This window comes from Pseudarthrobacter sp. NPDC058362, assembly GCF_042723515.1.
Taxonomy (GTDB): Bacteria; Actinomycetota; Actinomycetes; order Actinomycetales; family Micrococcaceae; genus Arthrobacter.
The window spans coordinates 1-228,685 of sequence record NZ_JBHXIW010000001.1; the positions used below are offsets into that span (position 1 = coordinate 1).

The following is a 228,685-nucleotide window of genomic DNA, read 5'->3' on the forward strand; positions in this document are numbered from 1 at the left end:
GGTACTGCACCCGGGAGGGTGTGGGAGAGTAGGTCACCGCCGGACACACACCTGGTCGAGGCCCCAACCACACGGTTGGGGCCTCCCACATTTAACCCACGGAACCGTCTGAAGCCATCAGGAACGCCCGGAATGCGCTCCCGACCCCGCCCCCGGGCGCCCGGAACCCCCAAAATCCGGTGATTAACCTCAAAAAATGCCGGAAACACGCGGAATTTGCGGTCCGTGACGGTCCAAGCTGGTAAGTTTTCGAACAGTGGCTTGTACGCATGCCGCATGCAGGCTCCAGAATCATGACAGTCCAGGAGGACATAAATGGCTAAGAACCGTAGTGAACTTGTTGCAGAGGTAGCAGGCAAGGCCGGCACCAGCCAGGCAGCCGTGAACTCCGTCCTCGACGCACTGTTCGAGGTTTTCGAGACTTCTGTCGCCGCTGGCGAGAAGATCACCATCCCGGGCTGGCTCGCCGTCGAGCGTACCGACCGTGCAGCACGCACCGGCCGCAACCCCCAGACGGGTGAGACCATCCAGATTGCCGCTGGCCACAGCGTCAAGCTGACCGCAGGCTCCAAGCTGAAGGCTGCGGTCTCCAACAAGAAGTAGTCCTTGTCGCGGGCCACGCGCCGGCTCTCGAAAGGAGTGGCAACCATTTGGTTGCCGCTCCTTTCTGCGTTAAGCCGATTCGCGGGCGGCCCCGGCAGTAGCGGACAATGGAATGGTGTCTCCTGCCGCCAAACCCCGATCCAAAGCCTCAAAGCCTGCCTCCGGCGGTGCATCGGGCCAGTCTGCCGCTGGCAGCCGGGGACCGGCTGGCGGTTCGGCCGTAGGTATCTCCGGCCCATGGCAGCTGACAGGGCTGGCTGTACTGTTCCTCGGCCTGGTGGCAGCGCTGCTGTTTTCCGGAGCCGCAGCTGCACCGTCCGTCGCCGATCCCGGGGCGTTCGTCCGGTGGGGGCTGCCCATCAGCAAGGCCATCCACAATGTTTCCGTGGCCACTGTGATTGGCGGACTGATCTTCGCCGTCGGTATCCTGCCCAGGTTTGCAGGCCCCGCTGCGCGGCAGCAAGGCCGCGCCGAAGGTGACGCCCCGGAGCACCCGGCCTTCACCCGCGCCCTGACCGTGGCGGCCGCGGCGGGCGCCGCGTGGACGCTGTCCGCCGTCGCAGTTCTGGTCCTGACGTACGCCGACGTCGCCGGCCAGCCCCTGGGCAGCGACGCCGAGTTCACCAGCGCACTGACCTATTTCATGACGGATATCGACACCGGCCGCGCCTGGCTCGCCGTCACCATCATCGCCGCGGTCACTACGACGGCGCTCTTCGGTGTCAGGTCCCTAAGCGCCCTCGCGCTGACCTTGATCCTTGCGCTCTGCGGGCTGGTTCCGACGGCGCTGATCGGCCACTCCTCGAGTTCGTCGGACCACGAAGGCGCCATCAACTCCCTTGGCCTGCACCTGGTGGGTGTCAGCGCCTGGGTGGGTGGCGTCATTGTGCTCGCGCTGCTCTCCGGGATTCTTACCGGGAAAAACACGGACATCACCGAGCCTACGCTCAGGCGGTTCTCCACCCTGGCCAGCTTTGCGTTCGCGCTGGTCTTTGCTTCCGGCGTGATCAATGCGGCCATCCGTATCACCTCATGGCAGGACCTTGTTGGCTCGCCGTACGGCCAACTGATCCTGGCCAAAGCCGCCGCCGCCCTGGTGCTGGGCGGAATCGGCTTCATGCACCGCCAGTGGGTCATTCCGCAGCTGAGCCGCCAGGGGTCCGCCCTGTCGGCACGCCGCGTGCTGTGGCAGCTGCTCCTGGCCGAGCTCCTCCTTATGGGAGCCACGTCCGGCATCGCGGTCGCGCTTGGCCGTTCAGCCCCGCCTGAGCCCACCACCTACGCCCCGGACGCCTCCCCGGCCTTCATCCTCACCGGCTACGAGCTCCCGCCGGAACTTACCCCGGAGCGCTGGTTCACCGAATGGCGTCTCGACTGGATCTGGATCTCGGTGGCGCTCTTCGGGCTGGTTGCCTACTTCCTGGGCGTGGCCAAGGTCCGCCGGCGCGGCGACAAGTGGCAGTGGTTCCGGTCCGTGAACTGGGGCATTGGCCTGCTGGTGCTGACGTACATCACGTCCGGGCCGCCGTCGGTCTACGGTCGCGTGCTGTTCTCCGCGCACATGGTGGACCACATGGCGCTCACCATGGTGGCGCCGATCTTCCTGGTCCTGGGCGCCCCCGTCACGCTCGCCCTCCGCGCCTTGCCCGCCCGCGGCGACGGTTCGCGGGGCACGCGCGAGTGGCTGCTGGTGTTCGTCCACTCGAAGTTCTCCCAGCTGGTCACCCACCCGCTGTTCGCCGCAGCCAACTTTGCCGGCTCCATCGTGCTGTTCTACTACTCGGACCTCTTCGGGTTCGCCATGCGGGAGCACGTGGGGCACGAGCTGATGATCCTGCACTTCCTGCTGACGGGCTACATCTTCGTCCTCAGCATGATCGGGACGGATCCCCTGCCGCGCCGCGCCCCCTTCCCGATGCGACTGCTCCTGCTGCTGGCCACTATGGGCTTCCACGCATTCTTCGGCGTGGCCATCATGGGCGGCACCAACCTCCTTGCCGCGGACTACTTCGGCAACCTGGGCCGCGAGTGGGGTCCCTCTGCCCTGGCGGACCAGCAGATGGGCGGCGCGGTGGCCTGGGGAATCGGCGAGGTGCCCACGCTCCTGGTGGCGATCGGCGTCGCAATCATGTGGTCCCGGTCCGACCAGCGCGAAACAAAACGCGTGGACCGCGCGGCGGACAGGAATAACGACGCCGATCTCGCCGCTTACAACGATATGTTTGCCAAATTGGCCGAACGCGACGCCAGGCTGGCTGAACGCAACAAGCTGGAAGGACGCTGATGAGCGAAACCGTACGAACCTCTGCCCGGGTCCGCGCCTCCGAACTCGTGGGCCGCAACTGGCTCAACACCGGGGGCAAGACGCTGGACCTCGAAGCGCTGCGCGGCAAAATCGTGCTCCTCGACTTCTGGACGTTCTGCTGCATCAACTGCCTGCACGTCCTCGATGAACTGCGCCCGCTGGAGGAGCAGTACTCCGACGTTCTCGTGACAGTGGGCGTCCACTCGCCCAAGTTCGAGCACGAGGCCGATCCCGTTGCCCTGGCCGCCGCGGTGGAGCGCTACGAAATCCACCACCCGGTGCTGGACGACCCAGAGCTGGACACCTGGAAGGCCTACACCGCCCGCGCCTGGCCGACCCTCGTGGTCATCGACCCCGAGGGCTACATCGTGGCGCACCTCTCCGGCGAGGGCCACGCGGACGGCCTGGCCGTGCTCATCCCCGAACTCATCGCCGAGCACGAGGCCAAGGGGACCCTCCACCGCGGTTCCGGTCCGTACGTAGCTCCCGAGCCGACGTCGGGCACCCTCCGTTTCCCCGGCAAGGCGCTGTTCCTGCCGGCGGGCCGCGGTTCCGTCGCCCAGGAGGAAGCGCACGACGGCGGCGCTGCAGCGGGTGCCGCAGCCAACGGTTCGTGGCTGGTCACCGACACCGGCCACCACCGGCTCGTGGAGCTGGCCACCGACTTCCAGACGGTCCTCGCCACCTACGGTTCGGGCACCAAGGGCTATGCGGACGGCCCGGCGGCCGGCGGGACCGGCACCGCTGAATTCAACGAGCCCCAGGGCCTGGTGCTGCTCCCTGAAGACGTGGCAGCAAAGGCGGGCTACGACGTCGTCATTGCCGACTCCGTGAACCACCGCCTCCGGGGGCTCTCGCTGAAAGACGGCAAGGCGTCGACACTGGCCGGTAACGGCGTGCAGCGGCTCCTGGAAACCGGTCCGGCGCGCGTGGACGAGCACGCCGCTGGAGCCACCGGCAAACTGGGCGGGCACCCGCTGGAGGTCGCTCTGAGCTCGCCGTGGGACGTGGTGTGGTCCGGCAAGCTCAACGCCGTGGTGGTGGCGATGGCCGGCGTACACCAGATTTTCAGTTTCGACCCCATCAGCGGCGACGTGGCGATCCTGGCCGGCAACGGCCTGGAAGGCCTGCTGGACGGGCCCGCGGACGAGGCGTGGTTCGCGCAGTCCTCCGGCCTGGCCGAGGACGCCGACGGCAACATCTGGGTGGCCGACTCCGAAACCTCCGCGCTGCGCAAGCTGGTGATCGCGGACGACGGCACCGTGAGGGTGGAGTCGGCCGTGGGCAAGGGCCTGTTCGACTTCGGCTTCCGGGACGGTCCTGCGGCAGAAGCCCGGCTGCAGCACCCCCTCGGCGTCACTGTACTGCCCGATGGCTCTGTGGCCATCGCCGACACCTACAACGGGGCCGTGCGCCGCTATGACCCCGCGGCCGGTACCGTATCAACCCTGGCCCGCGGCCTGGCCGAGCCGTCGGACGTGATCGTGGACCACACCCAGTCCGCCGGTTCCGAGCCGCTCCTGGTAGTGGTGGAGGCCAACAAGCATCAGCTGGTGTACGTGCCCATTCCCAAGGAAGCGCAGCAGGTGGATGAGGGCGCGTCCCAGACCCAGCGGCCCAAGAGTCCTGTTGCGCCGGGGCCCTTGGACCTGACTGTCCGCTTCAAGGCGCCCACCGGGCAGAAGCTGGATGACCGCTGGGGCGACCCCACGCAGTTGAAGATCTCCTCAACCCCGCCGGAGCTGCTGGTCTCCGGTGGCGGCACCTCGGTGGGACTGCTGCGCACGCTGGAACTGTCCGCCGACGTGCCCGAGGGCGTGCTGCACATTACGGCCCGTGCCGCCGCCTGCGACGGACCCGAAACTGAGGACGGTGAGATCCCGGACCACGCGGCATGCCACCTGTACCAGCAGGACTGGGGCATCCCCGTAGTGCTGCAGGGCGACGGCGACACCCAACTGGTGCTGGACCTGCGCGGCATGGACTGACGGCCCGGCTTAGCGTCCCTGACAGGCTGCTGCCCACGCGTCACGGACAGCAGCCTTTTGGGTACCAGGCTTGGCAAGAACCGCGGATTCACGGGACTGCGCCTAGCGGCGGCGGCCAAAAGCATGCCCGGCGTGACGCGACTCCGGCGGCCAGCAGTTTTCCACATAGGCTCTCTTCGCACTGCCATGTACGGAAGCGCGGAGCCACCATGTCCGCATGGACGCCTTCAAAGCCCTGGCACGATGTGGCGGAGCAGCGCGCCGGCCGGTACTCGCCCGAATGGGAGTTGACGACGCCGCCCTGCGACGTGCCGGCCGGGCAGGAGTCCTGCAGCCGGCGCGGGGACTGTATGCGCTTCCGGCGGCGTCTCCGGACCTGGTGGCCGCGCTGCGGAACCGTGAGCTGTTGACCTGCTTAAGTGCTGCGCCCATGTACAACCTCTGGTGCCTGCCGCCCAACGGGCTCCGCCACGTCTATCACCGGCGCCGGGAATCCGTCCGGGGCAACGCTGTCCACCACGCCGGGCTGCTCCTGCCGCCAGCCTCCCTCCGGCCGGTAGCGGCGCTTGCCGACGTGCTGATCCACGCACTGCGGTGCTTGTCCTTCGCGGAGTCCCTGGTGATGGTTGAGTGCGCCGTGGGGCGGGGCGACATCACCGTCGACTTCCTGCGCCAACACCTGCCCGGGAAGAGGAACGGCAAGGCGAGGGCGGTGCTGGACTGGGTGGACCGGGGCTCGGATTCACTCCTTGAGACGCTGGCGCGGACCTATTTCCGGCAGGCGGGCATTTCGGTCCAGGCGCAGGTCTACCTGGAGCGGGTGGGTCATGTCGATCTGCTGCTGGACGGCTGGCTGGTGGTGGAACTGGATGGCCGGCACCACGCCGAATGGAAGCAGGTGCAGAAGGACCACCGGCGGAACAACGAGTCGGTGGTGCAGGGGTACACAGCCCTGCGGTACTACTACCCAGACGTGGTGCACCATCCCGAAGCCATGGTTGCCCAGGTCCTGCAGGTGCTGGCGCGGCGGCGATGATCGAGCGGCCGTCACGCAGAGCACGCTTTTGATACCAGGAGAGGGTGAAACCCCCGGAATTACGGGGACTCGTAGTTGGGAGAGTCCCAAGAGCGTGCTCGGCGTGACGCACGGGCAGCCGGTGCTAGAAGCTCAGCAGCGGTGTGACCTTGATGGTGTCCGCGCCGATGTCCAGCCGCGTGGTGAAGCTGAAGTCCACTTCTTCGTCCAGGGGGAACCAGGCGCCGGTGAAGGAATCCTGCTGCTGCGCCTGGACACGGGCCTTGCCATCCAGCGGGGCAACCACCCAGCGGCCGTTGAAGGGCTCGATGGAGACCCCGGGGTACTTGGTGATGCTCCACTTAATGGTGCCGTCCTGGACCCGGTTGTCGCTCGCGTAGTAGAACGGGCAGTCCGGCTGCAGCTTCTGTTCTTTGCTGGCCTCCGCGGCGCAACTGTCCAGGTACTGCTTCACTTTGGCTGCGACCTCGTTTTTCAGGCGGTCCGTGGCCTCGGTTAGCAGGTTCAGCGGTGCTACCGGTGCGTCGCGGCCGGTGACGGTGGCGCGGGTGGCGGGGGCGGAAAAGTAGCGGCCGTTCAGGGACGCCTCGTACTCGCCGGGATAGAACACTGCGAAGCTGTTCTGCCCGTCCGGCATGTTCACCGGGATGCCGTTGAGCGTGGCTTCGCTGGAATTGACAACGGTGACGTCAACGGTGGGCAGCCTCGAGGGGACAAACGCCCAGGTGTCGAAGAAGATCCATTCGGTGCCCGTGCGTTCAAGGAGGAATTCGGTGCGGAGCCGGCTGCCGTCGATGGTGTATTCCAGCGGCACCATGACGCGGTTACCGGGACGTGGATCGGGGTCGCCTACGCTGATGTTGGACAGCCGCGAGACCGCCGTCTGGAGGGCTGTCCCGTCCAGCATGGCCGCGTTGCCGCCTGGAACGGTGGCCCGCAGGAGCCCCAGTGCCCTGCCGCCGTCGCCGCTTTGCAGGGCCTCCAGATATTCGCGTACAGGCTGCTGCGGGCTGGCTACGGTCTTGTTCACGACGTCTACCGCCACCACTCCCGCAGCCACGGCAAGCATGAGGCCCAGCAGCCAACCGGCCGCGATCCTCACCAACGCTTGACTCATCTGCACGCTTCCCACGTTACCGGTAAGCGTGCGCACGGCCTTGTCGGGCGACGTCACATGTGCTGCGCACCACGGGGACAGGGCGTACGACGGCGGCGCCAGCCATTGCGGGCCACGCCCACCCGGGTGGCTGGAACCGGAAGTCCTAGCGGCGGCGGCGCCGCGGGGAAGTACCGAACACTCCGCGCAGCAGTTCACGGCCGAGCTGCGTTCCGATGGAGCGGGCCACGCTCTTCAGCCCGCCGCCCAGGGCGTCGCCGAGCACAGCGCCGAGGTCGTCCGCGGAGCTGCGGTCCGGGCCGGAGGGGGAGCGGGGCGTGGAGTCCGGTACCGGCGCCGGCCGGCCGCGCGGGGCGGGCCTGCTGCTGGGCCGGCCGAGGATGTCCTCTTCGATGCGCCGGGCCTCGGCGTCGATGTCCATGTCTGCAGCGGAGTCCTCGGTCGCCGGATCCGGCGCAGCTCCCGCCCCGGCTGCCTGCTTGGACAGCTTCTCATAGGCCGACCGGTTGTCCACCGCCGTGCCGTAGCGCGCAAGCAAGCCCGAACCGGCCACGATGTCCTGGACGACGTCCGCCTCGCTGGGACCCATGACGGATTCCGGCGCCCGGAGCCGGGTATGGGCCACCGGGGTGGGCGCCCCCTTTTCGTTCATGACCGTGACCACGGCTTCGCCGATGCCCGCCGACGTCAGGGTCTCCTCGAGGTCGTAGTCGCTCAGGGGAAAGGTGGACACCGTGGCCTTGAGGGCCTTGGCGTCCTCGGGGGTAAATGCCCGCAACGCATGCTGGACCCGGTTGGCCAACTGCCCCAGGACTTCAGCGGGAACGTCCTTGGGCGTCTGGGTGACGAAGAAGATACCGACGCCCTTGGACCGGATCAGCCGGACGGTGGTGGTGATCGCGGCCAGGAAGGCCTTGGATGCGTCATTGAAGAGCAAGTGCGCTTCATCCAGGAAGAAGACGAGCTTGGGTTTATCCAGGTCGCCGGCCTCGGGCAGATCCTCGAAAAGGTCCGCCAGCAGCCACATCAGGAAGGTGGAGAAGAGCAGCGGCTTGGACTGGAGGGTTGGCAGCTCCAGGCAGGTAATGATGCCCCGCCCGTCCGGCGACGTGCGCATCAGGTCCGCGGTGTCGAACTCCGGTTCGCCGAAGAACAAATCGAGACCCTGGGCTTCGAGCGTGACCAGTTCCCGAAGGATCACTCCGGCCGTCGCCTTGGACAGCCCGCCGAGCTCCGCCAGCTGTTCCTTGCCTTCGGCGGACGTGAGGAACTGGATGACGGCCCGGAGATCCTTGAGGTCGGTCAGTTCCAGGCCGTTCTTGTCCGCGAAGTGGAAGATCAGCTGCAGGCTGGATTCCTGCGTGTCGTTCAGCTCCATGATCCGGGACAGGAGGATGGGGCCAAAGGAGGTGACCGTGGCCCGGACGGGAACGCCGGCGCCGTCCCCTCCGAGCGCCAGGAACTCCACCGGGAAGGTCCGCCCTTCCCAGTCCTGGCCGATCCCCTCGGTGCGCTCGCTGAGTTTGGGATTTCCGACGGCGGCCGTCGCCAGCCCTGAAAGGTCGCCCTTGATGTCAGCCAGGAACACGGGGACGCCGGTAGCGGAGAGCTGTTCCGCCATCATGTGCAGGGTGACCGTCTTGCCCGTTCCGGTGGCTCCGGCCACCAGCCCGTGGCGGTTCATCATGGCGAGCGGCAGGCGGACCGGCGCCTCCTTGTGAACCTGGCCGTCCACCACCGCCGCGCCGAGCTCAATGGTGGCACCTTCCAGGGTGTAACCCTTTTGGAGGGTTGCAAGCTTCTCTGCTGTGGATTTCCCGGCCATGCCCACAGCTTAGCGGCGCCGGCGGCCGGCTCTACCGCATCGTGTGGTCCGCGCGTTCGCGCCCAGGGTGAAAGCGGTGGAGAAGGCGGTCACGAACGCCTGCTGCAGTGCCCGCAGCATCGCGATCCCGCCCAGGAGCAGGACGAATTCCTTGGGGGTGGACAGCATCAGCCGGGTCAGGGTGGGGGCCAGCGCAGGCCAGTGCCGCCGGCCTGGTGATGCTCCAGGGGCTGCGTCAAACCAAGTAGTCCCCTTCCTCAACGCCCCAAAAATCGAGTACTTCCACCCAAAGTCAGGTGGGGGATTACGCGTGTGCTCCCGCGGACCCCGGCCCTAGGGTGAAGCTACTCTGCGGCCAGGGTGGCCTGCAGGCGTTGAGGGAGAAGCACATGGACAATTTGCTGGGCATTGGCGCGGCCGCGGGACGGCAGGGCCGTGGCGGTTTTCGGGTTGCGGCGGCACTCGCGGCGGCGGGGCTGGTGCTCGCCGGCGGCGGTATCGCGTTCGCGGACGACATCCACAACAACCTGGATTCAAGCATCGACGTGGATGCAGAGATCATGGCTCTGAATGTGGGCGGAGTACAGGGTGCTGCCACGCTGGCCCTGTCAACCACCGACGGCGACGGCAAGAATGGGTGCAACCTGACCGGTTCAACCACACTGACGTTGAAAATTGAATCGAGCAATTCGTCCGTGGCCACGGTATCCCCGGCCACCACTACGTTCACGTCGTGCGGTTTCACGCAGCCGCTGGCTGTCACTCCCGTCGGTGCGGGATCCGCCAACGTCACGGTGAGTATCGTCAGCAACACCACGCCTTACTCCTTCAACCTTGCCCCGGCGGCCTTCCGCGTGAATGTCGTCGCGCCTGCACCCGCCAACACGGCGCCGGTCCTGTCCATCTCCGGCGTGGCCAACGGGGCTTCCTATGCAAAGGGCTCGGTTCCGGCCGCCACCTGCCAGGTGACCGACACCGAGGACGGGAACAGCTCCTTCCCCGCCACGCTGGGCGTCGTTTCAGGCCCGGACGGCGCGTTCGGTGTCGGGACGCAAGAAGCAGCCTGCAGTTACACGGACGGTGGGGGAATCACCGTGGCGAGCAAGGTCACCTATGGCATCACGGATGCCACTGCTCCCGTGATCAGCTACACCCTTAACCCCGCCACCCCCGATGGTGCCAACGGCTGGTACAAGAGCGCTGTCGCGCTGGATTGGACGGTGACCGAAGGCGATTCGCCCAGCACGCTGATCCTGGCCGGCTGCGGAGACCGGACCGTCCCGGATGACCAGGTATCAACGGAGTACACCTGCGCCGCCAGCAGCAGTGGAGGCGCCGCAGACCCCGTGGCGGTGAGCCTGAAGAAGGACGGGACTGCCCCTGACCTCGGGTTCACCTCGAACCTGGGGGTGAGCTACTACGGATCCACTCCGGCAGTCCCGGGCTGCACTGCCCGTGACGACACCTCCGGGCTGGCCGGGCCGTGTGCAGTGTCCGGGTACTCCACCGCGGTAGGCGAGCACACGCTCACAGCCACTGCCACGGACCTGGCCGGCAATACTGCCACGATTAGGCAGAACTACGAGGTCAAAGCATGGACGGTCCTGGGCTTTTACCAACCGATCGATATGAACGGCATCCTGAACACGGTCAAGGGCGGCAGCACGGTACCGGCAAAATTCGAGGTCTTCGCGGGCAGCACTGAGATCACTGACCCCGCCCTCATGAAGTTCACGATGGGCCCCGTTGTCTGCGCCGAGAACGCCTCCACGGATGCCATCGAGACGACAGCGGCGGCCGGCAGTACCGCCGTCCGCTACGACGCGACTGCCGGCCAGTTTGTGTACAACTGGAAGACGCCTACGGGAGCCGGCAACTGCTACCAGCTCACCATGAAAGCGGCTGACGGCTCCTCAGTCAGTGCCATCTTCAAACTGAAGTAGACGCAGGCAGCCAGGAACAGCATGCGTCAGGCGGCCCGGCGAAGGCCGGGTCGCCTGACGCATGTGCCGCGGGCAGCGCTTCTGCGGCGGCCCGCTCAGGAAGTGGCTGCCGAAAGCTCCGCGTAAGTATCGTCGTCGAGCGTTACGCCCGCGGCGCCCATGTTTTCCTCGAGATGCTCCATGGAGGCGGTCCCCGGGATTGGCATGATGACGGCTGAATGGCGCAGTAGCCAGGCAAGCGCCACCTGTGAAGGAGTGGCGCCGAGGCGCGTCGCGGCAGCGTCCACCGGTCCGCCAGGCTGCGCGAGCTCACCGGCGGAAATGGGCGCCCACGGGATGAACCCGATGCCGTTGGCTTCGCTGTACTGCAGGACATCCTCCGAGCTGCGGTCCGTCAGGTTGTAACGGTTCTGGACCGTGGACACGGTGAAATGCCGGCTTGCGGCTTCGATCTCGGCCACGCTGACCTGGGACAGGCCCAGCGCGCGGACCTTGCCCTCGTCCTGGAGTTCGCGCAGGACAGCGAACTGTTCGTCGGCATCGACGGAGGGGTCGATCCGGTGCAGCTGCAACAAATCCAGGGTTTCGACCCGGAGCTTGCGCAGGCTCAGTTCTGCCTGCTGGCGCAGGTACTCCGGCCGTCCCAGCGGAATCCACTTGCTCGGCCCGGTCCGGGTGAAGCCCACCTTCGTGGCGATCTTCAGCCTGTCGCCGTACGGATGGAGGGCCTCGGCGAGGATTTCCTCGCTCACGTTCGGGCCGTAGGAATCGGCTGTATCGATGAAGTCAACACCGAGTTCGACGGCGCGGCGCACCAGGGCGATGGATGCGCCGCGGTCCGCGGGCTCGCCCCAGGTGCCGGGGCCGGTGATGCGCATGGCGCCAAAGCCGAGCCGGTGCACGGTTCCGAGGTCTTTCAGGTCGATCGTTGCGGACAGTTCGAGTTCCTTGGATGCTTTTAGGCTCATGTGGGCGGCAACACACCCCGGTGCGGCGATATTCCACGTGCCGCCCTCTGGTGACGAAAGTCCCGGCGATTGGCTGAAATAAGCCGCGCGCCGCCGTCGTTATGCCTTCCGTGTGCGCCGCGACCCGGCACGCAACCATTGCAGACGTTTGAAAGGCCGGCACCTGACGTGACTCTTCCCCTCTCCATCCTCGACCTGGCGACCATCGGGAAGGAGCAGACGGCGGCCGAGAGCCTGGCGGGCAGCGTGGCCATGGCCCAGAGCGCCGAGGAACTGGGGTACCGACGGGTCTGGTATGCCGAGCACCACAACATGTCGTCGATCGCTTCGTCGGCTACAAGCGTGTTGATTGCCCACGTGGCCGCTCACACCGAAAGCATCCGGCTGGGTGCCGGCGGCATCATGTTGCCGAACCACTCCCCGCTGACCATCGCTGAGCAGTTCGGCACGCTGGAAACGCTGCACCCCGGCCGGATTGACCTGGGCCTCGGCCGGGCGCCCGGCAGCGACCAGAACACCATGCGTGCGCTGCGGCGTGACCCGATGGCAGCCGACAGCTTCCCGCAGGACGTCCTGGAACTGCAGGGCTACCTCACCGGACCCACCCGCATCCAGGGCGTGGAAGCCACCCCCGGCAAGGGAACGAACGTGCCGCTCTACATTCTGGGCTCCTCCCTCTTTGGCGCGCGGCTGGCCGCGCAGTTGGGCCTGCCCTACGCATTCGCCTCGCACTTTGCCCCCGCGGCTCTGCAGGACGCGGTGGCGCTGTACCGGCGCGAGTTTCATCCGTCTGCCCAGCTGGATGCCCCGCACGTGATCGCCGGCGTCAACGTCATCGCCGCCGACTCGGCGTCCGAAGCGCAGGAGATGCTCCGGGCCACCAAGCGCGCCCGGGTTTCCTTGTTCTTTGGCGGCGGGCGCGAGTTCACCGACGACGAGGCCGACATGGTGCTCGATTCGCCGCAGGGCCAGCATGTTTCGCAGATGATGACCTATTCCGCCGTCGGCACCCCGGACGTGGTGCTGGAGTACCTGGACAGCTTCGGCCGGCACGCCGACGCGGACGAGCTTATCGTTGCCCACCAAAGTCCCGGCACCGCCGCGCGACTGCGGTCCGTGGAACTCCTGGCGCAGGCGGCAGGGCTGGTACGGGCCTAGGATCCCGACGCCCCGATTTATTAGAAGGGACTTCCGGAAAGCATTGACAAGCATCTACTGAACCGGTTTAGTTAAGGTTACTGAACCGGTTTAGTGATGCCCATCACTGACGTCTGAACAGCAAAGGACTCATGATGGCAGTGACGATCAGCGACGTTGCGCACGCAGCCGGGGTGAGCAAAGGCGCTGTTTCTTATGCACTCAACGGTCAGCCCGGAGTCAGCGACGCCACTCGCGAGCGCATCCTGCAGGTAGCCAAGGAACTGGGGTGGAAGCCCAGCCTGCGGGCAAAGGGCCTTTCCGTTGCGAAAGCGTACGCCCTGGGCCTGGTGGTGGCCCGTGACGCGAAGCTGCTCGGTACGGACCCCTTCTTCCCGGCCTTCATAGCCGGAATAGAATCCACGCTTGCCGAACATGACTACACTTTGGTGCTCAGCGTTGCCACGGCGCCTGGAGCCGAAGAGCGTGCCTACCGCAAACTCTCCGACGGCGGACGGGTGGACGGCGTGATCCTCACGGATGTGCGGCATGGTGATTCGCGCATCAAGCTGCTGCAGACACTTAAGATGCCGGCAGTGACGCTCAACAGGCCGGATGGGGAATCGCCGTTTCCTGCAGTCTGCATGGATGACACAGATGGCATAGCCGCAGCCGTAGAGCATCTGATCGCACTGGGACACAGCCGCATTGGACATGTGGGTGGTGGCCAGGAATACATCCACGGCCGGAGCCGGCGCCGGGCATGGGAATCCGCGATGGCGAGGGCCGGCCTCGACGTCGATCTCTTCGAATCGTCCGATTTCACGGCCTCCGGAGGGGCTGCGGCCACTGCGGAACTGCTCAACAGGCCTCAGCCGCCCACTGCCATCGTGTACGCGAACGACCTGATGGCAACATCCGGCCAGTCCTACGCGCAGTCCCGGGGCATCAATATTCCCGGAGACCTTTCGATCACCGGTTACGACAACGCCGAGTTCACCCAATACCTGAACCCTCCACTGACGACGATCTCCGCAGATCCAATGTTGTGGGGGCGGCAGGCCGCAAGCGTTCTGCTGAACCAGCTCAACGGGTCCCATACCGGCGATGACGTACACCTGCCTGCGCCCAAACTGCTGGTCCGCCGCTCAACCGGTCCGGCACCGCCCGCCTCAACGCCCACCAAGAATTCCCAAGAACCCTAAAAATTAAGGAGACGCAATGAAGCGCTTTACCAAGACAACACAGGTACTCTCGCTGGCAGCCATCGCCATCATGGGCGCCGGCCTCGCAGGCTGCGGGGGCGGCGGCGGGGAAAGCGGCGGCGGTGATTCCGTGACTGCTGCGAAAGGTCCCATCAAGATCTGGTACTCAAATAACGAGTTCGAGGTGAAGTGGGGCAAATCCATGGTCGAATCCTGGAACGCCGCCCACCCGGACGAGAAAATCGAGGCGCAGGAGATCCCTGCAGGCAAGAGCTCGGAAGAGGTTATCGGAGCTGCGATCACCGCCGGCAACGCCCCGTGCCTGGTGTTCAATACCGCGCCGGTGGCAGTGCCCCAGTTCCAAAAGCAGGGAGGCCTGGTGGCGCTGAACGATTTCCCTGACGGCGAGCAGTACATGAAGGACCGCACGGGCGATCTCGCCGATCAGTACAAGTCCTCCGATGGCAACACCTACCAGATGCCGTGGAAGTCGAACCCCGTGGTCCTTTTCTACAACAAGGACATCTTTGCCAAAGCAGGCCTCGACCCCGAGAACCCCAAGCTGGGCACCTATGACGAGCTGTTGGAAACTGCCCGGAAGCTTGTGTCCTCCGGCGCTGCCCCCAACGCCCTGTGGCCCTCGCCCGCCAGTGACTTCTTCCAGGCCTGGTTCGACTTCTACTCCTTCTACGCCGCCAACACTGATGGCAAACAGCTCGTAGAGGATGGCAAGGCCACTTTCGACAGCGAGGAGGGAAAGCAGGTTGCCGCCATGTTCAAGACCCTCTATGACGAGAAGCTCGCGTCCAAGGAGGTCTACCAGGGCGATTCCTTCCTCGAAGGAAAGGCTGCCATGTCGTTGGCGGGACCCTGGGCCATCGCGGCCTACAAGGACAAGCTGAACTGGGGAGCCGTTCCCGTCCCGGCAGCTGACGGGGGTGCTGATACCTTCACATTCTCCGACGCAAAGAATGTTGCAATGTACTCCGCATGCGAAAACCAGGGCACCGCCTGGGAGGTGATGAAGTTTGCCACCAGCGAGGAGCAGGACGGCAAGCTGCTGACGGAGACCGGTCAGATGCCCATGCGAAAGGACCTGACCACGGTCTACGCGGACTACTTCGAGAAGAACCCCGCCTACACCCAGTTCGCTGAGCAGGCCGCCCGCACCGTGGAGGTTCCCAACGTCCCGAACTCGGTGGAAGTCTGGCAGACTTTCCGCACCGCATACGCCAAGTCAGTGATCTTCGGCAACGAAAGCGTTGACGCTGCGTTCAAGGACGCTGCGGAAAAGATCAACCAGCTGGTAGCTGAAAAGTAGCGCTGACCCCTATGTCGCTGCGGTCTAAAGACGGGACCACCGTCGCGGAATCCGGTCACGCGAGGGCGGGGCGGCTGGGGCCAAGGAAGCTTAAGGGCATCCTTGGTGCCCAGCCGCTGGGACTGTTGTTCAGTGCCCCTTACGTTATTTATGTACTGGGTGTCCTGGCGTTTCCCTTGGGCTACGCCGTCTACATTTCCTTCCACGACTTTTTCTTCACGGCGCCGCGGGTCAAGGTGGAACGGCCCTTCGTGGGTGTGGACAACTACGTCACCATCCTGTCTGACCCAGCTGTCCAGCGGTCATTCCTGAACATCGGCGTGTTCCTGCTCATCAACGTCCCGCTCACCGTGGGATTGTCCCTGCTCCTGGCAAACGCGCTGAACCGGGTGACGAAGTTCCGGACTTTCTTTCGCCTGAGCTACTACGTTCCCTACGTGACGGCGAGTGTCGCCGTCGTCGGTGTCTGGCTCTTCCTGTTCCAACAGCACGGGCTGGTCAATTACCTGTTGGGGCCATTGGCACCCTCGCCCTCCTGGCTGGTCAACTCGTGGCTTGCCATGCCAACGGTAGCGCTGTACGTGACGTGGAAACAGCTAGGTTTCTTTATCCTGTTGTACCTCGCGGCGCTGCAGAACATTCCGGATGAACTCTATGAATCAGCGGCCGTGGACGGCGGCAGCAAATGGGTGCAGTTCTGGAATATCACCGTTCCAGGCGTTCGTCCGGCGAGCGTTCTGGTCACCCTCTTGGCCACGATTACCGGCGCGAACCTGTTTACCGAGCCCTACCTGTTGACCGGTGGCGGCGGCCCGGACGGCGCCTCTGCCTCGCCTGTGTTCATCATGTACCAGAAGGGGATCCTGCAGGGAAACCCCGACGTCGCGGCCGCACTGGGCGTGGTGCTGGTGCTCGGTGTGCTTCTGATCGCCCTCATCCAGAAACGCCTCGTGGGCGGAAAGGAGAGCTGATATGTCCGCTACCAACCTGCGTCCCGACTCGGGCGTGGAGAAACGGCGTAATCTTGGCCTCGGCGGGTTCCTTCTGCTGGGACTAGGAGCGTTCGTATTCCTCTTCCCCTTCTACTACATGCTGGTCGGGTCGCTGCAGGCTTCTCCTGATACGTCGGTGGCGGGGGCCTTCCCGAACCCGGCCAACATCACCGGAAAAAACTATGCGGCCATCAACGGGTCGATCAACCTGTTCCAGGGATTGCTCAATTCCGGTATCTTCACCGGCGGAGTCATCCTCTTCACGGTGGTCTTCGGCCTGTTGGTGGGCTACGCCCTGGCGCAGATGCAGTTCCGGGGCCGCGGCTTCGTATTCGGCATGATGCTCCTGGTCCAGATGGTCCCGTTCCAGCTGCTGCTCATTCCCCTCTACGTGATGATCGTCCGCGACTACGGGCTGGCAGACAGTTTCCTGGGAATGATCCTGCCCTTCGCCATCAACTCCACTGCGGTTTTCGTCTTCCGCCAGTATTTCCTGCAACTGCCCTCGACCTTGTTCGAAGCTGCCAGGATTGATGGCGCCTCCGAGCTTCGGATCCTGTGGCAGATTGCCATCCCGCTGGTCCGTCCGGCGATCGTTACCGCGGTGCTGCTGACCTTCATCGGTCCGTGGAACGAATTCCTGTGGCCGTTCCTGGTCACGAAGGACCAGTCCCTCCAACCACTGGCTGTATCCCTGGCCAATTTCATCTCCAACATCGCCGGCCAGGCGGGCAACCCCTTCGGCGCGATCCTGGCCGGGGCCTGCGTACTTGCAGCACCCGCGATCGCACTCTTCATCTTCTTCCAGCGACAGTTTATTTCCACCAATATCGGTTCCAGCGTAAAGGGCTAATCCATGACTTCAGCACTTCCCACCGTCCCCTTCACCCTCACCCGGGCCGGCGTCATCATGGCGCCCGAGCCAGGTAACGACTTCGAAGCAGAAGGCGTCCTTAATCCGGCCAGCGGCCGCGGCCCTGACGGAGAGCTGTACTTGCTGCCCCGCCTGGTGGCCAAAGGCAACGTGTCCCGCGTGGGCCTCGCCAAAGTGACCATCAATGATGACGGTGTGCCGAGCGGCGTCGTACGTGAAGATGTGGTGCTGGCGCCGGACGAAGGGTGGGAACGCGGCATGAACAACGCCGGCACCGAAGACCCGCGCACCACCTGGGTTCCGTCCCTGGGCAAGCACCTGATGACGTACGTGGCCTACGGTCCGCTGGGTCCGCGTTTGGCATTCGCCCATTCGGAGGACCTCCGGAACTGGGAACGCCTGGGCCCCTGTTTCTTCGAGTACCAGGCAGATCTGTCCATGGACCTGAACCTCTTCCCGAACAAGGACGCGGTCTTCTTCCCGGAACCGGTGAAGGATCCAGACGGCGTCCCCTCCTACGCCATGTTGCACCGCCCCATGTGGGACCTCGGCTGGATCCGTCCCGGTGAAGGCGAGCACCTGCCCGCCGGCGTCACGGATAACCGCCCCGGCATCTGGATCTCCTACGTGCCCGTGGCTGACGTCGAGCGTGATCTCAGCAACCTGGTGCACATGGGCAAGCACCGCCTGGTGGCACTCAGTGAGTTTTCCTTCGAGGAACTTAAGATTGGCGCCGGACCGGCGCCTTTGCGGGTGGACGAAGGCTGGCTCCTGATCCACCACGGTGTGGCCGGCAAGATGGCCGCCTCCGCCTTCGACCAGCAGCAGAACGTGAATTACACGGCTGCTGCCATGATCCTGGACGCCGACGACCCGTCCAAGGTTATTGCCCGCAGCGACAAGCCCCTGCTGGCACCTGAGACCGAGGACGAAATCTCCGGAATCGTGCCCAACGTGGTGTTTCCCACCGCCATTGAGAAGATCGGGGACCAGCTCTTTGTGTTCTATGGCATGGCGGACTCCAAAATCGGTGTCGCCAAGCTGGAAAGGATCTAGCGCCATGATCCGTGAAAGCAAGTCCTTGGGCCGGGTCGCCGCAGCGGTGGCTGCCTCCATACTGGCCGTCTCAGTGCCTGCCGGTGCCTCGACGGCGGCACCCGCTGCCCCGCCGTCGACCGTCGGTGCGGTCACTGCACCCTCGGCCCCCGTCCTGGCCAACGGTGGAAAACTGGCCAACACTGACCACCTGGACTTTTTGCTGGACTCCGTCCCCCTGCCTGCCGTGCCCGGCCATACGACCTACCGGCTGGAGCAGGACCCCTCGGCCGAAGCGCCATGGACGTACGCTGACAGAAACGACGACGGCACTTACACCAGGGTTGGCGGCGGGAACCTGGACCCGGCTACCGGCCACTGGACCCAAGGCGCCTACAATGCGGACGATATCTCCCGCGCCGCCGTTGTGTACCTGCGGCACTGGCAACAGACGGGGGACCCGGCCAGCAAGGAGCATGCCTTCCAGACGCTGCGTGCGCTGACCTACCTGCAGACGGTGGACGGCCCGAACGCCGGCAACGTGGTCCTCTGGCAACAGGCTGACGGGAGCCTGAACCCGAGCGCCATCCCGGTTGAATTGCCGGATCCGTCCGACTCGGCCGAATCCTACTGGTTGGCCCGCACCGTATGGGCACTCGGCGAAGGTTATGCGGCGTTCGAAGGGGCGGACCCCGGGTTCGCCGCCTTCCTGCAGGAGCGCCTGCACCTCGCGTTGGGCGCACTGAACCGCCAGTCCCTCTCCAAATATGGAACGTTCGACACTGCCGATGGCGTCCAGGTCCCGGCCTGGCTTATTGCCGGCGGCGCGGATGCCTCGGCCGAGGCGGTATTGGGCTTGGCCGCCTACGTTGAGACGGTTCCTTCCGATGAGGCAGCCACCACGGCACTGACCCAATTGAGCGAGGGCGTGGCCGCGATGTCCTCCGGCTCGGCCACCGAATGGCCGTTTGGCGCCATCATGCCCTGGAACAAATCCCAGAGCCTCTGGCACGCGTGGGGTGGTATGGCTCCGGCAGCCGTGGCCACAGCATCCTCGGTCCTGGACAGGGATGATCTGTTGACAGCGGCGGTAAAAGACACCGCGCAGTTCATGCCGCAGCTCCTGGCCGCCGGTGGACCAAACAACGCATGGAGCCCCACCCCCGGGGAGGCCCAGATCGCCTACGGGGTGGATTCACGCGTCCAAAGCCTCGTGGCCACAGCCGAAGCCGCCGGCGCTCCGGGCCTCCTGGATCTTGCCGCCATCGCGGCGGGCTGGTTCTTCGGTGCCAATCCCAACGGCGCCCCCGCCTACAACCCCGCCACCGGTACGACGATCGACGGGATCGAACCCGACGGCCGTGTGAACCCGAACTCCGGAGCCGAATCCACGATCCACGCCCTGCTCACTATGCTGGCCCTCGATGCCGACCCGGAACTTCGGGCCAAAGCGATGGGGATCAGCGTTACAAAGGAAACGAAGGGACTGAGTGTGGTGGAAGCCGAAACCGGCACCATCACCGGAGCGGGCTCCGTGGTGCGGCCGCCCTCATCCTGGACCGGTGAAGCCAACATTTCCGGAGGTGCGTACGTGGAGCTGAAGGCCGGGGATACGTTGACCATCCCGATGCCTGCGGCGGACCAGCCCAGCAACATTTTCCCCATCGTGAACCAGAGGCTCGCACCCTCCGGCTCCACAACCTGGTCTTCGGCCAAGGGGCCGCTGGGTACCACCGCGAACGGAGGTGCAGGAGCACAGGGCATCACCGACGCCCCGGGCATCCTCTTCCCCTTCGCCCTGCGGCGCGCGCTTTCCGGCGGGCTGACCTCGGTCACTGCCAGCACGGACGGGCAGGCGGCTCTGGATGCCCTGCTGGTCCAGCCCCTGATTTCCACCGTGTCGGTCGACGGTTCCGGCGGTGAGGCTACCCTCTACGTCAGCGCGGCCAAGAGCACCATCATTAAACCGGTACAGGTCCCGGCCGGGTTTGTGCTGGAACAGCAGCAGTATGACAGCGCCGGCAGGCCGGTGCAGGGAAACCGCGACACCGCCCGGGCCAGTAACGTCGCAGTCGCTCCCGGTGGCTTCACCTGGGTGACGTTAGTCCGTAGCTGATGTCCACCACGGCGGGCCCTGGGTCCGGCGGCTTAGCAGGCAATTAGTGAACAGGAAGTTTCCATGCAGAAAATCAACACCGGGGCGCTGCTCGCCAGCTACGAGGGGGCGCTCACGTTCAGCAATCCGCTGACGGATGCCATCTCCACTGAGCAGTTCTCCGCCGAGTACGCCGAACGCCCGGAGTGGGCAGTGGGCCCGTTCCGCAAGGATGATTCCCTGACTTTCCGACAGGTCCAGGACTGGGACGACCCCACCGGCATCGGATGGACAGCGGATTCCATCTTCAATCCGTCCATCATGGAACACGACGGCAAGCTGTACCTCTTCTACCGTGCATCGCCGCGCAAGGAGTCAGTCTCCAGCCGCATTGGCGTTGCCGTCCTCGATCCCCAGACCGGGTGGCAGGACAATCCGTCCAATCCGGTGATCTACCCCACCCTGGACAACGAGATCCTGGGTTGCGAAGACCCCAAGGTATACCTGTCCGATGGCCGGTACTACATGTTCTACAACGGGATCTGGACCATCGACCACAGCGATGAGCAGGCCGGTCAGATGTCCGAGGCCTATCCTTTGGGCGATGTTGGGTGCGACATCAACGTTGCCGTCTCAGATGACCTGGTCCATTGGGAAAAGCTCGGCCTGGCAGTCCCCCACGAGATTTCACGGTACTGGGCGAAAGGGGCCGTCATCCCGCGAAACTCCCGCGGCGAAGCCGTCAAGATCGGGGGGCACTACCTGATGTATTTGTCTGAAGGCTGCGGTGGGACCACGCACGTCGGACGGTCCTCCGATCTGGTGAACTGGACATTTGAGCCGCAGGACTACCTGGACCTTGAACCGCTGGACGGCTCATTGCACGAGGTGGCCTGCGCCATCGTCAATGAAGGGGAGCGGACCGAGCTGGTTCTGGATTTTTTCTACGCCGACGCCAACGGCGATTTTGCCGCGGCGCAGGCGCTGTATTCCATCGACCAGCCCTTCACACAGAAAGCGATCAACGAGGGCGGATCCCTTGCCTGGGGAGGGCTGCTCAAATTCGAGGGCAGCTGGATGTTTGCCCAAGGCTGGGATGCTCCCAAGGGGTCCAGGGAGATGTACTTCTATCGCGCCGATCAACGCTAGCGTCCGTAGCGGGACCCGGCCGCGTCACGTCAGCAGCAGCGCCACACCGATCATCGCCGGCACCGCCACGATAGTGGTGATCAGCACCGTGTCCTTGGCCACGGTCAGGCCCGTGTTGTACCGGCTAGCGGCGACGAAAACGTTCTGAGCCGTGGGCAGGGAGGACGTGACCACGACGGCGAAGAGCGCCTGGCCGTCCATGCCCAGGCCGAAGCGGGCAAACAGGTAGGCAAGCGCCGGCTGGATGCCCAGCTTGAACAGCGTGGCCAGGAGGGTGTCCGCCCGCCGGGCGGTGGAGGCCTGGAGGGGCCGGGTGCCGTGCAGGCTCATCCCGAAAGCGATCAGCATGGCCGGGATCGCTGCGCCGCCGATCAGGTGGATCGGCTCCATCACCAGCGCGGGAACGTCCCACCCGGTGCCTGCCACGATGAGCCCCAGCGCTGATCCGACAATCATGGGATTCCGCAGGATCATCACCACGAAGCCCAGGGGAGTGGTGCGGTGGCTGCTGGTGCTTGAATCCAGCAGCATCAGGAACAGCGGAGTGAAGAAGGCGAGCTGGAAGATCAGGAGGGGTGCGACGTAGCTTGCGTCCCCCAGGACATATACCGCGATCGGAATACCCAGGTTTGCGGAGTTGGCCAGCGACGCAGCCATGGAGGACATCAGCGATTCAGGCAGCGTGCGCTTGAACCAGAACTTCACTACGGAGAAGTAGATCGCCGCGCTGGTCACCGCAGCCACCGCCGTCACCAGGAGCGGCTCGGCGAAGACGTCCTCGAGACGGGCCTCGCTGAGGGTTTCAAACAGCAGCGCAGGGCTGGCCACAAAAAACGTGAGCGCGCTGAGGACGGGCCGTGCGTTCTCTCCCAGGACGCGGTTCCGGCCCACGAACCAGCCCACCATGATGATGGACCACACCACGAAGAATCCGGCCAGGACGCCTAGCAAGGATCACCCGCGAGGGTGCGGCGGAACGCCGTACCGGGGTTCACTCTCCGGTTACAGGGCCGCGTTGTTGAGGGCGTGCGGCGGGCGTAGCATATCGGGGGTCAGACCCTCGGCGGGGTCGCTGCCCAACTGGACGATCTTGTTGTCCCGGTCCACATGAACCACCTTGGGCTGGTACGCGTTCGCTTCCTCGGTGGTCATCTGCGCATAGGTGATCAGAATGACGAGGTCGTTCTCGTGCATCAGGTGCGCGGCTGCGCCGTTGATGCCGATGACGCCGGAGCCGCGCTCGCCGGCGATCGTGTAGGTCTCCAGGCGTGAACCGTTGGTGATGTCCACAATCGAGACAAGCTCGCCGGGCAGGATGTCGGCAGCCTCCAGCAGGTCCAGGTCAACGGTGACCGAACCTACGTAGTGCAGGTCAGCGTGCGTGACAGTGGCCCGGTGGATTTTTGATTTGAACATTGTTCGATTCATAACTGCATCAGTTTAGCCCGGCGGGCGGGCGGGCGCAGTGACGCACGGAACAGTGACGCAGCAGCGGCCCCTGCGCACCGAGGGGGTGCCTGACAGCCGGGAGCGTACGACGACGGCGCTCACCCGGCGGCGTGCCCCGCCACAGCTTCGGCGGCCGCGGCCAGGGTTTCCCGGGCGGCCAGGATCGCCGGCCGCTTGGCGCTGGAGCGGCGCACGGACGTGAAGATCGTCCGGTGCGGCTTGCCGGGAAGCTCCAGGAGCCGGGCCGTCGTGCCGCGGCCGGTCCAGACCAGGTCCGGCATCAGGGCCACGGCGTTTCCGGACTCGATGAGGCGGATCTGCGCCTGCAGGTCAGCCGTCTCAAACCGCACGTCCGGCTCGAACCCGGCGCTGCGGCAGGCCTGTTCCGCCCAGTGGCGTGATGCGGCACCCCGCGGTTCCATGACCCACGGGAGTTCCGCGGTGTCCTCGATCGCGCGGATCTGTGCGCCGCCGTCGGACGCGGGAACAGCGAGGCGGATGGCGTCCGTGGTGAGCTTGACGCGGTCCAGCTCCGGATATCGCGGGGCGGCGTGGCCGGGGTACTGCTCGGCGATCACCAGGTCAAAGTCGCGCGCCCACGTTTCGTGGAGGGCGGTCTCCGGCTCGCGCTGGATCATCTCGATCCGCACCTCGGGGTACTCCAAGGTCATCCGCGTCAGCGTCTCCGGCATCAGCGCAAGTGCGGCCGACTGAAACACCGCGATCTTCACCGTGCCCGTGACGGTGGTGAGTGACGCGGCGAGGTCCGCTTCCGCCTGTTCCATGGTCTGCAGCAGCTGCGCGGTGTGCGCCACGAGCACCTCCGCCTGCGGCGTGAGCTGCACGCGCCGGCCCGTCTTCCGGAGCAGTTCGACGCCCACCTCCTTCTCCAGAAGGGCGAGCTGCTGCGAAACCGACGACGGGCTGTACTGGAGTGCCTCAGCCACCTCGGCAAGCGTCCCCCGGATGCTCAGTTCGCGGAGGAGGCGGAGCCGGCGGACATCAAGCATCAAGGAATCCTTACCAAAGCTAACGAATATAGATTAGGAGGAGTCACTTTATCTAATGCAACGGCGCTTGCATACTGTTGGAACCGAGTTACCCCTGCCGCAGCCGTCCCGCGCCGCGGCAGGCACGCACGAGCAGGAGTTCCTGATGAGCAGCAGAGACATGTCCCAATCAGTCATGCGGCGCAAGCCGATCGACGACATCGAGGAAGAGAACAAGCACAGCGGTCTCTTCAAATCCCTGGGGCTCTGGCAGCTCACGGCGATCGGCGTTGGCGGCATCATCGGCGTCGGCATCTTCTCGCTGGCCGGCCTGGTCGCTGCGGGCAGTGAGGGCAACCCCGGCGTGGGACCGGCCGTGCTGTTCTCCTTCCTGATCGCAGGTCTCGCCTCGGCAGCCGCGGCGTTGTCCTACGCCGAGTTTGCAGGCATGATTCCGCGCGCCGGTTCCGCCTATACCTACGGATACGTGGCGCTTGGCGAGATCATCGGCTGGTTCATCGGCTGGGACCTGCTGCTGGAGTACATCGCCATCGTGGCCGTGGTGGCCATTGGCATTTCGGGTTACTTCGACGCCTTCCTCTCGGGCATCGGGATCCACATGCCACTCTGGATGACCTCGACGGCGGATGAGGGCAAAGGCGGCATCGTCAACATCCCTGCCATCCTGGTCTGCCTCTTGGTCACCTGGATCCTGTCCCGCGGCACCAAGGCCTTTGGTCGGTTCGAACTGGTGGCCGTTGCCATCAAGGTGGTGCTGATCCTCTTCATCATCGGGCTGGGCGTCTTCTACATCGACACCAACAACTACAACCCGTTCATGCCCAGCGGGTTCGGTCCCGTCCTGGCCGGTGCTGCGACCGTCTTCTTCGCCGTGTTCGGTTACGACGCCATGAGCACCGCGGCTGAGGAAGCCACCGACGGCAAGAAGCACATGCCCAAGGCCATCATCCTGTCGCTGATTGTGGCCATGCTGCTGTACGTTGCCGCAACGTTGGTGCTGACCGGCATGCAGAACTACAGCGAGATCGACCCCAAGGCGGGCTTCGCATCCGCATTCACTTCCGTGGGACTCCCCGTCATTGCCACGATCATCTCCGTGTTCGCGGTGCTGTCCATCCTCACCGTAATGCTCACCTTCCTGCTGGGCGTCACCCGCGTTTGGTTCGCCATGAGCCGGGATGGCCTGCTGCCCGGCTGGTTCGCGAAGACCGATCACCACGGCACTCCGCAGCGCGTCACCTGGATCGCCGGCATCGCGTCCGCCTTCCTGGCCGGCGTTTTCCCCATCAAGGAAGTGGCCGATCTGACCAACATCGGCATCCTGGCGGCGTTCGTCGTCGTCTGCCTCTCGGTGATCATCTTCCGCTACAAGCGGCCCGACGCGCCGCGCACCTTCCGCCTGCCGCTGATGCCGCTGGTACCGGCATTCGGTGTGGTGGCCTCGGCGTTCCTGATGCTGCAGCTCCACTGGGAGACCTGGGTGCGCTTCGGCGTGTGGCTGGTTATCGGCCTGGCCATCTACTTCTTCTACGGCCGCCGCAACTCGCTGATGAACCCCAACAGCCCGCGGCACGAGGAGATCGTGGAGATGCACCGCCCGCTTCCGTAAACCCGCCCCGGACGCTCTCTCACTTAACGTCGGTTACGCCCGGGCGCTCTCTCACTTAACGTCAGGTAGACCCGGACGCTCTCTCACTTAACGTCGGTTACGCCCGGGCGCTCTCTCACTTAACGTCAGGTAGACCCGGACGCTCTCTCACCCCAAATAGGCGGTGAGAGAGCGTTTCCGGTTTTTCGGCATCAAGTGGGAGAGCGTCCCTGCTTTTGTTGCATTAGGTGAGAGAGGGTCGCCGCGGAATCATTGGGTTTTCTAATCTGTATTGCTTAGAAAAGATCGCTTTATCTTATGTGAATCCCGGCTCATACTGATGGAAAGACCTCCTAGATCCACAGGAAAGAACGGGAAAACCATGACCCACGTTGCTATCGAACCTGCAGTCGCCGGCGGCACCGCGCCGCGGACTGTCGACGTCGATGTCCCCCAGGCCAAAGCGCTCGCCGCTGACGCTGTCGCACTGGTCCGCCGCTGGCTGACCGAGGCCTCGAGGGTTCCCGTGGACGCCTCGGCACAGCAGCTCGCCGGCGTCCTCAAGGACCCGAACGGCCTCGAGTTCACCGTCGGCTTCGTGGACGGCGTGGTCCGCCCCGAAGACCTGAACGTCGCCGCCCGCAACCTCGCCAAACTGGCCCCCAAGGTTCCGGCCTTCCTGCCCTGGTACATGCGCAGCGCCGTCGCCCTCGGTGGCACTATGGCGCCCGTCCTCCCGCAGGTGGTCATCCCGGTAGCCCGCAAAGTCCTGCGCGAAATGGTGGGCCACCTGATCGTGGACGCCACCGACGCCAAGCTCGGCCCGGCCATCGCCAAGATCAAGAAGGACGGCATCAAGCTCAACGTCAACCTTCTTGGCGAGGCCGTCCTCGGTGAACACGAGGCCTCCCGCCGGCTCGAGGGCACGCACACCCTGCTGGCCCGCCCGGACGTGGACTACGTGTCCATCAAGGTCTCCTCCACCGTTGCCCCGCACTCCGCCTGGGCCTTCGACGAAGCCGTGGAGCACGTCGTCGACAAGCTCACCCCGCTGTTCCAGCGCGCCAATTCCTTCGCCCGGCCCGGCAGCACCACCGGCGGCAGGGCCAAGTTCATCAACCTGGACATGGAGGAGTACAAGGACCTGGACATGACCATCGCGGTCTTCACCCGGATCCTGGACAAGCCCGAGTTCAAGAACCTCGAGGCCGGCATCGTGCTCCAGGCCTACCTCCCGGACGCGCTGTCCGCGATGATCCGCCTCCAGGACTGGGCCGCTGAGCGCCGCGCCAACGGCGGTGCCGCCATCAAGGTCCGCGTGGTCAAGGGCGCCAACCTGCCCATGGAGCAGGTGGAATCCTCCCTTCACGACTGGCCGCTGGCAACCTGGGGAACCAAGCAGGACTCCGACACCAGCTACAAGAGCGTCATCAACTACTCGCTGCACCCCGAGCGGATCAAGAACATCCGCATCGGCGTGGCCGGCCACAACCTGTTCGACATCGCCTTCGCCTGGCTCTTGGCCAAGCAACGCGGCGTAGAGTCCGGCATCGAATTCGAGATGCTGCTCGGCATGGCGCAGGGCCAGGCCGAGGCCGTCAAGAAGGATGTCGGCTCGCTGCTGCTCTACACCCCCGTAGTCCACCCGTCCGAGTTCGATGTGGCCATCGCCTACCTGATCCGCCGTCTGGAAGAGGGCGCCAGCCAGGACAACTTCATGTCAGCGGTCTTCGAGCTGAGCGAAAACGAAGCCCTGTTCGAACGCGAAAAGCAACGCTTCCTGTCCTCCCTGGAAGCCCTGGACAACAGCGTGCCGCCGGCCAACCGCCAGCAGAACCGCAACCTCCCGCCGGTCCCGATGCCGCATGACAGCTTCGAGAACACGCCCGACACGGACCCCGCACTGCCGGCCAACCGGGACTGGGGCCGGGCCATCCTGGAACGCGTTCCCACTTCCACGCTGGGCAACGCCTCGGTCAAAGCCGCCTTCATCAACGACGAAGCCACGCTCAATGCCGCCATCCAGACCGCCGTCGAAAAGGGCAAGGCCTGGGGTGAACTTTCGGGCAATGAGCGCGCCGAGATCCTGCACCGCGCCGGTGACATCCTCGAGGCCCGCCGTGCCGACCTCCTTGAAGTCATGGCCAGCGAAACGGGCAAGACCATCGACCAGGGCGACCCCGAGGTCAGCGAGGCAGTGGACTTTGCCCACTACTACGCCGAATCGGCGCGCAGGTTGGACGCGGTCGACGGCGCCACGTACGTTCCGGCGAAGCTCACCGTCGTGACCCCGCCCTGGAACTTCCCGGTCGCCATTCCGGCAGGTTCCGCACTGGCGGCACTCGCGGCGGGGTCCGCCGTCGTGATTAAGCCTGCCAAGCAGGCCGCACGCAGCGGCGCCGTGATGGTGGAGGCGCTGTGGGAAGCAGGCGTCCCCAAGGACGTGCTGACCATGGTGCAGCTGGGGGAACGTGAGCTCGGCAAGCAGCTCATCAGCCACCCGGCGGTGGACCGCGTGATCCTCACCGGCGGCTACGAGACTGCCGAACTGTTCCGTTCGTTCCGCAGGGACCTGCCGCTGCTGGCCGAAACCAGCGGGAAGAACGCCATCATCGTCACCCCCAGCGCGGACCTGGACCTGGCGGCCAAGGACGTGGCCTACTCCGCGTTCGGCCACGCCGGCCAGAAGTGCTCAGCGGCCTCACTGGTGATCCTGGTGGGCTCCGTGGCCAAGTCCAGGCGTTTCCACAACCAGCTGATCGACGCCGTCACCTCGCTCAAGGTGGGCTACCCTGAGGACCCCACCAGCCAGATGGGCCCCATCATCGAGCCCGCCGGCGGCAAGCTGCTGAACGCGCTCACCACCCTGGGCGAGGGCGAAACGTGGGCCGTTGAGCCCAAGCAGCTGGACAACAGCGGCAGGCTGTGGAGCCCTGGGGTGCGCTACGGCGTCAAGCGTGGTTCCTACTTCCACCTCACCGAGTTCTTTGGGCCGGTCCTGGGCGTCATGACGGCAGAGACCCTGGAAGAGGCGATTGCCATCCAGAACCAGGTCGAGTACGGCCTTACCGCAGGCCTGCACTCCCTCAACTCTGAGGAACTCGGGATCTGGCTGGACTCCATCCAGGCGGGCAACCTCTACGTGAACCGCGGCATCACCGGTGCGATCGTGCAGCGCCAGCCGTTCGGTGGCTGGAAGAAGTCCGCTGTCGGTGCGGGCACCAAAGCCGGCGGACCCAACTATCTGGCTGGCCTGGGCGACTGGGTTTCCGCGGAGAGCACGGCCAGGGCCGAGGTTACCAACCCCGGCGTACGGCGCCTGCTCAACGCCTCAGGTCCCGCGCTGGAGACTGCCGAACTCGAGTCGGTGCAGCGTGCGCTGGCCTCCGACGCCGCGGCCTGGGCCGAAGAGTTCGGTACCGCCAAGGACGTCTCCGGCCTGAGCGCCGAACGCAATATTTTCCGCTACCGCAACCTGCCGGTCACCATCCGACTCTCCGAAGGCGAGCCGCTGGCGCACCTGGTCCGGACTGCGGCAGCCGGGATCCTGGCAGGCTCCGCGCTGACGGTGAGCACCGCCGTCGAACTTCCCGCCCAGGTGCGCGCCGTGCTCACCGGCCTGGACGTCAGCACCACGGTGGAGTCCGACGCCGAATGGCTGGCATCCGCAGCCCGGCTCGCCGTGGCGGGCAAGCTCTCGGGAGCGCGCATCCGCCTCATCGGCGGCGACGCGGCGGCGCTGGCGGAGGCCACGGATGGCCGTCCGGACCTGGCCGTGTACGCCCACCCGGTCACCGAGTCCGGGCGCGTGGAGCTGCTGCCGTTCCTGCACGAACAGGCCGTCAGCATCACCGCCCACCGGTTCGGCACCCCGAACCACCTGTCGGACGCGCTGATTTAGCCAAAAACAAGGCCGGGCAACCACTTTCCGTGGTTGCCCGGCCCGCTGTCTAAATGCTGTCAGCCCAGATACCAGCCGGGCGGCGTCCAAGTGAGCGGCACGCTGTGGGCCGAGAAGTCCTCGCAGCCGGTACAGGTGTAGGCCACCTCGCCGAGGGTGGTGACGGTGCCGTCGCTGCGGTAGGTGGGCGGGATGTAGGACTCAAGGTAGATGAACTCGTCGGTGCGGCACTTGTCGCAGGTGGGCTTGCCGATATATCCGGAGTCCACGGTTGCCCTGCCGGTGCCGAGCGTGGACTGGCGCGTGGCCGGGCGCGCGGGGGTGTGCGGCCTTGCATGGGCCGCGGCGGGGTGAATGTTCCTGGCTGTCGTCATTGGCTGCCTGTCCCGGGCGCTGAACCTGGCGTGCAGGGGCGCGCTCGTGTTGCTGAACCGGCCTGCTGCTTGACCTTGGGAAAATCAGCATAGTGGAGCAAGGTTCACTCATCAATGGTTAAGGCTGCTTCAGTGCGCGGCCCAGGATGGCCTGGATCAGTGCATCCACCACCTCTGTATTGGCCAGGGGGTTGCGGATCAGGGTGAAATCGACATCGCCCACCGGCGGCAGGTCGAAGCGCCTGGTGATGATCCTCAGGTCGTCCGGAACCAGCGACGACGGCATCACGGCTACGCCAATGCCGGCCCGGACCGCGGCCAGGACGCCGCTGATTTGCCGGGTAGTGCAGGTAATGCGCCAGGTCAGGCCGCGGGCCTCCAGCGCGTCGATGGCCAGCTTCCGGCTCAGGCTCGGTGCCGGGTACGAAATCAGCGGCACGGGGTGGCCCGGCTCAAGGGCGGTCTGTTCCAGGCCCACCCAGGCGAATGAGTCGTGCTGCACCGGCGTGCCCTCCTTGGCTCCCGCCACCCACTTGACGAAGACCAGGTCCAGTTGGCCGGCGTTGAGCCGCCGGTAGAGCTGGTCACTTTGGCCGACCGTGAGCTCCAGGTTGATCTGCGGATACACCTGGCGGAAGTCACGAAGGATGCGGGGCAGGCCGGTGATGGCCAGGTCGTCAGCCGTTCCGAAGCGCAGCCGCCCCCGCATCGCGGACCCGGAGAAATAGCGCGCCGCGGCATCGTGGGCAGACAGGATGGTGCGGGCGAAGCCTGCCATCGCGTCTCCGTTGTCCGTAAGCCGGACGTCGCGGGTGTCCCGCGCGATCAGCCCCCGTTTGGCTGCAGCTTCGAGCTTCCGGACGTGCTGGCTGACAGTGGGCTGGGCGAGGCCCAGCCGTTCGGCCGCCTTGGTGAAGCTCAGGGTTTCCGCCACGGCCAGGAAGGAGCGGAGCTGGGCTGGGTCAAACACGTCGGGACCTCCGGAAGCGGCCAGTAACCGGGCTATTACATATTGCAATGGGATTTATAGGGGCGATACCCCTCCATAATCACGTGCACCCACCCTAGCGTTAAGCGCATCCCGACCGCCCGCTTTGTGAGGACATCCCTGTGGCATCCCACGCGCCGTCTCCGGCCACCGCCAGCCAGCCCGTCATCGACTCTGCGCTCCACCAAACCCAGCCCGTCGCCGTCGTCCCCCAGCATCTTCCCTGGCGGCACACGTTCATTTCGCTGAAGGTCCCGAACTTCCGCATCTTTGCCGTCGGCCATTTTGTTGCCGTCATCGCCCTGTGGATGCAGCGCATCGCCCAGGACTGGCTGGTTCTGCAGCTGTCCGGTTCCGTGACCGCGGTGGGCATCACCGTTGCACTGCAGTTCCTGCCGTCCCTGCTGTTGGGACCCTGGGGCGGCGTGGTGGCAGACCGGTTCGCCAAGCTGAAGGTGCTGATTCTCTGCCAAGCGATGGCCGCCGTCCTTGCGGCAGCCCTTGCGGCACTGGCCCTCACCGGCGCCATCGAGGTGTGGCACGTCTACGTGATCGCGCTGGTCCTTGGCCTGGTCACGGTGCTGGACCAGCCCGCCCGCCAGGTCTTCGTGCACGAACTGGTGGGACCGGCGTATCTTCGCAACGCGATCAGCGTCAACTCCACCACTTTCCAGCTGGGCGGGCTGATCGGACCTGCCCTGGCCGGCATCCTCCTGACGGCAGTGGGCGCGGGCTGGGCCTTTGCCGCGAACGCTGCGGCCTGCTGTTCCACGGTGGCGGCCCTCCTGCTCCTGCGGAGGGACCAGCTGCACGTCAGCCCGCCGGTTTCCAAGAGCAAGGGCATGCTCCGCGCGGGACTCCGCTATGCGCTGGGCAAGCCCACGATCTTCTGGCCGTGGCTGATGGCCGGGTTCATTGCCGTCTTCGCCATGGGACTGCCTGTGGTGCTCGCAGCCTTCGCCGACCACGTCTTCGACATCGGCGCCAGCGGGTACGGGCTCCTCAACGCGCTGGTTGCCCTTGGCGCTTTGGCAGGTGCCGTGGCCTCCACGCGGCGGCGGCAGCTGCGGCTGCGGTCCGTAGTGTTCTGCGCCGGCATGTACGGGACCATGCTTTGCCTGGCCGCGGCGGCGCCGTCCCTTCCATGGTTCGGGGCCGTGATGGTCTTCAGCGGATTCTGGTGCCTGATGTTCCTGACCGCAGCCAACCAGCTGGTCCAGATCAGCTCGAACATGGGCATCCGGGGACGGGTCATGAGCCTGTACATCATGGTGCTGGTGGGCGGCCAGGCCATCGGCGGCCCGATGATCGGCTGGATCGCCGAGCACGCTGACCCGCACCTGGCCCTGCTGGTCTGCGGCGGCGTGCCCGCGCTCGCGGCTGCAACTGTCGCCGTCGTGCTTGCCAGGAAAGGTTCCCTGCGCCTGAAGGTGGATGTAAAGGACCGCCGCCACCCGGTGCGGATCATCCCCCGGGCAATGCCCGCCTGATGCAGCGTGCTTGTTCGCAGATCCCCGCCCTGGGGGCTCGGATCTGCGAACAAGCCGGGGATCCGTGAAGGCTTACGCCGGAAGGTGCGGATACTCCGCGGCGCGCCCCTGGAACTCGAGCACGTCTTTGTTTTGGATGACGCCGTCGTGGATTTCGATGGCCCGGGAGATGGTGTCGTTGCCTTCCCAAGCCGCCGGACCGCCGATGACCGTCTCCAGGAACGGCAGCAGCGCCAGGCTGATCTCCCACGTGGAGGAATTCCAGAGATAGGAGGGGCTGTGGTCCACGGCGTAGTAGCCGATGTGGTTCCCCACGGTGAACATGGGCTCGGTGAAAGTGGTGCAGCGGGCCCAGCTAAAGCCCATGCCCTCATCACACGAGACGTCAACGACCAGGCTTCCGGGCCTGAAGGCTTCCAGGTCTTCGGTCCGAAGGTAGGTCAGCGGATTGTTTGGGTCCTGCAGCGTGCAGTTGACCACGATGTCGCTCTCGGCCAGGAACGGTGCCAGCGGAACCCTGCCGCGCTCGGTGATGACCTGGCTCAGGTAGGGGGCTTCGGCGTCGTGGTCAAACTGGACGATATTGACCGAGTGGATCGGGGCGCCCACGGCGGCCACTTCCCGGTTGGTCAGCACCTGGACATCATGGATGCCGTGGGCGTTAAGCGCTGTCACGGCGCCGCGTGCAGTGGCACCAAAACCAATGACGACGGCACTGAGCCGCCGCCCGTAATCGCCCGTTGATCCGGTCAGGGCGAGGGCATGCAGCACCGAGCAATAGCCGGCCAGTTCGTTGTTCTTGTGGAACACGTGCAGTCCGAAGCCGCCGTCGCTGGCCCAGTGATTCATGGCCTCAAAGGCGATCAGGGTCAGCTTCTTGTCGATGGCAAGCTGGGTGATCGCACGGTCCTGGACGCAGTGCGGCCAGCCCCACAGGACCTGGCCGTCCCGCAGGTCAGCCAGGTCTGCCGGCTGCGGTTTTGGCAGAAGCACGACGTCGGCCTCCGCCAGCAGCGCCTCCCGGCCCGCCATCCTTCCCACCAGAGTGGAGAGGTGGGCATCGGAGACGCCGAAGCGCTCGCCGTAGCCCTCTTCGAGGATGATACGGCGGCGTACTTCGGGTGCGATCCGATCAAAATGGAGCGGATGGATGGGCAGTCGGCGTTCGTCCGGTTTCCGGGTGGATGCGAGGACGCCGAGGGTGAGTTGGCTCGGTTGGCCGGTCACTTCTTTTTGGCGGTCTTGCCGGCGGTGATGTCCAACGAACTGGCGGGGGCTGCGGCGGCCCGCTTGTCGGCACGCTTTTCCTTGATGGATTTGCCGGATTTTTTGGATGCTGCTTGACGGGGGGACTTGTCAGCCATGATTGCTCCTGTAGTGGAACCGAATAGGTTCCTGACTACTGACGATACATGCCGGTACCTAATGTCAGGCGCGGCGTCGGGGAATTGTGGTAACCCGGGGAACGGTGGAGCGACTGAGAGTGGAGCGGCTGACGGGAATCGAACCCGCGTATCAAGCTTGGGAAGCTAGCGCTCTACCATTGAGCTACAGCCGCGACGCCCCGCGTGCGGGGCAGGACTTAGCTTAGCGCAGATCCGCCGGCCACCCGCCAACCGTTGCCGCGGGCGGCCGTGTCCTGTTGCATCCCGCGTCATCCAGTAACTCTTCAATAACGTCCGACGCCCTGGTTAGCACCAGCTGCTGCCCGCTGGCTAACCTGATCCGGGCGGCCGCTGCGAATGCGGCTGCAAGCAAACGGACGGCGACACGGGAAGATACTGATGGCATTCGCAGAGCACGAGGTCCTGATCAGGCGCGACGCCCTGTCTGTGTACCTCTTCCTCGTGGACGCCACCAACCTGCCTTCGTGGCGGGACGGCGTCCGGAGCGTCAAGCTGCTGCACGGTTCCGCTGGCACCAGGGGCGCCCTGTACCGGCAGATGGTGTCGGGCAGGTCAGGCCTCAGTATCCCGGCCGACCTCGAACTTGTCGAAGCCCGGCCCGGTGCTGAGGTGCAGTTCCGCGTGGTGTCCGGACCTGGCCGCAGGTCCGGCGGTTACTATCTGAGCACGGAGTCGGCCGGCACACGCGTGCGGTTCGCGCTCGAAGCCAGGCCCGAGGGGCCCTTCGGGTTCCTCAACCGGATGGTGCAGCGCAGCCTTGAAGCGGACGTTGCCCAGCTTGAGCGGCTCAAGGGCGTTATGGAGCTCCAGCTCGCGAGCTGACCTGGCACCGGTTTGCGGGATTCGGGAAGGTATCCGCTGGGCCGCCGTCCCCGCAGGAAGCGCTACTGCGCGAGCCGCTGGCCCGCCCAGGTCCCAGCAATGGACGACGGCGACGCGAACTTGCCGCTGCTCAGGTCCCAGTACTGGAGGACGTCAGTTCCCCGGCGCAGCGCCAGCCCCTTTGAGTTCAGGGCGGTCACATCCCGCAGCGGCCGCACGCTGGTAACGTCCTGCCAGCCGGTGGCCACGGTGGCCCGGATTTCCGCAGGCAGGACGGTGGTTCCGACACCGCGGTACAGGACCACCGCGCCGTCAGTCCGGAACGCCAGGACATCCTCGAAACCGTCGGCGTTGTAATCGACCATCGTGATGCGGGCCGCGGTCACGCCGGACGTCACCAGAACCCGGGTTGCCAGGTCCGCCACGCCCCGGTTGGGATAGAGGTAGACGTTCCCCGCGGTATCCAGGGCAAGGATCTGGGGCATCCGGTTGTTGGCACACCAACCCCCGACTGCCAGCTTGAGGCTGTCCCATCCGCCGTTGCCGAGGGTGAGCGGAGACTGGAAGCCGCCGCCGGCAAGTCCGCGGTGCAGTGTCAGGTTGCCGGTGCTGTTCCATTGGGTAAGGAGGTCGTAGGCGCCGTCGCGGTCCCAGTCAGTAGTGAAGACTTCCTTGGCACTCCCGAACCCTGAGCCGATGGCCCTGGCCGCGCCGTACGTCCCTGCGCCCGTGGAAGGACGGTTCAGTAGTTGCCCGGAAGCATTTACGGTGACGATGTCCGCTGCGCTGTTGATCGAGGCGGCCGAAAGGTCCAGCGTGGGCGGCATGTGCTTGGCGGTGGGGTCGCACAGGCTGGGCGGGGGAGCAGGGAAGGCGCCGCCGGGGTCTGTGGTGGAGCCGCCGGGAGCCGTGGTGGTTCCGGCCGGGAGGGTGCTGTAGCCGAAGAAGTTGACCACACCCCAGATCTTGTAGGTGCTGTCCGTGTACGTGATGCCCGCGCCCATAACGTTAAACCGCGGGTCCAGCAGCAGGGCGTTGTGTCCCGGGGATCCCTTCCACCAGTTCACCAGCAGGGCGGGGTCACGGATCGTGTTGATGGAGATGACTTCCCCGGCGCCCTTGTCCGGGCTTAGCGCGCGCGGGTCGAGCCAGAAATTTGCCCGGTGTTCGATGACTTCGCGGCTGGCGATACTGTCCGACCACTCCTGCGCCATGCCGGCCACGGTGGCGTGGTACTTCAACGGTGCCAGGCCCTTGGACACGCGGTACTCATTGATGAGGTTGAAGAGTTTGAGGATGTCGGCCGCGTTGCTGTCCTTGACCAGCGCCTGGGTGGACGGCAGGGGCTCTTCCGGTTCGGGTGGCGCGGCTGCCGTTCCGACCATCGAGTCGGCCAATTGACGGTCGGTGGCCGACAATGCCGGGATCCAGTTGGGGGATGGCTTTGTGTCCGCCGGCGGTGTTCCCGGTGCGGGTGGGTCCGCAGGCGCGGACGGTGCAGGAGCAGGGGCGGCCGGCGGCAGGGGGCTTGCAAGTGCCGGATCCGGGCCACGGGTGGTGTCCGCGGGAGGTGCGTTTCCGGCGGCAGGCGCGTCGGGAAATCCGTCCGAAGATCCGGTGGACGGGCCCATGGAAGCCGCGCCGCCGCCGTCGTCCGCTGCGTGGAAGTCCTCAGACCTGGAAGCGCCGGCGTCCCGGGCCTGTTCCCGGAGCGAATCCTTAGCCTCAGGTAAATCCGCGTCTTTCTGCGAGGTGACGGGAGGATAGTTGTCCGGCGGGGCGCTCGCCGGCTGGCCGGCCGCCGAGAGCGTGGAACCCGAAGAAGGCTCCGGCTGGAAGGAACCGGTCAGCGCGCCCGAAGAGGACGAAACCAGCGCGACGGTACACAAGGTACCGACCACGGCGTGTGCCAGCCATTTTTTCACGAGTTCCCCAGCTCAGTCGGGCCATCCGGGAGACCATCCGGCGCCTGAATGTTCACACGCAACATTAGCCCCACCTGTTGCCCGCAACAACGGGGCAGCAGTTCGCTGTGGATAAACGAGACTCTCTCCGTGCGGTAATTTGGGACAGTGCTGATCTCTGACCGCGACATTCGTGCCGAAATTGACTCCCGCCGGATCGTGCTTGAACCGTACGATGCCGCTATGGTGCAGCCGTCCTCCGTGGACGTGCGGATCGACAAGTTCTTCCGCCTTTTCGACAACCACAAGTACGCGCACATCGACCCCGCGCAGGAGCAGCCCGAGCTGACCCGCCTGGTGGAGGTGGAGGAGGACGAGGCGTTCATCCTGCACCCCGGCGAGTTCGTCCTGGGTTCTACGTACGAGACCGTCACGCTGCCAGACGATATCGCCGCCCGCCTGGAGGGCAAGTCGTCGCTTGGCCGGCTGGGCCTGCTGACGCACTCCACCGCCGGGTTCATCGACCCCGGGTTCTCCGGCCACGTGACCCTGGAACTGTCCAACATGGCCACACTGCCCATCAAGCTGTGGCCCGGCATGAAGATCGGCCAGCTCTGCTTCTTCCGGCTGACGTCGGCCGCGGAATTCCCCTACGGCCAGGGCGACTACGGAAACCGATACCAGGGCCAGCGGGGCCCCACCGCGAGCCGCAGCCACCTGAATTTCCACCGCACGGGCATCTGAGCTGTGATCGAGGCGTGAGCTCTCACCGCCACCGGCCTTCCTAACCGGCGGGATCCCACTCCTCGATCGCGGAAACGCCGGCGCAGTGTTCCTCCACACTGTGGATAACGGCCATGCCGCCCCGCCGCCGTGCCAACAATTGGCTCATGCGGCAGCCTTCACCTCTTCCCCCACACCTGGCGGGGCGTTCCTTCACACTCCTTGAACAGGTGCAGGCGGGGGTGCCTGCGGGCCGGGCCTGGCGGCGTGACCTTCGGGTGGCAAGCCGGGGAGTGCGTGTTCCCTGGAAAGAAGCCCAGCCGCTGCGCCACACCTGCCGCCTGCTCACGTCGCTGACTCCAGGCGCGGTCTGCTGCTTCTCGACCGCCGCACGGTTATGGGGATGCCCGCTGCCCCTGGACCTGCAGAATGAATTGCTGGTCCACCTGTCGAAAACGGGCGGAGGTGGCAGGCCTGTGCGCAAGGGGGTGGCCGGACACCGGCTGACCCTTTGCGAGCAGGATATGACGCGGCTCGATGGCATTCCTGTGACCAGCGCTGCGCGGACATGGCTGGATCTGGCCTCGATCCTGGACGTTGAGGATCTGGTGGCCGCCGGGGACTACTTCATCTGCAGCCAGTCAAGGAGTTTCGGGTCCCGGCGGGAGGCGTTCTGTTCCCTGGCGGACCTCCGGGCTCAGGTTGCTGCGGCGCCGGGAGTCCGCGGCATCAGGACGGCCCGGCAGGCAGTGGACCTATGCCGCGTCGGCGCCGATTCCGTCCCTGAATCCCGGCTTCGGCTGGCCATGGCGCGCATCGGGCTGCCGGAACCGACGTTGAGGTATGTGGTGGAGGAACCTGCGGGCTGGGAGCTTGCGTGGCCTGACCTCGCCTATCCGGAGTTCAAGGTGGCCGTCAATTATGACGGGCGCCACCACCTCGAAGCCCGCCAGCGCGAGTCTGATATCCGCAGGGACGAATCATTGGCCGCCGCCGGGTGGCATTCCGTGACGGTGACGGCGGGCCATGTCAGGACGTGGGGTTACGACGGTTGCGCCCAACGCGTCCTGGATGCCCTGGTCCGGGCTGGCTGGCGTATCGATGCGTGAGATGTCGGCGCCAACGCAACGGCGGAACGACGGGATCTCACCTCTCGGCGGAGGCCATGGTCCGGAACGGGTTGGTGTACGGGGGGAGGGCCTGGCCGGGCGCCTACGCCGGCGCGGCCGCTGCCCGCGGACGGGTGGCGGCCTTGAGCAGCGGTTCGACATAGCGCGCTGCGAGGGGTCCGAGGATCGCCATCAACAGCACGTAGGCAGTGGCGAGGGCTGCAAGTTCGCCGCTAATGGCGCCGGAGGCCACGGCGAGCCCGGCAATAACTATCGAGAACTCGCCGCGGGCGATCAGGGTAGCGCCGGCGCGGAAACGGCCCTGCCGGGCAATTCCCGCGCGCTTGGCGGCCCAGATGCCCGTCAGCATCTTGGTGGCTGCCGTGATGACAGCCAGCACCAGCGCCCAGCCCAGTACCGGCGGAATGGTGGCAGGGTCCGTATTCAGCCCGAACGCCACGAAGAAGATGGCCGCGAAAAGATCCCGGAGCGGCTCGAGGATCCGGGTGGCGTTATGCGCCGTGGCTCCGGAAATCGCGATGCCGAGCATGAAGGCCCCCACCGCTGCGGACACCTGCATGGCGGATGCCAGCCCGGCCACCAGCAGCGCTGCTCCCAGGACGTTGAGCAGGAAGACCTCTGAGTTTTCGCTGTGCACGGCTTTGGACACGTGGTGTCCATGCCGCAGCGCCACCATCAGGACCACGCTGACCACCGCCAAGGCAATGCCGATGCTGGTGAGCCCGCCGAGGAAACTGACCCCGGCCAGCACCGTGGTCAGCAGGGGCAGGTACACCGCCATGGCCAGATCCTCGAACACCAGGATGGAGAGCACCACGGGTGTCTCGCGGTTACCGATGCGGCCCAAGTCGGTGATCACCTTGGCCGCGATGCCGGAGGACGAGATGTACGTGACGCCGCCCAGCACCATCGCCCCCACGCCGCCCCATCCCAGGAAGTAAGCCAGTGCGGCGCCGGGCGCAAAGTTGAGGAGCAGGTCGAGAACGCCCGCATGCCAGGATCGTCGCAGACCGGTGAACAGCTCGGCGGCCGTATATTCCAAGCCGAGCATAAGCAGGAGCAGGATGACGCCGATCTCGCCGGAGAGATGTGCGAACTCGTGCATGCCCTCGAGCTTCACGATCCCGCCGGCGCCGAACGCCAGTCCGCCGAGCAGGTACAGCGGGATGGGGGACATGCTGATCCGCCCGGCCAGCCTGGCCAGCAGGCCCAGGCAGAACACAACGGCCCCCAGCTCGATGAGGGCCAGGGCGAGCGGATCCATGGCGGTCAGCCGTGACGGAGGATGGTTGCCGCCTCGTCCAGGCCTTCCTGGGTGCCGACGGCGATCAGGAGGTCGCCGGCGCGGAGTACGACGTCGGGTCCCGGCGAGGGGAGCACCTCGCCTTCGCGCATGATCGCCACGATGGACACACCGCAGCGGGTCCGGACGGCCGCGTTGCCCATGGGCTGGTCATGGAAGGGGGAACCGGGGGAAATCGAGAACTGCCGGGTGACGATGCCCGGGACGTCCTTGTGCTCCTCGGTCAGCTTCATGGCCAGGTGGCGGCCGCCCAGCAGGTTTCCCAAGGTGGCTGCCTCGTCACCGGTGAGCGGAATGGAAGCCTGGCAGGTGTCGGGGTCGTCCCAGGCGGAAACGATGAGTTCCGTCTGGCCCTCCCGCAGCTCCACCACGCCGATCCGGCGGCCGGATGCTGTCATGAAATCCCTCCGGCGCCCCAGGCCCGGAAGGTCGGTCTCATCCACGTTCATGGTTCCAGCCTAGTCTCCCGGACCCCTCATGCCGCCGGAACCACGGCGATGGGTGCCTTGTCAGGGGACTTGACCGGGAGCAGGACCAACAGCCCGGCCAGGAGGACCAGCATGATCCCCATGATGCCCCAGCGCTGCGCTTCCCCTGGCGCGACCAGCGGCGTGGCGACGGCGATGCTCAGCGTAAAGAGCGCCGGCGCCAGGAAGCTGACGGCCCGGCCGGTGGTGGCGTAGAGCCCGAACAGCTCGCCGGACTCGCCATGCGGAGCCAGCCGGGCCAGGTACGCGCGGGAGGACGACTGCGCGGGGCCCACGAAGAGGCACAGGAACAGGCCGAAAACCCAGAAGGTGGTGCTGCCTGCCCATGCCTGCCCGAAGAACACATAGTCGCCGTTGCCCAGGACGAGGATCACGGTCCCGGCAACCAGCAGCCCCACCAGGGAACCGGTAATGACGGCCTTGGGCCCCACCCTGTCGTCCAGGAAGCCGCCGATGAACGCCCCCACCGCGGCCACCACATTCCCGAAGATGGCGAAGAAGATGACCTGGGACAGCTCGAACCCGAAGGTGCCTGCCGCGATGACTCCGCCGAAGGTGAAGACGGCGGCCAGCCCGTCCCGGAACACGGCGCTCGCCAGGAGGAAGTAGATGGTGTGCGGGCTGGTGGCGTAGATGGCCTTAATCCGGCGGACCAGCAGCGCGTAGCTGGCCACAATCCCAAGTCGCCTGGCGTATGCCGGGCGCGGCAGCTCCGGCACGGCGAAGAGGACGGGCAGGGCGAAAACGAAGAACCAGAGCGCCGAGAAAACGGCTACCAGCCGGATGTTCAGGCTGTCGGCCGTAGATGCGCCGAACCACTCAAAGCGGGGCTGGACAAAGAGCTGCAGCACCACCAGCAGCGCCACGATCCCGCCCAGGTATCCCGCGCCCCAGCCCAGGCCGCTGACTTTCCCAATATTCCGCGGCGTGGAAATCTGCGTGAGCATCGCGTTGTAGTTAACACCGGCAAATTCGAAAAACACATTTCCCAGCGCAATGAGCGTCACGCCCAGGAGCAGGAATTCGGGGCGCGGAAAAACGAAGAAGCACAATGCCGTGAGGATGGCGACGGCGGTCGTGTTGACTCCCAACCACAACTTCCGGCGGCCGCCGGCGTCCGAACGCTGCCCGGTGACCGGCGCCAGGAGCGCAATGGCCAGGCCAGCCACGGCCAGTGCCGCGCCCAGGGCCGCCGAGGCCTGGTCTTCGCCGCCGAACGCCTTCGAGGTGAGGTACACCGTGAACACGAAGGTGGTCATTACCGCGTTGAAGGCGGCAGAGCCCCAGTCCCAGGCGGCCCAGGCGAGGACCTGGCCCTTTCCGGGCCGGCGGCTTCCGGGCGGGGCTATGGAGCCGGGTTGCGACGCGGGCCCGCCAAGGCCGGGAGCGCCTGCGCTGTCCATGGGTGTGGCGCTGTTCATAGGTGCATCGTAGCCGTCGAAGGGGGCCCGGCTTGATAAACTGGCACCTCTTCCGAACCTGACTTTTTGCCCGCCTGCTCCAACTTTTGATAATCGAATTCCTGACGTTGCGGAGATTCCAGTGATCACAGTCCTTGCCGTGCACTTTTCGGTGGCTGTGCTGGCTCCGTTCCTGTTCAGGAAATGGGGCCGGAACTCGTTTTACGCGCTCGCTGCCGTGCCCGCGGGCTCCTTCGGCTGGCTGGTCCTGCAGCACGGTTCGGTGTACCGGGACCTGGTTCCAGCGAGCTATCCGTCCTCGGAGGTGGCGGAGTCCTACCCCTGGATTCCCGGCCTCAGCCTGGACCTGGCCTTCCGGATGGACGCGCTGGCCTGGGTCATGTCGCTCCTGGTCCTGGGCGTCGGTGCGCTGGTGCTGGTCTATTGCGCCCGCTACTTCAAGCGGAAGGACCAGGACCTGGGCGCGTTCGGCGCGCAGCTGCTGGCGTTCGCCGGTGCCATGTTCGGGCTGGTGGTGGCGGACGACCTCCTGCTCCTGTTCATCTTTTGGGAACTGACCACCATCCTGTCCTACCTGCTGATCGGGTTCGCCCGCACCAGGCTGGCCGCACGCCGGTCCGCCCTGCAGGCGCTCATGGTGACCACCGCCGGCGGCCTGGCCATGCTCGTGGGACTGGTCATGCTGGGCCACGCGGCGGGAACGTATCGGCTCTCGGCGATCCTCACGCAGGCGGAGCCGCTGCTGGCGGGACCGCAAGGCGCCATGGCGGGGGCCGCCGTCGTGCTCATCCTGGTGGGTGCCATCACCAAGTCCGCGCTGGTCCCGTTCCATTTCTGGCTGCCCGGCGCCATGGCGGCCCCCACCCCGGTAAGCGCCTACCTGCACGCCGCCGCGATGGTGAAGGCCGGGATCTACCTGGTGGCGCGGCTGGCACCGGGGTTCGCCGAGGCGCCGTACTGGCAGCCGGTGGTGCTCGGGTTGGGCCTGGCAACCATGCTGGTAGGCGGCTACCGCGCGCTGCGGCAGAGCGACATCAAGCTCATCCTGGCGCACGGCACGGTCAGCCAGTTGGGCTTCCTCACCGTGGTGGTGGGGCTGGGCACGCCGGAAGCCGCGCTCGCCGGCCTGGCGATGCTGCTGGCGCACGGGCTGTTCAAGGCCGCGCTGTTCCTGGTGGTGGGCATCATCGACCACCAGTCCGGAACGCGCGACGTCAACAAGCTCTCCGGTGTGTTCAGTTCCTCCCGCGCGCTGGGGATCGTAGCGGGTATCAGCGCCGCGTCGATGGCCGGGGTGCCGCTGCTGGCGGGGTTCGTGGCCAAGGAATCGGTCCTGGAGGCGTTTGTGCACCACGCCGAGGACCCGGCCGCCGGTCCGTGGGGGATGGTGGTGCTGGCCGGAATGGTCCTGGGCTCGCTGCTCACGTTCGCCTATAGCGCGCGGTTCATGTGGGGCGCGTTCGGCACCAAACCGGGTGTGGCGCGCACCCCGTTCAAAGCCATCAAGCCCTCGTTCCTGGCCGCGCCCGCCCTGCTCAGCCTCCTCACCATCGCCTACGGCGTGTGGCCGGCGCCAGTGGACGGGTGGATCCAGCCATACGCGGCCCAGTTCGCCTCCGCCGCGCCCGACGCCGGCACTCCCGCGGAGCAGGCAGGCCACCTGGCGCTGTGGCACGGTTTGTCCCCGGCGCTGGGGCTGACGGCGCTCACTTTCGCGTTGGGCCTGGCCCTCTATGCTGCCCGGGCGGCGGTGGAGCGGTTCCAGGCGCGGGTGCCGGCGTGGGTGGACTCGGACCGGGCGTACCAGCTGACCATCGGTGCGCTGGATGACGTGGCGGTATGGGTGACCGGCCGGACGCAGCGCGGTTCGCTGTACTTCTACCTGGCCGTCATCCTCACTGCCGCGTTCGCACTCCCGCTGGCGGTCCTGCTGGTGGCCCGAAAGCCGCTGCCGGACGGGATCTACCTCGTGGATCCGCATTCACCGCTGCAGCTGGTGGTGGGCGCCGGAATCGTTGCCGCTGCGCTGGCAGCGGTGCGGGCCAACAAGCGTTTCCTTGCGGTGCTCATGGTCTCCGTGGCGGGATACGGAATCGCGCTGATGTTTGCCCTGCAGGGGGCGCCGGATCTGGCGCTCACGCAGATGCTCGTGGAGACCATCATCCTGGTGGCCTTCGTGCTGGCCATGCGGAGCCTGCCGGCCGAGCTGCGGGACCGCACCGGCGGCAGGTACCGGGTGGTCCGCGTGATCATCGGCCTCGCGTTCGGCACCACCATGGTGTTGGCGGCCATCCAGGCCATGGGCGCCCGGATCGCGGTACCGGTCTCCCTCGGGTTCCCGCAGCTGGCCTACGAAGGGGGCGGCGGAAAGAACGTTGTCAACGTGACCCTGGTGGATATCCGGGCATGGGACACTTTCGGCGAGCTCGCGGTCCTGGCGCTCGCGGCAACCGGGGTGGCCAGCCTCATTTTCATCCGCGGCCGGGGCGACAGCCTCAAGTCCTCCAGCACCGTGGCCGAAGGCACCGTGGGCCGGCATACCGGTGTGGACCCCGGTTCCCGGGATGGCGCAGCGCTGGCGCTTAGCCGGAAGTTCGCGGCCGCAGCGCGGGATCCCTGGATCGTGGCGGGCCGGACGCTGGCCCCGGAACGGCGTTCCATCATCTTTGAAGTGGTGACGCGGCTGATCTTCCACTCGCTCATCATTTTCTCGCTGTACCTGCTCCTGGCCGGCCACAACCTTCCCGGCGGAGGGTTCGCCGGGGGCCTCACGGCCGGCTTGGCCCTGGCGATCCGCTACCTCGCAGGCGGCAGGTTCGAACTGCGCGAGGCCACGCCTGTGAGCGCAGGTGCGCTCCTGGGCATCGGGCTGGCCGTGGCCGCCGCCTCCGGCGCGGTGCCGCTGCTGCTGGGCGGCCAGGTGTTTCAGACGGCCATTATCGAACTTTGGCTTCCTGTGTTCGGGGACATCAAGTTCGTCACCTCCACCATCTTCGATACGGGCGTGTACATCGTGGTGGTGGGGTTGGCGCTGGACGTGCTGCGCAGCCTCGGCGCCGAGATCGATGAACACTTCGAGGAACGGTCCGCCGTGCCTGCCAGCGGCCAGGAACCGGACGGGGTTCCGGCCGAAACCACCGTGAAGGGCAAAGCATGAGCGTCAACCTGACCCTGCTGCTGGTCATGGGCGCTCTGTTCGCCTGCGGCATCTACCTGACCCTGGAGCGCAGCCTGACCCGCGTGCTCCTGGGGCTGATGCTGCTGGCCAACGCCAGCAACCTGCTGATCCTTGCCACCGGCGGTTATGCCGGGCTGGCGCCGCTGTACGCGAAGGACACTGATCCGGACGCCTACAATGACCCCCTTCCGCAGGCGCTGATCCTCACCTCGATCGTGATCTCGTTTGCCGTGACCGCGTTCATGCTCGGCATTATCTACCGCACGTGGGTCCTGGCGCGGCAGGACGAGATCCAGGACGACGCGGAGGACCTCCGCGTCGCGGAGACCCCCAGCTTCGATGCGGAGGACGACGCCGAGATCCCGGCGGAGACGTCCGAGTTCCCTGTGCTGGTGACAGGCGGGCGGGAAATACCGGTGGACAGCGCGGTATCCGAGGAAACTCCCGGTTCGCTGAACGTCACCCCGGCCGAGGGGTCCCGCTCGGCCGAAGGTTCCCGTGCGCCCGGAGCAGCCCGGCCCGCTGAAGGAGGCGAAAAGTGAACGTCGCCGCCCTGGCCCCCCTCGCCGTCGTCCTTCCCGTCCTGGGAGCGGCACTGACGTTCCTGCTGATCCGGCACACCCGTGCGCAGCGGAGTGTGAGCATCGCGCTGCTGTCCCTGACGCTGCTGCTCGAATGCCTGCTCCTGGCTTCCGTATGGGACGGCGGGACGGCCGCGGTGACCATCGGAGGGTGGCTGCCGCCGTGGGGGATCGTGATGGTGGTGGACCAGTTCTCGTCGCTGATGCTGGTGGTGTCCTCCGCGGTCAGCCTCGCGGTGCTGGTCTACGCCACCGGGCAGGGCATGGCCGACGGCGACAGCGACGCGCCCGTGTCCATCTTCCACCCCACCTACCTGATCCTGGTGGCCGGCGTCTCCAACGCCTTCCTCTCCGGCGACCTGTTCAACCTCTACGTAGGGTTCGAGATCCTGCTGACCGCGAGCTACGTGCTGATGACGCTCGGCGGGACCGGGCCGAGGATCCGCGCCGGCGTCACGTACGTGGTGGTTTCGGTGGTGTCATCGGTGCTGTTCCTGATCGCGATCGCCATGGTCTATGGGGCCACGGGCACGGTGAACATGGCCGACCTGGCGCTGAAGCTGGGCGAGCTGGACCAGGGCACCCGGACGCTGCTGCACGTGATGCTGCTGGTGGCGTTCGGCATCAAGGCGGCCGTGTTCCCGCTGTCCTTTTGGCTCCCGGACTCCTATCCCACCGCTCCCGCGCCCGTCACTGCCGTGTTCGCCGGGCTGCTGACCAAGGTTGGCGTGTACGCGATGGTGCGCACCGAGACCCTGTTGTTCCCCGGCGACTCGCTGAATACGCCGCTCATGGTGGCGGCGCTGCTGACGATGGTGGTGGGCATCCTGGGTGCCCTGGCGCAGAGCGACATCAAGCGTCTGCTGTCCTTCACGCTGGTCAGCCACATCGGGTACATGGTGTTCGGCCTGGCGATGTCCTCCGCCGCGGGGCTGGGTGCGGCCGTGTTCTACGTGGCCCACCACATCACCATCCAGACCAGCCTCTTCCTGGTGACCGGGCTGATTGAGCGACGCGGCGGCAGTTCCTCCGTGGACCGACTGGGCGGTCTGGCCAAGCTATCACCGCTGCTGGCACTGCTGTTCTTCATCCCGGCCATGAACCTGGCGGGCATCCCGCCGTTCTCCGGTTTCCTGGGCAAAGCCGGTCTGATCCAGGCCGGGATCGCCCTGGGCACGCCGCTGGCGTACGTGCTGGTGGCGGGCGGCGTACTGACCAGCCTGCTCACCCTCCTCGCAGTGGCGCGCGTGTGGAACAGGGCCTTCTGGCGCAAACCGTCCGACGCCGAACATCCGGATCCCGTGCTGCTGGCGGTTTCCGGCGGGGCCGGGGGAGCGGTGGCCGGCTCCGGCGCTGCCAGCAGCACGGGTGATACCGGCCAGCCGCACACGGTCGTGCTGCCGCGGACCATGGTGGGTTCCACCCTGGGGCTGGTGGCGCTCGGCGTCGCACTGACAATCTTTGCGGGGCCGCTCTTTACGCTGGCGGGGCAGGCCGCCCAGGACATGCTGGACCGGACCGACTATGTGCAGGCCGTGCTGGGCACGGACACCTTCGTCCCGCGGATCACCACTGCCGGAGGAGGGAAATGAGCCGCCGCCGGATTTCGCTGCGCCAGGAGCTTCCCCTGCTGGTGTGGCTCGTGATTGTCTGGGGCGCGCTGTGGCAGGACTTCAGTCCGGGGAACCTGCTGTTCGGTGCGCTGCTCGCGGTGGCCGTGGCCCGGCTGTTCTACCTGCCGCCCGTCGAACTGAGCGGCCGGTTCAACATCCTGTACGCCGTACCGTTCGCCTTTGCCTTCCTGGGAAAGGTGGCCGCCGCAAGTGCCCAGGTGCTCTTCCTGGCGGTGGTCCGTGGGCGCAGGGTGAGGAACGCCGTCGTCGCCGTGACGCTCCGAAGCCACCAGGACCTTCTGGTGACGGCCACCGGGCACGTGATTTCGCTGATTCCGGGTTCATTGGTGGTGGAGGTGGACCGTTCCACGTCCACCCTGTATCTGCACGGGCTGAACATCAGCGCCGAGCAGGACGTGGCCAGGCTGCGTAACGAAGTACTTTCCATTGAAGCGGGGCTGATCAGGATCATGGGCACACCGGCCGAACTTGAGATTGTCCGACGGGAGGCCGCCGCATGATGCAGTCCGTGCTGGCCGTGACGGCCGTGATCCTGTCGCTCGCCGCGGGCGGGGCCATTATCCGGATTGCCCGCGGACCTTCGCTGCTGGACCGCGTACTGGCCACCGACGTCCTGCTGGCGATCCTGGGCGCAGCGCTGTGTATCGACATGGCCGTGAACCGCCACCTGAACAACCTGATGCTGGTGGTGGCCATCTCGATTATCGGCTTCGTCGGCTCCGTGACCGTGGCGCGCTTCGTTGCGGACAGAAGGGAGCAGCCGCATGAATCCTGAATTGCTGACGGGCTACCGGGCGGTGGGCGAGACTGTCGCCGGCGTTGATGCTTGGGTGGACGCCGTTTCTGCGGTGTTCATGGTGGTCGGCGCTGCCCTGTCGCTGGGCGCCGCCATAGGCCTGCTGCGGTTTCCGGACCTGCTGAGCCGGATGCACGCCGCCACGAAGCCGCAGGTGCTGGGACTGTTCCTGCTGCTGGCGGCGATCGGGCTGCAGCTGCGCACCTGGTGGGTGTGGCCCGTGCTGCTGGTGGCCTGGATCTTCCAGTTACTGACGGTGCCGGTCTCCGCGCACATGGTGGGCCGGGCCGGTTACCGGACCAAGCACCTGCACCGGGAACTGCTGACCTCGGACGAGCTCGAAGCCGTGGTGCAGAAAGCCGCCGGCAACCCGCCTCCCGAGGAATGAGTGAGGCGGGTTGCCGGCGGCAGATTGAAGCGCGGGGCTAAACGATGTCCTGGCTCTTGGCGAAGCGGGTGATGGCGCGCTGGGTGCCGCGGTTCGCCAGGACCTGGATGACGGTGCTCACCGATGCGGAGATCAGGGCGAACGTCAGGGCCGAGTGCAGGCTGGTGGGCACATCCTCGTCCTTGCCGGTGGGAGGCTTCCGGCCTGTGGTCTTCTCCCAGACGGTGTTGACCACCTTGGTGCCGACGAAGCCTGCCACCAGCGAGATGCCGGTGCCGAGCAGCTTAATGAAAAGGTTCATTCCTTGTACTCCTTGCGGGCAGAAAACGGACTGACCCCAGCCTAACGGCCCGGCGCCGTAATTTTCCCCGCCGCCATTGGCCGCTGCGGTGTAAACTGAACCAGCCCTCAGGGGCCGCATCATTCGAAAACACATCATTCAAACGACAGGGGAGCGCCGCCGTCGGGCATCACTGGCTCAGCCAGGAACCCGTCCGGGCGCTGAGAGTGCGGGAAGCCGCAGACCCTCGAACCTGATCCGGTTAGTACCGGCGTAAGGGAGTCGAGTTCTCGAAGTGCCCGGCAACACCGTCCAACGCGGTTGCCGGGAGCACTTTCCCCTCCTGTTACCCAGGAGGATCACCATGGCAACTGCAGCAATCAAGAAGACCCCCGGCAAGTCCTGGCGCGTCGTGGACATCGTGGTGGCGGCGCTGATCGCCATCGCCGGCGGCGTCATTTTCTGGGCCTGGTCCCAGGGCGCGCTGGCAGTGTCCGGCCCGATGAACGCCGTCTACCCGCCCCTGACCGGCCTGATCGCCGGCGGCTGGATGATTCCGGCCGTCCTGGGCATGCTCATCATCCGCAAGCCCGGCGCGGCGCTGTTCTGCGAGACGGTCGCAGCCACGGGCGAGCTGCTGATGGGGTCGCAGTACGGCACGTCGGTGCTGTTCTCCGGGTTCGTCCAGGGCCTCGGCGCAGAGATCATCTTCGCGATCTTCGTCTACAGGAAATTCAACCTGCCGGTGGCACTGATCGCGGGCGCCGCTGCCGGCCTGTTCTGCGGGCTGAACGATTCGTTCTCCCCGTGGGGCTGGAACATCGCCTATTCCGCCGGCGACAAGTTCGCGTACATCCTGTTCACCAGCATCTCCGGTGCGATCATCGCCGGTGCGCTGTCCTGGATCGCCACGCGCGGCCTCGCCCGGACCGGCGTCCTGAGCCCCTTCGCCTCCCGCAAGGCGGCCACGGAGCCCGTCTTCTCCTGATGTCGGAACCTTCCGGCAGCGCCTCCGCCGTCCGCCCCGCCGCGGTGGCCGCCCGCGGCTGGGGCTGGCGGCACGCCGGGCGCACCAAGCCGGCCGTCCAGGGCCTTGACCTGGACATCGAGCCGGGGGAGCGTGTGCTCCTGCTCGGCCCGTCGGGTGCCGGCAAGTCCACGCTGCTCCACGCCCTCGCCGGGGTGCTGGGGGACGCGGAAGACGACGGCGAGGCCGGCGACGCTGACGAGTCCGGTTCCCTTCTGGTCGATGGAGCTTCCCCCCGAGGCCGGCGCGGCCGCGCCGGACTGATGCAGCAGGACCCGGAGACGCAGGTGGTTCTTTCGCGCCTTGGTGACGATGTCGCCTTCGGCGCCGAGAACCTGGCCGTTCCCCGTGACGCCATCTGGGCGCGCGTGCACGAGGCGCTGGCCGACGTCGGACTTTCCCACCTGCCGCTGCACCACCCCACGTCTGCGCTGTCCGGAGGGCAAAAACAGCGGCTCGCGCTGGCGGGCATCCTGGCGATGCGCCCAGGGCTGGTCCTGCTGGACGAGCCCACCGCCAACCTGGACCCGGCTGGCGTGCTGGAGGTCCGGGACGCCGTGGGCCGCTGCCTGGACAAGACCGGCGCCACGCTGGTGGTGGTGGAGCACCGTGTCTCCGTCTGGAAGGACCTGGTGGACCGGATCGTGGTCCTGCAGCCGGGGTCCGCTGCGGACCCCGCTGTGCTGCTGGACGGGCCGCCGGACCGGGTGCTCACCGAGGCCAGGGCGATGCTCATGGCCGCCGGCGTATGGGTGCCCGGCCACGTGCCGGCCACGCGCGCACGTGTGGCCATGCCCTCACCGGGCTCCGGCGACCTCCTGCTCGCGGCCGAAAAGCTGGGCGTCTCCAGGGAACGCGCGCGCCGCAAGGGATTCGGCAAGATCCCGCCGGTCCCGGTCCAGCGCGATGTCACGGCGCAGGTGCGGGCTGGCCAGGCCCTGGCCATCACGGGGCCCAACGGGGCGGGGAAGTCCACGTTCGCGCTGACCCTCGCCGGGCTATTGGCGCCTGTGGAAGGCAAGGTTTCCGCCACCGTTGAACTGAGCCGCGGCGCGGGAATCGACCCGTACCAGTGGAAGGCGGAGCAGCTGATCGAACGGATCGGCACTGTGTTCCAGGAGCCCGAGCATCAGTTTGTCACCGGGACAGTGCGGGACGAACTGCTGTTCGGTCCGCGGCACCTCGGGCACGGCGAAGAACGGGTTGACGAACTGCTCGAGCGGCTGCGGCTGACGGCCCTGGTGGACGCGAACCCCTACACACTCTCCGGAGGCGAGAAGCGGCGGCTCTCTGTGGCAACGGTCCTGGCCGCGAGCCCGCAGGTGCTGGTCCTCGACGAACCGACGTTCGGGCAGGACGCCACCACGTGGGCAGAACTTGCGTCCTTCCTGTCCGAGCTCCTGGACCAGGGCACTTCCGTCGTGGCAGTAACCCACGACGCCGAATTCACCGCCGCGCTCGCCGGTGCCGAGCTGCATATGGCAGCGCCGGAACGGGTGGCATCGTGACGGGGGCAGCGCGGCAGGAACTGAACCTGCGCGGCAACCAGGCGCTGCTCACCCGTGCCAACCCCCTGAGCAAGTTCGCGGCGGTCTTCCTCATGACACTGGTGCTGGCGCTGTCCATCGACTGGGTTTCAGCCTCCGTGGCGCTGGTGTTCGAAGTCCTCCTGTTTCCGCTGGCAGGGCTGACCTTCGTGCTGCTGTGGCAGCGCGGGTGGCCGCTGATCCTCGCCGCGGCGGTGGGGGGCTGGAGCACCTCCATCCTGGCGCCGGACAGTGGAAGGACGCTGATCGACGTCGGGCTGTGGACCATGAGTGAAGGGTCCTTGGAACTGGGCGCCGGGTTCATGCTTCGGGGGCTGGCGATCGCGCTGCCCGCGGTGCTCCTCATGAGCTGCACCGACCCGACGGACCTCGCGGACGCACTGGCACAGAAGGCGCGCCTGCCGCACCGGTTTGTGCTGGGAACCCTTGCCGCCATGCGGCTGGTGGGCCTGCTGGCGGAGGAATGGCAGACCATCGGCATGGCGAGGCGGGCACGCGGCGTCGGCTCGCGGGGAAATATGCTGCAGAGGGCCAAAGCCACCCTCGGGCAGAGCTTCGGGCTGCTGGTCCAGGCGATCCGGCGTGCGTCGCGGCTGGCCGTGACCATGGAGGCGCGCGGGTTCGGCGGCGGGCCGCGGACCTGGGCACGGGAGTCCACGTACAGCCGGCTGGATCTCTGGGTGTTTGTGGGTGGCGCGCTGATTGCGGGGCTGTCGGCGGCCGCCGCCATCTCCGCCGGGACCTGGAACATGGTGTGGCTGGAGAACTGAGACTCTGCCCTTGGCTGCTTTGCGAATATCGCACGTGCCGGGTAACTGGCTACGGGGATCGGCGCGCAGGTGGATCTGAAGCCGCCGTCGTAACTCATCGATGATATATTTGGTGGTATGACGCAGGAAACTACCGAACACGTAGCCGCCATGCTCAGGAACGCCCGCGGCGAAAAGGGCTGGACGCAAGGACAGCTGGCGGCCGAGCTCGGAACCAGCCAGAGCGCCGTGGCCCGGATGGAGCAGGGCAAGCAGAACCTGAGCCTGAAGATGATCCAGCGGCTCGAAACCATCTTTGAACGCAGCATTGTGAACGTGGGCAAGCCGCGGATGACCCACCTCCGCGTGGAGGGTGGCCGCACGCTCTCCGGTGCCGTGGACGTCAACAGCAGCAAGAACGCCGGCGTGGCACTGTTGTGTGCGAGCCTCATGAACCGCGGGACCACCGTCCTCCGACGCCTGGCGCGCATCGAGGAAGTGAACCGGATTGTCGAGGTGCTGGTGAGCATCGGCGTCGAATGTACCTGGCTCAACGACACCGACCTGCGCCTGCGCCGCCCGGCCGCGCTGGACCTGGCCGGCATGGATATCGATGCCGCCCGCCGCACCCGCAGCGTCATCATGCTGCTGGGGCCGCTGCTGGACGAGACAGCCGAATACCGCCTGCCGTACGCCGGTGGCTGCGACCTGGGTACCCGCACCGTCGAGCCGCACATGCAGGCGCTGCGCCAGTTCGGCCTGTCCGTGGAGGCCTCTGCCGGTTTTTACACTGTCCAGGCACCGCCGGCGGATGCCCGCGAACGGTCCTTCGTGCTGACCGAGCGCGGCGACACCGTGACCGAAAACGCCATCATGGCCGCCGCGCACCGCGAGGGCACTACCGTTATCCGCAACGCAAGTCCTAATTACATGGTCCAGGACCTGTGCTTCTACCTGCAGATGCTGGGCGTGGCCATTGAGGGCGTGGGAACCACCACGCTTCGGATCACCGGCCGCCCTCGGATTGAGGCCGACGTCGAATACTTCCCCTCCGAAGACCCGATTGAGGCGATGAGCCTGATCACCGCCGGGATCGTGACCAATTCCGAGGTGACCGTGCGCCGTGTGCCGATTGAGTTCATGGAGATCGAGCTGGCCACGCTGGAGCAGATGGGCCAGCAGCTGGAAATCTCGGGTGAATACATGGCCCGGAACGGCCGCACCCGCCTGGTGGACGTCACCACCAAGCCGTCGGAGCTGCGGGCACCGGAGGACAAGATCCACCCGATGCCGTTCCCCGGACTGAACATCGACAATCTGCCCTTCTTTGCGGTGATCGCCGCCAACGCTCACGGCCAGACCATGATCCACGACTGGGTGTACGAAAACCGGGCCATCTACCTCACGGAGCTGAACCGGCTGGGTGCGCAGGTGCAGCTGCTGGATCCGCACCGCATCTACGTCAATGGGCCTACCAAGTGGCGTGCCGCCGAGGTGGGCTGCCCGCCGGCGCTACGGCCTGCCGCCTGCCTGCTCCTGGCCATGCTCGCGGCCCGCGGCGTGTCCGAGCTGCGGAACATCTACGTGATCGAGCGCGGCTACGAGGATCTGGCGGAGCGGTTGAACACCATCGGCGCCAAGGTGGAGTACTTCCAGGACTGAGTATTCACGGTTCGTCATGAATGTGACGTTTCGCCGCGCAAACGCCACATGCTCCCGCAGAATGGAAGTATGCGTACATTCGGCGTTGAGGAAGAGCTTCTGATCGTCTCTCCGGAAACGGGGGAGCCGCTCGCACTGGCCGACGTCATGCTGTCCGGACGGCGCGTGGCCGCCGACGATGCGCCGCAGGGCTCCCACTCCCCGGGGCCGCAGGCCTTTGCGCAGGGAACGGAGGTGCTGGAGCCCCGCGACGTCGACCCGCACTCCCTGGAGAAGCGGGACGAGACGATTTACGACGACGACGAGATGGGCTTGAGTGCCGAGCTCAAGCTTGAGCAGATAGAGACACAGACACGGCCGTGCCTTGAGTACGGGGTGCTGCTTGAGCAGATCAGGGCTGGCCGCACCCTGGCGGATCTTGCGGCCCGGAAGAGCAACGCACGGGTGGCGGCCCTGGCCACCTCGCCGCTGGCATCAGCTACCCACACCACCCCGGACCCGCGCTATGCGCTGATGCTCGAACGCTTTGGCCTCACGGCGCAGGAGCAACTAACCTGCGGGTTCCACGTTCACACGTATGTTGAGTCGCCGGACGAAGGCGTTGCTGTCCTTGACCGGATCCGCGACAAGCTGGCGGTCCTTACTGCCCTCAGCGCTAACTCGCCGTTTTGGAACGGGCAGCAGACGGGTTTCGAGAGTTATCGGACGCAAGCGTGGAACCGGTGGCCGACCGCAGGACCGTCGGCAATTTACGGTACGTACCCGGCATATCGGCGGGTGGTCACCCGGCTCCTGGACAGCGGCGTGATGCTCGACGAGGGCATGCTGTATTTCGACGCACGGCTTTCCCGGAACCACCCCACGGTGGAGGTCCGGGTGGCGGACGTCTGCCTGCGGGCCGAAGATGCAGCCCTCATCGCCCTGCTGGTCCGGGCATTGGTGGAATCCGCCAGCCGTGAATGGCGGGCGGGAGTCGATCCCGCACCGGTGCCGACCGTGCTGCTGAGGATGGCGTCCTGGCAGGCCAGCAGCAGCGGTCTTAGCGGGGAACTGCTGGACTTTGGAACCTTCAGGCCCGCGCGCGCCGCGGATGTGGCCCGTTCCCTGGTGGACTACCTTGCGCCGGTTCTCGATGAGCAGGGGGAGCTGGCCGTTGCACGGCAGGGTGTGGAAGACATCATCGCGCGGGGTACGGGCGCGGCCGAGCAGCGCCGCGTCCGGGACAGGGTTCTTTCCGGAGCTCCGCCGGAGGACTTCGGATTCGGTGCCGTGGTGCAGCACGCCGTGAAGCTGACCATGCGTGACACGCTCGACCCGTCCGACCTGGATGCCGTGCCCGACCTGCTGCGGGTCCGGCAGTCCTGACCTGTTCGGCGCGTTCCGCCCGGGGTCAGCTCCCATGGATTAGGCTTGGCTCCAAATTGCTGGGGGGCGGGGCGGTGCACAAAATCAACAGGGGGAGGCTCCGGGCTGGACCCGGTCCGGAGGCCGCAGTCGAGCTCGCCCTCGATGAAGCACGGGAACGTTACAGGTCCCTCTTCCAGCACAACCCGCATGCCGTCTACTCCTTCGACCTGGAAGGCAGGTTCCTCTCGGCCAATCCCGCCTGCGAACGCCTGACCGGCCACACCGAAGCGGAGTTGCTGCAGCTGACGTTCCACCAGCTCATAGCCCCGGAGGCGATGGCGCGGACCATTGCCGCCTTCGGGCAGGCGGCAGCAGGAGAACCACAGCACTACGAATCTACCCACCTGCACAAGGACGGCCACCAGGTGGACATCGCAGTTACCAACATGCCGATCATCGTGGCCGGATCTGTGGTTGGTGTCTACGGCGTGGCTGAGGACATCAGTGAACGCCGCAGGGCGGAGGAAGCACTGCGGGAAGGCGAGGCGTACTACCGCAAGATCCTTGAGGAGATCGCCGAGGGCTACTTCGAAACAGACTTGGCCGGCAATCTTACCTTTGCCAATGACGCGCTCTGTGCACTTTTTGGCTGCTCCCGCGACGAGATGCTGGCGCTCACCCACAAGGATTTTTCGGGCCCCCGGGAAGCAGCCAAGGTATCGGGGCACTTCAGGAGGGTACTCGCCAGCGGAGTCCCCGAGCCCGGCTTCGAATGGACGATGACGCGCAGGGGCGGGGAACAGCGCGTTGTGTCCACTTCGGCGTCACTGATCCATGCCCCGGATGGAACCCCGGCCGGATTCCGCGGCATCACCCGGGACGTTACAGAGCGCAACCTTGCCCAGGAAGCGCTGCGGCGCAGCGAAGAGCGGTACAGGCTGGCAATGCGCGCCACCCAGGAGGTGATCTGGGACAGTGATCTGCAGGCAGGGAAGACGATACTGCATGGCGCCGTCCGCGCGATGTTCGGCATCGCCCACCAGACGTTCGACCACGCCGGGGCGTGGTTGGAATCCAGGATCCATCCGGAGGACAAGGATTCCCTCCTGGAATCGATCGACTGGCTCTTTGGCTCCGACGGCGAAATGTGGAGCAGGGAGTTCCGGGTCCGCCGCCAGGACGGCAGTTACATGGACGTCTTTGCCAGGGGCCATGTGGTCCGTGGCCCGGACGGTGAGGCCCTCCGCTTTGTCGGGTCGATGATGGATATCAGTGCACAGAAACGCAGCGAGGCGGAGCTCGAACGGTTGGCCTTCATCGACCCGTTGACCGGCCTGGCGAACCGGAGCCGGCTGCTTGCGCAGCTTGATGACGCCTTGGCCAAAGCACACAGCTCGGGCAGTGCCGTGGCGGTCTTCTTCCTGGACCTGGACCGGTTCAAGCTCATCAATGACGGAATGGGGCATGCAGCAGGGGACAGCCTGCTCGCCCAGTTCGGCGCCCGGCTCACCGCAGTCATCCGGACCCAGGATGTTGCCTCGCGCTTCGCCGGGGACGAGTTTGTGGTCGTCTGCAGCGACACGGATGAGGAGAACGCCCGGAAAATAGCGGACAGGATAGCCTCGGCTGTCCAGGAGCCCTTTACCATCCAAGGTAACGAGTTGTTTGTCTCAGTGAGCATCGGAATCGTCCTCTCGGAGCCGGGCGACACAGCAGACTCCCTCCTCCACCGCTCCGACGCTGCCATGTACCACTCCAAGGCTGACGGGAAAGGGGCGGCGTTCCTGTTTGACGAGAAGATGCAGCACCAGGCCCTTGAGGTCATCAACATTGAGTCCCAGCTTTCCCGTGCCATAGAACGGAACGAACTGGAACTGTACTACCAGCCGGTCCTTGACCTGGAGGACTTCAGGCCGATCGGCCTTGAAGCCCTGGTCCGCTGGAACCGGCCAGGCGTTGGGATGGTGACTGCCGGGGAGTTTATCCCCATCGCGGAGAAGTCCGGGCTGATTCTCCGAATCGGCGCCTGGGTGCTGCAGGAGGCTCTGCAGCAGGCCCGAATCTGGCGTCAGTCGCTCCCCGGGGCGGAGGATCTCGCCATCGGGGTGAATATCTCCGCCAGACAATTGCAGGACCCCTCGATCTTCGACGAAGTCCAGAAGGCAATAGCCGCAGTAGGAATCCAGCCGGACGCCGTCGTGCTTGAAATTACCGAGTCCGAACTGGTCGGTGACCTGGATGGCTCCGTCCAGGTCCTGGAGCGGCTGCGGAAACTGGGGGTGGGAATAGCTGTGGATGACTTCGGAACGGGATATTCCGCCCTCAGCTACCTCAGCCGCATTCCGGCCAACGTCATCAAAATCGACCGGTCTTTCATCAGGCCGCTGGGACGGGAAGGCGCTGCACGCGCACGCGCCCTCGTCGCCGCCATCATTTCCATGGCTGCCGCGCTGGACCTGGTAGTGGTAGTCGAGGGTGTTGAAACTGACGGCCAGGCGGCCGAGGTAGCAGGACTGAACGCTCGGCTGGGCCAGGGCTACCACTGGTGCCGGCCACTCCCCGGGACCGCAATCGAGGAGTGGCTGCGTACGCAGTACGCCTGGGTAGCCGCGGAGCGTGCACAGGGCCGTGACTGCCTCAGATTTGCTTCAGCGCCTGTTCAAGATCGCCGATAAGGTCGCTCACGTCCTCAAGGCCCACGGACAACCGGACCACTCCGTCAGTCAGCCCGATGGCCGCGCGTCCCTCCGGACCCACCGCGCGGTGCGTGGTGGTGGCAGGGTGCGTGATGAGCGACTTCGCGTCGCCCAGGTTGTTGGAAATGTCAATGATGCGCAGCCCGTCCAGCAGTGCGAACGCCGCGTCCTTGCCCGTCCGGCCGGCGCCCGCTGCCAGTTCGAACGTCAGCACTGTCCCTCCGGCCCGCATCTGCCTGGCCGCCAATTCGTACTGGGGATGTGATTTCAGCAGCGGGTACTTGACCCACTGGACTGCAGGCTGTTCCTCCAGCCACTTTGCCAGCCGCAGTGCTGTGGAGGAAGAGTGGTTCACCCTTAGTGCCATGGTCTCCAGGCCCTTGGTCAGCACCCAGGCGTTGAACGCCGACAGTGCGGGGCCGGTGTGCCGCATCAGCTGCTTCACGGGCCCCTCGATGAACTCCTTGGTGCCCAGGATCGCTCCGCCCAGCACCCGTCCCTGCCCATCGATGTGCTTGGTGCCCGAGTAGACGATGACGTCGGCGCCCAGGTCGCCGCAGCGCTGCAGCAGGGGCGTGGCAAAGACATTGTCGACGACGACGGCGGCCCCGGCGGCATGCGCCAGGTCGCTGACCGCAGCAATGTCCACGATTTCCTGCATCGGGTTGGACGGCGATTCAAAGAAGACGGCAGTGGTGGGCTGCGACAGGGCCTCGCGCCACTGGTCCAGGTCCGGGCCGTCCACGAACACCGTCTCCACACCCCACCGGGGCAGGATTTCGTTGAGAATCACGAAGCAGGACCCGAACAGGGAACGGGCGGCAACCACGCGGTCACCGGCAGCGAGCAGCGCACCCAGGGCGGTGAATACCGCGGACATGCCGGACGCCGTCGCAAAGCACGCCTCGGTCCCCTCGAGGAGGCGCAGCCGTTCCTGGAAGGTGGCCACGGACGGGTTGCCGTAGCGGGAGTACACGAACCGCTCGTCTTCGCCGGTGAATGCGCGCTCGGCGGCGGCGGCGGATTCGTAGACGAAGCCGGAGTTCAGGAAGACGGCCTCGGATGTTTCCTGGAAGTTGGTTCGGTCCAGGCCGCCGCGGACAGCCTGGGTGTCAGCGCTCCAGGTGGCGGCATCCGGGTTGAACGTCACTCGGAGATCCCCAGGTTGGTGGGCAGGCCGCTGTTCTTCCAGCCGTTGACCGTCCGCTCACCGTGCCGGTCAGGGACGCCCTCGAACCCTTCAAGGATGTTGTACGACGTGAAGCCGGCCTGCGTGGCAGCGATGGCGGCCGAGATGGAACGCTGGCCGGAGCGGCACAGGAAGAGCAACTCGGCGTGGGGGTCCTCCGGCGCCTGGCTCCGCAGGTCATTGATGAAGTCAGGGTTGGGAATCCCGCCGGGAAAGGTCCACTGGATGAACAGCGGGTCGTTGTCCGTGGCGTTCGTGTCCGGGATGCCGATGTGCGCCCATTCGCCTTCGGTGCGCACATCCACCAGGATGGCGCCCTGCTCCAGTTTGGCCCAGGCCTCGTGCGGCGTGAGGTCGCCTGCGTAGCTCACGCGTGTCCCTCGCCGTCGAACTCGAGGTCCGGAGATTCCAGGTCTTCGACGGCGGTGGCCACGGCGGCGTCTGCGGAGGCGATGGCGGACGGCAGGATCAGGGCCTGCGCCACGATGACTCCCGTGCCGTTGAACGTGGCCGCCGGGCTGCCGTGCAGGACGTAGCCCTCGGAGAGGGCGGTCGAAATACGCTCACAGAAGGCGCGGTCATCGGGGCCCGTAATCAGGCGGTAGGACAGTTTTTCTTCAGGGGCGGATGCGTCAGACACGACAGAACTCCTTCTCTCACGCTTGCAGCTCGAATGGGTCGATATGCCGAGTATTCACCTGAGGCACCCCGCCGCGAAAGGGAGGGTTGCCGACCGACCAGTCAGGGCTTGGCGCCGGTTCTCATTACTCCCCCAAAACGTAACATCCGGGGCGCACCCCGGCACCGCCCTCGTCGTCATGTTCCGTAACTGAAATGTGCGCGCCGGCAAGGAAGGCAGGGATCCCGCGTCTGCGGCGTGGCGGCGGAGCAGACGTGACGCATCCCATATACTGCAGCCTGCATGGCCTCTGGTAAGGTAACGCTAACCTTCCTTTTGTGTTCGTTTCGTGCGGCTTCGGCCGTTTCTTCCAGGAGTGCCTCCTCATGCATCGACCCAAGCTTCTTGCTGCCTGCGCCGCGTTGACGGTGTCCGCTTTGGCCTTGAGCGGCTGCGGCGTGCTGGGCATCGGCAAGGAGCCGGCGGACCTGCAGATCTATTCGGCCCGCCATTACGACCTTGAGGGCGCGTTCGGCGAGTTCACCAAGGAGACCGGCATTTCCGTCGAGTTCATCACCGGTGATGACGCGGAGCTGCTGGAGCGGGTCAAGGCCGAAGGAAAAGACACCCCCGCGGATATCTTCATGACCGTTGACGCGGGCAACTTGTGGAACGCCGGGCGGCAGGACGTGCTTGCCAGCGTTAAGTCGCCCGCCCTTGAACAGGCCGTACCGGCCGACCTGCGGGACCCCGACGGAAAGTGGTTCGGCCTCGCGATGCGCGCCCGCACCATCACCTACAACCCGGAGAAGGTGGATCCGGCCGAATTCGATACCAAGGACACCTACGCCGGCCTGGCCGACGCTAAGTGGAAGGGGCGCCTGTGCATGCGCGACGCCACCTCTTCCTACACCCAGTCACTGGTTGCCGGCCTGATCGACCTCCACGGCAAGGAAAAGGCCCTTGAGATCGTCAAGGGCTGGGTGGCGAACGACGTGGACATCATGAGCAACGACGTCCTGCTGCTCGAGGCGATCGACGCCGGTGCGTGCGACGTTGGCATTAACAACCACTACTACCTGGCCCGCAAGCTGGAGTCAGACCCCAACTTCGGCGTTGACCTGTTCTGGGCCAGCCAGGCAGGCGCGGGAACTCACGTGAACATCTCCGGTGCGGGCGTGGTGGGGAACTCGGACAATCCTGAAAAGGCCCAGCAGCTCATTGAATGGCTGGCAACCAAGGGGCAGAATGCCTTCGTGGACGCGAACCACGAGTTCCCCGTGAACCCGTCCACCAAGCCCGAGCCGCTGATCGCAGGCTTCGGCGACTTCAAGCGCATGCCCCTGAACGCCGAGGCTTACGGCGACCTGAATGCCGAGGCCACCGAGCTGCTCGCCGAAGCGGGATATAAGTGAGCCGACCGGCTGTCCTGACCGCATCTGCCGCGCCGGCCAGGCGGCGGATGCTCGCCGGAAACGGGCGGCCGCTCTGGTCCGCGCTCGTCCTGCTGGTGGCCGCCCTGGTGGCAACGCCCGTTGTAGCCGTCCTCGTGGACGGTATCGGCACGCTGGGCAGCGGGACCGTGCCGCGCGACCTCGGCGCAATGGTGCTCACCACCGTGCTGCTGATGGTCGGCGTCGGTGCCGGAACGCTGCTGGTGGGGGGCGGACTCGCCTGGCTGGTCACCGCCTACACCTTTCCGCTCCGCAACGTCCTTTCCTGGGCCTTGGTGCTTCCGCTTGCGATGCCCGCCTACATCCTGGGCTTCGTGTTCCTTTCCACCTTCGACGTCGGCGGTCCGGTACAGGCCTTGCTGCGGTCAGTCTTCGGCCCCGGCGCCTGGCTTCCTGAGGTGCGGTCCCTGCCGGGCGCGATCCTGGTGATGTCGCTGACGCTCTACCCCTACGTCTACCTCCTGGCCCGCACGGCGTTCAGCGAGCAGGGTGCCGCCACCTACGATGCTGCCCGCACCCTGGGCGCCAGCCGTGGCCGGACCCTCTGGCGCGTCCTGGCGCCGCTCGCCCGGCCGTCCCTTGCCGCTGCCCTGGCGCTGGTGATGATGGAAACCCTCACGGACTTCGCCACCGTCCAGTACTTCAACGTCCAGACGGTCTCGGTGGGCGTGTACCTGGTGTGGAAGGGAAGCTTCGATTTCCATGCCGCCACCCAGCTCTCCGTCCTGGTCCTCCTCTTCGCCGTGGCGGTGCTCGCCGCTGAGCGCCTGTTCCGCGGCCGGTCCCGGTTCCACCAGAAAGCCGGCAGGGGAGAAGGGCTCCAGCCACGGAAACTGTCCGGCTGGGCCGGGTGGGCCGCAATGCTCGCGGGCGTGGCTGTCCTCTCCGCGGGCTTCCTGCTTCCCCTTGCCCGGCTGGCCGCCTGGGCGGTTGGCGAGGCCGTGTCGTCCGCCGCAGGACCGATGCTTGACCCGCGTTTCCAGGGCTACCTGCTGAACAGCATGGTGGTGGCGGCGATTGCGGCCCTGGCGTGTGCGGCCCTTGCCTTGGCCATCGGACACAGCGTGCGCCTGGGCGGCGGACGGGTGGTTGTTTCGGCAGCGCAGGCCACCACTTTCGGCTACGCCGTTCCCGGAGCCGTGATCGGCATCGGCGTCCTCATCGCCTTCGCCAAGCTCGACGAACTCGTGGAAGCTGCCGGCGTGCCCGGCGGTACCGGGCTGCTGGTGACCGGCTCGGTGGCCGGCATCCTTGCCGCGTACGTGGTCCGTTTCCTGGGGCCCGCCTACCAGGCCGTGGACGCGAGCTTCGCCAAGATCTCACCAGCCTTGACGGCGTCCGCGTTGAGCCTCGGCGCCACTCCGGGACGGCTGCTGGCCCGGATACACCTCCCTCTGGCCCGCCGCGGAGCGGCCGTGGCCGCCGCCCTCGTGGCCATCGACGCGGTTAAGGAACTGCCGATCGTCCTGCTCCTGAGGCCGTTCGGATTCACCACCGTTTCGGTGTGGGTGTATGAGCTGGCCCGCGAGAACTTCTGGGAAAAGGCGGCCCTGCCAGCCCTGGGCATCGTGGCCGTCGCCATCATTCCGGTGTATTTCCTCTTCCGGCGGACTGCCGGCCTGCGTACCGGGGCGGGGGCATCATGAGCAGTCTGACGAACAGCACTATCGCCAACGGAACACCCTCCGTGGAGCTTGCGGGCGTCAGCATGAGTTACGGCAAGGTCGCCGCTGCGGCGTCCATTGACCTGACAGTGGCGCCCGGCGAGCTGGTCAGCGTCATCGGACCCTCAGGGTGTGGAAAATCCACCATGCTTCGGCTCATCGCCGGGCTGGAACGGCCCGATGCCGGCACCATCATCATTGCCGGCGAGACCGTTGCCGACCGGCGCCGGTTCCTGGAGCCGGAACACCGCCGCGTAGGCCTGGTGTTCCAGGAGCATGCGCTCTTCCCCAACATGACCGTGACCAAGAACGTCGCCTTCGGGCTTAACCGCATGCCTGCCGCGGAGCGCCGGAAGCGGGTTGCCGAGGTGCTGGACATCGTCCGCCTGGGGCACCTGGCCGGACGCTACCCGCACGAGCTTTCCGGCGGAGAACAACAGCGAGTGGCGCTGGCGCGCGCCCTGGCGCCCCGCCCCGCCGTCGTACTCTTGGATGAGCCGTTCTCCAGCCTGGACGAAACGCTCCGCGGCCGCGTGCGAGCCGACATCGTCACTGCGCTGCAGGAGAGCGGAACCACGGGCCTGTTCGTCACCCACGACCAGACCGAGGCGCTGTCCGTGGGGCAGCGCGTGGTGGTGATGCGCGCCGGAGCCATCGAGCAGAGCGACGTACCGGAGAGGGTCTTTGAACAGCCGGCCACGCGCTTTGTGGCTTCCTTCATGGGTGATGCAGACTTCCTTCCAGCCCATGTCCACAACGCGCTGCTGACCTGCGAGATCGGAGTCGTCTCCACCGTTCCCGGCTGGGGCGGGTGCGATGTCGACGTCGACGTGGTGCTGCGGCCCCACGAGGTGGCGCTCAGCCTTGATCCGGCCGGTACCGCCGAAGTGATATCGCTGGAATACAGGGGGGCGTTCGTCCTCCACCACGTCCGGCTGGCCTCCGGCCGCACCCTCCGCTCCTGGCAGCCGCACCAGGTGCGCCACGCCCCGGGCACCCGGGTCCAGGTTTCCGTCACTGCGGGAACGACGCCGACCCTCCTGGTCGGTGACCACGCGGTCACCGGTCCGCCGGCCGGCTCAGCCCGCTCCGCACAGCGGCCGCCGGCGCCTTCTCCTGCCACAACCCTGAGGTAATTTCCGTGACCATCGCACCACCCACCAGGCGCCTTGAGGCGTCGGCCCCCGCCGTTCCGTTTGCTGCGCAACTTGCCCGGTTCGGAAACCGGCCCGCGGTGCTCGCCGGCAGGGACACGCTCAGTTACGCGCAGCTGGCTGCACGGGTGGGACAGGCAGCGGACCGGCTCGGTCCGGCCCGTCGGCTGGTGCTCCTGGCCGCCACGAACGGCGTCGACTCCCTGGTGGCGTACCTGGCTGCGCTGTCCGCCGGCCATCCCCTGGTGCTGGTCCCCGGTGACAACCCGGCGGCTGTGGAATCCATCAAGGCAGCGTTCGACCCCGACGTCATCATGGGTGACGGCGCCGGGGACGGCATTCCGCGCATCACGGACGTCCGCACGGAAACGCGGCACCTGCTCCACCCGGACCTTGCCCTGATGCTGAGCACCTCCGGATCAACCGGATCACCCAAGCTGGTCCGGCTCTCGCACCGCAATGTCCAGGCAAACGCCGAGTCCATCGGCGAATACCTCCGGCTCAGTGCCGGTGACCGCGCCGCGACCACGCTGCCGATGTCCTACTGCTACGGCCTCTCGGTGATCAACAGCCACCTCGCTGTGGGAGCTTCGCTGGTCCTGACCGACCTTTCCGTGGTGGACCCGTGCTTCTGGGAAGTGTTCACCCGCACCGAAGCGACGGCCTTCGCCGCGGTGCCGTACACGTTCGAGCTGCTGGAGCGGATCGGATTCCAGGACATGGACCTTCCGCACCTCCGCTACGTCACCCAGGCCGGCGGGCGCCTCGCCCCTGAGCTGGTGCAGCGCTACGCCCGGCTAGGCCGGGAGCGGGAGTGGGAGCTGTTCGTCATGTACGGGCAAACAGAAGCGACCGCCCGGATGGCCTACCTGCCGCCGGAGCTCGCCGCAGAAAGCCCGGCGCGCATTGGCGTGCCGATTCCCGGCGGGAAGTTCCGCATCGACCCCGTGGACGGGCTTGAGGACGGGGAACTGGTGTATACCGGACCCAACGTGATGCTGGGATATGCCGAGTCGCCTGCGGACCTGGCGGAAGGGCGCACCATCACTGAGCTGCGCACCGGCGACTTGGGCCGACGGCACCCGGACGGGCTGTACGAAGTAACGGGCCGGCGCAGCCGGTTCCTCAAGATCGCGGGGCTGCGGATCGACCTCGGCCGGGTGGAGCAGATCCTGGCGGATCTGGGCGTGCAGGCATCCAGCGCCGGCACCGACGGCCAGCTGGTGGTGGCGCTGCAGGGCACTCACGACCCGGACCTGCTGCGTAAGATGCTGGCGGGAAGCCTGGGCATTCCGCGTGGATCCGTGCAGATGTTCTCCGTGGCGGAACTGCCGCGGCTGGCAAGCGGCAAGCCGGACTATCAGGCCGTGCTGGCCCTTGCGGCCCCGGCCCCGTCACCGGCAACGGATGAGCGCCCGGTTAAGGCCGAAGGTCCGCAGGACGTGCGGCGGATCATGGCGGAGCAGCTGGAGCTCGAGACCGTGCAGGCGGACAGCACGTTTGTTTCCTTGGGCGGGGACTCCTTGTCCTACGTGGCTACCTCAGTCCGGCTGGAAAAAGCCCTGGGCACCCTGCCATCCGACTGGCACCTCCGAACTGTCGCCGAACTGGAACAGGTGTCGCCGCCTCCCAAGCCGCGCAGGAAGCTGACGGCACGCATCGAGTCCAGCATCGTCCTGCGCGCGGTTGCCATTATCTTCATCATCAGCACCCACATCGGCCTGTTCCATTGGGAAGGGACGGCCCACGTGCTTCTCGCCGTTGCGGGCTATAACTTTGCCCGCTTCCAGCTTGGAGGGGAGCGGGCCCGTCGGCTCCGACGCCAGGCGGCGAGCCTGGCCCGGATCGTGGTACCCAGCATGGCGTTCATCGCCTTCGGCTATGTGGTCACCGACCACTACAGCGTGGCGAACATCTTCCTGCTGAACGCCTTAATCGGGCCGCAGGAAGTGACCACCGAATGGCACTTCTGGTTCGTGGAGGTCCTGACTTACCTTCTTGTCTGCATGACGGCCCTGCTGGCCGTCCCCGCCGTGAGCCGACTGGAACGGCGATTCCCGCTGGCGTTCCCGCTGGGTTTGACGGCTGCCGGGCTGCTGGGCAGGTTTGAAATCGTAGACCTTGGCGTGCCGAACACCGGCCCTGCCCTGTGGCTGTTCGCACTGGGGTGGACCGTCGCCCGGGCCCGGACGGTGCCGCACCGCCTGCTGGCGTCGGCCATTGCAGTGCTGTGCGTTCCGGGGTTCTTCTACGGCGACCTGGTGCGCGAGGCCACGCTGCTGGCCGGAATCCTGGTCCTCACCTGGGTGCGGACCCTGCCGGTCCCGAAGGGCCTGCAGAAGGTCACCGTACTGCTGGCCAGCGCCTCGCTGTACATCTACCTCACGCACTGGCTGGTGTTCCCCTACTTTGTTGCCCTGCACCCGGCCGTTGCCGTCGTCGCATCCCTCGTGGCCGGCGTCGGATACTGGGCCCTGGTCAGCTGGGTGCTGGGACTGAAGCGGCGCCTCACCCGCTCTGGCGTGGGCGCCCTTCAGGCCAGCCGCTCCTAGACCAGCCCCGGCGAGCTGGCGAGGATGTAATCCGCCGCGGCAGGCCCTTTCATGCTCAATCCGGCATGGCCCGGGTTGAGCCGCTGTTTCATGGCCGCCCAGAACGTGGTTTCCGGGCGGGGAGCTTTCTGGTTGATGAAGCACCAGCTGGTGTACAGCCCGTAAAGGCGGTCACAGTCCAGGGCAGACTCTGCATCAGGGTCGAGGTGGGTGGCTTCCTGGAGGAAGAGATCAAACTGCGAATGTGCCATCACGGCTTCCCATCGCTAAGTGCGCGGTGCCGCCGTTCGGCTACAGCAGCGGACTCCCATGCCATGCACAAGTGCTTGGGAGCGTTTGGCGGCGCCATCGAGAAAGTCGGCGGGCCGCTAAGCGATAGTTCGCTTGTCTACGATGTAGACTTTACCTGTAGACCAACCAAATAGGCAAGCGTCTGGACTATTACCCAGGGGCGCCCAGCCGAACCAATGGACGGAACAGTCAATGGCATCCCCGAAGAGCCCGGGCGCGCGAACACGGACCGGCAAAGCTCCACTGACAAGGGATCTGGTCCTCAGCACAGCGCTGGAGATCGTGGATTCGGAGGGCCTGGACGCGCTCACCATGCGGCGCCTGGGCCTGGCGCTGGACCGGGACCCCATGAGCCTGTACCGCCACGCCGAAAACCGGGCCGCCCTGCTGGACGGTGTTTCGGAGCTGGTGCTGAATGAACTTTCCATTCACCCCGAAGATCCGGACTGGAAGGCTCAGCTGCGCCATATTGCGCACAGCTTGCGGGCATTGGCGCTGCAGCATCCGAACGTAGTTCCGCTCCTGGTGACCAGACCGCTGTCCACTCCGCTGGGCCTCAGGCCGCTGGGAACATTGCGCCCGCTCGAGCAGATCCTCTCCCTGCTGGTAGGGGCCGGCTTTGCTCCGGACGACGCCCTCCACGTGTACCGCGCCTACTACGGCTTTCTGTACGGCCACATCCTCAACGAACTGCAGGAGTTCGTGGTGGACCCGGAGGAGAACGAGGTTCTCCTCCGGCTGGGGCTGCACCGGTTGCCGGCCAGGGAGTTTCCCCGGCTGCGCGCGCTGGCCCCCGCGCTGGCTGAATACGACGGCGCCGCCGAGCTTGACCAGGGCATGACCATCCTGCTGTCCGGGCTGGAAGCACAGCTGTCCCGGCAATCGGAGGGCGCGGTGACCGCTTCCTGAAGGGCCGGAGTGCCGGGGGCTATTCGAACGAAGCCCTGCGGGGGTCCGAAGCCCGGCTGTTCCAGATATCCGGGCGGGTGACTTTGAAGCGCCGGCCGGTGAGCGCCCGGGCAGTGAGCTGGACGTAGTTGTCCTTGTCGCCGGGCTGCCACGGCTCCAGCCGTTCTGCGTCCACCGCGTCCTTTTCCGCCTGGTCCTGCATCAGCGCCGTGTCACCGCGGGCCACCACGCTCCACGCCATCTCGGATTGCGGGTCGTATCCGTCGATCTCCAGGGCCGCCGGGCGCTCCGTCATTGCACTCCAGAGCTTGGTGCCGCCGGCGGTCCGGAACACGATGCTCCGGCGGTGGAGCACATAGTTCACCGGAAAAATCTCCGGGTGGCCGTCCACCACGATGGCGATCCGGCCAACGGTGTCGTTGGCCAGCAGGTCCCAGCACTCGTCGAACGACAGCTGGTCGGTCCGGGGCGCGTCAGCGTTCATGGTCCCACCATACGGGGACCTGGCTCCGTCCGGAACGTGTTCTTAATCAATCCCTGCGAAGAGGGTGCTCAGCTCCGCGGTCAGTTCCTTCTGCAGGGCGGGGGTGCCGATTTCCTTGCCATCGATCCTGTTGATCGGCGCGAGGAGGCGCACGCTGGAGATCAGCCACACCGCGTCCGCGTCCAGGAGATCCTGCGGCTCCAGGGGACCATAGCCGAGTTCCCAGCCTGCCGCCCTGGCGGCGCCGAAAAGGGCGCCCTGGGAGGTGCCTGCGAGGATGCCACTGTCCAGCTGTGGGGTCACCAGCCGCTTGATCCGCGTGCCGTCGTCGGACTTTTCCACATGCGCCAGAAGCACCGTGGACGTGGGCCCCTCAAGCACCCGACCATCGGAGGAGACGAAGATGACGTCGTCAGCGCCCTGCTTGCGTGCGTATCGGAGGGCGGCCATGTTGACCGCGTAGGAGAGGGTCTTGGCGCCAAGGAGAAGCCACGGGGCACGTTCGCCCACTTCGCTGTCGTAGCCGCGCTCCAGGAGGATCACGTCCAGGCCCGTCTCGCGCTGCCGGCGGCCCAGGCTGCCGGCGGGGGACACCTGGACCCAGGCCGTGGGGCCGTCGCTGCCCTCCACACCGCGGGTGACCACCAGTTTCACCACCCGTTCGTCCCCGGAGGAATCTGTGGCGGGGTTCTGGTGGAGGTGCTCCGACAGGGCCGTGTCGATGGCACGCCGCCACGCATCCTGGTCCGGGATCACCAGGTCCAGGGCCTCCGCGGAACCGCCCAAACGGTTCAGGTGCGCCTGCATCTTCCGGACCGAGCCGTCCACCGCCAGCATGGTTTCGAAGATTCCGTCGCCGCGGGTGGCGCCCTGGTCCGTGACCATCAGCTGCGGTTTCGCGGCGTCGGCCAGGCGGCCGTCCGGGAAGGAGGGATCAAGGAAGACGAGAACCACGGGAGCTGGAGAGGTCATGGCTCCAGCTTAGTGCCGCGCGCGCCGGATAAGCTGGGCGCAGCGCCCCGGCAGGAAACCGTCCGCCGGGAGCTCGTGTCCCGGGGGTTGTTCGCTTGTTGTGGCCGTTTTCGCTTGCCGGCACCGCGCCGATGTGGGTTGTGGTAGTACTTGCCGCCGCCGACCTGTTGATCAGGGTGCTTGCCGTGGGAATCATCCCCGGCAACCGGCGCCCTACCACGGCCATGGCCTGGCTGTTGGGCATCTTCTTCGTGCCGTTTGTGGGCCTTCTCCTGTTCCTGCTGTTCGGCAATTTCCAGCTCTCCAGTCGACGCCGCCAGCAGCAGGAGCTCGTCAACGACAGGGTCCGGGCCGGCATTTCGGCGATCGCGGACGCGGAGAGCCACTACCCGGGCCCCGAATGGGTCATTTCCGCTGCCGAGCTTAACCGCCGCCTGGGTTCGCTGCCGATGGTGGACGGGAACTCGGTGGACCTGATCCCGGGTTATCCGGACTCCATCCTGGCCATGACCGAGGCCGTGCGGAAGGCGAAGAAGTTCGTCAACGCGGAGTTCTACATCATGAGCACGGACCATGTTACCGACGACCTGCTCACGGCACTGGAGGAAGCGGCCGAACGCGGCGTGGAAGTCCGGGTGCTTTTCGACCACATCGGCACGCTGCGCGTCAAGGGCTACCGGAAACTCCTCAAGAGGCTGCGGGCGGGGAAGATCCAATGGAAAAGGATGCTTCCGCTGCTGCCGATCCACGGCCAGTGGCGTCGGCCCGACCTGCGGAACCACCGCAAGATCATGGTGGTGGACGGGGAGATAGCGTTTACGGGTTCCCAGAACCTGATCGAGCCCTCGTACAACAATCCGCGCCACCGGAAGGCCGGCCGCGAGTGGGTGGAGCTGATGGCGTGCCTGCGGGGCCCGATTGTCACCACCCTCAACGTCGTCTTCGCAACCGACTGGCTGAGCGAGACGGACGAGTCCCTGGAACATCAACTGCAGCTTCCGGGGAACCCCGAACCCGGGCACGTGACAGCGCAGGTGGTGCCCAGCGGTCCCGGATTCATTACCGAAAACAACCTGCGCCTTTTCAACACCCTGATCTATTCTGCGCAGCACCGCATCTCCATCTGCAGTCCATACTTTGTGCCGGACGATTCCCTGCTTTATGCCATCACCACCGCCGCCCAGCGGGGCGTGGACGTTGAGCTGTTCGTCTCCGAAAAGGGCGATCAATTCCTGGTCCACCACGCCCAGCGCTCCTACTACGAGGCGCTGCTCGAGGCGGGCGTCCGGATTTATCTCTACAAGGCACCGTTCGTGCTGCACGCGAAGCATTTCACCATCGACGACGAGGTGGCGGTCCTCGGGTCAAGCAACATGGACATGCGCTCCTTCTCGCTGAACCTCGAGGTTTCCGTAATGCTGCTTGGGGAGAAGATCGTGGACAAGATGCGGGCCGTCGAGGACACCTACCGGGACATCTCGCACGAACTCAAGCTCGCCGACTGGCTCAACCGGCCGCTGGCAGCACGGTACATCGATAACGTGGCCCGCCTCACCGCAACGGTCCAGTAGCCGCGGAGGGTTCAGTCCCGGGGGAAGTCTGAGCCCAGCGTGGAGAGGACGCCGTAGGCCTTGGTGCGGATTTCGTCGTATTCGTCGTCGGGAATGGAATCGGCCGTGATGGCGCCGCCGACGCCGAGGGACAGTTCCACTGGCCCCTCGCCGGGGTGGCTGATCACCAGGGTGCGGATCGCCACGGCGAGGTCCGTTGCCCCGTTCAATGAAAAGTAGCCGATCGCGCCCGAATATATTCCGCGCGGGCCATCCTCCAAGCTGTCCAGGATCGCCATGGTGCTGATCTTGGGCGCGCCGGTCATGGAGCCGGCGGGGAAGCACGCCGCCACGGCCTCGGCACGCGACGATCCAGGCAGCAGGCGGGCGTCGATGGTGCTGACCATCTGGTGTACGGTGGCGTAGCTTTCGATGGCGCACAGCCGGCTCACCGTCACGGTCCCGGGCACCGCGAAGTGGCTGAGGTCGTTGCGCAGCAGGTCAACGATCATGATGTTCTCGGCCCGGTCCTTCACCGACGTCGCCAGGTCGGTGCGCAACCAGGCATCCTCCTCCGGGTCGGCGGCCCTGCGGCGGGTGCCCTTGATGGGCTCCGCGCGCATCCCGCCGTCGGCAGCGATCTTCAGGAACCGCTCGGGCGATGTGCTGGCAACGGTCAAGCCACCGAGCCGCAGGTAGCTGGCGAAGGGCGCCGGATTCCGATGGCGAAGGGCCAAGTAAGTCGCCCAGGGGTCGAACCCGCCGGCCGGGACCGCAGCAGTGAGCGTGGTGGTCAGGCAGACCTCATAGGAATTGCCCTCCGCGATCTGCGCTTGCGCTGCCCCGATCTTCCGCCGGTACTCCACGCCGCTGTCACGGCTGCGGAACGCGGGGGCAGGGCGCACGACGGCGGTTCCGGCGCCGGCTTCGGGAAGCAGGCCCCCGGGGACCCTGCCCCCTTCCAGGGAGTCATCAACCGCAGCCCTGGCTCGTGCGAACCAGGCATCCGCCTCCGGCTCGTCTAGTGCAAGCAGCCACACGGCGCCCGCGGTATGGTCAAGGACTATTGCGCGCCCAGCGAAAATCAGCGCAGCGTCCGGTGTGGGCGATTCGACGTCAGAGCCGCCGGTCTCCCGTTTCAGCTCGTATCCCAGGGTGCCCAGCCAGCCCAGCGTGAATCCGCAGGAGTAGTCCTCTGGAACAGTCACGGAGGGGGTGCCCCAGACCGTGTTGAGCCAGCGGAAGAACGGGCCGGTAACCTGCGCTGTGGCGGACCCGGAGCTCACCCGGGTCGCCCCGGAACTGTGGGTGGCCGACTGGCCGAACGCGCCGCCGTCGTCCGCCATGATGCTGAAGCGGCTGCGCCCGGCGGTACCCCCTTCGCCCCCTTCGGCGGACAATTTCCCCACGCGTTCCGCGGGGAATAGTCCGTCCTGGGGGGAGTGCTGGGAGCTGTCCAGCCAGACTGCCTGCGGGGAACCACCGTAAAGGGTGTGGAACAGGGCGGGGGCGTCCGGCCTGCACTCCAGTCGCTCGGCGCGGAGGGTGTAGGCGTGGCGGGCTGCCACTTCGGGGGCGAGCACCGTGGACAGCGCGGGCAGATGGGGGAGGAGGTGCAGTACGTCGGCGGGAGCCCCGCCGTCGGCCAAGTTATGGACGCACAGGTCGGCGTGGTCGGGAACGGAGTCGGCAGCGAGCCAAGCGGACTCCTGGGCCGCCCACTGGTCCCAGAACGGTTCATAGGTGCTGCCGTCGCGGTCCAGGGCCCGGGTGCGCCGGACGTCGTCCGGTGACTCGGCCCAGATCACCGCGCCCAGGAAGGGGCGGGCCGCGGCGGCCGCGGCCCCCACTCCCTCCACGATGACGATCTCGGCGGGAAGGGTGACCCGGGCGGGGCCGTCGTAATGGTTCTCCCAGTCCCAGCTGGTCCAAGTGGCAGCCTCGCCCCTGCTCAGCGGCTCCAGCACTGTGGCCACATACCGTTCGATGCCGGCGGCCAGGCCGTTCCAGCCCGGATAGATGTCCTCCAGGTGGAACAGCGATACCTTGTGGTGGGCACGGAGCCGGACCGCAAGCTCGACGGCGAGAGTGGTCTTCCCTGCGCCTGAACGCCCGTCGATAGCAACGATGACGGGGGCTGGGCTCATGGATTAGAGCGTACCGCTATCCCTGGCGCGCTTTCATCCGGGGGTTCTTCTTGTTGATGACGAATGTGCGTCCGCGCCGGCGGACAATCTGGGCGCCCGGGATCTTCTTCAGTGCCCGCAGTGAATTCCTGACCTTCATGGTGTCTCCTTGTAGTGGGTGGTTCTTGCGTGTTCAGCTGGCAGACGCCAGACCAAACGGATCCTGCAGTTCATGGCCCGAGGCCAGTTCCTCGTCCGTCAGCTGGCAGTGCAGCAGGAGCTCCGCGAACTCCGCCGGGTCAAGATCCTCGCCAGTGGCTTCGATGACAGTGCCGGCGTCCAGCCTTCCCCTGGCGGGGAGGACGGTTCCTACGTTTTCCAGCCACACCCGCGGGCCGATGCCTTGGATGGCGATCCGGCACTCCGGAGCCGATGCCACCCACAGATGGCCTCGCAGCACGCAGCAGCCCTCGGCCAGCGTGCCCAGGGCGAGGCGGAACCGGCCCGGATGCAGCGGCCGCTCCGCTGACTGCCTGACCGTGATAAACGGCGACGGCGTCGCGGCGGGTCCGTCAAGGCCAGGAGCGATGCGGATGTGCGGGGCGAGTTCGCGGATCAGGTGCAGGCCCCGTTCGCGGCCTGCCGGATGGGCGGGGACGATATCCGGCTCGGCCAGCACAACGAGGTCCGCGGACTCAAGTTCACCAACGAGGAATTCCCCGGGCGTGCGTTCGTCGTCAGCCACCGGCGTGAATCCGGATTCGTAAAGGGTGTGCGAGTCCCAGATGTGGTCCTCCAAGGCGTCCGGCGCGCACGCGAGCATCTTTTCGTAGGTAATCGCTGTGCCCGTGGTCCGGTCGAGGCCGCGCTTGAGGGCAGTGACGGCCACCGTTCCGGGGACCGCCGGGGGCAGGCCAATGATGATCGTGCCGCCGGCGCCGGCAGCGAGGCGTTCGACGGCGGGTACCAGGTCCAGGCGGACAGCGCAGCTAAGGCAGCCGTGCTCAAGCAGGGTTTCCTCCCGCTCTACGAGGGTCCCGTTCCCAAAGACGCGGCGGATGACGACGCCGTTCTCCAAGAGGTCGTGCAGGATCACCAGGGAATTGGGGTGCCTTGCGGCCAGGTCTTCACAGGCCTGCTGGCGGCAGAGGGCGTCCAGGGAACCGACGACGATGAGGTGCATGCCGCCAGATTAGTTGAGAATGATTCTCAACTGCAAATTGATTCCCCGAGGGCGGCCGTCCGGACATGGTCAATAAGGCCGGGAATGGCGGCGTGAATCTGATGCCAGACGGCGTCGAAGTCGGCGTGGCCGCCGTACCAGGGGTCCTCGATGCCTTGGTCCAGCCGGTCGCGGCCGTCCATCGCGGGGTCGAAGCTTCGCAGCATGCGGACCTTGTCCAGCGACTCCTGGTCGGGGGCCGCTTCACTGAGCCAGGCGTAGTGGTCGATATCCAAGGCGAGGATGAGGTCACGGTCCCTGAACCACTGCGGCTCCCATTTTCTGGCCACATGGCTGGCCGAGAGGATTTGGGTGGCCGCGAGGCGGCGCGCTGCCCGCGGGTCGATGGGGCGGCCGGACTCGTATCCAGTGGTGCCGGCGGAATCCACAACCACCGCCCCGTCCAGCCCCTCGCGTTTCAAGGCCTCCCTGAGCATGAGCTCCACCATGGGGGACCGGCAGATGTTTCCGGTGCAGACGGCGATAACGCGGTATGGGCTCGACGCTGAGTTCATGACACTAAGCATGCGCGCATATCAGGGCCTTGGCTACCCGCGATTCATGTGGATTGACAGTTTTGTAAAGATGGGTGACTTAGGGCCAAGCGGGGTAGGACTCAGGGTTGGACCCGCTCCGCACGCCCGCACTTCCCTCCTTAGGCCTCAGTGCATGAGGGCGAGCAGGACTCCCACGGCTACGAAGAGGACGCCAAATACGCGGTTGAGTATCTGCTGGCCCCGCTCGTTTTGGGTGAGGCGCTGGAAGGAACGTGCTGCGGCGGCGAAGAAGAACCACATGACCAGGATGTCGATGGCCACCACGGTGGCCGTAAGAACCGCGTACTGCGGAAGCAGTGGCTGTTCAGCCCGGATGAACTGCGGCATGAAGGCGAGGAAAAAGACGATCGCCTTGGGGTTGAGCAGGTTTACCCACAGCCCGCGCCGGAAAATCGACCAGGCCGGCTCGTTGCGTAGGGCGGTGGCCTGTTCTTCTGCGACGGTGGGCTTTGCGAGGAACTGCCTGATGCCGAGGTAGACGAGGTAGGCAGCCCCGGCGTAACGGATCACGTTGAAGGCCACCGGTGAGCTGGCCACCAGGACCCCTACGCCCAGGGCCACGATCAGCACGTGGATGACCAGCGCGGCCTGTTGTCCCAAAATGCCCCAGATGGAGCGTCGGAACCCGGCATTGAGCGAGTTGCTCATGGTGTTGATGGCCCCTGCTCCAGGGGTGAAGCTGATCAAGGCGCCGGCGCCCGCAAGGGTGAGCCACAGGGAGAATTGCACCCCATAATCTTACGCGCCGACGGGCGACGTTCCCCGGCGCTAAGCCCTTGCAATGACCTCACCGTTGGGAATCAGGAACCAGCCGTCGTCCGTGGAGCCCCAGCGGTGCCAGCCGGCGGAGATCCTGGCCAGGTCCGCCGGGTTGGCGAAACCATATTCCAGGGCCTGTTCCGCGAAGGCGGAGTGCAGCACCCGCTCGCCCCACACGCGCGCCTGCCAGCGGCGCTGTTGGCCGGTGGCGTACAGCCAGTTGCTGCTGGTGGGCGCGACGTCGGTGAATCCTGCTGCCTGGGCCCAGCTGACCAGCCGCCGCCCGGCGTCGGGCTCTGCTCCGTTCCGGCGCGCGATGCGCTGGTAAAGCTCCATCCACTCGTCCAGCTCCGGGATGGCGGGGTACCAGCTCATGCCGTGGAAATCGGCGTCGCGCACGGCGACGATGCCGCCCGGCTTCGCCACCCGGCGCATCTCGCGGAGGGCTTCCACCGGGTCGGTCAGGTGCTGCAGGACCTGGTGGGCGTGCACGACGTCGAACGTGTCGTCGTCGAACTCCAGGTCGTAAATGTTGCCGGTGACGAAATCAACGTTGGAAACTTCCCGTTCCCCGGCGAGCGCCTTGGCCTGCGCGATGATGTCAGGCGACCGGTCCAGCCCGGTGACCGTCCCCGGGGCAACCAGCCCAGCGAAGTCGCAGGTGATGCTCCCGGGTCCGCAGCCGACGTCGAGCATGTCCGTGCCCGGCTGCAGGTGGGGGAGTACGAAGGCGGCGGAATTTTCCGCCGTCCGGGCGGCATGGGCGCGGACCACGGATTCATGGTGGCCGTGCGTGTAGACATCGTCTTCGGGCTGCTGCGCACTCATAGCCAAACGCTACTCCTCCCGGGCGGCTACCGTCGCTTCCACCATGGCGGCCATGAAGCGCGCCGCCACCTCGAGCTCCTCCGGCGTGAAGGCCGCCAGTGCCTCCCCCATGTGGCGCGAGAGCGGGGCGAAGATGGCGCTGCCGTCCTGGTATGCCTTGGGCGTCATCTTCAATTCGACCTGGCGACGGTCGGTGCTGCCTCGCTCGCGGACCACGTGCCCGGACTGGTCCAGCCGGTCGATCAGGGCAGTTGTGGCAGGTGAGCTGAGATCGAGTTCCTTGCGGAGTACGCCGGGCGTGACTACGGCACCCCGGTCGGTGTGGCGCATGATCACCGCCAGGGCGTTGAGGTCGGTCCGGTGCATGTCCTTCCGCCCGCCGGCGGCATCCACGTACCGGTTGGCCTCCAGCGTGAATTCCTGCAGGAGGAGGACCAGGGGATGCGGTCCCTCGGTGGGTCCCGTTCCGCTCACGCGCACCTCCTCTTGTGGTCAATAGTCCGAAGGGATCCTACCGCTCCCAAGCCCGCTCCAAATAAATCTAGTCTGTCACTTATCTCTATGGTGGAGATAATCTATGATGAGTCAAACATCCACCGGCCGGGGAAGGCAGCATGAAAGCGAAGCACGCAGGCTCACCATCAAACAAGGCGCCCTTCCGGCTGCGCTGGCTTGTCCCCACGGTTCTCGTCCTCACGTGGCTCACGCTCGCGGGAATCGGCGGGCCCACCTTCGGTCGGCTTGAGGAGGTCTCCTCCAATGACCAGGCGTCCTTCCTGCCGGCCAGTGCCGAGGCGACCGCGGCCCAGGACTGGCAAGCCAAATTCCGGGACGCCGATGAGGTCCCGGCCGTCATCGTCATCGAAAGCCCGGAACGCTTCGCCCCGCCTCAGCTGCGCGAAGCCGCCGCGCTGAAAACAGAGCTCGAAGGTCTGGAGCTGGGCAGCGCCGTCATCGGACCCATCCCTTCCGAAGACGGGGAAGCGGTGCAGTTCATCGTTCCAATCAGCGAATCCCTCGAACTTGAGGAGGCCGTCCAGGAACTGCGGGACACCACTTCCGCGGGTACGCCGGAGGGTATGCAGTCGTACGTGACGGGCCCGGCCGGCCTCGCCGCGGACCTCACCGGCGCCTTCGCCGGCATCGACGGGCTCCTGCTCCTGGTGGCGCTGGCGGCAGTGCTGGTGATCCTCCTGATCGTCTACCGCTCCATCCTGCTGCCGGTCATGGTGCTGCTGACCTCCGTGTTCGCACTCTGCGCCGCCATCCTGCTGGTGTTCGGCATGGCCAAGGCGGGCTGGATTCAGCTCAACGGCCAGAGTCAGGGCATCCTCTCCATCCTCGTGATCGGCGCCGCCACGGACTACGCGCTCCTTTACGTGGCGCGGTTCCGCGAAGCGCTCACCCACACCACTGACCGCACGGCCGCCGCGCTCACCGCGTGGCGGGCATCCTTCGAGCCCATCCTGGCCTCCGGCGCCACCGTGATCATCGCCCTCCTGTGCCTCCTCTTCTCCGACTTGAACTCCAACAAGGCGCTCGGTCCCGTGGCTGCGGCCGGCATCCTCTGCGCCTTGTTCGCCGCGCTGACCCTCCTCCCCGCCCTGATGGCGCTCTCCGGGCGGGCCGCCTTCTGGCCCTTCCGCCCCAAGCTATTGCCCGACGACGAACGCGAACCCGAGCTGGTCACCGGACTTGAGGGGCAAAAGGGTCTGTGGCGGGCCACCGGGTCGCTGGTCCGGCGCCGGCCGCGAACCGTGTGGGTCGCCTCGGTCCTGCTGCTGCTTGTCGCGTCCGCCGGAGTTTTCCAGCTCAAGGCCAACGGCGTCCCACAGACTGATGTCATCCTCTCGGCCTCGACTGCCGTGGACGGCCAGGATGCGTTGGCGCGACATTTCGACGCCGGCAGCGGCAGCCCCGCCGTCGTGGTTGCGGACGAGGGCAAAGCGCGGGAGGTGCTGGAGGCAGTCAAGGCGGCCGACGGCGTCGGCGACGCTTACCTGCTGGCTGAGGGCAGCGTCCCCATCACCGGAGCCCCCGGGACTCCCAGCGCCCCGGACGTCCGGGACGGGAAGGTACTGATCAACGCCACGCTGGACGCCGCCGCCGACTCCCTCGAGGCCGAAGAGGCCGTCAAGGCCCTGCGCGCCGACGTGAGGGCGGAGGACCCCGGCGCCCTGGTGGGCGGCGTGACGGCCATCGCGCTGGACACCAACACCACGGCGCAGCGTGACCTGGTGATCATCATCCCGATCGTGCTGGTGGTCATCCTCTTCATCCTGATGCTGCTGCTCCGGTCTGTCATCGCGCCGGTGCTGTTGGTGCTCTCCGTGGTCCTCTCCTACGCGGCGGCGTTGGGGGTGGCGGCGTTCGTGTTCAACAACATCCTGGGCTTCCCGGGCGCGGACGCCACCGTACCGCTGTTCGGGTTCGTCTTCCTGGTGGCCCTGGGCGTGGACTACAACATCTTCCTGATGAGCCGGGTCCGCGAGGAATCCCTGAAGCACGGCACGCGTCCGGGCATCCTGCGCGGACTGGGCGTTACCGGGGGCGTCATCACCTCCGCCGGCGTGGTCCTGGCGGCAACCTTTGCCGCGCTCGGCGTCATCCCCATCATGTTCCTGGTCCAGCTGGCATTCATCGTGGCCTTCGGCGTGCTCCTGGACACCGTGCTGGTGCGCTCGCTCTTGGTGCCCGCGCTTGCCTACGACATCGGACCGACCATCTGGTGGCCGGGAAAGCTGGCCCGGGAGGGGCTCGGGCATCCCCGCGAACCGTTCTCCAATGGCGAAACCGGGACGCCGGCGTCGTTCGCGGACGCCGGGGAAATCCGCTAAACGGCGCGGAAGTCCGGCAGCGCGGGGCGGACCCGAATACAAAGTTGAGTCACCTTCGCTCAACTTCGGATTGACATCGGTGACGCCCTGAGTAAAGTTGAGTGCAGAACGCTCAATCATGCGGGCGCCAGCAAGTTTCCAAGGAAAGAAGGAAGCAACACATGTCACGTGCAGTAGGTATCGACCTCGGAACCACCAACTCCGTCGTCTCCGTTCTCGAAGGTGGCGAGCCCACCGTTATTGCCAACGCCGAGGGTGGCCGCACCACGCCGTCCGTCGTTGCGTTCTCCAAGTCCGGCGAAGTCCTGGTGGGCGAAATCGCCAAGCGCCAGGCCGTCAACAACATCGACCGCACCATCGCCTCCGTCAAGCGCCACATGGGCACCGACTGGACCAAGGCCATCGATGACAAGAAGTACACCCCGCAGGAAATCTCCGCGCGTATCCTCATGAAGCTGAAGAACGACGCCGAGTCGTACCTGGGCGAAAAGGTCACCGACGCGGTGATCACCGTTCCCGCCTACTTCAACGACGCCGAGCGCCAGGCCACGAAGGAAGCCGGCGAAATCGCAGGCCTGAACGTCCTGCGCATCGTCAACGAGCCCACGGCAGCAGCTCTCGCCTACGGCCTGGACAAGGGCAAGGAAGATGAACTCATCCTGGTCTTCGACCTCGGTGGCGGCACCTTCGACGTCTCCCTGCTGGAAGTCGGCAAGGACGAAGACAACTTCTCCACCATCCAGGTCCGCGCCACCGCCGGTGATAACCGCCTCGGGGGCGACGACTGGGACCAGCGCGTCGTTGATTACCTGCTCAACCAGCTGAAGGTCAAGGGCATCGACCTGTCGAAGGACAAGATCGCACTGCAGCGCCTCCGCGAAGCTGCCGAGCAGGCGAAGAAGGAACTGTCCTCCTCCACCAGCACCAACGTCTCGCTCCAGTACCTCTCCGTCACCCCCGACGGCCCGGTCCACCTGGACGAGCAGCTGACCCGCGCCAAGTTCCAGGACCTCACCAAGGATCTGCTGGAGCGCACCAAGAAGCCGTTCCACGACGTCATCAAGGAAGCCGGCATCAAGCTCTCCGACATTAACCACATCGTGCTGGTCGGTGGCTCCACCCGTATGCCTGCCGTCTACGACCTGGTCAAGGAACTGGCCGGCGGCAAGGAGCCGAACAAGGGCGTGAACCCGGACGAGGTTGTGGCCGTTGGTGCAGCCCTGCAGGCCGGCGTGCTGAAGGGTGAGCGCAAGGACGTCCTGCTGATCGACGTCACCCCGCTGTCCCTCGGCATCGAAACCAAGGGCGGCGTGATGACGCACCTGATCGAGCGCAACACGGCCATCCCGACCAAGCGGTCCGAGACCTTCACCACGGCTGACGACAACCAGCCGTCCGTGGCCATCCAGGTCTTCCAGGGCGAGCGCGAGTTCACCCGCGATAACAAGCCGCTGGGTACGTTCGAGCTGACCGGCATCGCGCCGGCTCCGCGCGGCGTCCCGCAGGTCGAGGTCACCTTCGACATCGACGCCAACGGCATCGTCCACGTCTCCGCGAAGGACAAGGGCACCGGCAAGGAACAGTCCATGACCATCACCGGCGGCACCGCGCTCTCCAAGGAAGACATTGACCGCATGGTCCGTGACGCCGAGGAGCACGCAGCCGAGGACAAGGCCCGCCGCGAAGCGACCGACACCCGCAACTCCGCAGAGCAGCTCGCCTACTCCGTGGACAAGCTGATCGCCGACAACGCCGACAAGCTGCCCGAGGAGGTCAAGACCGAGGTCCAGGCCGACGTCGACGCCCTGAAGAAGGCCCTGGAAGGCACCGACGACGCCGAGGTCAAGACCGCGTTCGAGAAGCTGCAGGCTTCCCAGACCAAGCTCGGCGAGGCCATCTACGCCCAGGCTGGTTCCCCGGACGGCGCCACCGGTGCTGCGGGTGCCGAAGGTGCCCCCGCCGGAGAGAAGGCTGACGAGGACATCGTTGACGCTGAAATCATCGACGAAGACGAAGCGAAGAAGTAGCCATGCCGCACCACGGTAACGAGGAAGAGCACAACTCATCCGAGCACCACGGCGGCGCCGGCCACCAGGAACCGGTGATCCGGGACAACCGCAAGGTTGACCCGGTCACCGGCCAGGCACGGCACCCGGAGGCGCAGGCTTCCGGCCAGGAAGGCAAGGATTCCGACGGCGACGCGCTCGCCCAGGCCGAGGAGATCCTTAACGGCGTGGACGTGCCGGCTGAGGAATCCGTGGCGCAGGGGGCAGCGGAAGCGGGAAGCGCTGAGGCGGCCGAGCTTCGGAACGACCTCCTCCGCCTCCAGGCCGAGTACGTCAACTACCGCAAGCGCGTTGAGCGCGACCGGGCCGTGGCAGGGGAGATGGCCGTCATCGGCGTCCTGAACTCCCTGCTCCCGGTCCTGGACGATGTTGACGCCGCCCGGCAGCACGGCGACCTGGCCGACGGACCCTTCGCCGCGATCGCAGCCAAGCTGGAGAACGCGTTGAAGACCTACGGCCTGGTCCGCATCGACCAGACCGGCGTGGAGTTCGATCCCACGATCCACGAGGCACTGATCCAGCAGCCCGGCGAGGACATTGAGGTTGATACCGTCAGCCAGGTGCTCCGCTCCGGCTACAAGTCAGGCGAACGCGTCCTCCGCGCGGCCCAGGTCATCGTCGCGGTCCCCGCGTAGCATTACCCCACGCGAGATGGCAGTTCGCGGCAGTGTTGGGCAACCGCATTGCTGTGAACTGCCATCTCGGCAAAGATTCTTGAAAGGAAACGCCATTGGCTAGCCAGGATTGGGTGGACAAGGACTTTTACAAGATCCTTGGTGTCGCCAAGGACGCTTCCGACGCCGACATCAAGAAGGCCTACCGGAAGCTGGCCCGCGAGCACCACCCTGACACCAACGCCGGCAACACGGCTTCCGAGAAGAAGTTCAAGGACATCTCGGAGGCCTACTCTGTGTTGTCGGATCCGGAGGAGCGCCAGCAGTACGACGCTATCCGTGCCATGGGCGGCGGCGCCCGGTTCGCTCCGGGCGGTGCCGGTGCAGCCAACGGCGGCTTCGAGGACATGTTCGGCGGGCTCTTCACGGGCAACACCGGACGCCATGCGGGCGGCTTCAACCCGGCCGGCGGCGGCATTCCGCCCGAGTTCGCGGACCTGTTCGGCGGCTTCGGCGGCGCTGGCGGTTACCAGCGCGCCCCGCAGCGGGGCGCGGACCGGACGGCATCCACCACCATCTCCTTCGCCGGGTCCATCCGCGGCACCACCATCGGGCTGCGCGAACCGAACGGCGAGGTCATCGACGTCCGCGTGCCGGCCGGCATCAAGGACGGCCAGAAGATCCGCGTCCGCGGCAAGGGCCAGCCCAGCCCCGCGGGCAACGGCGACCTGATGGTTGCGGTGTCCGTGAAGCCCCACGATTTTTACACGCGCGACGGCGACAACCTCCGCATCCACGTCCCGGTCACCTTCCCGGAGGCTGCTATGGGCGCCGACATCGAAGTGCCCACCATCGACGGCGACAAGGTGCGGGTGCGCGTTCCGGCGGGAACGCCGTCGGGTCGAACGCTGCGGGTGAAGGGCAAAGGGGTGAAGACGTCGAAGGGGACCGGCGACCTGCTGGTGACCATCGACGTCGCCGTTCCCAAGAACCTGAACAAGGATGCCGAAGCCGCCGTCAAGGCGTTTGCCGAGGCCACCGCGGACGCAGATGTCCGAGAGGGCCTGGCCGCCAAGGCCCGTCTGTAACGGGTGGTCATTGCCGTGGACATCAACGCTGATCAGCCAATCTTCGTGATTTCGGTGGCGGCCGAGCTTGCGGATATGCATCCCCAAACGCTCCGGCAGTACGACCGGATGGGGATCGTTTCTCCGCGCCGCGCGCCGGGGAAGTCGCGGCGCTACTCGCAGCGGGACGTCAACATGCTCCGCGAGGTGCAGCGGCTGTCCCAGGAAGGCGTGTCCCTGGAGGGGATCAAGCGCATCCTGGAACTTGAAAACCAGGTGGCCGCACTCCGCAGCCGGGTGTCCGAGCTGACGGAAGAGCTGGCCCGGCGTCCTCAGTCGTTCGACTCGCGCATCTTCGCAGCGGGCGCCGCTGGTGACGTGGTGAGCCTGGCCCGCGGCCAGCGCCCGCGTCCCCGTTCGCAGGCCGTGGTGGTCTGGCGGCCGCGCGCACTGGGACAGTAGGCATCCAAGTACTCGGCCGGCCTTCGCGGCGGGAAACTAGAGTACCCGGTACTCGTGACGGGCCAACCCCCAAAACCTTGAATTGAACCACCTGCTGGATCAGCAGCAGGCGGTTAAGGTTCTGGGGGTTTTTCCATGTTTGGTTCTCACTGCAAGGCCCGGCGATGAGCCCGGGAATGGAATCGGTGGCGGCGATCAGCGCGTCCCTTCCGGGTCTGGTCATCCTGTCCCTGGGGCAGGCCATGGTGGTGGTGTGCGTCTGCTTCGACATGGTGCGTGCACTGTCCGTGCCAGGGTCCCACAGCCGTTACGTGGCCAGCACCGTTTTCCGCACCCTGGCGGTGCCGTCCGTCATCTCGCTGGCCGTCAGCGTGCTGGTGGATCTGGTGATGGCCTCCATGTCGGGAGTGGGGATGGCCATGTTCGTCCTGGTGGCCATCATTTTCCGTCTGCACCACGACAAGGACGAAGACAACTGGTGGAAGGGCAAGGGCAAGAAACTCGCCCGTTGGGCCCGCCGCCGCTTCGCAGGACGTGTGTCCGGCCGGGCAGTCGCCGCCCCTGCCCTGGGGTAGGGGTCAGGACAGGGTCCTGGGAGAGGGTCCCTGGATAGGCCGGAGCGGCGGACAGCCTGCTAGCCGTTGATGACCTGCGGGACGCCGAGCGTCGTAGGTTTCCAACGGATACTCCACTTCGAGTAGGCGGTGCGCCAGCCGGATGGCCTGGCAGGTTGCTCTTCAGTGTTGCGCGCGGGCGGACGAAGTTCTTGTGTTTCGGTGCAGGACCCTTGACACTGACGGCGCCAGATTCAGTAACCCTCTACAGCACCACAGACAGGCGGCGGAGATTGACCCATCACCATCACAGTTCCAAGGCGGCATCCGCGGGATCGGCCGGCGTACGGGGTGACGGGTCATTCGCCGGCCGGCTTCACGCCATGTGGCATTCCATTGCCGGGGTGGTGGGCCTGGTGATGGGGCTGCTCCCGCATGTGCTGCACCATGTGGGGCTGCTTGCCGGGACAGCCTTGGTGGCAGGGTCCGGCGGAACCGCACTGTTTGGGGCACTGGGGTTGATTGCCTCTATTCCCGTGCTGCTCCGGCTCTACCGCAGGTTCGGCAGCTGGATCGCGCCGGCCATTGGCCTGCTCGTGTTCGCCGCGATGTTCTCCCTTTCAGCCTTCGTCATCGGCCCGGCAGTCAGCGGCACGGGCAGGGACGTGGGGCCGTCCCCCGCGCCCACTGCCGACCACACCGACAACCACACGGGCGGCCATTGAGCCAACGGCCGCGGCGGCGGGCCGTTGGGCCCTACCGGGACGGTCTGCATCCGGCGACAGTGGATTCATGGCGGACCTTTGGCTTATGGCGCGCGTGTTGTTCCTGCGCGCCGCCTGGAAGCCGCGGGACCACTGGGATGCCGGGCGGATTTCGGAACACCAGGAGGGGTCCCTGCGGAGGCTGCGTGCGGCAGCCTATGCCGGCTCGGAGTTTTACCGGCGGCACCATGCCGGACTGCAAAACGCCCCTTTGGACCAGCTGCCGCCGGTCACCAAAGCCGACCTCATGGAGAACTTCGACCAGGCGGTCACCGCCCCGGGACTGAAGCTGGCCGACGTCGAAAACCACCTGCGCGCACTGACCGACGGCGGGGGCGATCCGGGAAAGCCGTGGCGGGGACGGTGGTGGGCGGCCGCAACCGCCGGAACCACCGGGCGGCGGGGAACCTTCGTCTGGAACCGGTCCGAATGGGCAACAGTCCTGGCTTCGTACGCCAGGGCGAATGACTGGGCGGGCATCGCCGCGGGCCCGGTGCGGCCGCTGAGGATGGCACTGGTCAGCTCCCGCGTGCCAACCCATCAGTCCGCTGTGGTCGGGGCATCGTTCCGCTCCCGCCTGGTCCCGACCCTGAGGCTGGATGTCACGGCACCCATGGCCGAGTCCGTGGCGGCGCTCAACAGCTTCCAGCCGAGGATACTGGTCGGGTACGCCTCGGCCCTCCAGCCACTGGCGGCCGAGCAGCGCGCAGGACGCCTCCGCATCGCACCGGAAGGCGTCATGTCCGCCTCCGAAGTCCTCAGCGGGCCGGCGGCGTCAGAGATGCGTGAAGCCTGGGGCAGTGCGCCGTACGACGTGTACGCCGCAACGGAAACGGCGGGGATTGCTTCGCCGTGCGCCCATCGCAGGCGCCATGTCTACGAGGACCTTGTCATTGTTGAATCCGTGGACGCAAACGGTACTGCGGTGGAGCCGGGGACCACCGGGGCGAAGCTGCTGGCCACAGTGCTGTTCTCCCGGACCCTGCCCCTCATACGCTACGAGCTGTCCGACACCGTCAGGCTCGGCGGCCGCGGCTGCCCGTGCGGGCGCTCCTTCCGACTGCTCCAGGGCGTCGAAGGCCGCCTCGAAGACGTCCTTCAGCTGCCGGGCAGGACCGGCGCGGTCAGGGTTCACCCCATCATCTTCCACCACGCGCTGGACACCGTTGCCACCTCCGGCTGGCAGGTCATCCAGGAGCCCTCCCGCCTGCGGATCCTGGTAGCGGGCATCAAGCCCGGCCTGTCCGCCGACGGGATCCGCACGGCCGTTGCTGTTGCCCTTGCAGAGGCCGGCGCCGCGGAAATTCCCCTGGACGTCCAGCTGGTGGACCGGCTGGAGCGGACCCCGCTGGGCAAAGCGCCCTACGTGCGGAGGCTGCCCAGCGGCTGATCCGGGCTTCCGTCATGGGCGTTCAGTAGCTGGGGCGCGGGTCGCCGTCGGCCGGTTTGACGTCGGCTTTGGGGATGAACCGGGCGGCGAGGGCTTCGGAGCCCCGCGCGAGGAGCGCGACGTCGGCGCCCACCAGGATGAAATCCGCACCGTTGGCGAGGTAATGCTCCGCCGTGGCCGGGTTAAAGGCGTTGACGCCCGCGGGTTTGCCGGCCGCCTTCGCCGCTTCGAGGCAGCGTTCGACGGCGGCGCAGACCTCGGGGTGTTCCTGCTGTCCCAGCAGGCCCATCGAAGCGGCGAGGTCGGAGGGGCCGATGAAGATCGCGTCCACGCCGTCCACCTTCAGGATGTCCTGGACCGCGTCCACGGCGGCGGTGGATTCGATCTGGACAGTGACGCTGATGGTCTCGTTGGCGCGCGCCAGGTAGTCCGGCACTCGGTTCCAGCGGGCGGCGCGGGCCAGGGCCGAACCCACGCCGCGCACGCCGTGGGGCGGGTAGCGGGTGGCGGCCACCGCGGCCTCGGCTTCGGCCACCGAGTTGACCATGGGGATCAGGAGGTTCTGGACGCCCAGGTCCAGGTACTGCTTGATGATTACGGTGTCGTTGACCGGCGGCCGGACCATGGCGTGGACGGGATAGCCGTGGATGGCCTGGAGCTGGGCAAGGATGGAATCCAGGCCGTTCGGGGAGTGCTCCGCGTCCACCAGGAGCCAGTCCAGGCCAGACCCGGCGCAGAGCTCGGCGATCAGCGGGCTGCCGGAGCACACCCACATGCCGGCCATCGGCCGTTTGGTTCCGGCCAGCGCGGACCGGAAGGTGTCCTCTATTCGAAGTGGCATGTCACAACTCCCAGGGGTCCGTAGTCGGCGTGGACGGTATCACCCTTGTAGACCCAGGTGGGACGGGTGAAGGAACCGGCCAGGATGATGTCCCCGGCCTTCAGGGAGTCGCCGTGCGCGGCGATCTTGTTCGCGAGCCAGTGCACGCCGTTGGCCGGGTGGTCCAGGACACCGGCCGCGACACCGGTTTCCTCGACGGTCTGGTTCTTGTAGAGGATGGCCGAGACCCAACGGAGGTCCACGGCGTCCGGTTTGACCGGGTTGCCGCCGATCACCATGGCTCCCATCGCGGCGTTGTCCGAGATGGTGTCGACGATGGTCCGGCCTTCCATTTCGATCCTGGAGTCCAGGATCTCGAGGGCCGGAACCACGTAGTCGGTGGCCTTCAGGACATCGAAAATCGTGGCGCCGGGGCCTTTGATGCCGTCTTTCAGCACGAACGCCAGCTCCACCTCCACCCGCGGGTGGGTGTAGCGGTCCCATTCCACTGAGCAGCCGGTTTCGAGCACCATGTCGTCAAAGATGGCGCCGTAGTCCGGTTCGGTGATGCCGGTGGCGGCCTGCATGGCCTTGGACGTGAGGCCGATCTTGCGCCCCACCAGGGTCCGGCCGGCCTCTTCGTTGCGGCGGCGCCACAGCCGCTGGACCGCGTAGGAGTCCTCCACCGTCATGTCCGGGTAGCGGGCAGTCAGGCGGGGCACGGGGGTGCGGGTCCGGCCGGCTTCGACCAGTTCGTCCGCGATGGCCTCAATCGTCTTGGCATCCAGCATGGCTACAGCTGCGCCCCCAGCTTGAACCCTTCAGCCTGCGCGCCCTCGTCCGGCTTGCGGGTGTAGGAGAAGCCGTCGGCGCCCACGGTCACAGCCATCTCGGAAGCGTCGGTGCGCTCGATGACCGGCTGCGGGTTGCCGTCCAGGTCCAGGACCAGGGAGGCTTCGGTGTACCAGGAGGGGACCACGGGGTTCCCCCACCAGTCGCGGCGCTGGTTGTCGTGGACATCCCAAGTGATGGTGGGGTTGTCCGGGTCGCCGGTGTAGTAGTCCTGGGTGTAGATCTCGATGCGGTGGCCGTCCGGGTCCAGAATGTAGAGGTAGAACGCGTTGGACACGCCGTGCCGGCCGGGACCGCGTTCGATCCGGTCGCTGATGCGCAGCGCGCCCATCTTGTCGCAGATCTGGATGATGTTGTGCTTCTCGTGCGTGGCGAACGCGACATGGTGCATGCGCGGGCCGTTGCCGCCGGTGAGGGCGGTGTCGTGGACCGTCTGCTTGCGGTGCATCCACGCGGCGTACGTGACGCCGTCGGAATCCTTGATGTCCTCGGAGACGCGGAAGCCCAAATCCTCCAAGTAGGCGCGGCCGCGCGGGACGTCCGGGGTGACCTGGTTGAAGTGGTCCAGGCGGACCAGCTCACCGGCGGAGTAGAGGTCATAGCGCTGGGTGAGCCGCTCCACGTGCTCCACGTCGTAGAAGAACTCGTACGGGAAGCCCAGCGGGTCCTCCACCCGGACGGAGTCGCCCACGCCCTTGGTAAAGCCTTCCTTGCGGCGCTCCACCCGGCAGCCGAGCTCCTTGTAGTAGGCCTCGGCGGCGTCCACCTCGGCGGGGGACTTCACCCGGTAGGCGAAGGCCGCGACGGCGGCGATGGGTCCCTTGCGCAGTACCAGGTTGTGGTGGATGAATTCCTCGAGGGACCGCAGGTAGATCGCGTTCTCGTCTTCCTCGGTAACGTGCAGGCCCAGGACGTCCACGTAGAACTCGCGGGACCTGGCGAGGTCGGTGACCACGATCTCCATGTAGGCGCAGCGGACGATGTCCGGGGCCGGGACCGTGGGGGTGGGAACGAAGTTGGTCATTGGATTCTCTCTTCTTTGAAAGGGGCTTGGTCAGGCGCCGAATTTGGGGGTATGTACGGAACCGAGGGTGATGTGCACGGCCTGCTGGTCCGTGTAGAAGTCGATGGAGCGGTAACCGCCCTCGTGGCCCAGGCCGGAAGCCTTGACGCCTCCGAACGGGGTGCGCAGGTCGCGGACGTTGTGGCTGTTCAGCCACACCATCCCGGCCTCCACGTTCTGCGAGAAGTTGTGGGCCCGGGTGAGGTTCTGGGTCCAGATGTAGGCGGCCAGTCCGTATTTGGTGTTGTTGGCCAGGGCGAGGGCTTCGTCGTCGTTCTCGAACGGGGTGATCGCGACGACGGGGCCGAAGATTTCCTCCTGGAAGATCCGGGCGTCAGGCGCGACGTCGGCGAACACAGTAGGTGCGATGTAGTTGCCTTCGGGCAGGTGGTCGGGTCGGCCGCCGCCGGCCAAGAGCCGGCCTTCGGTTTTGCCGATCTCCACGTAGGACGCGACCTTCTCGTAGTGCTCCGGGTGGACCAGGGCGCCCACCTGGGTCTTCGGATCGTGGGGATCGCCCACCACGATGTTCTTGGCGCGGGCGGCGTACTTTTCGCAGAACTCGTCGTAGATCGCGCGCTCCACCAGGATGCGGGAGCCTGCCGTGCAGCGCTCGCCGTTGAGGGAGAAGACACCGAACAGGGCCGAGTCGATCGCGGCGTCCAGGTCGGCGTCGGCGAACACGACGCACGGGGACTTGCCGCCGAGCTCCATGGAGAGGCTCTTGAGGTTGGCGGCCGCGTTCCGGAAAATTGTCTGGCCGGTGGTGGTCTCGCCGGTGAAGGAGATCAGCGGAACGTCCGGGTGCTTGACCAGGGCGTCGCCGGCTTCCTCGCCCAGGCCGTTGACCAGGTTGAAGACGCCGTCGGGCAGGCCCGCTTCCTTGAAGATGGTGGCCCACAGCGAGGCGGACAGCGGCGTGAACTCGGCCGGCTTCAGCACCACGGTGTTGCCGGTGGCCAGCGCGGGGGCGAGCTTCCAGGACTCGAGCATGAACGGCGTGTTCCACGGCGTGATCAGGCCCGCGACGCCGATTGGCTTGCGGTTCACGTAGTTGATCTGCGAGCCGGGGACCTTCGTGGCGTCGTCGAACTGGGCCACAATCAGGTCTGCGAAGAAGCGGAAGTTCTCGGCCGCGCGAAGGGCCTGGCCCTTGGCCTGGGTGATCGGCAGGCCGGTATCGAAGGTTTCCAGTTCCGCGAGGCGGGCTTCCTGGGCTTCGACGGCGTCGGCAATTCTGTTCAGGACGCGGGCCCGCTCGCGGGGCTTCATCTTCGGCCACGGGCCGTTCACGAACGCTTCGCGGGCGGCGGCCACGGCCAGGTCGATGTCCTCTTTCTGGCCGGCCGCGGCGGTGGCGTAGTTGCGGTTGGACACAGGATCCAGGACGTCGAAGGTCTTCCCGCCCACGGAGTCAACGAACTCGCCGTTGATGTAGTGCTGGATATGGGCGGGCAGGTCCTGGGGCACGTAGTGCTGGGTGGTTTCTGTCGAGGTCGTCATCGTTGAAGTCCTTACTGGTGCTTGGCTTGGGCGAGGTAGGTGTCCAGGGTGGTGGCGCGGTGCCGGCGGGCGGCCTGCTCGATCCGGTCCGCGGGGGCTCCGGCCTCGATCAGCCGGAGCAGTTCTTCGTGCTCCTCGACCGAATCGCGTGCCCGGCCCGGAACAAACCGGAACGTGGAGGACCGCAGCGCAGCCAGCCGGTTCCAGCCGCGGTGCACCAGGTCGAGGATGTGCGGGTTGGGGCAGTGTTCAAACAGCACACTGTGGAAGTCCTGGTTGAGCTGGGTGAACCGGACGGGGTCGAAGTGGTCCAGGCACTCACGCATCTCTTCGTTCACGGCGCGGGCCCGGGCGATGGCCACGGCGCCGATCAGGGGAGCGGACAGCGCGGTGGCCGCCCCCTCCACGATGCTCAGGGTCTGCATGGTGTACAGGTACTCGGTCGGGTCGATCCCGGCAACGGTGGCCCCGACATTGCGTTCGAACGTCACCAGGCCCTCGGCTTCCAGCCGGCGGATCGCTTCGCGGACGGGGACCACGCTGAAGCCCAGGTCCTTGGCGATGGAGCCGAGCACCAGCCGGTAGCCCGGGGTGTAGGTGCCTTCCACGATGCGGGCCTTCACGGCCTGGTACGCCTGTTCGGACTTGCTGCCGGCTGCCGCGCGGCCAGCGGCGCCTGCGGAAGCGGCCGCGCCCGGGGAAACCAGGGCGGATTCAGTCACTGGCCTGCCTCCCATTCCTTGTAGCGGGCCTGCCACTCGGCGTTCATCGGGTAGAGACCGTCCACGCTGTTGCCCTGCTTGACCATCTCGAAGATGAAGGTTTCCTCTTTCTCCTGCTGGATGCAGTCATCAACGAGTTCTTCGGCGACAGCCGGCGGGATCACCAGGATGCCGTCGGAGTCGGCCACGATGATGTCGCCGGGCTGGACGGTGGTGCCGCCGCAGGCGATGGTGATGTCCGTGTCCCACGGGACGTGGCGCCGGCCGAGCACGGCCGGGTGCGGGTTGGCGAACCACGTGGGCATGTCCAGGCCTGCGACGGCCGAGTAGTCGCGGACGCCTCCGTCGGTGATGATCGCGGCGGCGCCGCGGACCTGGGCTCGCAGTGCCAGGATGTCGCCCACGGTGCCGGTCCCCTTTTCACCGCGTGCCTCCATGACCAGGATTTCGCCTTCGTTCACGGAATCGATGGCGCGCTTCTGGGCGTTGAAGCCGCCGCCGTGCGTCTTGAACAGGTCTTCGCGGTTGGGGACGTACCGGAGGGTCCGGGCCAGGCCCACCACGCGGCGGTCCGGGCGGGTGGCCTGCAGCCCGTCGATGCTGACGTTGTTCAGCCCGCGCTTGCGCAGCTGGGAGGAGAGTGTGGCGGTGGCCACGGACTCAAGCTTGGCTTTCAGTTCGGGGGACAGGGAACGCACGACGGCGGCGCCTGCCCCGGGCGCGGATCCCGCCTCGGCGGGCAGGCCGGCAGCTTCCCGGGAACCGTACGCTTCCTCCCGCTGGGTGTCATCCACCCTGGGCTGGGCGCCAAAGTCCGCGAACGCCGTGGTGCCTTCCGTGACGGTGGTGGCCAGCCGGCCGGTGGTGAGCGGCGCGCCGCCGTCTGCTCCCGCCGTCGTACTTACCTCAACTTCGACGACGTCCCCGGGCTGCGCCACGGACGCGCCGGCGGGGGTACCGGTGAGGATGATGTCGCCTTCCTCAAGGGTTAGCAGCTGGGAGAGGTCCGCAACCAGCCGGGCGAACGGGAAAAGGAGGTCTTCGGTGGTGTCATCCTGGACGATTTCGCCGTTGAGCCAGGTGCGGATGCGCAGCAGGGAGGGGTCGACGGCGTCTGCCGGGATCAGTGCTGTGCCAACAGGGGTGAACCCGTCGCCGCCCTTGGAACGGAGGTTGGATCCCTTGTCCGCGTAGCGCAGGTCGTAGACGCCGAAGTCGTTGCTGGCCGTGACCGCGGCGACGTGGCTCCAGGCGTCCTCGAGGCTCACACGGCGGGCTGCCTTGCCGATGACCAGGGCGACCTCGCCCTCGAAGCCGAGAAGCTCGCACCCTGCCGGGCGCTCCACCGTGCCGCCGGTGAGGGCGAGGGAGCTGGACGGCTTGAGGAAGTAGGAGGGCTGGGCCGGGGTCCGGCCGCGCTGGGCGGCTCGGCTGGGGTAGTTGATGTGGACCGCGATGACCTTGCGCGCTGCTGCCAGGGTGTCGCCGTTGACCTGCTCCAAAACCGTCTCCTCATCAGGTACGAAATCGTATACGATCACTATCACGCATCGCCGATGGCCCGTCAACCCCTGCTGATGCGCTAATTTCCGGGGGTTTCCGAAGGCACTTGTCGCCCGCATTACATCCGGCGTACAGTGGAAAACTACCCCTTGAATTTCAAATATCGAATCTTCAGTTCTGATATCGAACAAAGTGCCGCCACAACGAAGTGAGGAAAAGCCTGTGCAGTTCCACCACCACGGCTATGTATCCGGCGACCCGCGCATCAAGCCTGCCGCCGGCGTCGGACTTAACCGCCCTGAAGAACTTCCTGACGAGGTGGATGTGCTGATCGTCGGCACGGGCCCGGCCGGCATGCTCGCCGCCGCGCAGCTCGCCCAGTTCCCCAACATCACCACCCGCATCGTGGAACGCCGTCCCGGACGGCTCGCCATCGGCCAGGCAGACGGCATCCAGGCGCGCAGCGTGGAAACGTTCCAGGCCTTCGGGTTCGCCGAGCGGATCATCGCCGAGGCCTACCGCATCACGGAGATGGCGTTCTGGAAGCCGGACCCGGCCAACCACGCCAACATCGTCCGCGCCGCCCGTGCAGTGGATGACGAAATGGGCATCAGCGAGTTCCCGCACCTGATCGTGAACCAGGCCCGCGTGCTGGACTACTTCGCCGAGTGCATGGCCAACGCCCCCACCCGGATGAAGCCGGACTACGGTTACGATTTCCAGGGCCTGGAGGTTGCGTCCGACGGTGAGTACCCCGTAACTGTTCGGCTGCTCCGCACCGCCGGGCCGGACGAGGGCCACGAGCGCGTTGTCCGCGCCAAGTACGTGATAGGGGCCGACGGCGCCCGGAGCAGGGTCCGCCAGTCCATCGGCTGCACCCTCGCCGGCGACCAGGCAAACCACGCGTGGGGCGTCATGGACGTCCTGGCCGTCACGGACTTCCCGGACATCCGCACCAAGTGCGCCATCCAGGGCGCCGAGGGCAGCATTCTCCTGATTCCGCGGGAGGGCGGCCACCTGTTCCGGATGTACGTGGACCTGGGCGAGGTGGACCCCGCCAGTCACCACGCGGTGCGGAACACCTCGATCGAGCAGATCATCGCCAAGGCGAACGCCATCATCCACCCGTACACCCTTGAGGTGCGAAACGTGGCGTGGAGCAGCGTGTACGAGGTGGGCCACCGGCTGACGGACAGGTTCGACGACGTCCTGCCGGAGGACCGCGGCACCCGCACCCCGCGCGTGTTCATCACCGGCGACGCTTGCCACACCCACAGCGCCAAGGCCGGCCAGGGCATGAACGTCTCCATGCAGGACGGGTTCAACATCGCCTGGAAGCTGGGCCACGTCCTGGAGGGCCGCAGCCCGGAAGGCCTCCTCTCCACCTACTCCGAGGAGCGCCAGGTGGTGGCCCGAAACCTGATCGACTTCGACAAGGAATGGTCCTCCATGATGGCCAAGAAGCCGGAGGAGTTCGACGATCCCTCGGAGCTGGAGGATTTCTACGTCCGCACCGCGGAGTTCCCTGCCGGCTTCATGACCCAGTACGCGCCCTCCCTGGTGATGGGTACGGACGCCCACCAGGACCTGGCGACCGGCTTCCCCGTGGGCAAGCGCTTCAAGTCCGCCCAGGTGGTCCGCGTTTGTGACACCAACCCGATGCACCTGGGGCACCATGCTACGGCGGACGGCCGCTGGCGGATCTATGTGTTCGCGGACGCCGCACTGCCGGGAACAGGCTCAGCCACCGACAAGTTTGCCGAGTGGCTCGCGAACTCGGCGGATTCGCCGCTGGCCGCGACGCCGTCGGACGCTGATCCTGACGCATGGTTCGACGCCAAGGTGATCTACCAGCAGGACCACCCGGGCATCGACATCAACGCTGTTCCGTCGGTGTTCAAACCGTCCGTGGGTCCGTTCAAGCTGACCGACTACGAGAAGGTGTACGGCGTCGATCCCAAGGCGGACATCTTCGAGCTGCGGGGCCTGGACCGGGGCGGCGTGGTGGTGGTGGTCCGCCCGGACCAGTACGTGGCGAACGTCCTGCCGCTAACTGCCACGGCGGAGCTCGGTGCGTTCTTCGCGCCGCTGCTGGCGGGCCGCCACCTCCCCGTCAGCTAGTTCGGAGCCTTAGCGGCGGGCGGTGCGGTAGTCCGCTGCCGGGTACACGCCCAGGATCCGCACCTCGGTGGTGAAGAAGTCCAGCTCCTCGAGGGCCAGCTTCAACGGCAGGTCCTCGGGGTGGCCTTCGACGTCGGCCATGAACATGGTGGCCGCGAATTCGTTGCCTACCATGTAGCTCTCCAGTCGCGTCATGTTCACGCCGTTCGTGGCGAACCCGCCCAGCGCCTTGTACAGGGCCGAGGGAACGTTGCGGACGCGGAACACAAAGCTCGTGACTGCCGGTCCGGGAAGTTCAGCCCGGGCCGGCAGTTCCTTTTCCCGGGCCAGGACCACGAACCGGGTGGTGTTGGACGGATCGTCCTCCACCCGGGACGCGAGGACTTCGAGGCCGTAGATCTGCGCGGCGAGCGGCGGAGCGAGGGAGAGTTTGCGGGGATCGTTCCACTCGGCGACCTCGCGCGCGGAGCCCGCGGTGTCGCCGGCGATGACGGGTTTGAGGCCGTGCTCGCGGATGAGCTTCCGGCACTGCCCCAGGGCGTGGATGTGGCTGTGCACCTCGGTGGCACCCCCGATGGTGCTGCCCGGGATGCCCAGCAGGTCGAAGTGGATGGGCAGGAAGTACTCGCCGACGATCTGCAGGTTGGACTGCGGCAGGAGGAGATGGATGTCCGCCACCCGTCCCGCGATCGAGTTCTCGATGGGGATCATGCCCAGCTCGGCCTCGCCGCTGGACACCAGTTCGAAGGCGTCCTCAAAGCTGGCGCACGGGACGCTTTCCATGTCCGGAAACATCTGCCGGCACGCGATATTGGAGTTGGCGCCGGGCTCGCCCTGGTACGCAATCTTGGAGGCCATGGTCCGTATGGTTTCACGCTCCCGCCCTGCCCGCCCAACTGAGTAGCGCTATGTGCCGTTTTGGAGGTTCAAAACGGCACATAGCGCGACCTAGTTGGGATGGGGGAGGTCAGAGGGGAGTGACGCGCAGCCAGACGTACTGCCGGGGCAGCAGGGTGATGCCCTCGTCCAGGTGCAGCGCGGCTTCGGAGAGCAGGTCGACGGCGGCAGGCGCGAATCCAGCGAAGGTTTCCGCGGGCAGGGCCTCGGGGGAGTCGCTGAAGTTGGCCAGGACCAGTACCGTGCTGCTTTCTCCGGGCCGCTGGTAGGCGAGGACGGCGCGGTCGCCGGTGTGGAAGTCCACCAGCCGGGTTCCGGCCAGCTCCGGCGTGGCCGCCCGCACGGCGATCATCCGCTTAAGCCCGGCGAAAACCGCACCCTCGGGCGTGGCAGGGTCGCTGCGACGGGCGTAGTGGCGCGCCGGATAGTGGGGCCGGTGCACCCAGCGGCTGTCGGCGTCGTGCCCTTCCTCCATGGCGTAGTTGTAATCGTTGAGCTGTGCCACCTCATCGCCCAGGTACAGCAGCGGGATGCCGCCGGTGCTGAAAGGCACGGAATGGGCCAGGAGGATCCGTTCCACCGCCTCAGCCGGGTTGACCTCCATGCCGCAGAGGGACGCCGTCGTGCCTGAAATGCGGCAGTCCCCGGTCTTGGGGTTGTCCTGGAACGGGACGCCGCGGGCGAAGCTGCCCGGGAAGCGGTTGACGTAGAAGGAGTTCAGGAAGCGGCGGTGGTCGAACCCATTGATCCCGAGCTCGGCCGCGTCCTCGTCCGCAAAGGTCCAGCCGATGTCGTCGTGGCTGCGGACGTAGTTCACCCAGGCAGTGCCATCGGGGATGTTGTGCCGCCGCTCCAGGGCCTGGGCCAGCAAGGAAACATCGCGGGTGGCCAGGGATTCCCAGATCAGCGCCATCTGGAGGGGGTTGTAGGAAAGCTGGCATTCGGCGGGATCGATGTAGCGCGCCACCTCGTCCGGGTGCACGATCGCCTCGGACTTGAACAGCAGCGACGGCGCCGCCAGCCGGCAGACGGAATTGAAGGCCTGCAGCAGCGAGTGGGCCTCGGGCAGGTTCTCGCAGGTGGTCCCGAGCTGCTTCCAGATGAAAGCCACCGCGTCCATGCGCAGGATGTCCACGCCCTGGTTGGCAAGGAAGAGCATCTCGCCCGCCATGGCGCGGAAGACGTCAGGGTTGGAGTAGTTCAGGTCCCACTGGTAGGTGTGGAAGGTGGCCCAGACCCAGCGCCCGTCCGGCATCTGGATGAACGAGCCGGGGTGGTTCTCCGGGAAGATCTCCCGGACGTTCTCCTCGAAGGCGTCCGGCATGGTGCGGTCGGGGAAGATCCAGTAGTAGTCGCTGTATTCGGGGTCGCCGGCCGCCGCCTTTTGCGCCCAGTCGTGCTCATCGGAGGTGTGGTTGAAGATGAAGTCCACCACCAGGCTGATGCCGTTCCGCCGGAGTTCGGCGGCCAGCGACTTGAGCTGCTCCATGGTTCCCAGCTTCGGGTTGACCTGCCGGTAGCTGGAGACGGCATAGCCGCCGTCCGAGTGCGGTTCGGGGGCCAGGAACAGCGGCATGAGGTGCAGGTAGGTCAGCCCCAGCTCCTTGAAGTAAGGAATGCGGGCGCGGACCCCCTCCAGGCTTTCGGCGTAGCGGTCCACGTAGCAGACGCCGCCAAGCATGGCGTTGGACTGGAACCAGCCAGTGTTGGTTTCCCGCTCCGTGTCCAGGGCTTTGAGGTCCGCGGAGCGCTCCTGCCAGGACCGGGCGCTCTGGACCACCAGCGCCGCGAGCTGGTCCAGCCAGTCCTGCCGCGACCCGTACAGGGAGTGGAACAGCCCGCGCAGGGTGGGGAAGTGCTGGTCCAGGCGGCGGCGGAAGTCCGGGTCCGAGGTCAGGTCATCCGCGCCGTCCAGGGCGGCCAGGACGTGCTGCTGCGAGTTGTCATCCACGCTGACGGATTCGTGCATGGCTCTGGACCTTTCCGGCGCGCCGGCGGGTCCGGCGGAAACCTGTACCGGCAGTATTTCACGCCGCGTCAGAGGCTGGGCCAGAGCCGATTGTCATATCCAACAGCGCCCACCGGGGAGGGGGCGGGAGGCCGGTTCAGAGCACGCTGCGGATGGCCTCTTCGAAGCTGGTCACGTGCTCCAGGGCGAGCGTTGCCGCCCGGTCCGCCTGACCGTCGGCGATTGCTTCCAGCAGGGCCACGTGCTCGGCGACGTGCCCGGCCACGGAGGGGACCTTTTCCAGGACCATGCACCAGATCCGGGTGGCGAGGTTGTCGTAGCGGATCAGGACGTCCTCGAGGTGCGTGTTGGCAGCGGCCCGGTAGATCAGGCGGTGTACCTCGATGTCGTAGCGCATGAGCTCGTACGGGTCGTCGCCCTCCTGCATCCGGGCGATGGCGGCGGCGGTATCGCGCAGTTCCGCGCGCAGCGCGGGGGTGGCCAGCTTCGCGGCGCGCCGGGCCGCCAGGGGTTCCAGCGCCTCCCGTAGTTCGGAGACGTCCGCGAGTTCGGTGATGTCGACGACGGTGGCGAACGTTCCGCGGCGCGGGTACGAGATCACGAGGTGGTCGGTTTCCAGCCTCTTGAGTGCCTCGCGCAGCGGCGTCCGCCCAATGCCCAGTTCGGTGGCCAGCTTACCGTCGTTGATGGCCTCGCCGGGCCGGATCTCCAGCATGATGAGCCGGTCCCGCAGGGTGCGATAGGCCTGCTCGGACAGGGAGAGCTCCGGGCTTTCCGTCAGCTGGTGCCCAGTCGCCAGGCTCATGTGCGTCTCCCAAAAATTGTCTGTTGACGGTGGCGTGATCTACAACATACTATTGCGTCAGTTCTAATATATCAGTCGCAGATCAGTTGTTGATCAGCTTCCGGAAAAGCTTCTGTAAGGAGAAACATGCAGAACGTACTCGACGCCCCGCTCGCAACGGTGGACGCCGACGTCGCCGCCGCCGTTGCGCAGGAACTGCACCGCCAGCAGTCCACGCTGGAAATGATCGCCTCGGAAAACTTCGCCCCGTCCGCCGTCATGGAGGCCCAGGGCTCGGTCCTGACCAACAAGTACGCCGAGGGCTACCCCGGCAAGCGCTACTACGGCGGCTGCGAGCACGTGGACGTGGTGGAGCAGCTCGCCATCGACCGCGTGAAGGCCCTGTTCGGCGCGGAGTTCGCCAACGTGCAGCCGCACTCCGGCGCGCAGGCCAACGCCGCCGCCATGTTCGCCCTGCTGAACCCGGGCGACACCATCCTGGGGCTCTCCCTGGCCCACGGCGGCCACCTCACCCACGGTATGAAGATCAACTTCTCCGGCAAGCTCTACAACGTGGTCCCGTACCACGTCCGCGAGGAAGACCTCCGGATCGATATGGCAGAGGTGGAGGCTCTGGCACTGGAGCACAAGCCCAAGCTGATCGTTGCCGGCTGGTCCGCCTACTCCCGCCAGCTGGACTTCGCCGAATTCCGCCGGATCGCAGACCTCGTCGGTGCCTACCTGATGGTGGACATGGCCCATTTCGCCGGCCTGGTGGCAGCAGGGCTGCACCCCAACCCCGTCCCGTTCGCGGACGTGGTGACCACCACCACCCACAAGACCCTGGGCGGTCCCCGCGGCGGCGTCATCCTGGCGAAGGAGGAATACGCCAAAAAGATCAACAGTGCCGTCTTCCCCGGCCAGCAGGGCGGCCCGCTGGAACACGTCATTGCCGCCAAGGCTGTGGCCTTCAAACTCGCAGGCACTCCCGAATTCGCCGAACGCCAGGCACGCGTCCTGCAGGGTGCGCAGCTGCTGGCCGAACGCCTCCTGCAGCCGGACGTCCAGGCTGCCGGCATCTCCGTGGTCAACGGCGGCACCGATGTGCACCTGGTCCTGGTGGACCTGCGCCACTCCGAGCTTGACGGACAGCAGGGCGAGGACGTCCTGCACCGCATCGGCATCACCGTCAACCGCAACGCCGTCCCCTTCGACCCGCGCCCGCCGATGGTCTCCTCCGGCCTCCGCGTCGGAACCCCGGCGCTCGCCACCCGCGGCTTCGGCCCCGCCGAATTCACCGAGGTGGCGGACATCATCGCGACGGCGTTGATCGCCTCCGCCGGCAACGGCACCAGCGGCGCCGGAATCCTCCCGGAGGACACCGCCGCCGAACTCCGCGCCCGCGTCACGGCCCTGGCCGAACGCTTCCCCCTGTACCCGCACCTCAGTGACGACGCCACCCTGGCCGCCGCCGAAGCAGACCTGATTGGAGCCGCCCAGTGAGCGCACCGCACCTTCCTGAGCACCCGGAGTTCCTCTGGCGGAACCCGGAACCCAAGTCCTCCTACGACGCAGTGATTGTCGGCGGTGGCGGACACGGCCTGGCCACCGCCTACTTCCTGGCCAAGAACCACGGCATGACCAACATCGCCGTCCTCGAAAAGGGCTGGCTGGCCGGCGGCAACATGGCACGGAACACCACCATCATCCGCTCCAACTACCTTTGGGACGAGAGTGCGGCCATCTACGAGCACGCCCTCAAGCTCTGGGAAATCCTGCCCGAGGAACTCGAATACGACTTTCTCTTCAGCCAGCGCGGCGTGATGAACCTGGCCCACACCCTGGGCGACGTACGCGAGAGCGTGCGCCGCGTTGGTGCCAACAAGCTCAACGGCGTGGACGCGGAATGGCTGGACCCCAAGCAGGTCAAGGAACTCTGCCCCATCCTGAACATCAGCGACAACATCCGCTACCCCGTCATGGGGGCCACCTACCAGCCGCGCGCGGGCATCGCCAAGCACGACCACGTGGCCTGGGCCTTCGCGCGCAAGTGCGACGAGATGGGCGTGGACATCATCCAGAACTGCGAAGTCACCGGGTTCATCAAGGACGGCAACCGCGTCACCGGCGTCAAGACCAACCGCGGCACGATCAACACCGAAAAGGTTGGCCTCTGCGCCGCCGGCCACAGCTCGGTGCTGGCAGAGATGGCGGGCTTCGAACTGCCCATCCAGTCCCACCCGCTGCAGGCGCTGGTCTCCGAGCTCCACGAGCCGGTCCACCCCACGGTGGTCATGTCCAACCACGTGCACGTTTACGTTTCCCAGGCCCACAAGGGCGAACTGGTCATGGGCGCCGGAGTGGACTCCTATAACGGCTATGGCCAGCGCGGCTCGTTCCACGTGATCGAGCAGCAGATGGCAGCCGCCGTCGAGCTCTTCCCCATTTTCGCCCGTGCGCACGTGCTCCGGACTTGGGGCGGCATCGTGGACACCACGCTGGACGCCTCCCCGATCGTCGGCACCACTCCGGTGGACAACATGTTCGTGAACTGCGGCTGGGGCACCGGCGGATTCAAGGGAACCCCCGCGGCCGGCATGACCTTCGCCCACACCATCGCCACCGGAACCCCGCACAAGCTGAACCAGCCGTTCTCGCTGGAGCGCTTCGAGACCGGCGCCCTCATCGACGAACACGGCGCCGCCGCCGTCGCCCACTAGTCGGCACCAGAAAAGGACAACGCACATGCTGCTGATCTCATGCCCCAACTGCGGCCCCCGGGATGAAACCGAATTCCACTACGGCGGCCAGGCCCACGTGGCCTACCCGGAAAATCCCAACGAACTGAACGACACGGAGTGGTCCCGGTACCTCTTCTACCGCGCGAACCCGAAGGGCACCTTCGCCGAGCGCTGGGTCCACAGCACCGGCTGCCGCCAGTGGTTCAACATGCTGCGCGACACCGCCAGCTACGACATCAAGGCCGTGTACCGCATGGGCACGCCCCGCCCCGACGCCGGCGATTCCCGCACGGACACCACCCCCGCAGCCCCGGAAGGAGCAACCAAGTGACTTCCCAGAACGCCCGCCTGACCACCGGCGGCCGCATCGACCGCACCATCTCCTGGCGTTTCACCGTTGACGGCGAGGAATTCACCGGCCACCCCGGCGACACGCTGGCCTCCGCACTGCTGGCCAACGGCCACATCGCCGCCGGCAACTCCCTCTACGAGGACCGCCCCCGCGGCATCATGTCCGCCGGTGTGGAAGAGTCCAACGCCATGGTGAAGGTGTCCGCACGCTTCCCGGGCCACGTGGCCGAATCCATGCTCCCCGCCACCACCGTTTCCCTGGTGGACGGGCTCGACGCTGAACTGCTCAGCGGTCTGGGCAAGCTTGACCCGGCCGAGGACCACGCCGAGTACGACAAGAAGTACGTCCACACCGATGTCCTGGTGGTAGGCGGCGGCCCCGCCGGCCTGGCCGCTGCCCGCGAAGCTGTCCGCACCGGCGCCCGCGTCATGCTGCTGGATGACCAGCCCGAACTTGGGGGCTCCCTGCTTTCCGGTTCCACCGCCGCGGACCTGGCCGAGACCATCGAAGGCAAGCCGGCGCTGGAATGGGTGGCCGACGTAGAGGCTGAACTGGTTTCCACCGAAGAGTGCACGGTCCTGAACCGCACCACCGCCTTTGGTGCCTACGACGCCAACTACGTCATCGCCGTCCAGAGCCGCACCGACCACCTGACCAGTCCCGCCGCTCCCGGGGTCTCCCGCCAGCGGATTTGGCACATCCGTGCCAACCAGGTGGTCCTCGCTCCCGGCGCGCACGAGCGTCCGCTGGTGTTCGAGAATAACGACCGGCCCGGCATCATGCTCGCCTCCGCCGTCCGTACCTACCTGAACCGCTATGCAGTGGCGGCCGGGCAGCGCGTAGTCATCAGCACCACCAACGACAGCGCCTATGCCCTGGCCGCCGACCTTCGCGCCGCCGGGGTCAAGATTGCCGCCGTGGTGGATGCCCGTCCGCAGCTCACCGACGTGGCTGCCGCTGCCGTCGAAGCCGGCATCCGCGTGCTGATCGGCAGCGCGGTGGCCAACACCAGCGCGGACGCCGCGGGGCGGCTGGACGGCGTCACCGTCCGCAGCATCAACGACGACGGCGAGCTCACCTCGGGCGTCGAACGGATCGCCTGCGACCTGCTGGCCGTCTCGGGTGGCTGGAGCCCGCTGGTGCACCTGCACTCCCAGCGCCTGGGCAAGCTGCGCTGGGACGAGGACCTCGCCGCGTTCGTGCCGAGCACCGTCGTCCCCAACCAGCAGACCATCGGCTCCGGCCGCGGCTCGTTCGGGACCGCCGACTGCCTCGCGGAGGGAATCTCCGCCGGCGCAAAGGCGGCCATCGCTGCCGGGTTCGCATCCGCCGTCGTACCTTCCCCGCTGGGCGAGCCGAAGGCCTCCGCCCCAACCCGCCAGCTGTGGCTGGTGCCCGGCGAAACCGGCACGCCGGACGACTGGCACCACCACTTCGTGGACTTCCAGCGCGACCAGTCCGTGGCGGACGTCCTGCGCTCCACCGGGGCCGGCATGCGCTCGGTGGAACACATTAAGCGCTACACCTCCATCAGCACCGCCAACGACCAGGGCAAGACCTCCGGCGTCAACGCGATCGGCGTGATCGCCGCGGCCCTCCGCACGGCAGGTGAAGCATCCCGGGGCATCGGCGAGATCGGCACCACCACCTACCGCGCACCGTTCACCCCGGTGGCCTTCGCGGCGCTGGCAGGACGCCAGCGCGGGGAGCTCTTCGACCCGGCCCGCATCACCTCCATCCACCCCTGGCACGTTGCCAAGGGCGCCCTGTTCGAGGACGTGGGGCAGTGGAAGCGGCCCTGGTACTACCCGCAGGCCGGCGAAGACATGGACGCGGCCGTGCTGCGCGAATGCGCCGCGGTCCGTGAATCGGTCGGTTTCATGGACGCCACCACGCTGGGCAAGATCGAGATCCGCGGCAAGGATGCGGGGGAGTTCCTGAACCGGATGTACACCAACGCGTTCAAGAAGCTCGCCCCCGGCTCCGCCCGCTACGGGGTCATGTGCCTGGCTGATGGCATGATCTTCGACGACGGCGTGACCCTCCGGCTGGACGAGGATACCTTCTTCATGACCACCACCACCGGCGGCGCCGCCAAGGTGCTGGACCACCTCGAGGAATGGCTGCAGACCGAGTGGCCCGAACTCGACGTGCACTGCACCTCGGTGACGGAACAGTGGAACACCATTGCCGTCGTCGGGCCCAAATCCCGTGAGGTCCTCGCCAAGGTGGCGCCGGAACTGGCCGCCGACGGCGGCCTGGACGCCGAGGCGTTCCCGTTCATGACCTTCCGCGAAACCACGCTGGCCTCCGGGGTCCGCGCCCGGGTCTGCCGGATTTCGTTCTCCGGCGAGCTGGCCTACGAAATCAACGTTCCGGCCTGGTACGGGCTCAACACCTGGGAGGCAGTTGCCGCGGCAGGTGCCGAGTTCAACATCACCCCGTACGGCACCGAAACCATGCATGTGCTCCGCGCCGAAAAGGGCTACCCGATCGTGGGGCAGGACACCGACGGCACCGTTACGCCGCAGGATGCCGGCATGGAATGGATCGTCTCCAAGGCCAAGGACTTCCTGGGCAAGCGCTCCTACTCCCGGGTGGATGCTCAACGTGAAGACCGCAAGCACCTGGTGAGCGTCCTTCCCGTGGACGGCTCGCTCCGCCTGCCGGAAGGCACCCAGCTGGTGGAAAAGGGACGCTCCACCAACCCGGCCTACGGGCCGGTACCGATGGAAGGCTTCGTCACCTCCAGCTACCACAGCGCAGCACTGGGCCGGTCGTTCGGCCTGGCCCTGATCAAGAACGGCCGCAACCGCATCGGCGAGACCCTCGTGGCCGCCGCCGGCGACCAGCTGGTTGACGTTGTCGTCGCAGAAACCGTGCTTTTTGACCCCGAAGGGACCCGCAAAGATGGCTGAGACAGCAGCATCCCCCACTGCCCCGCAGGACTCGGCAGACAAGAACCTGGCCGCCCGTGTGAGCCCGGCCGCCAGCCTGAAGGACGCCTTCACGGCAGGATCCCTGGCCGGAACCGTGGAACTCACGGAACTGCCGTACCTGACCATGGTGGGCCTCCGGGCCGACGTCCGCAGTGACACCGCGCAGCGGCTGGCCGCCGTTACCGGCGGGCTGCCCGGCGGCTCCGGTTCCGTGGTGGTCCACGGTGACACCTCGGTGCTCTGGCTGGGGCCGGCCGAGTTCCTGGTGGTGGCGCCCACCGAAGCCCACGAATCCCTGGGCGGGGACCTCCTCCCGGCCCTCCGGGAAGCCCTGGGCGGGGACTCAGGCCAGGTGGTGGACCTCTCCGCCAACCGCACCACGTTCGAACTGACCGGCCCCCGGGCCCGGGCCGTGCTGGAAAAGGGCTGCTCGCTGGACCTGCACCCGCGGGTCTTCAAGGCAGGCACCGCCTTCTCGACGGAGGTTGCGAACATCCCGGTGGTCCTGTGGAAGACCGGTGAGGAGACGTACCGCATCTTCCCCCGGGCTTCGTTCGCCGAGTTCCTGGGCCGCTGGCTCCTGGACGCCATGCGGGAGTACGCCTCACCCGAGGTTCCCTGATGGCGCTGAGCGTCCTTGATCTGTTCTCTGTCGGCATCGGGCCCTCCTCCTCACACACGGTGGGCCCGATGCGGGCGGCGAAGCTCTTCGCGGACGGCCTCAAGGCGGACGGCCTGCTGGCCGCCACGGCGAGGGTCCAGTCGGAGCTGTTCGGCTCCCTGGGTGCTACCGGACGGGGACACGGCTCGGACAAGGCCGTGGTCCTCGGGCTGCAGGGGCTGGAACCGGAAACAGTGAACACCTTCACGGCCGATGACCAGGTGGCAGCCGCAGCCCTGGACGCCGAACTCCATATCGCCGGCACTCACCGGGTGGACTTCAACTGGGAAGAGGATGTGGTGCTCCACCGGCGCAAGTCCCTCCCGGCGCACCCGAACGGCATGACCTTCCGGGCGCTGGACCACGCCGGAGCCGTATTGAGCGAGCGGAGCTTTTACTCCATCGGCGGCGGCTTCGTGGTGGACGGAGACGCGGAAGGGGCGGACAAGGTAGTGGCCGATGACACCGTGCTGCCCTATCCCTTCTCCACGGCGGACGAACTGCTGGAGGTGTGCCGCCGCGAAGGCATGTCCATTTCGGACGTCATGCTGGCCAACGAACTCACCTGGCGCAGTGAAGCGGAACTCCGCAAGGAGCTGCTGGGGCTCTGGGCCGTAATGCGCCAGTGCGTGGAGAACGGCTGCAACGCGGAAGGCATCCTGCCCGGCGGCCTGAAAGTGACCCGGCGCGCACCCGCGCTGTTCCGCACCCTGACGGCCTCGGCCGCCACAGCCGAAGCCGCGGCAGCATCGCCGTCGCCCGTTAAAGCGCCGGCCGATCCGCTGCTGGCGATGGAATGGGTGAACCTGTTCGCGCTCGCGGTCAACGAGGAAAACGCCGCCGGCGGGCGGATCGTCACCGCGCCCACCAACGGCGCGGCCGGGATCGTGCCTGCCGTGCTGCACTACTACGTGAAGTTTGTCCCGGGGGCGGACGACGACGGCGTGATCCGCTTCCTGCTGGCGGCAGCCGCCGTCGGAATACTTTTCAAGACGAACGCCTCCATCTCCGGCGCCGAAGTGGGCTGCCAGGGTGAGGTGGGCTCGGCCTGTTCGATGGCTGCAGCCGGGCTCTGTGAAGTGCTCGGCGGGACGCCCGGTCAGGTGGAGAACGCCGCGGAGGTGGGCATCGAGCACAACCTGGGCCTGACCTGCGACCCCGTGGGCGGGCTGGTGCAGATTCCCTGCATTGAGCGGAACGCGATTGCCAGCGTGAAGGCCATCAACGCGGCCCGGCTGGCCCTGCACGGGGACGGCAGCCACAAGGTCTCGCTGGACAAGGCCATCAAGACCATGCGCGACACCGGAGCCGACATGAAAACCAAGTACAAGGAAACCTCCCGAGGAGGACTCGCCGTGAATGTGATCGAGTGCTGAGCCATGACCGCCACTGAAACCCATATCCCGGCCCCCAAGGCGTCCACCACCGTGGAGCACGTCCTGACCCTGGACTGCCCGGAGGGCCCCGGCATCGTGCATGCCGTTTCCGGCTTCCTGCTGGAACACGGCTGCGACATCATCGACAACAAACAGTTCGGTGAGCGGTCCGAAGGGCACTTCTTCATGCGCGTGCATTTCGCATCCGAAGGGGATGAGTCCACGCTCGAGGTCCTGCGGGACTCGTTCGCCCCCGTGGCCGAGAAGTTCGGCATGCGGTGGCAGCTGGAACGGCAGGGGTCCAAGCGCCGCGTGCTGATCATGGTGTCCAAGTTCGGCCACTGCCTCAACGACCTGCTGTTCCGCGCCCGGATCGGCGAGCTGCCCGTGGACGTCGTGGCCGTGGTCTCCAACCACCGGGACCACCAGGCCCTGGTGGAGTGGCACGGCATCCCGTTCCACCACGTGCCGGTCACCGCCGAGACCAAACCGGCGGCGGAAGCTGCGCTGATGGCACTGGTGGACGGGCTGGACGTTGAGCTGGTGGTGCTGGCCCGCTACATGCAGGTGCTCAGCGACGACTTGACCCGCAAGCTGGACGGACGGGCCATCAACATCCACCACTCGTTCCTGCCCAGCTTCAAGGGTGCCAAGCCGTACCACCAGGCCTACGCGCGCGGTGTAAAGACCGTCGGCGCCACGGCCCACTATGTCAATGCGGAACTCGACGAGGGGCCGATCATCTCGCAGCAGGTGGTGGACGTGGACCACACCTACGGTCCCGAGGACCTGGTGGCCGCGGGGCGCGACACCGAATGCAAGGCCCTCTCCAACGCTGTGAAGTGGCACTGCGAGGGACGCGTCATCCTCCACGGCAACCGGACCGTGGTGCTGCGGTAAGTTGCCGGGCACGCAAAGGGACTGCGGCTACGGAAACGGTCCGGGGACACGTGGATCCACGCGTCCCCGGACCGTTTGCGCGTCCGGTTACGAAAGCTGACGCTGCGGGCGTCGGCCTGGCTACTGCCCGGCGAGCTGATCCAGGACCGCGAACGGGTTCTGAGCCCCGCCATTCGCTGCTACCACGATCCTGCGGTCCAGGACATGGCTGCCGCCGGCCGGGATCTCCACCTGGAACTTGCTCATGATCCAGTTACGGAGACCGTACCCGCTGAAGGATCCGCTTTCAGCCGTGTAGGCCAGGCCGTACGTCTGCTGGTCCGCGCCCGTTCCGGCTTGGCCGATCCACCGGCCGTTGGGCTCGTAGCTGGCGGCGGTGCCCGTGTCGATGACCGGGTGGCCCGCCACGCCGCTGCGCTGCCCCGCCCCGTCGTAATCCATGGCGTCACCCACCCAAAGGGCGAGTGCGGCGGGGGAGGTGTTCCGGAATTCGGTTTTTGCCGTGATCCACGGGTCCTCCGCATTGGCTGAGTAGGTGGTGGTCACCGTGAGGCCCGGATGTTCGGCCGAGGTGCCCGATGCGCGGACTACAGCCCGTTCACCGGTGTTCTCGACAATCTCCACCGACTCCGTACGAACCTGGGTCTGCGCCCAGGCGTTTCCGCCGGTTGGTTCCGACGATGTCACGTACGGCAGGTTGATCCAGTCCAGCTGGTCGGGCTGCCCCGTGAGGGCCATGTCCAGTGGCTTGCCCGTGGTCGACTGGTCCAGCTGGGGATCGTTGAAGACCTTGGAGATGGCGAGGGCCAGCTTCTTGTTCTCGATCACGATGTCCTGGACGCCGCCCTCAACGAGGCCGCCGGCCAGTCGTTTCCCTGTGCTGGCGTCCACGCTGACCGGGCGCAGTTCGAGGTCGACGGTGGGGGATTGCCCCGCAGCCACCTGGATCTCCCGGGTGGCCGTGGCGGAGCCGAGCCGTGCCGCCTGCACCGTGTACGTTCCCGGCCCCTGTTCAAGGCCGAGCTGGTAGGTCCCGTCAGACGCCGTGGTGGTGGTGCCCGCCAAGGCGCCGTCCCGCATCAGCTGGACACCTACGCCCGACGCCGGAGCTCCGCTGGCAGCGTCGGTCACAGTTCCCGAAACGGAGGACCAGCGCGCGGCGGCGGTCCCGCCGGGCGTGAAGGCGTACAGGTTGCCGTCCAAGGCCCCTGCCACGACAGTATTGCCGCTCACCGCAGGGCCCGCGGCTACCCAGGTCCCGATATTGTGCTGCCAGAGCGGTTGTCCCGTCCGGGAGTCCAGTGCGTAGAAGTTGCCGTTGTTGGCGCCGACGAAGAGGGTTTCACCGCTCAGCGCTGGAGAGGTGTGCACGCCGCCGCGGTACTTCTCTCCGGGCAACAGACGATCCCACAGCACCGCGCCGGTGGTGGCATCCAGCGCGGTGACAGCGCCGGAGGGGAAGCCCATGTAGATGGTGTTCCCGGCAATGGTGGGAGCCGCCGGTGTGGCGTTGCCGTTCACCAGGGACGGGTGCTGGCTCCTGTAGGTCCAGAGGGTCTGGCCCGTAGCGCCGTCCCGGGCAATGATTCCGTTGCCGGAGCCGATGTAGACGCGGCCGTTGCCTGCAGACGGAATTCCGTCCTGCCATCCGCCCAGCGTGGCGGCGCCGGTCCACAGCGCCTTCCCGGTGGCCAGGTCGTAGGCCATGACGCGGTCCGCCGTTTGGTTGCCCACATACACGCGGCCGTCAGCCACTGCGGGTGTCCCGTCGCTCATGGTGCTGCCGCTCATCGGCGAAGCCCATACGCGGTTGCCGGTCTTCACGTCCAGCGCGATCAACAGCCCCTGCTTCGCCTCCCCGTGGCGGGTCTGGTAGGGGTAGAGGACCTTGCCGGCGGCCACGGTGACGCCGTAGTAGCCGTAGGTGCGCTGGTTGTAGTTTTCGGGTGCGGGCTCGGGATTGTGCTGCCACCTCAGCTGCCCGGAGGCAGCGTCGACGGCAAAGAGGCTGCCGCGGAGCGTGGGAACGAAAACGAGGCCATCGGACACGGCGATGCTTCCGTGCACCGATGACGGCACCTTATAGGTCCAAAGCTGCTTGCCCGTGGCCTGGTCCACTGCGTGGACGGCGCTGTTGCCGTCCCCGTTTTCGTCACGGGTCCCGGCGTACACCACGCCGTTGACGATGGCGGGTGAACCTGTCAGGAAGGTCCCTTCCGTCCGGTAGGACCACGCGAGCCGCTGCCCGGCATCGATGCGGTCTGCCGCCACGCCTGTGTGCCCCTGGTCGCCATGGTGCTGCGACCAGTCGGCACCCTTCACCGGGATGATCGCCTTGTCGGCAGTGAAGGTGAAGGTTGAGGTCTTGGTCCAGGACGCGCCGGTGGCGTCTGTGGCCCGTACCTCGACCGTGTGCTTGCCGGGCTTCCTCAGGTCACCCTGCAGTTCGGAGTGCCAGGTGAAATGGCCGGTTGCCGCCAGCGGGCGCCAGTTGCCGCCGTCGAGCCTGAACTCAGCCTTCACCGGGGCATCCGTCGTGTCATAGGCGTTGGCCTGGATTCCCGGGAACCTGTCCAGCGGGATGCTGCTGCCATCCGCAGGGCTGGTGATGGTGAGGTCCTTTTCCGCACCATACATGCGGAAGGGGTTCTCGAAAGACTCGTCCGTCATGGAAACGTAGCGGAAACCGCGGGGCGAGTTATCGATGGAGTACGAGCTCGACGTCGTCTGGATGTGCTTCGCCGTGCCCGCGAAGGCACTGTCCGGCTCGACGTCGTTGGAGTGTTCATGGCCCACGAGGATGAGCTGCGCCTTGTACTGCTCCAGCAGGGCGCCGTACTGGTCGTAGATGTTCTGCGAGCCGAAGGGAACGTTCATCGGCTGGTGGGTCAGAACCACCAGCTCCTTGTCCCCGACGTTCTTCGCCAGGTCTTCCTTTGCCCACGCGAGCTGCTCGTCGAAGGGTGCGCTGCCGTTGTTTTCCAGCACGATGAAGTGGCGGTTCCCGTAGTCGAAGGAATACCACTCCGGGCCCACATGGTTCCGGTAGTTGTTGATGCGGTTGGCGTACCCCGTTCCGGCGGAGTATTCATGGTTGCCGACGGCGGGCCATACCGGGACCTTGGACAGGGATGTTGCCGCCTTGAACGCTTTGAATTCCGCGTCCGTTGCGTTATTCGTGAGGTCACCGCTGACCTGGATGAAGCCAACGTCCTGACCGGTGGCGTTGATTTCCTGGATCTGCTCCGGCAGATCGGCATTGACGTGGGGATCGGCGATGTTGCCGAAGGTGAAGTTGCTGCGCGCCGCGTCCGCGTCCTTCGTCAGGGCGAAGTCGGCGGTTTTCTGCTCGTCGGCAGCAAGCGTGCCGAGGTTGCGGTAGAAGTGGGGCGCCATGAATTCGTCGGTGCCCACGGAGTATCCGGCGGGCTGGCTGACGAACACCAGGTCAGTGTTCCGGCGCTCGGTACGCGTTTCCAGGCTGTAGCGGCCATCGGCGTCCGTCACCACGATGGTGGCACCGTCCGATACCGAGACGCCGGGGAGAACAGGCTCGCCGGGGTCGAAGGCGTCGTTTCCGTTGCGGTCCTCGAAGACCGTACCGGAAACCATGGCGGTGGCTGGATTAAGGGCTTCGTCGACGGCGGAGCTCACCGGGGCGGCGACGACCAGGCCGCCAAGAGCGGCTGTGCCGGCATACAGGGCCAGCCGCAGGCGGCGCGTGCCGGAACCCGTGCGGGGACAGGGCGCCGGGGGTGTGGGTTTCATGCGAGTAAGAACCTTTCAATGAACCAGAAGAGGCCAACAGCTGCGACCGTGGCGGTCGCCCCACGCAGCGCCGGAGCAGACCATCTGGCCCGACGTACGAGCAGGATCAGGGGAAACGCAACGAGGAGCAGGAGGGCCTGGCCTGCCTCGATGCCGATGTTGAAGCTGATCAGGGACGTGACCAGGCTCCAGCTGAACTCATCGGTGACACGGAGGGAACCGGCGAACCCCAGCCCGTGCAGCAGGCCGAAGACAAACACCGCCGGCAGCCTTCGCCGTGTGGCACCCAGCAGGTTTTCGGCGGCGACGAATGCTATCGACAACGCAATCAGCGGCTCTACGACTTCGGCCGGAACGCGGATCCACCCGAGGAGGGCGCTGATCAGGGTGATGCTGTGCGCCAGGGTGAACATGGAGACCACCCCGAGCAGGCTCCGCACGTTCGCGGCGCCCAGGGCCAGCGCGACGACGAACAGCACGTGGTCCAGGCCGGACAGGATATGTTCTACGCCCATGGTGCCGAACCGTGCAGCTGCCGCTGCCGCTGACCCCTCGCCGATGGCGAGTTCAGCGTTGCTGCCATCCAGGACGGCCTGCCCTTCGACGCCGCCCAGGCGGTAGTCCACGATGTTTGAGTGGTCGTCCGCCACCGCATCCGTTTCCCGGAAGACACCGTATTTAAGCAGGTAGGAACCAGCCGTGGCGCCGCAGCTGTACTCCAGTTTCAGTTCGGCGTACGGGACGCCGTCCCGGCTTTTGATGTCGGTGCCGGCCAGCTCCCCCTGGCATGCCGCGCCGTCGAGGAAGAGGGTTATCCGGTTGGTCAGGTAGGCCTGGAGATTGCCGCTGCCTGCGGCCAGGGCAGCCTTTTGGCGAGGCGCATCGCTGGCGGAGACCGCATCCGGGCCGAGGTCGACTGCGCGCGCCAGCATCCCGAATTCGAGGCTGAGATCGTAGGAAACTGAGGGTCCGTCGGCGGTGATGCGTGAGTACCCCGTTGAGTCCCGGACGTGGGCCGACGCGGGAAGGACCCCGGCCCCCAGGAAAGCAACGATCAACAAAAGGAGTCCGGCGCTTTGGCGCAGCAGCGGCAGGGGTGACACGGGGATGCTCAATTCGCGGGGCAGGGTGATGGGTATGCCCAGTCCATACCTGTTGGTTGACCGGCCTGCGAATACGGGGTGAACTCCAGGGAACCGGCCACGAAAGCATGGCCGCGTCGATTCCCCGAACGGGCCTACTCCTTGAACAGCGCGGCGCCGACTTTCCCCACCTTTGAAGGAGGATGACGGCGTGTCCCGGCGACACGCCGTCGTTCTTCACCTCTTGGGGCTGAAAGGTGGGGAAAGCGCCCCGACCTTCATTGTGCTGGTCCTGTTCCTGGAGTTCTCCTTCTTCAATGCCGGGTACAACACCCTGACCAACGTCTACCCGGGCGAGGTGCTGCCCACAAAGATCCGCGGCATCGGAACGGGTTTTGCCGCCGCAGTCAGCCGTGTGGGGGCAGGCATCGGCACATTCCTGCTGCCGGTCTCCATGGAGAACCTCGGTCCCGGCCCGACGATGCTCATGGCTGCCGACGTGGCCTTCGCGGGGGCCGCGCTCTCGCAGTGGCTTGCCCCGGAAACCAAGGGCAAGTCACTGACTGAGGCCGCCGCGGGGTATGCGCGCTGACCCACGCCTGCTGCATTTTCGACGCCCATATGTGGTCCCGACCGGACCGCAGGCGCACCTCATATCTGGGGTGCGCCTGCCGCGTTGCACCTCGGAAATGAATATGCGCGTCGAAACCGCCGCGACTGCGCTGACGGACAACAACTGATCGCTGGCGGACAAGAGCCTTCGGGGACCCGCTGCCAAGCTTGATTCCACAGAGATTCCCCGCTCATGACTGGTGGCGGAGCTGCAGAGCTGTTGCTGGTGATCGCGCTGGAACTGGCCACCAGCCTGCTCGCTGCCACGCTGCTGGCACGGCTGCGGCGGCTGCCCGGCCCCGGGTGAGATTTTCGACGCGCATAATCATTTCCGACCGGGACCGGCATTGGCGCACCTCATATCTGGGGCGCGCCGGCGCATATGCGCATCGAAAACCAGTTTGCGCGTCGAAAACGCGCCGCGCGAAAACCGCCCTACTCCTTGAACAGCCCCGCCAGGTCCTCGGCCGTGATGGCACCGCCGGCCAGGGCGTCGCCCTCCATCACGTCCGCGAACAGCTGCGACTTCCGGGCCTTCAGTGCCATGACCTTCTCTTCGATGGTGTCCTTGGCCACGAGCCGGTAGACCATGACGTTCCGGGCCTGCCCGATCCGGTGTGTCCGGTCCACGGCCTGCGCCTCGGATGCCGGGTTCCACCAGGGGTCCAGCAGGAAGACGTAGTCCGCCTCGGTCAGGTTCAGCCCGAACCCGCCGGCCTTCAACGAAATAAGGAACACCGGCGCGGACCCGTTCTTGAACTCGCTGACCACGTCGGCGCGGTTTCGGGTGCTGCCGTCCAGGTAGCAGTACTCCACGTTCTCGGCGTCCAGCCGTTCGCGGACCTTGCCCAAAAACCCGGTGAACTGGCTGAAGATGAGGGCGCGGTGCCCCTCCGCCACCAGGTCCTCGAGCTGCTCGAACAGCACGTCCAGCTTGGAGGACCGCACGGCAGCCAGGGACGGATCCACCAGGGACACGTCCAGGCTCAGCTGCCGCAGCAGGGTCAGCGACTGGAAAATCGTGAACCGGTTCTTGTTCACGTCCTCGATCAGGCCCAGGATCTTCTGCCGTTCCCGCTGCAGGTGCGTCTGGTACACCTTCTGGTGCCGCGGGTTCAGCACTACCTCCAGGATCTGTTCCTGCTTGGGCGGCAGGTCCTTGATCACCTGGTCCTTGGTGCGGCGCATCATCAGGGGACGGACCCGACGGCGCAGCTTCTCCAGCTGGGCCTTGTCGCCGTTCTTTTCCACCGGCTTCTGGTAGTCCTCGGCGAACCGTTTGGGGCTGGCGAACAGGCCGGGTGCCACGATGGAGGTCAGCGCCCAGAACTCCATCAGGTTGTTCTCCAGCGGGGTGCCGGTGATGGCCAGCTTGAAGGCGGCCGGCAGTTTCCGGGCGCACTGGTACGCCTTGGACTGATGGTTCTTCACGAACTGCGCCTCGTCCAGCACCAGCCCGGACCAGATGCGGGAAGCGTAGGCGTCGTAGTCGATGCGGAACAGGGCGTAGGAGGTGATGACGACGTCCGCCCCCTCCAGTGCCTCGGCTACGTCCTGCCCGTTCTTCGCGAACGTCTCGCCCACCGTTCGCACCGTCAGGCCCGGGGCGAATCTCGCAGTTTCCGCGGCCCAGTTCCCCACCACGCTGGTGGGGGCCACCACCAGGAAAGGTGCGACGGCGGCCGGCCGGGAGGCGGGTGAAGGCACCGTGGCGGCGGCAGCAGCGCCGTCGGCCGCGGCGCTGCTGGCCGCTTCAGCGAGTTCCTTCGCCGCGCACATCAGGGCGAGTGCCTGCACCGTCTTGCCCAGGCCCATGTCGTCGGCGAGGACGCCGCCCAGGCTGTGCCGGTACAGGAACGTGAGCCAGTTGAAGCCCTCCAGCTGGTACGGGCGCAGTTCAGCGTTCAAGGAAGAAGGCAGCGGCAGCCCGTCCACGCCGCCCTCCAGCAGTCCGCCCACGGCCGAACGCCACGCAGCGGCCTGCTCGTCCACGATCCCCAGCTGCGCCAGCTCGTCCCACAGCCCGGCCTGGAACCGGTTGATCTGCAGCGGCGCGTCCTTGTTGTCCTGCAGGGACCGGGCTTCCTCAATCAGTGCCCGCAGCTGGTGCAGCTCCGGCAGGTCCAGCGAGAAGTAGGCTCCGCTGGGCAGCAGCATCTTGGTCTGGCCGGCTGCGAGCGCGGAGAAGACGGCGGCGAAGGAGACCGGCTCGCCTTCGAGGGAAATCTGGATGCCCAGGTCGAACCAGTCCCGCTGCTCGGTGGCCTTGGTGGAGATTGAGACCACGGGCGCTTCCTCGGCCTCGCGGTAGTCCGCGATCTCGCCGGTGGTGTCAACGTCCACGTCGGGCGCCCGGCGCAGCTGCGGCAGCACCTCTTCGGTGAACGCGAGCGTGTCCAGGCCGGTGAGCTCGGCGGTGGCCGCCAGCCGGGGCGTGCCCCAACCGCCCGTGGCCGATTCCGCCAGCGCCGGCACCATCTCCCACGGCCGCCCGACGCCCTCCAGGATGCGGGCCTCAGCGGCGTCGTCCCGGTAGCCGGGGTCGCCGGGGTGGCGCCAGAGCGGCTGGGCGGTCACCAGGCTGCCCGACTTGTAATGCCATTCCCAGTGCAACCGGACCCGGTGGTCCGCCCCGTAGTTGGCCAGCAGGGACAGCGTGGGGACGGCCAGCGCGGGCAGATCCACGGACTCGTCCCGCGCCGTGACCCGGGCCGTCTGCTTCAGCTTGGGGTAGAAGCCGGTGAGGAAACGCGATTCGTCCTTGGCCGGGATGTGCAGCGTGCTGCCGGCGGTCACGAACGCCAGCAGTTCCTCGCTCAGGCCCTCTTCCAGTGGAGCCAGGGTGATGACGTCCGCATCGCCCGCGCCGGGCAGTGCGTCGCCGGCGCCGGTATAGAAAATGCCGTGCGCGGGGCGGCCGATCGTCCCCACCGCACCGGGGCTGACCTCGGCCCCCTCCACGGTGATGGTGGGCGCGAGCTCCAGCCCGCCGTCCTCGGCCGCCTGCCCGGTACTTTCCGCAGCAGGTGCGCCGTAGCGCCCCAGATTAAGCCCGACGGCGGCGGGGGACTCAACGTGCCGCACCGGTTCGGTGCCGCGTGAGTGAATCAGTGCGAGCCCGATCTTTTTGGCCTCCGCCAGCAGCCGCCACATGTCCTTGCCGGCATACGAATTAAGGCCGAGCCACACCAGGCCGGATGGGTTGTAGGTCCGGCTGCTGGACGTGCTGAACCCGGCCAGGAAGTCCTGCAGCCAGCGGACATGCTCCTCGTTGCAGTCGCGCCTGAAGCCCATATAGCTGAGCGTGTTCCACGAGACGTCGCCGCGGATCCACTTGCCGCGGGCACCCATGATTACCGGCCGGGCCTTGAGCTGGCGGACGCTGCGGAGCGGGTCCCGGCGGCCTGTGTAGGAAAAGTGCGGCGCCGGCTCCTCCACTTCGAACTGGAGCGCCAGCGGTGTGCCGCCAGACTTCTGCGCCGGGTCGGTGCGTGAGATCAGCGGGCTGAGGGCCTGCTCCCAGTCGGCAAGGGCGGCCGCCGGTTCGCGGGAGAGCTGCGGCGCCATGCCGGGGGAGAGCAGCTGGACGCGGATGGCCGGGTTGTCCTCGGCCGCGAACAGGAGGGCGGCGACGTGCTTGCAGTCCTTTCGGACCGGGCAGCTGCAAACGCCCACCGTGCAGCTCCAGCCTCCGCCCCGGCGGACCAGCTTGGCCGTGGTGGAGTAGGGCACTTCCGCGCCGCCCCGGACCTTGCCGAGCATGAGCCCGGTGCCGGCGTCGAACGATATCCCGGACACACGACTTCCCATGGCATAAGCCAGCCCGGCCGCCAGGGAGCGGTCGTTGATGGCTGGAGTCTGGATTGCCAGGGCCGCACTCTCGTCCGGTTGGGATGGCATGGGGGAGCTACTTTCAGCAGGCCGCGGCGGGGCCGGGTCCGGTGGGTGGTTATCTGATCCATCTTAGTTCCGGCACGGGACGGCGCCGAACCGGAAGACCGGCCCGGACCGGAAGGCCGGCCCGGACCCCCTGATCCGGCCGCGGCACCCAAGGCGGCAGGCCGCCGTCGGCCGTTTCCCTGCACTTTGCGGCCCTGAAAACTTCGCTTGACGTTCACTTCCTCCTCGGCGGACCCGATGCCTGCCGCACGTAGCGTGAAAAGCGTTCCCCAGCCTCCACAACAAGAACAGCGAGGATCCCATGATCACCACCCCGCAGCCCGTCGTCCTGACCAGCACCAGCATTGATGGCACCGATGAGGAGGTGGTGGAGTCGAACGTCAGCGTCGTCGACGCCATGCACACCGCCCTGCTCCGCCCGGAGGAGATGTCGCCCGTCGCCATCCGCAGCTACTACGTGGACTTCTACCTCACGCAGGCGCTGGAGGGCGGCTTCGCGCAGTACGTCTTCATGAGCCTGGACCGTGAACGCACCGACGCCCTCATCCGCGAAGGCATGGCCGGCATGGGTGCCGCCGCCCACCTGGACCTGTTCAACCATGCCGCCGCCGCGTTTGACGCCCTCTCCGAAGACGACAGCGAACACTACCTGGACGGCGCCCTGGACGACATGGCGGAAACCCCCGAAGCCGTCCTCCAAATGGAAGAGCTCGACGGCGAGTTCGAGGAACTGCTGGAGCGCGAGAACATCACCGCCCTCAACGCTGCATGGCTGCGCGGCCAGGGCGACCTGCTGGTCCTCAACGACGAGGACGTGGCCGGACACATCGAACAGCTCGTGGCCCAGATTCCGGATCTGCCCGAGCGCCAGGCGCAGGCCGACGCAGAAGCGCTCGCCGACGCCCCCGACTTCGAGGTCATCATCCGCGAACTCTGCGACATCGCCGGCTACAGCCTCGAGAAGATCACCATGGGCGACCCCAACTACCTGCATGAGGGCGAGAAGACCCTCGCCTGGCACTTCAGCACCGACCACGGCGACTTCCTCATGGTCGAGGAAGAGGACGAGGCGTTCATGATCAACCCGGAAACCCTGGAGATCGTGGCGGCCGTGGAGTTCGAGGAAGAGGACGAGTTCGAGGCCACTGAGCTGGCACACTCCTAGCGGACCCGGCGCTGGCTCAGCTGTTTTGAGCCAGCGCCTCGGCCAGGACGGCGAGGAGTTCGTCGTCCACCTGGTCCGGGGAAGTCAGCCGGACCCGCAGCGTGAACGGGTCGTCAGCCCTGGTCCGTACCCGTTCCAGCCGTCCGCCCACCGTGGCGTCGAGCCGCAGGTTCACATCCACGGCGCTGTTGGTGGTGCGGGTGACCTGCGCGAACTTCCGACGGGGCCCCTGGAGTGAGACGTAGCCCTTGCGCAGCTGGACCGCCACGCCGTCGGTGGCTGTGGCCCAGGCGAGGAGGGCATCGGCGATGGGACGCAGGTGCGGGTGCGCGGCGTACTGCCCGTCCAGCAGTTCATCCGCGTCGCGCAGCATGAACTCCGGGTAACCGAACATCTCCCACGACACCGCATACTGCGCATAGCCCGTTACGCCGAAACCGTCACGCAACCACTCGCGGAGCCCGGCGTCGTCCTCAATTCCGGCCGCGTGTGCCTGCTCCACCCAGTACCGCACGTCCTGTCCTGTCTTTCGGAGCAGGAGGTCCTGGTTGCTGGCCACCATGGACTGCCAGGTGCCGGCGTTCTTGGGGGTGTTCATGGACCGATCGTAGCGGCCGGAAAAGGAATTTCGGCAGGCGCGTAACTTTTCCGGCAGCCCGGGCGATGTAGGAGGTGATGGGCCCGCCGGGCGGGCCCATCGGACCAGTCTTCTACGCAATCTGGAGTTCCTTTATGTCTTTCTTCACTGTTCTCGCCACCAGCAAGGTCGCCGCGGGAGTCCTGGCTGCAGGCACCCTGGCCGTCGGCGGAACCGGCGTTGCTGCCGCTTCCGGTGTCCTCCCGGGCCAGGCCCAGCAGACCGCCCACGAGGTTTTCGGCGCTCCGGCCCCGGAGCTGGCGGAGGCCGCTGAGGCGCAGTCCGGCCTTGCCGCCGAGGGTTCCGCTGACGCCGAGGCTGCCGGGAATGCCGAGGTTTCGGACAGCAAGGTGGCCGCCCAGGCTTCCGCTTCCGGCGAGGGTGCGGGCGCTGTTGACGCCGCCGGCGCCGCTGCGCTGGGCCTCTGCACCGCGTACACCAGCGGTGGCCTGAACGCCTCCTCCGAAGGCTTCTCCTCGCTGGTGATCGCCGCTGAAGGCGAAGCCAACATCGAGAGCTTCTGCACCGAGGTCGCTGCCCAGGCCGACGCTGCGGCCGAGGCCCGCGGTGAGGCTGCAGGTTCGGGCGCCGTCGAGGTAGAGCTGCCCGAGGCCCCTGAAGCACCGGCTGCCCCTGCCGTTCCCGGCGTTGACGGTGAGCCGGCAGTTCCGGCCGTGCCCGCTGTTCCTGCCGCAGGCGGCGACGCTGTGGAGTCTGCCGCAGTTTCCGTTCGCTAAGCGGACTTAGCTAGTCTGGACGACTGGCTCACCTGCGGGGCCGGCCCGGAGCCGGCCCCGCAGGCAACCCGCCGCCTTCCGGAAGGAACCGCTGGTGCTGGACACTTTGGCCCAGGAAGAGACCGACATATACGACGACGCAGCCGGGACGGATCCGGCCGCGCTCTTCGCTGTTGCCTACCGGTCCTTCGCCGGGCCGGTGCTCGGCTACCTGAAAGCCCGCGGTGTGGACGACCCCGAAGCGGTCACCCAGGACGTCTTCATGGCGTTCTACCCGATGGTCGAGGACCTCACGGGAGGGCTGCCGGGGGCGAAATCGCTGCTCTTTTCCATCGCCCACGCGCGCCTCGTGGACCATTACCGGCGCGTTGACCGGCGGCCACGGCTCAGTCCGTACGATCCGCAGGACGACCACCGGACCTCGCCCTCGGCGGAGGAACAGGCCGTGGAGCTCGACGGCGGCGCAGCGGACCTGTTGCGGGGGCTCAGCACGGAACACCAGGAAGTGCTGGCACTGCGGGTCGTGGCGGACCTGTCCATCGAGCAGGTGGCCGGCATCATGGGCAAGAGCACCGGAGCCATCAAGCAGCTCCAGCGCCGGGCCCTCCAGAACCTCAAAGAACAAACGCTGACCAGAAACCGGGCGAACCATGAGTGACACCGCAGGAAACCGCCGCGACGGCGTGGTGGACCAGCTGCTGCTGGAGGCCGGGCTGGATGACGACTCCCAGCTGCGCCCCGCGCTGCTGGAGCTCCGCGCCCTGGCGGGCACCGCGCCGGAGCCCTCTGCCGCCATTGCCGCACTGATGGCCGGGCACGCGACGCAGGAGCGCACCGTTTCTGGTGGGCCTTCCAACGAAGGCCGGCCCGCCGCCGTCGTCCGTTCCGCAGCGGCCGGGGGCGGACTGCACGCAGACGAACTCGCCGCGCGTCGCCGATTCAAGCGCCGCTCCACCCTGACTGCACTGTCCGTTGCCGTTTCGCTGACTGCCGGGGGCGCCGTGGCCGCCGCGTCGGACCAGGGAATCCGCCAGTCCATCAGCGACCTGAACGTGGCAGTAACGTCCTTCGTGACCGGCGGCAGCCCGGCGGACGACGTGGCAGGAGGCCCCGGCAACCAGGACGCACCGCTTCCCGCAGGTCCCGCACCGTCGCCGGCGGCCACGTCCGCCGCGCCCGACGGCGGCACCTCCTCGGCACCGGCCGTCCCGGGAGCCTCCGGAACAGCACCTGCAAGGGAACCCGGCAACGGGAGGGCAGACGGCTCGCCGGGGCAGATCCTGCCGTCCGAGCTCCCCGGCGGTCTGACCGGCGGAGTGGAGCAGCCGCCGCGGGTTCCGGTGCAGGGATCCCCGGACGTTCCGCTGCCGGACCAGGTTCCGGATCCCCCGCTGCCCTAAGCTTCCTGCTAGTCCATCCGGGCCAAGCGGGCCCGGACCATCATGTACACGCCGTAGCAGACCAGCCCTGCGCCCACGGCTGCGAGCAGGTAGACGCCGAAAGGCTGGTCGCGGAGGGCGCGAAGCCCGCCGTCCAGGCCGGTGGAGTCCTCGGGGTGCGCCTGGAGCGTAGCCACGACGATGAGCAGGCCGGCCAGCAGCAGGACGATGCCCTTGGCCACGTAGCCGGTGACGCCAAGGATCCGGACGGCCTTCCGGACCCGCGGGTTGGACGGCATCACCAGGTGCTTCTCGAAGGATTTGCGCAGGCCGCGGATGCCATAGACCACGCCGGCGACGGCGATGCCTGCACCGATCAGGACCAGCAGTGCCACCCCGCCGGGTGCCTGCACCATCCTGATGGTGAAGTCCGAGGCGCTGCGCTGGTTGTCTGCGCCGGAGCCGGTTCCCATCGCGAACGAAAGCAGCGTCAGGGCAAGACCAGCGTAGACCACCGCCTGTGCGGCGGCCTTGCCTTTTCTAGCGGCCTTCTTCTTGCCCGGGAGGCTGTTGTAGTCGAAAACCGCGTCGCCCGCCTGCCAGAGCGCCAGCGCGGCGCAGGCAACGAAGCTGGCCCAGAGCAGGAACGGGCCGGCCGGCTGGGTGGACAGCTCCGCCACCGCGCCGCTGAAATCCGCGTTACCGGTGCCGCCCATCGCCAGCCGGATGGCTATCGCCCCCACCAGCAGGTGCAGGATCCCGCTGGCGGCGAACCCTGCCCTCGCCAGCATTTCCACGGTCCGCGAGTTCGTCACGTTTTCCGCCGCATTGGCGGCCTGCCTCAGTTCTCTTTTGATGACTATTCCTTTACGCAAAGCGCATGATGCGCGGGTGCCCGTTTCCCCCACCCAAGGCCCATCGTGCCACTACTGTCCTGCGAAGGACAGCAGGCGTGGAATCAGCGCCGGCGGTAGCAGAGGTCGAAGATCAGCCGGCCGGCCTCGTGCGCCTTGGCCTCGAAGCTGGTGCGGATCCGGCCCTCGAAGCGGGGCGCCCAGCCGCCGGTTTCGTCGATGCCCTCGTTCGGGCCCGTGTGCTCGGTGCTGACGGGCGCACGGCCTTCGCGGACCGGCGCGCCGCCCACCACGGTTTCGACGCCGGTCTGCCACACCTGCGTGAGGGGACTTTCCGGGCCGCGGCGCTCACCGGTGTGCAGGTTCTCGAAGTCGGGGGATCCGGCCAGGACGTCGCGGACGTGGACGGCGTAGTTGGACCAGTCGGTGGCGATCCGCCAGAGCCCGCCCGGCTTCAGCGCACGGGCAGCCAAGGCAGCGAACTCCGGCTGGATGAGACGGCGCTTGTGGTGGCGGGACTTGTGCCAAGGGTCCGGGAAGAAGACCCAGAGTTCGCTGACCGAGCCTTCCGGGAGCATGGTGGCCAGTACCTCGGGGGCGTTGGCCTCCACCACCCGGACGTTCTGCAGGCCGCGGCTGTTGATCTTGATGATGGTATTCGCCAGCCCTGGGGTGTAGACCTCCACGGCCAGGAAGTCGGTGTCCGGGTTCTGTTCCGCGGCGTGGCAGATGGCGTCCCCGAGTCCTGAGCCGATTTCCACCACCAGGGGAGCCTTGCGCCCAAACTCCGCTTCGGCGTCGAACGTGTAATCCGGGTGCACCGAGGTGTTGGCGACGTGCCGGGGGATGTCAACCGCCCACCGTTCGGCGTGCTCTTCCCATGCTGCCTGGCGGCGGCCCTGCAAACGGGTGCCGCGGCGGACGAAGCTGACCGGCCGGCCGCCGTAGGTGCCGAACGAGGCCTGGGTCCCGGGCGTAACGGGCCTCGGGACATGCGGCTGCTGGGGGTCTTCTGAGGATTCGCTCATCCTTTCAAGGATAACGGGGACCAACCTGCGGACGATCGGGGCTTCCAGCCGCCGCACGGGCCCGCCGCGGCACGGGCCCCCCGTCAGTACGGGGCCAGGAACCGCAGGACCGTGACGAGCGCGAGGAGCACCACGAGGCCGCAAATAGCGATGGCCGCGACTGCTGCTTTCCAGTCCCCGGACCTTCGCGGGGAATTCCTGACTCCACGTATGGCAAGCACAACCGAGATCAGGGCAAAGAGCGCTGGAGCGCTGTAAAACAACAGTGCGACCGCCCATGGAAAGGCAGGCGGTCCGTTGTCGGGAGTGGTCATAAACATCAGGATCATCGCGCCCGGTGCTGTGAAGTTCATGCTGGCCACGCACAGGCAGGCCACGACCAGGCTGGACAGGCCATTCGCTCCCAGCGGACCTCCAGAAGGCTTCTTCCTGCCGGCAGCAGAGTCACGGTCGGACGGGTTTCCCCGGGCGGGTTGAAGATGGTGGCGTTCCGGAAGCGGTGTGGGACCCATGTTTCTCCTGGCGTGTTGAAGGCGTACCGGCCTCTGCTCGGGTGTCACCACTTTAGGAAGGCCCTCAGGGACGGTCGAGGGCTTTCCCGGCCCCTGTGGATAACCTCGGCTGTTCCTGCTGAGAGAATGGCCGGATGACGGAAACGACGAGGGCATGGGCGGGGAGGCGACGAAACGCAGGAACGGAAGGCCAGCAGTCCATGCCCGGCACCCTCGTGGACGCCGAAGCGGACGAGGTTCCGCCGCCGGCACCCACGCAGGTGGGAAGCCGGCTGCAGCTCGCCTACCTGGGCGTCTGCCTGGTGCTCATCGGCTTCAACCTGCGGACCGTCTTCTCCAGCTTCTCGGCCGTACTGCCCGAAATCACGGCACAGGCTGCCCTGCCCGGCTGGGCCGTGGTGGTCCTGACCACGGCTCCCGTCACCCTTCTGGGCGTGTTCGCACCGCTGGCCCCTGTCCTTGCCCGGCGCTTTGGGGCCGAGCGGGTGCTGCTGGGTGCCATGGCAGTGCTGACCGTCGGGCTCCTGCTGCGGCCCGCGGACCTGGGCGGCCACCTTCCCGCGCTCCTGGCGGGGACTGCAGCGTGCGGAGCCGCCATCGCCCTCTGCAACGTCCTGCTGCCGGGCGTGGTGAAGCGCGATTTCCCGCAACGGCTGGGCTTGATGGGCGGGCTGTACACCACGGCCATCTGCGCGTCCGCGGCACTCGGGGCAGGCTTTACCTACCCCGTCTACACGGCGACGGGGGAGTGGACCCTGGCGTTGTGGTCCTGGGCGGTGCCGGCCGCCGTCGTACTTTTCCTGTTCCTGCCCATAGCCGTACGCCAGCGCTCCGTGCGGCACCAGTCCGTCCATAAAGGCGTCAGTGTATGGCGGTCCGCGGTGGCGTGGCAGGTGACCCTCTTCATGGTGCTGCAGGCAATGATGTCCTTCAGTGTCTTCGCCTGGCTGGCGCCGATCCTGCGTGAACGCGGCGTGGACGGCGGAACGGCGGGGCTGATCGTGTCCGCCAGCATTGTGCTGCAGATGCTGGGTTCCCTGTTTGCGCCCGCCCTCGCCGCCCGGTTTAGGGACCAGCGCGCCATTAATACCGTGGTGGCGCTGATGACCGGGGCCGGTTTTGCGCTCAGCATCTTCGGGCCGCTGGAGCTCGTGTGGGTGTGGGCCGGACTGCTGGGACTGGGCCAGGGAAGCCTCACCGCGGTGGCGCTGACCATGATCATGCTGCGCACCCGCGACGGTCACACGGCCGCGCACCTGTCCGGGATGATGCAGGGCGTGGGCTACGGGCTCGGCTCCACGGGGACGCTCCTGGTGGGGCAGCTGCAGCAGCGCACAGGTTCCTTCGAAGCCGCCGGGGTTCTGTTCCTGGTGGTCGGGACCCTGGCGGCAGTGTTCGGGTACCGCGCCGGACGGGACCGGTTCGTTGGCTGAGGTGCGGTCGGAGCCTGACACCCAGTCCGCCGGCAGCGTCCTCCGGCGGCCCTTCCTCTGGGTAACCATCGGCACGTGTGCGCTGGTGTTCCTCGCCGCCTTTGAATCCCTCGCCGTGACCACCATCATGCCGCTGGTCAGCCGTGAACTGGACGGCGCCGGCCTGTATGCGCTCGCGTTCGCCGGACCCATGGCCACCGGCGTGATCGGCATGGTGGGTGCGGGCAACTGGTCCGACCGCCGCGGGCCGGCAACCCCGCTCTATACCTCGGTGGCCCTGTTCTCGCTCGGCCTGCTCATCGCAGGCACCGCCGCCACCATGCCCCAGCTCGTCGCGGGCCGGCTGGTGCAGGGCCTCGGCGGCGGCGCGCTGACCGTTGCCCTGTACGTGCTGGTGGCCAGGATCTACCCGCCGCAGCTGCACCCCCGGATCTTCGCTGCGTTTTCGGCGGCCTGGGTCATTCCGTCATTGGTGGGCCCGTTCGCGGCAGGAATCGTGGCGCAGGTGTTCAGCTGGCACTGGGTTTTCCTCGGCGTGGTGGGCCTGGTCATTCCCGCGCTGGTGATGGTGGCGCCGGTGCTGCGCGGCCACGGCGGGACGCCCAGCACCCCGTGGGCGCCGGCCCGGCTCGCCTGGGCCGCGCTGGCCGCCGTCGCGGTCCTTGCACTGAACCTCTCCGCGGAAGTCAGGATCCCGGGGTTCCCGCCCGCCACCGCACTCCTGGCCGCGGCCGCCGTCGTCCTCGCGTTGGCGGCGGTGCGCCCGCTCGTCCCGCGGGGCACCCTTACCGCCCGCAGGGGCCTGCCCAGCGTGATCCTGTCCCGCGGAATGGTGTCGGCGGCGTTCTTCGGTGCCGAGGTCTACCTGCCGTACCTCCTGATTGAGCAGTACGGTTTCCCACCCACGTTCGCGGGCCTGACGCTGACCCTCGGGGCGCTGGCGTGGGCCGCTGCCGCCGCGTTACAGGGGCGGCTCGGCGACCGGCTTCCGCATCGGACTGCCGTGCGGGCCGGCTCGCTCATGGTTCTCGGCGCGGTGACCCTCGCACTGGCGACCGCCGCGCTGCACTGGCCCGCCGCCGTCGTAATTTCCGGGTGGGTGTTTGCCGGCGGTGGCATGGGAATGCTCTATCCGCGCCTGAGCGTCATGACCCTGGGACTTTCCAGCAAGGACGACGAAGGGTTCAACAGCTCGGCCATGTCCATCGCGGATTCGCTGGGCGGGGCGCTGGCGCTCGCAGCCACGGGCATCGTCTTCGCCGCGTTTACGACGACGGCGGGATCCTTCGCCGGGGTCTTCGCGCTGACCGCCGTGGTGGCCTTCGCCGCGGCGTTCGTAGCGCCTAGGGTGGCCTCCGACACGTCCTGACGCGCTTAGGGCAGTCTCGTGGCGCGGACCACTACATCGCCGATGACCGCTTCCTGCCCGTCCGGGCCAGCCACGGGTCGCTCGCGGGTAGTGGCAACCTCGAGCTGCCAGCCGGGATCTTCCAGCGCGAGTTCGCGGACGAGTTCCCGGCCGCTGTAGAACCTGTCGCGGGGCGCCTTCCCGTCCCGCCACGGCGGAAGATGGTCCGGGTGGTGGCCGACGATGAGCAGGGTCCCGCCCGGTTTGACCGCAGACGCCGCCATCCGAAGGGGTCCCCTCCAGCCCCGGTTGTCGGCGTGCAGGTACTGCGCGGTCACGAGATCGAAGGCTGATCCCGGCTGCCATTGCCCAAGGTCGGCCTGCTGCCAGGTAATACGGCTCGGGGTGGAACCGTCGTGCGCGTGTACGCCTTCCCGGTCCAGAGCCGCTTTTTCGTGGGCGCGCGCCCGTTCAAGCGCGACGGCGGACACATCCACGGCGGTGACGGTCCACCCATGCTGTGCCAGCCAGATCGCGTCGGCACCCTCTCCGCAGCCGAGATCCAAGGCCTTCCCGGGTTTCAGTCCCCCGGCTTCCCGGACGAGCTGCGGGTTGGGTTTCCCGCTCCAGATGCGGGGTTTGCTCCGGTAGAGCTCGTCCCATACTTCAGCGGCGCTGCGCACCGTTCCGCCAGGCAGGTGCTGGCCGCCGTCGTGCTTTTCATGCTGGTTCTCCGCCTGTTCGCTCATGCTCCAAGACTGCCCTGCGCCCAGGGTCAGGGCAACGCCCCCCACCATCCATCAGGGGAGGACGGGGGCGCCGGAATGAGCCAGCCCGGCAGGATGCTAGACTGGTGGAACTTGATGTGCAGTGATGCCCGGGTTTCCCTTCATAAAAGGGTCTGGGCTTTTTTCATGTGAGAGGCACATCCTGCGTCGATGAACGCGTTCCATTTGGTCCCGGCCGCCGCTTTGAATAAGCGGCAGCAGGCTGGTTGACCACCTGAATTTTCTTCGGCGAACCCCCTGTGCCAACCGGCGTCGGGGGCCGATGTCCGCACGGACACCGCCTGAAAGACCTTTGACTACATGACTACTTTCGCTGCCCTCGGCACGCCCAAAGCCCTCGCCGACACCCTCACCGCGCAGGGGATCGTTGAACCGTTCCCCATCCAGGTGAAGACACTCCCGGACACCCTCGCAGGCCGCGACGTCCTGGGCCGCGGCCGCACCGGCTCCGGCAAGACCATCGCTTTCGCCATCCCGCTTGTAGCACGACTCGCTGAGCGGGAAGCCAAGCACTTCCGCAAGCCCGGCCGTCCCATGGGTCTGGTTCTCGCACCGACCCGTGAGCTCGCCACCCAGATCAACGCCACCATCGAGCCGCTGGCCAAGGCCGCCGGCCTGAACACCACCGTGATCTACGGCGGCATCTCCCAGGCGCGCCAGGAAAAAGCGCTGCGTGCCGGCGTCGACATTGTCATCGCCTGCCCGGGGCGCCTGGAGGACCTGATCCGCCAGCGCATCCTCACCCTGGAAGCCGTGGAGATCACGGTCCTGGATGAGGCGGACCACATGGCCGACCTCGGCTTCCTGCCCGTGGTGAAGAAGCTCATGGACATGACCCCCAGCGAAGGCCAGCGGCTGCTGTTCTCCGCCACTCTGGACAACGGCGTGGACAAGATCGTCCAGCGCTACCTGTCCAATCCGCTGACCCACTCCGTGGATGATCCGCAGGCTGCGGTGACCACCATGGAGCACCACGTGCTGGTGGTCAACGACCAGACCGTCAAGAAGCAGCTGATCGTTGAGCTTGCCTCCGGTGCAGGCCGCCGCGTACTTTTCATGCGGACCAAGCACCATGCCCGCAAGCTGGCCAAGACCCTGACCGACGCCGGCATCCCCGCCGTCGACCTGCACGGCAACCTCTCGCAGAACGCCCGTGACCGCAACCTCGCCGAGTTCTCCAACGGCGACGTGCGTGTCCTGGTGGCCACCGACGTCGCAGCCCGCGGTGTCCACGTGGACGACGTCGAGCTGGTCATCCACGTTGACCCGCCCACCGAGCACAAGGCGTACCTTCACCGCTCGGGCCGTACCGCCCGCGCCGGTTCGGACGGAACTGTGGTCACCCTGACGCTCCCCGAGCAGCAGAGCGACGTCAAGAAGCTCATGAAGGCCGCCGGCGTCGAGGTCAACTTCGAGCGCGTCACCGCCAACTCCCCGCTGGTTGCAGAACTCGTGGGTGAAATGGCCGAGAAAATCGACCCCCGCACCCGTGCTGCGCTGCTGGCCGCCAAGGCTGCCAAGCAGGGCGGCGGAACCTCCACCGGTGCCAACGCCGAGCGGAAACGGGCACGCCGCCAGGCTGCACCGACCACCGGTGGACGCGGTGGCCGTGGCGGCCGCGGCAAGGTCTCGGCTGAGCCGGTCCGCACCGACGTCCCCCGCGCCGAGCGCCGGGCGGCAGCTTTTGAAGGCCGCACCGAAGCCCGCGCAGCCTTCGACCGTGTGGCTGAGCAGAATGAGGACCGCGCGATTGCGGCAGCTGCGGCCCGCCGAAACGGCCGTGGCCGCGGCATCGCAAGCACGCACCGCAACGACGTCCCCGCAGCAGGTGGCCGCTCATCGGCTGGCCGCGGTTCGGACGGGCGCGCAGCTGAAGGCCGCACGGATTCACGCATCACCCGCAGCGACGCCCCCCGCGGCGGAACCGGACGCCCGGCTTCCTCCGGCGGACAGCGCAGCGGCCGTCCGGCAACGGGCCAGCGTGCCGCAGCAGGCGCCCGCACCGGTGGCCAGCGGTCCGGCGAGCAGCGTTCGGGCGGGCAGCGCACCGGCAACGGTGGCAACTCCGGCAGCAAGGCCGTCTGGTCCTCCACCACCGGCGGAGCCTCGGGCGGCTCGTACGCAGGCGGCGGCAACGGCGGCTCAGGCCGTCCGGCCCGCAGCGGCCCGCGCCGCGCGTCAGCTCCGGCGTCGAACGAACGCCGCAGCCGCTAACGTTACGGATTTCCGCTGCTGAAACGGACAGCCGCTACCCGGATCCCGGGCGCGGCTGTCCGAATCTGTAGCGGAAGCCCAGGGCTTCACCAGCCCCGGGCGCGCCACTCTTCAAGGTGCGGGCGTTCGGCACCGAGCGTTGTCGGCTTGCCATGGCCGGGATGCACGACGGCGGCATCCGGGTAGGTGCCGAACAGCCGGTCCGTGACGTCGTCCAGCAGTGAGTTGAACCGCTCCGGGTCCTTTTGCGTGTTTCCCACACCACCGGGGAACAGCGAATCGCCGGAGAAGATGTGCGGCGGCCCGTCCGGACCGCGGTACACGAACGCGGTGGAGCCCGGTGTGTGGCCGCGCAGGTGGACGGCCTCCAACTCGAATCCGGTCACGGCCACCCGGTCCCCGTGCTCCAGGTGCCGGTCCACCGGAACGGGCAGCGCGTCGGCGTCGTCCGCTCCCGCAACGGTGGGCGCACCCGTGGCGGCAACCAGGTCCGGCAGCGCCCGGACATGGTCCCAGTGCTGGTGGGTGGTGGCGATCAGCGCGAGCTTCGGCTCCGCAGCGGTGTCTCGGGCAGCGTCCGCGAGCAGCTGCCGGATGGCCGGAAGGTCATCCGCGGCATCGATCAGCACCTGTTCGCCGGAGGACTTCGCGGTCAGCAGGTACACGTTGTTGTCCATCTCGCTGACGGAAATGCTGCGGATGGTCAGGGCAGGCAGGTCGTAAATCAGCGAATCCATGGTTACCACCCTATTCCCGCCCCTGCGACACCCAGTTGGGGTCCGCGGATCGGGAGCCGACGACGGCGGCCGAGGCTGCGTCCAAAGCCTCCAGTTGCGCGGGGGTCAGCTCAAGGGCTAGCGCGCCCAGGTTCTCGTCGATCCGGGCGGACTTGCGCGTGCCGGGGATGGGGACCACGGGCAACTCCAGCCGCTTGCCCTGCGCGAGCAGCCAGGCCAGGGCGACCTGCGCCGGGGTGGCTCCCAGCTGCTCCGCAACGGCCTGGACGGTATCGACCACGGCCTGGTTGGCGTCGGCGGCGTCCGGGGCGAACCGCGGGATCTTGCGGCGGAAGTCGTTGGAACCCAGGGCGGAGGCGTCAACTGTGCCGGTGAGGAATCCCCGGCCCAGCGGCGAATACGGCACGAACCCTACTCCCAGGGCGGCCGCGGCAGGAACAACGTTGCGTTCCACGTCGCGGCTCCAGATGGACCATTCGCTCTGCACGGCTGCAATGGGGTGCACGGAGCAGGCTTCCTCCAGCTCCTGGGCCGTTACCTCGGACAGGCCCAGGTGCCGGACCTTCCCCTGCTGCACCAGCTCCGCCATGGCCTCCACGGTTTCCCCAATCGGAACGCGGAGGTCGCGGCGGTGCATGTAGTAGAGGTCGATCACGTCTGTGCCCAGCCGCTGCAGGCTGCGGTCCACGGCCTGCCGGACATACGCCGCGTCGCCCCGGATGTCCGTGTACCCGTCTGAGGGCGTGCCCACCAGCCCGAACTTTGTGGCCAGCTGGACCTCATGGCGCCGCTCCTTCAGCAGCCGGGAAATGAGTTCCTCGTTGCTGCCCCCGCCGTAGATGTCCGCGGTATCGATGAAGCTGACACCGGAATCCACCGCGTGGTGCAGCGTTTCCAGGGCTTCCGCCGGATCCACCTCGCCGTACACGGGGGTGAGTGCCATGCCGCCGAAGCCGAGCGGGCTGACGTCAAAGCCGTCGCCCAGGGGGACTGTTTGTGCCATGGGTTCTCCTGTTTCGTTGTTAAAGCCGAGGGATGATGCGGTCTGCCCCGGCCTTGGTGGCCAGAATGATGCGGGCGTTGGCTTCGTCCGGTCCGGTGGCCCAGGCGCGGGCTGACTCCGGCTCCATGCCGAACCCTATGTGCCGGGCTATAAGCCGGCTCATTCGAAGATCCTGCGGTGTGTCGATAAACCAGGTCTCCTCCAGCTGGGCCCGGACGTCTTTCCACGGGTCCTGTTCCGCCAGCAGGTAGTTGCCTTCGGTGATGACCAGCGGGACGGCGGCGGGAACGGCGATCGCGGCGGCCACAGGTTCATCGATGGTGCGCCGGAACTCCGGTGCGTACACCACGTCCTCGTCCCGGCTCACCAGGCGCCGAAGCAGCGCGAGGTACCCGCCGGCGTCGAACGTGTCCATGGCACCCTTGCGCTGGCGCAGCGGGGTGCCGTCAATGACCGAGTTGGCCAGGTGGAAGCCGTCCATGGGCACCACCACGGCCGATCCCGGCGGGAACTGCTGCTGCAGCCAGGCCGCGAACGTCGATTTGCCCGAGCCGGGGGCGCCTGCGATGCCCAGGATGACGCGGCGGCCGTCCGCCAGGCGCCCGCGCAGGGCGTCGACGGCCTCGGTGACCTCAGGGGAGTCCATGGCAAAAGCCTAAACCGGGCGGGGAGGCTCCGCCGCCGGGTTTCCCCACCTATGGGAGCCGGCAGGCCGCGTACGACGGCGGTTCTCGGGGACACGCCGTCATGCGGCGGCAAAGATGGGGAGAGTCAGCGGGGGTTGGCCGGGAGCCTCTTCAAACCGGCCGCACAGCCCACAATCCCGGCAATGAACAGCAGTTTAAGCAGGCTGAACGGCTCGGCGCCGGTACCCATCGCCCAGACAACGGTCAGCGCAGCGCCGATGCCCACCCACACGGCGTAGGCGGTGCCCAGCGGAATATGGCGGGTAGCGTAGCCGAGGCCCCACAGGCTCAGGCCGGCAGCCACCACAAAGACCAGCGTGGGCCACGGTTCGGTGAAGCCGTTGGACAGGCCCAGGGCGGTGGCCCACACGGCTTCGAGGACCGCGGAAGCCAGCAGCACCGGCCAGGCGAGGCGACCCGCACGCATCACGCCACCACCTTCAACCCGGCCACGCAGGCGGCGATGCCTGCGAGCAGGAGGAGGCGGGCCGCCGTCGGGCGCTCCACGTTGGTGGCGATCGCGTAGGCGGAGGTCAGCACCACGCCGACGCCCACCCATACCGCATAGGCTGTGCCGGTGGGAATAGAACGCATGGCGAAGGCGAGGCCGCCGGTGCTGGCCGCCGCGGCCGCCAGGAAAAGCGCGGCCGGGGCGACGCGGCGCCGGCCCTGCAGGGTGGAGGCGCGGTGCAGGGCAGCGGCCCAGACGGCTTCAAGCGCGCCGGAAAGAATCAGGACTAACCACGACATGGGAGCTCCAGTGGCCAGTCTTGTCGCGTGCCGGGTACTGAACCGTCGTCCGGAGGCCGGGGAATGGGCCTTGGTCCCAGCCTAGCAACGCCCGACGGCAGGTGGGCGGGTTGGTGGCGAACCTCACCGGATCCTCCCCGCCACCCAGTTGGGCGGGGAGGGCTAGAGGGTGCCGCCCGCCGCCTCGGGGGCTGCGGAGTCCCGGCCGCCGTCGCCAACGGTTTCGCGGGCGATGAAGTTCTCGATGTCGAACAGGTTGTCCGCGCGCTCGGCGATGTTCAGCAGCGTGGTCATGGCCGCCACCTCTTCCACCTGCTCCTTGAGGAACCAAAGCATGAACTGCTCACCCAGCGCGTCGTTTTCGCCGCGGGCCGCACGGAAGAGGTCCTCGATGTTGCGCGTGACTTCCCTTTCCTGTTCGAGTGCAAGGGCCAGCGGTTCCGTCACAGAGGCGAAGTCATTCCGGACGGCGGGAACGCCCGGAATGGTGAACGGGATGTCCCGGTCCAGCATGTACTGGACCATCATCATGGCGTGGTTGCGTTCCTCCACGGACTGCCGGTAGAAGTACCGTGCCAGCTGCGGAAGGTCCTGGTTTGCGAACCACGTGGCCACCGCGATGTACTGCTGCGAGGCCGTGAATTCGTTACCGATCTGGGTGGACAGAAGCGAGTTGAACGATGAAGTGGTCATAGCCCGAGTCTAGGAGCGCCCACCGGTAACAGCCAGTGTGGAAAGGCTCTGCTTGGCGAGGGAAGGCTGGCCTATCGGTCGTTACTGGTCCGCTACTGCGTCGATCGAGACGACGGCCAGGAATCCGCGGCCCAGGATCTCCGGCGATGCGGCGTCGGAGCCGGCGACGGCGTCATACCGGCTAAGCGCTTCGGCACTATCGCCCTCACCACCATGCGTTACCGTGGCCTCTCCCTGCAGCAGGATCCCGAACTGGCCGGCAAAGACCGGGTGGGCGCGCTTCTTGGAGAGCTCGATGATGGATGTGTAGCCCTTGAAAACACCCGCCCGGGTGATGACGTTCAAGTCGCGGATGTCACCCGTGGGCAGGGCGCCTGAGGCGGGTGCGTCGCCGGGGAAACGGAACGGCCGGTACTTCTCCAGAGGGTGTTCCGCGCCGTCCACGGTGAGAAGGAACAGCTCTCCGTCGATCACCGTGAGGACCCGCTCCATGCCGGGGAAGGCCGAGAACCCGCCCGCCTTTCCCACTTCCGCGATGCTGACCCGCCAGTCCCAGCCGGCGGAATCTGCGGCCGGAGTCCCGACGATGGAATTGCCGGCAACTCCGCGGGCGATTTCCCGTGTCACCCCGCCGCCGTTGCGCCACGGTTCGGCCTTCAGGTCTGAGTACCGGATGATCTCCATTTGCCCAGCCTAGTTGCCCCGGCACTGCCACGGGCGCCGCGTCCCTGCTACTGTCCTCCGGGGGGACACCTACAAACCTGAAGGAGCCGGGAATGTTCGTCAAAGTGTGCGGTCTCAGCACGCCCGAATCGGTACGCGAGGCGGTGGGCGCCGGAGCGGACGCGGTTGGCTTCGTCCTGACCGCCAGCCCACGGGTCGTCTCGCCGACCCAGGCGAAGGCCCTGCTCGCGGACGTTCCGGAAGGCGTGACGCCCATCGGCGTCTTCCGTGACGAACCGGTTGCCGACGCCATCGCCATCGCCCGCGCGGCGGGCCTCGAATGGGTCCAGCTGCACGGCCAGCGTTCCCGGGAGGACGTCGCCACCGCGCACGACGCCGGCATGAAGGTCATCCGGGCTGTCACCATGGGTGCCGAGCCGGCTGAGTTCGCGGACTGGGGCGAGGACCTCCTCCTCATCGACGCCGCCGTGCCCGGCTCGGGCGAAGAGTGGGACTACTCCGCCATGGCGGGGATCCCCGAACTCGAGGGCCGGAACTGGCTGCTTGCGGGCGGCCTGCACCCGGACAATGTGGCCCGGTCCGCGGCAGCGGCACGGGCCTGGGGCGTGGATGTATCGTCGGGCGTCGAGTCCTCCCGCGGGGTCAAGGACCTGGCCAAGATCCGGGCTTTCGTGCACGCGGCGAAGTCCGCGGCCAGGGTCTAGGATTCGTGGCATGAAGACACTCCTCAATATCATCTGGCTGGTTTTCGGCGGTTTCTGGCTTGCGCTGGGTTATTTCGCCGCCGGCGTCATCTGCTGCCTGCTGATCGTCACCATTCCCTGGGGTATCGCGTCCTTCCGGATCGCGGCCTACACCTTGTGGCCGTTTGGCCGGATGGTGGTGGATAAGCCGGGCGGGACGGGCGTCTTCCCGATGCTGGGCAATGTCATCTGGCTAGTGGTGGCCGGTATCTGGATCGCCATCGGCCATGTCGTGACGGCGGTGGCCATGGCCATGACCATCATCGGGATTCCGCTGGCCATCGCCAACCTGAAGCTCATCCCGGTATCCCTGATGCCGCTGGGCAAGCAGATCGTTCCCACGGACGCACCGTTCGTCAGCACGTACCGCTGATAACACCGCCGGCTGCTGGTCTAGGGCGGACGGATCAGAGCGGCCGGAAGCTGCCGTTTCGAAGGAGTGCCACGGAATCGCTGTCATCGAGCTCGGCGGCGATGTCGACATCTCCGGCGTACCCCGCGCCGGCCAGTTCGCGGCCGCTGGAGCAGCCGTGCAGCATCTCGCGCAGGCGCGGTTCCGCCGCCTCGAATACCGCGGCGGCCGCCAGCGCTTCGGGGGAGTAGGCTGGCTTGCCGTCCTCAGCCTCGTAGCCGCCCCGGCCGGCCGCCAGCAGTCCGGCGATGAAAGCTCCGGCGCCGATGTGGTCCTCCACCGCGGGACGCAGCGTGCCGTCCGGCCAGCGTTCGCCGGCGGCAACCACCGCGATCACTGCGTGCTCCGGCAGGGTAGCGGCGACCCATTCCGCCGTCGCTGCGGCGTTGCGGAGGGCCACCGCGGCAACCAGCGGCGCCTCCTGCGCCAGCCGGTGGCACAGTGCCGATCCGTTCGGCGACGGCAGCACCACCCGTTCCAGCGCGGGCGCGCTGCGGAGGGAAGCGGGGGATAGGCTTAGCCCGCCGCCGCCCCGCGGGCCTGCGAGGACCGCATGGTGGCTGGCCGCGAACGACTCCGCCTGGGTGTCCTTCCAAGGGAAGGGAAACACCTCAGCGCCGCGGTCCAGGGCGACGCTGACGCACGTGCCGAACGAGAGGACGTCGGCCACCACCACGAGGTCCGCCCCGGGCGCTATGGTCGCGCCGCCGTCGGCCGCCCATTCGAAGCGGACCGCGTACGGAAGCTGACGGTGCGCGGCGCTGGCCGAATGCACGTGGGTTACCTTGGGATCCGGGGCGTTCATGCGAGTTCTCCGTTGAGGTTGCGCCGGGCCGCGGCCCGCCACAGGTCGCGGGCCCTCGCGGTGTGGAAGAGCGGGTCGAGGTCCAGCAGGCGGCGGACGACGGTGGCGCGCCCGGAAGCGAAGTCCGCGTCGCCGATGTGCGCGTAATCTTTCCGGACGGCGGCGACGTAGCGGGCGTATTCGTCGGGTTCGCCGCCCAGGACGGAGAGGTCGGCGTCGCAGAGGAGGGCGCCGTCGTCGTCCCCTGATTCAGGACGGTGGTCCGAGGTCAGCCGCACCAGGCGCGCCACCTCCGCCACCTCGTCCTCCGGAAGACCCTCAGCGGTGAGCCGTTCTTCGGCCAGCCGCGCCGACTCTTCCTCATCCTGGCCTGCGATGCCGCGGTAGACGGCGTCATGGAACCAAGCGGCCAGGAGCACAGTCCGCGGCGGATCGGCCGGATCGGTGAGCAGGTCCAGGGACTCCAGTACCGAGAGCAGGTGGGTGCAGCCGTGGTAGTGGCGGTGCTCCTCGCTCCAGCGGTCCAGGAGGTCAAGGAACAGGGCATCGTGGCCCGGCATGATGGTGTTCCAGCGGTTCAGCAGCGGAACCTTGAGGGACTTGTTGCGCCGCCGGGCGGGGATGCGGAGGCCGCTGGCGATGAGTTTCCGGACCAACACCCGGCCCTCCACTTGAACGGCGCCCGCGGCCACCAGCTCCGGCAGGCGGCGCTCGGGGACGTCGTAGTGGTCGCCGTCGAACGCGCGGTCCGGGATCCCGGCGGCCGCGGCGAACGCATGCAGCTCCTCGAGGGACGTGTCCGAGACCATGTGCGAGAAGTGCGTCCCGTGTGCAGGCCAGAGCGGCGGGTCCAGGTAGATGGCCATGGTGGAAGTCTAGTGCTGGCGCCCGCGCGTACGCTCCCGCCCAATTGGCGCATGCGCGGGCGGTCCGGTTCCGCGCGAACCCGGGGTTGTAACCAACCCCGGATTACCTCGTGGGGAGGCAACGGGGCGGGAACGTACAACCGCATTTGCGGTCTAGAATGGCCAAATGGCACTTATCCGCGTCTCCGAAGCTGCCCGTTTTCTGGGCGTCAGTGACGACACCGTCCGCCGCTGGACCGAGAACGGGTCCCTCACGCCCCGTAAGGACGATTCCGGGCGCCTCGCGGTGGAGGGCCTGGAGCTGGCGCAGCACGCTCAACGCCTGGCGCAGCTGCCGGAGGATCCGCGCCGGACCGGGAGTTCCGCGCGGAACAGATTCGTGGGCCTGGTTACCGCCATTACCGCGGACAAGGTCATGGCCCAGGTCGAGCTCCAGTGCGGGCCGTTCCGGGTGGTGTCCCTGATGAGCAGCGAGGCCGTCCGCGACTTGGGCCTCGAGCCGGGGTCGGTGGCGACGGCCGTCGTGAAGGCCACCACCGTGATCATCGAAACGCCGCAGGGCAAGGGGGCGGCGTGATGCGCGGCCATCGGCGCCGCGCTTCCAAGGCGACCGGCGCCGGGCGGGTGCTGGCCGCCGCCGTGCTTCTCCTGGGGCTGGCGGGCTGCGCCCCGGCGGCCTCCTCAAACACCGGCGAAACCTTGACGGTGTTTGCCGCTGCCTCATTGAAAGCCAGCTTCACCGAGCTCGCGGCAAAGTACGAGGAGCAGCACCCCGGTACCCGCGTCCGGCTGAGCTTCGCCGGCTCCTCGGACCTCGCCACCCAGATCACCCAGGGTGCGCCCGCGGACGTGTTCGCCTCCGCGGATACGGCCACCATGGAGCGGGTCACTCAGGCAGGAATGGCCGACGGCGGCGCCCGGGTTTTCGCGGCGAACACCCTGGCGCTGGCGGTTCCGCCGGGAAACCCGGCTGGCATCCGCACCTTCGCGGACCTGGCCCGGCCCGGGACGCGGCTCGTTGCCTGTGCACCGCAGGTGCCGTGCGGGGCGGCGGCGGCTGCAGTGGCCCGGCGGACCGGCACGGACCTGCAGCCCGTCAGCGAGGAAAATTCGGTGACGGACGTGCTGGGCAAGGTGATCTCCGGGGAGGCTGACGCCGGGCTGGTGTATCAGACAGATGTCCGCGCCGCCGACGGGAAAGTGGACAGCGTGCCCTTCCCGGAAGCCGCGGACGCACCCGCCGCGTACCCCATCGTGACGCTCGCCGGAGCGGCGGACATGGCTGCTGCGGCGGCTTTCGTTGAGCTGGTCGCTGGCCCGGAAGGCCAGCGTGTCCTGGAGGAGGCGGGTTTCCGGGCCGGCGGGGAAGCGGGCGGCTCATGACCCGCCAGGCCTACCCCGGCATGCCGCGCTGGATTCCCGGCGTGGCGGTCCTGGCTGCCCTGGTAGTGGTCCTGCCGCTGGCTGCGATGGTGGCCCGGGTGGACTGGGCCAACTTCGTTCCGCTGGTCACGTCGCCGTCCGCGCTGGACGCCCTGGGTCTGAGCCTGCGAACGTCCGCGGCCAGCACAGTGCTCTGCATCGTGCTCGGCGTGCCGCTGGCCCTGGTCCTGGCCCGGGGGAGGTTCCCGCTGCAGGGGCTGCTGCGGTCGCTGGTGCTGTTGCCGCTGGTGCTGCCGCCGGTGGTTGGCGGTATCGCCCTGCTTTATACGTTCGGCCGCCAGGGGCTCCTGGGCGGCGCGCTCGAGGTGCTGGGCCTGCAGGTCGCGTTCTCCACGGCCGCAGTGGTCCTGGCGCAGACCTTCGTGGCGCTGCCGTTCCTGGTGGTGAGTCTTGAGGGGGCGCTGCGCACCGGCGGCCAGCGGTACGAGGCCGTGGCCGCGACCCTCGGCGCCGCCCCCGGCGTCGTCTTTCGCCGGGTGACGCTTCCGCTGGTCCTGCCGGGGCTCGCGTCCGGCGCGGTTCTCGCGTTTGCGCGCAGCCTCGGCGAGTTTGGCGCCACCCTCACGTTCGCCGGCAGCCTGCAGGGGGTGACCCGGACTCTGCCGCTGGAAATCTACCTGCAGCGGGAGACCGACCCGGATGCCGCCGTCGCGCTTTCCCTGGTGCTGGTGGCCGTGGCCGTCGCCGTGGTGGCGCTCGCGTACCGGCGCCCGGGTTCAGGTCCGCGCATCTCCGTGGGACGTACGACGCCGGAGCCCGCCCCGAGCGGGAGCGTCCAGTGACGTTCCGGGTCGAGGCAGCCGTGGCCGGGCGGGGCCTGGACGTGGCACTTCGCGTGGGGGCCGCGGAAACTGTGGCGGTGATGGGGCCAAATGGTGCGGGGAAGTCGACGCTGCTGGATGTGATCGCCGGGCTGCTGCAGCCGGAGCATGGGGAGGCCGAGCTCAACGGCCGGTCGCTGTTCCATACGGCTGATGGAACCTGGCTGCCGCCGCATCAGCGCGGGACGGCGCTGCTGGCGCAGGAGCCCTTGCTGTTCCCGCACCTCAGTGTGGTGGACAATGTGGCGTTCGGGCCCCGGAGTGCTGGTTTGGCGCGGAGCGCGGCCCGGGAGCAGGCAATGCGGTGGCTGGCCGAGGTGGAGGCGGCCGACCTTGTGGAGCGCCGGCCGGCTGAACTGTCCGGCGGCCAGGCGCAGCGGGTGGCCATCGCCCGGGCGCTCGCGGCCGACCCCGCCCTGCTCCTCCTGGACGAGCCCATGGCCGCGCTGGATGTCCAGTCGGCACCGTTGCTGCGCCGTTTGCTCAAGCGCGTCCTCGCGGACCGGCCGGCCATCATCATCACGCACGACGCACTCGACGCCCTGATGCTCGCGGACCGGGTGGTGGTCCTGGAGGGTGGCCGCATCGTGGAGGAAGGACCCACCCGCGAGGTGCTGGAACGGCCGCGCAGCGCGTTCGCGGCCGGACTGGCGGGGCTAAACTTCGTGCCCGGAACGTTGCGCGGGGACGGGGTGCTCGCGGGCGACCTCACCATTCACGGGCCGGGGGACGGGCTGGCCCACCAGGACCGGAAGCGCGCTGAGCTCAAGCACCCCGAACTGCAGCCGGACCGGCCCGGCGTGGCCGTGTTCCCGCCGTCGTCCGTTTCCGTGTACCTGACGGACGCGCACGGCAGCCCGCGCAACTCCTTCCCGGTGACCATCACGGACCTGGAGCCGCACGGCGACGGAATCCGGGTGCGCGGCGGGGGCCTGGCGGCGGACATCACGACGGCGGCATCCGCGGACCTGGGCCTGGCACCGGGGATGCGGGTGTACTTCGTGGTCAAGGCATCCGCGGTGGCGATCTACGCCGCGTGAGCTGTCCCGAGCTGGCGGGCTGCGCACGACGCTCACCGCTATTTTGCGCCTTCCATGGGGTGGAACCGATTTCGCCTTCGGCGCACATGGACCAGCGTCGGGCGGGCTGCCCGTAAGCTGGATGGCATTATGGATGACCCTCCCTCACATATGCCCAAGCCCCTCCGCCTTCTGACCGGTTCGCCGGCCATCATGGGAGAGGGGCGCCTGAATGTATGAATGGATCATGCTCGGCATCGGCCTTGTCCTGACGGTCGGTACCGGTTTCTTTGTTGCTTCCGAGTTCGCGCTGGTCAATCTGGACCGCAATGATCTTGAAGCCCGCCAGGCCCGCGGGGAAAAGCGCCTTAAGCCCACCATCAAGGCGCTGAAAATCACCTCCACCCACCTCTCAAGTGCGCAGCTGGGGATCACGCTGACTACCCTGCTCACCGGTTACACTTTCGAACCCGCTATCAGCTCACTGTTGCGCGGCCCCCTCCTCTCCACAGGCCTTCCCGCGTCCGTTGTGCCTGGTATCGGCGCAGTGGTGGGCATTTTCATCGCCACTGTCTTTTCGATGGTGATCGGTGAGCTTGTTCCCAAGAACTTCGCGTTGGCGCTGCCGCTGGCTACGGCCAAGTTCGTGGTGCCGTTCCAGACACTCTTCACCACCGTGTTCAAACCGGTGATCCTGCTGTTCAATAACACCGCAAACGCCATCATCCGGTCTTTCGGCATCGAACCGAAGGAAGAGCTCTCCGGCGCCCGGAGCGCCGAGGAGTTGAGCTCCCTGGTGCGGCGGTCGGCTCTTGAAGGCGTCCTGGACCAGGACCATGCAGTGCTGCTGCACCGGACGCTGAGATTCTCGGAGCATTCTGCAGCGGACGTCATGACGCCCCGCGTGCGAATGACTGCGGTCAACGCCGCTGATACGGCCGACGGCATTGTTGCCCTTGCGACCACGACGGGCTACTCGCGCTTCCCTGTCATCGGGGAGGACCGCGACGACGTGTTGGGCGTGCTTCACGTCAAGCAGGCCTTCGCGGTGGATCTGGAAGACCGGCCCCGGGTTACCGCGTCAGAGCTGATGATCGAGCCGTTGCGCGTACCTGAATCCATGGGGGTTGATACCCTGCTGGTCCTGCTCCGTAAGCAGGGACTGCAGGTGGCCATCGTCTCGGACGAGCACGGCGGAACCGCCGGCATCGTTACCCTCGAGGACCTCGTGGAAGAGATCGTTGGGGAGCTTGAGGACGAACATGACCGCGCCCGCACCGGTGTTGTCCGAACTGGCCGGTCCATAACCTTTGATGCAGCCCTTCGGCCGGATGAGTTGCTGGACCGAACGGGCATCGCCGTGCCCGACGGGGAGGAGTACGACACCCTGGCCGGGTTCGTCACGGACCAGTTGGACCGCATCCCGGAGTTGGGCGATGAAGTGCAGATCGACGCTGGGACGCTCCGGGTGGAGCGCGTCCTGGGTACGCATGTGGAGCGGATCCGTTTCACCCCGGACGACTCCCAGGAAACGCCAAAGAGCGCCCATGACCGCATCATCGATGACCTGACGCAGGAGCTGACCCATGAGTGAATACCTTCCCGGCATTATCTGGCTGGTGGTGCTCCTGGTGGTCAACGCCTTCTTCGTCGGTGCAGAGTTCGCTGTCATTTCAGCCCGCCGCTCCCAGATTGAGCCCAAGGCCGAGGCAGGCAACAAGGCCGCCAAGACCACGCTGTGGGCCATGGAACATGCCACACTGATGCTGGCCACCAGCCAACTCGGCATCACTGTCTGTTCCCTGGTGATCTTGAACGTCTCCGAACCTGCCATCCACCATCTGCTGGAAATCCCGCTCGGCCTGACGTCCCTGTCCTACGAGGCCATCAGCATCATCGCCTTCGTCATTGCGCTGCTGCTGGTCACCTTCCTGCATGTAGTCCTGGGCGAGATGGTCCCTAAGAACATCTCCTTCTCAGTTCCCACACGGGCAGCCCTGATCCTGGCCCCGCCTTTGGTTATGGTTTCCCGGCTGGTCAAACCGGTGATTTGGGCCCTGAATGGCATCGCCAACTCCATCCTGCGCCTGTTCAAGGTGCAACCCAAGGATGAGGCCACCAGCGCCTACACCCTTGACGAGGTCGCCAATATCGTGGAGCAGTCCACCAGGCATGGCATGCTGACCGACACCACCGGAACGCTGAGCGCCGCCTTCGAATTCACCGCCAAGACCGTTGCGGACGTTGAGGTGCCGATCTCCGACATGGTGCTCCTGCCTGAGTCCGCCACACCGGCTGACATCCAGCGCGCCGTCGCCGGTCACGGGTACTCCCGGTACATCCTTACCAATAACGACGGCGAGCCCTCCGGGTACCTGCACCTCAAGGACGTCATGGACCTGACCACGCAGGAGAAGTTCACCCAGCGGGTGCCGGCAAAGCGGATCCGCCGCCTCGCATCCGCCTTCAGCGGCAGCGAGCTCGAGGATGCGCTGGCAACAATGCGCCGCACCGGCGCCCACGTTGCCCGGGTGTCTGACGCGAAGGGAAACACCACAGGTGTCCTCTTCCTCGAAGACATCATCGAAGAGTTGGTGGGCGAGGTCCAGGACGCCACCAGCACCTGAGCCGGCAGCAGGTCTGCCCGGCTGGCGATCCGGATACCTGGAGGGTGCGGTTCAAACCGGAGCCGCACCCGCGAGCAGAACGCGACCAACAAAGCACACAAAATCCCGCAGGACCTAAGGCTCTGGACAGCAGTTTCGCCATGGGCAAACATGGCAAGGGAACGGTGCTCCGCAAAGTTGAGCGTAGTACACTCAACTTAGGAAAACTGCCCCCGAAAGGAGCTCTCTTTGGACGTCAAATTCACCACCAAGAGCCAGGAGGCTCTTTCGGCCGCGGCCATGAATGCCTCCACCGCCGGAAACCCCCAGGTTGAACCGGCTCACCTGCTCAAGGCACTGATGGACCAGCGTGAGGGCGTGGCCGTCGCGCTCCTTCGCGCCACCGGAGCGGATCCGGATGCCGTCAGCGTCCAGGCCAGCAGTGCCATTAAGGCCCTGCCCGCCACCTCCGGCGGCTCCACGCAGCAAGCGCAGCTCTCGCGGCCTGCCCTGCAGGCCATCCAAAACGCCAAGGAGGAGGCCGACCGCCTCGGCGACACCTTCGTCTCAACCGAAGTGCTGCTGCTGGGCCTCTCCTCCGGAAGCGACGCCGTCGGGCGCTTAATGCGCGACGCCGGTGCCTCCCATGAGGCGCTGCTCGCCGCCCTGCCGGGTGTCCGCGGCGACCGCAAGGTGGACAGCCCTGACCCGGAAAACACCTTCCAGGCCCTCGAAAAGTACGGCACGGACCTGACGGCCATGGCGCGGGCGGGCAAGCTTGACCCCGTGATCGGCCGCGACTCCGAGATCCGGCGCGTCGTCCAGGTACTCAGCCGCCGCACCAAGAACAACCCGGTGCTGATCGGCGAACCCGGCGTTGGCAAGACGGCCGTCGTCGAAGGGCTGGCGCAGCGGATGGTCGCCGGCGATGTCCCCGAAAGCCTGCGGGGCAAGACCCTGGTCTCACTGGACCTTGGCTCGATGGTGGCCGGGGCAAAATACCGCGGCGAATTCGAGGAGCGGCTGAAGGCGGTCCTCGAGGAAATCAAGGGTTCCGAGGGCCAGATCGTCACCTTCATCGACGAAATCCACACGGTAGTGGGGGCCGGTGCCACCGGTGACTCATCCATGGACGCCGGCAACATGCTCAAGCCAATGCTGGCCCGCGGCGAGCTCCGGCTGATCGGCGCGACCACCCTGGATGAGTACCGCGAAAACATCGAGAAGGATGCGGCACTCGAACGCCGCTTCCAGCAGGTGTACGTGGGTGAACCGAGCGTCGAGGACACCATTGGCATCCTCCGCGGCCTGAAGGAACGCTACGAGGCGCATCACAAGGTGTCCATCGCGGACTCCGCCCTGGTGGCGGCCGCCACGCTGTCCAACCGCTACATCTCGGGCCGGCAGCTGCCGGACAAGGCCATCGACCTGGTGGATGAGGCCGCATCCCGGCTGCGCATGGAGATCGACTCGGCCCCGGAGGAGATCGACCAACTCCAGCGCTTGGTGGACAGGCTCACCATGGAAGAGCTGGCCCTGCAGGACGAGAAGGATGAGGCGTCCGTGGAACGGCTGGCCACCCTCCGTGCGGACAAGGCTGACAAGGAAGAGGAGCTCAACGGACTGAAGGCCCGCTGGGAGGCCGAAAAGGCCGGGCTCAACCGGGTCGGCGACCTGAAGGCGAAGCTGGATGAGCTGCGGTCCGCCGCGGACAGGGCACAGCGCGAAGGCGACCTGGAAACGGCGTCGCGCGTCCTCTACGGCGAAATTCCCGCACTGGAACGCGAGCTCAACGCGGCCGCCGAAGCCGAGGCCGCCGTCTCGGACAAGTCCGGGCAGATGGTGGCCGAGGAAGTCACCGCCGATGACATTGCCGAGGTAATCTCCGCCTGGACCGGGATTCCCGCCGGCCGCATGCTGCAGGGCGAAAGCCAGAAGCTGCTCCACATGGAGGAGGAGCTGGGCAAGCGGCTCATCGGCCAGACCAAGGCGGTCGCAGCGGTCTCGGATGCGGTCCGGCGCGCCCGTGCCGGGATCAGCGACCCCAACCGGCCCACCGGTTCGTTCCTCTTCCTTGGCCCCACGGGCGTTGGCAAGACCGAGCTGGCCAAGGCGCTGGCGGACTTCCTGTTCGACGACGAACGCGCCATGGTGCGCATCGACATGTCCGAGTACGGCGAGAAGCACTCGGTGGCCCGTCTGGTCGGAGCGCCTCCCGGGTACATCGGGTATGAGGAGGGCGGCCAGCTGACTGAAGCCGTCCGCCGTCGTCCGTACTCCGTGGTGCTGCTCGACGAAGTGGAGAAGGCGCACCCGGAGGTCTTCGACATCCTCCTCCAGGTGCTCGACGACGGCCGGCTCACCGACGGCCAGGGCCGCACCGTTGATTTCCGCAACGTGATCCTGGTGCTGACCTCCAACCTCGGCAGCCAGTTCCTGGTGGATCCGTCGCTGGATCCGGAGGCCAAGCGGAACGCCGTCATGGCCACCGTCAACGCCTCCTTCAAACCGGAATTCCTGAACCGGCTGGACGAAGTGGTGCTGTTCGATGCCCTCACGGTCGAAGAGCTGGCGCACATCGTGGAGCTGCACGTGGCCGAGCTGGGCCGACGCCTCCACGAACGCCGCCTGACGCTGGAAGTCACGGACGGAGCGCGGGCCTGGCTGGCGCTCACCGGCTTCGATCCCGCCTACGGTGCCCGGCCGCTCCGCCGCCTGGTGCAGCGCGAGATCGGCGACCGGCTGGCCAAGGCCATCCTCGCCGGCGAGATCGCGGACGGGGACACAGTGTTGGTGGATACAGCGCCCGACGTCGGCGCGCTCGCGGCTGCGGACGCTGCGGCGGGTGCCGGGTCAGGGGAGTCCGCGGCGCGCGGCCTGTCGGTCCGGCGCAAGGGCTAACGCGCGGAAATTAGGGGAGAACGCTCGCCTTGATGACGTTGCCGCCGGGTGCTGTGACGTAGCAGTCCACCCGGCGGTCCCCTGACTCCCAGCTGGTGGTGCTTGGGTAACTGCGTTCGTAATTGAGGGTGTACTTGTCCGCGGCGGGTCCGAGCTTGGTGGCCTGGCAGGCCTCGAGCGCCTTGGCCTTGAGCACCTCCGCGCCCGGGTAGGACTCCTTCTCCGGATAGCGGAAAACAGCCACGAGCTGTGCGGAGTGGCTGGTGTTGCAGGCCACCACGGTGGATTTCAGCGCCTCGGGATCGAAGTCCTTGAAGCAGTCGCCCAGAGCGTAATCGCCGGGGTTCACGTTGGTCCGGGGGAGGGGCAGCGGCGTGGCCGGCGCAGTGGCAACGGTCTCCAGTACGCCGGGGATATCCTTGGCGGAGCTGCTGTCCGCGTTGGAGTTCAGCCAGATGGCCAACCACACCAGCGAGCCAATGACGGCCGCGAGGACGACCACGAAGAACACCTTCCAGAACGTCTGCTGGGCGCTGCCCGGCCTGTGGGGCGCAGGCTCCTCGGGCAAGGGCCCGTCCGCTGGAGTATGCGGGGGCGACGGCGTCTCGGGCGTGGGCGGGACGTCCTGGTGGTCCAAGGGTGAATCCTCCTTCGGCATGTTAAGCGACTCTACCGAAGAAAAATGCGGGAATCCCGCGTGCGCGTCCGGAAATGGTAACGCAGACCACCGCCCGAGGGCCTTCACCGGCAAGCAGTGCCCGCCGAAAGCATGTAATCTAGGTGTACGACAAATTGACCAAACATTCCGGGGCCTCACCTATCGCCTAGGTGACCACCTCCGGTCCAAGTACAAAAGGGGGTCACGCCATGGGGCGCGGCCGTCAAAAGGCAAAAGCTACCAAGCAGGCTCGGGACATTAAGTACTATTCCCCGAACACTGACTATTCGGCACTTCAGCGTGAGCTGACGGGCCCGGGAAGTCGTGCCACGAGCCGTTTCGCCAATGATCCGGTTGAGCCGGACTATTCGGCTTATGTGGACAAGTACGCGGATGATTTGGAAGAAGACGACGACGAGGTAGACACCCGTCGCATCGGCTAGCCTTCGCGGGCTACCCCGTCTGGGCGCCTTGTGGCGCCGCCCAGCACATAGAACTACAACGAACGGATACAGCATGCTGTATCCGTTCGTTGTGCTGTGCCCTGAAAACAGTCTCAAAAGCCCGCCCTGACCCGCACCTTGACTTAATACGTTAGTGGTCACTAACGTATTAGCCATGCTCGACCCCCTGGAAGTAGCCGCTGAGCCCAACCGGCGGCGACTGCTGCAGCTCCTGGCCGGCGGGGAGCGGACGGTGACGGACCTTGCCGGCTCGTTCACTGTTAGCCGGTCGGCCATCTCGCAGCACCTGCTCCTGCTGGAACAGGCCGGCCTGGTGACTGCCCGCAAGGAAGGCCGCAACCGGTTCTATGCCGTCAATCCGGACGGCATGGCCAGGCTTCGCCAGCTCTTCGAACAGTTCTGGACCAGCGAACTGGACCAGCTCGTCGCCGACGCCACCACCTACCGCCGCACCTGACCCCACAAAGGATCCATCATGATTTTCGACAAGACTGTCCTCCTTCCCCTCGGCCTCGACGACGCGTTCGCCCTGGTCACCGAACCCGCACGGTTGCGCCGCTGGCAGACCGTTGCTGCCCGCGTCGACCTCAAGGTCGGCGGCGAATACCGTTGGACCATAACGCCCGGCCATCACGCCTCCGGCACCTTCACGGAGGTCGACCCCGGCAAGCGCGTCGTTTTCACCTGGGGCTGGGAGCAGCCGGGTGCTCCGGCGGACAACGTTTCCACTGTGTCCGTCACCTTCGAACCGGCCGACGGCGGCACGAACGTCCGCTTGGTCCACGAGGGTCTGCCCTCGGCTGAGGCAGCTGCGGCACACGCCGAGGGCTGGAACCACTACCTCGACCGGCTGCTGGCCGAAGCATCCACCGGCGATGCGGGCGCCGATGAGTGGGCGGCAGCGCCGCAGGACCTCACTGAGCTGACCGCCGCCGACGCCACTCTGGCCATCCTGCAGCGTGTCCTCCGCGGCATCACGGCCGCGGATCTGGACCAGGCCACGCCCTGCAGCGACTTCAACGTGGCCCAGCTGCTCGACCACCTGGCCGCCTCGGTGGGCAACATCGGCAAGGCGCTGGGCGCCACGGTAGCGGACGACGCCGGGAAGTCGCCTGAGGAGCGCATCGCAGACCTCGCGCAGCCCACCCTGGAGGCCTTTGCCCGCCGCGGCCTCGAAGGCACCGTGGACATGGGCTTCGCCCAGCTGCCCGCCACCATGGTGGCATCCATCCTGAACCTCGAGTTCCTGGTCCACGCCTGGGACTTCTCCCGGGCGCTTGGCCGCGACCTCGCCGTAGCCGACGAACTGACCGACTACGTCGAAGTGCTGGCGCAGCAGACCATCAGCGAGCAGGTCCGCGCCGGCGGAAGCTTCGCTGCACCGGCCCCGGTGGGCGAATCGGCGTCGAGCCTTGACCGGCTGGTGGCGTTCACGGGACGCACCGTCTCCGCCTGACCTGGCGCCACCCGACCCGCCATCACCCGGCATTGCGGAAACCCTGTAGCCTGACCGCATGACTCTCCCGAAGACCTACGCCCACGGTGAGCCCTGCTGGGCGGACCTGCAGACCCGCGACGTCACCTCGGCGAAGGAGTTCTACGCGGCGCTGTTCGACTGGACGTACGAAGACCTGCCCACGCCGGACGGCCGCAGCTACGCGCAGGCCTTCGTCGGCGGGAAGCTGGTGGCCGTGATTGCTCCGCAAAGCACGCTGCAGGAAGCGTCGGGGACGCACGCGAAGTGGAACGTCTACTTCGCTGTTACGGACGCGGCGGCGCTGGTACGGGATGCGGAATTCGCCGGCGGGACGGCCGAGTTCGGACCGGAAGCCGTCGCCGACACCGGAGTCCTCGCCTTTGTGGCACCTCCCGGCGGGGGCACCACGGGCGTCTGGCAGCCCGGAACGCACACTGGAAGCCAGCTGTTCAACGTTCCGGGCGCGCTGGCCTGGGCGGAACTGTCCACGCCCAACCCGGCGGGTGCCGTCGGATTTTTCCAGGAGCTTTTTGGCCACGAGGTCACCGAATATCCCCAGGACGACGGCGGCACCTACAGCACGCTGATGGTCAACGGAGCGGAAGTGGCCGGCGTCGTTCCTGCCGACGAGGGCGCGCAGGCGGGCTGGGACGTGTACTTCGGCGTCGCCAGCATCGACGACGCCCTCCGGGCTGCGGTGGCAGCCGGCGGCGAGGTGCTGGTGCAACCCGAGGGCGGTGCCGGCGGCGGCGCCCTGGCCACTATCCGCGACCCGCAGGGCGGAATCCTCAGCCTTCTGGAGGTCTAAAGCCCGCCGGGTCCACACTCTGCGGGATACAGGGAAGGGCTGGACACAGGGAAAGGCTCCCGCCAAGGCGGGAGCCTTTCCGTGGAACGTGCTAGTTGTTGACGATCTTCACAGGGCCGGTTTCCGTCTCGCAGACCGTCACCTCGTTGCCGGACGAGTCCACGGCCTCGCCAAGGACGGCTACTGATCCGATATCTGCGACGTCGCACAGTGAGGCGGCGACCGATGCCGCGACGTTGACGTCAACAGCGTCCTTCACCGTCACATCACCGACAGTGACATTGACGAGGCCGTCGTTGAGGGTGGTGTTGTCCGCGGCGTGTGAGGGCCCGGCGGCAGCGCCCACCAGGAAGAGGGTTCCGGCTGCTGCAGCGGTGGCTTTCTTCAAAACTGACATTATTTTCGCTCCCTTGAGTCCGGCCCGGTGCGCCACACATCCGGCCGCCGTGGCGTACCTCGATGGGTGGGTGAGCCGCGCAGATACTGCGCGACGCGAATTTCCGGGCGTCTTGTGGATGCTTCTTGTGCCTCCGCGGACCGATATCGATACGGTCAGCGGGGAAGGCGGTCCGGCTGGGCCAGCGACCTAGCGCTGTGTTGGCGCGGGCTTGATTCTCAAGCTCCGTATGTAACCTCAGACGGACATCTGTGGTGCACTTCCACGTACAAGCCTAAAGGTAAGCATACTTAGCAGTCAAGGGCGGGATGAGTTTTAGGCGTAGGCGTTGACCATGCGGACCGCGCCGCCGTCCACACCCTTGGCGCCCTGGACATAGTCGGGGCCGGTCTTGATGATGGCGTCCGAATCATCCGTGACGGTGCCCATGACCCAGGACGGCAGCCCGCGTTCGTTGAGGCGGGCCACTGCTGCGTCCGCGGCCTCGGGGGACACGATGGCCACCATGCCCACGCCCAGGTTCAGGGTGCGTTCGAGGTCTGCCAGCGGGACGTTGCCCAGCTCGGACACCAGCTTGAAGATGGCAGGCAGTTCCCAGGTGGCGCGGTCAACCGTGGCCACCAGGCCCTGCGGGAGGACGCGGGCCAGGTTGGCTGCAAGGCCGCCGCCCGTGACGTGGCTGAAGCTGTGGACGGCCGAGGGGCCGCTGAGCGGGAACGCGCGGGCGAGGTCCAGGCAGTCGGCGGCGTACACGCGGGTGGGCTCCAGGAGCTCCTCGCCCAGGGTGCGGCCCAGCTCGGAAACCTGGCGGTCCAGTGCCCAGCCGGCGTGGTTGATGACGCGGCGTACCAGGGAATAGCCGTTGGAGTGCAGGCCGGAGGAGGCCATGCCAATCACCACGTCGCCGGCGCGGACACGTTCCGGGCCCAGCAGGTTGTCGGCCTCGATGACGCCGGTGGCTGCGCCGGCAACGTCGTACTCGTGCTCGCCCAGCAGGCCGGGGTGCTCGGCGGTTTCGCCACCCACCAGCGCGGTTCCGGCGACGGAGCAAGCGGCCGCGATGCCACGGACGATGTCCGCGATGCGCTCCGGAACCACCTTGCCGCAGGCGATGTAGTCAGTCATGAACAGCGGTTCGGCGCCCACCACCACGATGTCGTCCACCACCATGCCCACCAGGTCGAAGCCGATGGTGTCGTGGATGTCCATGGCCTGCGCGATGGCCACCTTGGTGCCAACGCCGTCGGTGGAGGTGGCCAGCAGCGGCTTCTTGTAGGTCAGCAGCCTGGAAACGTCATACAGGCCGGCGAAACCGCCCACCCCGCCCAGCACCGACGCGTTGTGGGTCGCCTTGATGGCGCCCTTCATGAGTTCGACGGCGCGGTCCCCGGCTTCAACGTCCACGCCGGCGGAAGCGTAGGTGATGCCGGCAGAGTTGGGGGTGGTGCCAGGGGCAGGGGCAGCGGAAGTCATACGGACTCTTTCTTGTCAGCGTCGGTCAGCAGATTTTCAAACTCGGCGTCGGGTCCCGGATCGCAGCCCGTTGCACCCGGCTTCTCAGCCGGGTCTTCCGAGCCGGGAACGGCCGACGGCGTGAGCCCGCCAAGGTCGGTGCGCTCCAGCAGGTTCTTCCCCAGTTTTTCCGATCCGGGCAGTTCGATGGGGTACTTGCCGGTGAAGCAGGCAGTGCAGAGGCGTTCGCGGGGCTGCTGGGTGGCGCCGATCATCCCGTCTTCGGAGATGTAGGCCAGGGAGTCGGCACCGATGGCCTGCGAGATTTCCTCGATGGTGGCGCCGTTGGCGATCAGTTCGGCGCGGGAGGCGAAATCGATGCCGTAGAAGCAGGGCCACTGCACCGGAGGGGAGGAGATTTTCACATGGACGGCAGCTGCGCCGGCTTCGCGGAGCATCCGCACGATGGCGCGCTGCGTGTTGCCGCGGACGATCGAGTCATCCACCACCACCACGCGCTTGCCACGGATGACGGACTCCAGGGCGTTGAGCTTCAGCCGGATACCCAGCTGGCGTAGCGTCTGGGAGGGCTGGATGAAAGTACGGCCCACGTAGGAGTTCTTGACGAAGCCGTGGGCGAAGGGGATGCCGGATTCCTCGGCGTAGCCCACGGCGGCCGGGGTGCCCGACTCCGGCACGGGGATGACGATGTCCGCTTCCTGGGTGTTTTCGCGGGCCAGCTGGCGGCCCATCTCCACGCGGGACTCGTACACGGAACGGCCCGCGATGGAGGCATCCGGACGCGCAAGGTAAACGTATTCGAAAACGCAACCGGCCGGCGTCGGCTCCGCAAAACGCTGGGACCGTACGCCCTGTTCGTCGATGGCGATGAATTCGCCCGGCTCGATTTCGCGGATGAAGCTCGCGCCCACGGTGGCCAGGGCAGATTGCTCGGAGGCGACCACCCAGCCGCGCTCCAGCCGCCCGAGGACCAGCGGACGGATGCCGAAGGTGTCGCGGGCGGCATAGAGGGTGCCCTCGTCCATGAAGACGAAGCAGAAGCCGCCGCGGATCTTGGGAAGGAGCTCGATGGCGGTCTGCTCGAGGGTCTTGCCTTCTTCACCCTCCAGCAGTGCCGTGACCAGGGCGGTGTCAGAGGTGTTGCCTTGCTTCATCTCGCCGGTGAGGTTGCCGCCGTTGCGCTCCAGGATCATGGCGTTCAGCTCGGCGGTGTTGGTCAGGTTGCCGTTGTGCGCCAGGGCAACCGTGCCGGTGCTGGTGGCGCCGAGCGTGGGCTGGGCGTTGGCCCAGTGGCTCGCGCCGGTGGTGGAGTAACGGCAGTGGCCCACGGCCAGGTGCCCGGTCAGGGTGTTGAGCGTGGTCTCGTCGAAGACCTGGGACACCAGGCCCATGTCCTTGTAGACGTTGATTCGCTTGCCATCGCTGGTGGCTATGCCAGCCGACTCCTGGCCACGGTGCTGCAGTGCATACAGCCCGTAGTAGGTAAGTTTTGCTACCTCTTCGCCGGGTGCCCAGACACCGAAGACGCCACAGGCGTCCTGGGGTCCCTTTTCGCCGGGAAGAAGATCATGGGAAAGTTTGCCATCGCCGCGTGCCACTGGTCGATTATCTCACGATATGCGGTATGACTTTTCCCCGGCTGCGATTATGACCGCTGTCCGTTTTCCGGCTCGTCGCCGGGGGTGTCGTCCTGCTCTTCCTCCGGAACGGCCTCGACGACGGCACGCTGCTGTTTCCGGACGCTGCGCCGGTCCAAGAGCAGGGCGAGGATGGCGCCGAGGATGGCACCGCCGCCGGCGAACATGACCAGGAAGAATCCGAACACAGCTCCGGGGTCGAAACTGTCGCTGCCCGGGAGGGCGTAAGCCACCACCGCTGCAGCGAGGATGCCCACCACTGCGCCCAGCACCAGGAACGGAACGTACTTGGGGGCGCGGCGGACCGTGACTTCGCGGCGCTCGGCAGGGGAGGGTTCGGCAGGCATGCCATCCAGCCTACATTTCGCGGAGCGGAGGCGCGCGCCGGGAACAGTCCGGGGACGTCCGCGCGCTGATATATCTCTTGACACGGCCGTGTGGACGCTGCCATATTCGCGTAAGCATAACGCGCAGCTTGTTGTGCATTGCGCAACAAGCGCAGCACTTCCCCCGGCTCATTTCATCGGGCGCGGCTACGCAGACCGGATCCGGCCCCGGTTCCACGAAAGGAACACGAAGACATGGTTCACAAAGTTCAAGCCGTCATTGCCCGGGAGAAGGACGCCCCGGTCACACTGGAGACCATCCTGGTACCGGACCCGGGGCCAGGCGAAGCGCTGGTGGACATCCTCACCTGCGGCGTCTGCCACACCGACCTGCATTACAAGCAGGGCGGGATCGGCAACGATTTTCCCTATCTGCTGGGCCATGAGGCCACGGGTGTGGTGAGCGCTGTGGGCACGGGTGTCAGCAATGTGGTCCCCGGGGACCGGGTGATCCTGAACTGGCGCGCGGTCTGCGGGCAGTGCCGCGCGTGCGCGAAGGGCGCGCCGCAATACTGCTTTAACACTGCCAATGCCACACAGAAGATGACCCTCGAGGACGGCACTGAGCTTTCGCCCGCCCTGGGCATTGGCGCGTTCGCGGAGAAAACGCTGGTGGCGGCCGGGCAGTGCACCAAGGTGGACCCGGACGCTGATGCAGCCGCCGTCGGCCTGCTGGGCTGCGGTGTGATGGCCGGCATCGGCGCCGCCATCAACACCGGCGAGGTCAAGCGCGGTGAATCCGTGGCCGTGATCGGTTGCGGCGGCGTGGGCATTGCGGCGATTGCCGGGGCGAAGCTGGCAGGAGCGACGACGATCATCGCCGTGGACATCGATGACAACAAGATCGGCATGGCCACAGCCCTCGGCGCAACCCAGGGTGTGAACTCCAGCCGGGAAGACGCGGTGGAGGCCATCCGTGCCCTCACCGGAGGCAATGGAGCAGACGTGGTGATTGACGCCGTCGGCCGTCCTGAAACCTACAAGCAGGCCTTCTACGCCCGCGACCTCGCCGGCCGCGTGGTCCTGGTCGGCGTACCGACGCCCGAGATGACGCTCGAACTTCCGCTGCTGGATGTCTTCGGCCGCGGCGGGTCGCTGAAATCCTCTTGGTACGGCGACTGCCTGCCCTCCCGCGACTTCCCCATGCTGGTCAGCCACTACCAGCAGGGCAACCTGGATCTGGATGCCTTTGTCTCTGAACGGATTACCATCGACCAGGTGGAGGAAGCCTTCCACAAGATGCACGAGGGCAAAGTCCTGCGTTCGGTAGTGGAGATCTGAGGAAGTTGGAACGATGAAGTTCGGTAAGCAGCCCGCCCCCGTAGCGGACATCAACGAGGACGAACTCGTCGTCCGCAAGCCCAAGACCGAAGCGGCCGGGGTCAAGGCCGTCATGGTGGCGCTCGAACGGGCAGTGGCCCAAGCGGGTGTGGCCCGGACCGCCCACTCGCTGCTGCGGTTGAACCAGCGCGGCGGTTTCGACTGCCCGGGCTGCGCCTGGCCGGAGTCGGATAAGAAGCGCAAGACCGCGGAGTTCTGCGAAAACGGTGCCAAGGCCGTGGCCGAGGAGAACACGCTCCGGACCGTCGGCGCAGAGTTCTGGGCCAAGCACTCGATTGCCGAGCTGTCCACCAAGACGGAGTACTGGCTGGGCAACCAGGGCCGTCTTTCCGAGCCTGTGGTGATCCGGGAGGGAGAGACGCACTACTCGCCGATCTCCTGGAATGACGCGTTCGAGCTGATCGGGGAGCACGTCCGGGCCAGCACCCCGGACCGCTGCGTGTTCTACACCTCCGGCCGCACGGCGAACGAGACGGCGTTCCTGTACCAGCTGTTCGCCCGGTCCATAGGGACGAACAACCTGCCGGACTGCTCCAACATGTGCCACGAGTCCTCCGGATCGGCACTGAACCCGACCATCGGCATCGGCAAGGGCACCGTGTCCCTGGACGACATTCACGACGCGGAACTCATCTTCGTTGTCGGGCAGAACCCCGGCACTAACCACCCGCGCATGCTGTCAGCGCTGAAGGAGTGCAAGGACAAGGGTGGCAAGGTGGTGGCCGTGAACCCGCTGCCCGAGGCCGGCCTGTTCAACTTCAGGGACCCGCAGACTGTCTCCGGCGTGGTGGGCGGCGGCACGCCGCTCGCTGACGAGTACCTGCAGATCAAGGTGGGCGGCGACCTGGCCCTGTTCCAGGCACTCGGCCACCTCCTGCTGGAAGCCGAGGAGAAAAACCCGGGGACCGTCGTCGACCATTCCTTCATTGCTGCCCAGACCGACGGGTTTGACGCCTACCGCGAGGCCCGCCGAACCCTCGATTGGGATGAGACCGAGAAGGCCACGGGCCTGTCCCGGGAACAGATCGAAACCGTGGCCGGGATGCTCATCAAGTCCAAGGCGTCCATTTTCTGCTGGGCGCTGGGCGTGACGCAGCAGCCGCACTCCGTGGACACCATCAAGGAAATGGTCAACGTCCTGCTGCTGCAGGGCAACTTTGGCAAGCCGGGCGCCGGCGCCTGCCCCGTCCGGGGCCACTCCAACGTGCAGGGCGACCGGACCATGGGCATCTGGGAAAAGCCCAAGGAATGGCTCCTGGCCGCGCTGGATAACGAGTTCGGCATCACCTCGCCCCGGCAGCACGGTTACGACGCCGTGGAGTCGATGGAGGCGTTTGAGCGCGACGAAGTGGACGTTTTCGTCTCCATGGGCGGCAACTTCTCGCTCGCCTGCTCCGACACCGAAGCCCTGGAAGCGGGCATGCAGCGGATCGGGCTGACGGTGCACATCTCCACCAAGCCGAACCGGTCCCACATCGTCCACGGGCGCACGTCGCTGATCCTGCCCACCCTGGGCCGGACGGATAAGGACGACAAGCACCCCAAAGGCGCACAGTTCCTGTCCGTGGAGGATTCCATGTCCGTTGTCCACTCCACCCAGGGGCGGCTGACCCCCGTGTCCGAGCACCTGCTGGCCGAACCTGTGATCGTGGCCCGGATGGCCGAGGCGACCTTCGGCCCGGACCACCCGGTGGACTGGCGGGGCATGGCCGAGGACTACGACGTGATCCGCGACCATATCGCCCGCGTCCTGCCCGGCTTCGAGGACTTCAACGCCCGGGTCCGGACCAAGAACGGCTTCGTTCTGCCCAACCCGCCGCGCGACACCCGGTCCTTCGCCACGGACATCGGCCGCGGCCGGTTCACCGTCAGCCCGCTGGAGTACCTGACCCCGCCGCCCGGGCACCTGGTGCTGCAGACCATCCGCAGCCACGACCAGTACAACACCACCTTCTACGGCCTGGACGACCGTTACCGCGGCATCTCCGAGGGCCGCCGGGTGATCCTGATCCACCCGGACGACCTCGCGGAATCCGGCTTCCAGGACCGGGACCTTGTGGACGTGGTGAGCACCTTCCAGGGTGTGGACCGCCGGGCGGACAAGTTCCGCCTGGTGGCCTACCCCACCGCGAAGGGCTGCGCTGCCGCGTACTTCCCGGAGGCCAACGCACTGGTCCACAAGGAGAACGTGGCCCGTGTGTCCAACACGCCCGGATTCAAAGCCATGTTCGTCCGCTTTGAGCCGCACCAGGCCGTGGTGGCGGCTGCCCAGGCGTCCGCAGGGGAGCTGGCAGGGACGCCGGCTTAGCCGTGCGGGTGCATCGACGATAAAAGGCCCGCGACGGCGGCACACCGGTTGCCCGGTGTGCCGCCGTTTTGTTGCTGGAGGGACGGCGCTTGTTACGGCGTGGGGCGCCGCGAATCCATGCTTTTTCGTCATATCCGAAATTCATTGACACCGGGACGTGGCAGGCATCACACTGTTGCATATGGTGATCGCTGTTGCGTTAGATGCTTCCAGATTTCCTCTGGATTCATCGCTTCTGTTGGTGTTGGACCTCCCCACATTCACGAACAGAACGTCCCGGACGCCTCCTGGTGGCCCGCCTGCTCCGTCATCACTTCATTTCGCTCAAGACCAGCCCTATCGGGAGGAAAACACATGACTACTTCAGTGAACGTGCCGCTCAGCGCACGCGGAAAGCTCGCGTCAACATTGCCTGCCGAGCAGCTTGCTGAAATTACGGAGTTGTTCGCCCTGCGGCGCACCGGCTACTCCCTCGATGCCCCCTTCTACACCGACCCGACGATCTTCAAGCTCGATATGGAGGCCATCTTCGGCCAGCACTGGATCTTTGCCGGCAGCGTTGCCGAGCTGCCGGAGCCGGGCGACTACATCACGGTGGACTACGGCCCCTACTCCCTGATTGTGCTGCGCACCGACGAGGGTAACGTCAACGTCCTGCACAACGTCTGCCGCCACCGCGGTGCGCGTGTCCTGACCGAAGCCGCCGGCTCCACCGGAAACCTGGTCTGCGGCTACCACTCCTGGACCTACTCGCCCGAGGGCAACCTGATCCACGCCTCCGCCCCCGGCGAAGCCAAATTCGACAAGAACTGCTTTGCCCTCAAGCGCGCCCACAGCCGCGAGGTCGCCGGGCTCATCTTCGTCTGCATCGCAGATGAACCGCCCGCAGACTTCGACGAGACCTCCAAGATCTTCGAGCCCTACCTCGCACCCCACGACCTGTCCAAGACGAAGATTGCCTACCAGCAGAACATCATCGAAGAGGGCAACTGGAAGCTTGTCATGGAGAACAACCGGGAGTGCTACCACTGCGACGGGCACCCGGAACTCGCCTGCTCGCTCTTCCCCACGTGGGGCCTGACCGAGGGATTGATCCCGGCCCACCTCGAAGAGGTCTGGGACCGCAACAAGGAAGCCCAGTCCTCCCTCGAGGAGCGGTGCCGCCGTTACGGCCTGCCTTACGAGGTGGTTGAGGAGCTCGATACGCGCATTGCCGGTATCCGTATTTCACGCGAATCCCTGGACGGGGAGGGCGAATCCTTCTCGGCGGACGGCCGCAGGCTCTCCAAGAAGCTGCTCGGCGACCTGCCGGACTTCCGCCTGGGCCGCTGCTCGATGCACCTGCAGCCCAACAGCTGGTTCCATTTCCTGGGCGACCACGTCATCACCTTCGGCGTCTTCCCCATCAACGAGCACCAGTCCCTGGTCCGCACCACCTGGCTGGTGGCTGACGACGCCGAAGAAGGCGTTGACTATGACCTCGACAAGCTCACCTACACCTGGAAGCAGACCAACCTCCAGGACAAGGCATTCGTGGAACTGTGCCAGCAGGGCGCTGCCAGCCCCGCGTACGAGCCCGGCCCGTACATGAAGAGCGAGTACCAGGTGGAGGCCTTCATTAACTGGTACGTCCAGCGCGTGCAGGAGCACCTGGCATGATTGACGTCCTCACCAAGACGCCCGTCCGGGAACCACAGCGCATCCGCGGCCTTGAAATGCCGTGGAACCGGGTGATGGGCACCATCGAGGGACCGGCCAGCGCAGCCAAGGCCCTGGGCCCGTGGCATCCGCAGGAGTTCATGGCCGAATGCGTCGAGACCGTTCCCGAAGCAGGCGGCATGATGACGTTCGTGTTCCGCCGCTGCGACGGTGCGCCCCTTGCGTTCCGCGCGGGGCAGTACGTCAACATCGCCTTCCCTGTGAACGGCGATGACCACGAACCGGTGGACCGCAGCTACTCGCTGTCCAGTTCACCCACGGAACCGTGGACCTTCAGCGTCACCGTCAAGCGTGACCCCGGCGGGCTGGTTTCACCGTGGGTGCACGAGAATGTCAGGCCCGGCACCGTCCTGGACATGCTGGGACCCGTGGGGGCCTTCCACCTGCCGGACGCCGACCGTCGCGCGCGCTACCTTTTCCTGGCGGCGGGCGCGGGCATCACCCCCATCATGTCGATGCTGCGGACGATCCATTCGCTGCCCGGCACTGCCAACGTGGTGGTGCTCTACCACGGTGCGGAAGCGGGCGGCTTTGCCTTCCACCGGGAGTTGGCCTACATCGCGTCCGTGGACTCCCGCATCAAGGTCTTCTACGCCCTGGGCGACCGCGGCAGGCCCGAGGACTGGGAAGGCTTCACCGGGCGGCTGACGGCGGCCATGATCGATGAGGTGGCTCCCGACGCCAACGGACGCCAGGTCTACGCCTGTGGCCCTGAGGGTTACCTGAACACGGCTACTGAGCTGCTCACGAAGGTGGGCGTCGACGACACCTCCATCTACATGGAGTTCTTCTCCGGTGACCGCCAGACGCTCCTTGAATACCAGGCCGAGCTCGCCCTGGCGGCGGACATCGCCGAGGAGATCGCTGAGGAAATCGCGGAGTCCGCCGAGGACTACTTCGAAGGCCAGCCCGCGGCGTTCGGGATCTACGAGCCCGGCTACGACGCTGACGGAACCCTCCAGGCCGCGGGACTCGCCCTGGAAGCCGCAAACCTCGAAGCCGCGAACCCGGAAGCCGCTGCCGGCGCCGCGGCTGCGGCCCCGGAGGCGCAGGCCCCCGACGCCTCAAGCTTCGACACCGTCGGAACCGGCAGCCTCACGCTGTCCTTCATGCGAACCGGGATCAATGTGCGGATCGATCCGGAGGAGCCCATCCTCGGGGTGGCACAGCGTGCAGGTGTCCGGATCGGCGCCAACTGCAAGGAGGGCATGTGCGGCTCCTGCAAGGTGGTCAAGCTGTCCGGGGAGATCGACATGAACCACCAGGGCGGAATCCGCAAACGGGAAATTGATGCCGGCAAGTTCCTTCCTTGCTGTTCCACTGCGCGCACCGACATGGTGATCGACGCTTAGCCAGAACCAAACGCCAACCATAGGAGCCATGCCCATGTCAGGTAACAAAGCTGTTGCGTACAAGGAGCCCGGAGTTGTCGAGGTCATCGACACCCCCTATCCCTCGTTTGAATTGAAAGCCGGCCCCGGCGTCAACCCCGCTAATGTTGGCCGGAAGGTCCCCCACGGCGTCATCCTGCGCACCGTGAGCACCAACATCTGCGGGTCTGACCAGCACATGGTCCGCGGCCGGACCACCGCCCCCGCCGGCCTCGTGCTGGGGCACGAGATCACCGGCGAAGTCATCGAGACCGGGCCCGACGTCGAGTTCATCAAGGTGGGGGACATCGTCTCGGTCCCCTTTAACATTTCCTGCGGCCGCTGCCGGAACTGCAAAGAGCGCAAGACCGGAATCTGCCTGAACGTGAACCCGGACCGTCCCGGCTCTGCCTACGGCTACGTCGACATGGGCGGCTGGGTCGGTGGCCAGGCGGAGTACGTCCTGGTTCCGTACGCCGACTGGAACCTGTTGCGGTTCCCGGACCGGGATCAGGCCCTTGAGAAGATCATGGACCTGACCATGCTCTCCGACATCCTCCCCACGGGCTTCCACGGCGCAGTCACCGCAGGGGCCGGCGTTGGGTCCACCGTCTATGTCGCCGGTGCCGGGCCCGTGGGTCTTGCAGCGGCAGCCAGTGCCCAGCTGCTGGGAGCGGCAGTGGTCATCGTGGGCGATCTCAATGAAGACCGCCTGGCCCAGGCCCGCTCCTTCGGCTGCGAAACCGTCAATGTCGCCAACGGCGACCCCGCCGACCAGATCGAGCAGATACTCGGTGTCCGGGAAGTCGACGCCGGTATCGATGCCGTCGGTTTCGAGGCCCGCGGACACGGCCATGGGGCCCAGGAAGCGCCGGCCACCGTGCTCAATTCACTGATGGACCTCACCACTGCCGGCGGCTCCGTGGGCATTCCCGGCCTTTACGTGACAGGCGATCCTGGGGCCGTTGACGAGGCAGCCAGGAAAGGCAGCCTGTCCCTCTCCTTGGGCACTGGCTGGGCCAAGTCCCTGTCCTTTACCACAGGCCAGTGCCCGGTGATGAAGTACAACCGGCAGCTGATGATGGCGATTTTGCACGACAGGATCCAGATCGCCAAGGCAGTCAACGCTACGGCCATTTCGCTCGGCGATGCCCCGCGCGGGTACGCGGAGTTCGACGCCGGGGCTGCCACGAAGTACGTCCTGGACCCGAACGGTTACCTCAATAACTGATGCCTGGTTTCCGTTTGTAAAGAACGGCAAAGCTAAATGGCGGCACCCCGTGGGGGTGCCGCCATTGTCATGGCTGGTGTGATTGGGGCGGATCAGCCGCGGAGGCGCTCCATGCCGGGGTCCACCAGAGGCTCCGCGGAAACGGTGGCCGCCACGCGCCGCCCGAAGTACTCGATCTCCACGGCATCCCCGACGCCGACGGCGGAGGGCAGCCAGGCGTAGGCGATGGGCTTGCGGACCGTGTAGCCGTAGGCCGCGCTGGTGACGTACCCAACGGCTTCACCGGCCACGAACACCGGTTCCTTGCCCAACACCACTGACGTGCCGTCGTCGACCGTCAGGCAGCGCAGCGTCTTGGCTGCGGGCTGTTCGCGGAGCGCAGCGAGTGCCTCGGCGCCCACGAACCCGGTCTTGTCCTTGGCCACGGAGAAGCCCAGCCCGGCCTGGTAGGGGTGGTGCTCGGACGTCATATCCGTGCCCCACAGCCGGTAGCCCTTCTCCAGCCGCATGCTGTTGAACGCGCCGCGGCCTGCGGCGATGATGCCGTGCTCCCGGCCGGCCTCGAACAGCATGTCCCACAGCTTTAGCCCGTACTCGGCGGTGGTGTACAGCTCCCAGCCGAGTTCGCCGACGTAGGACAGGCGCATGGCGGTAACAGGGATGCCGCCCACGGAGATTTCCTTGGTGCGGAAGTACTTCAGGCCGTCGTTGGTGAGATCATCGGTGCTGACCTTGCCAATGACCTCGCGCGCCAGCGGACCCCACAGGCCGATGCAGCAGGTGCTGCCGGTGATGTCCGAGACGTGCACCCACTGGGAGGGGTCTGCGGCCGACTGCCTGCGCGCCTCCACCCGGAGGTAGTCGAAGTCCACGTTGCTGTTGACGCCCAGCTGGAAGTCTTCCTCCGCCAGCCGCGCGACGGTCACGTCACTGCGGATGCCGCCGTCGTGCTCCAGCAGCAGGCAGTACGTCACGGCACCCGGCTTCTTGGCGATGTTTCCCGTGCTGAGCCGGTGCAACAGCGCCTGCGCGCCCGGACCCACTACAGAGAGCCGCTTCAGCGGCGTCATGTCGAAAAGTCCGACGGCGGTACGCGTCTTCCACGCCTCGGCTGCGGAAATGGGGGAAGAGAACAGGGCGGACCAGGAGTCCCGCTCCGGAGTCTTCCACTCCTCCGGCAGCTCCTCCAGCAGGCCACGGTTGGCCTCGAACCAGTGCGGCCGCTCCCAGCCGGCCGACTCCAGGAAGAACGCTCCCAGTTCCTTCTGCCGGACGTTGAACGGGCTGACGCGCAGGTCGCGCGGGGATTCCCGGGGCTGCAGCGGGTGCATCACGTCGTAGATCTCCACGAAGTTCTGCTGGGAGGTCTCGCTGACGTACGCGTCGGAGGTCTGGACCTTTTCGAAGCGGGAAAGCTCGCAGCCGTGCAGGTCGGTTTGCGGCTGGCCGTCGATGATCAGCTCCGCCATGGCCTTCGCAACGCCGGCGGAGTGCGTGACCCAGACGGCCTCGGCCACGAAGAACCCCTCAACATCCGGTGCCTCGCCCATGAGCGGGCCGCCGTCCGGGGTGAAGGAGAAGATGCCGTTGAAACCGTCCTGGATTTCGGTGCTGCGCAGCGCCGGCAGCAGGTCCTGGCTGTCCTCCCATGCGGGCGCGAAGTCCTCGAGGGTGAAGTCCAGGCGGGAAGGCATGCGGTGGTCCGACATTTCCTCTGCTGAGACCTTCGGCAGGGCCGACATGTCCACCGGCATCGGGCGGTGGGCGTAGCTGCCGATGCCGATCCGGTCTCCCCATTCGCGGTAGTACAGGTCCTTGTCCTGATAGCGCAGGATGGGCTTGCTGGCGCCCTTTGGCAGCTCGTTGACACCCTCGAGTTCGGCCAGCGGCGTGGTGACAACGTACTGGTGGGCGAGCGGCAGGAGAGGCACCTCCAGCCCCACCATCCTGCCCAGCTCACGGCCCCAAAAGCCTGCGCAGGACACCACGATGTCGGCAGGGATCAGTCCTGCGGAGGTCTCCACGCCGGTGACCTTGCCGCCCTCCTGGGCGATACCGGTGACGGTAGTGCAGCCGCGGTAGGTGACGCCGCGTTCGCGCGTGCGCTCGATCAGCAGCTGCACAGCGCGGGCCGCCAGGGCGAGCCCGTCCGTGGGGATAAGCAGGCCGCCCAGGACTTCGCGGCCGCCGGAAAGCGTGCCGGTGTTCAACAGCGGGTAGATTTTTTCGCATTCGTCGGCGTCGATGATCCGGCTTTCGACGCCCCAGGAGGTCATCACGCCCATCTTGCGCTTGAGGTCGGCCAGCCGCTCCGGCGTGGTGGCCAGCTCCAGGCCGCCGACTTGGTTGAAGCAGGACTCGCCGTCCTTGCTCAGCGCCAGGAGCTTGTTCACCGTGTAGGTGGCGAATTCCGTCATAGTCCTGGAGGGATTGTTCTGGAACACGAGGCCCGGAGCGTGGGACGTGGAGCCGCCAGCGAGCTCCAGCGGACCCTGCTCGACGACGGTGATGTCGTTCCAGCCGCGGCTTGCCAGCTCGTCGGCGAGGTTGGTACCGACGATGCCGGCTCCGATGATGACGACGCGTGGTGATGCGCTCATGATTCTTGGTTCTCCTGGTTGGTGCTGGAATCCGCCGTGCCGGCGTGCCGGGATTCGCTTCGCTATGAGCAACGCGCATCACTATATGCAACAGTGTGGCGCAGCTCACAGGGGATGTCAAGGGTGCCCTCCTTTGTTGCGGGCACGGCACCAGCGTGTTGAGGGCAGCAAAGAGGCCTCCGCCGCTGGTGCGGCGAAGGCCTCTTGCATGTCATCCCGTTTTCCGAAAGCGGTGCTTCGATGAGGAATACCTCCCCAGGTTTTAGGCCCACCGAAGCACCTCTCACGGAAAACGGGACATCCGTTGCTGACGCTGTGCCTTCCTAGCCCGTCGGTTCCAGGACCTGGGACTCCACGGCGTCGGTCGGCAGCGGAACGGAGGACGATTGCCGGCGTGCAGCCTCCACGGTGTGCAGGAGCAGCAACGCGGTGGTCACGGAGCCGACGCCGCCCGGAACCGGAGTGAGCCCCGCTACGGTCCCGGTGACGCTGGCTTCGTCCACATCACCCACCAGCGAGCCGTCGGCAAGGACGTTCGTGCCGACGTCGACCACCACCGTTTGGGAGGAGACGTGGCTGCCGGTCAGCAGCCCGGCGCGGCCGGCGGCAACCACCACTACATCCGCATTCTTCGTGTACCGCTCCAGCGGGCCCGACCTGGAATGGCAGACCGTCACCGCGGCATCGCGTGCCAGCAGCAGGAGGGACAGCGGCTTGCCTACGACGGCGGACCGGCCCACCACCACCACCGCCTTGCCCGCCACGGGAACCTGGTAGTGGTCAAGGATTTCGACGACGGAGCGGGCGGTAGCGGGTGCAAAGGCCGGCTGCCCCACGGCAAGGCGTCCCAGGCTCAGCGGATTGGCGCCGTCAATGTCTTTTTCCGGGGCGATGAGGCCCACCAGGTTGTCCGTCCGGACACCGGGCGGCAGCGGGGCTTGCAGGATGATGCCGTTCACGGACGGTTCGGCGCTCAGGTCCCGCAGGACGCTGGCCAACACCGATTCCGTTGCGTCGTGGCCCAGGTCGATGACCCGGCAGCCGACCCCCGCGCGCTCCGCCGCCCGCTCGATGGAACGGACATACCAGCGCGTCGATTCATCGGCGGTCGCCATGACCACCGCCACGACCGGGCGGATGCCGTGCAGTCCAAGCGACCGGACCTGGTCCTGAACCTCCTGCTGGAACAAAGCCGCCAACGGCTTTCCGGAAAGTATTGAGGTACTCAACCAAGGATCCTTTCCCGAACCCGGGCCGACAGGGCATCTGCCGCCAGGACCACTTTTTCCTCAATCCCGTCCGTCTGCTGGGCCAGGAGCGCGCGAGCCTCCGGGTCCTTGACCGCGACGACATTGATATCGATATTGACGCGCGCTGTTGTGGCGGCCGCACGGGCGGCATCGGCGGCCGCTGCCACGTCGCTGATGACGTTGGCGTTGGCGACGTCGAACAGCTCGGTGGCGAGGTCCACGATGCCGCCTGACAGCTTGACGAGCTGGGCGGGCGTTTGTGCCGCCCGGATCAGTGCGGCCTGGATCCCGGCAGTGCGGGCGGCCTCGAGTTCAGCGGTGTCGGACGGGAGCTTGTAGGAGTCGATGACTGCCTGGAAGGCATGTTCATCCGCTTCAGCCAGGCTCAGTGCCTCGGCGACAAGGTCGTCGGCTGCCTGGGTGATCCGCTGCACCAGCGGTGCGTGCTGCTCAAATTTGGCGCCGGTGGTGTAACGCGCCACCATGGCCACCAGGGCGGCGCCCTGCGCCGCATGCAGCGCAGCAGCGGCGCCGCCGCCAGGCGTCGGCTGCTTAGCGGCCAGCCGGGTGAGGTAGCTGCTCACTGTCTCTGAACTGATCATGGTGCTAGCCGCGGAGCCGGGTCATGGTGGGGTCGTACAGCGGATCCTGGGTGACCGTGGCGACGATCCTGCGTCCAAAGTACTCGATCTCCACGGAGTCGCCGACGGAGACTTCGGCGGGCAGGTAGGAGTAGGCGATCGGCTTCTTCACCGTGTAGCCGTAGGCGGCGCTGGTGACGTAACCGACGGCCTGGTCCTTGTAGAACACCGGTTCCTTGCCCAGCACCAGGCTGCGGCCGTCGTCGACCGTGAGGCACCGCAGGCGCCGACCGGAGTTCTCCTCGGTGCGGCCTTCCAGGGCCGCCTTTCCGACAAAGTTGTCCTTGGCCATCTTCACGGCGAAGCCCAGGCCGGCCTCGAAGGGGTCGTGCTCGGTGGTCATGTCCGTGCCCCAGGAGCGGTAGCCCTTTTCCAGGCGGAGCGAGCTGAACGCGGCCCGCCCCGCGGCGATGACGCCGAACGGCTGGCCGGCCTTCCAGAGTGCATCCCAGAGGCGCTGGCCGTTGTCGGCGCTGGTGTACAGTTCCCAGCCCAGCTCACCGACGTAGGACAGGCGCATGGCCGTCACGGGGACGCCGCCGATGACCACGTTCTTGGATCGGAAGTACTTCAGGCCGTCGTTGGAAAAGTCATCGCTGCTGACCGTGCTGACCAAGTCGCGGGCGAGCGGGCCCCACAGCCCGATGCAGCAGGTGCCGCCGGTGGTGTCGCGGACCTGGACCCATTCGTTGGCCGTTCCTCTTTCGGTCTGGTGGCGGGCGGCGCGTTCGAAGTAGGCGGTGTCGATGTTGCCGTTGGCGCCGAGCTGGAAGGTGTCCTCCGTGAGGCGGGCAACGGTGATGTCGCTGCGGATCCCGCCTTCGTGGTCCAGCAGCAGCGTGTAGGTGACGGCTCCCGGCTTCTTGTTCAGGTCCGCGGTGGTCAGTTCCTGCAGCAGCTTCAGGGCGCCGGGGCCGGAGATTTCGAGGCGCTTCAGGGGCGTCATGTCGTACATCGCGACGGCGGTTCGCGTCTTCCATGCCTCGGCTGCGGCAATCGGGGAGCTGAACATACCGGACCAGGCATCCCGGGCCGGCGGCTGCCATTCGGCAGGCATTTCCTTGAGCAGTTCGGCGTTGGCCTCGAACCAGTAGGGCCGTTCCCAGCCGGCGCCTTCGAGGAAGTAGCCGCCCAGTTCCCTGTGGCGGGCGTGGAAGGGGGACACGCGCAGGTTGCGCGGTGAGAGCTTGGGCTGGAGCGGGTGCAGGACGTCGTAGATCTCGACGAAGTTCTGTTGGGAGGTCTCGCTGACGTATTCGGGAGTCAATTGGACGTTTTCGAAGCGGTGGATGTCGCAGTCGCCCAGGTCGATGCTGGACTTGCCGTCCACGAGGAGTTCAGCGACGGCACGGGCGATGCCTGCCGAGTGGGTGACCCAGACGGCTTCGGCGACGAAGAAGCCATCAAGTTCCTTGGACTCGCCAACGAGGGAGCCGCCGTCGGGGGTGAAGGAGAAGATGCCGTTGAAGCCGTCCTCGATCTCGCTTTCGCGCAGGGCGGGGAGCAGCCGCTTGGTGGCTTCCCAGGCCGGGAGGAAGTCCTCCACGGTGAAGTCCAGCCGGGACGGCATGTTGTGCTCGCTGATCTCGTTCGGCTTGAAGCTGCCGAGTTCGTCCAGGTCCACGGGCATGGGCTTGTGGGCGTAGGAGCCAATGCCGTACCGGTCGCCGTGCTCGCGGTAGTAGAGGTCCTGGTCCTGGTGCCGGAGGATGGGCAGCTGCGCGCCGTTCGGCAGTTCGTTCCTGCCCTGCTGTGCGGGAACCGGAGTGGTTTTGACGTACTGGTGCGCCAGCGGGAGCAACGGCACGGACATGCCGATCATTTCGCCGATCTTCGCGCCCCAGAACCCGGCGCAGGAGACCACGATGTCTGCCGGGATCACGCCGTCGGGCGTCTGGACGCCGGTGACCTGCCGGCCGGACTGTTCGATGCCGGTGACCGTGGTGTTGCCGAGGTACTTTACGCCCGCGGCCTCCGTGCGCTTGATCAGCAGCTGCACCGCGCGTGCGGCGCTGGCGAGGCCGTCGCTGGGGACGTGGAGGCCGCCCAGGATGTCCTCCTCGTTCAGGAGGGGGTAAAGCTCCTTGCATTCGGCGGGGGAAAGGAGGGAGCCTTCGATGCCCCACGCTGCGGCGTAGCCGAGCTTGCGCTTCAGGTCGGCGAGGCGGGTTTCGGTGGTGGCGACTTCCAGGCCTCCGACCTGGTTGAAGCAGCTAGTGCCGCCTTCGGTCAGCGACAGCAGCTTTTCCACGGTGTACTTGGCGAACAGGGCCATGGACTTCGAGGGGTTGGTCTGGAAGACCAGTCCCGGAGCGTGCGAGGTGGAGCCTCCGGGCATGTTGAGGGGTCCCTGGTCCAGGACAGTGATGTTGTTCCAGCCCCGGGTGACGAGCTCATCCGCGAGGTTGGTGCCGACGATGCCGGCTCCGATGATGACAATGCGTGGTGACGATTCCAAGGGGTCTCTCCTGCTGCTTACGGGTTATGTCTGCGGACGATGGGTGCTTATCGGAACACCACGGTGCTGGTCTGGTCCAGGAGCACGCGGTGCTGGCAGTGCCAGCGGACGGCGCGGGAGAGGGCCAGTGCTTCGGCGTCCTGGCCGACGGTGGACAGCTGCGCCGGGCCATAGGTGTGGTCCACCCGGATGACCTCCTGCTCGATGATTGGCCCCTCGTCCAGGTCTGCGGTGACGTAGTGGGCGGTGGCACCCACCAGCTTGACTCCGCGGTCGTAGGCCTGGTGGTAGGGGCGTGCGCCCTTGAACCCAGGCAGGAAGGAGTGGTGGATGTTGATGGCGCGGCCCTCCAGTGCCCGGCAGAGGTCGTCCGAGAGCACCTGCATGTAACGGGCCAGGACCACGAGGTCGGCCTCGTACTCATCCACCAGCTCCAGCAGCCGGCGTTCTGCGTCGGCCTTGGTGTCCGGGGTGACGGGGACGTAAATGAAGGGGAGTCCGGCGGCTTCAGCCATCGCGCGGTGGGTCTCATGGTTGGACACGACGGCCACCAGTTCGCCGCCCAGGCTCCCGCCCCGCCAGCGGAAGATGAGGTCGTTGAGGCAGTGGCCGAACTTGGACACCATCACCAAGACGCGCTTGGGGGTCTGGTCGTGGAAGCTGAACTTCATGTCGAACCGGCTGGCGATGCCTGCGAACTCTTCCTCGAGCATGGCAGGCGTGTAGGTGGGTGAGCCGGAGAAGGCGGTGCGCAGGTGGAGGGTCTCGCGCAGGCTGTCGTCGAACTGCTGGTGCTCGTCGATATTGAAGCCGCGCTCGAACAGGAACGTGGTGACTGCCTGCATAATCCCTGCCTGCTCCTTGCAGGTCAGGGTCAGTACAAACTTCTGCGCGGGCTCTTCCTTGAGCGCCGGCAGGGTGATGGTTGCTGATGCTGCTTCCATGAGGGTCATACCCTCCTCCTTCTAGATATATTCCAAAGTGGCAAACTGATATATTAGATTGGCTGCCAGCGTATACTGGTCCACAGTCGGGGTCAATAGTTTTTTTCTGGTTGCCAAGAAGGGGCTCAGCATGGCATTCGAAGCTTTGGCCGTGACGGAGGACGCGGGGAGGAAGTCCCTCGCGGACGTCGCCTATGGGAGCATCCGCGACTGGTTGCTGACCCTGGAAATTAAGCCCGGTGAGCTGCTGAACGACGAGCTTCTGGCAAAGAAGCTGGGTATCGGCCGGACCCCTGTGCGCGAAGCACTCAAACGCCTGGAACTGGACCGGCTGGTCAAGACCTATCCCCGCCGTGGCACCTTCGCCACCCGCGTGGATGTTACGGACCTTTCCTACATCTCTGAGATCAGGGCCCAGCTGGAACCCCTTGCTGCGGCCAGGGCGGCACGGGTGGCATCGCCGACGGTCCGCGCCCAGCTGCGTGAAACACTTGAAACGGTCGAGGCTTTTGACGTCGCGGCGGCCACGGTAACGGAAACGCTGCAGTTGGACGCGCGCGTCCACCAGGGTCTCTATGCTGCAGCAGCCAACCCCCACCTGGAAGACATACTGATCCGCTATGACAACCTTGCGACCAGGATCTGGTGCATGGTCATTGACCGGCTGCCGGACCTTTCCCGCCATGTCCACGAACATGTTGACCTGCTGCGTGCCGTCATTGACGGCGATGAGGAGCGGGCTGCCGAGCTTGCCACGGTGCATGTGAGCGGCTTTGAGCAGGCCGTCCGGGAAGCCCTGTTCAAGGCCTGACCGGCGAACCCTTACGCCTGTGGCCCCCGGTGCGTTACGCGCCGGGGGCCACAGCTATCCGCGCCTATCGTGCCGGCGCGCTTTCCACGTCTGGGCCGGCGCCGGGGCAGGGGCTGTCGTCGGCGCATCCTTCTGCGCATTCGTGCTTCGTTACCAGCTCAAACTGGACACCGCGGTGCTGCTCGACCCCTGTGCGGACGGCCCGCTCCACCATGGAGTCGGCAAGCCGGCGCCGCAGGGCAAGGGGATCCCGGCGCAGGTCCTTGGCCAGCGCGAAGCAGAGCAGCAGCATGACGATGATGAAAGGCAGCGCCGCGACGATAGTGATCCGCTGCAGGCCGGACAAAGCCTCGGCAGGCTCATCACCGCCCGCCAGCAGCATGACCGCTGCTACCGCCCCGGTCAGCGTTCCCCAGAAGACGATCACGCCGCGGTTCGGCTCGCTGGAGCCATTGGAACTGAGCGAACCCATAACGAGGGAGGCGGAGTCCCCGCTCGTGACGAAGAAGATCGTGATCAGCAGCATGGCCAGCGCGATGACGACCGGGATGACCCAGGCCGGCAGGGGAAGGACCTTGATCAGTTCAAACAAGCTGCCGTTGAAATCGACGGTGGGTGAGCCGTCGACAAGCTTGGCAACGGCACCGTCCGGGTTGCCGGTCGCCGCTGCTGTTTGCTGGAAATTGATGGCTGTCCCGCCAAAGATGCCGAACCAGACAATGCTGACGACGCTCGGCACCAGGATCACGCCGGTGACGAACTGCCGAATGGTTCGGCCGCGGCTGATCCTGGCGACGAAAAGGCCCACGAAGGGCGTCCAGGAGATCCACCATGCCCAGTAGAAGATGGTCCAGCCGGACATCCAGGCGCGCAGGGCTTCATCGCCCACGGCTTCCGTGCGCGATGACATCTCGGCCAGGTCGCGGACGTAGTCACCGATGGCGGACGGGATGAGGTTCAGGATGAACAGCGTGGGACCGGCGACGAACACGATGAGTGCCAGGATGACGGCCAGGATCATGTTGATGTTGGAGAGCCACTGGATTCCGCGGCTGACGCCGGATACGGCGGAGGCTACGAAGCAGAAGGTCAGGATGGCCACGATCACCACAAGGATCGGGGTGCCGATCTCGCCGGCCCAGCCGTTGGACGTGAGGCCGCTGCCGATCTGCAGCGCACCCAGGCCAAGGGACGCGGCGGTCCCGAAGAGGGTGGCGAAGATCGCGAGGATGTTGATGAATTTGCCGACCGGCCCTTCAACGGCGCGCACCCCGAAGATCGACGTGAAGGCCGCGGAGATGAGTTGGCGGCGGCCCAGGCGGTAGGTGCCGTAGGCGAGGGCGATGCCGACAACGGCGTACATGGACCAGGGGTGCAGGGTCCAGTGGAAGATGGAGGTCGCCATGGCTGTCTGGATGGCGGCGGGGGTTTGTCCGTCCACAGTGCCCGGCGGGGGAGAGATGAAGTGGTAGAGCGGTTCGGCCACGCCGTAGAACATCAGGCCTATGCCGGTGCCGGCGGCGAACATCATGGAGATCCAGGAAATCGTGCGGAACTCCGGCTTCTCGCCGTCCTTGCCCAGTGGGATGTTGCCGAACTTGCCCAGGGCCAGCCACAGGACGAAGACCACAAAGAGCGAGGCCAGGAGCATGAAGAGCCAGCCCGTGTACTCCATGACCCAGTTCAGGGCGGCCGTGGACGTGGCGGACAGGCCGTCCCGGTCTGCGAACCCCCAGACCACGAAGGCTACAGCTGCCGCGCCGGTGATTCCGAAGGTGACCTTGTCCAGGCTGAGTTTGCGGTTCCGGCGCTGCGAGACAGCCTGCTCGGTCTGCGTAAGCCGCAACTCCTCCATGATCTGCTCGTGGTCGTCGACGGCATGTGGAACGGGTGGTTCGACCGTCGGCTCATCGTCGAGCCGGGTCTCGTTGGTTACGTCGTCCTTTGACGGCGGAACCTTGGGCTTGCGGGAAGTCAGTTCACTATTAATGGCCATGAAAGCGGGTCCTTTGGCTAGTCCATGGGCTTGCTTTTTAGATGCAGGGCCAGCGGCTGTCCAATCCCCTAAGGATGATTGGGGCAGCCGTTGGCCAACGGAGGCAGGGTCGTGAGCCCTATGGGGGAGGTGTTCCGCAAAGATCAACAGAGTTCGCGCTAAGCAACAAGAGTGGGCTACGTCACTGTCAAAGTCAAGAATGCGTCATCCCATGAACCTCTTGACCCCGCACATGACGACGGCCCACAGTATGTTGCATAATGTGATTCATGTTGCGCTATAAGCGGGCCCGGAAAAGGTACCTGTAGCCGGAAACTGCCTAACGGACGGTGTAGCCCATGTTGGCGCTGACTTTCAGTCCTGCTTCCTTGAGCGACTCAATCAGGCCAGGTATTTTTTCGGGGTCGAACCGGAACGCCGGGCCCGAGATGCTTAGCGCACCAATCACGGTGGCCTGATGGTTGTAGACCGGCACCGCCACAGCGTTCAGGCCAATCTCAAACTCTTCGCGCACCAGGGCGTACCCCTTGCTCGCTACGTCCAGCAGTTGTGCGTCCAGTTCCTTGCGTTTCGTGATGGTGCGGGACGTGCGCGAAGCCAGGCCGGTTTCCTTGAGGATGCGGTCGCGTTCGTCAGCTTCCAGCGCAGCCAGGAGGACCTTGCCGCTGGAGGTGGCATGCAGTGGGGTGAGGCTGCCCACCCAGTCATAAGTGGCCAGGGTGGAGGGGCCCATCGCCTGGTCCACGTTAACCGCATAGTTGGAGCGCAGCACCGCAAGGTTGACGGTTTCCTTGAACTCTTCCGCAAGGCTTTCCAGGACAGGCCGCGCTTCGTGCACCAGGCTCAAACGGCCTGGAATGGAGCTCGCCAACCGCAGGATGCCAAATCCGAGCTGGTACTTCCCGCGCTCGCTGTTCTGATGGACCATCTCGCGGGTCACCAGGGAACCCATGAGCCGGGAGACAGTGGACTTGTGGATCCCCATTTCGTCGGCTATTTCACTGACGCCCGCATGCCCGTCCCGCGCGAGGATCTCCAGGACAGTCAGGGCGCGCTCCACGGACTGGACCCCGCCGGACTGGCCGCCCTCGGCGTCGTGATCGGATTCCGGTTCGTGTTTAGAAGCCATACTTCCTGATCCTATGCGACCCTGCCCCGCGGGAGGAGGTTCGCCGGGGCACGGCGCCCCGTGCGTTGGCCGGATCTTGTGGAAATCTTTGCGCCTGCTTGTCGGGAGATTGAGGTCTGCCGGGGACACTCATAGCAGCGGTCTCCAGCGGCAGGGCCCGACGGCGGGCGTACCGGAGGCTCGGCAGCTCGCGGAAGGCGGGGAAGCCAATGGAACAAATGAAGCGGAGTGGAGCGGACAGGGCCAAGGCCCTGTTTCGCCTTTACGCTCACTCACGAAAATTGCGTGCCTTAGCCCGGGAACTGGCTGATGCCCTGGCCGAATCCCGGGAGGTATCGAGCTGGCCAGGTGACCGGCTGCAGGTAGGCGCCGCGGTATCCGAGCACGTCGAGAAACTCACCCGCCGGCTCCACATCGAGACCGAGGCCCACGGCCGGCTCGCTGCCCTTGCGCGATAGCCCTGCCCGTTCCGCTGCGCGGCATTAAGTGCCACACTGGAAAGCAATCGAGTGGCTGGGGGTTACCAAGTCAGGAGATTGCAATGGGATCTGTATCCGGTTGGGCGTACCTGATTGCGGGACTCATGACCATGGATGCGCTGCTCATGGCGCTCTGGGCCATCGAAAATGACTGGCCCGGCAAATGGTGGAAGAAGCCCTAAGAAGACTTAAAGACCCAGTTCTTCCTTAAGGGAAGCAACGTGGCCTTCGGCCTTGACCTGATACTGGACCAGGGCAACGTTGCCGGCCGGGTCCACCACCACCGTGGAACGGACGATGCCCTCCACGATTTCCCCCTTGACCAGTTTCTCGCCCCAGGCCCCGTATGCCAGAGCCACGGCGTGGTCCGGATCCGAGAGCAACGGGAATGTCAGTCCGAAGTCGCCGGTAAAACCGGCGAGGGCCTCAGGCGCATCCGGGGAGATGCCCAGCACCTCATAGCCCTTGCCCTGCAGCGAAGCGAGGCTGTCGCGGAAGTCGCATGCTTCGGTGGTGCAGCCCGGCGTCGCGGCCTTGGGATAGAAATACACGATGACGCTCTTGCCCCGATAGTCGGCCAATGAGACGGTGCGGCCCTGGGCGTCCTTGAGGATGAAGTCAGGAGCCGGCGTTCCGGGCTGAAGCTTGGTGGTCAGGGCGTGGCTCATGGCGTTTCCTTTGGCAGGCAATGTCATTGACGGGCAAAGCATCTAGTGAAGCGGTTTTCCCCAACAGTCATCAACTCGGCCGTCACATACGGTATTCCCGGCGACCCGGGGAAGCTAACGGCCGGTGAGCCAGGCGAACGCCGTCTCGCGCGGCTCTTTGTACTCAAGGCTCACGTAGCCGCCGTACCCCAGTTCGCGGCTGCGGGCCACCCACTCGCGCAGCGGCAGGGTTCCGGTGCCCGGAGCGCCACGGCCCGGTGCGTCAGCGATCTGGATGTGTCCGAAATCCCGGGCATGCTTTTCGATCACGGCCGGGACGTCGTCGCCGTTGACGGACAGATGGTAGAAATCGGCCAGCAGTTTGACGTTGACGACGCCGGCCTCCGCCTCCACCCGCCGGATCACCGCCAGCGCGTCCCCGGCCAGAAGGAGGGGATAGCCGGGCGCGCCGCTCACCGGTTCGAGGAGCACAGTGCCCCCGACGCCGGCGACGCCCTCCGCGGCAGCGGCAAGGTTTTCCACCGCGAGCGCGTCCTGCCTGTCCGGGTCTTCACCTTCAATCCGGTTGCCGTACAGGGCGTTGAACGCTGTGCAGCCCAGCCGCCCGCCGATGCCGGCCACCACGTCGATGTTGTCCTTGAACTCGCTGGACCGGGCAGGCCAGGAGACCAGGCCGCGGTCACCGCCGGGCATGTCCCCGGCATTGAAGTTAAGCCCGGTCAGCTGGACACCGGCGTCAATGATGGCGTTTTCGAAGGCGGTGACCTCCGGGTCGGCCGGGACGGAGGAAGCGAACGGCCACCAGAACTCCACTGCGTCGAATCCGGCGGCCTTCACGGCGGCCGGGCGTTCCAGCAGGGGCAGCTCCGTCAGCAGGATGGAGCAGTTCACGGTGTACGTCATCGAAGGTCCTTCCGGAAGTACGACGGCGGGGCCGGCCCTCGGGAGGCCGGCCCCGCCAAAGGGTGATTCCTAGCGGGCGTCCTCGTTCACGAGTTCGTCCTCTTCCTCGCCGAGCTCCAGCAGCTTGCCGCTCTTGCGGTCCGCGAGGTACTTCTTCATTTCGCGCTTGATGACCGGCAGGAGCAGGTATACGCCGAGCAGGTTCACGAAGGCGCAGATGAACAGGGCGGCATCGGCGAAGTTCAGCACCTGGGTGAAGGTCAGGACCGTACCCACCACGGTGAAGAACAGGAAGACAGCCTTGTAGGTGATCTCCGAAGCCTTGCTGCGGCCGAACAGGTACTCCCACGCCTTCAGGCCGTAGTAGGACCAGGTGATCAGCGTGGAGAACGCGAACAGGGCAACGGCCACGGCCAGGACCACCGGGAACCAGGGAAGCACGGTGGCAAAGGCATCCGAGGTAAGGATGACGCCGTCGGGCGCACCTTCACCGGCCTGGACCTGGTCGATGCCGGCCTGCAGGCTGGGGGCGCCGGCGATGATGATGGCCAGCGCGGTCATGGTGCAGATGATGACGGTGTCCACCAGCGGCTCAAACATGGCGACGAAGCCTTCGCTGACCGGACGGCGGGTCTTCACCGTGGAGTGCGCGATGGCTGCCGAACCCAGTCCGGCCTCGTTGGAGAACGCTGCGCGCTGGAAGCCCACGATCATCACGCCGACCAGGCCGCCGGCCATACCGGAGGGATTGAAGGCGCCTTCGATGATCGCGGCAAACGCGGTCGGAACGCTGTCGATGTTGACGATGATGACGAACAGGCAGGACACCACGTAGATCAGGGCCATGCTGGGGACGAGCTTGCCGGTCGTGGCGCCGATGGACTTCATGCCGCCCAGGATCACTGCAGCGACCAGGCCTGCGAGGATGAGTCCGAAGATGAGCGCGGCACCCGCGTTGCCCATGAAGCCGTCCTCGCCGCCGGTGACGTTCTGGATCTGGGCGAAGGTCTGGTTCGCCTGGAACATGTTGCCGCCAGCGATGCCGAAGATCAGGATGGAGACGGCGAAAATGCCGGTGAGGATCTTGGCGGGCACGGCGCCGAGCTTCTTGAACGCGACGGGCAGGTACTTGAAGGGGCCGCCGGTGACGGTGCCGTCGGCGTGGACCTCACGGTACTTCACGCCCAGGGTGCATTCGGCGAACTTGGTGGCCATGCCCAGGAGGCCGGCAAGGATCATCCAGAAGGTGGCGCCGGGGCCGCCCAGCGCCATCGCGGCACCTACGCCGGCGATGTTGCCCAGGCCCACGGTGCCTGACAGTGCGGAGGTGAGTGCCTGGAAGTGGGGCACCTCGCCCGGATCGGTCTTGCGGGAGTACCGGCCGCGTACCACTTCGTACGAAACCTTGAGCCCCCGGAACTGGATAAAGCCGAAGTAGGCGCTGATGATGACGCCGGCGGCAATCAGCCAGGCTACGACGGCGGGAAAGCTCACATCCCCAATGGTGATAGGGAAAAAGACGATCTTGGAGAAAATGTCTGCAATCGGGAGGAACACACTGTCGATGGCCTCCTCGACTTGCGCCAGCCAGCTGAGGTCTTCAGACACGGCCATAGGCATCGCTTCCATGGTTACCACTTTCTTGTTGCGAACTGGGCAAGGCTCTGGCCCTGGTTGGGGTGGGCCGGGGGTTTTGCCGCTTAAGGCCCTGCAAGTTTACCTGATTTTGAGTGCTCCAGGTCACACTCCCGCCGGTGGGTCGGCGGGCCGGAGCTGCCAGGCCGCCGTCGTACGCCCTGAAAACCGCGGAAATCCGCGGTTAAAAAGGAATTCCCCGGCGCTGGACGCGCCGGGGAATATGCCACAGAATCCGGGACTTTAGTGGGTCAGGTCCTTGCCCTTCGTCTCAGGAATGGTGAAGACCGCGGCCGCGCTGATGGCCAGGAGCACCACCGCGTAGATGTTGAACACCTGCGGGGCGCCCAGCGTGGTGCCCAGCCACTGCTGCAGGTACGGTGCGGTGCCGCCGAACACAGCCACACAGATGGAGTAGGGGACGCCGACGCCCACGGTGCGGATGGACGTGGGGAACAGCTCGGCGTACACGGCCGGGACGATGGCGGCGCTCGCGGCGATGAAGATCAGCATTACGGACATGCTGACGGCCAGCTGCCATGCGGAATCCTTCAGCAGCCAGGTCATCGGGAAGTGCATGATCGCCCCGCCCACGGCACCGCAGAGCAGGACCTTCTTGCGGCCGATGCGGTCGGACAGCTTGCCCCAGAACGGCAGGGCGGCGATAAAGACGATGTTGGCGATCACGCCGGCCCAGAGGGCTTCGCCGCGGTCGATCTTCAGTGCGGTGGTGGCGTAGCTCGGAGCCACGACGCCCCAGATGTAGTAGATGACGGTCAGGCCCACGGTCAGGCCGATGACCTGCAGGGCCTGGCGGCGGTGCCGGACAATCTGCGGCCAGATCGGGGCGCGCTTTTCCGTGGTGGACTCGCCCTCGAAGGCTTCCGTTTCGTGCAGTCGGGCACGCATGATCAGGGCGTACAGGCCCATCGCTGCACCCAGCAGGAAGGGGATGCGCCAGCCCCAGGCGTTCATGGCTTCGGCGCTTATCGACATGTTCAGCACTGCCCCCAGCAGGATGCCGAAGAGGATGCCAACGGTGCCCGAGGTGTAGATCAGGGTCGACCAGAAGCCGCGGTGCTCCTTGGGGGCCATCTCGGACAGGTAGGTTTGCGACGACGGAAGCTCACCGCCGTGCGCGAGGCCCTGGATGAGGCGGGCAACCAGCAGCATCAGGGACGCCCAGGCGCCCACCGCGGCGAACGTGGGGGCGATGCCGATCATCAGGCTGCCCAGGGATGCGAGGCCGACGGCGAGGGTCATGGAAGTCTTGCGGCCCATCCGGTCGCCGATCCAGCCGAAGACGAAGCCGCCAAAGGGTCGGGCCACGAAGCCGACGGCGAAGATCGCCAGGGTGGACAGTACGGCAGACGCCGGGTCCGCCTTGCTGAACAGCTGGCTGGCAATGAACGGCGTGAACGTGGCGTAGATGGCCCAGTCGTACCATTCAACGGCGTTGCCGATGCCGGTACCGACAATGGTCTTAGCAGTGGACACCCGTCCAGTCTGCTGCTTGGTTACTGTCATGGTCATGATGACTTCCTGAAGGTCGATAAAAAATTGGGGAAAGCCGTGCGTGCTGCCGGCCGGTGGGACGCTGTTAGGACGCTGCTGAAAGGGCGGCCAACCGCGAGATGGCAAGTTCGGCGTAGAGCGCGGCGCCGTCAGCCAGCACGCCGTCGTCGAACGTTGCATACGGTGAGTGGTTGAACGGTGACTGGGCGGGATCTCCGCCCGGCGCCACGGCGCTCAGCCCAACAAACGTCCCCGGCACCTCGGCCAGGACGCGGGAGAAATCCTCGGAGCCGCTGAGGGGAGTGGCCCAGCGGGAGAGGCGGCGTTCGCCGAAGAGGCCGGAGATGACCTGTTCCGCAGTGGTTGTTTCGTCTTCATTGGTGATGGTGAGGGGGTATTCCTGCTGGTAGTCCACGTGGACCTCCACCCCGTGTCCGGCGGCAATGCCCTTGAGCATGCGGGGGACGGCCTCCATCATGCGGAGGCGGGATTCCTCCGAGAACGTCCGGATGGTGGCCTCGATGCGTGCCGACTCCGGAATGATGTTGCGCTTGGTGCCGGCGTGCAGGACGCCGACGGAGAGCACCACGGGGTCGAACATGTTGAACTGGCGGGTGACCATGACCTGCAGGGCGGTCACCATCTCCGCGGCCACGGTCACCGGGTCCTTTGCCGCGTGCGGGGCCGAGCCGTGGCCGCCGGCGCCGAGTACGGTGACTTCGAGCCCGTCCGAGGCGCTGAGCATGACGCCGGACTTGGTGCAGAAGGTGCCGTGCGGTTCCAGGGAGGAGAAGACGTGCATGCCGTAGGCGGCCTGGACCCGGGGGCCCGCCGCGTCCAGGACGCCTTCCTTGATCATGTAGCTGGCGCCGTCGCACCCTTCCTCTCCGGGCTGGAACATGAGGACCACGTCGCCGTGCAGCTGGTGCTGCTTCTCGGCGAGCAGGGTGGCGGCTCCGGTGAGCATGGAGGTGTGCAGATCGTGGCCGCAGGCGTGCATGGCGCCGTCGGTCCGGGAGGTGTAGTCCACTCCGGTCTTCTCCTGCACCGGGAGGCCATCCATGTCGGCGCGGAGGAGGACGGCGGGGCGGGGTTCGGTGGTGTTCGCGCGTTCGCCCTTGCCGGCCTCCGCTCCGGCGCGACTGCCGGTGCCGCGGAGCACTGCGGTGACGGAGGTGGTGTCCTTGCCGAGGGTGATTTCGTACGGCAGACCGTCCAGCGCCTGGAGGACGCGCTCCTGGGTGCGGGGGAGGTGGAGCCCGATTTCCGGCTGGCGATGCAGGTCGTGGCGCAGGCGGACAAGATCGTCCTGCAGTTCCTTGGCATCTTCGGTCATGGGCACTTTGTTACTCCTTGAAAACTGGCTTTCGGTTCTGTGGACTATTCTGAAGTGGCGTGACTCACATGCTCTGAAACCGCAGGAAATATTCTGGGAAACCGGTCTTCTGGCAGGATTCATGCACTGCGAGAGGAGATGGAATGGAGCTGAGCGAAGAGGATCTGGCCTTGATCCAGGTCCTTCAGGCCTCGCCGCGGCTTGGCTGGGCGGATGCCGCCAAAGTGCTCGGGGTCCACGCCACCACGCTGGCGGCGCGGTGGGAGCGCCTGAAGTCGAGTGGAGCTGCATGGGTCACGGCGCACCTCGCCGGCGATCCCCGTCAGATGCTCCTGGCCTTCGTAGCGGTGGATTGCGAGATGAACCGCCGCGAAAGCGTCACAGCCCAACTGGCCCAGGTTCCGGACATCATCACGGTGGAGGAAGCGGCAAGCAACCGGGACCTGATGCTCACTGTGGTCACGAAGTCCCTGGACGACTTCAGCACACAGGTGGTGTCCCGCCTGAAAACCATTGACGGCCTGACCAAATACCAGACGTCGCTGTGCACCCGGCTGCACACCAGCGCTGACGAGTGGCGGCTCAATATCCTGGACCGGACGCAGCTGGCCACCCTCCGCTCCCTGGGGGTCCACGCCACGCCGGGAAGCCGGCGGCCGGACCCGGCAGGCGACCTCCCCGCCAGCCACCTGGACCTGCTGCCGTTCCTGGCCCGGGACGGCAGGGCGACGGCGGCCGACATCGCCCGGGAGCTGGGCCGGCATCCGGCCACCGTGCAGCGCCAGCTCAACCGGGTGCTGGCCAGCGGGATCCTGTCATTCCGGTGCGAGATAGCCCAGCGCTACTCCGCTTTCCCGGTGACCTGCCAGTGGTTCGTGAACGTTCCCGCCGGACGGCACGAAACGGCGTCGGCGGACATCAAGACCATCAGCAACGTCCGCCTGAGCGCCTCCACCACCGGGCCCACCAACTTCACGATCATCATGTGGCTGCAGTCATTGGCCGATGTCATGAATGCCGAGCTTGCCCTGCAGCAAAAAGTCCCGGGCATCGAGTTGGTGGAAAGCATGGTCATGTTGCGGACGGTGAAGAGGGTGGGCTGGATGCTCAACGAGGACACCACCTCGAGCGGCGCTGTGGTGGTGCACTCCGGCAGCGTGTTCGCTCAGTAGTGGTAACGGGCCTGCAGGATGGTGACATGGCGATCATCGGCGACGTACACGAGCCGGTTGGTCTGTCCAGGCGAGCTTACGGCTCTGGCCCGCTGCCGGTTAACGGGCTAGGCTCGCGGGCACCGGCCACAGCAGTGCCCGGCCCCATCGCGGTAAGGGAGGACGCATGAAACCGCTGCCTGCATTTGAGCTCGTTGCCCGCCTCGAAGATGCCGACTGGCTGGATCCCCTCGCCAAGAGCGTAGGGAAAGCTGTCAGGAAAGTGGTCCGCCCGGGCTGGGTCCGCGACCTCCTGCACGGCGTTCCGTTGGGGCATCCGGTGCATCCGCTGGCCGTGCAGGTGCCGGTGGGTGCCTGGGTGTCGGCTGCAGTCCTGGACGCGGTCCCCGGGAATGAGACGGCTGCCGGGATGCTCGTGGGGGTGGGGACGGCTGCTGCGGTGCCCGCCGCCGTCGCCGGCTTCACCGACTGGACGCAGCTGCACAGCCAGCAGCAGCGCGTGGGGCTGGTCCATGCCGGGGCCAACCTGACGGCCACGGGCCTGTACGCTGCCTCCCTGGTGGAGCGGGCCCGGGGCCGGCGGGCAAGCGGCAAGGTGCTGGCGTACCTGGGGCTCGCCACCGTGAGTGCGGGCGGGTTTCTTGGCGGGCACCTGACGTACCGCCAGGCAGCAGGCGTCAACCACACCGAAGACGTTCCGCACCGGTTCCCCAGCGGGTGGCAGCCGCTGGGCCAGCTGACCGACCTGGTTGAGGGCAAGCTTGAACAGCGCACGGTAGCCGGACTGCCGCTGCTGGTGCACCGTGAAGGGGACAAGGTCAACGTGCTGTCGGACGTGTGCAGCCACCTGTCAGGCCCGCTGCACGAGGGCAAGCTGAAGGACCGCGACGGCGACCCCTGCGTGGTGTGTCCCTGGCACCGGAGCACATTCTCGCTGCGGAGCGGCGAAGTCCTGGCCGGCCCGGCCACCGCACGGCAGCCGCGCTTCGAGGCCCGCGTGTCCGGCGGCGCCGTGGAGATCCGCCTGCCCAACGCCGACTGAGTCCGTCAGGCAGCTTGCGGGCGGGGGAGCGTTTGCCCTTGGCGCAGCACTGCTTCCAGGTCCAGTTCCGGATTAAGTACGACGACGTCGGCCGGCATCCCGGCGCGGAGGTCGCCCGCCAGCGCCGACAGTCCCAGGACAGACGCAGGGACCGCCGTCGCCGAGCCGACCGCGTGCTGCAGGTCCACGCCTGCGGCCACGGCGGACCGCACTACATCCAGCAGGGTGGCGGTCCCGCCGGCGATCGATCCGGTGCTGTCCACCCGGGCCACGCCCTGGTCAACGGTCACTGCCAGGGACCCCAGCCGGTAGTGCCCGTCCTGCAGCCCGGTGGCCGCCATGGAGTCCGTCACCAGGGCGATGTTTTGCGAACCCACGAGGTCGAATACGAGCTTGACCGTTTGCGGGGCCAGGTGGACGCCGTCGGCGATCAGCTCTACCACGGCTTCGCCCGCCCGCGCCGCTGCCAGGCTTGCCGAGACCGGCCCCGGTGCACGGTGGTGGAGGGACGGCATGGCGTTGAACAGGTGGGTGACGGTCGGCCGCCGTCGTCCGTTCTCCTTGCCGGGGGACTCCGTCGCGGCCCTGGAAAGACCGGCCGCCGCCTGCGCGAGGAACGCCGCAGCGGCGGGATTGTCGGCCGCGGTGTGGCCCAGCGACGGGATCACGCCGTGCCCGGTGAGGAGGTCCACCAGGCCGGACGCGCCCGGCAGTTCGGCTGCCACCGTCACCGAAGCCAGCGTGGGGCCGGCGGCATCGAGGAGGTCGGCCATCAGCCGGAGGTCCGGGGCCAGGAGGAGTGCGGGGTCGTGGGCACCGCACTGCGCCCCGGACAGGAACGGACCCTCCAGATGCGAACCGGCGATGAGTCCTTCGGTTGCCAGTGTGCGCAGGTTCTTGACGTTGCGCACCAGGTCCTCGGGGGTTCCGGTCACCAGGCTGGCCAGCAAGGTGGTGGTGCCTCGGCTGTGCAGGTAGCGGACAGCCGAGCGGGCGCCGTCGGGTGAGCCCTCGGCAAAGTCCGAGCCAACTGCGCCGTGGCAGTGCAGGTCCACCAGGCCGGGAATGATGATCCGGTCGATACCCCGGCGCCCGCCGATAGAACGGCCGTCCCCGGACTCAAGCACCCCGGGAAATTCCGAAGCCGGCCCCACGTAGGTGAGCACGCCGCCGTCGTACGCTACAACGCCGTCCGGGATGTCAGCGCTGGCGGTGACGATCCGGCCGCGAAGGGTGGATTCGGTGCTCATGCGCTTCAGGCCTCCTGGTTGAGTGCAGCAGCGAAGGCCGCGGCAAGGTTGGGATCAGACGGGATTGCGCGGCCGGCGGAGGAATCGTGCCCCGGCGTCGGGTCGCCGGCCCGCTGCCGTGCCGAGGTGTGGATGGCATGCACGCCGGAGTCCACCAGTGCAGGGACCAGCTCCACCGTGGCACCTCCGCCGGCCATGATCTGGAGGGACGGGGCGCACTCCCGGGCCAGGTCGACCAGCCTCCGCAGCATCCGCAGACCGGTGCGGCAGTCGGCAGCTCCGCCGCTGGTCAGCACGCGGTTGACGCCGGCCTCTTCCAGGCGGGCCAACGCCTCGGCTGGATCCGTGCCCGCGGCCAGGGCCGCGTCAAAGGCCCGGTGGAATGTCACCTCGGCAGCCGGGTTGGACTGCCGCGCCGCGTGGACGATCCGCCGCGTGGCCCCCTGGTCCGGGGCGCCGTCGGCGGTCAAAAACCCCACGACCACCCCTGCCGCTCCGGCGCGCAGGGACGCAGCAACGTCCCGCTCAATCACCGCGAGCTCATCGGTGGTGTACACAAAACCACCCGGCCGCGGCCGCACCAGCACATGGACCGGAAGCCCCTGTCTGCAGGCGTGTTCCACTGCGCCAATGCCCGGTGTGACCCCGTCCGTTTCCGCCAGTGCGGCGCAGAGTTCAACCCGTGCCGCACCCACCGCCGCGGCGAGCCGGACGCCGTCGGCATTCTCAACGGCGAGTTCCAGTTGCGGCACGCGGACGGCGGCGCCCGGGATCAGAGGCCCTGCCACGCCGGCTTCCGCCCGAACGTGTCGGTGTAGTAGTCCCGGTGCGCCAGCTTTGACGCCGCTGCCTCGTCCACCAGCACGGACACATGCGGGTGCAGCTGCAGGGCAGAGGCGGGGCAGACGGCGGCCACGGGACCTTCGACGGCGGCAGCAATGGCTTCCGCCTTCGCCTCGCCCATGGCAAGCAGCAACAGGTGCCGCGCCCGCCGGATGGTGCCCAAACCCTGGGTGAGGACGTGCTCCGGAACGTCCGCGGCGGAGGCGAAGAACCGCGCATTATCCTGCCGGGTTTGCCGAGTGAGCGTTTTGATCCGGGTCCGGGAGGCCAGCGAGGACATGGGTTCGTTGAACCCCACGTGCCCGTCGGTCCCGATGCCCAGGATCTGGATGTCCACCCCGCCGGAGGCGGAAATGCGCTCTTCGTACTGCGCCGCCTCCCCCTCGAGGTCCTCCGCCATGCCGTTCAACCCATGCACCGCATCAGCCGCAAAGTCCAGGCTGCCGGTGAATTCCTCACGGATCACCGAGTGGTAGGACTGCGGATGCTCCGCCGGCAGCCCCACATATTCGTCCAGCAGGAAGGCCTGCGCCTTGGCGAAGCTGAGCCCCCGGTTCCGGTGGCGCCCGATGAGTTCGGCGTAGGTTCCCAGTGGCGTGGAGCCGGTGGCCAGGCCAAGCACGGACGGACCTCGGCGGACCTGCTGCTCGATGGCATCGGCGGCCGTGCGGGCCACGTCTGCCGGGGTGGGGAGGATGACGATTTCCATGTGTTGCGGGCTGCTTTCAGTTGCGGACTGGCGGGGAAAGTACGACGGCGGCGCCTACTTGGCGGGTTCGGTCTCCACGGTGATTTCGTCGTCTTCACGGCCGGGGGTGCGCAGGTTCCAGCGCTTGATGACGAAGGAGAAAAGGAAGTAGTAGACCACCGCGTAGCCAATCCCGATGGGAATGAGCAGCCAGCCGTTCTCGGACTTGCCGAAGTTGAGCACGAAGTCGATCAGGCCTGCGGAGAACGTGAAGCCGTGGTGGATGTCCAGCGCGTTCACCAATGCCATGGAGGTTCCGGTCAGGACCGCGTGGACGATGTACAGCGGGAAGGCCACGAACATGAAGGAGTACTCCAGCGGTTCGGTGATGCCGGTGAAGAACGCGGTCAGGGCGCTGGAGAGCATGATGCCGCCCACTACCTTCTTCTGCGTGGGCTTGGCGTGGCGCCAGATGGCCAGCGCAGCGGCCGGCAGGCCGAACATCATGATCGGAAAGAACCCGGTCATGAAGATTCCCGCGGAGGGATCGCCGGCGAAGAACCGGTTGAGGTCGCCGCGGACCAGTTGGCCGGAGGCGTCGGTGTAGTCGCCGATGAGGAACCAAACGCCCGAGTTCAGGATGTGGTGCAGGCCTGCCGGGATCAGCATGCGGTTGGCGAAGCCGTAGAGGCCGCCGCCGGCTACCGCGTTGCTGGACACGGCCTCGCCCACAGCGGAAAGGCCGGCGTTGAAGAGCGGGTAGAGCAGTGCAAGGATCACGCCGGCCACCAGGGAGGTGACGGAAGTGAGGATGGGCACCAGGCGGCGGCCGCTGAAGAACCCGAGGAAGTCGGGCAGCTTGGTGCGGTAGAAGCGCTGCCAGAGCATCGCGGACAGCAGGCCCACCACGATGCCGGCAAGGACGCCGTAGTTGATGACGGCCGGCTTGCCGGCGGGGTCCACCTGGCCGGCCAGGACCAGCGGGGACATGGCCTTGAACACGCCGTCGATCACCATGTAGCCCACCACGGCAGCCAGGGCGGTGGAACCGTCGGCCTTCTTGGCCCAGCCAATGGCAATGCCCACGGCGAAGATCAGGGGCAGCCAGGTGAAAACGGCGTTGCCGGCGGCGGAAATGACTGCCGCGCCGCCCTCGAACCCGGGGATGGCGCCGAGCAGGTCCGCCTGGCCGATGCGCAGCAGGATGCCCGCAGCCGGAAGGACTGCGATGGGGAGCATAAGGCAGCGGCCCAGCCGCTGGAGCGTGGCGAAAGCCCGGTTCGGCTTCTTTTCGGGAGCCGGGGCTGTGGTCTCGGACGTTGACATGGTTGGCACCTCTGCGGGTCGGGATAGGGGCTTGTGAAGAGACGGTTCGAGCCGGTACTGTCTGGTTATGACCAGTTCAGTGTGATTCAACCCACGAGCCGCTGTCAAGAAGCCAGCCGGAAATCCGGCCGGGGGGCGAGGAGCCCCCCAAGGGTGGACCCGGCGGGCGGTGAGCGCAATCATTGGTCGCACCGGGTCCGCCGGACCCGGATGGAGGAGTGCCTGACAGGCACCGGCAGAAAGGGCAGTCATGTCCAAAGCAGAAAAGATCATCGAAGGCCTGGGCGGCGCCGGCAACATCATCGAGGTGGAAGCGTGCATCACTCGGCTCCGGACCGAAGTGAAGGACGGGTCACTGGTGAACGAGGCGACTCTCAAGGCCGCCGGCGCGCACGGCGTCCTCGCTGCCGGCACCGCCGTGCAGGTTATCGTCGGACCTGAGGCCGACACGCTCGCAGAAGACATCGAGGACCTCCTCTAGTGGCGGATTCCCTGGTGGTTCACTCTCCGATCAGCGGCACCGTCATTCCCCTCGCGGAGGTGCCGGATCCGGTATTCGCCGGACAGATGGTCGGCTCCGGCGCTGCCGTCGAGCCACCCGCCGGTGAAACATTCGACGTCGTGTCCCCGGTCTCCGGGAAGGTCATCAAGCTCCTGCCGCACGCCTTCGTGGTCGTTGAGGAATCGGGGCGCGGCGTCCTCACTCACGTGGGAATCGACACCGTCAAGCTCAAGGGCGACGGCTTTACCCTGCTCATCGCGCAGGGCGACACAGTGGATGCCGGCACTCCGGTGATGCGTGTGGATCCCGCCCCCGCCTTGGCCGCAGGATACTCGATGGTGAGTCCCGTCGTCGTGCTCGATTCCAAGAAGGACACGGCGACACTCGCAGCCAGCGGCGCGGTGGCCGCAGGCGCCGGGCTGTTCACCCTGGATGCCTAGAGCCGCACTTCCATGGTGAGCGAGTAGCGGTCCGAGCGGTACCAGGACCGCGAGTGCTCGATTGCGAGCGGGCCGGAGTAGGACACCCGGTCGAACGCCAGGACCGGAGCGCCAGTCCCGGTGCCGAGGAGTGCCCCGACATCCGCCGGGGCACCCTCGGACCGAACAGTCTGCCGCGCCCGGTCGATCTGGTGGCCGAACTGCGCAGCCAGCGCCTTATAGACCGATCCGGTGAGGTCGATGTCCAGGAGGCCCGGGGCGTGGGACGGGTTGTACCAGGCGTCATCCACGCTGACGGGGCGGCCGTCCGCCAGGCGGAGGCGCTTGAGGTGGATGGCGTCCGCACCCGTGGCCAGGCCAAGGGCATCTGCGGTGTCCTCCGGGGCCGCGATGGATTCGGCCACCAGGACCACCGTGCTGGGAACGTGGCCCATTGCCTCCATCTCCTGGGTGAAGGAGGCGAGGTGGAGCGTGGACTGGACCGCGGAATCGGCCACAAACGTTCCCTTGGCCGGAACGCGGACCAGGTGGCCTTCGTTCACCAGGCGGCCCAGCGCGGCGCGTACTGTGATCCGGCTGACGCCGTAGGCATCCATCAGGGCCCGTTCGCTGGGCAGTCGGGCCCCCGGCTCCAGCTCCTCCTTGGCCAGCTTGAGGATGATCACGCGCAGCTGCTCGTGCTTGGGGACCTGCGAGTTATTGATTGATGCCGCCAAGTCGGTCCCTTGTCAGTAGTAGAGCGGTCCGTAGTGGAGCGGTCCGGAGAGGACCAGTACTTCGGATTATTACACATTGCCAACGTCGCGTCGGGTGCTAATCTATAGACACTAAGCATGCTTCCTATCTCAAAGGGGTGTTACCTGATGCGAAAAGTACCAGCGCTTGGATTGACCACTGCGGCTCTGCTGGCCCTGGCGGCCTGCACCGGCGGAGGCGGCGGTTCGGCCAGCCCCTCGGCCACGGGCGCGGAGACAGAAGGCACTGACGCGAAGGTCTACTCGGAAGACGAGCTCCGCGACCTCATCTCGGGTATGAAGGACGCGGACGGCAACGAGCTGAAGCTGTACTCCAAGGAGCAGGTGGACCAGGGCGGCAACATGGCCAAGCTCCTCCTCGGCACGGCGAAGGTGGACCCGGCTGACTGCAAGGACATCGCCACGGCGGGCCTGCTTGAGAGCGTCGAAAGCGGCTCGGTGGCCGTCGCCTTGTCCGAAGGGAACGAGCCCCGCAGCCTCTCCGCCCAGTCCGGCAGTGACGGACCGGACGCCGTGGAGGCCCTGCGCGAGGTCAGCGGCAAGATGGAGCAGTGCGCCAAGTTCACCGTTGAAGCGGTGGGCCAGAAGTATGAGGTCACCAGCGAGGAACTCGACGCCCAGACGGACGCTGAGGAAACCTTCGCCACCAGCAGCACCCGTACCGGGGCTGAGCAGGAGCAGCTTATGCAGGTTTCCGCAGCAGAGGGGCGGCTGCTGGTCGTCGCCACCAAGAGCGGCTCGAACCTGGACGACGAGGACAAGAAGGAACTTGAGGAACTGGTCAATGAAGTCCTCGCCAAGACGGACGACGGCGGTGGCGCCGCTTCCAGCCCCGAATCCACCGAAACGTCTATGTCCACTGAGTCTCCCTCGCCGGAAGTTTCCGTCTCGCCTACGGCCACTGAAGGAACCGGAGACTCCATGACGGCTACTGCTTCCCCTAGCGTCTCCCCATGACGGCTGTGGGCTGAGCTTCGCCGGTGAGCGCCGCCACCTGGCGTAGGACATCCGGCGCCGGAAGGGAAGCGTCGATCTTCAGGAAGCTGCCAAACCGGGGAGCCGGCGGTACCCGTCGCCAAGTGCCGTGAGTTCCGCCAGCGTTGCGGAGCAGGGCCTACTGTTCAACGGGCCGGTGGTGCACTTGTTTCCCCCAAGGGCGAATTCCCAGCCTGTTTAGCGGCAGTTCACAGAAAGGCAGAACCGTGACTACTCCAGATGACCAGCCCCGTAACACCGCAGACCTGCGCGGCCCCGGCGACCCTGAGGAAGCGAAGAAGGCGTCCCAGCGGGAGGCTCCCGGCGAGCCTGCGGAATTCGCCGATCCGGCCCACCCCGAACGGTCCCACTCGGGCAATATCCGTGAGGACCAGCAGGCCCACGCGCCCGGGCCCGTACCGCCGTCGTATGTGGGGAGCGGGGAGTCCGGGCAAGAGTCCAAGCCCGAAGAGGCCATCGACGAACCCGGCACCTGGGATGGGGACGCCTGATCCTGTCCGGATTGCACGCCTGGCCCTGCCCCGGGGTCCAGGCGTGCAATAAACCTACTGGCAGACGCTGCTGAAGGTGTTGCTGGCTTCCTGGTAGCCCGGGGTCAGCTCGGCGAGCCTGGCCTCGTCAGGGGTTTCCTTGGCCTGCTCGTCCGTGTATTCCAGAATCGCGGCGAGGGGCTCCTTGAGGTCATCCGACGCTACCGCGTGGATGGGACGGATCTGGTTGGCCAGCATGTTCATGCCCGTCTTGCCGGCTGCGTTGGCCGGGCTGGAGAGGACCACCTGGACCCGCTCGCAGGTTTCGGCGTTGGAGAGCTGGTTGGACGGTGAGCAGGCCGTGGCGGAGGCGGCGAGGCCGGCAGCGATCAGGACGGTGGCGAATTTCTTCATGGATCCCTCAGTAGTCGTTTGAGGTTTCGATTGTAAGCAGAACCCTCCACGCACAAGACAACGCGGGGTCACGCCGGCCCAATGGAGTGGTCTTAGGCGGCCGGACGTGACCCCGCGTTGCGGGAGGTGGAGGCTAGTGGGTGCCCAGGTTGCCGCCGACGGGCGGCAGGCCGCCGTCATCGTCCCGGAGTCCACGCTCGCGGCGCTCACCGGCGCTCAGGTTTTCGCCTTCCACGGTTTCGTCGGACTCGCCTTCGACGTCCACCAGGCCGTTGGTCTGGTCGAACGCGTGGCCGATCCTGTCATTCCCCAGGTCGGCGACCGAGCCTGCTGAGCCGCCCGCCGCCGTCGTGCGTTCCGGCGCTGCCGTGGTGTCCGCAGTAATCGGCGTGACGGTGGCCGGTTCGCCGGTGGTCGCCGGGGTCACCGTTTCGTCGGCAGCAGCGGGGGCACCCCTGTTGGTGCCGGCGTTGACGGCCGCGGCCGCGCCTGCTGCAGCTGCGACGCCGGCCGCGGCCACCTTGCCCGAGACGCCCGCCTTGCCGGAGTCGCCCAGAGAACCGGCAGCGTGTTCGACGCCGGGTGTCCCCACCGTGGCGCCCGGGTTCACCGTGCCGCGCCAGGCTCCGGAGGCGTAACCCTCGTCCTCGATGAATTCCTTGAACCGGTTGAGGTCTGCTTCGGCCTGGCGGTCCACCACGTTGAGCTTGTCGCCCACCTTCTCCACGACGCCTTCGGGCTCGTACTCGAGGGTCAGCCGGATGGAGGTCTGGCCGCCCCCCACGTCCTCGAACTCCACGGCACCGGCGTTGGTGGCGCCTTCGGTCGCAGCCCAGGCCACCTTGCGGTCCGGGACCTGCTCAAGGATGCGGGCCTGCCACTGCCTGCGGACGCCGCCGATCTCCGCGACCCATTCCAGCTGCTCGTCGCTCAGCTGCTTGACGCTCTTAACACCGCCCATGAAGTGCGGGAATTCCTCGAACTGGGTCCACTGGTTGTAGGCCGTGCTCACCGGTACGTTCACCAGAATGCGTTTTTCCACCTTCGTGCTCATAACGTCTCCTTCGCTTGTTACCGGGGGGTCCGACGAACATTGGAAAATTCGTCAGTATGCTTACCATACCTGCAGCATGCGATGGATTCCAGAGGGCCTCTGGTCGGGTTGGAGGTTCTGTGCTGGACTGGGAGTCCAGTGCATCAGCCGCCGTCCGCCGGCGGCACCTTTTCCAGTCAACATGCTCAGCCGGCGTGCCGGCGCAGTGGAAGGAAACCAAATGGCACCGTACAAGATCGGCTATTTCGTAGGCAGCCTGGCCAGCAACTCCATCAACCGGATCCTTTCCAAGGCACTGATCAAACTCGCTCCGGACAACCTCGAATTCACTGAGATCCCCATCAAAGATCTCCCGCTGTACAGCCCCGACTATGACGCGGACTTCCCCGCCGAAGGCACCGCGCTGAAGGAGGCCATCGAGGCCTCGGACGGCATCCTGTTCATCTCGCCGGAGTACAACCGCTCCGTCCCGGGCGCGCTGAAGAACGCCATTGACTGGGGCTCGCGGCCCTGGGGTAGCAACTCCTTCGCCCGCAAGCCCACCGGCATTATTGGCGCCTCGCCCGGCAGCATAGGCACCGCCGTGATGCAGTCCTCCATGCGCAGCGTGCTGAGCTTCCTGGACGCGCCGCAGTTGAATTCCCCGGAGGCCTACGTCCACTTCGACGCGGCAGTTTTCGCGGACGACGGAGAAATCACCAATGAGGGGACCGCCAGCTTCCTGCGCCACTACATGGAGGAGTACGAGGCTTTCGTTGCCCGCGTCCTAGCCGCCAACGCACCGGGCCATATCGGCGACCAGCAGGCGGATTCCGCCAAGCTCACGCGATAGGCGCCTTGCCGGGAACGGCCCCGCCCGCACTATCTACGGATGCCCGCCGCGCCGTTGAGGCGGGCATCCGAGTCTCTAAACCTGACCGCTGAGTCCAGCCGTTTAGTCCAGCGGAAGCGTCACGCTCACCTGCGCGCCGCTGCCCGGGCTGCTGGTGACGGACACCGTGCCGCCGGCGGACCGGACGGCTACGGACATCAGCCGCAGCCCGTACCCGTGGTGCCGCCCGCTCACGGCGAGCTGGCTGTCAAACCCCGTGCCGTCGTCGGACACCACCAGGCGGATGCCGTGGTCCACAGCGGCGAGCCGCACGGTCACGTGTGCTGCGTGCGCGTACTTGTAAGTGTTGCTAAGGGCCTCACGGGCCGACTGGTAGAGGAGGAACGCGCAGTCCGCCGGAATCTCGATGCCCCAGTGCGGAGTATCCCAGCGGACCGCGGTTCCTTGTTCCCGGAGGGGCGTGGCCAGGCGGTCGATGCAGCCGGCCAGTCCCAAGGTGCGGAAATCGGGCGGATAGGGGTCGGTGAGCACGCCCCCTACGGTGCTCACTGCTGCCTCGAAACCTGCCGCGATCCCCATGACTTCCTGCTCCCCATTGGCTGGTTTGTCTGATGGCACCAGAGTGGACCCTGAAGTGCAAAGGGACGCAAGGATCCCCTCAAGATCCCATCAAATTTTCGCGACACGGTCCGGAGCTTTTCCGGCGCGCGGCTGTTAGCGTGGATGCCCCATCCATTGAAGGAGGAACCATGACCATCGAATCCCCGGATTCTCTGCCCGAAGGCGAGTCGCAGGACATCACGGCCACCACCGGTGAGAAGAACGACGGCGGGATCCCTGCCGGGGCGGACGGCGTGGGTGTCGGAGCGGACGACACCAGGAACACGTTCGAGCCGGAGGAGGTCCCGCACGGATTGGAAAAGCCGGAAACGGACTGACACTTACCGGAACACAGCAACGCGGGGTCGCTCCCGGCCCGGGTGGTTATCGGGCCGGGAGTGACCCCGCGTTGCGGTGCAGTGGGGGTTAGCGCAGGTCGAAGCGGTCCAGCTCCATGACCTTCGTCCAGGCGGCCACGAAGTCGTTGACGAACTTCTCCTTGGCGTCATCGCCCGCGTAGACCTCGGCGAGGGCCCGCAGCTGCGAGTTTGAGCCGAACACCAGGTCCACCGGGGTAGCGGTCCACTTCAGCTCGCCGGTGGACACGTCCGTGATCTCGTAGACGTTCTCCTCAAACTCGGAGGCCTTCCACTTGGTGCCGGGCGAGAGCAGGTTGACAAAGAAGTCGTTCGTCAGGACCTGCGGCCGGTCCGTCAGCACGCCGTGGCCGGACCCGCCGATGTTGGTGCCCAGCGCACGCATGCCGCCCACCAGGGCCGTCATTTCCGGCGCGGACAGGTCCAGCATGTACGCCTTGTCCAGCAGGAGGGTCTCCGGGCGGAGCTTCTCGCCGGCGCGCACGTAGTTTCGGAACCCGTCCGCCCGCGGCTTCAGGTACTGGAACTGCTCGACGTCGGTCTGGTCCTGGGCGGCGTCCGTGCGTCCCGGGCGGAACGGCACGGTGACGGGGAACCCGGCGTCGGCCGCTGCCTTTTCGACGGCGGCGCAGCCGCCGAGGACGATCAGGTCCGCCAGCGAGACCTTCTTGCCGCCGGCCTGGGCGGAGTTGAACTCCTGCTGCACGCGCTCCAGGGCTGCCAACGCCGTCGAAAGCTGCTCAGGTTCGTTGACCTCCCAACTGCGCTGGGGTTCCAGCCGGATCCGGGCGCCGTTTGCGCCGCCGCGGCGGTCCGTCTTCCGGAAGGTGGAAGCGGCAGCCCAGGCGGTGGTGGCCAGCTGCGAGAGGGAAAGGCCTGAATTCAGGAGCTGGCCCTTGAGCGACGCGATGTCCTGGTCGTTGACCAGCTCGTGGTCCACAGCGGGAACGGGGTCCTGCCAGAGCTGCGCTTCGGGGACCCACGGCCCCAGCATGTGCGGGCCGACCGGACCCATGTCGCGGTGCAGCAGCTTGTACCAGGCCTTGGCGAAGGCGAGCTGGAACTCATCCGGGTTGGCCAGGAAGCGGCGTCCGATGGCCTCGTAGGCCGGGTCGAAGCGCAGCGACAGGTCCGTAGTGAGCATGGTGGGCCGGTGCTTCTTCTTGGGGTCGTGGGCGTCCGGGATGATCTCCGGGCCGTCCTTGGCAACCCACTGGTGCGCGCCGGCGGGGCTCTTGACCAGCTCCCATTCGTACTCGAACAGGATCTCCAGGAAGCGGTTGCTCCACTGGGTCGGCTTGTCGGTCCAGGTGACTTCGAGGCCGGAGGTGATGGTGTCCGCGCCCTTGCCGCTGCCGTAGGTGCTGAGCCAGCCGAGGCCCTGGTTTTCAAGGTCCGCGCCCTCAGGCTCGGGTCCCACGTGCGCGTCGGCATCACCGGCGCCGTGGGTCTTGCCGAAGGTGTGGCCGCCGGCGATGAGCGCGAAGGTCTCTTCGTCGTTCATGGCCATCCGCTTGAACGTCTCGCGGATGAACGCTGCGGCGAGCTTGGGATCCGGGTTGCCGGCAGGGCCTTCGGGGTTGACGTAGATCAGGCCCATCTCGGTGGCTCCGACGTCTTCGGCCATCTGGCCCTCGGCAACGTAGCGTTCGTCGCCGAGCCAGGTGTCCTCCGGGCCCCAGAAGATCTCTTCGGGCTCCCAGACGTCCTCGCGGCCGAAGGCGAAGCCAAAGGTCTTGAAGCCCATCGATTCGAGGGCGACGTTTCCGGCGAGGACCAGAAGGTCAGCCCAGGAAAGTTTCTGGCCGTACTTCTGCTTGACGGGCCACAGCAGGCGCCGGGCCTTGTCCAGGTTGGCGTTGTCCGGCCAGCTGTTCAGCGGCGCGAACCGCTGGCTGCCGTCCCCGGCGCCGCCGCGGCCGTCGTGGACGCGGTAGGTGCCGGCGGCGTGCCAGCTCAGGCGGATCATCAGGCCGCCGTAGTGGCCGAAGTCTGCCGGCCACCAGTCCTGGGACGTGGTGAGGACGTCCGTGATGTCCTGCTTCAGGGCGTCAAGGTCGAGCTTCTGGAATTCTTCCCGGTAGCTGTAGCCCGCGCCCAGCGGGTTGCCCTTCGGGCTGTGCGCGTGGAGCACGGAAAGGTCCAGCTGGTTGGGCCACCAGTCCGCGATGGTCCGCGGCCGGTGCGCCTTGGGCTGCGGCGAATCAATGGCCGGGTTTTCGCTCTCGCTGCCGTGCGAGGTCACGCTGCCGTGGTCCACCGGGCAGCCGCCGCTGGCCTTGCTGTCCAGGCCTTGGGCGCTTCCGGGGGCGGGGACCGGAGGGTGTTCCGGGCGATCGGTCATGTGGTTCCTTCCAAGTGGCCGAGGCCGTGACGCGGACTCGGGCGGCCGGTTCAACCCTCCCATTTGAACATGGACGGGGGTGTCGTAGCAGGGTGGATGGAGATCAGCGCTGCTCAGCTTTGAACAGCTGCGGCCTGCGCCACACACCCAGCTGGCGCAGCATGCTAGTAGACGGAGCCTTCGAGCAGTGCGGACAAGCTGCGGGCGGCGCGCCTCAGTTCCGGGACACCGGCCATGAGGGTCTCTTCGGTTGCAGCCTCCACGGGGCTGGTCAGCGAGATGGACTCGCTGGGCAGGCCAGTTCTATTGGTGAGGGCCACGGCAACGGACCGCACCCCGTTCGCGCGCTCATCGGCCGAGCAGGCGTAGTCCGTGCCGGCTTCGGGCATGCGCGCCTGCAAGGCCTCGAGGGTAAATGACTCATCTTCGTGCCCGGCGGCGATTGCCGCAGCCACTACCTGCTGAAGCTCTTCCTCGGAGGCGGATGCGAGCAGGATCTTACCGGCTGCGCCGAGCGTGAGGGGCAACCGCTTACCTAGAGGAAGGTCGTAACGAAGGGGCGCGTCGCCGTCCACGCGGGCCACCAGGATTCGTTCGTAGCCGAGGCGGGTGTACAGGGAGGCCGTGAGTCCGGTCTGGGTGGCCAGCTGTTGCAGGATGGGGCGGGAGGAGACGACGAGGGGATCGTTTTCCAGGTAGCTCCTGGCGGCCGGGAGAACAGCGGGGCCAATCCGGTAGGACTTGTCCGTCTGGCTGACCATGCCGAAGTCCTGAAGGACCCGAAGGATCCTCAGGGTGGTCGGCAGGCTCATGCCGCATGCCCTGGCCAAATCGCTCAGCCGCTGGGGCCGCTCCGCTCGCTGGAGTTCAGCGTAGACCTCCAGGGCCCTGGACAGGGAGCGCATGTTGGAGGCCTTGGGCGTTTCTTCCGCCGATGCCATTGAACCCGTGCGGGCTGCCGTCGTCATTGTTTCATTCTATGTAATTCTCTTGCGCTTGACAGCCCCTGTGTCTGGTGTCACTATTTCTATGCATGTAATGCTCTTCCATTCTATGAAAGAGCTAGTCGAACTAAGAAGGAACTCATGACAACGGAGTCAGTGATGACGAAGACCCAGCCCGCCGCCCGCGTTGCACCCTCCGTCCTGGTGGGCATCGGCGCTTTCACGGCCGTCGGGATTTACGTCCTAATCAGCTCTGTCGGCCTGGGCCTGTGGACTTCCCTCGGGCCGGGGCCGGGATTGTTTCCCTTTGCCATGGGCGCCGTGCTTGCCGCGATGGCGGTCATCTGGCTGATCCAGGAGTTTCGCCGCCCCAGTGATACAGCAGAAGGAATGGACCGGGGACTGGTGGTCGCCGTTGTCGTGAGCCTGGCGATCCTCGCCGCTGCGATGGACCTGCTGGGGTTCCAGCTGAGCATGTTCCTGTTTCTGATGTTCCACCTGAAGCTGCGCAGCGGCAGGTCGTGGGTCTCCTCGTTGATCATCGCCCTGGCCGGAAGCGTCGGCGCGTTCTACGCCTTCAACTATGGCCTGAACGTTTCGCTGCCGGTCTCTGCCTTCCCCCTGCTGAACACGATCGGATTCTAGACGTGGATATTTTCAACGAACTGCTTGGCGGCTTCGCCGCCGCCATGACGTGGCAGAACCTCCTGTTCGCCTTCCTTGGCTGCCTGCTGGGCACCATCATCGGCGTTCTGCCCGGCATCGGTCCGGTCGCCGGTGTTGCTCTGCTGATACCCCTGACACTGAACCTGGACGCGACCGGCGCGATCATCATGCTGTGTGCCATCTTCTACGGCACCGCCTATGGGGGAACGATCACCAGCGTCCTGCTGAACACTCCCGGTGAAGCGGCCTCGGCCATCACCACCATCGACGGCTACGCCATGACGAAACTGGGCAAAGCAGGTGCGGCATTGACCATCGCCGCCGTCGGGTCCTTTGTGGGGGGAACCATAGCGACGATCGGGCTGGTCGCCGCGGCCAAGCCGCTTGGCGAACTGGGTCTGCTCGTCGGACCACCGGAATTCTTCGCCCTGATGGTGGTAGGCATATCCCTGCTCGTCGCCCTGGCCGGAAAATCCATGGTCAAGGCCGTCATCTCCGGCGCCTTGGGACTGCTGATTGCCATGGTCGGCATTGACCCCGTTGCCGGCGCCCCGCGTTTCACCTTCGGAATGGACCGGCTCCTGGACGGTGTCAGCTTCGTCGCCGTGATCGTTGGTGTCTTCGGACTCTCGGAATTGCTGTCCTATCGAAAAGGGACCCAGACGCCCACAGTCCACGCCCCGAACCTTCGTTCGCTCATGCCCACGGGCGGGGAATGGCGCCGGAGCGCGCCAGCCATGGCCCGCGGTACCGGCATCGGCTTCGGCTTGGGCCTCATACCCGGCATGACCGGTTCTGTTTCATCGCTCTTGGCTTACGGCGCCGAGAAGAAGTTTTCCCGGCACCGTAATGAACTCGGCAAGGGCGCCATCGAGGGCGTTGCGGCTCCCGAAACGGCCAACAACTCCCACGCGAACGCTGCACTGATCCCTTTATTCACCCTCGGCATCCCGGCTTCCCCCACGATCGCTGTCCTGATGGGAGCCTTCCTCCAGCAGGGCCTGACCCCAGGCCCGACCCTGTTCACGGAAAACTCGGAAATCGCGTGGGCGATCATTGCCAGCCTGTTCATCGGAAACTTGATGCTGCTGGTGCTGAATGTGCCGTTGGTCGGGCTGTGGACCTCCATCCTCCGGGTACCGTATTCAATCCTGACCGCCCTGATCCTGCTCTTCATGGTCATCGGCGCCTACACGATCAACTTCAGTGTCTTTGACGTCTTCGTCATGATCGGCTTCGGACTTCTCGGACTCGCACTGCGACACCTGGACATCCCCCTCGCCCCGATGGTGCTCACGTTGGTCCTCGGACCCCTCATGGAACGTTCACTGCGGGAATCGCTCGAGATTTCCCAGGGTGACTTCGGCATCTTCGTCAACCGCCCCATCTCCGCAGTCCTCATCGGACTCGGACTCCTCATCGTCTTCAGCCCGCTGCTCAAACTCCGCAAACCCAAGGCGCTGAACGAAGACCCCGAAACCTAAACCACCCCCTCACCGCCTCATTTCCTCAAACAAACACGAAATACACACCCTTCAAAGGAGAAGTACCATGACCATCCGCCCCCGTCTCGCCGCTGCGTTCGCGGCAGCAACCCTCATCGCCGTCACCGGCTGCGGTGCCAACGCCGGCTCCCCGAACGCCGCCGCCGCCGACGACTTCCCGAAGAAGGGAAAGTCCATCGAAATCATCGTCGCGTTCTCCTCCGGCGGAGCAGTCGACACAGCCGCCAGGCTGATCCAGCCGGTATTGGAGAAGGAACTCGGCACCAACGTCGAGGTCATCAACAAGCCCGGTGCCGGCGGGCAGATCGGCTACACCCAGCTGACCAGCGCCAAACCCGATGGCTACACCATCGGCGCAACCGGTTCCCCCTCCGTTGTCGTCTCACCCCTGGATCCTGCACGCGGAGCCAAATACACCCGGGCCAGCTTCCAGCCCCTCGGCCGGCAGGTCATTGACCCCACCGTCATCGCCGTCCAGCCGGACAGCCCGTACCAGACGCTGAAAGACCTCCTGGACGCGGCCAAGGCAAAACCAAAGTCCATGACCGCCTCCACCACTGGCCTGCAGACCGGCGAGCACTTCGCCATGACCCAGATCCAGGAAGCGACGGGCTCCCAGTTCGCCCCGGTCCACTTCTCTGAAGGCGCGTCCCAGGCCACCACCGCGTTCCTGGGCAGGCACGTGGACATCCTGGTAGCCAATGTCAGCGATGTGACTGACCTGACCAAGCAGGGCAAAGCACGCGTCCTGGGGGTCATGTCTGAAGAGCGCGCACCCTCCCTGCCGGACGTACCCACGTTCAAGGAATCAGGCTACGACCTGGTGGCAGGAACGGCCCGCGGTTACTCCGCCCCGGCCGGCCTGCCCGACGCCGTCGCCACAAAGCTCGAAGCAGCCATCCAGAAGGCCATCGAAGACCCGGCCGTCGTCCAGAAGATGGAGGACTTGGGCCTGCAGACCAGCTACCTCAACGGTGACGACTACGAGCAGTTCTGGGCCGCACAGGAAGAGGACTTCAAGAAGGTTCTCCCGCTGGTCCAAAAGAAAGACTGACCCTCCTCCACGCCCGTCCCACCGAAAGAAACCCTCATGACAACCCCAGCCCTCGACACCACCGTCGCTGACTTCCCCCGCCCCGACAGGGACGTTGTAGCACGGCTCGCCAAGCTTCCGGCCGCCAACATCGGTGATGCCATGGACCGGCTCGGCGTAGCCCACTCTGCGATTCAGGCGATCTGGCCAGGTGCCCGCCTCGCCGGACCGGCCTTCACCGTCTGGACCCGCCCGGGCGACAACCAGGGCATCCACCAGGCTCTGGGGTTGGCCCGCCCCGGCGACGTCATCGTCGTGGCCGGCGGCGCAGATGAGTCAAGGGCTCTTCTGGGGGAGCTCATCGGTGAACGCGCCATCAACCTCGGCATCGCCGGCTTCGCCCTTGACGGGGCCGCCCGCGATGCCGAGGCCCTGGCCGAAATTGGGATGCCGGTCTTCGCCCGGGCAACCACACCTGCCGGTCCCTACAAGAACGGCCCCTCGCGCCTCGGAATACCCATCGCCTTCGGCGGCGTTCCTGTCCTGCCGGGCGACGTCATCATCGGCGACTCCGACGGTGTCGTCGTCATTCCCCGCGCACAGGCCGCCGCAGTCGCCGAAGCGGCCGAGACCGTTTTCGAAGACGAAACCAACCGCCGCCAAACCATTGTCGCGGCCCGCGGCTAAGCAAGAAAGATCCAAGAATCATGACAGCATGCACCGTCATTGGCCTCGGCGAAGCCGGAGCAACCTACGCCGCCGCCCTCACCGCCGCCGGCCACAAAGTCACCGGGTTTGATCCTGTAGCCCCGACCACTCCGGCCGGGGTCACCCGCGCCGCGACGGCCGCCGAAGCCTGCGGGGGAGCCGATCTCGTCCTCGTGATGACGGGGGCGGCCGCTGCCCGAAGCGTAGCCCAGGAGTGCCTGCCCGTCCTCTCGGCCGGTAGCTGCTACGCGGACTTCACTTCATCTTCCCCGGAGGTCATGCGAGAACTGGGCCAGCTTCCCAGCAAGGCGGACTTCGCCGACGTCGCTATCCTCGGACCGGTAGCGGCGCTGGGCGAAAAAACACCGCTCATGGTCTCGGGTCCCGGGGCGCAGGCTGTCGCGGACCTGCTGCGCCCGCTGGGCGTGGAAGTCGCAATCGCCGAAGGGGAACCCGGCGCTGCCATGGCCCACAAGCTCCTTCGCAGCGTCCTGATGAAAGGCCTGGCAGCAGTGGTCGTCGAAGCCGTCACCGCCGGCAAAGCCGCAGGACTCGAGGACTGGATCCGGGGCCAGATCGCAAAGCAGCTCGCCGGCGATGGACAGGCAGTCATCGACAGGTTCCTCACCGGTACCGCCAAGCATGCCCTGCGCCGCTCCAAGGAAATGCAGGAAACCGCGAACTACCTTTCCGAGCTCGGCGTACCGGTGGAAATGACGGCCGCATCTGCCGCCGTCCATGCCCGCCTTGCCGCGGCGGAATCGGCGCCGGTCTTGCGCTGACCCCTGGGTCGGAAAGAATCAATGAAGTCAGAAGTTTCTGCCAACCGCGCGGGAATCGGCTTTACAACGTCAGGAGCAGGGCAATGATCGGCATCTGGGCACTGGGAGCCTATCTGGCGGTTATCCTGCTGTGGACGACTGTGATCAAGCGCAGCGTTGGGGAGGCCATGATCCTCGGGTTCCTGACAGTGCTCCCCTTTACCGGTGCCGCAGCGGGACAGGTCGGGTGGGCAGCACTGTCCGCGGCCATCACCGATGAAATCGTTTATGCGACCATGGCTTTCGTCTTTATGGGATACCTGCTGGACAAGGCCGGTGTGCTGGACAGACTCATTGATCTGCTGAATTCCCTGATCGGCGGAGTCAAAGGCGGACCCGCCTGGGTCTCAACCGTGGCGTCGGCAGGTCTCGGCGGGGTAGTCCACAACCAGGCCGCGATCGCCGCGACGGTTGGGTCCGTCACCATCCCCTGGATGGAAAAATCCAAACTCGACAAGCCTTCCGCAGCCACCCTGGTAGCCGGCAATGCGGGCATGGGAATCACGTTCCCTTTCAGCGCCTCGATGTTCGTTCTTGTCGGCTCCGCCACCGTCGGTCCGCTGCTGGACATCAACGCGCTCGTCCTGCCCCTGCTGTTCGGTGGTCTGTGGTGCTTCCTGCACCGGCTGATTGTTACTTGGCTGTTGGTCCGCAAAAGCGGCATGACCCCGCTGGACGCTGCCCACCGGTTGCCCGTGCGGGCGGCGTTCGGCAGGGGCTGGGCGACCATGCTCCTGTTTGTCGTCGTAGCGATCCCGCTGGTCATCACCTCCGGCGCTATTGCTGCTGCACTGTCGGACTGGACCGGCGAAGACGTTACTAAAGCTGTCAGTGTCATCGTCTGGATCCCGGTAGTCCTGATCATCACCGGAGCGCTCGTTGGCAGAAAGACGCTCCCCAGGGCCGGCCGTGCCTGGTGGGAGTTGCTGCGGCATTCCGCACCGCGTTTCGGGATCGTGGGCATCACTGTCCTGTTCGCCTTCGCCGGAGCCAACGCCCTCGCCGCCACCGGCCTGCCCAAACAAATGACCACACTGCTGAACGGCATGAACCTGCCCCTGTGGATTTTGGCGGTCCTGATCGGCCTGATCATCATTGCCGTTGCCGCGCCTCTTTCTGCGACGGCGACCATGGCCGCCGTCGGAACCGTAGGAGTGGCCACCCTCGTGGCCGCGGGAGTGCCGGTAACCACCGCAGCAGTGGCGGTCCTGGTCTTCTCCTCCTGCGAAGCCGCGGTTCCGCCAGGAGGCGCCCCGCTGTATGTGGCATGCGGTATCGCCGACGTAGACCCCTTCAAGACCTTTGCACGGCTCCTCACGCATTACGCCCTGCCCCTGCTGGGCATCGGCGTCCTGATCATCCTCGGCGTCCTGCCGATCTAAAGGAAACAAGATGCACAACATCCGAAGAATCATCGAGGTCATCTTCATCCTGACCCTGGCCGCGCTCCTCCTGGGCGGAGTCGTATTCGTATCCGGGCAGGCTGTCGCGCTGATCGCCGGGCAGGGCCAGTGGCTTGAATTCTTCAACGAGTTCATCAAGACACCCATCTGCATCGCGTCCTCAGTGTGCGCGGTCGCGGGATTCCTGCTCAGCTACAAACACCAACAACAGGACACGGCGGCGGAGGAAGCGGCAACATCGCGATGACGGACACCAGGGACGGGACAACTTACCCCACCTACGCCGAACTCCAACAGCGGGAAGGGAAACTTGCGGGCACCTCGTGGGGACTTTTCCCGGAACCCGGCCGGGGGACGCCGTCCTTCATCGGGCCGGACACAGTGATGCGCGCCAGGGACTGCATCAGGACCGGCACCGTGTTCGGCCTGGACTACCCGGCAGATGCCTTCGATCCGGGCATGTCCCTCAAACGCAGGGCGCCCCGGCACACCATCTATTCCTCCCACCCCGCCCACCGGGACGACTACCTGGACGGGTACTACCTCCAGGGATCCACCCAGATTGACGGGCTCCGGCACCGCAGGGCGGACGACGCCGGCTTCTACAACGGCACCCCGGATGACCGGATCATTGAAGGAACGCCGGACCTCGGCGTCCAGGAATGGGCAGAACACCCTATCGCCGGCCGCGGCATTCTCGTGGACCTGGCAGGATACCGGGACCGCCTCGGCGAACCCATCAACCATGCGGACGGCGAACCCCTCGGCCTGGAGCTGGTCCAGCAAACGCTGGCATCCCAGTCCCTCACGCTCCAGCCGGGCGATATCCTCATGCTCCACACAGGATGGTGCGAATGGTTCCTTGGCCTGGCGCCGGACGAGAAGCAACGGATCCGCGACAGCCGGAAGGCGACAGGCATCGCCCAGGCCCAGGGCTTCGTCGGCTGGGCGTGGGACAACCGCTTCGCCGTCATCGCCGCGGACAACTTCGCGTTCGAATGCCTCCCCGCCGTCCAAGGCAGTCCGTTTCGGGAATCCGCACCGAACGACGACGGCATGATGCACCAACAACTTCTCGCTAAACTCGGCATGCCCCTGGGTGAACTTTGGAAACTCGGCCCCCTGGCCCGCCACATGAGGGGCACCGGCAGATGGGACGCCTTCATCAGCATCAAGCCGCTAAACATCACCGGAGGCACGGGGTCCCCGGCCAACGCCACCGCAATCACATGAACGGGGACGACCGCTACTGATCGTCGTGACCGACGACCGTTCCCAGCCTTCGGTCGTAAACTGACCTTCGCATCACCTCCCGGTGATCCAAGGACCAGGAGCCGCCCATTGCTCTGGAAACTGCTTGTTGAATACCTGCGGCCGCACCGCATGCTGCTGGCCGTCGTCGTGGTGTTCCAGCTGGCACAGTCCATCGCGTCGCTGTACCTGCCCACCCTGAACGCGGACATCATCGACGAAGGCGTGGCCAAGGGCGATACCAGGGTCATCCTGAGCCTCGGCGCCCTGATGCTCGGGATCACGCTGCTGCAGATCGCCTGCGCCATCATCGCCGTCTACTTCGCGGCGAAGGCCGCCATGGGCGTGGGCCGGGACCTCCGGAGTGCCATCTTCACAAGGGTGGGGGAGTTCTCCGAGCAGGAGGTGACCAAGTTCGGCGCACCCAGCCTCATCACGCGGTCCACCAACGACGTCCAGCAGGTCCAGCAGTTGGTCCTCATGTCCGCCACCATGCTGGTCACCGCGCCCATGCTCAGCATCGGCGGCGTGATCATGGCCATCCGGCAGGACGTGGAACTGTCCTGGCTGATCGCCGTCGCCGTCCCGGTGCTGCTTCTCGCCGTCGGCCTCATCACCATCCGGATGGTGCCGCTGTTCCGGAAGATGCAGAAACGGATCGATACCGTGAACCGCGTCCTCCGCGAACAGCTCACCGGCATCCGCGTGGTCCGCGCCTTCGTCCGTGAGGACATCGAGACCGCACGCTTCGCCACCGCCAACGAGGACGTCACGGACACCGCCCTGCGCGCGGGCCGGCTGATGGCGCTCGCGTTCCCCGTGGTGATGCTGGTCCTGAACGTCTCCAGCGTGGCCGTGATCTGGTTCGGCGCGTTCCGCATCCAGGACGGCTCCATGCAGGTGGGCACCCTGATCGCCTTCCTCAGCTACCTGATCCAGATCCTGATGTCCGTCATGATGGCCACGTTCATGGCCGTGATGATCCCGCGCGCTGCCGTCTCGGGCGACCGGATCGGGGAGGTGCTGCGCACGGAGTCAAGCGTCCGCCCGCCGCAGCACCCGGTCACCACCAGGGTGCGGAACGGCGGGCTGGAAATGCGCGACGTCGGATTCGCCTACCCGGGTGCCGACCTGCCGGTCCTCGCCGGGATCAGCTTCACCGCCGCAGCGGGGCAGACGACGGCGATCATCGGCAGCACCGGCTCGGGCAAGACCACCCTGGTGAACCTCATGCCGCGGCTGTTCGACGCCACCACCGGCTCGGTGCGGATCGACGGCGTGGACGTGCGCGAGCTGCACCCGGACCTGCTCTGGGGGCACATCGGCCTGGTCCCGCAGCGTCCCTACCTGTTCAGCGGCACCGTCCGCAGCAACCTGCTCTACGGCAAACCGGACGCCACCGAGGACGAGCTCTGGGAGGCGCTGGAAATCGCCCAGGCCAGGGACTTTGTGGAGCGGATGGACGGGGGCCTGGACGCGCCCATCAGCCAGGGCGGCACCAATGTCTCCGGCGGGCAGCGGCAGCGGCTGGCCATCGCCCGGGCTCTGGTGAAGCGGCCCGAGCTGTACATCTTCGATGACTCGTTCTCGTCGCTGGACACCGGCACCGACGCCCGGCTCCGGCAGGCCCTCAAGCGCAGCACCGCCGGCGCCACGCTGGTGATCATCGCCCAGCGCGTCTCCAGCATCGTGGACGCGGACCAGATCTTAGTGCTCGACGACGGCAGGATCGTTGGGCGCGGAACGCACAGTGAGCTGCTGGAGACGTCCGAGACGTACCGCGAGATCGTCTCCTCCCAGCTGGCGGCGGAGGAGACGGTATGAGCCCGGAACCCACTCAGGCACCCGGCACCAAGGCCGCGCCCGCCTCCGCAAGCGGAGGCGCCGACGTCGTACGCATTCCGCGTCCGGCAGGCGGACCGGGACGCGGCGGGCCCTTCGCGGGGATGAACGTCCCGGCGGAGAAGGCGATGAACTTCTGGCCGTCGGCCAAGCGGCTGCTGGGGACGCTGCGGCCGGAGCGGGCATGGCTGCTGCTGGTGTTCGTGACGGCGGTGGCCGGCGTGGCGCTGTCCGTGATCGGGCCGCGGCTGCTGGGGGAGGGCACCAACCTGATCTTCGCCGGCGTCGTCTCCCGCGAGCTGCCGGCCGGGGCCAGCAAGGAGCAGGTGGTCGCGCAGCTGCGGGCATCCGGGGAGGGGCAGCGCGCGGACATGCTCACCGCGATGGACCTGGTGCCGGGGCAGGGGATCGACTTTGCCGCGCTGGGCAGCGTGCTGACGTGGGCGCTGGTGTTGTATGTGCTGTCGTCGGCGTTCATGTGGGTGCAGGCGTATGTGCTGAACGGGGTGGTGCAGCGGACGGTGTTCGGGCTGCGCGGGGAGATCGAGGTGAAGATCCACCGGCTGCCGCTGCGGTACTTCGACTCGATCCAGCGCGGCGAGCTGCTGAGCCGGGTCACGAACGACGTGGACAACATCTCGCAGAGCCTGCAGCAGACCATCAGCCAGGCGGTCACATCCGTGCTGACGGTGCTGGGCGTGCTGGTGATGATGGTGATCCTCTCGCCCACGCTGGCGCTGATCGCGCTGGTGACCATTCCGCTGACCCTGGGGATCACGGCGCTGATCGCGAAGCGCTCGCAGAAGCTGTTTGTGGCGCAGTGGAAGCACACGGGGGAGCTGAACGGGCAGATCGAGGAGACGTACACCGGGCATGCGCTGGTGAAGGTGTTCGGCCGGCAACAGGAGGTGGGGGAGCGGTTCCGGCAGAAGAACGCGGAGCTGTATTCCGCCAGTTTCGGGGCGCAGTTCATCTCCGGGCTGATCATGCCGGCCATGACGTTCATCGGGAACCTGGTGTACGTGGGGATCGCCGTGGTGGGCGGCCTGCAGGTGGCGTCCGGGGCGATGCAGCTGGGCGATGTGCAGGCGTTCATCCAGTACTCGCGGCAGTTCACCATGCCGCTGGCGCAGCTGGGATCCATGGCGAACGTCCTGCAGTCCGGGGTGGCCTCCGCCGAGCGGGTCTTTGAGCTACTGGACGAAGAGGAGGAATCGGTTGAGCCTCCCGCTTCTGCTTCGCCGGTGTTCGGGCGCGGGCGGCTGGTGTTCGAGGACGTGTCCTTCTCGTACTCGCCGGACAAGCCGCTGATTGCGGGGCTATCCCTGGTGGCGGAGCCGGGCCAGACGGTGGCGATCGTGGGGCCCACCGGGGCGGGCAAGACCACACTGGTGAACCTGATGATGCGGTTCTACGAGCTGGACGCGGGGCGGATAACGCTCGACGGCGTGGACGTCACCTCGGTGCCGCGGCGCGAGCTGCGCTCGCGGATGGGGATGGTGCTGCAGGATACGTGGCTGTTCGGCGGGACCATCCGCGACAACATCGCGTATGGGCGGCCTTCTGCTACCGAGGACGAGATCCTCGAAGCCGCCCGGGCGACGTACGTGGACCGGTTCGTGCGCTCACTGCCCGATGGGTATGACACGGTGCTGGATGACGAGGGCGCGAATGTGTCCGCGGGGGAGAAGCAGCTGCTGACTATCGCGCGGGCGTTCCTGGCCCGGCCGTCGGTGCTGATCCTGGATGAGGCGACATCGTCAGTGGACACCCGGACCGAGGTGCTGGTGCAGAAGGCGATGAGTGCGCTGCGGAGTGACCGGACTTCCTTTGTGATTGCGCACCGCCTGTCCACGATCCGCGACGCCGACCTCATCCTGGTGATGGAGGCCGGCCAAATCGTCGAGCAGGGGACGCATGCTTCGCTGCTGACCGCAGGCGGGGCGTATGCGAGGCTGTATGAGGCGCAGTTCGCGGCTCCTGCGGCGGAGGTCTAGGGGATCGCCTCCTAAGGCCGTGTACTTTTGGCGGCCATCTACTGCCTAGGGCCTACTGGATAGAGAGACACTGAGGCCCCAATGAACTCGAAGAACTGCTATCGCCGCCTCGCGAACGCCGTATGATGGATAATCGCCATCTCCACGTAAGGGCATCGGAACGAGTGAGGATATACGGACGGCATGTCTCCGCACGAAGCCGACAGTCGGTTGACTCCTTCGACCATACGAACCGTAGGTCAAGCCATCCATGAGGTAGCTCTGACCGACGCGCTCAGGCTGTCTTCCGAGCGACTTCTCCCGCCAGGGCCTGGACGGAGTGCGGTCGTTATTCCGGAGGCGTCCATCGGACGGGGGCGTCCGGATGTTCTTGTCGTAGTCGTATCCATGACGACTCTGAAGGCCTATCTGAGTTCCGGACTTCGGGTTGAAACGTTGACACACGCTCGAGCACTCGTAGCCGGGGCATCCTCCTCGGCGCCACTGGGCGGAAATTCGCTGAAGAATGCCGGAGGAGTGTGGACTGAGGCTGAGGTGCGGCGGTACTCAAAATCGGTCTTCGATTCGCTTGCAGTTGAGGCGAAGATGAAGGACTGGAAACAAGCTATAAGACAGGCTAGCCGTTTCAGGCACTTGGCCCACCGTGCGGCGATCATGCTTCCGGACGGTGTTTTATTGAATCGCGTTGAACCCTACCTTGACACGTACGATCTTGGCTTTATCGGGCTCACTAGAAGTCGCCCCGCGTGGTGCGTCTCGGCTGGTAAGAGCGAGCTACGCCCTGGCAACGCTCTATGGCTCCTCGAGTTAGCCGCGCGTCAGACCCGAACCACCTAGATGCCCTCAGCTTCCCTGAATGTTTCTACGGCGCGCGCTAGTACGCGAAGTTTATTTACATAGGAACGTTCAAATACAAGATTTTGTTTGGAAAGCGTCTCGAACAGCTGGAGGCTCGAACTAATCCAACTTTGTACGGTGTCGAGCCGAAGCGGAACGCTGAGCGTGGCAAGTTCGGTGACGAGGCCAGCAACGCTAACCATGTGGTGTTTCTGCGCGATCCCCCGCTTCCAACTTTCCGGATCGTCAATGTAGTTCTGGAAATGCAGGTCGGCCCCAGATCCAGATGGGAGTGCACCCGCGCCCACCGTCGGAATAGCGCTCAGCTCTCCGTCGAGACGAAGGGGGCTGAGGAGTGAATTCACGAATCTCCGGGGAATCGGTTGGGCGCCGCCGGATTTAGGGCGCCATTTATCAACACTAAAACGACGGAGGGAATTGTGCCAACCTGTTGCGCTGCCGGTGGCGCCAGCCGCGATACCCAGCAGACCCTCGATGTCTGAGTAGCCCCAAAGGAGTTCATAATCATTAATCTCCGTGAGCGTATAGATCATGCGCATGGTGTTCGCAAGGCGATCGGCATCCCAACCGATGGCCGGATAAGCTGCTGCGGTTCGGTGATTGGTTAGTAAATAGAATCCTGTCAGGTCAATCGTCGTGATCTCGTCCAACCAATCGTTAATCTGCTCCCAACCGCCGAAGGCCATTTCTTCGAACACAGCAGAGGCGTAGACCTCTCTGCCCGGCCATGCTTCGGCTGCAGCGCGCGCGTACTGGACTCCCAAAGGAGTCCAGATATCGTCAAACGACGATTGGAGGACGGACGGCGCGATGATGGCGTCGATTCCCACTTCGCTATTGGCCAATCCGACGGACGCGATCACACTTTCAACGTCACGAGGTGACTGCGACCAGCGAATAGGGGAGAAATTTAGGCCATGCTCTGCGTGGCATCGGCCGCCGAGGTCCACTCCGGCAGTGTAAAGGTATGTTTGGGGATCGAGGAGAGGGCGGATGCCACGGGCTTTCAGCCTCGCTACCGTAAGCTCCATAGTTCCGGGCTCCTCGTCAGTAGGGCTGAGGACGACAGAGGAGACTGAGGCGAGATCCGCTACGACGTCGATCTTGTCGGATTTCCCGTAACCATGTTGCACGACGAACGTCACAGCGCGGACTCCAGTTCTTTCAGATGGTTTAGTGCATGAGCAACGTTTCTAAACCGCCGATTTTGGCGACCTGCCAAGCACCGGTCTATGACCGTTTGCAGGGCTGAATCGCAGCCATAGGCTGCAAGCTGCCCAGGTTGATGGTTAGTGAGGCGGCGGAAGTAAGTATCAAAGGACATAGTCGCGGATTCCAAGAATGGATGTCGCCCCGTGACAGCCTCGAATAGAACGATCCCAGCCGCAAAGAGGTCTGTGCGGGCATCTATGGACGTTTGACCGCGGGCCATGAATTGTTCCGGTGCCGCGTAGGGGTTCGTCTTGGGAGAGACGGCGCCCGTTTGTGTCAGCGGGTCCAACGACAGGACCTGCGCTATTCCGAGATCCAGAAGTACAAACCCGCCTTCGCCGGTTTGACAGATATTGCCGGGCTTGATATCGCGATGCACAATGCCTGCGGACTCCAAAGAGTGGAGTCCCTCGAGTAGATGGAAAGCGAGATTCGTCGTCTCACGTTTGGACAGCTTTCGGTTGGCCATGACGGCGTCCAAAGAGCCACCCGAATAGTGCGGCTCTCCGTACCATATTTTGACGGAACTGCCTATCAGACGTGTGCTGACTGGCGTGTGTAGTTTGACGATGCGGGGGGAATCGAGTTCAGCCATAACTTGTATTTCGCGAATAAACCGCTGATCCAGCACGACTTCTTCACCTGGTCCCGAATCGCCACTCCCCAGAAGAATTTTAAGCACGAAGGTTTCTTCGCCAGCCGACGCTAAAAAAGCAGCTTTGAAGCTACCTTCACCGAGGCGCGGTGTCGTAATTTTGTACTCCGGAAACGCGGAGACGACGTCGGCATCAAGAAGCGATATTTCAGCTGTCATGTCGAGAAGCTTATCCTAACGAGATGTGTTGATAAGCTCTAAAAATCGCTAACTGTAAAGTTGGGCCTGGCGCTTCAAATATTTTCGTCTAAAGACTAGAGCCACCACTGATTGCCTGTCAGCTTCAAGATTTTTGACCCATGGTTCGGTGGCTGATAAGTACCGTTGCGATTAAATATTCACTAACGCGTCACTCATCTCATCTGTCTTTGGCTGCTGGGGTGAACGTAGGCGCATCTCATTGGAGGACGTGGCACGGTCAAAGTCCATCCAATATCCGGCGAAGTCCACTGGCAACTTCACCGTCAACCGATAGCGGCCCTCCGACAAGGGTTGAATATCGACGAGCTTTTCATCTATCGAGGACGTGGTGCCTACAGGACGGTTAAAACTGGCCAGAGGGTCTATCCCTTGTGCGTGGTTTATTGCATTTGCTATTCGCTCGACCGCCGCACCCAACAGGTGCTCGACTTCGCCACGGGGATCTAGCTCGAACGCGCACCAGTCGCTGACGGCGTCGATTTCCCCAACTACAGCCGCGGCAATATCGGGTTCTGCCTTTCCCTTTTCTATCCCCAGGACATCTTCCAGTGTTCCTTGAGGATGGAGCCATAGACCTTCAGCTCTCCACACCTCCAGTATCTTGTCACGGCGGCTCATTGGCGCGCTTCCCGCGGGATCAAGGTCGGCAAGCCATCTCGCCCGGCTTCGTTCATCCTTCTTCACCGATGCGCGGTCGGCTGCCTCTATCAACGGTCTGAGAGCAGTGTGGGTGGCAGGGGGATCGGCATATAGTTCATCGCGATATCTTCTTTGCAGCTCCGCGCTTCGGTCGATTGTTTTCTGCACGTCACTCGAGAAAATTGCATCCAGGTCGGCTACGGCCCGCACATCGAGACCCAAGCTTCTACTGATCGCAAACCAGAGCGCGACGGCGTTGCTTGATCCACATGGGACAAATTCGGTCTGTGCGACGACCGCAGGGTCTTTGGTGCGAGCCAGCGCGGTACTCAATGCGCGTACATCATGGGGTCCTTCGACCAATACCGGACGTGGTGCAAATACCAACTGACTGATCAGACGGTTGTTGACCGTTAGCCCTGCGGTTACTCGTGTTGCCTGCGCTTCTTCGAAGTGTGAGGATATTTTCGATGGTCTTCTGTTCACGTCGAAGAACCAAATTGAAGACAGCTCTGAAGCGTTCGACGGCGCCAAAACAGAAGGCTCGTGCGTCACGATCAGGGCACGGCGCCCACTGGCTTCACATTCGCGCATAAGCTCAGAAACCCACAGTCGGGCCATGGAGGGATGAAGGTGTAGCTCGGGCTCATCAACTACTAGAAGTTGCCAGTCGCTTCTATAAACCGCCGTGAGCAGGACTATGAGTTCGCGGAGTCCATGCCCCTCATCTCGAAAAAGAGAGTACTCGACGTTGCCAACCCGTACGAACGGGTCTAAGTACCCGGACGTTTCTCGTAGCTCGATGACACGCCCCAAAGCACGTCTCAAGAATGCGGCGACTCTGAGGGCGACGTCAGGCTGTTTGCGCAAGACAAGCATTTGCTCGGTTGCCATTCCGTGTAACCGGGATTGCTGCTCATAGTGGCTTGCATTCCTGTCGTCGAGGGCGACCCCCCTCGCTTCGTTTATTGTCGCCCCCGTCGGGGTTGAATTAACGGACATTACCCCTAGCAGGCGATCCGTGGAGAGATAGAGACTACTTGTATCCTTCTGGGCGATCAGTTTGGCTGCCTTGGACTTTCCGCTGCCATTGCGCCCCACAAAGTACGTGACCGGGGCTTCCCAGTCGTCTATGCGAATGTAGAGCTCACCTTGGTTGCTTGCCGTCGCAGGAAAAATTTCGGCTGTCAGTAGTTCCACGGGCGCTATAGGCATGTCGTAAATATACTGTTTGTCAGTTGGACTCACTCGCTTTGAGTAACGCGGCGGTACGTTGCGCGATGCTCCGCGCAATATTCGCATTGGTCTTTCTCGCGCCCACTAGCTCAAGTTGCCTGCGGAGCAGTTCCCTGGATCTGCGGCCTTCATGCCTTGGCTGCGTGGGCACGACTAGGGTCGCACTCGCACTTGGACGACGTCGGCCACGAAGGCCCAAGCAAGGCGCCCACCCGCCGTCGTAGTACATGGACACACAGCGCAGCGCAGGCCCCGCCCGTAACCTGTTTAGATGCCCCGTTTCGCGCTTGATATCGAGTCCGTTCCCCGTCCTGCCCGCGCGCAGGAACTCCTGGACGCGGTGAACCACAGTGTGGTCATTGCCGACGGCGCCATGGGCACCATGCTGCAGGGACGGGACCTCACGCTCGAAACAGACTTCCAGGGACTCGAAGGCTGCAACGAGATCCTCAACGACACCCGGCCGGACGTCATCGCGGACATCCACGACGCGTACTTCGCACTGGCATCGACGCCGTGGAAACCAACACGTTGGGCGCTAACTGCTCCAACCTCTCCGACTACGGCATCGATGACCGCATCGAGGAACTGGCGCGAAAGGGCGCCAGGATCGCCCGCGAACGCGCCGGAGCCGCGGAAGCAACAGACGGCCGGATGCGCTGGGTCCTCGGCTCCATGGGCCCGGGCACCAAGCTCCCCAGCCTCGGCCACACCAGCTACGACTACCTCAAGCAGACCTTCGCCCTGCAGGCCGAGGGCCTCATCGACGGCGGCGCGGACGCGTTCCTCATCGAAACCAGCCAGGACCTCCTGCAGACCAAAGCCGCGGTCAACGGCTGTAAACAGGCCATCGTCTCCCGCGGCGTCCGCCTCCCCATCTTCGTCGAGGTAACCGTCGAGACCACCGGCACGATGCTCATGGGCTCCGAAATCGGCGCCGCGGTCCGGTGCCAGGCGGACGCGCACCCCGACATCCCCGGAAGCCCCGCCCTGACCGACGTCTGACAAACGAAAGCGGACGACGGTGGGAGGTCCCGCCGTCGTCCGCTCAGCGCTGCCAACGTCAAGACAACGCTGAACGCGGCAGCTGTGCGGCACAGTTCATCTGCCGGTCATGGGCGGTTCGATTTGAGTCCACAGGGTTTCGAGAGCGTAGGTGGAGAAACCTGCACAGGCCGGTTTGGAAACAGAAAGAGGCTATTCATGCGCCGTAAAGAACGCGGGCTAGGCATTGTCACGGGATTGGCCGTTATCGCCACCCTCAGTGGGCTAATCGCACCGGCCGCGCAGGCCGCCCAGAGCACGTTCCCGGACAAGGGTGCTTCAAGCGTCCAGGTCATCGCCCACAGGGGTTCGAGCGGGGCAGCCCCGGAGAACACCATCGCCTCCGTGGAGCTCGCACTGAAGCACGGCTCAGACGTGGTGGAGAACGATATCCAGCGCACCGCCGACGGCGCCCTGGTAGTCGTTCACGACCTCACGCTGGCCCGCACCACCGACGTCGAGCAGGTCTTCCCCGACCGGGCGCCGTGGAACGTCCGCGACTTCACCCTCGCCGAGATCAAGCAGCTCGACGCCGGCTCATGGTTCGCGCCCGAGTTCGCCGGTCAGCGGGTGCCGACCCTCGCAGAATGGGCGCAGGCAGTGGGCCAAAAGGCCGGCATGCTGCTGGAGGTCAAGTCACCCGAGCTCTACCCGGGCATCGAGTCCGATGTTGACCGGGAACTGCGGGCCCTTCCCGAATTCATTTACGCCCAGCGGCACGGCCGGCTGATGATGCAGTCCTTCAACCATCTGTGGCTGCGCGCCTTCGACACGCTCGCGGTGGACGTACCGGTGGGCCTGCTCTTCGGCGGCGCGCCAACCGAGGCGCAGCTCGCCGATGCCGCCACCTGGGCAGAGGCCGCCAACCCGGCCCTCGGCAACATGACTCAGGGCACCGTGGAAATGATCCACCGTTACCGACTGAAGACCTACACCTGGACCGTGAACGGCGGCCAGGACATGCGCCGCGCCATCAACTGGGGCGTTGACGGGGTTATCACCAACTACCCCCAGGTGCTGCGCGACATCCTCTAGGAGACCGCGTAGTTGAACCTTCCTGGATTGGCCGCTTGCCCGGTCACTCTGACCACAGGTCATAAAGCAGCCGGAGCACCTTTTCCGGCTGCTCGAGGTTGGCGAAGTGGCCGCAATGCTGGATCGCCACAGCCCGGACAACCGGTGCTGTGGCGGGTGCTGTGGCGGCCAGCCGGTCCAGGTCGGATGACGGTGTGAACACGTCGCTTTCCCCGCGCGTCGCCAGCACGGCGCAGCGGATGCCGCGCCAGCGGTCAAAGTCGTAGTGCGCCACTGCCCTGGCAGCCGCGGAGAAACCGGCCGGACGGACGTCATGCCCGAGCCTGCGGATCACCCCGGCGGAGATGCCCCGGGGATCTGCGAAGAAGGGCGCCATCAGCAGTTTCATCAGGGGTGTGGCGCCGACCGCGCCGACCAGTGCCGGCGCTGCTGGACCCAGAGCCGCCAGCGTGCGCATGATCAGCATCATGCCCACAAATGCCGGGAACCGGGGGAGGCTGCGCAGTGGCTCGCGGGCGGCCTCAGACACGGCGAACGTCGTGGGCGAAATGGCCGCGGCGCTGGCAGTCTGCTCCGGCCATGCCGCGGCAATATGCAGAGCCAGGAAGCCTCCCATGGAGTGGCCCACGAGGTTCCACCGGGTGTAGTTGAGCGAGTTCAGGACGTCGGTTACGGCGTGCCCCATCGCCTCGATGCTGAGGTGTTCCAGCCGGGCTTTCCCCCGTGGATTCGCCCCAGCCCGGTAGATCAATGAGGACACGATCACGGGGCGATGCTTCGGAAAGCAGCGGCCGGAAGCTGGTCCAGGATCCTGCGGCGCCGTGCAAGTACACCTCCGGTGCGGCGGTCGTTGGAGACCCGTTTCCGAAGCCCTGCTGGACACGAACGATACAGGGGCCGAGCTCTGTTGGAATGGTGTGCCGCCGCAGCGTGGCCGCCCACGCCGCGGACTCCTGCCGAACGCCCAATGTCCGCCTTCCGTTGCTGATATCTACTACGGATTCGGAGCCGCGGCGTGACCGGACCGGACCTTGCGGCGTCCGCGGCCCACGGCAACGACGCTCCAGTCCGGCCCGGTCACGCCCGCGAGCCCGGCCGCCCGCCGTCGTAGCACTCAGACATACAGCGCCGCCCTGCAAGCCCCCGCCCGTACCCTGAATAAATGCCCCGTTTTGCGCTCGACATCGAATCCGTGCCCCGCCCTGCCCGCGCGCAGGAACTCCTGGACGCCGTGAACCACAGCGTGGTTATTGCCGACGGCGCCATGGGCACCATGCTGCAGGGCCGGGACCTCACCCTCGAAACAGACTTCCAGGGACTGGAGGGCTGCAACGAGATCCTCAACGACACCCGGCCGGACGTCATCGCCGACATCCACGACGCCTACTTCGCCACCGGCATCGACGCCGTGGAAACCAACACCTTCGGCGCCAACTGGTCCAACCTCTCCGACTACGGCATCGATGACCGGATCGAAGAACTTGCCAGAAAGGGCGCCAAGATCGCCCGCGAACGCGCCGAAGCCGCCGAAGCAACAGACGGGCGGATGCGCTGGGTCCTCGGCTCCATGGGCCCGGGCACCAAGCTCCCCAGCCTCGGCCACACCAGCTACGACTACCTCAAGCAGACCTTCGCCCTGCAGGCCGAGGGCCTCATCGACGGCGGCGCGGACGCGTTCCTCATCGAAACCAGCCAGGACCTCCTGCAAACCAAAGCCGCGGTCAACGGCTGCAAGCAGGCCATCGTCTCCCGCGGCGTCCGCCTCCCCATCTTCGTCGAGGTGACAGTCGAAACCACCGGAACCATGCTGATGGGCTCCGAAATCGGCGCCGCGCTCACCGCCCTCGAGCCGCTCGGCGTCGACGCCATCGGCCTGAACTGCGCCACCGGCCCGGACGAGATGAGCGAGCACCTCCGCCACCTCTCCAAGCAGTCCTCCGTCGCCATCGCCTGCATGCCCAACGCCGGCCTGCCCGTCCTCGGCGCCAACGGCGCGCACTACCCGCTCTCACCCACCGAGCTCGCCACCGCGCACGAGCAGTTCGTCCGCGAGTTCGGCCTGGGCCTGGTGGGCGGCTGCTGCGGTACGACGCCGGAGCACATGGCCGCCGTCGTCCAACGCCTTGCGCCTTTCCGGACCCGCGAGACGAAAGCGGACAACACAGCACCCGCCCGAGTCCCCACTGAGCGCGAAGCCGGCATCGCCTCCCTCTACCAGCACGTGAACTTCGACCAGGAATCCGCCTACCTGGCCATCGGTGAGCGCACCAACGCCAACGGCTCCAAGGCCTTCCGCCAGGCCATGCTCGAAGAGCGCTGGGACGACTGCGTGGACATCGCCCGCGAACAGATCCGCGTCGGCGCGCACCTGCTGGACGTCTGCGTGGACTACGTGGGGCGCGACGGCGTCGAGGACGTCAAGGAGATCGTCTCCCGTTTCGCGTCGGCCTCCACCCTCCCGCTGGTCATCGACTCCACCGAACCGCCGGTCCTGCAGGCAGGCCTGGAACTCATCGGCGGCCGCCCGGTGGTCAACTCCGTCAACTACGAGGACGGCGACGGCCCCAACAGCCGTTTCGCCCGCATCATGCCGCTGGTCAAGGAACATGGCACCGCCGTCATCGCCCTGACCATCGACGAACAGGGCCAGGCCCGCACCACCGACGGCAAGGTGGCCATCGCCTCCCGCCTCGTCGACGCCCTGGTGGGCGAATGGGGCATGCGCGTCGAAGACATCATCGTCGACGCCCTGACCTTCCCCGTCGCCACCGGCCAGGAGGAAACCCGCCGGGACGGCATCGAAACCATCGAGGCCATCCGCCAGATCACCGCCAAGTACCCCGGCATCAACACCACCCTCGGCGTCTCCAACGTCTCCTTCGGCCTGAACCCGGCCGCGCGTATCGTCCTGAACTCCGTCTTCCTCCACGAGGCCACCGAAGCGGGCCTGACCAGCGGCATCATCGACGCCGCCAAGATCGTTCCGCTCGCGTCGATCCCGGAGGACCAGCGCAAGGCGGCCCTGGACCTGGTCTGGGACCGCCGCGAGTACGACGCCGACGGCAACACCACCTACGATCCCCTCGCCATCGTGCTCGACATGTTCGCCGGCGTCGACACCGCGGCCCTCAAGGACCAGCGCGCCGCCGAACTCGCGGCGCTGCCCACTGGCGCACGCCTGGAACGGCGCATCATCGACGGCGAAGGCAAGGGCCTCGAGGCGGACCTGGACCTGGCCCGCAGCGAGGGCATGACCCCGCTCGGCATCATCAACGACCACCTGCTCGAGGGCATGAAGGTGGTGGGCGAACGCTTCGGCGCCGGCGAAATGCAGCTGCCGTTCGTGCTGCAGTCCGCCGAGGTGATGAAGAACGCCGTCGCCCTGCTGGAACCGCACATGGAAAAGTCCGACTCCTCCGGCAAGGGCACCATGGTGATCGCCACCGTGCGCGGCGACGTGCACGACATCGGCAAGAACCTGGTGGACATCATCCTCACCAACAACGGCTACAAGGTAGTCAACATCGGCATCAAGCAGGGCATCGCCGAGATCATCGCCGCGGCCGAGGAACACAACGCGGACGTGATCGGCATGTCCGGGCTGCTGGTGAAGTCCACCGTGGTGATGAAGGAAAACCTAGCCGAGCTGCAGTCCCGCGGCATGGCCAAGAAGTGGCCGGTGATCCTGGGCGGCGCCGCCCTGACCCGCGCCTACGTGGAGCAGGACCTGGCGGAACAGTTCGACGGCGTGGTCCGGTACGCCAAGGACGCCTTCGAGGGCCTTGCCCTCATGGAACCGCTGGTGCGCGTGGCCCGCGGCGAGTCGCCGGATGACGTCGGCCTGCCGCCGCTGAAGAAGCGCATCCACAAGGGCGGCGCCAAATTCACGGTGACCGAGCCGGAGGCCATGCCCGGCCGGTCCGACGTCGCACTTGATAACCCCGTGCCCGCCCCGCCGTTCTGGGGCACGCGCATTGTGCGCGGCGTATCGCTCCACGACTACTCGGCGTTCCTCGATGAGCGCGCCACCTTCATGGGCCAGTGGGGCCTCAAGCCCGGCCGCGGCGAGGACGGCGCCTCCTACGAGGAACTGGTGGAACGCGAGGGCCGGCCTCGCCTGCGCTACTGGCTGGACCGCATCCTGGCCGAGGGCATGCTCGACGCCTCCGTCGCCTACGGATACTTCCCCGTGGTCTCAGAAGGGGAGCAGGTGGTGGTGCTGCACCACGGTGAAGACCGCGACGGCGTCCTCGGCCCCGCGGGCCTGCTCGCCCCCGACGGCGGTTCAGGCGGCCCGATCGGCACCGACCGGCTGCGCTTCGACTTCCCGCGCCAGCGCCGCGACCGGCACCTGTGCCTGGCCGACTTCGTGAAGTCGCGCGAATCGGGGCAGATCGACGTGCTGCCGGTACAGCTGGTCACCGCCGGCTCGAAGATTGAAGAGTTTACCTCCAAGATGTTCGCGGCGAACCAGTACCGCGACTACTACGAGCTCAACGGCCTGGTCATGCAGCTCACCGAGGCACTGGCCGAGTTCTGGCATGCCCGCATCCGGAAGGAACTGGGCTTTGCCGCCGAGGAGCCCAAGGACACGGCAGGGTATTTCAAGCTCGACTACCGCGGTGCGCGGTTCTCGCTCGGCTACCCCGCGTGCCCGGACATGGAGGACCGCCGCAAGGTGACGGAGCTGCTGAAGCCGGAGCGGATGGGCGTTGTTTTGAGTGATGAGCTGATGCTGCACCCCGAGCAGTCCACCGACGCGTTCGTGTTCCACCACCCGGAGGCGAAGTATTTCAAGGTGTGAGTCGGTACGCCCGCGGCACCGGGAGAGGGCCTAGGCTTCCCCTATGGGAATCATCATCACTTTGCTCATTATCTGGCTGATCCTCTCCGTCCTCGGCTTCGTGCTGGAAGGCCTCCTGTGGCTGGCGTTCATCGGCCTGATCCTGTTCGTGGCCACCGCCGTGTGGGGCTGGCTTAAGCGCAGAACCCGCGCCTGACGCCACGGAACTTCATGGGGTGAGCTGAACCCGGTCTTTGCCGCGGGCGGATTGCATCTTGGCGGCGTCCCCGCCGGTGCCTCCGCCGACGCTTTCACCTGCGCCGGACACCGGCTTCAGCCGCCGCCGTGCCCCGAAGGGCGCGTAGAAGCCAGAACGCCGGGACGGACTAATCTGCAGTCATGGACACCTCATCCCGGGAACATGAACTCGTGCTCTACGGAGCGACGGGTTTCGTTGGCCGCCTGATTGCCGCCTATCTCGCCGAGCATGCACCGGCTGTCATACGTGTCGGACTCGCGGGACGGTCCAAGTCCAGACTCGAGGCGGTTCGGTCGCAGTTGCCGGTCGGGGCGCACGGATGGGCCCTCATCGAAGCCGACTCGGAGGATGCGGACTCAATCGCCGCCCTGGCGGCGAACACACGGGTGCTGCTCACCACCGTCGGTCCATACGCGAAGCACGGTCTGCCCGTCGTCGAGGCCTGTGCACGGGCCGGTACCCACTACGCCGACCTCGCGGGTGAGGTGTCCTTCATCCGGGAAGCGATCGATCGCTACGACGTTTTAGCCCGGATGAACGGGGCCAGGATCGTGCACTCCTGCGGCTACGACTCCGTCCCGTCCGACCTCGCCGTACTGCTGCTTTATCAGGCTGCAGAGGCCGATGGTGCCGGCGGTTTAGCCGAGGTCCAACTCGTTGCCAAGGCCAAGGCTGGCATCAGCGGAGGCACGCTCGAATCGATGCGCGGGCAGCTCGACGCGATGCGATCGAGCACCGCCCTGAGGTCCCTAGCCGCGGACCCCTACGCCCTGAGTCCAGACCGCACCCGGGAGCCGACGACACCACAGCCTCCTGACGCCGGCCCCGTGCGCCGTTCCGCTGACGGCACTTGGACCGCGCCTTTCATCATGGCCCCGCTCAACACCCGGATAGTGCGCCGCAGCAACGCCTTGCAGGATTGGACCTACGGCCGCTCCCTTCAGTACGGCGAGGTGATGGGGGTAGCCCCCGGACCCGCAGGAGCGGTCATCGCCAGGGCGATGGCAGTCGGGCTCCGGGCATTCACGGGCGCGATGGCTTTCCCGCCCAGCCGCCGGGTGCTCGACCGCTGTCTTCCGGCACCAGGTGCCGGTCCGAGCACCCGCATGCAGCGGGCGGGCTGGTTCCACTCCCAGGTGACCGCCTGCACCGAGAACGGCCAGCGTTACCAGGCGATTGCCGCTGGCCCCGGTGATCCCGGCTATGCCGCCACCGCCGTGATGGCAGGGGAGACTGCACTCGCTCTTGCCCTCGATGGTGACCGGCTGCCGACCGCCAAAGGGTCACTGACACCGGCTACTGCCCTGGGCAATGTGCTCATAGAGCGACTCCGTGCGGCCGGCCACACCTACCAGGCAACCAAACTCGCCTGAACCCAGATCCTGCAGCTCGCCTGAAAACGGGCAGTCATTGGATGAACTTGCCGCGAGCGGCGCCCGTCACGAGCGGGAGTCAAGGTAGTGCAGAATCGCCTGGGCCGTCTCCTCCGGGGCGCCGACGTGGGGGCAGTGCCCGGTCGCCCGGAGCTGCACCAGGGTGCTGTGTTCCAGGTTCTGGTGCAGGTAGGCGCCCACGTCCGGTGGGGCAAGCCGATCTTCGGAGCACTGCAGAATCAGGCAGCTGGTGCGCACTTTTTTCAGTTCAGGGCGGGTGTCGGAGAAAAAGGTTACGCCGGCGAAGTGCCGTGCGATGGTTGGATTTGTCCTGCAGAAGCTGACACGCAGGTCCTCCGCTAATTCAGGCGCCTGCGGGTTGCCCATGACCACGGGGGCCAAGGCCGCGGCCCAGGCGAAATAGTCGCTGTCCAGAGATGCCAGCAGGCCCTCGATGTCTTCCCGCGAAAAGCCGCCCACGTAGCCGTCGTACGGGTCATCCGTATGACGGGGCGAAGGAGCGAGCAGGACCAAGTGGGAAAAACGGTTGGGGTCCTGCACTGCGGCGATCACGCCGATCATCGTGCTGACGCTGTGGCCCACCAAGATGACGTCCTCAAGTTCAAGGGCGGCGCAAATCTCCAGCAGGTCCGCAGCGTAACCATTCAGGGACCCGTACTTCTCCCAGTCATAGGCGCTGATGTCGGAGTGTCCTGCACCAACATGATCAAAAAGCACCAGCCGGTAATTATCAACGAAATAAGGCAGAAGCTTCTGCCACATAGCCTGATCGCAGCCAAAACCGTGGGCAAACATCATCACTGGCCCGTCATCCCGGCCCGATATGGTGACATTGTTCCGGCCGATTACGGCGGCAGCTGCATTGATCACGTTCTCACTGACCCTCCGTAGGCGTCCTGTCCCAGACTATCCACAGGAAATAGCGAATCCTAGAATCCTCGCTCTATGACCTTCAAGGCTCCCCGACAGGGACCATGATGTCGGCTGTCCGGTGTCCTCAGACCCCGAGGTGAAGCCGGTCCCGGGCCTGGGCGGAGGAAGCCTGCGCGGCTTGCCCGCCCGCACCGGACACCGGCTTCACCCGCCGGAACGCGGCGAGGACTGCCCGCCCCACCAGGATGATCCCGACGATCGTGGTCACGGCACGCACCGTGTCCCATCCCGCCGTCGACGTCACCAGCGAGTACAGCAGGAAGCTGGCCAGGTTGGTCTCCAGCGGCGCGCCGGGCAGGTAGGAAATGCCCGTGCCGGCACCCACGGCGAACGGCCAGAACCACAGGTTCGTCAGCAGCCCGAACAGGTATGACGCCACCGCACCATAGCCGCACAGCATCCACAGCTCCCCCCGCCCGCGCACCCGCCGGGGGAGCAGGCCCGCCCCGGCACCCACCCACGCACAGGCAAAGATCTGGAACGGCGTCCACGGCCCGATCCCGCCCCACAGTGCGCTCGAAACGGCGATCGTGGCCGCGCCCAGCAGCATGCCGAAACGGGGACCGAACGCCCGCCCGGCCAGGATCAGCAGGATAAACACCGCCTCCACACCCCCGACGCCGGTGCTCGCCACCCGCACGGCCGTCCCCACCGCAGCCAGGACACCGAGCAGCGCCACCGTATGTGCCGAGCGGACCGACCCGTCGAGGGACACAACGACAGCGACGACGGCGAGCGGCGCGATGGCCAGCGCCGCGTAGGGCAGCGCAGCCGCGGCATCCTGGGGCAGGGCCGTTGCGAGCAGGGGCCAGCAGAAGGCGCCGAGGGCCAGCAGGTTCGCCGCCGCGAGAATAGCCAATTCGGCACCGCGCGGCATCCGGATCCGGCGGGGTTTGGCGGGGGCCGGAGGGTCTACTGGCTGGTTGTCGAAGCGGGGCAGGGCGATGGCTTGTGTCGCGGGGCTTTGTGTTGCGGCTGCACTGGCCTCTACCTTTTCCTGCGGGGCTGCGGGTGCGACCCCGTCCCGCATCGGGATGATCCGGGCGCCGAGGCTGTGCGCAAAGTCGTGGTCATGGGTGGCGATCAGGACAGTCGAACCTGCCTCCGCCGCAGCCCGCAGTGCCGCCGCCACCGCTGTTAGCGCCGCGGGATCGAGTCCGCGGGTGGGCTCATCGATCAAGAGGACGTCCGGTTGGTCCATGGTCTGCAGTGCGATGGCCAGGATCCTGCGCTCGCCCGCGGACAGGTCCCGGGGATGCTCGTTTCCGATGGGCATCGCCACGTTTCCCCGCAGACGGGCCAGGTGCGACGCAGCAAAGCCGGCCGCGGTCCGCGCCCCGTTCTTTTGGCGTGCCACCCGCCGCTCCGCCGCGCGAAGCTCGCCCGCGACGGTATCCCTCGTGAAGAGGTCGTCGGAGGCATCCGGCACCAGGGCGACCCTGACGCCGTCGGACGTTATGTTCCCTGTGTTACCGTCAGCCGCCTTGCCGTTATGAAGCGCGAGCGCCACCAGCAGCGACGACTTCCCGGCACCGTTCGGCCCCACAAGGGCAGCGATTTCGCCGCGGTGCAGCGTCAGGGACGCGTCGCGCACCAACGGTTGGCCCTTGCGGTGCACGGCGAGGTTTGCGGCAACCAGCACGGGGGAGTCAGCTGGATGGGCCGGCTGCGGCACAGCGGCCGGGAGCGACGGTGCCGCCAGCACAGGCGCGACACCCGGAACCAGCGCGCCGCCGTTGACGGTCCACCACGAATCGGCCACCGGAACAAGAGGCTGCGCTCGGTGCTCCGCCACGATCACGCAAACCCCTGCGTCACGCGCGAGGGAGTGCAGCACGGCGGTGACGCGGGTGCGGGCGGCGGTGTCGAGGTCGGCGAGCGGCTCGTCCACCAGGAGCAGCGACGGATGTTCGACGACGGCGGCGGCGATGGCCACGAGCGTCGCCTCACCCGCGGAAAGGGTGCTCAGGTTCCGGTCCAGCAGCGCGGACACCCCGGTGCTCTCGGCGATCTCCAGGACGCGGGCATTGGCATCAGCGGCCGCAACCCCGCGCAGCTCAAGGCCGAGGGAGATTTCGTCGCGGACCTTGGTGCTGGCAAACGCAGCGCGGGGATTTTGGAGCACGACGCCGATCAGGCGGGCGGTGTCGCGCGGCGGGGTGGCGGCGCGGTCCAGTCCGCCGACCCGCAGCGTGCCCGAGACGTGGCCGCCATCAACGTGCGAGAGGAGGCCGGCGATGCCCCGGAGAACCGTGGACTTGCCCGAGCCGGTCGGCCCGGTGATGACGGTGACGGACCCCGGCGCCGGCTGGAAAGCAGCGACGTATATCTGTGCGTCACCGATGCGGAACCGGGCGTCGCGCACCAGAAGCGGGCCGCCGTCGTCGTCCACGGGGCGGTGCGCTGAGGGCTGATGCGCTGCCCGGCTGCCGAAGCCGCGCAGCTCCAGGGCGGCGGCAACCCGGCTGGCGTGCTCGAGGGTGCGCTCGAGCACGGGCACCAGGGCGCGCGGCCCGAAGCGTTCGCCCCGCAGCCGAAAGGCGAGGCGCACGGAGGTCACGGCGTCAGCCAGGGCCGGAAGCGCCGCCCACGCCACCACCAGCATCCGCCCCATGCCCTGCAGGGGGCCGCCGCGGGCCAGAAACAGGAAGCCGCGGGAGACGTCCACGAACGCATTGACGACGCCGAACGCGAGGATGACCCCGGCGATCGGCAGGGCGGACAGGGCCGCGTCCCACAGGCCCTGTCCCGTGACCGGGCCGAAAAGGACCACATGGGCGTAAGGGGCGGGCAGCCGAACCGGCGGCAGATCGAGCAGCAGCGGCGCGCCGGCCCCCGCCCCGTTGAACAGGACGCGGTAGATGACCCGCGCCGCGACGAAGACGACGGCGAGGGCCGCCGCCGCGCGTAACGGCGCGGGTCGGAACGTCATGCCTTGGGCGCGGCCGGTTCGCCGTCGACCGTGAAGAGCAGCTCCAGGCTCTGCCCCGGGCTGAACTTCAGGGTGGCGAGGCCCTCCTGGGCGTAGGCCCATTCGGCGTCGGGGCTCGCCTTGACCCAAAGGGCCCAGTAGGCGAAAGCGGCCGGCATCTTCTGGCACTCTTCGCGGTACGTGCCGCCCTTGTGCTTGATGTCGAAGTCCGCGGCGGGTACGCCGTTTACGCGGCACACCAGCTCGTTGGGGTACTGCTCGGTGCCCACCGTCTTAACGTTTGCTTCCTCGAGGACCTTCGCGGCCGCCGTCGGGCCTTCCACGGCGATGCAGGCTGAGGTGTCTGCGGCCTCCTGCTTGAGGGCACCTGAGTCGACGATGACCTGCACGCCCTCGCACGGGCCGGAAGCGGTGGCGCTCGCGCTCGCTGATTCTGCGGCGGGGGACGACGGCGATTGGCTGGTTGCCGGGGCGGAGCAGGCAGCAAGGGACAACAGGAGGCCAGCGGCGGCGAAGGAGCTCGCGGCGGCGGTGCGGAGGTTAGTCAAAGTCACCTGTCAAGGGTAGGACCTTGCTGCTGGTCAGGGGGATGACGTGGCGTTGTGTGACGTCCGGTTCCGAAGACTGCTGGCGCCCGCGGTTGTCCGCATACTTGTGGCGGGGTTGTTGACCGCCCGGGGTGCCGCCGCGACCATGGATCATGGCTGATGGCCTTGCTGAATGCGTCGACACTGCACATCGCAGGCGGCGGCCGACGGACGAGCACCGGCAGTACGACGACCCAGGTGGAGGTAACCGATGAACAACCCGCGAATTGCCGAGGCAATCAAGTCTGCCAAGGAATATCTGGGAGCCCATGCCGACGAAGCCCGCTACCGCGATTCCGCCGCCTCGGCTGTTGTGGTCGACGGCCTCCGGGTCCGCGTCACGGGAACGGATGGCTCCTCCCTGGAGACGGATATGGTCGCCGGAGTGGGCGGAACCGGTTCGGCGCCGTCGCCCGGCTGGCTCTTCCGTGCCGCCTACGCCTCCTGCGCCGCCACCCTTATGGCCATGCGAGCTGCCGAGCAGGGCGTGGAGCTGCCCGGACTCCACGTCGATGTGGACAGTGAGTCCGATGACAGGGGCATTCTGGGCGTCTCCGACGACGTCAGCGCCGGTCCGGCCAGCATGCGGGTGGCAGTCCGGGTGGGACCCGCCGCCGATATGGCTGCCGTCCGGGAGGTTGTCGAATGGGGCCTGAAGCATTGCCCCGTCGATGATGCAGTCCGCCGGGCAGTGCCCGTGGAGCTTGATCTCCGGATCGGTTAGGCGGGGTCTGGACACAGGTAGTCACCGCACATAGTGTGCAAAGGTGGCGGCTGCCTGACCGGCCGGATGGCCAACTACTGCCGGTCCGCTGTTGCGGCCGTCCGTCGTAAGGAGGAAGCAGATGGAACACGTTGAAGAGACCGTTGAAGTCGCTGTACCGGTGCGGACCGCCTACAACCAGTGGACCCAGTTCGAATCCTTTCCGCAGTTCATGTCCGGTGTGGAATCGGTAACCCAGCTGACTGACACCACCAACCATTGGGTTACCAACGTGGGTGGGGTCCAGCGGGAGTTTGATACTGAGATCGTGGACCAGGAGCCTGACGACCGGATCGCCTGGCGCAGCACCGACGGCAGGTCCCATGCCGGCATCATCAGGTTCACGCCGCTGGACGCCAACCACACGAAGGTCAAAGTCCACTTCGAATGGGCGCCCGAAACCGCCACTGAAAAGGCCGGAGCGGCCCTGAAAATCGACGAAATGCAGGTCAAGGCCGACATGCGGAAGTTCAAGGACTTCATCGAATCGCGCGGCGCCGAAACCGGCGGCTGGCGCGGAGAAGTCAAGGACAGCGGCCCGACCGGACAAGTCTAGAAAGGCCGGCAGATTCAGCGGACGACGGCGGGAGGTCCCGCCGTCGTCCGCTTTCTTTTCGCGGGTCCCCGGCACCTTCCTAAAATGTCAGACCCCCCTGCCATGCTTTGGGTATGGAATCCGGGGTGGTTATCGAGGCGGGAGGCAGGGCTGCGATGGCCGCTGCCGTGGCCTCGATGGGCCGCTTGGTGGATGAGCTTGCCGGTGTCATTTCGCCACCGGTTGACCCGCGGGGGCCTGGCCGGCTTTGCGACGCTGATCCGTTGCAGGAACTCTCGGAGACCTGCCTGGACGGGTTGGCGGTGCTGGCGCGGATCGAGGCGATGACGGCGGCGGCGAAGGTCCGGCTGGTCAGGGCATACTCGGACGCGGCAACAGAATTGGCTGGCCCGCCGTCTAATGCCTATGAAAGCACCGCGCAGGAGATGAGCCTGGTGGCGGAGGTCGCGTGCGTGCTCACCATCGGCGAATGCGCCGCCTCGGCCCTGCTTGGAGAGGCTCACGCCCTGACCAGCTCGCTGCCGGCGACGCTCGACGCGCTGGAGAGCGGCGCCGTCGGCTGGCAGCACGCCCGCATCGTGGTGGATGAAACCACCGGCCTCAACCCGGCGGCGGTGTCCGCCCTGGAAAGGCACTTCTTCGACCCGGAAGCACCGGCACGGGGTGCGGCGCCGGGCGACCTGGTTCCCGCCCGCTTCCGGGGGAAGGTCCGGGCCTGGCGTGAACGCCACCACCCCGAGTCCCTGGAGCTGCGCCGTGCAAAGAGCACGGCGGACCGGCGCATGGAATACGCCCCGGACCGGGACGGCATGGCCTGGCTCTCGCTCTACCTGCCGGGTGATACCGCTTGTGCCATCTGGAACAGGACAACCGCTCTGGCCCGCGGCGTTCAAGGCCCTGGCGAACCCCGCAACCTCGCGCAGCTGCGTGCCGACATCGCCGCCGGGATGCTGCTGGGCAGTGCGAGTGAGAACCCGGGAGACGTGCCCGCTCCCAAGGCTGATGTGCTGGTCACCGTCCCGGTCTTCTCGCTCCTTGGCCTGACCGATGAACCCGCCGAGATCGACGGGCTGGGGCCGGTCCCACCGTCGGTGGCTCGCCGGCTCATTGCTGACGGCTCCAGCTCGTTCTACCGCGTCCTGGTGGATCCCCGCGACGGGGCGCCGCTCGAAATCGGGCGGACCAGCTACCGCCTTCCGGAGGCGCTGAAGCGCTGGCTCAGGATGCGGGATGGCAGGTGCACCTTCCCGGGCTGCAGCAACCAAACCCCGGACAACGACGCCGACCACCTCACCGCATGGCAGCGCGGCGGCACTACCGGAATCGGCAACCTGGGACAGGCGTGCCCCAAGCACCACCGGCTCAAACACCGGTCCACCTGGACGCCGACGCAGGCAACGAAGAATGAACCGCCCGGCTGGATTTCACCCACCGGCCGGCACTATCCCGCGGAGCACCCTGACCGGGAGCCACCCCTACTACCACCTGAATGCTTGCCCGTTCCCGTTAGTCCGCTGGAACAGGCCATCCTGACGCGCCTCGCTGCCTGACGCCCGTGGTGGCGCGCCCGCTAAAACTTGGTGGTGCCGCGCAGCTTTCGGGGGCGTCCGTCCGGGTCCACGAAGAAGCGGTTTGCCGGACCTGCCCACAAGCGCTGCAGGCGCGTGGGTGGTTTAGTGCTGTGGTGCCGGGCATGGCCCTTGGGTCGGGGCGACTGGCTGCCGGCCTCGTGCCAACCGTCCAGCGCATCGGCGGCAGCGTTCCACAGGTCCAGCCCGTCCGCCGGATCCTCGAACCGCGGATCATCCTCGTCAAGGCCCAGGTGCTCAGCCCACAGCTGGCGCCTGACGGCGTGGGCGAGGGACGTGTGGGCAGTGGACGTATCGCCAGGGGGCCGGGAGCCACCGAAGCCGCCGCCGGGAGTGTTGCCGGCGCTGGTATCGATCACCGCGCAGGTCAGCTCGCTGTCCGTGGTCCAGGACCGCCGATTGAAGTTGTCCGAGCCGCAGGTGAACCAGGTGTCATCAATGATGCAGATCTTGGCATGGATATAGATCGGCGTTCCCGCCTTGTTTTCGAGGTTGAACACGCCGAACCTGTCGGGCGCGGCGCGGCGGATGGTCTCGATGGCGTGCAGTTGCCCCAGCCTCTTGGGCGGCCCGCCGAGCCGGCCGTCCGAGTCCGGATAGCGTGGCACGACGGCGATCACCTTCAGGCCCGGGTTCTGTTCCAGAGCTGCCGCGATGCCTGCCGCAACCTCCTTGGACCACAGATACTGGTCCTCGATGTAAATCAGCGAACGGGCCAGGGAGAACGCTTTCGTGTAGGCCTGGGCAACGCTGCGCTCGCCGCCCGGCGCGAACGGGAACGGCGGATGCTTTACCCCGTAGGTGCGCAGCAGCTGCACCGCGTGGGGCCCGGCCGGCGGCGGGGGCGGCGCGGTGTCCGGCAGGGGCTGCGGATGCCGGGGCATGTCCGCCAGCCGCTGCAGCAGCATCCGGTACGGGGTGCGCCGGTCCAGGGGATGGGGGTCGTTCCATCGTTCGGCGAACAGCTCCAGGACATCGGCCACCACCGGGCCATGGAGTTCGACGGCGGCGTCGTGCCACGGCGGTTTCTTCCCGTACCGCGGATCCATGTCCACCGCCTGCGGATCACCCATGTGCTCGGCGTCGTCCCGGCGGCTGTGGGAAAGATCGATGCCGCCCACGAACGCGACGTCCCGGGAGGCATCGCTCCGCCTGCGGATGACGAACAGTTTCTGGTGGTGGCAACCGAAGGCGCGCACGCGCTGGTCCAGCAGCACCTCGCCGCCGGCGTCGTTAATTTCGCGGGTGAGGAGCTCATTGGACCGGTTGCTCATAGGGGCTGACAGGCGCTCGCCGTGGGACCGCCAGATAAGGCCCCGGACTTCCACGCCCGACCGGGCCAGCCGGGCCAGTAGTTCCCCGATCTCCGGCCCGTCCTCTGTCAGCCGTTCGTCGCCGTCGCCACGCCAGTCGGTGAACCACACGCGGTCTCCCGGCCGAAGCGCCTCCAATTCCTCTCGCAGCCGGGCGAAGTAGGTGGCGCCGTGGATCAGAGGCCGGACCAGGTTGCCCTCCGACCATGCCGGCGTTTCCGCGGGGCCGGCGTGCACACCGGTGGCCGCGTGCTCACGCTCGGCGCCGCTCAAGAACCAGTAAGCAGCAGTACTGTCCACTTTGCCGTTCCCTTCGGGAGCTGAGGCCGGGCATCGGGCGTCCGGCCTACTCAGTAGCCTACGGCTGCGGCGGCAAATGTCACCCGAAAACGGACCTGATCGTTCCGGGCGCAGGAATGGCAAGATTTTTAGAATCCCAGCTTCGCGAAAGTTCGCGGCCGCCGCCTCCCGCCGTCGTCATGCTTCCTAGAGCCGGGGGACACACTTTCCGGTCCCCAGGACCGCCAGGCCCGCGCGGTCACCCGCGCCGAAGCCCAGCTGGCCGGAGTTCTCCTCATGCATCAACTGTGTGCGGTCGTTCACGTGGTCGAGCCCCACCACGTGCCCGAGCTCGTGCATGATCACCGCGCGCACCAGTGCCGGCCCGTCAGGACCCGCCAAGGTCTGTGAGAGGTCGGGGGCGTCAAGGTGAACCTGCCCCGTGACGTAGACGTAGGGTTCTCTGTCGATACGTATTGACGAGCTGCCGCCGGTCCCGGCGACCCTCCCGGCAAGATCAGGTGACTCCTCCGGCGTGGACCAGACGATCAGTATTGGCGCCCACCGCTTGCCGTAACGGTCGGGCTGGTAGGACTCGCGCTCTGCGGACGGTGCCTCATCGGTAGCACCGTCGTCCACGAACTGCAGACCAGTGGCCGCGGACACCGCGGCCACTGATTCACGGATCAGCCGGTCCGTCCCCGGAGGCGCGAAGTCCGGGCGGACCACGTAGTGCAGCGGCCGGCACGGGTCATAGGCCACGAACTGCTGGTCCTCGTCCGGAGCCGGGTGCAGGACATAGGCGGTGGAACCCGTTGTGGCAGGCGGGACACCCAGGGGAGCGCCGGCCGCTTCTACCCCAGAGGGTGGGACGTCGGCGCCGGGAAGATGAGGCAGCACCGTGGCAACAGCGAGCCGGCTCACCAGGGATCCGGCCAGGGACATGCCGATGAGGACCGCGATGGCCCAGCCGAGGACGGACTTTGGCCGCCAGCGGGCAGCGCCCGGCCTGCGTTTCGGACCGTAGCGCTTCCGCCTTTCTACCGGAGGCAATGGAGCAGTCCGCCACGGCTCTGGATCCTGCAGCGTTCCAAACGCCTCATCAATGGCCCACTGTGGA

At 66.4% G+C, this 228,685-nt stretch carries 198 protein-coding genes, 1 tRNA gene, 1 pseudogene and 3 riboswitches; of the genes and pseudogenes, 107 read left to right on the forward strand and 93 right to left on the reverse strand.

Features of this window, described 5'->3' with window-relative positions; all coding sequences use genetic code 11:
- Window positions 1-315: 315 nt before the first annotated feature.
- The 4 genes from ACFWIX_RS00005 to ACFWIX_RS00020 all read left to right on the forward strand — a co-directional run bounded on the left by ACFWIX_RS00005 (window position 316) and on the right by ACFWIX_RS00020 (window position 5,932).
- A complete protein-coding gene (locus ACFWIX_RS00005) occupies window positions 316-603 on the forward strand; it encodes an HU family DNA-binding protein (protein ID WP_009358243.1) in 288 nt (95 codons plus the stop codon).
- A gap of 112 nt (window positions 604-715) precedes the next feature.
- Window positions 716-2,887 (forward strand): cytochrome c oxidase assembly protein, encoded by a 2,172-nt coding sequence (locus ACFWIX_RS00010; RefSeq protein ID WP_377214060.1) that lies wholly within the window; start codon window positions 716-718, stop codon window positions 2,885-2,887.
- Window positions 2,887-4,896 carry an NHL domain-containing thioredoxin family protein gene (locus ACFWIX_RS00015; RefSeq protein ID WP_377214061.1) on the forward strand — a complete coding sequence of 670 codons (2,010 nt, stop codon included), beginning with the start codon at window positions 2,887-2,889 and terminating at the stop codon, window positions 4,894-4,896. Before ACFWIX_RS00010 ends, ACFWIX_RS00015 begins: the two co-directional genes overlap by 1 nt.
- Before the next feature lie 217 nt (window positions 4,897-5,113).
- Window positions 5,114-5,932, forward strand: a complete 819-nt coding sequence (locus ACFWIX_RS00020; protein WP_377214062.1) for an endonuclease domain-containing protein — start codon at window positions 5,114-5,116, stop codon at window positions 5,930-5,932.
- 124 nt (window positions 5,933-6,056) lie between these two features.
- On the opposite strand, the gene ACFWIX_RS00025 is transcribed toward ACFWIX_RS00020, so the two are convergent.
- The 3 genes from ACFWIX_RS00025 to ACFWIX_RS00035 all read right to left on the reverse strand — a co-directional run bounded on the left by ACFWIX_RS00025 (window position 6,057) and on the right by ACFWIX_RS00035 (window position 9,042).
- A complete protein-coding gene (locus ACFWIX_RS00025; RefSeq protein ID WP_377214063.1) occupies window positions 6,057-7,049 on the reverse strand; it encodes a hypothetical protein in 993 nt (330 codons plus the stop codon).
- Between the two features lie 145 nt (window positions 7,050-7,194).
- A complete protein-coding gene (locus ACFWIX_RS00030; RefSeq protein WP_377214064.1) occupies window positions 7,195-8,874 on the reverse strand; it encodes a helicase HerA-like domain-containing protein in 1,680 nt (559 codons plus the stop codon).
- Between the two features lie 9 nt (window positions 8,875-8,883).
- The gene (locus ACFWIX_RS00035; RefSeq protein WP_377214065.1) at window positions 8,884-9,042 is read right to left on the reverse strand and encodes a hypothetical protein; all 159 of its coding nucleotides are present in this window, start codon (window positions 9,040-9,042) and stop codon (window positions 8,884-8,886) included.
- Window positions 9,043-9,263: 221 nt separating this feature from the next.
- Between ACFWIX_RS00035 and ACFWIX_RS00040 the strand changes: the two genes are divergently transcribed.
- Entirely contained in the window at window positions 9,264-10,817 is a 1,554-nt protein-coding gene (locus tag ACFWIX_RS00040) for a PxKF domain-containing protein (protein ID WP_377214066.1), read from the forward strand.
- Between the two features lie 95 nt (window positions 10,818-10,912).
- On the opposite strand, the gene ACFWIX_RS00045 is transcribed toward ACFWIX_RS00040, so the two are convergent.
- A complete protein-coding gene (locus tag ACFWIX_RS00045) occupies window positions 10,913-11,785 on the reverse strand; it encodes an aldo/keto reductase (protein ID WP_377214067.1) in 873 nt (290 codons plus the stop codon).
- 168 nt (window positions 11,786-11,953) lie between these two features.
- Between ACFWIX_RS00045 and ACFWIX_RS00050 the strand changes: the two genes are divergently transcribed.
- The 8 genes from ACFWIX_RS00050 to ACFWIX_RS00085 all read left to right on the forward strand — a co-directional run bounded on the left by ACFWIX_RS00050 (window position 11,954) and on the right by ACFWIX_RS00085 (window position 21,593).
- Window positions 11,954-12,943 carry an LLM class flavin-dependent oxidoreductase gene (locus tag ACFWIX_RS00050; RefSeq protein WP_377214068.1) on the forward strand — a complete coding sequence of 330 codons (990 nt, stop codon included), beginning with the start codon at window positions 11,954-11,956 and terminating at the stop codon, window positions 12,941-12,943.
- A 134-nt stretch (window positions 12,944-13,077) separates the two neighbouring features.
- On the forward strand, window positions 13,078-14,127 hold the full coding sequence (locus tag ACFWIX_RS00055) for a LacI family DNA-binding transcriptional regulator (protein ID WP_377214069.1): 1,050 nt from the start codon (window positions 13,078-13,080) through the stop codon (window positions 14,125-14,127).
- A gap of 16 nt (window positions 14,128-14,143) precedes the next feature.
- Window positions 14,144-15,448, forward strand: a complete 1,305-nt coding sequence (locus ACFWIX_RS00060) for an extracellular solute-binding protein (protein WP_377214070.1) — start codon at window positions 14,144-14,146, stop codon at window positions 15,446-15,448.
- An 11-nt stretch (window positions 15,449-15,459) separates the two neighbouring features.
- Window positions 15,460-16,419 carry a carbohydrate ABC transporter permease gene (locus ACFWIX_RS00065; protein ID WP_377214071.1) on the forward strand — a complete coding sequence of 320 codons (960 nt, stop codon included), beginning with the start codon at window positions 15,460-15,462 and terminating at the stop codon, window positions 16,417-16,419.
- A gap of 1 nt (window position 16,420) precedes the next feature.
- A complete protein-coding gene (locus ACFWIX_RS00070) occupies window positions 16,421-17,293 on the forward strand; it encodes a carbohydrate ABC transporter permease (RefSeq protein WP_377214072.1) in 873 nt (290 codons plus the stop codon).
- Between the two features lie 3 nt (window positions 17,294-17,296).
- Entirely contained in the window at window positions 17,297-18,370 is a 1,074-nt protein-coding gene (locus ACFWIX_RS00075; protein WP_377214073.1) for a glycosidase, read from the forward strand.
- A 4-nt stretch (window positions 18,371-18,374) separates the two neighbouring features.
- Entirely contained in the window at window positions 18,375-20,465 is a 2,091-nt protein-coding gene (locus ACFWIX_RS00080; RefSeq protein WP_377214074.1) for a hypothetical protein, read from the forward strand.
- Between the two features lie 63 nt (window positions 20,466-20,528).
- Complete coding sequence (locus ACFWIX_RS00085) at window positions 20,529-21,593, forward strand: hypothetical protein (protein ID WP_377214075.1); 1,065 nt, start codon at window positions 20,529-20,531, stop codon at window positions 21,591-21,593.
- Window positions 21,594-21,617: 24 nt separating this feature from the next.
- On the opposite strand, the gene ACFWIX_RS00090 is transcribed toward ACFWIX_RS00085, so the two are convergent.
- The 3 genes from ACFWIX_RS00090 to ACFWIX_RS00100 all read right to left on the reverse strand — a co-directional run bounded on the left by ACFWIX_RS00090 (window position 21,618) and on the right by ACFWIX_RS00100 (window position 24,052).
- On the reverse strand, window positions 21,618-22,544 hold the full coding sequence (locus ACFWIX_RS00090; protein WP_377214076.1) for an AEC family transporter: 927 nt from the start codon (window positions 22,542-22,544) through the stop codon (window positions 21,618-21,620).
- A 51-nt stretch (window positions 22,545-22,595) separates the two neighbouring features.
- Window positions 22,596-23,021 carry an aspartate 1-decarboxylase gene (panD, locus tag ACFWIX_RS00095; protein WP_377214077.1) on the reverse strand — a complete coding sequence of 142 codons (426 nt, stop codon included), beginning with the start codon at window positions 23,019-23,021 and terminating at the stop codon, window positions 22,596-22,598.
- Window positions 23,022-23,140: 119 nt separating this feature from the next.
- Window positions 23,141-24,052, reverse strand: coding sequence for a LysR substrate-binding domain-containing protein (locus ACFWIX_RS00100; RefSeq protein ID WP_377214078.1), 912 nt, complete (start codon window positions 24,050-24,052; stop codon window positions 23,141-23,143).
- Window positions 24,053-24,197: 145 nt separating this feature from the next.
- Here ACFWIX_RS00100 and ACFWIX_RS00105 point away from each other — a divergent pair, with 145 nt between their 5' ends.
- Both ACFWIX_RS00105 and ACFWIX_RS00110 read left to right on the forward strand, forming a co-directional pair.
- Window positions 24,198-25,661 carry an amino acid permease gene (locus ACFWIX_RS00105; protein WP_377214079.1) on the forward strand — a complete coding sequence of 488 codons (1,464 nt, stop codon included), beginning with the start codon at window positions 24,198-24,200 and terminating at the stop codon, window positions 25,659-25,661.
- 361 nt (window positions 25,662-26,022) lie between these two features.
- A complete protein-coding gene (locus ACFWIX_RS00110; RefSeq protein WP_377214080.1) occupies window positions 26,023-29,541 on the forward strand; it encodes a bifunctional proline dehydrogenase/L-glutamate gamma-semialdehyde dehydrogenase in 3,519 nt (1,172 codons plus the stop codon).
- A gap of 59 nt (window positions 29,542-29,600) precedes the next feature.
- Here the strand turns inward: ACFWIX_RS00110 and ACFWIX_RS00115 are convergent, their stop codons facing one another.
- Together ACFWIX_RS00115 and ACFWIX_RS00120 are read right to left on the reverse strand one after the other, a co-directional pair.
- Entirely contained in the window at window positions 29,601-29,915 is a 315-nt protein-coding gene (locus ACFWIX_RS00115) for a hypothetical protein (protein ID WP_377214081.1), read from the reverse strand.
- 118 nt (window positions 29,916-30,033) lie between these two features.
- Complete coding sequence (locus ACFWIX_RS00120) at window positions 30,034-30,885, reverse strand: LysR substrate-binding domain-containing protein (RefSeq protein WP_377214082.1); 852 nt, start codon at window positions 30,883-30,885, stop codon at window positions 30,034-30,036.
- Between the two features lie 140 nt (window positions 30,886-31,025).
- On the opposite strand from ACFWIX_RS00120, the gene ACFWIX_RS00125 reads away from it, so the two are divergent.
- A complete protein-coding gene (locus ACFWIX_RS00125; protein WP_377214083.1) occupies window positions 31,026-32,393 on the forward strand; it encodes an MFS transporter in 1,368 nt (455 codons plus the stop codon).
- Between the two features lie 72 nt (window positions 32,394-32,465).
- Here the strand turns inward: ACFWIX_RS00125 and ACFWIX_RS00130 are convergent, their stop codons facing one another.
- From ACFWIX_RS00130 to ACFWIX_RS00140, 3 genes are all read right to left on the reverse strand, one after another.
- Complete coding sequence (locus ACFWIX_RS00130) at window positions 32,466-33,620, reverse strand: N(5)-(carboxyethyl)ornithine synthase (RefSeq protein WP_377214084.1); 1,155 nt, start codon at window positions 33,618-33,620, stop codon at window positions 32,466-32,468.
- On the reverse strand, window positions 33,617-33,757 hold the full coding sequence (locus tag ACFWIX_RS00135) for a hypothetical protein (RefSeq protein WP_377214085.1): 141 nt from the start codon (window positions 33,755-33,757) through the stop codon (window positions 33,617-33,619). Before ACFWIX_RS00135 ends, ACFWIX_RS00130 begins: the two co-directional genes overlap by 4 nt.
- Window positions 33,758-33,877: 120 nt before the next feature.
- Window positions 33,878-33,951, reverse strand: a tRNA-Gly gene (locus ACFWIX_RS00140).
- 226 nt (window positions 33,952-34,177) lie between these two features.
- Between ACFWIX_RS00140 and ACFWIX_RS00145 the strand changes: the two genes are divergently transcribed.
- Entirely contained in the window at window positions 34,178-34,621 is a 444-nt protein-coding gene (locus ACFWIX_RS00145; RefSeq protein ID WP_377214086.1) for an SRPBCC family protein, read from the forward strand.
- Between the two features lie 62 nt (window positions 34,622-34,683).
- Here the strand turns inward: ACFWIX_RS00145 and ACFWIX_RS00150 are convergent, their stop codons facing one another.
- Complete coding sequence (locus ACFWIX_RS00150; RefSeq protein WP_377214087.1) at window positions 34,684-36,546, reverse strand: CAP domain-containing protein; 1,863 nt, start codon at window positions 36,544-36,546, stop codon at window positions 34,684-34,686.
- 147 nt (window positions 36,547-36,693) lie between these two features.
- Between ACFWIX_RS00150 and dcd the strand changes: the two genes are divergently transcribed.
- Both dcd and ACFWIX_RS00160 read left to right on the forward strand, forming a co-directional pair.
- The gene (dcd, locus tag ACFWIX_RS00155; protein ID WP_377214088.1) at window positions 36,694-37,269 is read left to right on the forward strand and encodes a dCTP deaminase; all 576 of its coding nucleotides are present in this window, start codon (window positions 36,694-36,696) and stop codon (window positions 37,267-37,269) included.
- Window positions 37,270-37,772: 503 nt separating this feature from the next.
- Complete coding sequence (locus ACFWIX_RS00160; RefSeq protein WP_377214089.1) at window positions 37,773-38,357, forward strand: hypothetical protein; 585 nt, start codon at window positions 37,773-37,775, stop codon at window positions 38,355-38,357.
- A gap of 103 nt (window positions 38,358-38,460) precedes the next feature.
- On the opposite strand, the gene ACFWIX_RS00165 is transcribed toward ACFWIX_RS00160, so the two are convergent.
- Genes ACFWIX_RS00165 through ACFWIX_RS00175 form a run of 3 tightly spaced genes read right to left on the reverse strand, consistent with a single transcriptional unit; the run spans window position 38,461 to window position 41,572 of the window.
- Window positions 38,461-39,642 (reverse strand): cation:proton antiporter, encoded by a 1,182-nt coding sequence (locus ACFWIX_RS00165; RefSeq protein WP_377214090.1) that lies wholly within the window; start codon window positions 39,640-39,642, stop codon window positions 38,461-38,463.
- A 5-nt stretch (window positions 39,643-39,647) separates the two neighbouring features.
- The gene (locus ACFWIX_RS00170) at window positions 39,648-40,130 is read right to left on the reverse strand and encodes a cation:proton antiporter regulatory subunit (RefSeq protein WP_377214091.1); all 483 of its coding nucleotides are present in this window, start codon (window positions 40,128-40,130) and stop codon (window positions 39,648-39,650) included.
- Window positions 40,131-40,156: 26 nt separating this feature from the next.
- A complete protein-coding gene (locus ACFWIX_RS00175; RefSeq protein ID WP_377214898.1) occupies window positions 40,157-41,572 on the reverse strand; it encodes an MFS transporter in 1,416 nt (471 codons plus the stop codon).
- A gap of 139 nt (window positions 41,573-41,711) precedes the next feature.
- Between ACFWIX_RS00175 and ACFWIX_RS00180 the strand changes: the two genes are divergently transcribed.
- Genes ACFWIX_RS00180 through mnhG form a run of 6 tightly spaced genes read left to right on the forward strand, consistent with a single transcriptional unit; the run spans window position 41,712 to window position 48,167 of the window.
- A complete protein-coding gene (locus ACFWIX_RS00180; RefSeq protein ID WP_377214092.1) occupies window positions 41,712-44,747 on the forward strand; it encodes a Na+/H+ antiporter subunit A in 3,036 nt (1,011 codons plus the stop codon).
- On the forward strand, window positions 44,744-45,310 hold the full coding sequence (locus ACFWIX_RS00185; RefSeq protein ID WP_377214093.1) for a Na(+)/H(+) antiporter subunit C: 567 nt from the start codon (window positions 44,744-44,746) through the stop codon (window positions 45,308-45,310). The genes ACFWIX_RS00180 and ACFWIX_RS00185 overlap by 4 nt, the downstream gene beginning before the upstream one ends.
- Window positions 45,307-46,941, forward strand: a complete 1,635-nt coding sequence (locus ACFWIX_RS00190) for a Na+/H+ antiporter subunit D (RefSeq protein ID WP_377214094.1) — start codon at window positions 45,307-45,309, stop codon at window positions 46,939-46,941. Before ACFWIX_RS00185 ends, ACFWIX_RS00190 begins: the two co-directional genes overlap by 4 nt.
- Window positions 46,938-47,483, forward strand: a complete 546-nt coding sequence (locus tag ACFWIX_RS00195; RefSeq protein ID WP_377214095.1) for a Na+/H+ antiporter subunit E — start codon at window positions 46,938-46,940, stop codon at window positions 47,481-47,483. The genes ACFWIX_RS00190 and ACFWIX_RS00195 overlap by 4 nt, the downstream gene beginning before the upstream one ends.
- Window positions 47,480-47,758 carry a monovalent cation/H+ antiporter complex subunit F gene (locus ACFWIX_RS00200; RefSeq protein ID WP_377214096.1) on the forward strand — a complete coding sequence of 93 codons (279 nt, stop codon included), beginning with the start codon at window positions 47,480-47,482 and terminating at the stop codon, window positions 47,756-47,758. Before ACFWIX_RS00195 ends, ACFWIX_RS00200 begins: the two co-directional genes overlap by 4 nt.
- Window positions 47,748-48,167, forward strand: a complete 420-nt coding sequence (gene mnhG, locus ACFWIX_RS00205; protein ID WP_377214097.1) for a monovalent cation/H(+) antiporter subunit G — start codon at window positions 47,748-47,750, stop codon at window positions 48,165-48,167. Before ACFWIX_RS00200 ends, mnhG begins: the two co-directional genes overlap by 11 nt.
- Before the next feature lie 37 nt (window positions 48,168-48,204).
- Here mnhG and ACFWIX_RS00210 read toward each other — a convergent pair whose 3' ends face one another.
- Window positions 48,205-48,468 (reverse strand): DUF4235 domain-containing protein, encoded by a 264-nt coding sequence (locus ACFWIX_RS00210; protein WP_377214098.1) that lies wholly within the window; start codon window positions 48,466-48,468, stop codon window positions 48,205-48,207.
- A 137-nt stretch (window positions 48,469-48,605) separates the two neighbouring features.
- Window positions 48,606-48,745: riboswitch (TPP riboswitch) on the forward strand.
- Window positions 48,746-48,811: 66 nt separating this feature from the next.
- On the opposite strand from ACFWIX_RS00210, the gene ACFWIX_RS00215 reads away from it, so the two are divergent.
- The 6 genes from ACFWIX_RS00215 to ACFWIX_RS00240 all read left to right on the forward strand — a co-directional run bounded on the left by ACFWIX_RS00215 (window position 48,812) and on the right by ACFWIX_RS00240 (window position 57,454).
- The gene (locus tag ACFWIX_RS00215; protein WP_377214099.1) at window positions 48,812-49,435 is read left to right on the forward strand and encodes an ECF transporter S component; all 624 of its coding nucleotides are present in this window, start codon (window positions 48,812-48,814) and stop codon (window positions 49,433-49,435) included.
- A complete protein-coding gene (locus ACFWIX_RS00220) occupies window positions 49,435-50,982 on the forward strand; it encodes an ABC transporter ATP-binding protein (protein WP_377214100.1) in 1,548 nt (515 codons plus the stop codon). Before ACFWIX_RS00215 ends, ACFWIX_RS00220 begins: the two co-directional genes overlap by 1 nt.
- Window positions 50,979-51,791: an energy-coupling factor transporter transmembrane component T family protein gene (locus ACFWIX_RS00225; RefSeq protein WP_377214101.1), complete on the forward strand. Its 813-nt coding sequence runs from the start codon at window positions 50,979-50,981 to the stop codon at window positions 51,789-51,791. Before ACFWIX_RS00220 ends, ACFWIX_RS00225 begins: the two co-directional genes overlap by 4 nt.
- Window positions 51,792-51,908: 117 nt before the next feature.
- A complete protein-coding gene (locus ACFWIX_RS00230) occupies window positions 51,909-53,432 on the forward strand; it encodes a UDP-N-acetylglucosamine 1-carboxyvinyltransferase (RefSeq protein WP_377214102.1) in 1,524 nt (507 codons plus the stop codon).
- 69 nt (window positions 53,433-53,501) lie between these two features.
- A complete protein-coding gene (locus ACFWIX_RS00235) occupies window positions 53,502-54,797 on the forward strand; it encodes a glutamate--cysteine ligase (protein ID WP_377214103.1) in 1,296 nt (431 codons plus the stop codon).
- 74 nt (window positions 54,798-54,871) lie between these two features.
- A complete protein-coding gene (locus ACFWIX_RS00240; RefSeq protein WP_377214104.1) occupies window positions 54,872-57,454 on the forward strand; it encodes an EAL domain-containing protein in 2,583 nt (860 codons plus the stop codon).
- Here ACFWIX_RS00240 and ACFWIX_RS00245 read toward each other — a convergent pair.
- The 3 genes from ACFWIX_RS00245 to ACFWIX_RS00255 are packed head-to-tail and all read right to left on the reverse strand — an operon-like array spanning window position 57,417 to window position 59,304.
- Entirely contained in the window at window positions 57,417-58,625 is a 1,209-nt protein-coding gene (locus tag ACFWIX_RS00245) for an O-succinylhomoserine sulfhydrylase (RefSeq protein WP_377214105.1), read from the reverse strand. The genes ACFWIX_RS00240 and ACFWIX_RS00245 overlap by 38 nt on opposite strands.
- Window positions 58,622-59,035 (reverse strand): rhodanese-like domain-containing protein, encoded by a 414-nt coding sequence (locus tag ACFWIX_RS00250; RefSeq protein ID WP_377214106.1) that lies wholly within the window; start codon window positions 59,033-59,035, stop codon window positions 58,622-58,624. Before ACFWIX_RS00250 ends, ACFWIX_RS00245 begins: the two co-directional genes overlap by 4 nt.
- Entirely contained in the window at window positions 59,032-59,304 is a 273-nt protein-coding gene (locus tag ACFWIX_RS00255) for a DUF1737 domain-containing protein (protein WP_377214107.1), read from the reverse strand. Before ACFWIX_RS00255 ends, ACFWIX_RS00250 begins: the two co-directional genes overlap by 4 nt.
- Window positions 59,305-59,317: 13 nt before the next feature.
- Window positions 59,318-59,433, reverse strand: a riboswitch (SAM riboswitch).
- Between the two features lie 236 nt (window positions 59,434-59,669).
- Here ACFWIX_RS00255 and ACFWIX_RS00260 point away from each other — a divergent pair.
- From ACFWIX_RS00260 to ACFWIX_RS00275, 4 genes are read left to right on the forward strand one after another with little or no spacing between them, the layout of a single operon-like run.
- Window positions 59,670-60,698 (forward strand): extracellular solute-binding protein, encoded by a 1,029-nt coding sequence (locus tag ACFWIX_RS00260; protein WP_377214108.1) that lies wholly within the window; start codon window positions 59,670-59,672, stop codon window positions 60,696-60,698.
- Complete coding sequence (locus ACFWIX_RS00265; protein ID WP_377214109.1) at window positions 60,695-62,383, forward strand: ABC transporter permease; 1,689 nt, start codon at window positions 60,695-60,697, stop codon at window positions 62,381-62,383. The genes ACFWIX_RS00260 and ACFWIX_RS00265 overlap by 4 nt, the downstream gene beginning before the upstream one ends.
- Window positions 62,380-63,537, forward strand: a complete 1,158-nt coding sequence (locus tag ACFWIX_RS00270; RefSeq protein WP_377214110.1) for an ABC transporter ATP-binding protein — start codon at window positions 62,380-62,382, stop codon at window positions 63,535-63,537. Before ACFWIX_RS00265 ends, ACFWIX_RS00270 begins: the two co-directional genes overlap by 4 nt.
- A 5-nt stretch (window positions 63,538-63,542) precedes the next feature.
- Complete coding sequence (locus ACFWIX_RS00275; protein ID WP_377214111.1) at window positions 63,543-66,107, forward strand: AMP-binding protein; 2,565 nt, start codon at window positions 63,543-63,545, stop codon at window positions 66,105-66,107.
- Here ACFWIX_RS00275 and ACFWIX_RS00280 read toward each other — a convergent pair.
- Complete coding sequence (locus ACFWIX_RS00280; RefSeq protein WP_377214112.1) at window positions 66,104-66,358, reverse strand: hypothetical protein; 255 nt, start codon at window positions 66,356-66,358, stop codon at window positions 66,104-66,106. The two genes, ACFWIX_RS00275 and ACFWIX_RS00280, sit on opposite strands and share 4 nt — an antisense overlap.
- Window positions 66,359-66,590: 232 nt before the next feature.
- On the opposite strand from ACFWIX_RS00280, the gene ACFWIX_RS00285 reads away from it, so the two are divergent.
- Complete coding sequence (locus ACFWIX_RS00285; protein WP_377214113.1) at window positions 66,591-67,307, forward strand: TetR/AcrR family transcriptional regulator C-terminal domain-containing protein; 717 nt, start codon at window positions 66,591-66,593, stop codon at window positions 67,305-67,307.
- A gap of 19 nt (window positions 67,308-67,326) precedes the next feature.
- On the opposite strand, the gene ACFWIX_RS00290 is transcribed toward ACFWIX_RS00285, so the two are convergent.
- Together ACFWIX_RS00290 and ACFWIX_RS00295 are read right to left on the reverse strand one after the other, a co-directional pair.
- Window positions 67,327-67,791 (reverse strand): pyridoxamine 5'-phosphate oxidase family protein, encoded by a 465-nt coding sequence (locus ACFWIX_RS00290; protein WP_377214114.1) that lies wholly within the window; start codon window positions 67,789-67,791, stop codon window positions 67,327-67,329.
- A gap of 42 nt (window positions 67,792-67,833) precedes the next feature.
- Complete coding sequence (locus ACFWIX_RS00295) at window positions 67,834-68,763, reverse strand: aminodeoxychorismate lyase (RefSeq protein WP_377214115.1); 930 nt, start codon at window positions 68,761-68,763, stop codon at window positions 67,834-67,836.
- 131 nt (window positions 68,764-68,894) lie between these two features.
- Here ACFWIX_RS00295 and cls point away from each other — a divergent pair, with 131 nt between their 5' ends.
- Window positions 68,895-70,334, forward strand: a complete 1,440-nt coding sequence (gene cls / locus ACFWIX_RS00300; protein ID WP_377214899.1) for a cardiolipin synthase — start codon at window positions 68,895-68,897, stop codon at window positions 70,332-70,334.
- Window positions 70,335-70,345: 11 nt separating this feature from the next.
- On the opposite strand, the gene ACFWIX_RS00305 is transcribed toward cls, so the two are convergent.
- The 7 genes from ACFWIX_RS00305 to ACFWIX_RS00335 all read right to left on the reverse strand — a co-directional run bounded on the left by ACFWIX_RS00305 (window position 70,346) and on the right by ACFWIX_RS00335 (window position 76,279).
- The gene (locus ACFWIX_RS00305) at window positions 70,346-72,460 is read right to left on the reverse strand and encodes a chorismate-binding protein (protein WP_377214116.1); all 2,115 of its coding nucleotides are present in this window, start codon (window positions 72,458-72,460) and stop codon (window positions 70,346-70,348) included.
- A gap of 16 nt (window positions 72,461-72,476) precedes the next feature.
- Complete coding sequence (ykgO, locus tag ACFWIX_RS00310) at window positions 72,477-72,599, reverse strand: type B 50S ribosomal protein L36 (RefSeq protein WP_011693081.1); 123 nt, start codon at window positions 72,597-72,599, stop codon at window positions 72,477-72,479.
- A gap of 33 nt (window positions 72,600-72,632) precedes the next feature.
- A complete protein-coding gene (locus ACFWIX_RS00315) occupies window positions 72,633-73,622 on the reverse strand; it encodes a GTP-binding protein (protein ID WP_377214117.1) in 990 nt (329 codons plus the stop codon).
- 26 nt (window positions 73,623-73,648) lie between these two features.
- A complete protein-coding gene (locus tag ACFWIX_RS00320; protein ID WP_377214118.1) occupies window positions 73,649-74,176 on the reverse strand; it encodes a low molecular weight protein-tyrosine-phosphatase in 528 nt (175 codons plus the stop codon).
- 147 nt (window positions 74,177-74,323) lie between these two features.
- Window positions 74,324-74,947, reverse strand: a complete 624-nt coding sequence (locus ACFWIX_RS00325; RefSeq protein WP_377214119.1) for a LysE family transporter — start codon at window positions 74,945-74,947, stop codon at window positions 74,324-74,326.
- A 39-nt stretch (window positions 74,948-74,986) separates the two neighbouring features.
- A complete protein-coding gene (locus ACFWIX_RS00330) occupies window positions 74,987-75,805 on the reverse strand; it encodes a methyltransferase domain-containing protein (protein WP_377214120.1) in 819 nt (272 codons plus the stop codon).
- Window positions 75,806-75,814: 9 nt separating this feature from the next.
- On the reverse strand, window positions 75,815-76,279 hold the full coding sequence (locus ACFWIX_RS00335; protein ID WP_377214121.1) for a MarR family winged helix-turn-helix transcriptional regulator: 465 nt from the start codon (window positions 76,277-76,279) through the stop codon (window positions 75,815-75,817).
- Window positions 76,280-76,419: 140 nt separating this feature from the next.
- Here ACFWIX_RS00335 and ACFWIX_RS00340 point away from each other — a divergent pair, with 140 nt between their 5' ends.
- From ACFWIX_RS00340 to ACFWIX_RS00375, 8 genes are all read left to right on the forward strand, one after another.
- A complete protein-coding gene (locus tag ACFWIX_RS00340) occupies window positions 76,420-78,642 on the forward strand; it encodes an MMPL family transporter (RefSeq protein ID WP_377214122.1) in 2,223 nt (740 codons plus the stop codon).
- A gap of 161 nt (window positions 78,643-78,803) precedes the next feature.
- Entirely contained in the window at window positions 78,804-80,669 is a 1,866-nt protein-coding gene (dnaK, locus tag ACFWIX_RS00345) for a molecular chaperone DnaK (RefSeq protein WP_377214123.1), read from the forward strand.
- Window positions 80,670-80,671: 2 nt separating this feature from the next.
- Window positions 80,672-81,343: a nucleotide exchange factor GrpE gene (locus tag ACFWIX_RS00350; protein ID WP_377214124.1), complete on the forward strand. Its 672-nt coding sequence runs from the start codon at window positions 80,672-80,674 to the stop codon at window positions 81,341-81,343.
- Window positions 81,344-81,438: 95 nt separating this feature from the next.
- Entirely contained in the window at window positions 81,439-82,410 is a 972-nt protein-coding gene (locus ACFWIX_RS00355) for a DnaJ C-terminal domain-containing protein (protein WP_377214125.1), read from the forward strand.
- Window positions 82,411-82,425: 15 nt separating this feature from the next.
- On the forward strand, window positions 82,426-82,851 hold the full coding sequence (locus ACFWIX_RS00360) for a heat shock protein transcriptional repressor HspR (protein ID WP_377214126.1): 426 nt from the start codon (window positions 82,426-82,428) through the stop codon (window positions 82,849-82,851).
- Window positions 82,852-83,027: 176 nt separating this feature from the next.
- Entirely contained in the window at window positions 83,028-83,426 is a 399-nt protein-coding gene (locus ACFWIX_RS00365; RefSeq protein WP_377214900.1) for a hypothetical protein, read from the forward strand.
- A gap of 272 nt (window positions 83,427-83,698) precedes the next feature.
- Entirely contained in the window at window positions 83,699-84,130 is a 432-nt protein-coding gene (locus ACFWIX_RS00370) for a hypothetical protein (RefSeq protein WP_377214127.1), read from the forward strand.
- Window positions 84,131-84,197: 67 nt separating this feature from the next.
- Window positions 84,198-85,559 carry a phenylacetate--CoA ligase family protein gene (locus tag ACFWIX_RS00375; RefSeq protein WP_377214128.1) on the forward strand — a complete coding sequence of 454 codons (1,362 nt, stop codon included), beginning with the start codon at window positions 84,198-84,200 and terminating at the stop codon, window positions 85,557-85,559.
- Between the two features lie 22 nt (window positions 85,560-85,581).
- Here ACFWIX_RS00375 and ACFWIX_RS00380 read toward each other — a convergent pair whose 3' ends face one another.
- The 6 genes from ACFWIX_RS00380 to ACFWIX_RS00405 are packed head-to-tail and all read right to left on the reverse strand — an operon-like array spanning window position 85,582 to window position 92,021.
- Window positions 85,582-86,400: an aldolase/citrate lyase family protein gene (locus tag ACFWIX_RS00380; RefSeq protein WP_377214129.1), complete on the reverse strand. Its 819-nt coding sequence runs from the start codon at window positions 86,398-86,400 to the stop codon at window positions 85,582-85,584.
- Window positions 86,385-87,170, reverse strand: coding sequence for a 2-oxo-hept-4-ene-1,7-dioate hydratase (gene hpaH / locus ACFWIX_RS00385; RefSeq protein WP_377214130.1), 786 nt, complete (start codon window positions 87,168-87,170; stop codon window positions 86,385-86,387). Before hpaH ends, ACFWIX_RS00380 begins: the two co-directional genes overlap by 16 nt.
- Before the next feature lie 2 nt (window positions 87,171-87,172).
- Entirely contained in the window at window positions 87,173-88,255 is a 1,083-nt protein-coding gene (hpaD, locus tag ACFWIX_RS00390; protein ID WP_377214131.1) for a 3,4-dihydroxyphenylacetate 2,3-dioxygenase, read from the reverse strand.
- 30 nt (window positions 88,256-88,285) lie between these two features.
- Window positions 88,286-89,797, reverse strand: coding sequence for a 5-carboxymethyl-2-hydroxymuconate semialdehyde dehydrogenase (gene hpaE / locus ACFWIX_RS00395; protein WP_377214132.1), 1,512 nt, complete (start codon window positions 89,795-89,797; stop codon window positions 88,286-88,288).
- An 11-nt stretch (window positions 89,798-89,808) separates the two neighbouring features.
- A complete protein-coding gene (locus tag ACFWIX_RS00400; protein ID WP_377214901.1) occupies window positions 89,809-90,504 on the reverse strand; it encodes a GntR family transcriptional regulator in 696 nt (231 codons plus the stop codon).
- Window positions 90,505-90,515: 11 nt separating this feature from the next.
- On the reverse strand, window positions 90,516-92,021 hold the full coding sequence (locus ACFWIX_RS00405) for a fumarylacetoacetate hydrolase family protein (protein WP_377214902.1): 1,506 nt from the start codon (window positions 92,019-92,021) through the stop codon (window positions 90,516-90,518).
- Between the two features lie 223 nt (window positions 92,022-92,244).
- Here ACFWIX_RS00405 and ACFWIX_RS00410 point away from each other — a divergent pair, with 223 nt between their 5' ends.
- Window positions 92,245-94,143, forward strand: coding sequence for an FAD-binding monooxygenase (locus tag ACFWIX_RS00410; RefSeq protein ID WP_377214133.1), 1,899 nt, complete (start codon window positions 92,245-92,247; stop codon window positions 94,141-94,143).
- 9 nt (window positions 94,144-94,152) lie between these two features.
- Here the strand turns inward: ACFWIX_RS00410 and ACFWIX_RS00415 are convergent, their stop codons facing one another.
- The 3 genes from ACFWIX_RS00415 to ACFWIX_RS00425 all read right to left on the reverse strand — a co-directional run bounded on the left by ACFWIX_RS00415 (window position 94,153) and on the right by ACFWIX_RS00425 (window position 97,814).
- Window positions 94,153-95,001, reverse strand: a complete 849-nt coding sequence (locus tag ACFWIX_RS00415) for a prephenate dehydratase (protein ID WP_377214134.1) — start codon at window positions 94,999-95,001, stop codon at window positions 94,153-94,155.
- 109 nt (window positions 95,002-95,110) lie between these two features.
- Window positions 95,111-97,009 carry an alpha-amylase family glycosyl hydrolase gene (locus tag ACFWIX_RS00420; RefSeq protein WP_377214135.1) on the reverse strand — a complete coding sequence of 633 codons (1,899 nt, stop codon included), beginning with the start codon at window positions 97,007-97,009 and terminating at the stop codon, window positions 95,111-95,113.
- Between the two features lie 136 nt (window positions 97,010-97,145).
- Entirely contained in the window at window positions 97,146-97,814 is a 669-nt protein-coding gene (locus tag ACFWIX_RS00425) for a GntR family transcriptional regulator (RefSeq protein ID WP_377214136.1), read from the reverse strand.
- 126 nt (window positions 97,815-97,940) lie between these two features.
- On the opposite strand from ACFWIX_RS00425, the gene glyA reads away from it, so the two are divergent.
- The 7 genes from glyA to purU (ACFWIX_RS00460) are packed head-to-tail and all read left to right on the forward strand — an operon-like array spanning window position 97,941 to window position 106,762.
- Complete coding sequence (glyA, locus tag ACFWIX_RS00430) at window positions 97,941-99,296, forward strand: serine hydroxymethyltransferase (RefSeq protein WP_377214137.1); 1,356 nt, start codon at window positions 97,941-97,943, stop codon at window positions 99,294-99,296.
- Complete coding sequence (locus ACFWIX_RS00435; RefSeq protein ID WP_377214138.1) at window positions 99,293-100,513, forward strand: sarcosine oxidase subunit beta family protein; 1,221 nt, start codon at window positions 99,293-99,295, stop codon at window positions 100,511-100,513. Before glyA ends, ACFWIX_RS00435 begins: the two co-directional genes overlap by 4 nt.
- A 25-nt stretch (window positions 100,514-100,538) precedes the next feature.
- Window positions 100,539-100,865 (forward strand): sarcosine oxidase subunit delta, encoded by a 327-nt coding sequence (locus ACFWIX_RS00440; protein WP_377214139.1) that lies wholly within the window; start codon window positions 100,539-100,541, stop codon window positions 100,863-100,865.
- The gene (locus tag ACFWIX_RS00445) at window positions 100,862-103,804 is read left to right on the forward strand and encodes a sarcosine oxidase subunit alpha family protein (RefSeq protein WP_377214140.1); all 2,943 of its coding nucleotides are present in this window, start codon (window positions 100,862-100,864) and stop codon (window positions 103,802-103,804) included. The genes ACFWIX_RS00440 and ACFWIX_RS00445 overlap by 4 nt, the downstream gene beginning before the upstream one ends.
- Entirely contained in the window at window positions 103,797-104,447 is a 651-nt protein-coding gene (locus ACFWIX_RS00450; RefSeq protein WP_377214141.1) for a sarcosine oxidase subunit gamma, read from the forward strand. The genes ACFWIX_RS00445 and ACFWIX_RS00450 overlap by 8 nt, the downstream gene beginning before the upstream one ends.
- Window positions 104,447-105,862, forward strand: coding sequence for an L-serine ammonia-lyase (locus ACFWIX_RS00455; protein WP_377214142.1), 1,416 nt, complete (start codon window positions 104,447-104,449; stop codon window positions 105,860-105,862). Before ACFWIX_RS00450 ends, ACFWIX_RS00455 begins: the two co-directional genes overlap by 1 nt.
- Window positions 105,863-105,865: 3 nt before the next feature.
- A complete protein-coding gene (purU, locus tag ACFWIX_RS00460; protein ID WP_377214143.1) occupies window positions 105,866-106,762 on the forward strand; it encodes a formyltetrahydrofolate deformylase in 897 nt (298 codons plus the stop codon).
- Window positions 106,763-106,882: 120 nt separating this feature from the next.
- Here purU (ACFWIX_RS00460) and ACFWIX_RS00465 read toward each other — a convergent pair whose 3' ends face one another.
- Window positions 106,883-110,530, reverse strand: coding sequence for a PQQ-binding-like beta-propeller repeat protein (locus ACFWIX_RS00465; RefSeq protein ID WP_377214144.1), 3,648 nt, complete (start codon window positions 110,528-110,530; stop codon window positions 106,883-106,885).
- Window positions 110,527-111,645 carry a HupE/UreJ family protein gene (locus tag ACFWIX_RS00470; RefSeq protein WP_377214145.1) on the reverse strand — a complete coding sequence of 373 codons (1,119 nt, stop codon included), beginning with the start codon at window positions 111,643-111,645 and terminating at the stop codon, window positions 110,527-110,529. Before ACFWIX_RS00470 ends, ACFWIX_RS00465 begins: the two co-directional genes overlap by 4 nt.
- A 178-nt stretch (window positions 111,646-111,823) precedes the next feature.
- On the opposite strand from ACFWIX_RS00470, the gene ACFWIX_RS00475 reads away from it, so the two are divergent.
- The gene (locus ACFWIX_RS00475) at window positions 111,824-112,204 is read left to right on the forward strand and encodes an MFS transporter (RefSeq protein WP_377214146.1); all 381 of its coding nucleotides are present in this window, start codon (window positions 111,824-111,826) and stop codon (window positions 112,202-112,204) included.
- 455 nt (window positions 112,205-112,659) lie between these two features.
- Here the strand turns inward: ACFWIX_RS00475 and ACFWIX_RS00480 are convergent, their stop codons facing one another.
- A complete protein-coding gene (locus ACFWIX_RS00480) occupies window positions 112,660-116,124 on the reverse strand; it encodes an SNF2-related protein (RefSeq protein WP_377214147.1) in 3,465 nt (1,154 codons plus the stop codon).
- A gap of 301 nt (window positions 116,125-116,425) precedes the next feature.
- On the opposite strand from ACFWIX_RS00480, the gene ACFWIX_RS00485 reads away from it, so the two are divergent.
- Entirely contained in the window at window positions 116,426-117,289 is an 864-nt protein-coding gene (locus ACFWIX_RS00485) for a hypothetical protein (protein WP_377214148.1), read from the forward strand.
- Between the two features lie 16 nt (window positions 117,290-117,305).
- Here the strand turns inward: ACFWIX_RS00485 and ACFWIX_RS00490 are convergent, their stop codons facing one another.
- Window positions 117,306-117,887 carry a DUF5655 domain-containing protein gene (locus tag ACFWIX_RS00490; RefSeq protein WP_377214149.1) on the reverse strand — a complete coding sequence of 194 codons (582 nt, stop codon included), beginning with the start codon at window positions 117,885-117,887 and terminating at the stop codon, window positions 117,306-117,308.
- 134 nt (window positions 117,888-118,021) lie between these two features.
- On the opposite strand from ACFWIX_RS00490, the gene ACFWIX_RS00495 reads away from it, so the two are divergent.
- The 3 genes from ACFWIX_RS00495 to ACFWIX_RS00505 all read left to right on the forward strand — a co-directional run bounded on the left by ACFWIX_RS00495 (window position 118,022) and on the right by ACFWIX_RS00505 (window position 120,063).
- Window positions 118,022-118,663 carry a protein tyrosine phosphatase gene (locus ACFWIX_RS00495; protein WP_377214150.1) on the forward strand — a complete coding sequence of 214 codons (642 nt, stop codon included), beginning with the start codon at window positions 118,022-118,024 and terminating at the stop codon, window positions 118,661-118,663.
- Between the two features lie 94 nt (window positions 118,664-118,757).
- Window positions 118,758-119,321: an RNA polymerase sigma factor gene (locus tag ACFWIX_RS00500; RefSeq protein WP_377214151.1), complete on the forward strand. Its 564-nt coding sequence runs from the start codon at window positions 118,758-118,760 to the stop codon at window positions 119,319-119,321.
- The gene (locus tag ACFWIX_RS00505) at window positions 119,314-120,063 is read left to right on the forward strand and encodes a hypothetical protein (RefSeq protein WP_377214152.1); all 750 of its coding nucleotides are present in this window, start codon (window positions 119,314-119,316) and stop codon (window positions 120,061-120,063) included. The genes ACFWIX_RS00500 and ACFWIX_RS00505 overlap by 8 nt, the downstream gene beginning before the upstream one ends.
- Window positions 120,064-120,071: 8 nt before the next feature.
- Here the strand turns inward: ACFWIX_RS00505 and ACFWIX_RS00510 are convergent, their stop codons facing one another.
- The 3 genes from ACFWIX_RS00510 to ACFWIX_RS00520 all read right to left on the reverse strand — a co-directional run bounded on the left by ACFWIX_RS00510 (window position 120,072) and on the right by ACFWIX_RS00520 (window position 122,436).
- Complete coding sequence (locus ACFWIX_RS00510) at window positions 120,072-120,917, reverse strand: DUF1206 domain-containing protein (RefSeq protein ID WP_377214153.1); 846 nt, start codon at window positions 120,915-120,917, stop codon at window positions 120,072-120,074.
- Between the two features lie 83 nt (window positions 120,918-121,000).
- Window positions 121,001-121,924, reverse strand: a complete 924-nt coding sequence (gene trmB / locus ACFWIX_RS00515; protein ID WP_377214154.1) for a tRNA (guanosine(46)-N7)-methyltransferase TrmB — start codon at window positions 121,922-121,924, stop codon at window positions 121,001-121,003.
- 83 nt (window positions 121,925-122,007) lie between these two features.
- On the reverse strand, window positions 122,008-122,436 hold the full coding sequence (locus ACFWIX_RS00520; RefSeq protein ID WP_377214155.1) for a hypothetical protein: 429 nt from the start codon (window positions 122,434-122,436) through the stop codon (window positions 122,008-122,010).
- Window positions 122,437-122,570: 134 nt separating this feature from the next.
- Here ACFWIX_RS00520 and ACFWIX_RS00525 point away from each other — a divergent pair, with 134 nt between their 5' ends.
- Window positions 122,571-123,869: a CynX/NimT family MFS transporter gene (locus ACFWIX_RS00525; RefSeq protein ID WP_377214156.1), complete on the forward strand. Its 1,299-nt coding sequence runs from the start codon at window positions 122,571-122,573 to the stop codon at window positions 123,867-123,869.
- Window position 123,870: 1 nt separating this feature from the next.
- Window positions 123,871-125,238: an MFS transporter gene (locus ACFWIX_RS00530; protein WP_377214157.1), complete on the forward strand. Its 1,368-nt coding sequence runs from the start codon at window positions 123,871-123,873 to the stop codon at window positions 125,236-125,238.
- 5 nt (window positions 125,239-125,243) lie between these two features.
- Here the strand turns inward: ACFWIX_RS00530 and ACFWIX_RS00535 are convergent, their stop codons facing one another.
- Complete coding sequence (locus ACFWIX_RS00535; protein ID WP_377214158.1) at window positions 125,244-125,966, reverse strand: class I SAM-dependent methyltransferase; 723 nt, start codon at window positions 125,964-125,966, stop codon at window positions 125,244-125,246.
- Between the two features lie 339 nt (window positions 125,967-126,305).
- Between ACFWIX_RS00535 and ACFWIX_RS00540 the strand changes: the two genes are divergently transcribed.
- Window positions 126,306-128,219 (forward strand): DEAD/DEAH box helicase, encoded by a 1,914-nt coding sequence (locus ACFWIX_RS00540; RefSeq protein WP_377214159.1) that lies wholly within the window; start codon window positions 126,306-126,308, stop codon window positions 128,217-128,219.
- An 86-nt stretch (window positions 128,220-128,305) separates the two neighbouring features.
- Here the strand turns inward: ACFWIX_RS00540 and ACFWIX_RS00545 are convergent, their stop codons facing one another.
- From ACFWIX_RS00545 to ACFWIX_RS00575, 7 genes are all read right to left on the reverse strand, one after another.
- Window positions 128,306-128,956, reverse strand: a complete 651-nt coding sequence (locus ACFWIX_RS00545; RefSeq protein ID WP_377214160.1) for an MBL fold metallo-hydrolase — start codon at window positions 128,954-128,956, stop codon at window positions 128,306-128,308.
- A 10-nt stretch (window positions 128,957-128,966) separates the two neighbouring features.
- Window positions 128,967-129,959, reverse strand: a complete 993-nt coding sequence (locus ACFWIX_RS00550) for an aldo/keto reductase (RefSeq protein ID WP_377214161.1) — start codon at window positions 129,957-129,959, stop codon at window positions 128,967-128,969.
- Window positions 129,960-129,978: 19 nt separating this feature from the next.
- The gene (locus ACFWIX_RS00555; protein WP_377214162.1) at window positions 129,979-130,605 is read right to left on the reverse strand and encodes a nucleoside/nucleotide kinase family protein; all 627 of its coding nucleotides are present in this window, start codon (window positions 130,603-130,605) and stop codon (window positions 129,979-129,981) included.
- A gap of 125 nt (window positions 130,606-130,730) precedes the next feature.
- The gene (locus tag ACFWIX_RS00560) at window positions 130,731-131,072 is read right to left on the reverse strand and encodes a DMT family transporter (RefSeq protein ID WP_377214163.1); all 342 of its coding nucleotides are present in this window, start codon (window positions 131,070-131,072) and stop codon (window positions 130,731-130,733) included.
- Window positions 131,072-131,395, reverse strand: a complete 324-nt coding sequence (locus ACFWIX_RS00565) for a DMT family transporter (protein WP_377214164.1) — start codon at window positions 131,393-131,395, stop codon at window positions 131,072-131,074. Before ACFWIX_RS00565 ends, ACFWIX_RS00560 begins: the two co-directional genes overlap by 1 nt.
- Window positions 131,396-131,404: 9 nt before the next feature.
- Window positions 131,405-131,469, reverse strand: a riboswitch (guanidine-III (ykkC-III) riboswitch).
- An 88-nt stretch (window positions 131,470-131,557) separates the two neighbouring features.
- Entirely contained in the window at window positions 131,558-132,088 is a 531-nt protein-coding gene (locus tag ACFWIX_RS00570) for a ferritin (RefSeq protein WP_377214165.1), read from the reverse strand.
- An 81-nt stretch (window positions 132,089-132,169) separates the two neighbouring features.
- A complete protein-coding gene (locus ACFWIX_RS00575; protein WP_377214166.1) occupies window positions 132,170-132,772 on the reverse strand; it encodes a HutD family protein in 603 nt (200 codons plus the stop codon).
- Between the two features lie 92 nt (window positions 132,773-132,864).
- On the opposite strand from ACFWIX_RS00575, the gene ACFWIX_RS00580 reads away from it, so the two are divergent.
- Window positions 132,865-133,476: a phosphoribosylanthranilate isomerase gene (locus ACFWIX_RS00580; RefSeq protein ID WP_377214167.1), complete on the forward strand. Its 612-nt coding sequence runs from the start codon at window positions 132,865-132,867 to the stop codon at window positions 133,474-133,476.
- Window positions 133,477-133,486: 10 nt separating this feature from the next.
- Window positions 133,487-133,888 carry a YccF domain-containing protein gene (locus tag ACFWIX_RS00585; RefSeq protein ID WP_377214168.1) on the forward strand — a complete coding sequence of 134 codons (402 nt, stop codon included), beginning with the start codon at window positions 133,487-133,489 and terminating at the stop codon, window positions 133,886-133,888.
- A gap of 34 nt (window positions 133,889-133,922) precedes the next feature.
- Here the strand turns inward: ACFWIX_RS00585 and ACFWIX_RS00590 are convergent, their stop codons facing one another.
- Together ACFWIX_RS00590 and ACFWIX_RS00595 are read right to left on the reverse strand one after the other, a co-directional pair.
- Window positions 133,923-134,732: a 2-phosphosulfolactate phosphatase gene (locus tag ACFWIX_RS00590; RefSeq protein ID WP_377214169.1), complete on the reverse strand. Its 810-nt coding sequence runs from the start codon at window positions 134,730-134,732 to the stop codon at window positions 133,923-133,925.
- Window positions 134,729-135,598 carry a DUF4031 domain-containing protein gene (locus ACFWIX_RS00595; protein WP_377214170.1) on the reverse strand — a complete coding sequence of 290 codons (870 nt, stop codon included), beginning with the start codon at window positions 135,596-135,598 and terminating at the stop codon, window positions 134,729-134,731. Before ACFWIX_RS00595 ends, ACFWIX_RS00590 begins: the two co-directional genes overlap by 4 nt.
- A 166-nt stretch (window positions 135,599-135,764) precedes the next feature.
- On the opposite strand from ACFWIX_RS00595, the gene ACFWIX_RS00600 reads away from it, so the two are divergent.
- From ACFWIX_RS00600 to clpB, 7 genes are all read left to right on the forward strand, one after another.
- Entirely contained in the window at window positions 135,765-136,175 is a 411-nt protein-coding gene (locus tag ACFWIX_RS00600) for a molybdopterin-binding protein (protein ID WP_377214171.1), read from the forward strand.
- The gene (modA, locus tag ACFWIX_RS00605) at window positions 136,175-136,981 is read left to right on the forward strand and encodes a molybdate ABC transporter substrate-binding protein (RefSeq protein ID WP_377214903.1); all 807 of its coding nucleotides are present in this window, start codon (window positions 136,175-136,177) and stop codon (window positions 136,979-136,981) included. Before ACFWIX_RS00600 ends, modA begins: the two co-directional genes overlap by 1 nt.
- Window positions 136,978-137,823, forward strand: coding sequence for an ABC transporter permease (locus tag ACFWIX_RS00610; protein WP_377214172.1), 846 nt, complete (start codon window positions 136,978-136,980; stop codon window positions 137,821-137,823). The genes modA and ACFWIX_RS00610 overlap by 4 nt, the downstream gene beginning before the upstream one ends.
- On the forward strand, window positions 137,820-138,902 hold the full coding sequence (locus ACFWIX_RS00615; RefSeq protein ID WP_377214173.1) for a sulfate/molybdate ABC transporter ATP-binding protein: 1,083 nt from the start codon (window positions 137,820-137,822) through the stop codon (window positions 138,900-138,902). Before ACFWIX_RS00610 ends, ACFWIX_RS00615 begins: the two co-directional genes overlap by 4 nt.
- A gap of 211 nt (window positions 138,903-139,113) precedes the next feature.
- Entirely contained in the window at window positions 139,114-140,475 is a 1,362-nt protein-coding gene (locus ACFWIX_RS00620) for a hemolysin family protein (RefSeq protein ID WP_377214174.1), read from the forward strand.
- A complete protein-coding gene (locus tag ACFWIX_RS00625; RefSeq protein WP_377214175.1) occupies window positions 140,468-141,508 on the forward strand; it encodes a hemolysin family protein in 1,041 nt (346 codons plus the stop codon). Before ACFWIX_RS00620 ends, ACFWIX_RS00625 begins: the two co-directional genes overlap by 8 nt.
- Window positions 141,509-141,736: 228 nt before the next feature.
- Window positions 141,737-144,388, forward strand: coding sequence for an ATP-dependent chaperone ClpB (clpB, locus tag ACFWIX_RS00630; protein WP_377214176.1), 2,652 nt, complete (start codon window positions 141,737-141,739; stop codon window positions 144,386-144,388).
- Window positions 144,389-144,398: 10 nt separating this feature from the next.
- Here clpB and ACFWIX_RS00635 read toward each other — a convergent pair whose 3' ends face one another.
- The gene (locus ACFWIX_RS00635) at window positions 144,399-145,046 is read right to left on the reverse strand and encodes a septum formation family protein (protein WP_377214177.1); all 648 of its coding nucleotides are present in this window, start codon (window positions 145,044-145,046) and stop codon (window positions 144,399-144,401) included.
- A gap of 209 nt (window positions 145,047-145,255) precedes the next feature.
- Here ACFWIX_RS00635 and ACFWIX_RS00640 point away from each other — a divergent pair, with 209 nt between their 5' ends.
- The 4 genes from ACFWIX_RS00640 (at window position 145,256) to ACFWIX_RS00655 (ending at window position 147,795) form a co-directional block, all read left to right on the forward strand.
- The gene (locus ACFWIX_RS00640) at window positions 145,256-145,489 is read left to right on the forward strand and encodes a DUF3073 domain-containing protein (protein WP_377214178.1); all 234 of its coding nucleotides are present in this window, start codon (window positions 145,256-145,258) and stop codon (window positions 145,487-145,489) included.
- 175 nt (window positions 145,490-145,664) lie between these two features.
- Window positions 145,665-145,967: an ArsR/SmtB family transcription factor gene (locus tag ACFWIX_RS00645; RefSeq protein ID WP_377214179.1), complete on the forward strand. Its 303-nt coding sequence runs from the start codon at window positions 145,665-145,667 to the stop codon at window positions 145,965-145,967.
- An 18-nt stretch (window positions 145,968-145,985) separates the two neighbouring features.
- On the forward strand, window positions 145,986-146,966 hold the full coding sequence (locus ACFWIX_RS00650) for a TIGR03086 family metal-binding protein (RefSeq protein ID WP_377214180.1): 981 nt from the start codon (window positions 145,986-145,988) through the stop codon (window positions 146,964-146,966).
- 58 nt (window positions 146,967-147,024) lie between these two features.
- Window positions 147,025-147,795 carry a VOC family protein gene (locus ACFWIX_RS00655; protein WP_377214181.1) on the forward strand — a complete coding sequence of 257 codons (771 nt, stop codon included), beginning with the start codon at window positions 147,025-147,027 and terminating at the stop codon, window positions 147,793-147,795.
- Between the two features lie 91 nt (window positions 147,796-147,886).
- On the opposite strand, the gene ACFWIX_RS00660 is transcribed toward ACFWIX_RS00655, so the two are convergent.
- From ACFWIX_RS00660 to ACFWIX_RS00675, 4 genes are all read right to left on the reverse strand, one after another.
- On the reverse strand, window positions 147,887-148,192 hold the full coding sequence (locus ACFWIX_RS00660) for a hypothetical protein (protein ID WP_377214182.1): 306 nt from the start codon (window positions 148,190-148,192) through the stop codon (window positions 147,887-147,889).
- A 315-nt stretch (window positions 148,193-148,507) separates the two neighbouring features.
- Entirely contained in the window at window positions 148,508-149,665 is a 1,158-nt protein-coding gene (gene purM / locus ACFWIX_RS00665; RefSeq protein WP_377214183.1) for a phosphoribosylformylglycinamidine cyclo-ligase, read from the reverse strand.
- Window positions 149,662-151,263: an amidophosphoribosyltransferase gene (gene purF / locus ACFWIX_RS00670; RefSeq protein WP_377214184.1), complete on the reverse strand. Its 1,602-nt coding sequence runs from the start codon at window positions 151,261-151,263 to the stop codon at window positions 149,662-149,664. The genes purM and purF overlap by 4 nt, the downstream gene beginning before the upstream one ends.
- Before the next feature lie 47 nt (window positions 151,264-151,310).
- Window positions 151,311-151,649, reverse strand: a complete 339-nt coding sequence (locus ACFWIX_RS00675; RefSeq protein WP_377214185.1) for a hypothetical protein — start codon at window positions 151,647-151,649, stop codon at window positions 151,311-151,313.
- 234 nt (window positions 151,650-151,883) lie between these two features.
- On the opposite strand from ACFWIX_RS00675, the gene ACFWIX_RS00680 reads away from it, so the two are divergent.
- The 5 genes from ACFWIX_RS00680 (at window position 151,884) to fdhA (ending at window position 159,657) form a co-directional block, all read left to right on the forward strand.
- Window positions 151,884-152,969: an S-(hydroxymethyl)mycothiol dehydrogenase gene (locus tag ACFWIX_RS00680; protein ID WP_377214186.1), complete on the forward strand. Its 1,086-nt coding sequence runs from the start codon at window positions 151,884-151,886 to the stop codon at window positions 152,967-152,969.
- 13 nt (window positions 152,970-152,982) lie between these two features.
- Entirely contained in the window at window positions 152,983-155,337 is a 2,355-nt protein-coding gene (locus tag ACFWIX_RS00685; RefSeq protein WP_377214187.1) for an FdhF/YdeP family oxidoreductase, read from the forward strand.
- Between the two features lie 354 nt (window positions 155,338-155,691).
- Entirely contained in the window at window positions 155,692-156,996 is a 1,305-nt protein-coding gene (locus ACFWIX_RS00690; RefSeq protein WP_377214188.1) for an SRPBCC family protein, read from the forward strand.
- On the forward strand, window positions 156,993-158,408 hold the full coding sequence (locus ACFWIX_RS00695) for a ferredoxin reductase (RefSeq protein WP_377214189.1): 1,416 nt from the start codon (window positions 156,993-156,995) through the stop codon (window positions 158,406-158,408). The genes ACFWIX_RS00690 and ACFWIX_RS00695 overlap by 4 nt, the downstream gene beginning before the upstream one ends.
- A 34-nt stretch (window positions 158,409-158,442) precedes the next feature.
- Window positions 158,443-159,657 (forward strand): formaldehyde dehydrogenase, glutathione-independent, encoded by a 1,215-nt coding sequence (fdhA, locus tag ACFWIX_RS00700; protein ID WP_377214190.1) that lies wholly within the window; start codon window positions 158,443-158,445, stop codon window positions 159,655-159,657.
- Between the two features lie 92 nt (window positions 159,658-159,749).
- On the opposite strand, the gene ACFWIX_RS00705 is transcribed toward fdhA, so the two are convergent.
- From ACFWIX_RS00705 to purU (ACFWIX_RS00725), 5 genes are all read right to left on the reverse strand, one after another.
- A complete protein-coding gene (locus ACFWIX_RS00705) occupies window positions 159,750-162,257 on the reverse strand; it encodes an FAD-dependent oxidoreductase (RefSeq protein ID WP_377214191.1) in 2,508 nt (835 codons plus the stop codon).
- 323 nt (window positions 162,258-162,580) lie between these two features.
- On the reverse strand, window positions 162,581-163,486 hold the full coding sequence (locus ACFWIX_RS00710; protein ID WP_377214192.1) for a bifunctional 5,10-methylenetetrahydrofolate dehydrogenase/5,10-methenyltetrahydrofolate cyclohydrolase: 906 nt from the start codon (window positions 163,484-163,486) through the stop codon (window positions 162,581-162,583).
- The gene (locus ACFWIX_RS00715; protein ID WP_377214193.1) at window positions 163,483-164,109 is read right to left on the reverse strand and encodes a cyclodeaminase/cyclohydrolase family protein; all 627 of its coding nucleotides are present in this window, start codon (window positions 164,107-164,109) and stop codon (window positions 163,483-163,485) included. Before ACFWIX_RS00715 ends, ACFWIX_RS00710 begins: the two co-directional genes overlap by 4 nt.
- 4 nt (window positions 164,110-164,113) lie before the next feature.
- Window positions 164,114-166,606 carry an FAD-dependent oxidoreductase gene (locus tag ACFWIX_RS00720; RefSeq protein ID WP_377214194.1) on the reverse strand — a complete coding sequence of 831 codons (2,493 nt, stop codon included), beginning with the start codon at window positions 166,604-166,606 and terminating at the stop codon, window positions 164,114-164,116.
- Window positions 166,607-166,653: 47 nt separating this feature from the next.
- A complete protein-coding gene (gene purU / locus ACFWIX_RS00725) occupies window positions 166,654-167,559 on the reverse strand; it encodes a formyltetrahydrofolate deformylase (protein WP_377214195.1) in 906 nt (301 codons plus the stop codon).
- Window positions 167,560-167,680: 121 nt separating this feature from the next.
- On the opposite strand from purU (ACFWIX_RS00725), the gene ACFWIX_RS00730 reads away from it, so the two are divergent.
- Window positions 167,681-168,361, forward strand: coding sequence for a GntR family transcriptional regulator (locus ACFWIX_RS00730; protein ID WP_377214196.1), 681 nt, complete (start codon window positions 167,681-167,683; stop codon window positions 168,359-168,361).
- 64 nt (window positions 168,362-168,425) lie between these two features.
- Here the strand turns inward: ACFWIX_RS00730 and ACFWIX_RS00735 are convergent, their stop codons facing one another.
- Together ACFWIX_RS00735 and ACFWIX_RS00740 are read right to left on the reverse strand one after the other, a co-directional pair.
- Complete coding sequence (locus ACFWIX_RS00735) at window positions 168,426-170,357, reverse strand: BCCT family transporter (RefSeq protein WP_377214197.1); 1,932 nt, start codon at window positions 170,355-170,357, stop codon at window positions 168,426-168,428.
- Between the two features lie 319 nt (window positions 170,358-170,676).
- Entirely contained in the window at window positions 170,677-171,486 is an 810-nt protein-coding gene (locus ACFWIX_RS00740) for an IclR family transcriptional regulator (RefSeq protein WP_377214198.1), read from the reverse strand.
- Between the two features lie 281 nt (window positions 171,487-171,767).
- Between ACFWIX_RS00740 and ACFWIX_RS00745 the strand changes: the two genes are divergently transcribed.
- Window positions 171,768-171,944 carry a hypothetical protein gene (locus ACFWIX_RS00745; protein ID WP_377214199.1) on the forward strand — a complete coding sequence of 59 codons (177 nt, stop codon included), beginning with the start codon at window positions 171,768-171,770 and terminating at the stop codon, window positions 171,942-171,944.
- Between the two features lie 209 nt (window positions 171,945-172,153).
- Here ACFWIX_RS00745 and bcp read toward each other — a convergent pair whose 3' ends face one another.
- The 5 genes from bcp to ACFWIX_RS00770 all read right to left on the reverse strand — a co-directional run bounded on the left by bcp (window position 172,154) and on the right by ACFWIX_RS00770 (window position 178,028).
- The gene (bcp, locus tag ACFWIX_RS00750; RefSeq protein ID WP_377214200.1) at window positions 172,154-172,633 is read right to left on the reverse strand and encodes a thioredoxin-dependent thiol peroxidase; all 480 of its coding nucleotides are present in this window, start codon (window positions 172,631-172,633) and stop codon (window positions 172,154-172,156) included.
- Window positions 172,634-172,747: 114 nt separating this feature from the next.
- Window positions 172,748-173,536 (reverse strand): hydroxypyruvate isomerase family protein, encoded by a 789-nt coding sequence (locus tag ACFWIX_RS00755; RefSeq protein ID WP_377214201.1) that lies wholly within the window; start codon window positions 173,534-173,536, stop codon window positions 172,748-172,750.
- A gap of 69 nt (window positions 173,537-173,605) precedes the next feature.
- Window positions 173,606-175,165 (reverse strand): alanine/glycine:cation symporter family protein, encoded by a 1,560-nt coding sequence (locus ACFWIX_RS00760; RefSeq protein ID WP_377214202.1) that lies wholly within the window; start codon window positions 175,163-175,165, stop codon window positions 173,606-173,608.
- Between the two features lie 249 nt (window positions 175,166-175,414).
- Window positions 175,415-176,704 carry an MFS transporter gene (locus tag ACFWIX_RS00765; protein WP_377214203.1) on the reverse strand — a complete coding sequence of 430 codons (1,290 nt, stop codon included), beginning with the start codon at window positions 176,702-176,704 and terminating at the stop codon, window positions 175,415-175,417.
- A gap of 67 nt (window positions 176,705-176,771) precedes the next feature.
- Entirely contained in the window at window positions 176,772-178,028 is a 1,257-nt protein-coding gene (locus tag ACFWIX_RS00770; RefSeq protein WP_377214204.1) for a M20 family metallopeptidase, read from the reverse strand.
- A 137-nt stretch (window positions 178,029-178,165) separates the two neighbouring features.
- Here ACFWIX_RS00770 and ACFWIX_RS00775 point away from each other — a divergent pair, with 137 nt between their 5' ends.
- The gene (locus ACFWIX_RS00775; RefSeq protein ID WP_377214205.1) at window positions 178,166-179,194 is read left to right on the forward strand and encodes an Lrp/AsnC family transcriptional regulator; all 1,029 of its coding nucleotides are present in this window, start codon (window positions 178,166-178,168) and stop codon (window positions 179,192-179,194) included.
- On the opposite strand, the gene ACFWIX_RS00780 is transcribed toward ACFWIX_RS00775, so the two are convergent.
- A complete protein-coding gene (locus ACFWIX_RS00780) occupies window positions 179,188-179,244 on the reverse strand; it encodes a hypothetical protein (protein ID WP_377214904.1) in 57 nt (18 codons plus the stop codon). The two genes, ACFWIX_RS00775 and ACFWIX_RS00780, sit on opposite strands and share 7 nt — an antisense overlap.
- Before the next feature lie 116 nt (window positions 179,245-179,360).
- On the opposite strand from ACFWIX_RS00780, the gene ACFWIX_RS00785 reads away from it, so the two are divergent.
- Window positions 179,361-180,236: a Rieske 2Fe-2S domain-containing protein gene (locus ACFWIX_RS00785; RefSeq protein WP_377214206.1), complete on the forward strand. Its 876-nt coding sequence runs from the start codon at window positions 179,361-179,363 to the stop codon at window positions 180,234-180,236.
- Window positions 180,237-180,241: 5 nt separating this feature from the next.
- On the opposite strand, the gene ACFWIX_RS00790 is transcribed toward ACFWIX_RS00785, so the two are convergent.
- The 4 genes from ACFWIX_RS00790 to ACFWIX_RS00805 are packed head-to-tail and all read right to left on the reverse strand — an operon-like array spanning window position 180,242 to window position 184,343.
- The gene (locus ACFWIX_RS00790; RefSeq protein ID WP_377214207.1) at window positions 180,242-181,486 is read right to left on the reverse strand and encodes an N-acetylglucosamine-6-phosphate deacetylase; all 1,245 of its coding nucleotides are present in this window, start codon (window positions 181,484-181,486) and stop codon (window positions 180,242-180,244) included.
- A 5-nt stretch (window positions 181,487-181,491) separates the two neighbouring features.
- Window positions 181,492-182,274 (reverse strand): copper homeostasis protein CutC, encoded by a 783-nt coding sequence (locus tag ACFWIX_RS00795; protein WP_377214208.1) that lies wholly within the window; start codon window positions 182,272-182,274, stop codon window positions 181,492-181,494.
- Window positions 182,259-183,038: a glucosamine-6-phosphate deaminase gene (gene nagB / locus ACFWIX_RS00800; protein WP_377214209.1), complete on the reverse strand. Its 780-nt coding sequence runs from the start codon at window positions 183,036-183,038 to the stop codon at window positions 182,259-182,261. The genes ACFWIX_RS00795 and nagB overlap by 16 nt, the downstream gene beginning before the upstream one ends.
- Before the next feature lie 54 nt (window positions 183,039-183,092).
- Window positions 183,093-184,343: a PTS transporter subunit EIIC gene (locus ACFWIX_RS00805; RefSeq protein ID WP_377214210.1), complete on the reverse strand. Its 1,251-nt coding sequence runs from the start codon at window positions 184,341-184,343 to the stop codon at window positions 183,093-183,095.
- Window positions 184,344-184,593: 250 nt separating this feature from the next.
- Here ACFWIX_RS00805 and ACFWIX_RS00810 point away from each other — a divergent pair, with 250 nt between their 5' ends.
- Both ACFWIX_RS00810 and ACFWIX_RS00815 read left to right on the forward strand, forming a co-directional pair.
- Entirely contained in the window at window positions 184,594-184,824 is a 231-nt protein-coding gene (locus ACFWIX_RS00810; protein WP_377214211.1) for a glucose PTS transporter subunit EIIB, read from the forward strand.
- The gene (locus tag ACFWIX_RS00815; RefSeq protein WP_377214212.1) at window positions 184,824-185,285 is read left to right on the forward strand and encodes a PTS glucose transporter subunit IIA; all 462 of its coding nucleotides are present in this window, start codon (window positions 184,824-184,826) and stop codon (window positions 185,283-185,285) included. The genes ACFWIX_RS00810 and ACFWIX_RS00815 overlap by 1 nt, the downstream gene beginning before the upstream one ends.
- On the opposite strand, the gene ACFWIX_RS00820 is transcribed toward ACFWIX_RS00815, so the two are convergent.
- On the reverse strand, window positions 185,282-186,001 hold the full coding sequence (locus tag ACFWIX_RS00820) for a GntR family transcriptional regulator (protein WP_377214213.1): 720 nt from the start codon (window positions 185,999-186,001) through the stop codon (window positions 185,282-185,284). The genes ACFWIX_RS00815 and ACFWIX_RS00820 overlap by 4 nt on opposite strands.
- 171 nt (window positions 186,002-186,172) lie before the next feature.
- Between ACFWIX_RS00820 and ACFWIX_RS00825 the strand changes: the two genes are divergently transcribed.
- Window positions 186,173-186,997, forward strand: a complete 825-nt coding sequence (locus ACFWIX_RS00825; protein WP_377214214.1) for a hypothetical protein — start codon at window positions 186,173-186,175, stop codon at window positions 186,995-186,997.
- A gap of 245 nt (window positions 186,998-187,242) precedes the next feature.
- Window positions 187,243-187,527 (forward strand): hypothetical protein, encoded by a 285-nt coding sequence (locus ACFWIX_RS00830; RefSeq protein WP_377214215.1) that lies wholly within the window; start codon window positions 187,243-187,245, stop codon window positions 187,525-187,527.
- Between the two features lie 54 nt (window positions 187,528-187,581).
- Here ACFWIX_RS00830 and ACFWIX_RS00835 read toward each other — a convergent pair whose 3' ends face one another.
- Both ACFWIX_RS00835 and ACFWIX_RS00840 read right to left on the reverse strand, forming a co-directional pair.
- Window positions 187,582-187,920: a hypothetical protein gene (locus tag ACFWIX_RS00835; protein ID WP_377214216.1), complete on the reverse strand. Its 339-nt coding sequence runs from the start codon at window positions 187,918-187,920 to the stop codon at window positions 187,582-187,584.
- A gap of 133 nt (window positions 187,921-188,053) precedes the next feature.
- Complete coding sequence (locus ACFWIX_RS00840) at window positions 188,054-188,974, reverse strand: SRPBCC family protein (RefSeq protein WP_377214217.1); 921 nt, start codon at window positions 188,972-188,974, stop codon at window positions 188,054-188,056.
- 220 nt (window positions 188,975-189,194) lie between these two features.
- Between ACFWIX_RS00840 and ACFWIX_RS00845 the strand changes: the two genes are divergently transcribed.
- A complete protein-coding gene (locus ACFWIX_RS00845; protein WP_377214218.1) occupies window positions 189,195-189,806 on the forward strand; it encodes an NADPH-dependent FMN reductase in 612 nt (203 codons plus the stop codon).
- A 102-nt stretch (window positions 189,807-189,908) separates the two neighbouring features.
- Here ACFWIX_RS00845 and ACFWIX_RS00850 read toward each other — a convergent pair whose 3' ends face one another.
- Window positions 189,909-190,385, reverse strand: a complete 477-nt coding sequence (locus ACFWIX_RS00850; protein WP_377214905.1) for a sensor histidine kinase — start codon at window positions 190,383-190,385, stop codon at window positions 189,909-189,911.
- Between the two features lie 170 nt (window positions 190,386-190,555).
- On the opposite strand from ACFWIX_RS00850, the gene ACFWIX_RS00855 reads away from it, so the two are divergent.
- Window positions 190,556-190,744 carry a hypothetical protein gene (locus ACFWIX_RS00855; RefSeq protein WP_377214219.1) on the forward strand — a complete coding sequence of 63 codons (189 nt, stop codon included), beginning with the start codon at window positions 190,556-190,558 and terminating at the stop codon, window positions 190,742-190,744.
- A gap of 88 nt (window positions 190,745-190,832) precedes the next feature.
- Here the strand turns inward: ACFWIX_RS00855 and katG are convergent, their stop codons facing one another.
- Both katG and ACFWIX_RS00865 read right to left on the reverse strand, forming a co-directional pair.
- Window positions 190,833-193,127 carry a catalase/peroxidase HPI gene (katG, locus tag ACFWIX_RS00860; protein ID WP_377214220.1) on the reverse strand — a complete coding sequence of 765 codons (2,295 nt, stop codon included), beginning with the start codon at window positions 193,125-193,127 and terminating at the stop codon, window positions 190,833-190,835.
- A gap of 164 nt (window positions 193,128-193,291) precedes the next feature.
- On the reverse strand, window positions 193,292-194,095 hold the full coding sequence (locus ACFWIX_RS00865; RefSeq protein ID WP_377214221.1) for an IclR family transcriptional regulator: 804 nt from the start codon (window positions 194,093-194,095) through the stop codon (window positions 193,292-193,294).
- 117 nt (window positions 194,096-194,212) lie between these two features.
- Here ACFWIX_RS00865 and ACFWIX_RS00870 point away from each other — a divergent pair, with 117 nt between their 5' ends.
- The 10 genes from ACFWIX_RS00870 to ACFWIX_RS00915 all read left to right on the forward strand — a co-directional run bounded on the left by ACFWIX_RS00870 (window position 194,213) and on the right by ACFWIX_RS00915 (window position 205,297).
- A complete protein-coding gene (locus ACFWIX_RS00870) occupies window positions 194,213-194,716 on the forward strand; it encodes a tripartite tricarboxylate transporter TctB family protein (RefSeq protein ID WP_377214222.1) in 504 nt (167 codons plus the stop codon).
- A gap of 2 nt (window positions 194,717-194,718) precedes the next feature.
- Window positions 194,719-196,221 carry a tripartite tricarboxylate transporter permease gene (locus tag ACFWIX_RS00875; RefSeq protein ID WP_377214223.1) on the forward strand — a complete coding sequence of 501 codons (1,503 nt, stop codon included), beginning with the start codon at window positions 194,719-194,721 and terminating at the stop codon, window positions 196,219-196,221.
- 67 nt (window positions 196,222-196,288) lie between these two features.
- Window positions 196,289-197,296, forward strand: coding sequence for a tripartite tricarboxylate transporter substrate binding protein (locus ACFWIX_RS00880; protein ID WP_377214224.1), 1,008 nt, complete (start codon window positions 196,289-196,291; stop codon window positions 197,294-197,296).
- 36 nt (window positions 197,297-197,332) lie between these two features.
- Window positions 197,333-197,962, forward strand: a complete 630-nt coding sequence (locus ACFWIX_RS00885) for a methyltransferase (protein ID WP_377214225.1) — start codon at window positions 197,333-197,335, stop codon at window positions 197,960-197,962.
- A 20-nt stretch (window positions 197,963-197,982) separates the two neighbouring features.
- Entirely contained in the window at window positions 197,983-198,765 is a 783-nt protein-coding gene (locus tag ACFWIX_RS00890; protein WP_377214226.1) for a DUF1932 domain-containing protein, read from the forward strand.
- 83 nt (window positions 198,766-198,848) lie between these two features.
- Window positions 198,849-200,186 (forward strand): TRAP transporter large permease subunit, encoded by a 1,338-nt coding sequence (locus ACFWIX_RS00895; RefSeq protein WP_377214227.1) that lies wholly within the window; start codon window positions 198,849-198,851, stop codon window positions 200,184-200,186.
- A gap of 10 nt (window positions 200,187-200,196) precedes the next feature.
- The gene (locus ACFWIX_RS00900) at window positions 200,197-200,454 is read left to right on the forward strand and encodes a hypothetical protein (RefSeq protein ID WP_377214228.1); all 258 of its coding nucleotides are present in this window, start codon (window positions 200,197-200,199) and stop codon (window positions 200,452-200,454) included.
- On the forward strand, window positions 200,451-201,440 hold the full coding sequence (locus ACFWIX_RS00905; protein ID WP_377214229.1) for a cyclase family protein: 990 nt from the start codon (window positions 200,451-200,453) through the stop codon (window positions 201,438-201,440). Before ACFWIX_RS00900 ends, ACFWIX_RS00905 begins: the two co-directional genes overlap by 4 nt.
- A 108-nt stretch (window positions 201,441-201,548) precedes the next feature.
- Window positions 201,549-203,282, forward strand: a complete 1,734-nt coding sequence (locus ACFWIX_RS00910) for an ABC transporter ATP-binding protein (RefSeq protein WP_377214230.1) — start codon at window positions 201,549-201,551, stop codon at window positions 203,280-203,282.
- Window positions 203,279-205,297, forward strand: a complete 2,019-nt coding sequence (locus ACFWIX_RS00915) for an ABC transporter ATP-binding protein (RefSeq protein WP_377214231.1) — start codon at window positions 203,279-203,281, stop codon at window positions 205,295-205,297. Before ACFWIX_RS00910 ends, ACFWIX_RS00915 begins: the two co-directional genes overlap by 4 nt.
- A gap of 833 nt (window positions 205,298-206,130) precedes the next feature.
- On the opposite strand, the gene ACFWIX_RS00920 is transcribed toward ACFWIX_RS00915, so the two are convergent.
- The 3 genes from ACFWIX_RS00920 to ACFWIX_RS00930 all read right to left on the reverse strand — a co-directional run bounded on the left by ACFWIX_RS00920 (window position 206,131) and on the right by ACFWIX_RS00930 (window position 210,110).
- On the reverse strand, window positions 206,131-207,300 hold the full coding sequence (locus ACFWIX_RS00920) for a hypothetical protein (RefSeq protein WP_377214232.1): 1,170 nt from the start codon (window positions 207,298-207,300) through the stop codon (window positions 206,131-206,133).
- Window positions 207,297-208,181, reverse strand: a complete 885-nt coding sequence (locus tag ACFWIX_RS00925; protein ID WP_377214233.1) for a serine/threonine-protein kinase — start codon at window positions 208,179-208,181, stop codon at window positions 207,297-207,299. Before ACFWIX_RS00925 ends, ACFWIX_RS00920 begins: the two co-directional genes overlap by 4 nt.
- A gap of 171 nt (window positions 208,182-208,352) precedes the next feature.
- Window positions 208,353-210,110 carry an ATP-dependent endonuclease gene (locus tag ACFWIX_RS00930; protein ID WP_377214234.1) on the reverse strand — a complete coding sequence of 586 codons (1,758 nt, stop codon included), beginning with the start codon at window positions 210,108-210,110 and terminating at the stop codon, window positions 208,353-208,355.
- A gap of 259 nt (window positions 210,111-210,369) precedes the next feature.
- Between ACFWIX_RS00930 and ACFWIX_RS00935 the strand changes: the two are divergent.
- Window positions 210,370-211,043: pseudogene (locus ACFWIX_RS00935) on the forward strand (homocysteine S-methyltransferase family protein); the annotation flags it as partial.
- A 258-nt stretch (window positions 211,044-211,301) separates the two neighbouring features.
- The gene (locus ACFWIX_RS00940; protein WP_377214235.1) at window positions 211,302-212,177 is read left to right on the forward strand and encodes a glycerophosphodiester phosphodiesterase; all 876 of its coding nucleotides are present in this window, start codon (window positions 211,302-211,304) and stop codon (window positions 212,175-212,177) included.
- Window positions 212,178-212,220: 43 nt separating this feature from the next.
- Here the strand turns inward: ACFWIX_RS00940 and ACFWIX_RS00945 are convergent, their stop codons facing one another.
- The gene (locus ACFWIX_RS00945) at window positions 212,221-212,943 is read right to left on the reverse strand and encodes an alpha/beta fold hydrolase (RefSeq protein ID WP_377214236.1); all 723 of its coding nucleotides are present in this window, start codon (window positions 212,941-212,943) and stop codon (window positions 212,221-212,223) included.
- 396 nt (window positions 212,944-213,339) lie between these two features.
- Between ACFWIX_RS00945 and metH the strand changes: the two genes are divergently transcribed.
- The 3 genes from metH (at window position 213,340) to ACFWIX_RS00960 (ending at window position 218,592) form a co-directional block, all read left to right on the forward strand.
- Entirely contained in the window at window positions 213,340-216,981 is a 3,642-nt protein-coding gene (gene metH / locus ACFWIX_RS00950) for a methionine synthase (protein ID WP_377214237.1), read from the forward strand.
- A 43-nt stretch (window positions 216,982-217,024) separates the two neighbouring features.
- A complete protein-coding gene (locus ACFWIX_RS00955) occupies window positions 217,025-217,177 on the forward strand; it encodes a hypothetical protein (protein WP_377214238.1) in 153 nt (50 codons plus the stop codon).
- 182 nt (window positions 217,178-217,359) lie between these two features.
- Window positions 217,360-218,592, forward strand: a complete 1,233-nt coding sequence (locus tag ACFWIX_RS00960; protein WP_377214239.1) for a saccharopine dehydrogenase family protein — start codon at window positions 217,360-217,362, stop codon at window positions 218,590-218,592.
- 66 nt (window positions 218,593-218,658) lie between these two features.
- Here ACFWIX_RS00960 and ACFWIX_RS00965 read toward each other — a convergent pair whose 3' ends face one another.
- The 3 genes from ACFWIX_RS00965 to ACFWIX_RS00975 all read right to left on the reverse strand — a co-directional run bounded on the left by ACFWIX_RS00965 (window position 218,659) and on the right by ACFWIX_RS00975 (window position 223,032).
- On the reverse strand, window positions 218,659-219,483 hold the full coding sequence (locus ACFWIX_RS00965) for an alpha/beta fold hydrolase (RefSeq protein ID WP_377214240.1): 825 nt from the start codon (window positions 219,481-219,483) through the stop codon (window positions 218,659-218,661).
- Between the two features lie 127 nt (window positions 219,484-219,610).
- Window positions 219,611-222,478: an ATP-binding cassette domain-containing protein gene (locus ACFWIX_RS00970; RefSeq protein ID WP_377214241.1), complete on the reverse strand. Its 2,868-nt coding sequence runs from the start codon at window positions 222,476-222,478 to the stop codon at window positions 219,611-219,613.
- Complete coding sequence (locus ACFWIX_RS00975; protein WP_377214242.1) at window positions 222,475-223,032, reverse strand: hypothetical protein; 558 nt, start codon at window positions 223,030-223,032, stop codon at window positions 222,475-222,477. The genes ACFWIX_RS00970 and ACFWIX_RS00975 overlap by 4 nt, the downstream gene beginning before the upstream one ends.
- Window positions 223,033-223,276: 244 nt before the next feature.
- Between ACFWIX_RS00975 and ACFWIX_RS00980 the strand changes: the two genes are divergently transcribed.
- From ACFWIX_RS00980 to ACFWIX_RS00990, 3 genes are all read left to right on the forward strand, one after another.
- A complete protein-coding gene (locus ACFWIX_RS00980; protein WP_377214243.1) occupies window positions 223,277-223,789 on the forward strand; it encodes an OsmC family protein in 513 nt (170 codons plus the stop codon).
- A 121-nt stretch (window positions 223,790-223,910) separates the two neighbouring features.
- Complete coding sequence (locus ACFWIX_RS00985; RefSeq protein ID WP_377214244.1) at window positions 223,911-224,384, forward strand: SRPBCC family protein; 474 nt, start codon at window positions 223,911-223,913, stop codon at window positions 224,382-224,384.
- A gap of 113 nt (window positions 224,385-224,497) precedes the next feature.
- Window positions 224,498-225,934, forward strand: a complete 1,437-nt coding sequence (locus tag ACFWIX_RS00990; protein WP_377214245.1) for a DUF222 domain-containing protein — start codon at window positions 224,498-224,500, stop codon at window positions 225,932-225,934.
- 20 nt (window positions 225,935-225,954) lie between these two features.
- Here ACFWIX_RS00990 and ACFWIX_RS00995 read toward each other — a convergent pair whose 3' ends face one another.
- Window positions 225,955-227,586 (reverse strand): phospholipase D family protein, encoded by a 1,632-nt coding sequence (locus ACFWIX_RS00995; RefSeq protein ID WP_377214246.1) that lies wholly within the window; start codon window positions 227,584-227,586, stop codon window positions 225,955-225,957.
- 186 nt (window positions 227,587-227,772) lie between these two features.
- Window positions 227,773-228,618 carry a matrixin family metalloprotease gene (locus ACFWIX_RS01000; protein WP_377214247.1) on the reverse strand — a complete coding sequence of 282 codons (846 nt, stop codon included), beginning with the start codon at window positions 228,616-228,618 and terminating at the stop codon, window positions 227,773-227,775.
- Window positions 228,619-228,685: the final 67 nt, after the last annotated feature.

Coding starts and splice junctions, on each gene's coding strand:
- ACFWIX_RS00005 (WP_009358243.1), top strand. CDS start 316: ATGGCTAAGAACCGTAGTGAACTTGTTGCAGAGGTAGCAGGCAAGGCC.
- ACFWIX_RS00010 (WP_377214060.1), top strand. CDS start 716: ATGGTGTCTCCTGCCGCCAAACCCCGATCCAAAGCCTCAAAGCCTGCC.
- ACFWIX_RS00015 (WP_377214061.1), top strand. CDS start 2,887: ATGAGCGAAACCGTACGAACCTCTGCCCGGGTCCGCGCCTCCGAACTC.
- ACFWIX_RS00020 (WP_377214062.1), top strand. CDS start 5,114: ATGGACGCCTTCAAAGCCCTGGCACGATGTGGCGGAGCAGCGCGCCGG.
- ACFWIX_RS00025 (WP_377214063.1), bottom strand. CDS start 7,049: ATGAGTCAAGCGTTGGTGAGGATCGCGGCCGGTTGGCTGCTGGGCCTC.
- ACFWIX_RS00030 (WP_377214064.1), bottom strand. CDS start 8,874: ATGGCCGGGAAATCCACAGCAGAGAAGCTTGCAACCCTCCAAAAGGGT.
- ACFWIX_RS00035 (WP_377214065.1), bottom strand. CDS start 9,042: ATGCTGTCCACCCCCAAGGAATTCGTCCTGCTCCTGGGCGGGATCGCG.
- ACFWIX_RS00040 (WP_377214066.1), top strand. CDS start 9,264: ATGGACAATTTGCTGGGCATTGGCGCGGCCGCGGGACGGCAGGGCCGT.
- ACFWIX_RS00045 (WP_377214067.1), bottom strand. CDS start 11,785: ATGAGCCTAAAAGCATCCAAGGAACTCGAACTGTCCGCAACGATCGAC.
- ACFWIX_RS00055 (WP_377214069.1), top strand. CDS start 13,078: ATGGCAGTGACGATCAGCGACGTTGCGCACGCAGCCGGGGTGAGCAAA.
- ACFWIX_RS00060 (WP_377214070.1), top strand. CDS start 14,144: ATGAAGCGCTTTACCAAGACAACACAGGTACTCTCGCTGGCAGCCATC.
- ACFWIX_RS00065 (WP_377214071.1), top strand. CDS start 15,460: ATGTCGCTGCGGTCTAAAGACGGGACCACCGTCGCGGAATCCGGTCAC.
- ACFWIX_RS00070 (WP_377214072.1), top strand. CDS start 16,421: ATGTCCGCTACCAACCTGCGTCCCGACTCGGGCGTGGAGAAACGGCGT.
- ACFWIX_RS00075 (WP_377214073.1), top strand. CDS start 17,297: ATGACTTCAGCACTTCCCACCGTCCCCTTCACCCTCACCCGGGCCGGC.
- ACFWIX_RS00080 (WP_377214074.1), top strand. CDS start 18,375: ATGATCCGTGAAAGCAAGTCCTTGGGCCGGGTCGCCGCAGCGGTGGCT.
- ACFWIX_RS00085 (WP_377214075.1), top strand. CDS start 20,529: ATGCAGAAAATCAACACCGGGGCGCTGCTCGCCAGCTACGAGGGGGCG.
- panD (WP_377214077.1), bottom strand. CDS start 23,021: ATGAATCGAACAATGTTCAAATCAAAAATCCACCGGGCCACTGTCACG.
- ACFWIX_RS00100 (WP_377214078.1), bottom strand. CDS start 24,052: ATGCTTGATGTCCGCCGGCTCCGCCTCCTCCGCGAACTGAGCATCCGG.
- ACFWIX_RS00105 (WP_377214079.1), top strand. CDS start 24,198: ATGAGCAGCAGAGACATGTCCCAATCAGTCATGCGGCGCAAGCCGATC.
- ACFWIX_RS00110 (WP_377214080.1), top strand. CDS start 26,023: ATGACCCACGTTGCTATCGAACCTGCAGTCGCCGGCGGCACCGCGCCG.
- ACFWIX_RS00115 (WP_377214081.1), bottom strand. CDS start 29,915: ATGACGACAGCCAGGAACATTCACCCCGCCGCGGCCCATGCAAGGCCG.
- ACFWIX_RS00135 (WP_377214085.1), bottom strand. CDS start 33,757: ATGGCTGACAAGTCCCCCCGTCAAGCAGCATCCAAAAAATCCGGCAAA.
- ACFWIX_RS00145 (WP_377214086.1), top strand. CDS start 34,178: ATGGCATTCGCAGAGCACGAGGTCCTGATCAGGCGCGACGCCCTGTCT.
- ACFWIX_RS00160 (WP_377214089.1), top strand. CDS start 37,773: ATGACGCGGCTCGATGGCATTCCTGTGACCAGCGCTGCGCGGACATGG.
- ACFWIX_RS00165 (WP_377214090.1), bottom strand. CDS start 39,642: ATGGATCCGCTCGCCCTGGCCCTCATCGAGCTGGGGGCCGTTGTGTTC.
- ACFWIX_RS00170 (WP_377214091.1), bottom strand. CDS start 40,130: ATGAACGTGGATGAGACCGACCTTCCGGGCCTGGGGCGCCGGAGGGAT.
- ACFWIX_RS00175 (WP_377214898.1), bottom strand. CDS start 41,572: ATGGACAGCGCAGGCGCTCCCGGCCTTGGCGGGCCCGCGTCGCAACCC.
- ACFWIX_RS00185 (WP_377214093.1), top strand. CDS start 44,744: ATGAGCGTCAACCTGACCCTGCTGCTGGTCATGGGCGCTCTGTTCGCC.
- ACFWIX_RS00195 (WP_377214095.1), top strand. CDS start 46,938: ATGAGCCGCCGCCGGATTTCGCTGCGCCAGGAGCTTCCCCTGCTGGTG.
- ACFWIX_RS00200 (WP_377214096.1), top strand. CDS start 47,480: ATGATGCAGTCCGTGCTGGCCGTGACGGCCGTGATCCTGTCGCTCGCC.
- mnhG (WP_377214097.1), top strand. CDS start 47,748: ATGAATCCTGAATTGCTGACGGGCTACCGGGCGGTGGGCGAGACTGTC.
- ACFWIX_RS00210 (WP_377214098.1), bottom strand. CDS start 48,468: ATGAACCTTTTCATTAAGCTGCTCGGCACCGGCATCTCGCTGGTGGCA.
- ACFWIX_RS00215 (WP_377214099.1), top strand. CDS start 48,812: ATGGCAACTGCAGCAATCAAGAAGACCCCCGGCAAGTCCTGGCGCGTC.
- ACFWIX_RS00220 (WP_377214100.1), top strand. CDS start 49,435: ATGTCGGAACCTTCCGGCAGCGCCTCCGCCGTCCGCCCCGCCGCGGTG.
- ACFWIX_RS00230 (WP_377214102.1), top strand. CDS start 51,909: ATGACGCAGGAAACTACCGAACACGTAGCCGCCATGCTCAGGAACGCC.
- ACFWIX_RS00235 (WP_377214103.1), top strand. CDS start 53,502: ATGCGTACATTCGGCGTTGAGGAAGAGCTTCTGATCGTCTCTCCGGAA.
- ACFWIX_RS00260 (WP_377214108.1), top strand. CDS start 59,670: ATGCATCGACCCAAGCTTCTTGCTGCCTGCGCCGCGTTGACGGTGTCC.
- ACFWIX_RS00270 (WP_377214110.1), top strand. CDS start 62,380: ATGAGCAGTCTGACGAACAGCACTATCGCCAACGGAACACCCTCCGTG.
- ACFWIX_RS00280 (WP_377214112.1), bottom strand. CDS start 66,358: ATGGCACATTCGCAGTTTGATCTCTTCCTCCAGGAAGCCACCCACCTC.
- ACFWIX_RS00285 (WP_377214113.1), top strand. CDS start 66,591: ATGGCATCCCCGAAGAGCCCGGGCGCGCGAACACGGACCGGCAAAGCT.
- ACFWIX_RS00290 (WP_377214114.1), bottom strand. CDS start 67,791: ATGAACGCTGACGCGCCCCGGACCGACCAGCTGTCGTTCGACGAGTGC.
- ACFWIX_RS00295 (WP_377214115.1), bottom strand. CDS start 68,763: ATGACCTCTCCAGCTCCCGTGGTTCTCGTCTTCCTTGATCCCTCCTTC.
- cls (WP_377214899.1), top strand. CDS start 68,895: ATGTGGGTTGTGGTAGTACTTGCCGCCGCCGACCTGTTGATCAGGGTG.
- ACFWIX_RS00305 (WP_377214116.1), bottom strand. CDS start 72,460: ATGAGCCCAGCCCCCGTCATCGTTGCTATCGACGGGCGTTCAGGCGCA.
- ykgO (WP_011693081.1), bottom strand. CDS start 72,599: ATGAAGGTCAGGAATTCACTGCGGGCACTGAAGAAGATCCCGGGCGCC.
- ACFWIX_RS00315 (WP_377214117.1), bottom strand. CDS start 73,622: ATGCACCTCATCGTCGTCGGTTCCCTGGACGCCCTCTGCCGCCAGCAG.
- ACFWIX_RS00320 (WP_377214118.1), bottom strand. CDS start 74,176: ATGAACTCAGCGTCGAGCCCATACCGCGTTATCGCCGTCTGCACCGGA.
- ACFWIX_RS00330 (WP_377214120.1), bottom strand. CDS start 75,805: ATGAGTGCGCAGCAGCCCGAAGACGATGTCTACACGCACGGCCACCAT.
- ACFWIX_RS00340 (WP_377214122.1), top strand. CDS start 76,420: ATGAAAGCGAAGCACGCAGGCTCACCATCAAACAAGGCGCCCTTCCGG.
- dnaK (WP_377214123.1), top strand. CDS start 78,804: ATGTCACGTGCAGTAGGTATCGACCTCGGAACCACCAACTCCGTCGTC.
- ACFWIX_RS00350 (WP_377214124.1), top strand. CDS start 80,672: ATGCCGCACCACGGTAACGAGGAAGAGCACAACTCATCCGAGCACCAC.
- ACFWIX_RS00365 (WP_377214900.1), top strand. CDS start 83,028: ATGGAATCGGTGGCGGCGATCAGCGCGTCCCTTCCGGGTCTGGTCATC.
- ACFWIX_RS00375 (WP_377214128.1), top strand. CDS start 84,198: ATGGCGGACCTTTGGCTTATGGCGCGCGTGTTGTTCCTGCGCGCCGCC.
- ACFWIX_RS00380 (WP_377214129.1), bottom strand. CDS start 86,400: ATGCCACTTCGAATAGAGGACACCTTCCGGTCCGCGCTGGCCGGAACC.
- hpaH (WP_377214130.1), bottom strand. CDS start 87,170: ATGCTGGATGCCAAGACGATTGAGGCCATCGCGGACGAACTGGTCGAA.
- hpaD (WP_377214131.1), bottom strand. CDS start 88,255: ATGACCAACTTCGTTCCCACCCCCACGGTCCCGGCCCCGGACATCGTC.
- hpaE (WP_377214132.1), bottom strand. CDS start 89,797: ATGACGACCTCGACAGAAACCACCCAGCACTACGTGCCCCAGGACCTG.
- ACFWIX_RS00415 (WP_377214134.1), bottom strand. CDS start 95,001: ATGGCCTCCAAGATTGCGTACCAGGGCGAGCCCGGCGCCAACTCCAAT.
- ACFWIX_RS00420 (WP_377214135.1), bottom strand. CDS start 97,009: ATGCACGAATCCGTCAGCGTGGATGACAACTCGCAGCAGCACGTCCTG.
- ACFWIX_RS00425 (WP_377214136.1), bottom strand. CDS start 97,814: ATGAGCCTGGCGACTGGGCACCAGCTGACGGAAAGCCCGGAGCTCTCC.
- glyA (WP_377214137.1), top strand. CDS start 97,941: ATGCAGAACGTACTCGACGCCCCGCTCGCAACGGTGGACGCCGACGTC.
- ACFWIX_RS00440 (WP_377214139.1), top strand. CDS start 100,539: ATGCTGCTGATCTCATGCCCCAACTGCGGCCCCCGGGATGAAACCGAA.
- ACFWIX_RS00450 (WP_377214141.1), top strand. CDS start 103,797: ATGGCTGAGACAGCAGCATCCCCCACTGCCCCGCAGGACTCGGCAGAC.
- ACFWIX_RS00455 (WP_377214142.1), top strand. CDS start 104,447: ATGGCGCTGAGCGTCCTTGATCTGTTCTCTGTCGGCATCGGGCCCTCC.
- purU (WP_377214143.1), top strand. CDS start 105,866: ATGACCGCCACTGAAACCCATATCCCGGCCCCCAAGGCGTCCACCACC.
- ACFWIX_RS00465 (WP_377214144.1), bottom strand. CDS start 110,530: ATGAAACCCACACCCCCGGCGCCCTGTCCCCGCACGGGTTCCGGCACG.
- ACFWIX_RS00480 (WP_377214147.1), bottom strand. CDS start 116,124: ATGCCATCCCAACCGGACGAGAGTGCGGCCCTGGCAATCCAGACTCCA.
- ACFWIX_RS00485 (WP_377214148.1), top strand. CDS start 116,426: ATGATCACCACCCCGCAGCCCGTCGTCCTGACCAGCACCAGCATTGAT.
- ACFWIX_RS00490 (WP_377214149.1), bottom strand. CDS start 117,887: ATGAACACCCCCAAGAACGCCGGCACCTGGCAGTCCATGGTGGCCAGC.
- ACFWIX_RS00495 (WP_377214150.1), top strand. CDS start 118,022: ATGTCTTTCTTCACTGTTCTCGCCACCAGCAAGGTCGCCGCGGGAGTC.
- ACFWIX_RS00505 (WP_377214152.1), top strand. CDS start 119,314: ATGAGTGACACCGCAGGAAACCGCCGCGACGGCGTGGTGGACCAGCTG.
- trmB (WP_377214154.1), bottom strand. CDS start 121,924: ATGAGCGAATCCTCAGAAGACCCCCAGCAGCCGCATGTCCCGAGGCCC.
- ACFWIX_RS00520 (WP_377214155.1), bottom strand. CDS start 122,436: ATGGGTCCCACACCGCTTCCGGAACGCCACCATCTTCAACCCGCCCGG.
- ACFWIX_RS00525 (WP_377214156.1), top strand. CDS start 122,571: ATGACGGAAACGACGAGGGCATGGGCGGGGAGGCGACGAAACGCAGGA.
- ACFWIX_RS00535 (WP_377214158.1), bottom strand. CDS start 125,966: ATGAGCGAACAGGCGGAGAACCAGCATGAAAAGCACGACGGCGGCCAG.
- ACFWIX_RS00540 (WP_377214159.1), top strand. CDS start 126,306: ATGACTACTTTCGCTGCCCTCGGCACGCCCAAAGCCCTCGCCGACACC.
- ACFWIX_RS00545 (WP_377214160.1), bottom strand. CDS start 128,956: ATGGATTCGCTGATTTACGACCTGCCTGCCCTGACCATCCGCAGCATT.
- ACFWIX_RS00550 (WP_377214161.1), bottom strand. CDS start 129,959: ATGGCACAAACAGTCCCCCTGGGCGACGGCTTTGACGTCAGCCCGCTC.
- ACFWIX_RS00555 (WP_377214162.1), bottom strand. CDS start 130,605: ATGGACTCCCCTGAGGTCACCGAGGCCGTCGACGCCCTGCGCGGGCGC.
- ACFWIX_RS00560 (WP_377214163.1), bottom strand. CDS start 131,072: ATGCGTGCGGGTCGCCTCGCCTGGCCGGTGCTGCTGGCTTCCGCGGTC.
- ACFWIX_RS00565 (WP_377214164.1), bottom strand. CDS start 131,395: ATGTCGTGGTTAGTCCTGATTCTTTCCGGCGCGCTTGAAGCCGTCTGG.
- ACFWIX_RS00570 (WP_377214165.1), bottom strand. CDS start 132,088: ATGACCACTTCATCGTTCAACTCGCTTCTGTCCACCCAGATCGGTAAC.
- ACFWIX_RS00575 (WP_377214166.1), bottom strand. CDS start 132,772: ATGGAGATCATCCGGTACTCAGACCTGAAGGCCGAACCGTGGCGCAAC.
- ACFWIX_RS00580 (WP_377214167.1), top strand. CDS start 132,865: ATGTTCGTCAAAGTGTGCGGTCTCAGCACGCCCGAATCGGTACGCGAG.
- ACFWIX_RS00585 (WP_377214168.1), top strand. CDS start 133,487: ATGAAGACACTCCTCAATATCATCTGGCTGGTTTTCGGCGGTTTCTGG.
- ACFWIX_RS00590 (WP_377214169.1), bottom strand. CDS start 134,732: ATGAACGCCCCGGATCCCAAGGTAACCCACGTGCATTCGGCCAGCGCC.
- ACFWIX_RS00595 (WP_377214170.1), bottom strand. CDS start 135,598: ATGGCCATCTACCTGGACCCGCCGCTCTGGCCTGCACACGGGACGCAC.
- ACFWIX_RS00600 (WP_377214171.1), top strand. CDS start 135,765: ATGGCACTTATCCGCGTCTCCGAAGCTGCCCGTTTTCTGGGCGTCAGT.
- modA (WP_377214903.1), top strand. CDS start 136,175: ATGCGCGGCCATCGGCGCCGCGCTTCCAAGGCGACCGGCGCCGGGCGG.
- ACFWIX_RS00610 (WP_377214172.1), top strand. CDS start 136,978: ATGACCCGCCAGGCCTACCCCGGCATGCCGCGCTGGATTCCCGGCGTG.
- ACFWIX_RS00620 (WP_377214174.1), top strand. CDS start 139,114: ATGTATGAATGGATCATGCTCGGCATCGGCCTTGTCCTGACGGTCGGT.
- ACFWIX_RS00625 (WP_377214175.1), top strand. CDS start 140,468: ATGAGTGAATACCTTCCCGGCATTATCTGGCTGGTGGTGCTCCTGGTG.
- ACFWIX_RS00635 (WP_377214177.1), bottom strand. CDS start 145,046: ATGCCGAAGGAGGATTCACCCTTGGACCACCAGGACGTCCCGCCCACG.
- ACFWIX_RS00640 (WP_377214178.1), top strand. CDS start 145,256: ATGGGGCGCGGCCGTCAAAAGGCAAAAGCTACCAAGCAGGCTCGGGAC.
- ACFWIX_RS00645 (WP_377214179.1), top strand. CDS start 145,665: ATGCTCGACCCCCTGGAAGTAGCCGCTGAGCCCAACCGGCGGCGACTG.
- ACFWIX_RS00650 (WP_377214180.1), top strand. CDS start 145,986: ATGATTTTCGACAAGACTGTCCTCCTTCCCCTCGGCCTCGACGACGCG.
- ACFWIX_RS00655 (WP_377214181.1), top strand. CDS start 147,025: ATGACTCTCCCGAAGACCTACGCCCACGGTGAGCCCTGCTGGGCGGAC.
- ACFWIX_RS00660 (WP_377214182.1), bottom strand. CDS start 148,192: ATGTCAGTTTTGAAGAAAGCCACCGCTGCAGCAGCCGGAACCCTCTTC.
- purM (WP_377214183.1), bottom strand. CDS start 149,665: ATGACTTCCGCTGCCCCTGCCCCTGGCACCACCCCCAACTCTGCCGGC.
- ACFWIX_RS00675 (WP_377214185.1), bottom strand. CDS start 151,649: ATGCCTGCCGAACCCTCCCCTGCCGAGCGCCGCGAAGTCACGGTCCGC.
- ACFWIX_RS00680 (WP_377214186.1), top strand. CDS start 151,884: ATGGTTCACAAAGTTCAAGCCGTCATTGCCCGGGAGAAGGACGCCCCG.
- ACFWIX_RS00685 (WP_377214187.1), top strand. CDS start 152,983: ATGAAGTTCGGTAAGCAGCCCGCCCCCGTAGCGGACATCAACGAGGAC.
- ACFWIX_RS00690 (WP_377214188.1), top strand. CDS start 155,692: ATGACTACTTCAGTGAACGTGCCGCTCAGCGCACGCGGAAAGCTCGCG.
- ACFWIX_RS00695 (WP_377214189.1), top strand. CDS start 156,993: ATGATTGACGTCCTCACCAAGACGCCCGTCCGGGAACCACAGCGCATC.
- fdhA (WP_377214190.1), top strand. CDS start 158,443: ATGTCAGGTAACAAAGCTGTTGCGTACAAGGAGCCCGGAGTTGTCGAG.
- ACFWIX_RS00705 (WP_377214191.1), bottom strand. CDS start 162,257: ATGAGCGCATCACCACGCGTCGTCATCATCGGAGCCGGCATCGTCGGT.
- ACFWIX_RS00715 (WP_377214193.1), bottom strand. CDS start 164,109: ATGATCAGTTCAGAGACAGTGAGCAGCTACCTCACCCGGCTGGCCGCT.
- purU (WP_377214195.1), bottom strand. CDS start 167,559: ATGACCCTCATGGAAGCAGCATCAGCAACCATCACCCTGCCGGCGCTC.
- ACFWIX_RS00730 (WP_377214196.1), top strand. CDS start 167,681: ATGGCATTCGAAGCTTTGGCCGTGACGGAGGACGCGGGGAGGAAGTCC.
- ACFWIX_RS00735 (WP_377214197.1), bottom strand. CDS start 170,357: ATGGCCATTAATAGTGAACTGACTTCCCGCAAGCCCAAGGTTCCGCCG.
- ACFWIX_RS00740 (WP_377214198.1), bottom strand. CDS start 171,486: ATGGCTTCTAAACACGAACCGGAATCCGATCACGACGCCGAGGGCGGC.
- bcp (WP_377214200.1), bottom strand. CDS start 172,633: ATGAGCCACGCCCTGACCACCAAGCTTCAGCCCGGAACGCCGGCTCCT.
- ACFWIX_RS00755 (WP_377214201.1), bottom strand. CDS start 173,536: ATGACGTACACCGTGAACTGCTCCATCCTGCTGACGGAGCTGCCCCTG.
- ACFWIX_RS00760 (WP_377214202.1), bottom strand. CDS start 175,165: ATGGAAGCGATGCCTATGGCCGTGTCTGAAGACCTCAGCTGGCTGGCG.
- ACFWIX_RS00765 (WP_377214203.1), bottom strand. CDS start 176,704: ATGACCATGACAGTAACCAAGCAGCAGACTGGACGGGTGTCCACTGCT.
- ACFWIX_RS00775 (WP_377214205.1), top strand. CDS start 178,166: ATGGAGCTGAGCGAAGAGGATCTGGCCTTGATCCAGGTCCTTCAGGCC.
- ACFWIX_RS00785 (WP_377214206.1), top strand. CDS start 179,361: ATGAAACCGCTGCCTGCATTTGAGCTCGTTGCCCGCCTCGAAGATGCC.
- ACFWIX_RS00790 (WP_377214207.1), bottom strand. CDS start 181,486: ATGAGCACCGAATCCACCCTTCGCGGCCGGATCGTCACCGCCAGCGCT.
- nagB (WP_377214209.1), bottom strand. CDS start 183,038: ATGGAAATCGTCATCCTCCCCACCCCGGCAGACGTGGCCCGCACGGCC.
- ACFWIX_RS00805 (WP_377214210.1), bottom strand. CDS start 184,343: ATGTCAACGTCCGAGACCACAGCCCCGGCTCCCGAAAAGAAGCCGAAC.
- ACFWIX_RS00810 (WP_377214211.1), top strand. CDS start 184,594: ATGTCCAAAGCAGAAAAGATCATCGAAGGCCTGGGCGGCGCCGGCAAC.
- ACFWIX_RS00835 (WP_377214216.1), bottom strand. CDS start 187,920: ATGAAGAAATTCGCCACCGTCCTGATCGCTGCCGGCCTCGCCGCCTCC.
- ACFWIX_RS00840 (WP_377214217.1), bottom strand. CDS start 188,974: ATGAGCACGAAGGTGGAAAAACGCATTCTGGTGAACGTACCGGTGAGC.
- ACFWIX_RS00845 (WP_377214218.1), top strand. CDS start 189,195: ATGGCACCGTACAAGATCGGCTATTTCGTAGGCAGCCTGGCCAGCAAC.
- ACFWIX_RS00850 (WP_377214905.1), bottom strand. CDS start 190,385: ATGGGGATCGCGGCAGGTTTCGAGGCAGCAGTGAGCACCGTAGGGGGC.
- ACFWIX_RS00855 (WP_377214219.1), top strand. CDS start 190,556: ATGACCATCGAATCCCCGGATTCTCTGCCCGAAGGCGAGTCGCAGGAC.
- katG (WP_377214220.1), bottom strand. CDS start 193,127: ATGACCGATCGCCCGGAACACCCTCCGGTCCCCGCCCCCGGAAGCGCC.
- ACFWIX_RS00865 (WP_377214221.1), bottom strand. CDS start 194,095: ATGACGACGGCAGCCCGCACGGGTTCAATGGCATCGGCGGAAGAAACG.
- ACFWIX_RS00870 (WP_377214222.1), top strand. CDS start 194,213: ATGACAACGGAGTCAGTGATGACGAAGACCCAGCCCGCCGCCCGCGTT.
- ACFWIX_RS00880 (WP_377214224.1), top strand. CDS start 196,289: ATGACCATCCGCCCCCGTCTCGCCGCTGCGTTCGCGGCAGCAACCCTC.
- ACFWIX_RS00885 (WP_377214225.1), top strand. CDS start 197,333: ATGACAACCCCAGCCCTCGACACCACCGTCGCTGACTTCCCCCGCCCC.
- ACFWIX_RS00890 (WP_377214226.1), top strand. CDS start 197,983: ATGACAGCATGCACCGTCATTGGCCTCGGCGAAGCCGGAGCAACCTAC.
- ACFWIX_RS00895 (WP_377214227.1), top strand. CDS start 198,849: ATGATCGGCATCTGGGCACTGGGAGCCTATCTGGCGGTTATCCTGCTG.
- ACFWIX_RS00900 (WP_377214228.1), top strand. CDS start 200,197: ATGCACAACATCCGAAGAATCATCGAGGTCATCTTCATCCTGACCCTG.
- ACFWIX_RS00905 (WP_377214229.1), top strand. CDS start 200,451: ATGACGGACACCAGGGACGGGACAACTTACCCCACCTACGCCGAACTC.
- ACFWIX_RS00915 (WP_377214231.1), top strand. CDS start 203,279: ATGAGCCCGGAACCCACTCAGGCACCCGGCACCAAGGCCGCGCCCGCC.
- ACFWIX_RS00925 (WP_377214233.1), bottom strand. CDS start 208,181: ATGACAGCTGAAATATCGCTTCTTGATGCCGACGTCGTCTCCGCGTTT.
- ACFWIX_RS00940 (WP_377214235.1), top strand. CDS start 211,302: ATGCGCCGTAAAGAACGCGGGCTAGGCATTGTCACGGGATTGGCCGTT.
- metH (WP_377214237.1), top strand. CDS start 213,340: ATGCCCCGTTTTGCGCTCGACATCGAATCCGTGCCCCGCCCTGCCCGC.
- ACFWIX_RS00955 (WP_377214238.1), top strand. CDS start 217,025: ATGGGAATCATCATCACTTTGCTCATTATCTGGCTGATCCTCTCCGTC.
- ACFWIX_RS00960 (WP_377214239.1), top strand. CDS start 217,360: ATGGACACCTCATCCCGGGAACATGAACTCGTGCTCTACGGAGCGACG.
- ACFWIX_RS00970 (WP_377214241.1), bottom strand. CDS start 222,478: ATGACGTTCCGACCCGCGCCGTTACGCGCGGCGGCGGCCCTCGCCGTC.
- ACFWIX_RS00980 (WP_377214243.1), top strand. CDS start 223,277: ATGAACAACCCGCGAATTGCCGAGGCAATCAAGTCTGCCAAGGAATAT.
- ACFWIX_RS00985 (WP_377214244.1), top strand. CDS start 223,911: ATGGAACACGTTGAAGAGACCGTTGAAGTCGCTGTACCGGTGCGGACC.
- ACFWIX_RS00990 (WP_377214245.1), top strand. CDS start 224,498: ATGGAATCCGGGGTGGTTATCGAGGCGGGAGGCAGGGCTGCGATGGCC.